This window comes from Psychroflexus gondwanensis ACAM 44 (assembly GCF_000355905.1).
Taxonomy (GTDB): Bacteria; Bacteroidota; Bacteroidia; order Flavobacteriales; family Flavobacteriaceae; genus Psychroflexus; species Psychroflexus gondwanensis.
Genome location: NZ_APLF01000002.1, coordinates 1 through 183,053 on the forward strand (window position 1 = coordinate 1; position 183,053 = coordinate 183,053).

154 protein-coding genes, 1 other RNA gene, 4 pseudogenes and 1 riboswitch are annotated in these 183,053 nt (G+C 35.6%); of the genes and pseudogenes, 85 read left to right on the forward strand and 74 right to left on the reverse strand.

Going from position 1 to position 183,053, the window contains the following annotated elements:
- Nucleotides 1–25: 25 nt before the first annotated feature.
- The 5 genes from PGOND44_RS01365 to PGOND44_RS01385 all read right to left on the reverse strand — a co-directional run bounded on the left by PGOND44_RS01365 (nt 26) and on the right by PGOND44_RS01385 (nt 4,268).
- Nucleotides 26–1,489 carry an aminoacyl-histidine dipeptidase gene (locus PGOND44_RS01365; RefSeq protein ID WP_003435283.1) on the reverse strand — a complete coding sequence of 488 codons (1,464 nt, stop codon included), beginning with the start codon at nt 1,487–1,489 and terminating at the stop codon, nt 26–28.
- Nucleotides 1,490–2,043: 554 nt separating this feature from the next.
- A complete protein-coding gene (locus PGOND44_RS01370; RefSeq protein WP_003435285.1) occupies nt 2,044–2,523 on the reverse strand; it encodes a DoxX family protein in 480 nt (159 codons plus the stop codon).
- A 269-nt stretch (nt 2,524–2,792) separates the two neighbouring features.
- Nucleotides 2,793–3,737, reverse strand: a complete 945-nt coding sequence (locus tag PGOND44_RS01375; RefSeq protein ID WP_003435287.1) for a HipA domain-containing protein — start codon at nt 3,735–3,737, stop codon at nt 2,793–2,795.
- Complete coding sequence (locus tag PGOND44_RS01380; protein WP_003435289.1) at nt 3,727–4,062, reverse strand: HipA N-terminal domain-containing protein; 336 nt, start codon at nt 4,060–4,062, stop codon at nt 3,727–3,729. Before PGOND44_RS01380 ends, PGOND44_RS01375 begins: the two co-directional genes overlap by 11 nt.
- On the reverse strand, nt 4,059–4,268 hold the full coding sequence (locus PGOND44_RS01385; protein ID WP_003435291.1) for a type II toxin-antitoxin system Y4mF family antitoxin: 210 nt from the start codon (nt 4,266–4,268) through the stop codon (nt 4,059–4,061). Before PGOND44_RS01385 ends, PGOND44_RS01380 begins: the two co-directional genes overlap by 4 nt.
- Nucleotides 4,269–4,776: 508 nt before the next feature.
- On the opposite strand from PGOND44_RS01385, the pseudogene PGOND44_RS15790 reads away from it, so the two are divergent.
- Nucleotides 4,777–5,019 (forward strand): annotated as a pseudogene (locus PGOND44_RS15790) (IS110 family transposase); the annotation flags it as partial.
- A 36-nt stretch (nt 5,020–5,055) separates the two neighbouring features.
- Here PGOND44_RS15790 and PGOND44_RS01390 read toward each other — a convergent pair.
- The 4 genes from PGOND44_RS01390 to PGOND44_RS01405 all read right to left on the reverse strand — a co-directional run bounded on the left by PGOND44_RS01390 (nt 5,056) and on the right by PGOND44_RS01405 (nt 8,041).
- A complete protein-coding gene (locus PGOND44_RS01390; protein ID WP_040555663.1) occupies nt 5,056–6,045 on the reverse strand; it encodes a type II toxin-antitoxin system HipA family toxin in 990 nt (329 codons plus the stop codon).
- A 2-nt stretch (nt 6,046–6,047) separates the two neighbouring features.
- A complete protein-coding gene (locus tag PGOND44_RS01395; protein WP_003435297.1) occupies nt 6,048–6,371 on the reverse strand; it encodes a HipA N-terminal domain-containing protein in 324 nt (107 codons plus the stop codon).
- Entirely contained in the window at nt 6,371–6,628 is a 258-nt protein-coding gene (locus tag PGOND44_RS01400; RefSeq protein ID WP_155943780.1) for a helix-turn-helix domain-containing protein, read from the reverse strand. The genes PGOND44_RS01395 and PGOND44_RS01400 overlap by 1 nt, the downstream gene beginning before the upstream one ends.
- A 660-nt stretch (nt 6,629–7,288) precedes the next feature.
- Nucleotides 7,289–8,041, reverse strand: a complete 753-nt coding sequence (locus PGOND44_RS01405; protein ID WP_003435303.1) for an SDR family NAD(P)-dependent oxidoreductase — start codon at nt 8,039–8,041, stop codon at nt 7,289–7,291.
- A 63-nt stretch (nt 8,042–8,104) separates the two neighbouring features.
- Between PGOND44_RS01405 and PGOND44_RS01410 the strand changes: the two genes are divergently transcribed.
- From PGOND44_RS01410 to PGOND44_RS01420, 3 genes are all read left to right on the forward strand, one after another.
- A complete protein-coding gene (locus tag PGOND44_RS01410; protein ID WP_236611954.1) occupies nt 8,105–9,091 on the forward strand; it encodes a calcium/sodium antiporter in 987 nt (328 codons plus the stop codon).
- A gap of 270 nt (nt 9,092–9,361) precedes the next feature.
- The gene (locus PGOND44_RS01415; RefSeq protein WP_003435309.1) at nt 9,362–10,468 is read left to right on the forward strand and encodes a DUF2891 domain-containing protein; all 1,107 of its coding nucleotides are present in this window, start codon (nt 9,362–9,364) and stop codon (nt 10,466–10,468) included.
- Nucleotides 10,465–11,688, forward strand: coding sequence for an Nramp family divalent metal transporter (locus PGOND44_RS01420; protein WP_003435312.1), 1,224 nt, complete (start codon nt 10,465–10,467; stop codon nt 11,686–11,688). The genes PGOND44_RS01415 and PGOND44_RS01420 overlap by 4 nt, the downstream gene beginning before the upstream one ends.
- Before the next feature lie 67 nt (nt 11,689–11,755).
- Here the strand turns inward: PGOND44_RS01420 and PGOND44_RS01425 are convergent, their stop codons facing one another.
- Complete coding sequence (locus PGOND44_RS01425) at nt 11,756–12,322, reverse strand: type 2 periplasmic-binding domain-containing protein (RefSeq protein ID WP_003435315.1); 567 nt, start codon at nt 12,320–12,322, stop codon at nt 11,756–11,758.
- Between the two features lie 550 nt (nt 12,323–12,872).
- Here PGOND44_RS01425 and ggt point away from each other — a divergent pair.
- Nucleotides 12,873–14,609: a gamma-glutamyltransferase gene (gene ggt, locus PGOND44_RS01430; RefSeq protein ID WP_003435317.1), complete on the forward strand. Its 1,737-nt coding sequence runs from the start codon at nt 12,873–12,875 to the stop codon at nt 14,607–14,609.
- Nucleotides 14,610–14,732: 123 nt separating this feature from the next.
- On the opposite strand, the gene PGOND44_RS01435 is transcribed toward ggt, so the two are convergent.
- Complete coding sequence (locus tag PGOND44_RS01435) at nt 14,733–15,494, reverse strand: hypothetical protein (protein WP_003435319.1); 762 nt, start codon at nt 15,492–15,494, stop codon at nt 14,733–14,735.
- 831 nt (nt 15,495–16,325) lie between these two features.
- Between PGOND44_RS01435 and PGOND44_RS01440 the strand changes: the two genes are divergently transcribed.
- Nucleotides 16,326–16,997 (forward strand): hypothetical protein, encoded by a 672-nt coding sequence (locus PGOND44_RS01440; RefSeq protein WP_003435321.1) that lies wholly within the window; start codon nt 16,326–16,328, stop codon nt 16,995–16,997.
- An 81-nt stretch (nt 16,998–17,078) separates the two neighbouring features.
- Here the strand turns inward: PGOND44_RS01440 and PGOND44_RS01445 are convergent, their stop codons facing one another.
- From PGOND44_RS01445 to PGOND44_RS01455, 3 genes are all read right to left on the reverse strand, one after another.
- Nucleotides 17,079–17,693, reverse strand: a complete 615-nt coding sequence (locus PGOND44_RS01445) for an outer membrane beta-barrel protein (protein WP_040555664.1) — start codon at nt 17,691–17,693, stop codon at nt 17,079–17,081.
- Nucleotides 17,694–17,799: 106 nt separating this feature from the next.
- Complete coding sequence (locus tag PGOND44_RS01450) at nt 17,800–18,279, reverse strand: hypothetical protein (protein WP_040555666.1); 480 nt, start codon at nt 18,277–18,279, stop codon at nt 17,800–17,802.
- An 80-nt stretch (nt 18,280–18,359) separates the two neighbouring features.
- Nucleotides 18,360–18,668 (reverse strand): winged helix-turn-helix transcriptional regulator, encoded by a 309-nt coding sequence (locus PGOND44_RS01455; protein ID WP_003435323.1) that lies wholly within the window; start codon nt 18,666–18,668, stop codon nt 18,360–18,362.
- Nucleotides 18,669–18,790: 122 nt separating this feature from the next.
- On the opposite strand from PGOND44_RS01455, the gene PGOND44_RS01460 reads away from it, so the two are divergent.
- From PGOND44_RS01460 to PGOND44_RS01480, 5 genes are all read left to right on the forward strand, one after another.
- Nucleotides 18,791–19,303 carry a VOC family protein gene (locus tag PGOND44_RS01460; protein WP_003435341.1) on the forward strand — a complete coding sequence of 171 codons (513 nt, stop codon included), beginning with the start codon at nt 18,791–18,793 and terminating at the stop codon, nt 19,301–19,303.
- Nucleotides 19,304–19,492: 189 nt separating this feature from the next.
- Nucleotides 19,493–19,873, forward strand: a complete 381-nt coding sequence (locus tag PGOND44_RS01465) for a hypothetical protein (RefSeq protein WP_040555668.1) — start codon at nt 19,493–19,495, stop codon at nt 19,871–19,873.
- Between the two features lie 115 nt (nt 19,874–19,988).
- Entirely contained in the window at nt 19,989–20,348 is a 360-nt protein-coding gene (locus PGOND44_RS01470; protein WP_262500704.1) for a DoxX family protein, read from the forward strand.
- The gene (locus PGOND44_RS01475) at nt 20,345–20,767 is read left to right on the forward strand and encodes a DsrE family protein (protein ID WP_003435344.1); all 423 of its coding nucleotides are present in this window, start codon (nt 20,345–20,347) and stop codon (nt 20,765–20,767) included. Before PGOND44_RS01470 ends, PGOND44_RS01475 begins: the two co-directional genes overlap by 4 nt.
- Before the next feature lie 10 nt (nt 20,768–20,777).
- Nucleotides 20,778–21,794 (forward strand): TQO small subunit DoxD, encoded by a 1,017-nt coding sequence (locus PGOND44_RS01480; protein WP_003435345.1) that lies wholly within the window; start codon nt 20,778–20,780, stop codon nt 21,792–21,794.
- Nucleotides 21,795–21,899: 105 nt separating this feature from the next.
- Here the strand turns inward: PGOND44_RS01480 and PGOND44_RS01485 are convergent, their stop codons facing one another.
- A complete protein-coding gene (locus PGOND44_RS01485; RefSeq protein ID WP_040555670.1) occupies nt 21,900–22,454 on the reverse strand; it encodes a hypothetical protein in 555 nt (184 codons plus the stop codon).
- 1,163 nt (nt 22,455–23,617) lie between these two features.
- On the opposite strand from PGOND44_RS01485, the gene PGOND44_RS01490 reads away from it, so the two are divergent.
- From PGOND44_RS01490 to PGOND44_RS01500, 3 genes and pseudogenes are all read left to right on the forward strand, one after another.
- Nucleotides 23,618–24,052 carry a TraB/GumN family protein gene (locus PGOND44_RS01490; RefSeq protein ID WP_003435352.1) on the forward strand — a complete coding sequence of 145 codons (435 nt, stop codon included), beginning with the start codon at nt 23,618–23,620 and terminating at the stop codon, nt 24,050–24,052.
- An 889-nt stretch (nt 24,053–24,941) separates the two neighbouring features.
- Nucleotides 24,942–27,041, forward strand: a complete 2,100-nt coding sequence (locus tag PGOND44_RS01495) for an amino acid carrier protein (protein WP_003435354.1) — start codon at nt 24,942–24,944, stop codon at nt 27,039–27,041.
- Between the two features lie 127 nt (nt 27,042–27,168).
- Nucleotides 27,169–27,324 (forward strand): annotated as a pseudogene (locus tag PGOND44_RS01500) (IS4 family transposase); the annotation flags it as partial.
- A gap of 390 nt (nt 27,325–27,714) precedes the next feature.
- On the opposite strand, the gene ssrA reads toward PGOND44_RS01500, so the two are convergent.
- Nucleotides 27,715–28,116, reverse strand: a transfer-messenger RNA (tmRNA) gene (gene ssrA, locus PGOND44_RS15150).
- A 274-nt stretch (nt 28,117–28,390) separates the two neighbouring features.
- On the opposite strand from ssrA, the gene PGOND44_RS01505 reads away from it, so the two are divergent.
- The gene (locus tag PGOND44_RS01505; protein WP_003435356.1) at nt 28,391–29,596 is read left to right on the forward strand and encodes an NAD(P)-dependent oxidoreductase; all 1,206 of its coding nucleotides are present in this window, start codon (nt 28,391–28,393) and stop codon (nt 29,594–29,596) included.
- 163 nt (nt 29,597–29,759) lie between these two features.
- Here the strand turns inward: PGOND44_RS01505 and PGOND44_RS01510 are convergent, their stop codons facing one another.
- The 4 genes from PGOND44_RS01510 to gcvT all read right to left on the reverse strand — a co-directional run bounded on the left by PGOND44_RS01510 (nt 29,760) and on the right by gcvT (nt 32,790).
- A complete protein-coding gene (locus tag PGOND44_RS01510) occupies nt 29,760–30,383 on the reverse strand; it encodes an NAD(P)H-dependent oxidoreductase (RefSeq protein ID WP_003435358.1) in 624 nt (207 codons plus the stop codon).
- 91 nt (nt 30,384–30,474) lie between these two features.
- The gene (locus PGOND44_RS01515) at nt 30,475–30,762 is read right to left on the reverse strand and encodes a 4a-hydroxytetrahydrobiopterin dehydratase (protein WP_003435360.1); all 288 of its coding nucleotides are present in this window, start codon (nt 30,760–30,762) and stop codon (nt 30,475–30,477) included.
- Between the two features lie 47 nt (nt 30,763–30,809).
- Nucleotides 30,810–31,664 carry a sugar nucleotide-binding protein gene (locus PGOND44_RS01520; protein WP_003435361.1) on the reverse strand — a complete coding sequence of 285 codons (855 nt, stop codon included), beginning with the start codon at nt 31,662–31,664 and terminating at the stop codon, nt 30,810–30,812.
- A 43-nt stretch (nt 31,665–31,707) separates the two neighbouring features.
- Nucleotides 31,708–32,790 carry a glycine cleavage system aminomethyltransferase GcvT gene (gcvT, locus tag PGOND44_RS01525; protein ID WP_003435363.1) on the reverse strand — a complete coding sequence of 361 codons (1,083 nt, stop codon included), beginning with the start codon at nt 32,788–32,790 and terminating at the stop codon, nt 31,708–31,710.
- Between the two features lie 177 nt (nt 32,791–32,967).
- Here gcvT and PGOND44_RS01530 point away from each other — a divergent pair, with 177 nt between their 5' ends.
- Nucleotides 32,968–33,615: a response regulator gene (locus PGOND44_RS01530; protein ID WP_003435365.1), complete on the forward strand. Its 648-nt coding sequence runs from the start codon at nt 32,968–32,970 to the stop codon at nt 33,613–33,615.
- On the opposite strand, the gene PGOND44_RS01535 is transcribed toward PGOND44_RS01530, so the two are convergent.
- Both PGOND44_RS01535 and PGOND44_RS01540 read right to left on the reverse strand, forming a co-directional pair.
- Nucleotides 33,612–34,307 (reverse strand): hypothetical protein, encoded by a 696-nt coding sequence (locus PGOND44_RS01535; protein WP_003435367.1) that lies wholly within the window; start codon nt 34,305–34,307, stop codon nt 33,612–33,614. The two genes, PGOND44_RS01530 and PGOND44_RS01535, sit on opposite strands and share 4 nt — an antisense overlap.
- A 2-nt stretch (nt 34,308–34,309) precedes the next feature.
- Nucleotides 34,310–35,725, reverse strand: coding sequence for a S41 family peptidase (locus PGOND44_RS01540; RefSeq protein ID WP_003435369.1), 1,416 nt, complete (start codon nt 35,723–35,725; stop codon nt 34,310–34,312).
- 97 nt (nt 35,726–35,822) lie between these two features.
- Between PGOND44_RS01540 and PGOND44_RS01545 the strand changes: the two genes are divergently transcribed.
- The 5 genes from PGOND44_RS01545 to PGOND44_RS01565 all read left to right on the forward strand — a co-directional run bounded on the left by PGOND44_RS01545 (nt 35,823) and on the right by PGOND44_RS01565 (nt 38,275).
- Nucleotides 35,823–36,332 (forward strand): RNA polymerase sigma factor, encoded by a 510-nt coding sequence (locus PGOND44_RS01545; protein ID WP_003435371.1) that lies wholly within the window; start codon nt 35,823–35,825, stop codon nt 36,330–36,332.
- Nucleotides 36,319–36,753: a hypothetical protein gene (locus PGOND44_RS01550; protein WP_003435373.1), complete on the forward strand. Its 435-nt coding sequence runs from the start codon at nt 36,319–36,321 to the stop codon at nt 36,751–36,753. Before PGOND44_RS01545 ends, PGOND44_RS01550 begins: the two co-directional genes overlap by 14 nt.
- A gap of 4 nt (nt 36,754–36,757) precedes the next feature.
- Entirely contained in the window at nt 36,758–37,291 is a 534-nt protein-coding gene (locus PGOND44_RS01555; protein WP_003435375.1) for a DUF4252 domain-containing protein, read from the forward strand.
- A 1-nt stretch (nt 37,292) separates the two neighbouring features.
- A complete protein-coding gene (locus PGOND44_RS01560; protein WP_003435377.1) occupies nt 37,293–37,826 on the forward strand; it encodes a DUF4252 domain-containing protein in 534 nt (177 codons plus the stop codon).
- Nucleotides 37,827–37,906: 80 nt separating this feature from the next.
- Nucleotides 37,907–38,275, forward strand: a complete 369-nt coding sequence (locus PGOND44_RS01565; protein WP_003435396.1) for a DoxX family protein — start codon at nt 37,907–37,909, stop codon at nt 38,273–38,275.
- Here PGOND44_RS01565 and PGOND44_RS01570 read toward each other — a convergent pair.
- Entirely contained in the window at nt 38,272–38,973 is a 702-nt protein-coding gene (locus PGOND44_RS01570) for a hypothetical protein (RefSeq protein WP_003435398.1), read from the reverse strand. The two genes, PGOND44_RS01565 and PGOND44_RS01570, sit on opposite strands and share 4 nt — an antisense overlap.
- On the reverse strand, nt 38,970–39,566 hold the full coding sequence (locus PGOND44_RS01575; protein ID WP_003435400.1) for an acyl carrier protein phosphodiesterase: 597 nt from the start codon (nt 39,564–39,566) through the stop codon (nt 38,970–38,972). Before PGOND44_RS01575 ends, PGOND44_RS01570 begins: the two co-directional genes overlap by 4 nt.
- 102 nt (nt 39,567–39,668) lie before the next feature.
- On the opposite strand from PGOND44_RS01575, the gene glmM reads away from it, so the two are divergent.
- Nucleotides 39,669–41,054 carry a phosphoglucosamine mutase gene (gene glmM / locus PGOND44_RS01580; protein WP_003435401.1) on the forward strand — a complete coding sequence of 462 codons (1,386 nt, stop codon included), beginning with the start codon at nt 39,669–39,671 and terminating at the stop codon, nt 41,052–41,054.
- Nucleotides 41,055–41,061: 7 nt separating this feature from the next.
- Here the strand turns inward: glmM and PGOND44_RS01585 are convergent, their stop codons facing one another.
- Complete coding sequence (locus PGOND44_RS01585) at nt 41,062–41,943, reverse strand: lysophospholipid acyltransferase family protein (protein ID WP_003435403.1); 882 nt, start codon at nt 41,941–41,943, stop codon at nt 41,062–41,064.
- A gap of 53 nt (nt 41,944–41,996) precedes the next feature.
- Between PGOND44_RS01585 and PGOND44_RS01590 the strand changes: the two genes are divergently transcribed.
- From PGOND44_RS01590 to yaaA, 4 genes are all read left to right on the forward strand, one after another.
- A complete protein-coding gene (locus PGOND44_RS01590; RefSeq protein WP_003435405.1) occupies nt 41,997–42,644 on the forward strand; it encodes a rhomboid family intramembrane serine protease in 648 nt (215 codons plus the stop codon).
- A 70-nt stretch (nt 42,645–42,714) separates the two neighbouring features.
- Nucleotides 42,715–43,272, forward strand: coding sequence for a PASTA domain-containing protein (locus PGOND44_RS01595; RefSeq protein ID WP_003435406.1), 558 nt, complete (start codon nt 42,715–42,717; stop codon nt 43,270–43,272).
- 32 nt (nt 43,273–43,304) lie between these two features.
- Nucleotides 43,305–44,342: an RluA family pseudouridine synthase gene (locus tag PGOND44_RS01600; RefSeq protein WP_003435408.1), complete on the forward strand. Its 1,038-nt coding sequence runs from the start codon at nt 43,305–43,307 to the stop codon at nt 44,340–44,342.
- Between the two features lie 86 nt (nt 44,343–44,428).
- Nucleotides 44,429–45,190, forward strand: coding sequence for a peroxide stress protein YaaA (gene yaaA, locus PGOND44_RS01605; RefSeq protein WP_003435409.1), 762 nt, complete (start codon nt 44,429–44,431; stop codon nt 45,188–45,190).
- Between the two features lie 245 nt (nt 45,191–45,435).
- On the opposite strand, the gene PGOND44_RS01610 is transcribed toward yaaA, so the two are convergent.
- Both PGOND44_RS01610 and PGOND44_RS01615 read right to left on the reverse strand, forming a co-directional pair.
- Nucleotides 45,436–45,795, reverse strand: coding sequence for a DUF779 domain-containing protein (locus PGOND44_RS01610; protein ID WP_003435413.1), 360 nt, complete (start codon nt 45,793–45,795; stop codon nt 45,436–45,438).
- A 122-nt stretch (nt 45,796–45,917) separates the two neighbouring features.
- Nucleotides 45,918–47,417: an aldehyde dehydrogenase family protein gene (locus PGOND44_RS01615; RefSeq protein WP_003435417.1), complete on the reverse strand. Its 1,500-nt coding sequence runs from the start codon at nt 47,415–47,417 to the stop codon at nt 45,918–45,920.
- Nucleotides 47,418–47,866: 449 nt separating this feature from the next.
- Between PGOND44_RS01615 and PGOND44_RS01620 the strand changes: the two genes are divergently transcribed.
- Nucleotides 47,867–49,279: an MBL fold metallo-hydrolase gene (locus PGOND44_RS01620; RefSeq protein ID WP_003435419.1), complete on the forward strand. Its 1,413-nt coding sequence runs from the start codon at nt 47,867–47,869 to the stop codon at nt 49,277–49,279.
- 46 nt (nt 49,280–49,325) lie between these two features.
- Here PGOND44_RS01620 and PGOND44_RS01625 read toward each other — a convergent pair whose 3' ends face one another.
- Nucleotides 49,326–50,015: a phosphoadenylyl-sulfate reductase gene (locus tag PGOND44_RS01625; RefSeq protein WP_003435428.1), complete on the reverse strand. Its 690-nt coding sequence runs from the start codon at nt 50,013–50,015 to the stop codon at nt 49,326–49,328.
- 137 nt (nt 50,016–50,152) lie between these two features.
- Between PGOND44_RS01625 and ytxJ the strand changes: the two genes are divergently transcribed.
- Nucleotides 50,153–50,560, forward strand: coding sequence for a bacillithiol system redox-active protein YtxJ (ytxJ, locus tag PGOND44_RS01630; protein WP_003435431.1), 408 nt, complete (start codon nt 50,153–50,155; stop codon nt 50,558–50,560).
- Between the two features lie 11 nt (nt 50,561–50,571).
- On the opposite strand, the gene PGOND44_RS01635 is transcribed toward ytxJ, so the two are convergent.
- A complete protein-coding gene (locus tag PGOND44_RS01635; protein WP_003435433.1) occupies nt 50,572–53,631 on the reverse strand; it encodes a T9SS type A sorting domain-containing protein in 3,060 nt (1,019 codons plus the stop codon).
- Nucleotides 53,632–54,513: 882 nt separating this feature from the next.
- On the reverse strand, nt 54,514–55,245 hold the full coding sequence (locus PGOND44_RS01640) for a bacteriorhodopsin-like (protein ID WP_003435435.1): 732 nt from the start codon (nt 55,243–55,245) through the stop codon (nt 54,514–54,516).
- 144 nt (nt 55,246–55,389) lie between these two features.
- Here PGOND44_RS01640 and PGOND44_RS01645 point away from each other — a divergent pair, with 144 nt between their 5' ends.
- A complete protein-coding gene (locus tag PGOND44_RS01645; protein ID WP_003435438.1) occupies nt 55,390–56,238 on the forward strand; it encodes a Brp/Blh family beta-carotene 15,15'-dioxygenase in 849 nt (282 codons plus the stop codon).
- On the opposite strand, the gene PGOND44_RS01650 is transcribed toward PGOND44_RS01645, so the two are convergent.
- From PGOND44_RS01650 to PGOND44_RS01660, 3 genes are read right to left on the reverse strand one after another with little or no spacing between them, the layout of a single operon-like run.
- On the reverse strand, nt 56,235–57,044 hold the full coding sequence (locus PGOND44_RS01650) for an ABC transporter ATP-binding protein (RefSeq protein ID WP_003435441.1): 810 nt from the start codon (nt 57,042–57,044) through the stop codon (nt 56,235–56,237). The genes PGOND44_RS01645 and PGOND44_RS01650 overlap by 4 nt on opposite strands.
- A gap of 1 nt (nt 57,045) precedes the next feature.
- Nucleotides 57,046–58,068, reverse strand: coding sequence for an iron ABC transporter permease (locus PGOND44_RS01655; protein ID WP_003435442.1), 1,023 nt, complete (start codon nt 58,066–58,068; stop codon nt 57,046–57,048).
- Nucleotides 58,061–59,194, reverse strand: coding sequence for an ABC transporter substrate-binding protein (locus PGOND44_RS01660; RefSeq protein ID WP_003435447.1), 1,134 nt, complete (start codon nt 59,192–59,194; stop codon nt 58,061–58,063). Before PGOND44_RS01660 ends, PGOND44_RS01655 begins: the two co-directional genes overlap by 8 nt.
- 110 nt (nt 59,195–59,304) lie before the next feature.
- A riboswitch (cobalamin riboswitch) is annotated at nt 59,305–59,517 on the forward strand.
- 34 nt (nt 59,518–59,551) lie between these two features.
- Between PGOND44_RS01660 and PGOND44_RS01665 the strand changes: the two genes are divergently transcribed.
- The 5 genes from PGOND44_RS01665 to PGOND44_RS01685 all read left to right on the forward strand — a co-directional run bounded on the left by PGOND44_RS01665 (nt 59,552) and on the right by PGOND44_RS01685 (nt 66,246).
- Nucleotides 59,552–61,387, forward strand: coding sequence for a TonB-dependent receptor (locus PGOND44_RS01665; RefSeq protein WP_003435448.1), 1,836 nt, complete (start codon nt 59,552–59,554; stop codon nt 61,385–61,387).
- Between the two features lie 10 nt (nt 61,388–61,397).
- Nucleotides 61,398–62,438 (forward strand): YncE family protein, encoded by a 1,041-nt coding sequence (locus tag PGOND44_RS01670; protein WP_003435451.1) that lies wholly within the window; start codon nt 61,398–61,400, stop codon nt 62,436–62,438.
- Nucleotides 62,439–62,565: 127 nt separating this feature from the next.
- On the forward strand, nt 62,566–63,855 hold the full coding sequence (locus tag PGOND44_RS01675) for an O-antigen translocase (protein ID WP_003435453.1): 1,290 nt from the start codon (nt 62,566–62,568) through the stop codon (nt 63,853–63,855).
- Entirely contained in the window at nt 63,852–64,667 is an 816-nt protein-coding gene (locus tag PGOND44_RS01680; RefSeq protein WP_003435456.1) for a glycosyltransferase family A protein, read from the forward strand. The genes PGOND44_RS01675 and PGOND44_RS01680 overlap by 4 nt, the downstream gene beginning before the upstream one ends.
- Nucleotides 64,657–66,246 carry a sulfatase-like hydrolase/transferase gene (locus PGOND44_RS01685; protein ID WP_003435459.1) on the forward strand — a complete coding sequence of 530 codons (1,590 nt, stop codon included), beginning with the start codon at nt 64,657–64,659 and terminating at the stop codon, nt 66,244–66,246. The genes PGOND44_RS01680 and PGOND44_RS01685 overlap by 11 nt, the downstream gene beginning before the upstream one ends.
- A 6-nt stretch (nt 66,247–66,252) precedes the next feature.
- On the opposite strand, the gene PGOND44_RS01690 is transcribed toward PGOND44_RS01685, so the two are convergent.
- From PGOND44_RS01690 to PGOND44_RS01705, 4 genes are read right to left on the reverse strand one after another with little or no spacing between them, the layout of a single operon-like run.
- On the reverse strand, nt 66,253–67,188 hold the full coding sequence (locus tag PGOND44_RS01690; protein WP_003435462.1) for a glycosyltransferase family 2 protein: 936 nt from the start codon (nt 67,186–67,188) through the stop codon (nt 66,253–66,255).
- A complete protein-coding gene (locus tag PGOND44_RS01695; RefSeq protein WP_003435465.1) occupies nt 67,185–68,075 on the reverse strand; it encodes a glycosyltransferase family 2 protein in 891 nt (296 codons plus the stop codon). The genes PGOND44_RS01690 and PGOND44_RS01695 overlap by 4 nt, the downstream gene beginning before the upstream one ends.
- 1 nt (nt 68,076) lies before the next feature.
- The gene (locus tag PGOND44_RS01700) at nt 68,077–70,215 is read right to left on the reverse strand and encodes a M3 family metallopeptidase (RefSeq protein ID WP_003435469.1); all 2,139 of its coding nucleotides are present in this window, start codon (nt 70,213–70,215) and stop codon (nt 68,077–68,079) included.
- 12 nt (nt 70,216–70,227) lie between these two features.
- Entirely contained in the window at nt 70,228–70,920 is a 693-nt protein-coding gene (locus PGOND44_RS01705) for a cell division ATP-binding protein FtsE (protein ID WP_003435471.1), read from the reverse strand.
- A 152-nt stretch (nt 70,921–71,072) separates the two neighbouring features.
- Here PGOND44_RS01705 and PGOND44_RS01710 point away from each other — a divergent pair, with 152 nt between their 5' ends.
- Nucleotides 71,073–74,084: a tetratricopeptide repeat protein gene (locus PGOND44_RS01710; protein WP_003435473.1), complete on the forward strand. Its 3,012-nt coding sequence runs from the start codon at nt 71,073–71,075 to the stop codon at nt 74,082–74,084.
- 75 nt (nt 74,085–74,159) lie between these two features.
- Here the strand turns inward: PGOND44_RS01710 and PGOND44_RS01715 are convergent, their stop codons facing one another.
- From PGOND44_RS01715 to tamL, 9 genes are all read right to left on the reverse strand, one after another.
- Nucleotides 74,160–75,023, reverse strand: a complete 864-nt coding sequence (locus PGOND44_RS01715) for a sigma-70 family RNA polymerase sigma factor (protein ID WP_003435475.1) — start codon at nt 75,021–75,023, stop codon at nt 74,160–74,162.
- Between the two features lie 166 nt (nt 75,024–75,189).
- A complete protein-coding gene (locus PGOND44_RS01720; protein WP_003435480.1) occupies nt 75,190–76,389 on the reverse strand; it encodes a glutamate-5-semialdehyde dehydrogenase in 1,200 nt (399 codons plus the stop codon).
- Nucleotides 76,390–76,405: 16 nt separating this feature from the next.
- Nucleotides 76,406–77,176 carry a glutamate 5-kinase gene (gene proB, locus PGOND44_RS01725; protein ID WP_040555680.1) on the reverse strand — a complete coding sequence of 257 codons (771 nt, stop codon included), beginning with the start codon at nt 77,174–77,176 and terminating at the stop codon, nt 76,406–76,408.
- A 16-nt stretch (nt 77,177–77,192) separates the two neighbouring features.
- A complete protein-coding gene (proC, locus tag PGOND44_RS01730; protein WP_003435485.1) occupies nt 77,193–77,996 on the reverse strand; it encodes a pyrroline-5-carboxylate reductase in 804 nt (267 codons plus the stop codon).
- Between the two features lie 251 nt (nt 77,997–78,247).
- A complete protein-coding gene (locus tag PGOND44_RS01735) occupies nt 78,248–80,407 on the reverse strand; it encodes a polyribonucleotide nucleotidyltransferase (protein WP_003435487.1) in 2,160 nt (719 codons plus the stop codon).
- Between the two features lie 138 nt (nt 80,408–80,545).
- Entirely contained in the window at nt 80,546–80,815 is a 270-nt protein-coding gene (rpsO, locus tag PGOND44_RS01740) for a 30S ribosomal protein S15 (protein WP_003435516.1), read from the reverse strand.
- A gap of 100 nt (nt 80,816–80,915) precedes the next feature.
- The gene (gene accD, locus PGOND44_RS01745) at nt 80,916–81,776 is read right to left on the reverse strand and encodes an acetyl-CoA carboxylase, carboxyltransferase subunit beta (protein WP_003435520.1); all 861 of its coding nucleotides are present in this window, start codon (nt 81,774–81,776) and stop codon (nt 80,916–80,918) included.
- A 19-nt stretch (nt 81,777–81,795) separates the two neighbouring features.
- Nucleotides 81,796–82,863, reverse strand: a complete 1,068-nt coding sequence (fbaA, locus tag PGOND44_RS01750) for a class II fructose-bisphosphate aldolase (protein WP_003435523.1) — start codon at nt 82,861–82,863, stop codon at nt 81,796–81,798.
- 48 nt (nt 82,864–82,911) lie between these two features.
- Entirely contained in the window at nt 82,912–85,467 is a 2,556-nt protein-coding gene (tamL, locus tag PGOND44_RS01755) for a translocation and assembly module lipoprotein TamL (RefSeq protein WP_003435526.1), read from the reverse strand.
- A 105-nt stretch (nt 85,468–85,572) separates the two neighbouring features.
- On the opposite strand from tamL, the gene PGOND44_RS01760 reads away from it, so the two are divergent.
- Nucleotides 85,573–86,226 carry an RNA methyltransferase gene (locus PGOND44_RS01760; RefSeq protein ID WP_003435529.1) on the forward strand — a complete coding sequence of 218 codons (654 nt, stop codon included), beginning with the start codon at nt 85,573–85,575 and terminating at the stop codon, nt 86,224–86,226.
- 1 nt (nt 86,227) lies between these two features.
- Here the strand turns inward: PGOND44_RS01760 and porT are convergent, their stop codons facing one another.
- Nucleotides 86,228–86,920: a type IX secretion/gliding motility protein PorT/SprT gene (gene porT, locus PGOND44_RS01765; RefSeq protein WP_003435531.1), complete on the reverse strand. Its 693-nt coding sequence runs from the start codon at nt 86,918–86,920 to the stop codon at nt 86,228–86,230.
- 2 nt (nt 86,921–86,922) lie between these two features.
- The gene (ubiE, locus tag PGOND44_RS01770; RefSeq protein WP_003435533.1) at nt 86,923–87,654 is read right to left on the reverse strand and encodes a bifunctional demethylmenaquinone methyltransferase/2-methoxy-6-polyprenyl-1,4-benzoquinol methylase UbiE; all 732 of its coding nucleotides are present in this window, start codon (nt 87,652–87,654) and stop codon (nt 86,923–86,925) included.
- Between the two features lie 101 nt (nt 87,655–87,755).
- Here ubiE and trkA point away from each other — a divergent pair.
- Together trkA and PGOND44_RS01780 are read left to right on the forward strand one after the other, a co-directional pair.
- Nucleotides 87,756–89,123 (forward strand): annotated as a pseudogene (trkA, locus tag PGOND44_RS01775) (Trk system potassium transporter TrkA); the annotation flags it as partial.
- A 37-nt stretch (nt 89,124–89,160) separates the two neighbouring features.
- Nucleotides 89,161–90,621, forward strand: coding sequence for a TrkH family potassium uptake protein (locus tag PGOND44_RS01780; RefSeq protein WP_003435537.1), 1,461 nt, complete (start codon nt 89,161–89,163; stop codon nt 90,619–90,621).
- A 57-nt stretch (nt 90,622–90,678) separates the two neighbouring features.
- Here the strand turns inward: PGOND44_RS01780 and PGOND44_RS01785 are convergent, their stop codons facing one another.
- On the reverse strand, nt 90,679–92,139 hold the full coding sequence (locus PGOND44_RS01785; RefSeq protein ID WP_003435539.1) for a hypothetical protein: 1,461 nt from the start codon (nt 92,137–92,139) through the stop codon (nt 90,679–90,681).
- Between the two features lie 93 nt (nt 92,140–92,232).
- On the opposite strand from PGOND44_RS01785, the gene PGOND44_RS01790 reads away from it, so the two are divergent.
- From PGOND44_RS01790 to argH, 21 genes are all read left to right on the forward strand, one after another.
- Entirely contained in the window at nt 92,233–93,009 is a 777-nt protein-coding gene (locus PGOND44_RS01790) for an MBL fold metallo-hydrolase (RefSeq protein WP_081606503.1), read from the forward strand.
- Nucleotides 93,009–93,158: a hypothetical protein gene (locus PGOND44_RS15500; protein ID WP_155943781.1), complete on the forward strand. Its 150-nt coding sequence runs from the start codon at nt 93,009–93,011 to the stop codon at nt 93,156–93,158. Before PGOND44_RS01790 ends, PGOND44_RS15500 begins: the two co-directional genes overlap by 1 nt.
- Nucleotides 93,159–93,221: 63 nt before the next feature.
- On the forward strand, nt 93,222–94,334 hold the full coding sequence (locus tag PGOND44_RS01795) for a PQQ-dependent sugar dehydrogenase (protein WP_003435541.1): 1,113 nt from the start codon (nt 93,222–93,224) through the stop codon (nt 94,332–94,334).
- A 2-nt stretch (nt 94,335–94,336) separates the two neighbouring features.
- Complete coding sequence (locus PGOND44_RS01800) at nt 94,337–94,786, forward strand: c-type cytochrome (RefSeq protein ID WP_003435542.1); 450 nt, start codon at nt 94,337–94,339, stop codon at nt 94,784–94,786.
- Between the two features lie 662 nt (nt 94,787–95,448).
- On the forward strand, nt 95,449–97,896 hold the full coding sequence (thrA, locus tag PGOND44_RS01805; RefSeq protein ID WP_003435543.1) for a bifunctional aspartate kinase/homoserine dehydrogenase I: 2,448 nt from the start codon (nt 95,449–95,451) through the stop codon (nt 97,894–97,896).
- A gap of 53 nt (nt 97,897–97,949) precedes the next feature.
- Complete coding sequence (locus PGOND44_RS01810; protein WP_003435545.1) at nt 97,950–98,879, forward strand: homoserine kinase; 930 nt, start codon at nt 97,950–97,952, stop codon at nt 98,877–98,879.
- A gap of 23 nt (nt 98,880–98,902) precedes the next feature.
- Nucleotides 98,903–100,195: a threonine synthase gene (gene thrC, locus PGOND44_RS01815; protein WP_003435546.1), complete on the forward strand. Its 1,293-nt coding sequence runs from the start codon at nt 98,903–98,905 to the stop codon at nt 100,193–100,195.
- Nucleotides 100,196–100,632: 437 nt separating this feature from the next.
- Complete coding sequence (ilvD, locus tag PGOND44_RS01820; protein WP_003435547.1) at nt 100,633–102,309, forward strand: dihydroxy-acid dehydratase; 1,677 nt, start codon at nt 100,633–100,635, stop codon at nt 102,307–102,309.
- 33 nt (nt 102,310–102,342) lie between these two features.
- Complete coding sequence (gene ilvB / locus PGOND44_RS01825; RefSeq protein ID WP_003435548.1) at nt 102,343–104,076, forward strand: biosynthetic-type acetolactate synthase large subunit; 1,734 nt, start codon at nt 102,343–102,345, stop codon at nt 104,074–104,076.
- Between the two features lies 1 nt (nt 104,077).
- Complete coding sequence (gene ilvN, locus PGOND44_RS01830) at nt 104,078–104,599, forward strand: acetolactate synthase small subunit (RefSeq protein WP_003435549.1); 522 nt, start codon at nt 104,078–104,080, stop codon at nt 104,597–104,599.
- 17 nt (nt 104,600–104,616) lie between these two features.
- Complete coding sequence (gene ilvC / locus PGOND44_RS01835; protein WP_003435550.1) at nt 104,617–106,113, forward strand: ketol-acid reductoisomerase; 1,497 nt, start codon at nt 104,617–104,619, stop codon at nt 106,111–106,113.
- Between the two features lies 1 nt (nt 106,114).
- Nucleotides 106,115–107,380 (forward strand): threonine ammonia-lyase, encoded by a 1,266-nt coding sequence (gene ilvA / locus PGOND44_RS01840; RefSeq protein ID WP_003435551.1) that lies wholly within the window; start codon nt 106,115–106,117, stop codon nt 107,378–107,380.
- A gap of 368 nt (nt 107,381–107,748) precedes the next feature.
- Complete coding sequence (locus PGOND44_RS01845) at nt 107,749–108,372, forward strand: GNAT family N-acetyltransferase (protein ID WP_003435552.1); 624 nt, start codon at nt 107,749–107,751, stop codon at nt 108,370–108,372.
- Entirely contained in the window at nt 108,369–109,553 is a 1,185-nt protein-coding gene (gene argG / locus PGOND44_RS01850) for an argininosuccinate synthase (RefSeq protein WP_003435553.1), read from the forward strand. The genes PGOND44_RS01845 and argG overlap by 4 nt, the downstream gene beginning before the upstream one ends.
- Nucleotides 109,550–110,527, forward strand: a complete 978-nt coding sequence (argC, locus tag PGOND44_RS01855; protein ID WP_003435554.1) for an N-acetyl-gamma-glutamyl-phosphate reductase — start codon at nt 109,550–109,552, stop codon at nt 110,525–110,527. The genes argG and argC overlap by 4 nt, the downstream gene beginning before the upstream one ends.
- A gap of 63 nt (nt 110,528–110,590) precedes the next feature.
- The gene (gene proC, locus PGOND44_RS01860; RefSeq protein ID WP_003435555.1) at nt 110,591–111,391 is read left to right on the forward strand and encodes a pyrroline-5-carboxylate reductase; all 801 of its coding nucleotides are present in this window, start codon (nt 110,591–110,593) and stop codon (nt 111,389–111,391) included.
- Nucleotides 111,388–112,512, forward strand: coding sequence for an aspartate aminotransferase family protein (locus tag PGOND44_RS01865; RefSeq protein WP_003435560.1), 1,125 nt, complete (start codon nt 111,388–111,390; stop codon nt 112,510–112,512). The genes proC (PGOND44_RS01860) and PGOND44_RS01865 overlap by 4 nt, the downstream gene beginning before the upstream one ends.
- Before the next feature lies 1 nt (nt 112,513).
- Nucleotides 112,514–113,455 (forward strand): N-acetylornithine carbamoyltransferase, encoded by a 942-nt coding sequence (locus PGOND44_RS01870; RefSeq protein WP_003435563.1) that lies wholly within the window; start codon nt 112,514–112,516, stop codon nt 113,453–113,455.
- A 25-nt stretch (nt 113,456–113,480) separates the two neighbouring features.
- On the forward strand, nt 113,481–114,263 hold the full coding sequence (gene argB, locus PGOND44_RS01875) for an acetylglutamate kinase (protein ID WP_003435565.1): 783 nt from the start codon (nt 113,481–113,483) through the stop codon (nt 114,261–114,263).
- On the forward strand, nt 114,260–115,321 hold the full coding sequence (locus PGOND44_RS01880) for a M20 family metallo-hydrolase (protein WP_003435569.1): 1,062 nt from the start codon (nt 114,260–114,262) through the stop codon (nt 115,319–115,321). The genes argB and PGOND44_RS01880 overlap by 4 nt, the downstream gene beginning before the upstream one ends.
- Nucleotides 115,322–115,352: 31 nt before the next feature.
- Complete coding sequence (gene argH / locus PGOND44_RS01885; RefSeq protein WP_003435571.1) at nt 115,353–116,627, forward strand: argininosuccinate lyase; 1,275 nt, start codon at nt 115,353–115,355, stop codon at nt 116,625–116,627.
- Nucleotides 116,628–116,689: 62 nt separating this feature from the next.
- Here the strand turns inward: argH and leuB are convergent, their stop codons facing one another.
- From leuB to PGOND44_RS01905, 4 genes are all read right to left on the reverse strand, one after another.
- The gene (leuB, locus tag PGOND44_RS01890) at nt 116,690–117,799 is read right to left on the reverse strand and encodes a 3-isopropylmalate dehydrogenase (protein WP_003435573.1); all 1,110 of its coding nucleotides are present in this window, start codon (nt 117,797–117,799) and stop codon (nt 116,690–116,692) included.
- 128 nt (nt 117,800–117,927) lie between these two features.
- A complete protein-coding gene (gene leuD, locus PGOND44_RS01895) occupies nt 117,928–118,533 on the reverse strand; it encodes a 3-isopropylmalate dehydratase small subunit (protein WP_003435575.1) in 606 nt (201 codons plus the stop codon).
- A 1-nt stretch (nt 118,534) separates the two neighbouring features.
- Nucleotides 118,535–119,917: a 3-isopropylmalate dehydratase large subunit gene (leuC, locus tag PGOND44_RS01900; protein ID WP_003435576.1), complete on the reverse strand. Its 1,383-nt coding sequence runs from the start codon at nt 119,915–119,917 to the stop codon at nt 118,535–118,537.
- A gap of 10 nt (nt 119,918–119,927) precedes the next feature.
- Nucleotides 119,928–121,103 carry a 2-isopropylmalate synthase gene (locus PGOND44_RS01905; protein WP_003435579.1) on the reverse strand — a complete coding sequence of 392 codons (1,176 nt, stop codon included), beginning with the start codon at nt 121,101–121,103 and terminating at the stop codon, nt 119,928–119,930.
- Between the two features lie 145 nt (nt 121,104–121,248).
- On the opposite strand from PGOND44_RS01905, the gene PGOND44_RS01910 reads away from it, so the two are divergent.
- Nucleotides 121,249–122,799: a hypothetical protein gene (locus tag PGOND44_RS01910; RefSeq protein WP_003435580.1), complete on the forward strand. Its 1,551-nt coding sequence runs from the start codon at nt 121,249–121,251 to the stop codon at nt 122,797–122,799.
- A 16-nt stretch (nt 122,800–122,815) separates the two neighbouring features.
- On the opposite strand, the gene PGOND44_RS01915 is transcribed toward PGOND44_RS01910, so the two are convergent.
- Nucleotides 122,816–123,262, reverse strand: coding sequence for an Lrp/AsnC family transcriptional regulator (locus PGOND44_RS01915; protein ID WP_003435584.1), 447 nt, complete (start codon nt 123,260–123,262; stop codon nt 122,816–122,818).
- A 119-nt stretch (nt 123,263–123,381) separates the two neighbouring features.
- Here PGOND44_RS01915 and PGOND44_RS01920 point away from each other — a divergent pair, with 119 nt between their 5' ends.
- A complete protein-coding gene (locus tag PGOND44_RS01920) occupies nt 123,382–124,956 on the forward strand; it encodes an asparagine synthase-related protein (RefSeq protein WP_003435585.1) in 1,575 nt (524 codons plus the stop codon).
- A 53-nt stretch (nt 124,957–125,009) separates the two neighbouring features.
- Here PGOND44_RS01920 and PGOND44_RS01925 read toward each other — a convergent pair whose 3' ends face one another.
- From PGOND44_RS01925 to PGOND44_RS01935, 3 genes are all read right to left on the reverse strand, one after another.
- A complete protein-coding gene (locus PGOND44_RS01925) occupies nt 125,010–126,602 on the reverse strand; it encodes an NAD(P)/FAD-dependent oxidoreductase (RefSeq protein WP_003435586.1) in 1,593 nt (530 codons plus the stop codon).
- Nucleotides 126,603–126,723: 121 nt separating this feature from the next.
- Nucleotides 126,724–127,407 (reverse strand): type 1 glutamine amidotransferase domain-containing protein, encoded by a 684-nt coding sequence (locus PGOND44_RS01930; protein WP_003435587.1) that lies wholly within the window; start codon nt 127,405–127,407, stop codon nt 126,724–126,726.
- 126 nt (nt 127,408–127,533) lie between these two features.
- Nucleotides 127,534–128,106 (reverse strand): Crp/Fnr family transcriptional regulator, encoded by a 573-nt coding sequence (locus PGOND44_RS01935; RefSeq protein ID WP_003435588.1) that lies wholly within the window; start codon nt 128,104–128,106, stop codon nt 127,534–127,536.
- A gap of 136 nt (nt 128,107–128,242) precedes the next feature.
- Between PGOND44_RS01935 and PGOND44_RS01940 the strand changes: the two genes are divergently transcribed.
- The gene (locus PGOND44_RS01940) at nt 128,243–128,704 is read left to right on the forward strand and encodes a YehS family protein (RefSeq protein WP_003435589.1); all 462 of its coding nucleotides are present in this window, start codon (nt 128,243–128,245) and stop codon (nt 128,702–128,704) included.
- Between the two features lie 9 nt (nt 128,705–128,713).
- On the opposite strand, the gene PGOND44_RS01945 is transcribed toward PGOND44_RS01940, so the two are convergent.
- The 5 genes from PGOND44_RS01945 to PGOND44_RS01965 form a co-directional block, all read right to left on the reverse strand.
- Nucleotides 128,714–129,250, reverse strand: coding sequence for a DinB family protein (locus PGOND44_RS01945; RefSeq protein ID WP_003435591.1), 537 nt, complete (start codon nt 129,248–129,250; stop codon nt 128,714–128,716).
- The gene (locus PGOND44_RS01950; protein ID WP_003435594.1) at nt 129,243–129,470 is read right to left on the reverse strand and encodes a VF530 family protein; all 228 of its coding nucleotides are present in this window, start codon (nt 129,468–129,470) and stop codon (nt 129,243–129,245) included. Before PGOND44_RS01950 ends, PGOND44_RS01945 begins: the two co-directional genes overlap by 8 nt.
- Before the next feature lie 18 nt (nt 129,471–129,488).
- Nucleotides 129,489–130,760: a DEAD/DEAH box helicase gene (locus PGOND44_RS01955; RefSeq protein WP_003435596.1), complete on the reverse strand. Its 1,272-nt coding sequence runs from the start codon at nt 130,758–130,760 to the stop codon at nt 129,489–129,491.
- 244 nt (nt 130,761–131,004) lie between these two features.
- Nucleotides 131,005–131,892, reverse strand: a complete 888-nt coding sequence (locus tag PGOND44_RS01960) for a phospholipase A (protein WP_003435598.1) — start codon at nt 131,890–131,892, stop codon at nt 131,005–131,007.
- A 108-nt stretch (nt 131,893–132,000) separates the two neighbouring features.
- On the reverse strand, nt 132,001–132,873 hold the full coding sequence (locus PGOND44_RS01965; RefSeq protein ID WP_003435601.1) for a PPK2 family polyphosphate kinase: 873 nt from the start codon (nt 132,871–132,873) through the stop codon (nt 132,001–132,003).
- A gap of 278 nt (nt 132,874–133,151) precedes the next feature.
- On the opposite strand from PGOND44_RS01965, the gene PGOND44_RS01970 reads away from it, so the two are divergent.
- The 3 genes from PGOND44_RS01970 to PGOND44_RS01980 are packed head-to-tail and all read left to right on the forward strand — an operon-like array spanning nt 133,152 to nt 135,303.
- Nucleotides 133,152–133,751: a hypothetical protein gene (locus PGOND44_RS01970; RefSeq protein ID WP_003435604.1), complete on the forward strand. Its 600-nt coding sequence runs from the start codon at nt 133,152–133,154 to the stop codon at nt 133,749–133,751.
- On the forward strand, nt 133,748–134,455 hold the full coding sequence (locus tag PGOND44_RS01975) for a DUF3307 domain-containing protein (RefSeq protein ID WP_003435608.1): 708 nt from the start codon (nt 133,748–133,750) through the stop codon (nt 134,453–134,455). Before PGOND44_RS01970 ends, PGOND44_RS01975 begins: the two co-directional genes overlap by 4 nt.
- A 56-nt stretch (nt 134,456–134,511) precedes the next feature.
- The gene (locus PGOND44_RS01980; RefSeq protein ID WP_003435610.1) at nt 134,512–135,303 is read left to right on the forward strand and encodes a dienelactone hydrolase family protein; all 792 of its coding nucleotides are present in this window, start codon (nt 134,512–134,514) and stop codon (nt 135,301–135,303) included.
- A 273-nt stretch (nt 135,304–135,576) separates the two neighbouring features.
- Here PGOND44_RS01980 and PGOND44_RS01985 read toward each other — a convergent pair whose 3' ends face one another.
- Together PGOND44_RS01985 and PGOND44_RS01990 are read right to left on the reverse strand one after the other, a co-directional pair.
- Complete coding sequence (locus PGOND44_RS01985) at nt 135,577–137,733, reverse strand: T9SS type A sorting domain-containing protein (RefSeq protein WP_003435612.1); 2,157 nt, start codon at nt 137,731–137,733, stop codon at nt 135,577–135,579.
- Nucleotides 137,734–137,797: 64 nt separating this feature from the next.
- On the reverse strand, nt 137,798–138,307 hold the full coding sequence (locus PGOND44_RS01990) for an NADPH-dependent FMN reductase (RefSeq protein WP_003435614.1): 510 nt from the start codon (nt 138,305–138,307) through the stop codon (nt 137,798–137,800).
- A gap of 128 nt (nt 138,308–138,435) precedes the next feature.
- Between PGOND44_RS01990 and PGOND44_RS01995 the strand changes: the two genes are divergently transcribed.
- Entirely contained in the window at nt 138,436–138,864 is a 429-nt protein-coding gene (locus PGOND44_RS01995) for a hypothetical protein (RefSeq protein WP_003435616.1), read from the forward strand.
- A gap of 182 nt (nt 138,865–139,046) precedes the next feature.
- Here PGOND44_RS01995 and PGOND44_RS02000 read toward each other — a convergent pair whose 3' ends face one another.
- Entirely contained in the window at nt 139,047–140,429 is a 1,383-nt protein-coding gene (locus PGOND44_RS02000) for an NAD-dependent succinate-semialdehyde dehydrogenase (RefSeq protein WP_003435618.1), read from the reverse strand.
- Nucleotides 140,430–140,980: 551 nt separating this feature from the next.
- Nucleotides 140,981–142,603 (reverse strand): family 16 glycosylhydrolase, encoded by a 1,623-nt coding sequence (locus PGOND44_RS02005; protein ID WP_003435620.1) that lies wholly within the window; start codon nt 142,601–142,603, stop codon nt 140,981–140,983.
- A gap of 143 nt (nt 142,604–142,746) precedes the next feature.
- On the opposite strand from PGOND44_RS02005, the gene PGOND44_RS02010 reads away from it, so the two are divergent.
- The 3 genes from PGOND44_RS02010 to PGOND44_RS02020 all read left to right on the forward strand — a co-directional run bounded on the left by PGOND44_RS02010 (nt 142,747) and on the right by PGOND44_RS02020 (nt 149,852).
- Nucleotides 142,747–145,170, forward strand: coding sequence for a S9 family peptidase (locus PGOND44_RS02010; RefSeq protein WP_040555677.1), 2,424 nt, complete (start codon nt 142,747–142,749; stop codon nt 145,168–145,170).
- A gap of 801 nt (nt 145,171–145,971) precedes the next feature.
- The gene (locus PGOND44_RS02015; protein ID WP_003435623.1) at nt 145,972–147,702 is read left to right on the forward strand and encodes a T9SS type A sorting domain-containing protein; all 1,731 of its coding nucleotides are present in this window, start codon (nt 145,972–145,974) and stop codon (nt 147,700–147,702) included.
- A 317-nt stretch (nt 147,703–148,019) separates the two neighbouring features.
- Nucleotides 148,020–149,852 carry a CocE/NonD family hydrolase gene (locus PGOND44_RS02020; RefSeq protein WP_003435625.1) on the forward strand — a complete coding sequence of 611 codons (1,833 nt, stop codon included), beginning with the start codon at nt 148,020–148,022 and terminating at the stop codon, nt 149,850–149,852.
- Between the two features lie 77 nt (nt 149,853–149,929).
- Here PGOND44_RS02020 and PGOND44_RS02025 read toward each other — a convergent pair whose 3' ends face one another.
- The 4 genes from PGOND44_RS02025 to PGOND44_RS02040 are packed head-to-tail and all read right to left on the reverse strand — an operon-like array spanning nt 149,930 to nt 158,476.
- Nucleotides 149,930–152,722: an alpha-amylase family glycosyl hydrolase gene (locus tag PGOND44_RS02025; RefSeq protein ID WP_003435633.1), complete on the reverse strand. Its 2,793-nt coding sequence runs from the start codon at nt 152,720–152,722 to the stop codon at nt 149,930–149,932.
- Between the two features lie 58 nt (nt 152,723–152,780).
- Nucleotides 152,781–153,938, reverse strand: coding sequence for a SusF/SusE family outer membrane protein (locus PGOND44_RS02030; protein ID WP_003435636.1), 1,158 nt, complete (start codon nt 153,936–153,938; stop codon nt 152,781–152,783).
- A gap of 18 nt (nt 153,939–153,956) precedes the next feature.
- Nucleotides 153,957–155,552 (reverse strand): RagB/SusD family nutrient uptake outer membrane protein, encoded by a 1,596-nt coding sequence (locus tag PGOND44_RS02035; RefSeq protein ID WP_003435640.1) that lies wholly within the window; start codon nt 155,550–155,552, stop codon nt 153,957–153,959.
- A gap of 11 nt (nt 155,553–155,563) precedes the next feature.
- Nucleotides 155,564–158,476: a SusC/RagA family TonB-linked outer membrane protein gene (locus PGOND44_RS02040; protein ID WP_003435642.1), complete on the reverse strand. Its 2,913-nt coding sequence runs from the start codon at nt 158,474–158,476 to the stop codon at nt 155,564–155,566.
- 194 nt (nt 158,477–158,670) lie between these two features.
- Here PGOND44_RS02040 and PGOND44_RS02045 point away from each other — a divergent pair, with 194 nt between their 5' ends.
- The 12 genes from PGOND44_RS02045 to PGOND44_RS02100 all read left to right on the forward strand — a co-directional run bounded on the left by PGOND44_RS02045 (nt 158,671) and on the right by PGOND44_RS02100 (nt 176,230).
- Nucleotides 158,671–159,729 carry a LacI family DNA-binding transcriptional regulator gene (locus PGOND44_RS02045; protein ID WP_003435645.1) on the forward strand — a complete coding sequence of 353 codons (1,059 nt, stop codon included), beginning with the start codon at nt 158,671–158,673 and terminating at the stop codon, nt 159,727–159,729.
- A 94-nt stretch (nt 159,730–159,823) separates the two neighbouring features.
- The gene (locus PGOND44_RS02050; RefSeq protein WP_003435647.1) at nt 159,824–161,347 is read left to right on the forward strand and encodes an MFS transporter; all 1,524 of its coding nucleotides are present in this window, start codon (nt 159,824–159,826) and stop codon (nt 161,345–161,347) included.
- On the forward strand, nt 161,340–161,999 hold the full coding sequence (pgmB, locus tag PGOND44_RS02055; protein WP_003435650.1) for a beta-phosphoglucomutase: 660 nt from the start codon (nt 161,340–161,342) through the stop codon (nt 161,997–161,999). The genes PGOND44_RS02050 and pgmB overlap by 8 nt, the downstream gene beginning before the upstream one ends.
- Before the next feature lie 20 nt (nt 162,000–162,019).
- A complete protein-coding gene (locus tag PGOND44_RS02060; RefSeq protein ID WP_003435652.1) occupies nt 162,020–164,305 on the forward strand; it encodes a glycoside hydrolase family 65 protein in 2,286 nt (761 codons plus the stop codon).
- Nucleotides 164,306–164,323: 18 nt separating this feature from the next.
- Nucleotides 164,324–166,432, forward strand: coding sequence for a glycoside hydrolase family 97 protein (locus PGOND44_RS02065; RefSeq protein WP_003435655.1), 2,109 nt, complete (start codon nt 164,324–164,326; stop codon nt 166,430–166,432).
- Nucleotides 166,433–166,441: 9 nt separating this feature from the next.
- On the forward strand, nt 166,442–168,337 hold the full coding sequence (locus PGOND44_RS02070) for a glycoside hydrolase family 13 protein (RefSeq protein WP_003435658.1): 1,896 nt from the start codon (nt 166,442–166,444) through the stop codon (nt 168,335–168,337).
- Between the two features lie 79 nt (nt 168,338–168,416).
- Complete coding sequence (locus PGOND44_RS02075) at nt 168,417–169,853, forward strand: alpha-amylase family glycosyl hydrolase (protein ID WP_003435665.1); 1,437 nt, start codon at nt 168,417–168,419, stop codon at nt 169,851–169,853.
- A 105-nt stretch (nt 169,854–169,958) separates the two neighbouring features.
- Nucleotides 169,959–170,945 (forward strand): 6-phosphofructokinase, encoded by a 987-nt coding sequence (gene pfkA / locus PGOND44_RS02080; RefSeq protein ID WP_003435667.1) that lies wholly within the window; start codon nt 169,959–169,961, stop codon nt 170,943–170,945.
- Between the two features lie 27 nt (nt 170,946–170,972).
- A complete protein-coding gene (gene gap / locus PGOND44_RS02085; protein ID WP_003435670.1) occupies nt 170,973–171,968 on the forward strand; it encodes a type I glyceraldehyde-3-phosphate dehydrogenase in 996 nt (331 codons plus the stop codon).
- A gap of 63 nt (nt 171,969–172,031) precedes the next feature.
- Nucleotides 172,032–172,892, forward strand: coding sequence for a BadF/BadG/BcrA/BcrD ATPase family protein (locus PGOND44_RS02090; RefSeq protein WP_003435672.1), 861 nt, complete (start codon nt 172,032–172,034; stop codon nt 172,890–172,892).
- Entirely contained in the window at nt 172,893–174,527 is a 1,635-nt protein-coding gene (pgi, locus tag PGOND44_RS02095; RefSeq protein ID WP_003435675.1) for a glucose-6-phosphate isomerase, read from the forward strand.
- Nucleotides 174,528–174,691: 164 nt separating this feature from the next.
- Entirely contained in the window at nt 174,692–176,230 is a 1,539-nt protein-coding gene (locus tag PGOND44_RS02100) for a YifB family Mg chelatase-like AAA ATPase (protein WP_003435677.1), read from the forward strand.
- A gap of 99 nt (nt 176,231–176,329) precedes the next feature.
- On the opposite strand, the gene PGOND44_RS15505 is transcribed toward PGOND44_RS02100, so the two are convergent.
- Nucleotides 176,330–176,494: a hypothetical protein gene (locus tag PGOND44_RS15505; RefSeq protein ID WP_155943782.1), complete on the reverse strand. Its 165-nt coding sequence runs from the start codon at nt 176,492–176,494 to the stop codon at nt 176,330–176,332.
- A 970-nt stretch (nt 176,495–177,464) separates the two neighbouring features.
- On the opposite strand from PGOND44_RS15505, the gene PGOND44_RS02105 reads away from it, so the two are divergent.
- Nucleotides 177,465–177,968, forward strand: coding sequence for an antitoxin Xre/MbcA/ParS toxin-binding domain-containing protein (locus PGOND44_RS02105; protein WP_003435679.1), 504 nt, complete (start codon nt 177,465–177,467; stop codon nt 177,966–177,968).
- A complete protein-coding gene (locus PGOND44_RS02110) occupies nt 177,968–178,438 on the forward strand; it encodes an RES family NAD+ phosphorylase (RefSeq protein ID WP_003435683.1) in 471 nt (156 codons plus the stop codon). Before PGOND44_RS02105 ends, PGOND44_RS02110 begins: the two co-directional genes overlap by 1 nt.
- A 76-nt stretch (nt 178,439–178,514) precedes the next feature.
- Here the strand turns inward: PGOND44_RS02110 and PGOND44_RS02115 are convergent, their stop codons facing one another.
- Nucleotides 178,515–178,763: a hypothetical protein gene (locus PGOND44_RS02115; RefSeq protein WP_040555678.1), complete on the reverse strand. Its 249-nt coding sequence runs from the start codon at nt 178,761–178,763 to the stop codon at nt 178,515–178,517.
- 346 nt (nt 178,764–179,109) lie between these two features.
- Nucleotides 179,110–179,736 (reverse strand): hypothetical protein, encoded by a 627-nt coding sequence (locus tag PGOND44_RS02120; protein WP_003435685.1) that lies wholly within the window; start codon nt 179,734–179,736, stop codon nt 179,110–179,112.
- Nucleotides 179,737–180,061: 325 nt separating this feature from the next.
- On the opposite strand from PGOND44_RS02120, the gene PGOND44_RS02125 reads away from it, so the two are divergent.
- Both PGOND44_RS02125 and PGOND44_RS02130 read left to right on the forward strand, forming a co-directional pair.
- On the forward strand, nt 180,062–180,838 hold the full coding sequence (locus PGOND44_RS02125; protein ID WP_003435687.1) for a tyrosine-type recombinase/integrase: 777 nt from the start codon (nt 180,062–180,064) through the stop codon (nt 180,836–180,838).
- Nucleotides 180,838–182,034 (forward strand): annotated as a pseudogene (locus PGOND44_RS02130) (IS91 family transposase). The gene PGOND44_RS02125 and the pseudogene PGOND44_RS02130 overlap by 1 nt, the downstream one beginning before the upstream one ends.
- 297 nt (nt 182,035–182,331) lie before the next feature.
- Here PGOND44_RS02130 and PGOND44_RS02135 read toward each other — a convergent pair.
- A partial coding sequence (locus tag PGOND44_RS02135; protein WP_236611955.1) for a hypothetical protein occupies nt 182,332–183,053 on the reverse strand: 722 nt, incomplete at its 5' end.

Consider the following 183,053-nt stretch of genomic DNA (forward strand, 5'->3'; position numbering starts at 1 on the left):
ATACTAGAAAGTTATGTCATTATAATTAATCTTTTTTCGGAATTTGTTTTAAAACTTCTTGAGTCAGTTTCCAAAATTTCTGAGTGCTGGAAATGCTTGCGCGTTCGTCTGGAGAATGGGCGCCACGAATGGTTGGGCCAAAGGAAATCATATCCATCTTAGGATAGTGGCTTCCCAAAATCCCGCATTCCAAACCAGCGTGACAAGCCGCTACATTTGCTTTTTCATGGTTTAAGTCTTGGTAAATGCGATCAACAATTTTGAGGATGCCCGAGTCGGGATTGGGCGTCCAGCCTGGATAATCACCGGAAAGTTCGACCTGAAATCCTGCAAGGTCAAAGGCAGAAGATAGTGAATTAACTAAGTCGTCTTTGGAAGAATCGACAGAAGAGCGCGTTAAGCACAAGATTTCTATCTTTCCATCGGCAACAGAAATTCTAGCGATATTGTTGGAGGTTTCTACCAGACCCTTGATGTCTGGACTCATTCTATACACTCCATTATGGGCTGCATAGATTGATTTTAGAAAAGCATCTTGCACATCGCTACTCATAATCTTTTTAGGCAGTTCAGTTTCCTCTAAGTGAAACGCCATCTGAGGCTCTAGGCTTTTATATTCTTCTTGTATCGTTTTAAATAAACTCTCCAAGGTGTCTTCGAATTCTTTTTTATGTCTCTTATTTACGATGAGTGTCGAATGACTCTCCCTAGGAATGGCATTACGAAGACCACCGCCTTCTATACTTGCCACACGAGAGCTAACAGTAATGTAGGCCGTATAAAGAATACGATTCATCAGGACATTAGCGTTAGCAAGTCCTTTGATGATATCCATACCCGAATGCCCACCTTGCAGCCCGTTAATGGTGATAGAGTAAGCGATAGCGTCTTCTGGGATAGATTCTTCGATATAAAATCGCGTGGCAGTAAGGTCTACGCCTCCAGCACATCCAATCCCGATTTCATCATCTTCTTCGGTGTCTAGATTGAGCAGAATGTCACCTTTAAGAATAGAATCATCAAGTTCTTTAGCGCCAGTCATGCCAGTTTCTTCATCTATAGTAAATAATGCTTCTAGCGCAGGATGTGGAAGATCTTGACTTTCCAAAATCGCCATGATAGTTGCTACTCCTAGGCCGTTATCGGCACCTAGAGTGGTTCCATCAGCTTTTACCCAATCACCATCTACATGCATACGGATACCTTCGGTAGAAAAATCGAAGTCAGTTGCATTATTTTTTTGATGTACCATATCCAAATGCGACTGCAAAACTGTCGTTTTACGATCTTCCATTCCTTTGGTCGCTGGTTTATTGATGATCACATTACCAATCTTGTCGGTTTGGGTATCGAGTCCGAGTTGTTTACCAAAATCGAGTATAAATTGAACCACTTGCTCTTCTTTATTAGAGGCTCTAGGAACCGCATTAAGTGCTGAAAAATGTTTCCAAATGGCTTTGGGCTCTAAGTCTTTTATAGATGTACTCATACTTGAATTTTAATTTGTGGCAAAGTTAAGGCCCTTGGTTCAATACGGATGGTAAGGAAGTGATAAATTTGCATCAAGGATTTAGACCTTTACAAGTATAATTTCATAAGAATACTCGACTTATCTGCTTAAATCTAGCTTGTTTTACTCTTTTTGCTTGTTTTCTGTAATAATTTTAAGTCTACACTTTCTTTCAAATCTCGGCTTGCTGTAGCCATTGAGATATCTTTAAAAACAATACTATGCTCTTTTTTTGTGAACGTTTTTTATTTAAGCTTATAAAATGCTCAAGCCTATCTTTAGAAGTAAAGGGTTTTGATTTTTCGTCCACCAATAGATTTATAGAAAGATCAATTACGCGAAGCATGTAGTCAATAAACGGAGCAGAATTTCCTGGTTAATCATTTTTGGGTAGCTCAGAATACTATTCTTTTTGGTTTTTACTAATAAGGGTTTCGAAAGGTGAATATTCAAAAACAGGATATTTCTCCATTAAAACCCTTTTGTCTCAACGTTGGTTGCGGATTAATTAAGCCTTAACTGTTAGTTGTATTTTATCTTCTGCTTTTTTGTCTATTAATCTCACCACCAAGAACCAAGGCTGCTGAAATAATTAGCAAATTTTTAATGATGTATTGCCCTTCCAAGGTAGGAAGCAAAATATTGTTTGATTGAAAAGTTACTACAGGAAGAAAAACTAAAGGCATAAAGGTTCCTACCATCTGGGTTAGTAAAAGTATAATTGCCAATCTTGTTGTTTTTTTAAAGAGAAAGCAAATCCCAATAACCACTTCCCACCAGCCAATAATTATTAACCAAATTTCTGGGGAGCCGAATGGAAGCCATACTACAGTTGCCTTTAACAAATCCTCTGCTGGTGAAAGATGCAATGGTTTTAAAATTCCAAACCAAATAAATATGATACCAAATGATAGGCGAATTGCAATGCTGCTTGAGCTTTTCATGATCTTTATAGCTCCTTCATCTAACTTATCAATGACTTCTCCGCTAAATTTTTTAATAATTTCTTTCATGATTAATTTAGAATTTTGAGTTCAGGAGTTTTTGTTTTAAGCTAACGTCTAGTATATGAAATTTGACATGCAAATAGACGCTAACTTTTTGGATAATAAACGAGCCGTCCCGGAGCTTCGGGATTAATTTTTTATTTTTTAACTTTTTATTTTTAAAAGTTAAATTAAAAAACTTTCTAGTAATAAGAAATAAGTGCGGACCTTTTAATTTAGTAGTTTTTAACTATGTTTTATATCACGGTACTTTGTTGTATACCGTTGCTATTTTATTAATCTATTCCAATTTGTGTGTATCTATTATCAATCAACTCTTTGTAAGAGGTTTTTATTTCAGTAGAAAGGAATGATTTGTCTATCCACCCTTTCGCTTTAGGTTTGTTATTTACAATTCGTTTAAACACCCTTTGGATTTGTTTATCAGTTAGGCCTAATCCTCTACCGAACTGATTAAAATGTTCATATTTTAACTTCTTTTTCTTGCCAGCTAATGTGAGTGCAAGTTCTTCATCATCATCAGGATTTATAATAGAGACATTTAATAGATCATATGCTGGAGATAATACCCAACCTGAAGGACTTTCAATCATTGAAAAGTTTTTCAGGTGCATGTCATTATTTCCGGTAAGAAAGGAAAATAAAGCTAATTCGAAATAAAAGATTTTATCGAGTAATGTGTTATTGGAATAGCTATCAAGAGCCTTTCCAACTTTTTCCATGGAACTTTTGTACTTATCAAATGCCTCGGTGATCTGAAACATATCGATCATATGGATCTTTTCTCCTGTTTTCGTCCGGTCAATTCGCTTTGTTATATAAGAGAGTTCTCCGGAAGCTAATCGGATTAATGAAGATGGCACTACTCGAATTCCGAAAGTTTCAGCAATTCGCATTGTCAAATGTTCGTTTTCGGGCATTTCGGTAAAGCGATCAGTTGGTGGCTTAAAAATATACTGTCCACCTAAGGCATCAACAACAGTAAGGCGTGAATCCGACTTTTCTTTAGTTCCTTTTATAAGCGACATTGATAATTTTGCCTGAACACCTGGTACCGCTACGCTACGCTCTACCACATTTTTAGCTAGCTTATCCATTTGATCCAGTGAATATTCTATTTCAGGAGGTGTTGGGGTTTCAAAGAACTCTAAAGAACATTTCTTATGAAAATCAATATCGCCCTCTACAGATTCGTAACAATATAGACATCTATTTTCCATCAAGTTCCGGTATTGGTTCAACACTTACAGCACCTATGCAATTCTGACAACATGCTAGCAGTAATCCCATTCGATCATTTTTATTGATCTTCCAGTTTTTGGAAGCGATATCTAATAACCATCCTTCAGGGATCAGACCTTCAAAAAACGGAAAGAGTCGTTTGTCGGTGTACGGAATATTGGCTACAGGCATGGTGAATGTGATAAAATCATTGTGATGATCTTTTACATAGTGTTGATCATACCGAAAAACATATTCACCTTCATTTGTCTCCGTAATGGTTCCTGCCAAATTATCTTTATAATATACTTTCCCACTTCTCATTTACTCATATTTTTACTTTCCGTAGGAGCTAATTCATGTCCAAACATTCTGAGAACTAGATTCACTTTATCTAGGTTCATGTTCGTTTTACCTTGTTCGATTTTACGCACCACAGTTAGAGCGACGCCTGCACGTTCAGCAAATTCTTCCTGGGTTAGATTAACTTTCTTTCTTCGTTCTTTAACAAACTCTGATAATTTCTTCATTATATGTTATTAGATATAATATCACTCAAATATACTAAATTATATGCAATAAAATATAAATATGATCTAAATCTATTAATCATATGTATTAACATATACTTTGTTAAATTAGAAAGAATTTGTTCGAATCATTGAAAGTAATACCACGTTGATGAGTATGGGCCTTTGCATGTCTCACTCATGAACCATTAAAAGTACAAAAAACTTCGCTGGAAAATTCCCAAGAATTTTCCAGATTAGTACAGACCCAGAAATTAATTATATACGGCTTAGGTTTGATTTCTAATAAAATACTTAATTTTAGATATAAACTAGAAAGAACAAATGAGAGAATTAAGATTACAATATCCGGTGAAGTTTCAAACTTCGACAATCCCGAAGCCTTGAGAATAATCCTCTCTCTCTCTTCTACAATGATATTTCACTGCCCATATCTATAGGGGCTATGAGACTTTCAGACCTTGATTTTAAGCATGTGCTGAGCTTGTCATAGTATTGTTGTGATACCAGTAGATTGTCCTTTCAAAAATGTCGTAATTTATTATTTATGTGCAGTTTTAATGCTTGTTTTAACTGTCTGTGGTTAGGACAAGGCTTGCAGGGATCTTTATGAAAGAATAGTAGCCAAAGGAAAGAGTAAAAACTAGCATTAATTGTGGTTTGTAATAAGCTGTTGAAACAAGCCTTTGCAATCGCTAAATCAAGTTTGATCTCCGACGCCACCTATCGAAGTGCTTTTGTGAGAAATTAATGAGTTTTTACTTGTTTTTTACCACAGTACTTTGTTTTATGCCTTGTTTTTAAGCCTTTTCAATCTTGTTTGATATGCTTGTGTATAGTTTCGCATTGTTTTTTCATTTAGGAATGATGCGTTAATCAGATTTTCTACTTCTTCTGATTTTGAAAGTAGATTATTAAAAATATTATCTTTTTGCCTCTTATTAATTCCGGCTTTATCAGCCATTAAATTTAGTTGAATCCATACATTTCCTTCTGCTATGTTTTTTGGTGCTAGCCCCTCAACTAATGCAAAATCTGAATCTTTTATATGTAAACCCGTATTAAGTAAATCGTAGGCAGGACTCAATCGATAATCTCCTAAAGGTGTTTCTAATAGAGAGAAATTTTTAAAATGAGCATCACCATTTGAAAACAAATAATTAAAGACAATTAATGCAAACAATTTAGGAGCCTCTAGCTTGTAAGCAGGTAAATAGTCTTTCATCAATTGGAATATTTCTAAATAGTTACCTGAATATTTATAATTCTCTCCATGCGTTTGAGGAGTACGACCTGCTAACGAAGCAAAGTCTTCTTTAGCTAATTTGGAGCCATCGTCTTTAACATCAAATCTTTTTGTTATATATGCAGGTTTACCATTTTTAAAAAAAATCAATGCGTTTTCAGCAGTTTCAATCTTGAAGACTTGTCTCGCTATCTGCATTGTAAGATGCTCATTAGCTGGCATCTGATTAAGATTTTTACCAACATTTGGAATAGGTTTAAGAATATATCCACCTCGTTCACCTTCTTCAATAAGCCGAAGTTTATTTTTTTCAAGTAATACTGAAAACTTTTCCTGTACACCTGATATTGAGATTCGTTTTCTATTTTCAATAAAAAGATCTTCAGTTGTTCCATTACTTGCAGGTGACTCATAGGGAAGAATATGATTTACTTTACGACCATCAAACATTCTTCTTAAACATGTTCTACTATATGTTTTATAACCCTTAGTTAAAGTTCCAGGACAATATTCTATAATTCGTAAACTCATACTTAATTTATTTTCTTTACTGTAACTGCACCAATCGTATCATAACGAGCTGTAATAAGGAGTAAACTAAAATAATCGTTATTGTCAATTCGCATATGCTTGCAAACAACTTGTTTATTGGTTCCTTCGGGAAGCATGTTGTAGAAAAAGGGAAATAAATAATCCGATTCATACTTAGTGTTACTTTTTGGTAATGTCAAACTTATTGGAGGTTTGCTAGTGTCTGCCATCCATATATCGTCATATTCATATACAAAATGACCACTATCCAGTTGAGTTAATAAGCCAGCTTTTTCGCCTTTAAAGTGTATTTCAGCTTGTCTCATTATTTAATTTTTTGAAGATTCTTAACTTGAAGAATCACTTCCATACCTAATACATCTGCAATTTTAGTCAATGTTTCTAAAGTAGGATTTGCTTGTCCTCTTTCAATTTTATAAAGAGTGTTAACACTTATATCAGCAAGTTCAGCGACTTGTGGCTGAGTAACTCGAAGTGTTTTTCTTCGCTCTTTTATACTTTTCCCCACCATTTTTATTATTCTATAATGTGATTTTAATGTAAATATATTGAAAATAAACATATAATACGTCTAAAATCATATTTCAGTGTGATATATAGGAGTGTTTTGCTTAAGAAGATTGAAATACTGCTAAATATCACATTACAATGTGATATTTAGCAGTATTTAATTTTAATATAATATTTAGAGCATGACACACAAAATGGGGATAACACAGCAAGTTGTGTTATCCCCATTTTGTTAACATTATAAACTTAGTGATTTTTTTCTTTGTTATAAAGCCAAATCAAATTTGATCCTATCCGAATCAAGTTTTGTTTGATTCTGATAATAGTTGTAAATTAATTCTTCCCCATACTGTTTGAATTTATCTAATCTTTTGTTCTTCTCAATAGCATGTGATTCAATTTTATTGACCTTGATTTTTTGATTAGTTTTATTCCAGTTTCTTCTGAAATTGAAGTGATGAGTTTTAAAATTAAGACTGTTATTTGGTAAAGTGGATTCATTGGGTAGTATTAAACACAGGTTATTTTCCCTATGCTTAAATCAAAATAAAGCATTACTGAATACTTTCAAGCCGTTGAGTAAGTTATAGTTGAATTTGCCTTTTAAAGTTAACTACCTCTTTAGATCCCAACATAAGGCCAACGCTAAGTTAGAAGCTAGTGATATCGTAGAACTTTGAAGCTGACTTGTCCCAAAATCAAAAGAAAATGTTTAGCTTTTTTTTATCATTGTGCTACTAGCCTGTGCGGTTGGCATCACCACCAAATCGGCGATGTTGACGTGATAAGGACGAGTTACCGTAAAGCAAATGATATCTGCAATATCCTCGGGTTGCAAGGCTTTAAAACGCTTGTAAACTTGGTCGGCACGCTCATCGTCTCCTTTGAATCTGACTTTGCTAAACTCGGTTTCTACCAAGCCTGGATTGATGGCACCTACTCGAATACCATGTTCGCACAAGTCCATACGCATCCCTTGGTTGATGGCGTCCACTGCATGTTTGCTTGCGCAATACACATTGCCTTTGGGATAAACTTCCTTGCCTGCGGTTGAGCCAATATTGATGATGTGGCCATTTTTGTTCTTGATCATAGTTTGGATGATAGGCTGAGACACATAAAGTAGCCCTTTGACGTTGATATCTATCATGGCATCCCAGTCTGCAGTATCTCCATCTTGGATAAAGTCTAAACCGTGGGCATTACCTGCATTATTGATAAGGATGCTGATATCTTGAAAGTCTTGAGGTAAGCTTTCTATTGCTTGTTGAACGGCAGGCTTATCTCTGACATCAAAAGAAAGGGTAGTCACTTCGGTATGAGCAGATAATTCTTCTTGTAGGGCTTTGAGGCGATCTTGGCGTCTGCCGCAAAGAATGAGTTTGAATTTTTCTTTAGAAAATCTGTGGGCAGTGGCTAGGCCAATGCCGCTTGTGGCTCCTGTGATAAAAGCTATAGGTGTCATATATTTTTTGGGTTAAAGATAGGAATTCTTTGTAAAGATTTTGGGTGAAACTCGAACAACAGAATGGAATTGCTTTTACATTTGTTATATAAATGGATCTGTATGATTGTGGCTTCACTTTGGATTATTCTGGGCTTTGCCCTCCTCATTTTTGGGGCAGATGCTTTGGTGAAAGGGGCTTCGGCTTTAGCTAAACGCCTTAAAATGTCCGATCTGGCTATTGGTTTGACCATTGTGGCATTTGGGACATCGGCCCCTGAGTTGGTGGTGAGTTCGGCGGCTTCTTTGAATCAACAATCCGACTTGATTTTGGGCAATGTGATAGGCAGTAACAACTTCAACTTGTTTATTATCCTGGGTTTGGTAGCCCTGCTTAAGCCTATTACCGTTCAAAAAGGAATGGTCTGGATCGAGATCCCTATTTCTCTAGGGGTAGTTGCTATTCTTTTTGTTCTCTCCAATGCACTATTGGGAGCAGAGGTAGCCTCGGTCTCCAGACTAGATGCTATCCTGCTGTTGGTCTTATTTGCTGGCTTTATGTTTTATATTTATAAAGGCTTGGCAAAAGAGTCTTCTGAAGATATTCCACCTGAAAAGATCTACTCCACTACCAAAATGATAAGCTTTATTATACTCGGCCTCGGCGGTTTGGTTTTGGGCGGACATTTGGTGGTCACTAGCGCTACCGACATAGCAATGAGTTTTGGAGTGAGTGATAAAGTAATAGGGCTCACTATTGTGGCTGCGGGGACTTCTTTGCCAGAGCTTGTCACTTCAGTTGTTGCAGCCCTTAAAAACAATGCCGATATCGCCATTGGCAATGTCGTAGGTTCTAATATTTTTAATGTTCTTCTTATAGTTCCTATTAGCGCTTTGATTCATCCTATAGCCTATAATTCCTCCTTTAACTTAGATCTATTTGTGTTGCTTGGCGGTAGCCTTTTCTTGTTTATAGCGATGTTTACGGGAAAAGCTAAACGTCTAGATAGGTGGGAAGCTTTGGTGCTTATTATTAGTTTTGTAGGGTATACTCTGTATATGCTTTTTTGATAAGACGCTTTCTACCAATTTAGCATTTAAATGTCTTATAAAATCAGTTTCTTTTTCACTTATTAATTTTCATAAAATAGAACCCTAACTAGTGCTATGCTTATATTTTTTTCCTCAACTAAGTAAAAAAACCTGTGCTGAGCTACGTCATAGTATAATTCAAATTTTTAATTAAAAATTTAAAAACTAAATTGGTATTACTTAAACCCTTGACTTTTTCTAGGAAAGGTATTCTACTTCAATTTATTATCTTGGCCATAAAAACAACCTATGAAGTTTATTTGGATATCTATTCTTTCTATAACCTTTTGGAGTTGCCAAGACTCACCAAAACAAGAGGGTGGAAGCAAATCTCCTTTTGAGAATAAAGATTTTATTGAATTTAGCATCACCGAGGCCGAAAAGTTAGTGGAACTCCCTTTGGAATGCATCACTCAAGAGTTTCCAAATAAGTTAAGCCAAGTTTTGGGTTCTGAAGATGATTTAGCAAGGCCTAAAGAATTACGCCCTGCTTTTTATGGCTGTTTCGATTGGCATTCTGCGGTGCATAGTCAGTGGTCGCTAGTGAAATTGCTAAAACAGTTCCCCGAACTTAAGCAAGGAGACTCCATCCGGTCTGCCCTTTCTGAACGCCTCACTAAGGAAAACATAGAAAAAGAGATAGAATTCTTTGAAACTGAACACAATCAAAATTTTGAAAGAACCTACGGTTGGGCGTGGTTGTTTACCCTTGCTAAGGAACTGAAGACCTGGGAAGATCCTCAAGCTAAGGTCTGGTTAAACACTATAATGCCATTGGTAGAGGTATTGGAAACTAAAATGATTGACTTTTTGCCTAAGCTTGTTTATCCAATACGAGTAGGGGAGCACCCCAATACTGCTTTTGCCTTGTCCCTCAGTTTAGATTATGCAGAGGCTTTTGAAAAGGCTGAGCTTAAAGCCCTTATCATAAAGCGTTCTAAAGATTTTTACCTAAAGGATAGAGGCTGTCCCTTAACTTGGGAACCTAGTGGCTATGATTTTCTATCGCCTTGTCTTGAGGAAGTTTCTCTCATGAGCAAGATTCTGCCAGAACAGGAATTTGAGTCTTGGGCCAGAGCTTTTATGCCAAGTCTGTTTTCAAAATACTTTAGTCTTAAGGTCGCTGAGGTGAGCGATAGGAGTGATGGTAAGTTGGTGCATCTGGAGGGTTTAAACTTTAGTCGGGCTTGGAATTTATATGAATTGGCCAATCGGTATGAAGCTTTGTATCATCTTAAAACTACGGGGGATAAGCATTTTGTAAAGGCCTATCCTCATCTTTTTGGAGATACTTACGAGGGGTCACATTGGTTAGGGACTTTTGCTTTATATGCCCTAGACAAACGCCCAGAATGATTAAAAGTCTGTCAAAATACTTTGGTCCTGGAACTTTTGTGGCCGCTGCCTTTATAGGTCCTGGAACCATCACCATCTGTTCCATTGCAGGGGTGACGTTTGGGATGGATTTGATTTGGGCACTAGCATTGTCTATACTTGCCACGATCGTTTTACAAAATATGTCAGCTCGGGTAGGATTGGTAACTCAAAAAGATCTGGGAACCGCTATGCGACATGTGGTAAAGCATCCTTTACTAAAAGGAATTCTAATGCTTTTGGTGGTTCTTGCTATTGTTTTTGGAAATGCCGCTTATGAAGCTGGAAACATAAGTGGAGCTGTGATGGGCTTCTCCGTCATCTATGCAGACACCCAAATCCATTTCGGTAATTTTCAAGTGGATTATTTGCCAGTTGTCATAGGAATCATTTGCTTTTTTATTCTGAATTTGAATTCTTATAAAAAAATTGAAAGCGTATTAATAGTATTGGTCGTGTTGATGAGTCTATCTTTTTTGGCAACTGCAGTCATAACCCAACCAGATTATAAAGCTTTACTAAAAGGATTTGTTTTATTTAAAATGCCTTCAGAATCTTTAACCACTCTTTTGGCGATAGTGGGAACCACCATTGTTCCGTATAATTTGTTTTTACACTCGTCTATTGTTCAGGAAAAATGGAAGGGTCTAAAAGGATTAAAGTCAGCCCGATGGGATTCTGCTATAGCAATAGGTTTAGGAGGTTTAGTTTCCATAGCGGTGGTAGTTGCCGCTTCCAGGTTACCTAAGCAGGAGTTGCTTTCTATTTTGGATATGGCAGAAACACTCGAGCCCTTGTATGGGGTTTATGCTAAGTATCTATTGGGTTTCGGTATGTTTGCGGCAGGGATCACTTCAACATTAACGGCCGCTTTGGCGGCAGCCTATGTTTTAAGAGGATGTTTGGGTTGGAATGTGAGTACCTCCCATCCTAAATTTAAATGGACTTGGAGAGGTATTCTTTTTCTAGGCGTTTTCTTTTCGTCTTTGGGGATCAATCCAATTCAACTCATCCAAATAGCCCAAGTGAGTAATGCGATTTTACTGCCTTTTATCGCTGTTTTGCTTTTGGTTATAGTCTCCAACCAAAAGTTGATGGGAGAACATAAAAACACTTGGATTCAAAACTTAATAGGCATTTTGATTATCTTGTTTTGCTTGTTTTTGAGCTTAAAGAGTTTTTTTATGATGTTTAACGGGTAAAGGGTTTTATAAACTTTTGATTTTATCAGTAGCAAAGTTTTTATCTAAAGTAATTTAGACATCCCCATTATAGACTTAATGATTTTAAATCTGGCTTCAAATCTGCAAACTGATCGGGAATTAATTGGTTATTCAGGGATATTATTTTTCTGTGGTTTAAATTCAAATTCTCAATTAATAACATGTAATAAGAATCAAAAATACCATTTAAGACCCCGTTGTTTTCTATATTTTCTAAACCTTTCTCAATACGCACTGCTAATTGGGGTTTTTTGGGATTGACATAAAACACCAAAGGGAATGGATAAAAAAACATTAAGCTATTTTCTATGCTTAAGTCAGCGTGTTGAGAAGCTCTGTTTTTAAAAATGCTTTCCACTTCATTTGCACCAAAGGTCGTATAGTCAAATTCTCCGGATACTAGCCTATTAAAAACATCATCAAAACTCCCTTTTTCAATTACTTTAAATTCGTTAGTTCTAAAAATATCGGCATCACTCCATGTTTCTGGAATACCTAGTGTTAGTTGTTTTATGTCTTTTGAATTGGCCTCCTTAAACTTAAAGGTATCCTTGTCTTTAATTATAAGAATGCGATATCCTAATAAATTTCTAGCAAGGGGTTTAGAAATCATAAGGATATCTTCAGGCTTAAACTTCTGGTTACCGGCAATAGTGACTAGCAGATCATGATTTTTTTCGCTAAAAGCAAGCGATTCCTCTTTTCCGGGATAGTCAGCTCGACTTTCTGAAATCTCCCAAGGCCCAAATTCTAAAGTTGTAGCCTCAAGTAAAGCTTCTAGAACTTCCCTTTCATAATCTTGTCTAATCTCTGACCGGTTGCCATTCCAGAAATCAACAGTTAAGATATCTAATTTAGAGTGAGTGCGTTTTATCAGAACTAGAGAGTTTTAGAATGAATTGTTAGGGGAATAAGCATCGTGGAATACGTGTAAGAAAGATTGATTTTAGCGTGTTTTAATTTCTTACAAAGTAAGCCTAATGTTTTACCATAAAAAAGTAACGTCATCTTTTAAACTAAACTTTTCATTCAATTTCTTTCATTTTTATTCCAACGATAATTCAACATCAAAATGGAAAAAACGTATCAGCTTTACAATTTATAAATTGACAATTTGATTTAGGTTAAAAATTTATTCCTTTATATTTAAAAAAACTAATCTCATGAATCTATATCTCAAACCCCTAAGTTTCCTAACAACTCTACTGATCTTAATAACTTACCATACTTATGGCCAAGGCGATAGGGAAGCTGACGGGCTTAATTTTGCGTCAAGATCTGAAGTTATAGGACAATATGGGATGGTAGCGACAAGTCATCCATTAGCCACTCAAATTGGATTGGATATTTTAAAGCAAGGTGGCAACGCCATAGATGCGGCGATAGCTGCAAATGCAGCTACAGGCCTTATGGAACCAACAGGGAATGGCATTGGAGGTGATTTATTTGCCATTGTCTGGCATGAGAAAACTCAAAAGCTCTATGCTATAAACGCCAGTGGGCGTTCACCTTTAGGCTTGTCTTATGATGACCTACTAAAAGAATTAGATGAAATCGACGAGGAAAGTATTCCTCCTTATCATTTACTTTCTGTCTCCGTGCCAGGCGCCGTAGATGGCTGGTTTGAGTTGCATAAAAAATTCGGCTCTCTATCGATGGAAGAAATTCTTAAATCTCCAATTCACTATGCTGAAAATGGATTTCCTGTAACAGAAGCTATTTCTGCTGGATGGAGGCGTAGTGTTCCCTTTTTAAAAACTCAGCCAGGAGCTTTTGAAAGCACATTCACTATTGACGGTCGTGGCCCTCATAAAGGTGAAATCTTTAAGAATCCCGATCTTGGAAACACGCTAAGAGTGTTGGCGAAAAAGGGTAGAGATGCTTTTTATAAAGGCGAGATCACTAAAAAGATAGATAAATGGATGGTAAAAAATAAGGGTTATCTACGCTATACAGATTTTGAAAAGCACCGTTCTGAATGGGTGGAACCCGTTACGACTAACTATAGAGGCTATGACGTTTATCAAGTTGGGGGGAACGTCCAGGGAACAGCCGTTTTACAAATGCTGAATATTTTGGAAGGCTACGATTTGAAGTCTATGGGGTATGGTACACTAGAAACCTTACATGCTTTTATAGAAACCAAAAAGCTAGTTTACGAAGACAGAGCCAAGCATTACTCAGATCCTGATTTTCAAGAGGTGCCTTATGATGTTTTGCTCTCAAAAGAATATGCTGCTAAACGCGGAAAGCTGATTGGTGAAACTGCGATGAAAGACGTTAGCACTGGTGTTGAGGTTATTGAAAATGGAGACACTGTGTATTTGACCACCGCTGATAGTGAAGGCAATATGGTGTCTTTGATACAAAGTAATTTCAGAGGGATGGGAACTGGTTTTGTAGTACCTGGACTTGGATTTAGCTTTCAAAATCGAGGTGAATTGTTTTCTACCGACTCCAAGCACCCTAATGTATATGCCCCAGGAAAGCGCCCTTTTCACACGATTATACCAGGGTTTGTGATGAAAGACGGCAAGCCATTTTTTAGCTTTGGAAACATGGGAGGGGCTTATCAACCCATAGGACATGTGAGTATTTTAACCAATATCATCGATTTTGGAATGAATGTACAAGAGGCTGGTGACGCTGCACGATGGGATCATTCAGGATCATCGGAACCTACAGGGAAACTCACGGACAAATTGAGTACCACTGGTCAAGTGAACTTAGAGTCTGGAATTCCTTACGAAGTTGTGCGCCAACTTAGAGGAAAGGGACACAAAGTCGAAGTGGGGAATAGCTTTTTTGGGAGGTATCAAGGTATTATGCGCGATTATGAAAACGGAGTGTATTTAGGTGCTTCAGAATCTAGAGTGGATGGTCAAGCAGCTGGTTACTAGACTTATGGTCTCTAGTTTAATCTTGCTACGATTTGTATACTATTGCAGGACAGAAGAAAGCGAAATCAAAAAATAGGTCCTTTTCCTTGTGGATTCATTGCAAAAGTTGGCTTTAAGCTCATTCTATTTAACGATGACTGAAGTCTGATCAAGCCCAGTGTTGCCGGTTTTGGGATCATAGGCATAGATACTGATGTGATAAACCCCTTTTTCTAAGGTCGTAGTTGCGGTAAAAGTGCTCTGTTTATCTGCAAATTTAAGCTCAACTTCTGTTCTGTTTCCGGTATCCCTCTGGATCAATGCTTTTACCTCGTAGTCATTGGCATCCCAGATTCCGTCTGGGGAAGTGGGGCAGCCGCACATCATGACCACATTAGCTTTAAGCCTTAGCTCACTGCCGGCGGAAATGCTTTCATGCGTCTGCGGACTCAGAATATCGACCACAAAACCTGGAATATCAAGAATAAGACCTTCGCCTTCTATATTCTTACCCGGAATAAGCCATAGTTGAGTAGAGCTGAGCACTGCGGCCTGTTTTTTTAGCACTGGCGCATACGCTTCAACGGTTACAAAAACGGGTTCTTTTAGGTCTAAATCCGCAGTAAAGCCGGCTGTTTTATCATTTGTGATTGGCTCACCACGTTTATGCGGGGTTTTCATGATTTTTTCGGTATTGCCTGTGCTTCCGGATGTGATTCCTTCGGCCAAAATTTCTCCGGTACTGGCGTTCTTTATGATAATTTGCGCACCGCCTATAGAAGTGCCTATAAATTTGGCATCTTTCGCTTTAGCGCGAACGGTTACCGAAGTATTCTGAGCAGAAACGGAAGAAAATGACATAAAAACGGTAATTATCAAGCTAAAAATGTAGACCTTTTTGATCATTGTTTTTTTTTATAATTTATTGAAAAAAAGGAGATAGAGCATGGTGCAATTCCTTAAACATTCGTTAAACCATGATCGTTATTTATTATTCCTGTGCCATCATAAGCTTCTAACGAGAAACAGCCATCGTGGCCAGTAGGAAGCATTCTAGAAATAAGCATAATCAATTAATGCCGAAGGAAAACGGAGGTCCTTCCATCTGAAAATCCAGACACTTATATATGTTACTAAATTTCTCATTCTCAGCATCGCGCTGTCAAACATGACATTTAGAATTATTAATTTCAGAAATCGCCCATTGATGTCCATTATTGCCTAAAATGAACCGTTTTTAGTTTCATTTAAGCAGTTTGATGAACCAATGATAAATGTTGCGATAAGAATAAACTTGTAAATGGTATAAATATTTAGGTCAATAATCAACAAAAGAAAATTAAAGTCGATTTATTTCAAACTTGATAAAGAGGAAGAGTGGGGTCTTTCTGCTAGGAGTTCGTGGGAAATTTTAGAGATAACACGCAATGAAAGATGTTAGTACTGGTGTTGAGGTCGTTGAAAATGGAGACACCGTGTACTTGACCACTGCTTATAGTGAAGGCAATTTAAGTTTACGTTATAGATAATAGTCCCTTCCTAATATTTTTAAGTCTTAAAGTTTGGTGCTGGGTTTTGATAGATTTTAATAAAGGGGTCTGAGGTCGATGTAACATGTTTTTCTTTCTACTTGAAGGGAAAAAGATCTACTCATTATAAAATGGAAGTCATATTTATAACTTTTTCGTAGATTAGTAAAACTCTAGATAAGTATTATAAATTTTAAAAGCATAGCCTTTGAATTGTAGTAAGAACCGTAAACTTATTTTAAACCTAAATTCTTATGGATGGGTTTTATGTCTGTTCCTAGTATTTACTAACTTTTCCAATGCTCAAAGTACCAAAGGGTTTGAGGCGAAGCAGTGGTATGTGGAATCTCAAATTGGGCTCTCTTATCTGTGGAGTGATTTGGCGATAGTAGACAATTCTTTAAGTTTAGAACAGGAGCCTACTTTCGAAAATGCTATAAAACTTCAAATGCTATTCAATATCAACTATAGTTTAGCAAGGAATTTTTTTGTGGGTTTCAATGTAGGTGTTGGATATTTAGACTATGAAATAAAGGAAAGCAATCAACAGGTTAATTTTAGTAATTATCAGTTTGGAACCTATTTTCGGTACTATCTTGAAATCACTCCTATGATATCTGTTTTTACTCAAGTCGGGGCAAATCAAAACTTCTTAGAATCCAACCGCTTTGAGTCAAACTCTTATATAAATGCTTATAACGACATCGGACTTACTTTAAAATTGGTCGAAAATTGGTGGTTATCCTTCACCTTTAGAGATTTGGTTTATTTTTATTCTAGTGACCCTAATTTTGAAGATAGAAGTGATTTTGGGTTTAGTAATCCGCTTCGAAACTTTGCCAAATTTCCAGTGTTTGGTGTTCAGTACCAATTAGATTAAATTTTATGGCTCTTCGGGTTTAATCGTAAATAATCATCTTTATATATGTGACTTTTCCTGATATTTTAAAAGAAAATACATCTATAAAAAACGATATCCCAGCACAAATGAAGTTGAAGAATAATTTGAGGTTCTTATAGAATATTCACCCAAAAGATCACGACTCGATTGATAACGAATTTCAAAACTATAGCGGTCTTTGACTCTTAAGCCAAGTCCCAAAAAAGAATTGAATTCAGATCCTATATCTAGTCTAGGTCCTGTGGTTCCCACAATTTCTGAGTCAATAGCAATTGCATAGGTAAATCCTGCGTTGAAAAAAACTTGTAAATCTGAACTAAAAAACAGGTAGTACCTCACTCCAAGTGGAATTTCAATAGCGGTGTAATCGACTTCTCTATAGCTATCGGTTAGGAAGGTTTCTTTGTCTTTCCTAGAGGAATAGTTATAATAGGTAGGCTCTAAAGTTAGAGACCATTTTTGATTGTTGAAAGGTAAAACAAGCTCTGCTTCAAGTCCTATCCTGAAACTAAATTCTGAATCAAATGAGGTATCTTGTGAGCTGATTTCCCCGGCTGTGGATAGAGATGCTATTTGAATTCCTGGACGAATAGACAGGAAAAAACTCTGTTCAGACTTCGCTCGCTCGTAGGTTATATAGGAAGCGGCCTTACAAGAATTGTATATCTTAAACAATTCTGTGATTTCTTTTTCTTTATACTCCAGATTTTTCAGCTTGGATTCTGAAACTTCTTCACACTTTAAGGCGTTTAATAGCTGCTGGCGAAAATTATTATTTTCTCTAACTTTTTTGGAATTTGTTTAAGTATTTCTTATAGATCAATTGCTGAATAGGACCTTGATCCATCTTGTAAAAGTATTTGATATAACTTCCCTCAGAGTAGTTATAAAGCGAAGCATCTTCACTCGCTAAGAGTGTTTTTAAGAAAAGGCGTTGGTTAACAAAATTGGGTGTTCTCGTATTATCGAGTTCTGTAAGCTTATCATCTGATGTGTCTATATCCACGTTAACAGAAACGTATCTTGAGGAGTCTAGAATTTCAAAGAGAAGGATGTCTTTGGCCAAAAGAGTTCTCTCAGCTCCATTTTTAGACGCCTTAAAATTAATTTGATCTGGGTTACCTCTCCAGTCATAGTCTTTAATCAAACCTTGAATGGTGTCTTGATTGGTTGTGATATAATAGCCAGGTTTAAATGTGGTTTGCGTATAGGACTTTAGACCACATAAAAATACTAGAAATGTAATGAGAACGTATTTCATCAAAATAAGTTTAGTTTAAAAAAGTAATGTGTCACATCTGGTATGAAAATGAATTATTGAAGATACTCTTTTTTTAAGGTCTATAACATAAATCGTTCTTTTCCCCAAGTGTCTAGGCTTTTTAAAATAGAGTCTAGTGATTGTCCTTCTGGAGTTAGAGTATAGTCGACTCTTGGGGGGACTTCTGGATAGACTGTTCTGTGGATAAGCCCATCTTTTTCTAATTCGCGAACCGTTTGGGTAAACATCTTATTGGAGATTTCAGGAATTTTTTTCTGTAGGATACCAGATCGAAGCGGTCCGTCTAAAAGGTGAAATAATACTAGCGGTTTCCACTTTGTACCGATGATCTGCATTGTGAGGTGTAAAGGACAAAAAATTTTAGACATTCTTAGATTTTAACGTATTGATTATCAACAATTAACTCGTTTAGTACCCTATATAACATTTAGGTAACATATTGTTTAAGAGGTGAATATATCCTTAATTTGCACTTTAAAAAAGAAAAAGCATGAAAACAAAAGAAAATTATCCAAAGTCCTTTTCCCATATAGGTCTTACTGTTCCCAATATCCAAGAGGCTGTAAAGTTTTACTCAGATGTTATGGGATGGTATACTATTATGAAGCCCTCTTTGGTCAAAAAAGAAAGTGATACAGCTATAGGTATGATGTGTATTGATGTGTTTGGTGAAGAATGGGATACCTTCGAAATTGCACATATGTCCACCTCCGATGGGACTGGCATTGAGTTGTTTTGCTTTCCTCACGGAGATAAAGCCGCTCCTGAATTTAAGCCTTTCAACACTGGCCTTTTTCATTTTTGCATACAAGATCCAAATATTGAAGATCTCATTGATAGCATAGTAGCCCATGGTGGAAAACAGCGTATGCCAATAAGAGAATATTACCCAAAGGATAAACCCTTTAAAATGTGCTATGTCGAAGATCCGTTTGGGATCGTCTTTGAAATTTACACCCATAGTTATGAATTGACCTATTCCTCTGGAGCTTATTCAGAATAAGTAAACCTGAAATTATTGCAATTTAATGGATAGTGAACCTTACTTAGAGAATAGATTCAAACCACTTGTTTTGTGTCCCTATTTTAAGAACTGGGATTATACAAGACTTTCTTATCCATTTTAAAACTCTTAGCTTTTATTAGGAAACCGATAAGAATTCATTCTATAATTATTTTATAAGTTTGCAGCTTGAAAGAACTTCAAAATATAAAACCCTCGAGATCTCTATTCCCAATAATTGGGTTAGCGTTCTTGTTGTTGCTTTCTCCTTGCAAGGTTAGAAACTTTATTCAAGCAGAGCTTGGCGTTCCTCAAACTGAAGTCGCCAACCGAAGTCAAACCTCACTAAGCAGCTCAAATTGCAGCATCTCTGAGGTCGTTACAACTCCCATCTCCAAAATAGACTCTTCGACTCAGGAGGCTCCTGTATTCGCCGCGAAACACTTCGATTTAGATATTCATCGCATTGCGGTATCCAAAGCGGCTGGACATTTTCATAAAGAAAGAAACCTCTCGGTTTCTTCAATTCCCCTTTATATTTTATACAAAAACTTTAAGGCGTTTCTATAAATAGCTTCAGTTATTAGTTAATGTTATCAGTTTTTAAGAACTGATATTGTATTAATGAATAGAAACTTAAAATGACATTTCAAAAAAAAACCTTGAAGTTAGCTACAAATCTGTAGTGATACTTCGCATCATGCTCAGTCTAATTTTTATAGTAGCGAGCGCAAGCCATTTTTTTAATATCGAAAAAACCGTAAGCAGAATAGAAAATGCAAATATGGGTTTTATTGGAAATAGTTTGGGATCCCCCGAAACAGCTGTAATTCTATCAGGAATTGTAATGTTCGTCGCAGGGGTTTCACTTCTTATTGGCTTTAAAACTCGAATTGCTGCTCTGGTATTACTTGCGGTATTAATTCCAATTACTTTGACCATTCAAGTTGGTCAAATGGCAACTTTGGGTCCGCTTTTTAAGAATATAGCCCTACTTGGCGGACTTCTTTTTTTTAGTATTAATTCAAAAATTCAAAAACAATGAAAAATTCAATTATAGTGACCACGACCTTGTTCCTTTTATTATTTGGAACAATCCAATTACAAGCTCAAGATTTCAATCCAAAAAAGAATAATTATGTAGTGCTTTCTAAAAACATTCAACAGCTTCAACCGGTTATACTCACTGCTAAAGGATTAGCAATGGAAGACGGGAAAAAATACGGCGATTTTTATATGATTATTTGTGGTAAAACCGTAGATGATATTCCAAACAACACTGATTTTATTCAACTTCTGAAAAAAGCCAAAGCACAAAACCTAAAGGTTTTTGTTTGTGGTATTTCTCTAAATAAATTCAACATAAGTCCAGACCAAATGCCAGACAATCTGGAAATCACTAAAAATGGTATTCTGTATGGATTTCAGCTTACCAAAAAGGGATTTATTACGCTAACTATTTAATGATCAAGAAATGAAAAATATCAGTATAAAGAACGATGCAGGCCTTTTAGCGCTTGCACTAAGATTAGTAGTGGGTTGGACTTACTTTTCAGCCTTATGGAGGAGAACCGCCTTAGCCAATAAACTCGACCCCGAACTTCCTGGATATATTGGCGAAAAGTTCAATCACTTTTTACCCAATGCCCTCGGCATTAAACCTATTATTCAATATTTAGTAGAAAACCCAGATATACTTTGGATAAACATGGTGATTTTTACCATAGTGGAAGGTATTGTGGGTTTATTAATCATGTTTGGGTTTTTTACTCGACTTATGAGTATAGGGGTCTTTGGCTTGGCTATGGGTATTCTTCTTGGCTCAGGTTGGATAGGAACTACCTGTCTGGATGAATGGCAAATAGGGGTATTGGGAATTGCCACGGGCTTTGTTTTATTCCTAACCGGAAGTGGTAAATATTCCTTGGATCATTACCTGATGAAAAAGGATATTGCTTTCACCAAAACCAAATGGTTTGCGTGGATAGGTTCAGGGGTATTGCCTATTAAAGAAAGTATATTTCCAAAAGTAGTGCTTGTCGGCTCTTTATTAATTTTTGGAATGACCTTAATGACCAATCAAGTATTTCATGGTGGATTATGGGGAACGCTACATAATAAATCTGTAAAACCAAAACTTGAAATAACAGAGGCTAACATTAGCAACAGTACGCTTTCGTTCGATGTCTTTAGAGTTGAAGGTGTAGATGTGTATGGCTCTTGGGTTATCCGTATCGAGTTATTTGATGAAGACAACAACAAGGTTCTTGATTATTCTCAGGAAGACTTGGCGTCTCTAAAGGAAGCTAGTATTGCAAACTATTATGTTGCTGAGATAAAACCAGGCAAACACAGTTTAATTGTGCCCTTGGGCGCAAAAGCAAAAATGAATTTAAAGCATAACAGCTTAGCCGATTTGCCTTCGGGAATTTACACTGTAAAAATGACAGACATTAGCGGAGCTTTTTGGGAACATGAGGTTAAAAATTAAGCTTCTCCCCAACTGAATAGAATTGATAAAAAGCGGCTTTAGTAGTGATCTAAAGCCGCTTTTTTATGCTTAATACTAAGTATAGGCCAGGTTATATATCTATTTTTATGGTATGACATAGTATACGATATCGGAAATTTTGTTGTTGCTATCCAAGCTTATAGAAATTGGACTGCAATATCCATCTTCTCTTATGATAGACACAAATTTATGCTTGTTTTTCCCTGTATCTATAACATATTCTATTGAATTTAGTTTTGAAATTGGATCGCCTATTTTAAGGTAAACCCCATTAATGTTTATATCGTTAGTTTCTAAACGTCCAATTTCAAACTTCTGATTATTGGAATCGTCTGAAAATGCTATCATAAGTCCTGAATTGTAATTAAAGACTCTCTGTGGTTCACCAATTTCAAAGCCATAAATTTCAATAGTCACTGCATTTGGTTTTTTGGCTTTATTATCTTTCCAGAGCGAAGCTTTGTTTAGAACCAAATCGTTCAAAATCTTAATATCTGCATTAGATTCTTTTATATCTTTAAAGTAAGTATCTCCGAACTTTATTTGATCGTATTCATCGTTATTCAAAACTGTATACCCTGACTGAGAATAGCCGATAATACAGCTTAATAGTAAAAAAATAACAAACATTTTTTTCATGATATTCAATTCAAATTAATAGGTTGATAATTCTAGATCTGACTTCAAACTTAACGATAATTACAAAACTCAATAATTCTAAACTATTGATTTTGAGTTTAAAATAAGTTTTAAAACAACAAAACCCCAATATACACTTGGTATATGATGGTTTATAGAGGAGTCGGTGACAACGATTATATTTTTAACTTTCTAGTGTCAGTAGGGTTTTCAAAAGACACTGTTTTTAGGGGTCTTCTAAGCCTTTTTGTATGAAAACTTAACATTAACTACAATATATGTCATATTACGATGCACTCTAAATGATTTGGTCAAAGAATAGAAAACACAAGCAATTCACAGTTTATTAAAGCATATTTTTAATGTTAAAACTTTTAAGACGATAAAAAATCCCTTTGATTAGAGTTTTTAAAATATAGATAACACAACTTATTGTGTTATCTATAAGGTTGGCAAGAATATCTATGAAAATGAGAACTATAATTTTAATTTTTTTAATAAGTCTTACTAAACTTTCATTTGCTCAAATTGAGAGTAATACTTACCAATTGAATACATTAGAAAACCTATTGACAGATGACGTGAAGAAAATTATTTCATATAACATTGAGAATAAAAGTGTTGTATTTTTTAGGAGAATCAGCACATCATATGGGTTCTGATTTTTTAGCTAAAACTGAGTTTGTAAAATATCTGGTTAATGAAAAAGGCTACAAAGATATCGTTTTTGAAAGCGATTTTTTTGGATTGTACTTGACCATAAAAAATATAACATTTTTCCTCATTGGACACGATCTGAACAATGTCAAGATTTATTCAGATTTTTAGAGGTACATGATGTTACACTATGGGGACTCGATAATTATACAAATTCATATTATACCTACCATAATTTTGCACAAAAGCTAAATGATTATTTAAAGGGAAAGAATATTAATGTAGATGATAGATTCATTAAATTAACCGATAAATCAATTAAAACGGCTGGTGATGAATTAAATAAAGATGAAGTCAAATTTCTGTTAGGTACCATTGATGTTTTATTATCAAATGAAAAAATTGACCCACTTTGGCACTAATTTTTAGAAAGCTTTCAAAGTGCGGTAGAAATTTATACTATTCATAGCATTAGAAAAGAAGGTATTCCGATAAGAGATAAACAAATGGCTAAAAATCTTGATTTTCTTGTAAAGAAATTTCCTGAAAAGAAATTTTTAGTCTGGGTAGCGAATGCGCATATGTCAAAAGTTGAAAGTGAATTTATGGAAGGACAGACAATGGGATATGATTTTGTAAAATTAAATCCTGATATTTCTTATCATCTTGCCTTTACCTATATTCACATGCCGTGGATTAAAAAGAGAAAAATAGAGAAAGCTCAAATGAATAAATATAACCTGCTCCATTATTTACCAGATACAACAGGAAATTATTTTATTGATTCCAAAGCATTAATAAAGGCATATCCAAAATTTTCAAATAAAGATTATGAAAGCTTTTTCGGATTAAATAGTAATGAAGCAAATTGGTTTGAACAATTTGATGCTTTGATCTTTATTGGAAAAGGTATAAGATCAAATTTAATTGAGTACGAGTAAGGGATACTCTTGCCAACATCAGTTAAGCTCAATCAGGTGGTCCCTGGTTCGAGTCAAAGTGGGACCAAATGCATAATCCGTAAAACACAACATATAAGCGTTTTATGGATTTTTTATTATGGCTTGTGCCGACGATTGTACCGCACTAAATTTCGTTTCTATTGATTATGACTAATTGTTGCTAATCTACAAAGGAAAAATTCTAGCTTTTTTAGATCTATAAACTATGCCTGAAGGATATTATTTTTGCATTGACCGATTCTGATGTGGAATTAATGTCCCTGCTTATAAAATATTTTAGGATTGATCTATAACGGAGTGATATTAGTGACGATGGTATTGGGCGCTCTAAAATCACTATTTTCCAAATCTTTGTAACAATGTGCCAGTTTTTTATAGTTAACGGCATAGAAGTACCCAATAGTATGGCAATCGAGAGTCGTAGTTCCTACTAAACTAGTTTAACAAAGAAGCGAGCTCGGTGGTCATTCAGGTTCCCTTTGCTGCTAAATTCCGATCTCTTTGGATAACTTTTTTAGTTATTTTGTCTATCCAACTAAACCATTTTACGCGAAGATATATTTTGTATCCGTGTAGTGGAAGCTTGAAAAGTGACTTCTTTGGTAAAACTTTTAGTTATTTATACTCGCAAGGTTTCTTCTTTTGGCTTGATATTCCGTTCTTCTAAATAAAAATAAAGAACCGTTTCACTTTATTTCTTATTTTTACTAAATCAAAATGATCCAGTAAAAATTGTTTCAACAAAAGCATTATTAAATCTAGATCTTACTCAATTTCAAAATAAATATCTTGATTTTCTTGGGATGACTTCTGCTTATTGCTTATATTGTAATTGTCCATATATAATTCGCGAATACATAAATATGAGATGATAAAATCTAGACTTTTTCTCCTTTTGACTCTGATGCTTATTACTTTTGCTACTTCTATAGCTCAGGTTGAATCTGCCGGTGAAATGAAAGTTCAATTGGAACTACTCAATCCTTCCTCCGAAATTAATAATGGAGTGGCAAAGGTAGTAGTTGAGGGTGGCCAGGCTCCCTATCAATATAAATGGAGTAATGTAAACACGCCTTTAATTGCGGCAGAATCGGTTGGTTTGATTGAGGGGATGGAACATTCCGTACTTGTAAGCGATGCCAGCGGAAATAAGGTTTCGAAGACATTTACCATTCCTACAAAATCGATAACCGAAATTTTCAACAGCAAAGTACAGCCGGCGGTGGATGTGCTGGGAGCCGTTCTATTTTGGGATGCTTTTGCTACCCTTGGAATATATGATCCTGTAGTTTACAGTTCTTATAAAAATATACCCCTTCCGCGAATCGAAGTATCTGCCGATGAGGAATACCTCGTAAAAAAATGGTTGGCTCCAGAGGGAAGCCAGGTCAAAAAAGGTAACGAGATTGCAGTGCTGGAAGGCAATAATAATACAGAATATTCTGTTTATGCTCCGGCCGAAGGAACTTTAGAACACGATACCAAAGAAGGATCTTCGATTTCCAGATTGCCCGAAACAGGTTCTTTTAATGCTCCGCTCCTTGGGGTAATCCAATTTCAAGATCCCCAACCTCTTTTACATCCCAACGGAGATATAAAAACCAACAACCTTCCTTTCATTGTTATCTGGCTTATTTTGGGAAGTATTTTCTTTACCATACGTTTAAAGTTCGTAAACATTCGAGGGTTTCGGCATTCTTTAGATTTGGCAAGGGGAAAGTATGACGATCCCGATGCTCCCGGCACGATAACGCATTTTCAAGCTATGGCCACCGCGGTATCGGCCACAGTGGGCCTGGGAAATATTGCAGGGGTAGCGGTGGCGATTTCCCTTGGAGGTGCGGGTGCAACTTTCTGGATGTTTCTCGCAGGTTTTTTCGGCATGTCTTTAAAGTTTGCAGAATGTACTTTGGGGGTGAAATATCGCTTTATTGATGACGACGGTCGCATATTTGGAGGACCTATGAATTATTTGCGCTATGGTCTGGAAAAGCGAAACCTTGTGAATTTGGGGAAATTCCTGGCAATACTCTTTTCGGTTCTTGGAGTAGGAGCTTCATTTGGCGGTGGTAATATGTTGCAGTCAAATCAGGCTTTTAAAATAGTATCAGAGCAAATTCCCTTTTTTCAAGGTCAGGGATTCTGGTTCGGAATTGGTTTCGCCATTTTGGTAGGCGTAGTGATTATTGGTGGCATTAAAAGTATCGCCCAAGTGACTGCGAAAGTAGTTCCAGGTATGGCCATTTTATACGTGTTGGGTTGTTTAGTAGTGATAGGTTATCATTTCGAATATATTGGAGGTGCTTTTTTAGCCATTTACGATGGTGCTTTTTCTGCAGAAGCTTTGAAAGGTGGATTTATTGGCGTTTTGATCATAGGCTTGCAACGCGCCGCTTTTTCTAGTGAAGCAGGAGTAGGATCGGCCGCAATTGCTCACAGTGCCGCCAAAACCAATCACCCTATAGCCGATGGCTTCACTTCTTTGGTTGAACCTTTTATCGATACGATGCTGGTTTGTACCATGACTGCCCTGGTTTTGATTTTTACTGGAAAGCATGAAACCAGTAGCGGACTGGGTGGCGTAGAACTTACCGCTGATGCCTTTGGAAGTGTAGTTTCCTGGTTTCCTTCAGTTTTGGCGGTCGCGGTATTTTTATTTGCTTTTTCTACTACCGTTTCCTGGTCATATTACGGAATGCGCTCTTGGACCTTTCTCTTTGGAAGAAGTAAAAAAGTGGAACTGACCTTTAAAATAATGTATTTAGGTTTTGTAGTATTAGGTGCTTCGGTAAGTTTAGGAGCTGTTTTAAGCTTCGCCGATATGATGATTCTAGCCATGTCCTTTCCCAATATCATAGGATTGTATATTATGGCTCCTGAAATCAACGCCGACATGAAAATTTACTGGCAGAAATTAAAAGATGGAAAATTGCATATCAATTCAAAATTCGTCAAAGCTGAAGATTAATTTATTATAAAATACTCAAGTTTCACACCCACTGTTTACAGGCTTTGGGCGATAATAAATAGCATGAAAACCAAGGTAAACCCCCGGTTTTCATGCTATTTAGGTTACCGCACATAAAGTACAAAACTTGCTACAACACGAAGAGATTGCAAAAACTCGAGAATTAAAAGAAAAGTTTAATAAGGTTTGGGTGAGTTCAGAATATTTACAATCACATCTGAATATTTTAGGTTTTGATAAAATAAAAAGCCGGTTCAGTTGGTGCAAGCAGGCAGGTTCTAGCAAATCAAAAAATCAACTGGAGAGCTTTTTGGGAACATGAGGTTAAAAATTAAGCTTCTCCCAAACTAAATAGAATTGATAAAAAGCGGCTTTAGTAGTGATATAAAGCCGCTTTTTTATGCTGGATGTTAACTAAAGACAGGGCTTTAAAATCCATACTTTATTCAGAACATTTTTTATAATAATTATCACTCTAAAAAAACCAAAATGTAGAGTATTTAATTGACGATATTCTGAATTAATGGGTTGATAATTCTAGATCTGACCTTAAACTTGACGATACTCACAAAACTCAATAATTCTAAACTATTTAGTTTTGAGTTTATTTATTGTTTTAAAAAAAGTTTTAAAACAATAAAACCCTCATATACACTAGGTATATGAGGGTTTATAGTGGAGTCGGGGAGACTCGAACTCCCGTCCAAACAAGCAATTCAATAGTCTTCTACACGCTTAGTTTTCTCTTGGATTTTCGAGACAAGACTGGCTGAAAACCACCTACCTTGTCCTTATCCTCAATTGAGTTTCACCAAAACATCAAGACCCTGTTTTAGCTATATTTACTTTACCGGTGCCTCTGGTGCAAACGCCGCAAATCAAGGCTTTTGCGAGACATCTTAGCCCGTTACCTTGTAACGGTTAAGCATATCCTACTGTGATTCGGATTATGCAGCCAAGGCGTAGTTATCTTCGCCGTTTAAAAAAGTGTGAAACATGAGATTTACGAGCTGTATCCCAGCGCTCGGCGTGCTTACCATCCAATTGGCCTTGCTGTCAAAACCAAATCGACCCCATACTTACAAAGTCAGTAATTGAAGTTAAGCTTTCTACCACTTTATCTGTCAATGATCTTAAATTGGGCGTTTCCCTTTGGTCGACTCTCGTCTTCCAAAGCGCCGGGCTATCCGCTATATCCTCATTCCGATAAATATCGGGAATGAGGGATGCCGCTTCTATCCCTTACGCGGGTCACTTCAATATTAAAAGGAAGTTACCTTTCCAACTAGAACTGCAAAAGTAGATATAAATACTATCTTTGAAGCAAAAATCATCTTAAAATAAAGCCTATGAAATTTGGACTTATCAAAGAACGCAAAACGCCACCAGATCGTCGCGTGGTTTTCTCTCCTGAAAAAGCTAGAACAGTCCAAATTCAATATCCCCACCTGGAATTTGCGGTAGAGTCTTCCGATATTCGCATTTTTCCAGATACTGCCTATGAGCAGCAAGGTCTGGAAGTCACCGACGACTTGTCCAGTTGCGATGTGCTCTTGGGAGTTAAGGAAGTTCCTATGGAGGCTTTGATTCCTAAGGCATCCTATTTTTTCTTTTCCCACACCATCAAAAAACAACCCTATAACCGAGATTTACTCAAGGCTGTTTTAGAGAAGAATATAGAGCTCTACGATCATGAAGTGATTACCAATCCCAGAGGAGGTCGGCTTATCGGTTTTGGTCGCTATGCCGGTTTGGTAGGAGCCTATAATGGTTTTCGAGCTTTAGGCTTACGCGATGGTCTTTTCAATTTGCCTAAAGTAGAAGGTCTTTCAGACTTAAAGGCTCTTCAGCAAGAGTTGGATACTATTCAAATTCCCAACCTAAAGATATGTTTGTCTGGTTTAGGGAAAGTCGCCAAAGGCGCCAAAGAAATTTTAGACCATCTACAGATCAAAAAAGTAGGAGTAGAGGAGTACCTCAATGCTTCTTTCGATGAGCCGGTCTACACAATTATCAATGTGATGGATTATAACCAGCGCAAAGATGGTAAACTTGGAAAGACTTCAGAATTCTTTTTGGATCCTACACCTTATGAGTCCACGTTTATGCGTTTTGCAAAAGTAACCGATTACTTTATTGCTGGGCACTTTTACGGCGACCATGCTCCATATTTAATAACCCGAGAAAACGCCAAGCATCCTGATTTTAAGATCAACCTTATTGCAGATATTAGTTGTGATATCGATGGACCAGTGGCGTCCACTGTAAGACCTTCAACAATTGAAGATCCGTTTTATGGTTATGATCCACAAACCGAGTCGGAAGTGGCCTTCGATGCCGAAGGTGCAATTACGGTAATGGCGGTCGATAACCTACCCTGTGAGCTTCCTAAAGACGCTAGCGAAGGCTTTGGCGATATGTTTGCAAAGCACGTGATTCCTGCGTTTTTCAATGGAGACCTTGAGGGTATTTTGGAACGGGCTAGAATGACTAAAGATGGACAGCTTACGCCTCGCTATAGCTATTTACAGGATTTCGTAGATGGAAAAGAATAATTTAAAATCGAATGATTTTTTAGGACTTATATTTGGTTTCAATTTCAACCCGAATCGACAATAAATCCAAAAAATATCGATTAAATTAATTCTTAGCCCTAATCAAAAAAAAGACTTTTCAGGGATCTGAAAAGTCTTTTAAAGTATTATAAATAGTTGAGAGTTAGTACTCAATAATTGTTTCTGTTTGAGGACGTCTCACTTTTTGAAAACCAGCAAATTTGTCATCTTCCGCTCTATAACCCACGGGTAAAACCAAAGCTGAGGAAATACCTTTTTCATTGAGGTTTAAAATCCTATCGTAAGCCGCGCTATCAAAACCTTCCATTGGACATGCATCAATCTTTTCTGCTGCACAAATAGTCAATAAATTACCCAAAGCTAAATACGCCTGATTGATCGCCCATTTTTTGATATCCTGATCAGACTTTTTACCAAAGTCCTTAATCAAAAATTCTCGAAAAGGTCTGATGGTCTCATCTTTTGCATTTCGGATTTCCTTCTGCAGTTCAAAATTATGATTGATAAATGGTTCATCAACACTATTTTCGGTGCATATCACCAAGACGTGAGAGGCAGATTTTACCTGAATTTGATTATAACTATGCTCGAAAAGTTTATCCTTAAACTCTTGTTCTTTAATCACCAACAATCTTAAAGGTTGCAAACCGTAAGAAGTAGGGGTTAAGTTGAATGCTTTTTTAAGCATTTCCACTTTAGAGGGATCTATGCGTTTGGAGTCATCAAACTTTTTGGTTGCATATCTCCATTCTAGGGCATCAATCATTGCTGTCATATTTTAATTCGGTCAAAGGTAAAACTTAACTTAGTAAAGTGTTTAAGTTTTAATACAATTAACTCAACTTTTGTTAAATATTCTAGTTTTCAGAAACGATAGATTCTATAGTTTTTGCCATTTTAAAATCTTTTTCAGTAACGCCACCTGCATCGTGAGTCGATAAACTGATTTCTAAGGTGTTGTACACATTAAACCAGTTGGGATGGTGTTGCTGAGCTTCAGCTTCAAAAGCAATTCTCGTCATGGCAGAAAATGCGTCTTTAAAATCATTGAATTCTAGTGTAGTATGAATAGCGTCTTCGTTATAAGACCAGCCCTCTAATGATTCTAAATGGCTTTCAATTTCTTTTGTGGATAATGGTGTCATAATATTCTTTTTTTAGTGAGTCCATAAAATACAAAAATAAACTGATTTTATGACTGAAGTTTTGTTGAATTTTTAACGACCTCTTCAATGGTAATTTGCAGGTTTTTTGGTAAGATATGAGTTTTAGGAATAATGGCGATATACCGGTCTTCATTGGAGTTGTATACATTTTTGAAAATTGGGTTTTCCAAACCAAAGCCTTTTAAAATATCATGTACTAGTTCTTTATGATGGATGAGGTCTTGACTGCCAAGATGGTAGACTCCTTCAAGATCGCGATTGATGAGGTAATGGATTTGTTGAGAAAACTTATCGTGAGTGGTAGCATTCATTACCACATTTGGAAAGACTTCAATAGGTTCTTTTAAGTCATATAGCAGCTTTAATTCTTTCACCCTTGGGGAATTATGACCGTATATCATCGGTAATCTTACAATATTGTAAAGGTGATTAGGAATTCTGAGTAAGGCATTTTCAATCTTTATTTTAAATCTGCCGTAAACACTTTCAGATAGAGTTTTGTCGTACTCATAGGAGGGGTAGTTGCTGAACACATCAAAAACGTTGGCAGACGACAAAAAAATCAATTTCTTCTGAAACTTGATTAAATAGGTAATCATCTCAAAATGGGCGTGAGTTTGGGCTGCAAAGTCACCTCGAATACAAGAAATGATAAGATCTGGAGCCAGTTCTTCTAACAGAAGGCTAATGGATTCCGTTTCAACATCCCATTGGAACATGCGTTTGTTTTTTTCTAAGTCAGTATGATCTCTTGCGAAAGTGCCATAGACATCATAATAAGGGGACAACTCCTTGAAGAGGGCATTGCCTAGAAAACCACTAGCACCGAGAATTAGTATTTTTTTGGTGTGTTTGATATACTTAAAAACTTGATATGCCATTTCCGAAATTTAGAAATGGCTTAAGATTATATAAAATTTAGGCTTAAGCCTTGTAAAATGGAGGCTTTACAATAGTCGCTTTTATTGTTTTCTTTCTGATTTGAATATAGATAGATGTTCCAAATTTAGAGTGTTTTGTTTTAACATAACCCATACCGATAGCTTTTTTAAGACTTGGGGACATTGTACCCGAGGTCACATGTCCTATGTCATGGCCTTCTTCGTCTACGATAGCGTAACCATGTCTGGGTATACCTTTATCCTCTAGTTCAAAAGCAACAAGCTTTCTAGAAGGACCATTTTCTTTTTCCGCTTTCAGCGCTTCAGCGTTAATAAAGTCTTTAGTGAATTTAGTAATCCAACCTAACTTAGCTTCAATTGGAGAGGTTGTTTCATCGATGTCGTTACCATATAAACACATGCCCATCTCTAAACGCAAGGTATCTCGAGCAGCTAGTCCAATAGGCTTGATTCCGAAGTCTTTTCCAGCCTCTAATACAGCTGTCCAAATCAATTCAGCATCTTTATTTTTAAAATAAATTTCGAATCCTCCGCTGCCTGTATATCCCGTGGCCGAAATGATCACATCTTGAGCTCCCCCAAACTCGCCTACAGCAAAATGATAAAATTTGATTGCAGATAGATCAAGGGGTGAAATACTTTGCATGGCTTCCAAAGCTTTTGGGCCTTGTATGGCTAACAACGAATACTCATCGGATAGATTGGTAGCAATCGCATCAAATGTGTTGTGTTGGTTCACCCACTTCCAATCTTTCTCTATGTTGGAAGCATTCACTACCATCATAAATTTTTCGTCGTGAAACTTATAGATGATGAGATCGTCTACAATTCCTCCTGTTTGGTTGGGCATACAGGTGTATTGTGCTTGACCGTCGATAAGTGTGGAAGCATCATTACTGGTTATTTTTTGAATAAGCTGTAAAGCCTCTTTTCCTTCAATAAAAAATTCACCCATGTGGGAGACATCAAAAACACCTAGATGTTGCCTTACGGTCTCATGTTCTTCGTTCACTCCAGTATAAGATACAGGCATATCATAGCCTGCAAAAGGGACTATTTTAGCTCCAAGTTGTTTATGAATTTCGGTAAGTGCAGTTGATTTCATATCGCTTCTTTTAGAAGTTGCAAATTTAAAATTTAAATCAAGATTGAGCTCAGCAAATCCCTCATTTCATTAAATAAAACAAAGGTTTTACTTTTTTAGCATCTATGTGCGAATAAAGTTGTAGTTTTAAATCTACTTTTATATCTTAGTATAAAATTTTTATCCAACCAAACTAATTTGAAAAAAATTACTAAAATCATTCTGGCAGACGATCATGATGTAGTTAAGCATGGAGTAGAGGCTCTTTTGCGCCAAACAATCTCTGGTCCAGACATTATTAAAGTATCTTCTATCAATGAGTTGAGGAATCAAATGCTGTGTCAAAAAGACATTCACCTTATCATTTTGGACATTAAAATGCCAGGTGGGAATACTGTGGAAATCGTAAAAGACATAAAAGCTAATTACCCACAAACCAAAATTCTGATGTATTCCGCTCACGAGGAGCCCCAATATGCCGTCAATTTTATTAGAAATGGAGCAGATGGATACTTAGGAAAATCACAACCCCTTCAAAAAATAGCCTTAGCTATTAAAGTTTTAGAAAACGACAAACGGTTTGTAGATGAAAATATTGAAGATGAGGTATTTAATAATAATGGAGCAAATGATCTATCCTTGTCTAATATTTTGTCACATCGAGAATTTCAGATATTAGCTCTTTTGTCAGAAGGCAAGACGAATATTAATATTTCAGATGAGCTTAATCTTCAGAAATCAACGGTGAGTACTTATAAGAAACGCATCATGCAAAAGCTAAATATCAATAATAATATTGGGCTAGTGGATGCGTATAGAACAGACTATAACACCTCCGTCAATTAAGACATTGCCCTAGATAAAACTACTTCCACAGAAATCTGTTTTAAAGTATTGGTATAGGAAGTTTCTGCTTGTAGCACTTCCAATACCGAGTTGATAAAAGGTTGCTGTTTTAAGTCATTCATTATGATGTCAATCTTTGAGTCATCTATGGGCTGACTTAGATCTCCACTTAAAGTGATTTTCAAATCTTTTCTACACGGGATCACTTCAATTGAATTTAATTGGAATTCAATCTTCCTTAATTCATTAATCAATGAAAATAAAAGATACTGATAAAGCTCGGGAAAATTCACAGCTTTAGCAGTTAGTTTTCCTTTTAAGTTTATAGATTTTTCGTCCAACTTCAGCAAGTCTAGGCTTGAAGATAAGAGTTCTCTTAGACTTGTTTTCGTTAACTCAGTTAGATGTAGTGTAGACTTTCCCTCCGTGACGAGTTGGTTGGCTTCCTCGCTAAGTTTGATAGTAGAGGAAGAAATAACACGGCCCGTTTCTATTAAGTCTTCTTGACTATTACTCCCGATTTGAGATTGAAGAATTTCCGAAGAAAATTTTAAATAACCAAGAGGAGAGGCTAAGTCGTGAGATACTTTGGATACTAATGACTTATATTCTGCTTTTGAACTTAAGTACAAGAGTATAATCTCAACTTGTCGTTGTAAATTTTTAAATATCAGCTGGTTTTCCTCGTCCAAGATTATTTCTTTTTATAGTCTATATACATTCTTTGGAAGCTGGGAGAACTCATGTTGTCTTCGCCTAAAAGCTCAATAGAGTGTATTGATTTCACTCCATCTGGCGTGCGAGCAAACCCAGGGATAATTTCCTGAAGAGCTCTATTGAGTAGAGTTTCATTGGGATCCCCTAGTATACCGAGGTTTGGAAAACTTTCTCCTAACTCAATATCTGGCTCTAAACCATCGAAAAAGTCTGTAAACCCATCCTTATTGGCAGTCTTTAAAATTAGCGGCTGAATGGCGTAGGTATGTTCTAAACTTACGTTGTTTCTGGTATAATCTTCAGAATCATATAGCGTGGCGGAGCCTTCAAACTTACCTTCGGTTGTGGTGCCAATTTGGACCACATCGATGTAAGGGTTTAGCGCATTGATGACTAGTTCACTAGCAGAGGCTGAAGAGCCTGTGGTTAAGACAAAAACGCGAGATAAGTTTAAGCTGTTAATGGCTTCACCAGTATTGATTTGGTTATCAAAAATGAGGTTTTCGGGTTCAAAATTGGTATTGAAAAGCTGTTGAGCGAAAACCTGGTCGTTGAATTGTCCTGTAATCATACTCGATAAGTCTTTGGCCGTTTCGATACTCCCACCAGAATTATATCTTAAATCCAAAACTAGGTCGCTAATACCTTCAGTAGCAAAATTTGCAAATACAGCATTGAGCTCCGTATTAAATGGGGTTCTAAAGTTATTATACATCAAATAACCTACTTTAACGCCATCAAGATCTAAAACACGATGATCATGGATAGGGTTTTCTGTCAATTGAACTTTGTTTAAAGCAACTTCTTGGTCAAGTTGGACAAGACCTCCATTTTGAAATTCTGCCAACCCAATGGAATAACTCGCAGGATTGAGGAGCCGATTAAAATCTGTATCTGGTGAAAAGACTGTTCCGTCTATACGGTTAAAGATCATACCTCTTTCCAAACCAGCAGAGTCCGCAGGGGAACCTGGAATAACATATCTCACGTAGCCAAAAACCGTATTGGTTCCAATAAATCTAACCAAACCAAATGCCATTCCGTTATCAAGTGAAATTCCATCTAAACTTTGTTCGAGTGCAACAAAATCGGATACTAGAAAACTAAATCGATCCTGGTCTGCCAATAGAGAATTGAAAAATTCTGCAGGGAATTCTACACTCCCCAAAAAGTCTCTATACTCTGGAGTGCTTTCAAATCTATCGTCTGCCAAATCTGGAGAATCGCTTTTGTATACATAAAAGATATTCATCGCCTTCCAGATATAATCTTTAATATTTTCTTGATTTGCAAGCTCGTTGATGTTGGTAATGTTATCATCCCGGTCGTCTTGGCAAGAATTAAGGAATAAGAGAGATAGGCTTATAAACGCAAAAAGTTTCAATACTTTCATTTATCAAATTTTAGATAAAAATAAACAAATTTGCGAAAGTTCTTTATGAATGTAACAAAACATATCTTACGTCGTCTTCTTTAAAAACAGACTCTACATGACTTCTGAAGATTATAACAAACATATACTGCCCGTAAGAGATAAAATCTTTAGGTTTTCACTGCGTTTGTTGTCTTCTGAAGCTGCAGCTAAAGATGCAACTCAAGATGTTCTTATGAAATTATGGAATAGGAGAGCGAAGTTATCGGCGGTAACCAATGTAGAAGCTTATGCAATGACGATGACCAAAAACTTATGTTATGATGTTTTAAAATCCAAACACCACAAAACGCTGGAGTTGGTTCATAATTCTTATTCTGAAACCAACTCAGGTCTTGGATCTCAAATTGAAGCTAGAGACGAAGTCGACTTGGTCAAAAAGTTTATTGATGCTTTGCCAGAGCAGCAAAGAGCTATCATACAGTTAAGAGACGTCGAGCAATTTTCGAATAAAGAAATTGAAGACATTATGGGAATGAATTCCACATCTGTGAGAGTCGCCTTATCGAGAGCTAGAAAAAAGATTATGAACGAATTGAAAAAAACCTCCGCCTATGGACTTCAGTAAAGCATATATAACCAAGTTGTTGGATCTTTTCGACGATGGAGAAACAACCTTAGAACAAGAACGCGACTTAAAGTCTTACTTTGCTAGCGAGTCTTACGATAAAGACTTCGAGCCTTACGCTGTTTTATTCAGCTATTTTGAAACTGAATCGAAAACCACTTCGCAAGTAGAAGTAGATCTCCAATCTTCTAAGCCCAATAAGTTCTTATGGCTCAACGTGGCGGCGAGTATAGTTGTTATTCTCGGTGCAGTATGGCTTTTTACATATTATGAAAAGCAACAGGATATACAGGCAGCCAGAATAGCTTTCGAAAAAACACAAAATGCACTTAACTTTCTGTCCTATAATATGAATGAAGGTTTGGAAAAATTGGAATATATTGAAGTATTCAACACTCAAAAAAACAAAATAATAAAATAAAGCTATGAAACGAATTAAAATTTTAGGTCTAATAATGACCATTGCTTTTTTAAGCACCAAATCTTTTGCACAAGATTTTTCTAAATACGATAATATAAGAGAGATCACCTCTATTGTCGTTAACAAAAGCATGTTTAAATTAATGAGTAAACTCGATCTCGGCAGTGATGACGAAGATGTGAAGGCCTACTTGGAGCTAGTAGAAAATCTAGATGACATAAAGGTGTATACCACCGAAAGTCTTGACTATGGAAAACAGCTTCAGGCTGATTTTAACATCTTAAAATCTAAGAATAATTTAGAGGAATTGATGCGAATCAAAGATGATGGTAAAAATGTAAACTTTTACATTAAACCCGGTAAAACAGATGACTATGTGAGTCAACTCTTGATGTTTATCAATTCTTCAGAAGCTTCAGATACGCAATCGGTTTTGATGGTCATCAACGGGAATATTGACTTGAAAAACATTTCAAAGTTAACCAGTCAAATGAATATCCCTGGAGCAAAATCTTTAGAAAATTTAAAAGAACAATAAGATGAAATCATTTATAATAGGGGTAGTGGCTTTAAGTGCTTTATGGGCTTGTAATTCCAACCCAAGTCTCCAAAAGTACTTAGTAGAAAAAGAAAGTAATCCTGAATTTATTTCTGCAAGTTTATCCATGGATCTTCTTATTCAAAACCTAGACAGTTTAAGTCCAGAGGAAAAGAAGAGTGTTAAGAAGATAGAAAAAATAAATGTTCTTGCTCTTTTAAAAGATAAAGGAGAATCTGCATTAGAAGCCGAAAGGACCGCATTGCGCTCTATCCTAAAGCAACCAGAATATAAGTCTCTTATTAATTTTAACGGGGCAGACCGAGAGGCTAAATTTCTGTATTCTGGTAATGAAGAGGATATTCAAGAAATTGTCTTTTTTGGATATGATTTAAAAATGGGGATGCTGCTGCTGAGAATGAGAGGGAGTAATATTGAACCCAATGATATTTTTAAAATAACCCAAATGGGAGACCAGCTTAACCTAGGAGCAATTTCTGGTTTTGAGGGTCTTATGGAAGATTCAATGCAATAAGCTTAAAGGGCCATTAAAATTATGTTATAGGCTCTTGTTTTTTAATTTTATTTAAGATATTTATGAAAAATTAATCATTTATGGATATTCTTATTATAATTTTAAAAGTCATTATTGCTGCCGGTATTTTAAACGTCTGGTTATTAAGGTTTAACCTTAAAACTGAATGGAGAGGGAATGGAGCTGGTAATATGAATGAAGAATTCAGTAATTATGGCTTACCGAGTTGGATGGTTCCTGTAATTGGTTTTCTTAAAATAGGTTTTGCTGGACTTTTGATAATAAGCATTTTTAAAACGGATGCCAATCTTGGTTTTATTGGAGCTGTAGGTATGGGGGTTTTAATGATAGGTGCTATTGGTATGCACATCAAAATTAAAGATTCTCCTAGGCGTTCACTACCTGCTTTTTTAATGCTTGTAATGTCCGCTATTATTGCTTTCTTTTAGTTTGAAGTTTCAAGGTTTGTGATGGAAATCGGTAAACCAAAAATTGATTTTTCCGTAGATAAAATCATATCAGACTGGGTTTTTACCCAGTCTTTCCATTTGGCGGTAACTCCACCTATTGGAATTATAGAAACCCACATTTTGAAAGCTTTGGGTCTGTAATTTTCATCGACAATCCAAAGATAGGAATCTCCGGGTGTAGTCCCCCCAGAGGTATAGGTTATCAATAAGGCTTCTTTTCCTTCCGTATTCACAACACGTCTTTCTACTTCATCATCCATCAGTTTATAAGGGGCAATTAGCCAAAAGGAATCATTATTAAAATTCTTAATGGCCCTCTGGATGTGTTGTTGACGTATCTTGTCGTCCATAACTTTAGGAGATATAATTTGACTAGAGTCGTAATCTTTTAAATTTAACCTCACCACCTCGTCACCAGATTTTACCAGCACATAATTTTCATCTTTGTGCCATTCATAAGAATGCATTCCCGCAAACGTCCAGCTAATCACCTTGGTGTTTTTATAAGCGTCGTAGTTAAGTTCTTTTAAAATCTCTTTGGCTAATTCATCTGCCTTTGCACCTTCTTTGCCCTCTGGCAAGTCTTCAGAAATTATCACTCCAATTGTCGTTAGTAATACAAGGACACAGAGGATGATAATTCCAAGAACCTTAAGTGTTTTCCAAATCCATTTCATAAATTCTGATTGATGCTTTTAATTTTTTCTTTACAAAACGCTCTTATGTCTTCAAAAAACGATTCAAACTCATCTTCAAATTCTTTTTGATGATCTATATAAATATCTACTCCCTTTTGGAGAGAAGTCTCATGCTTGGTCTTGTTGTTCATTTGTTTTAAAATTTCGCGTAAAGCCTCAATGCTAGCATAACTCACTAGCCAGTTATGTTCTATCATGTAAGGAACTGCTCTGGATATTTTCTTGGGTAAGATATCCATATTTGTGTCTAGAAGCAGATAAAAATCCTCTGCAAACAGGTTTAAATCCACTTCAGAATAGGTGTTCCAATGCTTAGCCAATATATGATCGTAAATCATATCGATAACTACGCCGTTGTAATGTCCCACAGCATCAAAAAAGCGATGGGCTCCTTTTGAGACCAAAGGGTGATGATCGGTAAAATCGTCTATAGCTCTATGGAGTATAATCCCTTTTTGGATGTCTTTTGGAAATTCTTTATAAGACTTTCCTTTAATTTCATCGGCGATAAAATTTCCTAGTTTTAGAAATTCATCATTTCCAGAAAGGTAGATATGAGCTAAATAATTCATTGCCCTAAAGTATATTTTCTTATCACTTTTAGCAAATTATTACGGAGTTAAATCTATGGACTCGTATATTTACACTTAAAAACTTTTCAAATCCAAACAAATATGACACTAATCAAATCTATTTCAGGTATTCGCGGGACCATCGGCGGTAAAGTGGGGGAGAATTTAACCCCCTTAGACATTGTTAAATTTTCTGCAGCTTATGGAAAATGGATCAAAACACAACGAAGAAAAGATAATTACAAAGTTGTTGTTGGTCGGGATGCCAGGATTTCTGGAAAAATGGTTCAATCGCTAGTGATGCAAACCTTATCTGGAATGGGTATTCATGTGGTGGATTTAGAACTGTCTACGACACCTACTGTTGCAGTTGCTGTAACTATGGAACATGCCGATGGTGGTATTATTCTTACCGCGAGCCATAATCCTAAACAATGGAATGCCTTAAAGCTTCTCAATAAGGACGGGGAGTTCCTAAATGCAGTAGAGGGAGAACAGATTTTGAAATTTGTAAAAGAGGAAGATTTTGATTTTGCAGAGGTTGACGATTTAGGAAAAATATCATTTCATAATGCTTATATCGATTTACATATTGAAGAGGTGCTAAATCTCAACTTGGTAGAGGTCGATCGGATTAAGGATTCCAAATTTAAAGTGGTAGTCGACGCCGTAAATTCATCGGGAGGTATTTCAATACCCCCTCTTTTGGAAATGCTAGGGGTAGAGGTCGTGAAATTATATTGTGAGCCCACGGGGGAGTTTCCTCATAATCCAGAGCCCTTGGCTAAAAACCTTCAGGACCTATCCAAATTGGTGAAAGAAGAACATGCAGATTTGGGTATCGCAGTAGATCCCGATGTGGATAGACTGGCCTTGGTCGATGAAAAAGGGGAGATGTTTGGAGAGGAATATACCTTGGTGAGTGTAGCTGACTATGTTTTAAGTCGAAAAAAAGGAGCGACGGTGAGCAATTTATCTTCCTCAAGGGCCTTGAGAGATGTCACAGAAAAGCATGGTTGTGAATATTTTGCAAGTGCTGTAGGTGAAGTCAATGTAGTCGCTAAAATGAAAGAAGTGAATGCGGTGATTGGTGGAGAGGGAAATGGAGGAGTGATCTATCCAGAGTTTCACTATGGGAGAGATAGCTTGGTAGGGGTTGCTTTATTTTTAAGCTTATTGGCTGAGCGAGAAATAAAAGTATCTGAGCTCAGGCAGACCTATACGTCTTATTTTATGGCTAAAGAAAAAATAGAACTTACACCAGACTTGGATGTCGATAAGTTGTTGGAGGCTATCGCTAAAACCTATCAAAATGAAGATATAACGACCATTGATGGTGTAAAAATTGACTTTAAAGAGAACTGGGTTCATTTAAGAAAGTCCAATACAGAACCTATCATCAGAATTTATACGGAAGCAAAAAGTCAGAATGAAGCTGATAATTTAGCTCAGCGTTTTATTTCTGAACTTAGAGAGCTTAGCAGCTAAATTAAATCTATTCGCTGGAAATTCGACTGTGTTTCCAGCGCTTATGAGTCCAAAGATAATATTCTGGGGCTTCCCGTATCTGGCTTTCGACCAATTTTAAAAACTGATCTGTAATGTCAAAATCAGCAAAGCCTTTGGGTTCTTTGGCAATTGTTTTAAACTTGGCTTCATAGTGTCCGCGTTTAACTTTAGTGACACTACAAAAAACAACACTGGAGTCCAGTTTTTTAGCTATCATTTCTGCACCGGTATGGACAGGAACTTCTATGCCCATGAATTTTTGCCAGTGAAAAGCTTTATCAACTTTAGGCGATTGATCTGAGATAAAACCACTAATGGATGTTTCGTTTTTGACTTTTGCCTTTAGTAAAGTTGGAATAATTTCTTTTGTTGTAATAAGTTCAGTATTATATTTAGCCCGAATTTTTTTAATCAGTTGATCGAAATATTTATTTCTTAATCTTTTATAAACAGCGTAACCCCTAGATTTTACGTGTCTTTGCATAATAAAAATCCATTCCCAATTACCATAATGAGCCATCATTATAACAACGCTTTTCCCTTCGTCCTCAATTTTTTGAATTTCGTCAATATTAATAAGTGTATAGCGTTTTTTGATGTCTTCTTCAGAAATGGTTAAGGATTTGATAGATTCAAAAATCAAATCGCAAAAATGTTTATAGAATTCTTTAGCAATTTTTGCTTTCTCTTGCTTCGATTTTTCAGGAAAGGCTAAATTCAAGTTTTCAAGAACAACTGTTTTACGGTATCTGAAAATTCTAAAAATCAATATAAAAAAGACATCGGAAAGGAAGTATAAGACCTTAAATGGCAAAATTGAAATCAACCAAATAAAGGGATAAACTAAATAAAAAACCAGTGCATGCATCACTCAAAATTTCGCCAAAGATAGGTATATTTGGCGTTTACTGATTTAAAATTATGGGTGGAATCGATTTAGTTATTATAGCCGTTATTGCAGCGAACGTTTTGATGTCTTTTAAAGGATTTAATGATTTTCAATTCTTCAACAAGTACAAATTTGAGGTGTCTTCTATCAAGGCAGGCGATAAAATAAGGATTTTGAGCTCTGGATTTCTTCATGTGGATACGACTCATCTTTTTGTAAATATGTTGACCCTCTATTTTTTTGCTTCTAGTGTTACAAGTTTTTTAGGGACAACGGGGTTCTTGTTGGTCTACTTCGGAAGCTTGATTATAGGGAATTTATTGTCTTTTTATTTTCACAAAGATGAATATGCTTATACGGCAGTAGGAGCCAGTGGTGCTGTAGTTGGTGTTCTTTACGCTGCCATTTTGCTCCAGCCCGATATGATGTTAGGTTTGTTTTTTATTATTCCTATGCCAGCGTATGTATTTGGAATAGGTTATTTATTTTATTCCATTTGGGCGATGAAAGCAAGAAGAGATAATGTTGGCCACGATGCTCACTTTGGAGGAGCTATGGGAGGGTATTTTATCACTCTATTGCTATCGCCTTGGGTGCTAAAAGAACACTTGCTAATGGTCATTCTACTAGCAGTTCCTATTTTAGTTTTGTTTGTTTTACAAAAGATGGGAAAACTATAATTTTGAGAATATACGCTTAGTTCATTTCATTCTATAATTCGCTTATCTATATTTGTATTTAATCTCACTTATGAAACTTTTTAAATTTATATTCAGTAAGACTTTTTTGCTTCAATTGATTCTAGCACTGGTTGTTTTAGTCGCTTTGGTATTTGGGGCTTTAAAGTACCTTGATGTAACTACCAATCACAACGATACGATTGAGGTTCCTGACCTTTCAAAGTTTCAATTGGATATCGTAGATAAGAAACTTGAAGAAATGAATCTGAGAAGAGAAATATTAGACTCAGCTAGTTTTAATTCAAAATACCCACCATTTTCAGTCTTGGATCAAGTTCCAAAACCAGGAAAACGCGTAAAAGCAAATCGAAAAATATACCTTACGCTTAATCCTTCGGGATATATTGACGTTGAAATTCCTCAGAATTTAATTCGAAAAACAAGGCGACAGGTAGAGCCTACATTAATAGCTTTAGGCTTTGAAATTGGAGACATTATAATGAGACCCGATATTGCTAAGGGAGCCATATTAGAATTAAGGCATAAAGGAGAGACCATCGAAGCTGGGGATTTTCTGCAAAAGACCAGTACCATAGACCTAGTGGTTGGAGATGGTAGTTTAAGATAAAATAATCAATAAGAGTTTACAAGACAATTAGTATGCAAACACAGGAGGACTTAGACGCAAACGACGACCTTTATGAACACCATAGCTTTAAAGCGAACAAAGGTCAGGAGCCACTTCGTGTGGATAAATATTTAATGAATTTTATTGAAAATGCAACGCGTAATAAGGTGCAACAGGCCGCTAAGGACGGTAATATTTATGTAAATGGGATTCCTGTAAAACAAAATTATAAAGTTAAAGCAGGAGACGAAGTTAAAGTTCTTTTAGCTTATCCTCCGTATGAGAATTTACTCACTCCAGAAGATATTCCTTTGGATATTGTTTATGAAGATGATGTTTTACTTGTCGTGAACAAGGCTGCTGGTATGGTTGTTCACCCAGGTCATGGGAATTATTCAGGGACTTTAATTAATGCTCTTGTTTATCATTTTGATAATTTACCCAATAATAGTAGTGATCGTCCGGGACTCGTCCATCGCATCGATAAGGATACCAGTGGACTTCTTGTGGTAGCTAAGACCGAAGCCGCTATGGCTTACCTTTCTAACCAGTTTTTTCATAAGACTAGTAAAAGGGAATATGTGGCCATAGTCTGGGGAAATCTCGATGAAGAGGAAGGAACCATAGAAGGGAATATAGGACGTAATCCAAAAAATAGACTTCAGAATATAGTTTATCTTGGAGAGGATGCAGATCAAGGTAAGCCTGCGGTAACTCACTATAAAGTGATTGAACGCTTAGGCTATGTCACTCTTATTTCCTGTCAATTAGAAACAGGTCGAACCCACCAGATCCGAGTGCATTTGAAACACATTGGGCATACCTTATTTAATGACGAGCGCTATGGTGGTGATAAGATTCTGAAGGGGACCACGTTTACCAAATACAAACAGTTTGTTGATAATTGTTTTAAAGTTCTCCCAAGGCAAGCTTTACATGCTAAAACATTGGCTTTTGAACATCCGACGACTAAGGAATGGATGGAATTTAATTCAGAAATTCCCGAAGACATGACCCAATGTATCGAGCGTTGGAAAAATTATGCTAAAAACAGCAAAGAAAATATTTAGTATCAACTTCCTTGATAGCTGTATTTTTAATAATTAGTTAACTAGATCCTTAATTTGTTCGATTTCGATTATTTTTAAAATAAAAAATGAAACTCATAGTCTCTCCAGCCAAATCGTTAAATGAAAATGATAAGCTCCCAACCAATAGACATACAACACCAATTTTCGAAGACCTAGCTGCTCAAATCAATCGCAAGCTATCTAGAATGACCAAAGATGAAATAGGTGAATTGATGAGTATAAGTGATAAACTCGCCGATCTTAACTATGGGCGATACCAAGACTTTAAAGAGTCTCATACCCTACAAAATTCTAGACCAGCTATCTATATGTTTGATGGTGATGTCTATAGCGGTATAAATGCTTATACAATTCCCGAAGATAAGATAGATACTTTACAAAAATCTCTTCGTATTTTATCTGGAATGTATGGAATTTTAAGACCTTTAGATCTCATGCAGCCCTATAGATTGGAAATGGGCACTAAGTTGTCTATTGAACAAGACAAAGATTTGTACGCTGTGTGGAAAGAAAAAGTCACAAAGCAGCTCAATTCCGAAATAGCAGAAGGGGAGTTGCTTGTGAATTTAGCAAGTCAAGAATATTTTAAAGCCGTAGATACCAAGACACTTAAGGCGAAATTAATTTCTCCTGTTTTTAAAGATTTTAAAAATGGGAAATTGAAAATAATCAGCTTTTACGCTAAGAAAGCTAGAGGCTCTATGGTGAGGTATATTTTGGATAAGGATGTGGAAACCTTAGAAGGAATTAAAGGGTTTAATTACGATAACTATCATTTCTCTGAAGAATACACTGAAAAAGAGGACGAGCCAGTATTTATAAGGTAATTGCTTTAATTCAATACGATCATAGCATTAACATCAATAAAAACTTTTACCAAAATCGTTTATTTTCCGGTCTGTAAAATCGATTTGAATAATAATGATGCTAGTGGTTCTATTTGTTGGATCCTAACTTGGATGAACAACTAGGTATAATAGTTAGTTTTTTTTATTTATCTCAACTAAGCTTTTATTTAACCCTGATATACTTTAAAAGATGAAATGACTAAAAGAATTAAAAAAGACTAGGGTCACTTATTGAAATGATGCTCTTCTTCTTTAGTCAATAATCTAGATTTAACAACAAATCTATAACCTTCGGGTATTTCTAGCGAAAAGCTAGATCCTCGACCCTTTGTTATATCAATGGTAAGGTGAGTATGTTTCCAATATTCAAATTGAGCTTCGTTCATGTAAAATTTAACTCCTCCAATTTCGCCCATAAAAATATCAGATTCGTCTAAATAAAAGTCTTCTTTGGGTAAAAGCATTGGTGATGAGCCGTCACAACAGCCACCACTAAGATGGAAAATAACATTCCCGTGCTTTAATTTCAACTCTTCTAACGCTTTTTCGGCATTTTCAGTTATATCAACTCTAGTATACACCATAATATTTTTATTCTAATAAGATTAAAAACATACATCTCAACTTTTTAATTTTCCACAATTAAAATCAGAATGAATTAAAAAGTCAAGGCGTATGTTGTAGATGATTTTAAATTGACTGAGATCTAAAAGAATCCAAGTTTATTTTTATCATAAGAAATAAGCATGTTTTTGGCTTGGCGATAGTGGTTGAGCATCATCAAGTGGTTTTCTCTACCAAATCCAGATTTTTTATAACCTCCAAATGGTGCATGAGCTGGGTAATCGTGGTAGCAGTTGACCCAAACTCTACCTGCTTTTATAGCTCTTGGAATTTGATATAGTTGATGTGCATCTCGTGTCCATACTCCTGCACCTAACCCGTAAAGTGTATCGTTGGCAATTTCCAAAGCTTCAGCTTCATCTTTAAATTTACAGACTGCGAGTACTGGACCAAAAATTTCTTCTTGGAACACTCTCATTTTGTTATGACCTTCCAAGATAGTTGGCTGAATATAAAAACCATCAGCATATTCTCCACTAGCTTTGAAGGCTTCTCCACCGCAAAGCACTTTGGCACCTTCTTTTTTACCAATATCTAGATAAGATAAAATCTTTTCATATTGATCGTTGGAAGCTTGTGCACCTACTTGGGTATTCATGTTGAATGGATCTCCCTGTATAATTGCTTTTGTGCGCTCTACAACACGCTCCACAAACTTATCATAGATGTCTTCTTGAACTAAAAGTCGCGATGGACACGTACAAACTTCACCTTGGTTAAACGCAAAAAGAACAGCTCCTTCGATGCATTTATCCAAAAACTCATCATCATGATCCATTACAGAATTAAAAAATACGTTAGGAGATTTTCCACCCAATTCCATAGTCACTGGGTTGAGGTTTTTGGAGGCATATTGCATAATTAATTGACCAGTAGTGGTTTCACCGGTGAATGCGACCTTATTTACTTTTGAACTTGAAGCCAATGGTTTGCCTGCTTCAGGACCAAAACCATGAATGACATTTAAAACACCAGGCGGTAATAAATGACCAATTTTCTCCATAAGGAAAGTTGCTGAACTTGGTGTTTGTTCTGCTGGTTTTAAAACTACACAATTTCCTGATGCTAGTGCAGGGGCAACTTTCCAAGCGAGCATAAGCATGGGGAAGTTCCAAGGTATAATTTGCGCAACTACACCTAAAGGCTCTTTTATAATCAATGAAAGTGTATTTTCATTGAGTTCTGTAGCACTTCCTTCTTCCGCTCTTATAACAGAGGCAAAGTATCTAAAATGATCTACAGCTAAGGGAATATCTGCATTTATGGTTTCTCTTATGGCTTTACCATTATCGTAAGTATCTATGGCTGCAAATTCGTTTAAATTTTCCTCTATAACGTCCGCAATTTTTTGAAGAATAGATGCTCTATGAGCTGCAGATGTATTTCCCCAAGCCACTTTTGCGGCATTGGCTGCATCTACTGCTTTTTCTACATCCTCTTTCTGAGATCGTGGATATTTTGCAATCAATTGATTGTTGGTAGGTGACGTGTTTTCAAAATATTGACCTCCAATAGGATCTACAAACTCTCCATTGATATAGTTGCCATACTTCTCTTTGAATTTTGGTTTTGTGTGATTCATAATATTATGGGTTTAAAAATTAGAATATTATAAAATTAACCATAATTTTATTTAAAATAGAATAATACTATCTTTAAATATCATTATTTTATTTATTTAAAAATGTGCTTAGATTCAGCTTTACACAATTATATAAATTATAGAACGGTTTAAAATTTAGTAGAAAAACGAACAATTTAATCTGCTGAATTTTCCGAAATGAATATTTTTGAAACGCATAAAAAAGCAAATCAGGTTTATCTAGAGTTTAATAGTTCTAGTTATTTTTTACCCAATTCAAAAAACAGGAAGGTATGACGCCTAGTCAATTTAGGAAATCATTTATAGATCTGATTCGCAGAAACTGATATATATCATATTTCACTCATTTCCAGTCTATTTGTAACTTTTGTTTCATTCAATTTTTCAGATAACTTTTAATTTAGCTGTATAATTTTAAAACTATAACTATGAAAGTTGAACAAATTTATACAGGATGTATAGCCCATGCGGCTTATTATGTAGAAAGTAATGGGGAAGCAGCGATCTTTGATCCGTTGAGAGAGGTCCAGCCCTATATCGACAAGGCCAACGAAGATGATGCTAAGATAAAATATGTTTTTGAAACGCATTTTCACGCTGATTTTGTGAGCGGTCATTTAGATTTGGCTAAAAAAACAGGAGCCGATATTATTTTTGGCCCTACTGCTCAACCTAATTTTGAAGCAGTTATTGCTGAGGATAATCAAGAATTTAAAGTTGGAGAGTACACGATTAAGGCAATTCATACTCCAGGTCATACAATGGAGTCGACTACTTATTTACTCATAGATGAAACTAGAAAAAGTCATGGTATTATTACTGGAGATACATTATTTATTGGCGACGTAGGTCGTCCAGACTTAGCTCAGCATGTTGTGGCAGATCTTACTGAAAAAAAACTGGCGGCTCATCTTTTCGATTCTCTTCGAAATAAAATTATGCCATTGTCCGATGATTTAATAGTGTATCCTAATCATGGCGCAGGAAGCGCATGTGGCAAAATGATGAGTCAAGAAACGACAGACACCCTAGGCCATCAAAAAGAGACCAATTACGCACTAAGAGCAGATATGACTAAAGAGGAATTCATAAAAGAATTACTCGAAGGATTAACTCCACCTCCTGGGTATTTCCCCAAAAATGTGCTGATGAATATTCAAGGCTACGAAAGTATTGATGATATCATAGATCGGGGAGAGAAACCTTTAGGTCCAAATGCTTTTGAAACTGTCGCCAACGAAACTATGGCTTTAATACTAGACACGAGAGAGGCTAAAGATTTCCACAAGGCTTTTATTCCTAACAGTATAAATATTGGTTTAGATAATAATTTTGCACAATGGGTCGGAGAGTTGATTCCAGATATAAAACAGCAGATTTTATTAGTTACCGATCCAGGAAATGAGGAAGAAAGCATCATAAGACTTGCACGCGTGGGTTATGATCACTCCATCGGTTATCTAAAAGGTGGTATAACATCTTGGGTTGATTTCGGTAAAGAAGTTGACCATATCAATAGACTTACAGTTTCTGAACTGAAGAAAAAAATGGCTGATCATGTTAAAGTATTTGATGTTAGAAAGTCGAGTGAATACCAATCTCAACACCTGGTAGGTGCGGAGAACTCACCTTTAAACCTTATAAATAAGCATTTATCTGAATTTCCTAAAGGAGAATTTATAGTGCATTGTGAAGGAGGCTATCGGAGTATGATAGCAGCATCTATTCTTAAGCAGAGAGGTTTCGACAATGTTGTGGATGTTGAGGGTGGCTTTGAGGAAATCCTTGAAGAAAATGAAATACCAACAACCAACTATGTTTGTCCTACGACTTTATTATAAAACTCAAATTTCATTATAAAGAAAAAAGCTCCATTAGGAGCTTTTTTTATAGGTGTAACCCACATTCTGTTTTGGGATTATTGTTCCAGCGGCCACTTCTGTCCTCTCCAGGAACAGTACAGTGTCGACAACCAATAGAATTATATCCTTTACTCACTAAAGGATGAAAGGGTAAATCATGTGCTTTTATAAAATCGTCTCTTTGTTCCTTGCTTACATCTACAAGAGGATAAAATTTGAGGATGTCACCTCTTTGTTCAAAAATATCTAGTGTGTTTCTATGATCACTTTGCCATTCCATCAATCCTGATACCCAAACAGTGTATTTATTTTTAATGACCTCGAGAGGTTTTACCTTATTAATAGAGCAGCAGAAATCTGGATTTTTGGACCAAGTCATGTCTTTGGTCGTAAATTCATGTTCATGAGCTAAGGCTCTAACGGATTTTACATTGAGGTTGTAAGTTTCCGAAAGTTGTTTTTTGTAGCTTAAGGTCTCATCAAAATGATAACCTGTATCAATGAAGTAAATGATCTGATTTGTATTTACTTCAGAAAATAATTTAAGCAAGAACGCTGAAGTTGCTGCAAACGAGCTTGTTAGCATTATCTCTGCTTCATCAAAATCTTCATACAAAGCTTTGATACGATCTATTAAACTTAAAGGTTTATATTTTTTATTGAGTTTCTGTATTTCTAATTCAGAAATGGTTCTCTTCTCCGCAATTTCACTCATTCTATCTCTAGATATTTTAACTTTGCGAATATAAGTAACTGTTTACTTTTTGTCATAAATTTGACGTGTTAACTTCAAGAGATTGGGGTTTACTCGTCATAAACTAAATAACTGTCAATTTTATAAATATATATTCAATGGGTTTTTTTGATAAACTGTTTAATACGAAGTCAACACAACAAGAAGAGACAACTTCAAAATCTAATTTTACCTGGCGTCAACTTGAAGATATCTCTCAGCTCGATGCGGTAGAAGAACTTTCCGAAGAAAAGCTAGTTGTGATTTTTAAGCATTCAGTGTCCTGTGGAATCAGCAATATGGTTTGGCATCAGTTTCAAAATAATATTGATTTTACCAACGAGCATATTGAAATGTTATATCTCGATCTACTAGCAAATAGAGACATTTCCAACGAGATTACTCGTCGTTTTCGAGTTTTGCATCAATCTCCTCAAATTTTAGTGATCCAAAACAAGGAAGTGATTCATCATGCCTCGCATTCTGCCATACGACTATCAAACATCAAAGAGTTATTACCTTCTTAGTTTGAGCTTTTCTACTCTACAATTAATTTGTGGGTAGTAGTCTGAGCTCTGTAGGTTAACTTTACTAGGTATATTCCAGAGTTAAGACTACTTGTATTCAGTTTTAGTTCTCCAGAAGACACGCGGTCTTTTGAGATTTCTATATTTTGTCCTACCATATTGAAAACTGAAACCGTTAATTCGTTGTCGAAGTCTGGATTATGCTTAAGATAAGTATATCCAGTATTTGAGGGGTTTGGATAAAGTTGAAAACGAGTTGCCATCTCATTTTGTGATGTGCCTAGGGTAACTCGCTCAAATCGAATTTCAAATCGATTGGAATTTACAGATTCAGCAATAGTTTTATCAACTTCGAAAGTCATTTTATTTTCACCAGAATTAAGAGGATATTCCTCATCGGTATAAGTGTCTTTAAAATAGACATCAAACTCGTCTACGTCGGTCATCGTAATAAACATGGAATACTCGGTAGCCGTATAATTTCCGATCCAAAAGTTAAGTTTCTCATCAGCAGTTGGATATTTTCTTTTTTCAATAGCTAAGTAATTTGAGTCATTTTCTAAAATACTAAAAGACTCTTCAGTATTCCATACTTTGGTAGCATCAAATTGATTGACATCGTTAGAGTAATTATCATTGAATTTAAGGCGAACACCATCTACAACTTTATTATCATCTTTTCTGATTAGTGTTAAATCAATCTTGCCAAGGGTTTCTGGGGTACTAAAAGCTTCATTATTGAAGGTGTTGTCAGTTTTATATTCTTCTTTAAATACCAAGCTAGGTTGATTTTGATCATTTGCAGTTTCAGCTGTTTCTATAAAAACGGCTTGGTTAGGTTGAATATACTTAAAAGACCCTGCAATAGCTGTGTTCAATTCTTGTCTAGAAGGAATATATTCTACTGGATCTGAGTCTAGATCAACTGTAACATAACCACCGCTAGTTTGTAAAGCAGGTGACCAGGCGTAATAAAAATTCTTTTTGAGATGAGATGAACTTTCTTGAAGTAGTCGTTTCATATCAACTTGCGCTTGGTAAGGATTACCTATAAGTGAAAATCCCTGCGGATTTGGATGTAATTCTGATGATAAATCGATATCACCAAAGACCAATTCTCCAGTACTTCGCAAGGTTGTGGAACCCGTATAAGCAGAATTATTTGAGTAGATATTTGTACTTCGGTCCCCTCTCAATAACAAGCTATATGAATTTCCAGCTTCTAATTTATTTTGATCGGTATTTGAAAAACTAGCCCAATTATTGGATGTGATATCCCAAGTGAATAGAGACGGATTACCAGATAGAGAGGCATCAAAACCTTTTGCTCCTTGTTTGCTTCCTGTGATATGAGTTCCGTAACCAGGGTGAGGGTTCTTGTTGGAGTTAAAGTTGTTTACTGTGTTATGAACCCCTTCTTGCCAGTCGTCAAGAATGGTTCCTACGGAATTTAAAGAAGAGCTTAAATATCTAAAAGCTCTATTAGACTTACTCATATATTTTTCGGTCCTCATCCCACCAATGATCTGACTTCCATTTTGAACTTCAGCTAAAATAGCAGTATTTAAAGAATCAGATTTGAAGGTGATTAAGTTATCTTCAGGATTAGCATGATTATAATTAGTAATCAAGTTTCCGCTTTTTAATTCTATTTTTTTGAAGATATCGATGGAGCCTCTTGCAAGAGACACATCATCTTTAGTATTGTCTATGATGAGACTTCCAATGTTTGCTTTTGAAGCTAAGCTTATAGTTTGAAGCGCATCTCCTTTGAAAGAAAAGTTTCCATATATTGAGTTTAAATCTCCTTTAGAAAATAGGTTGCCTTTGATTTCAATTTCAGCTAAATTGGTAAGAACGGCTCCCTCTTTAATGATAACATTGAATAAACTAACATTTTTATTGAAAATAGGATTGAAATTGGTCTTTGGAATTAGAACACTTTTGTTTTTTATTTTACCCGACCAGTTGTCTTTGTCTTCTACATCGGAGGATTTTGATCCTAACCAAACCACAATTTCTCCATTAGTATTACATTTTTCTGAAGTAACATTACCTTGAAGTATCCAATTGGAAGGTAGTTTATTCAAGTCTTTTACAGATATTGTACTTGCTGAATTTGCACTGATTTTACCACCCCATCCTTTCGCATTTTTTATCTCTAGAGTATTACAGTTGAGCTCAGTATATAGTTCACCTCTTAAAGTAAGCTCATCAAACTTAGCACTTCCTAAGAAATGAATTGATGCCCTTTCATTAACAATAGTTTTATTCCCGAACTCTAAACCAGCACTAGCTTCTAGATGTCCTTCCCATAAGTTGACATCACCATCAATTTCAAGAAAACCATTGGCTTCCGTATTGGCTTGAGGACTGTTACTAATGTAACCTTCTTCAAATTTTAATTCACCTGACAGTGTAGAGAATCCATTATTGATTAACTTTTTTTTGAATTCAGACTTTCCAGATAATGTTAATCGACCATTATTATCGATATCACCTTCGAATTTAGATTCACCCTGTGATTCAAAAACCATGCTTGTTCCTAAACTGGTATTTTCCTTTTGCTTCAGCTTAAAGGCGGAAGAGTTATCATTGAAAAGACTTCCAGAACTGAAGTCACTATAACCTTCAATACTTAGTTCAGCGCCATTTAAATTATTCAAAGAACCTCCTTCAAAACCAAACTTAGATTCCATTTTACCATAGTTGACGACTTCTGAGTTTTCATCTAATTTCAAAGATTGGTCGTATTCAAATTCACCATAATTGTAGATAGTTTTAGAGCCTTCAAAATTTAAGCCTTTGGATTTAAATTTTACTTCTTCGCCTACACATAGTGTTACATTATCTCCAAGCTTGGCCCAATCTATTTTATAGTCAAATTTACCTATAAAGCAAATGGTTTTATTTCTAGTAAGATCGTACGAATTGCCATCTCCTGGTAATTCATCAGTCTTACTGGTAATTTCTATATCACAATTGCAATCAGAATCTATGTTTTGAGAATAGGAGTCTATTGAAAATAGGATAGTACCTAAATTTATAATTGCAAATAACAAGATTTTCATGTCTGTAATTTTTTGCAAAACTAAATCAGACAATAGAATATGAATAAATAAACATAGCTATATATTAATATATATTGCTATTTTAAAGTTAATGTTTTTTTAATTATACCGTTGTGATGGCTTTGTTTGTAGGCCTTGTACTACTATTTCGTTTTCGTAGCAAGATGATTTTGAATTGATTTGATTGATAAGTTTCACGATATTTTAAAAAAGGCAATATTGATTAACAATAAGGAAGTGGCATTACTTTGTAAATTTGAATAGATAAACATTATGAATAGAATTCGGAGCTTATTATTGAAATTTATAGAGAAATATACTTTACACATCTTGGATAGTTAAAATTATACAATGACCCATAAAACTTTTCTAAACACTATCAGCGACAACAATTTTGATGAACTCAAACAGATTATTGATTCATTACTAGAATAGATTAACTATAAAGATAAATGATGCTTTATTCCTTTATGGTTTATTTCATTTTTTGGAGAGATAAAAACGATGGAGAGCTGTTTACTTAAGATCAGAATATAGATGCTTTAGATGTTACAGGTCACTCAGCTTTAATAGGAGTGATTTGAAAAGGTAATAGGGAGTTGGCAGCGTTGCTTAGGGTATAATGTTGTCCTAATGAATGCGAATGCAGCAAAAATAATAATTTATGAGATAAGTTTTATACCTCCTGAGCTAGTGGCTATTTTAATCAAGTATGCTGTCGACCTACCTAAAAACATAAAGAAGGTTTCACGACAAAAAACCATGTTCGATAGTTTGAATTTGAACGTTTACTGTAATTGCTGCAGCAACTGTTTATCTTGATATAGGGTATAAAAAAAGCCGAATCTTTCGATTCGGCTCAATAAATTTTAGGCGTGAATGTTATTGTGAAGATTTAGTTGCTAAAGCAAAAATCACTAATCCAAATCCAATTTTATTCACAGCATCACCGATGTTGTAAACAACATCCATAAATGAAGCATCTACACCAAAGTCAAATCCAAATAATCCACCTGGAGTTCCTAAGATGTAACCTAAAGGATAGATAGCCCATCCTACAAGTACGAACCAACATAAAATGTTGTGAGCTTTTAAAACTTCTCCACCAGCACTTACTGCTAGTTTCTTAGCTTCACCAAACCATACAATGTAGACAATGAAAAAGTAAGCTATACCTGAAGCTAGACCCCACTGCCAAGAGTAATCTGGTTGAACAGCTTCACCAAAGTAACCTGTTACTAACATCACTACTGACCAGAAAATCAATTTCCACATCAGGCTAGCTTTTGCACCAGCTACTCTTAAAATAAGGAAGAATTCAACACACATAAGTGGTACTGTTAAAACCCAGTCTACATATCTAAAGAATGTAGGTGATTCTCCAAAAGCATCCCAATAATCTCTCATGTAGAAATAGTGGACTGCTGCAATAAAAGTAATCAAACCTGATACTAATACAGATGTTCTCCACTTTTTATCAAATTGACTTAATGATAAAAAGAAAAAGGCAGATGCAGCCAACATGGCCATACTACCTACAAAAAAAGTGAAACCAACGTAGTCGTCATTAGCGAGCTTTGAAACGTCGGCCATAAAGTACATAAATGTTCTCATAGCGTTATAAAATTTAAGTTTGTTTAATCAAATGTAGTAATAAATTAAACACGAAATTTTAGTTTTAAGAAAATTTTTGAATTAATTTTGCGTAATATGAATGTATATAGGAGGAGTTTTTATAATTACATAATACTTTTTAGTTTGCTTGCCATATTGGGTTCAGAAGTTCTTTCATCAGAAATTCAGTATGTTATAGCTCTTTTAGGTATTTTTAGTTTAGGTATTTTACACGGGTCTAACGACTTATTTGTAATTGAAAATTTAAACTCGAATTCTCAAAAACCAAATTTTTATAAGTCTTTATTTACTTACTTGGGAGTTGTTCTGTCTTTTGTAGCTGTGTTTTATTTTATCCCCATTTTTGCTCTGGCTGCATTTGTCATTATAAGTTCTTATCATTTTGGAGAACAGCACTTTCACCATAAGCTGCAAAACACTCAATCTTTGTGGTCGTCCTTATTTTTTCTGTTTTATGGACTCTTCGTTTTGTTTTTGTTGTTAAGCTTAAATTCAAACGAAGTTATCCTTATTGTCGAAGATATGACTGGCCTTCTTATTGCCAATCAATTTTTAATAATCGTTCTTTTTACTTCAGCACTAGGAAGTATAGGTTTGTTTGTCTTCCTATCCAAAACGAATCCAAAGCTTAAGGCCTCACTTTTTCCTAATGTGATATACCTTATTTTATTTACGGCTTTATTTGCTGTTAGTAATGTAGTCTGGGGTTTTGCCACTTATTTTGTGCTTTGGCATAGTTTACCCTCTTTGAAGGATCAAGTTAATTCCTTATACGGAACCTTTAATTTTAAAAACTTTTTAAGTTATTTTAAAAAAGCATTCCCGTATTGGTTGGCCTCAATTATAGGGATGCTCGTTGTCGTATGGCTGTTTAAGGATTCTAAAAACTTTTTATCCCTTCTCTTTGCCTTTATAGCTGCTATTACTTTTCCACATGTATTCATTATGAGAAAACTATTCGATAAAAATTAATCTGTATTGATTTTCATTCGAAAGCTTTGACTTACTTCATCAAAAACAATTAAATCTTTTGGAAATAAAGAATTGAATGTCCCTTTTTGAATTAATTCTGAAGGAGTCCCATAAGTAACTTTCCCTTGATCGATAAGAATAATCTTATCACAAAGCTGCAACGCCAAATTGATTTCGTGAGAAGCAAAAAGAATGCTTTTCTGAGACCGTTTCACTATAGACTTCAAAAGTTGCAACACATAGGCTTTATGATACATGTCTAGATGAGTAGTGGGTTCATCCATCAAAATTAAAGGGGTGTTTTGAGCTAAAGCTCTGGCAATTAAAACTTTTTGAAACTGTCCGTCACTTAGAGCATCGCAGGTTTTGTGTTGTTTCTGAAGTAACCCAACTTGTTCTATGGCTTCATTTACAAGACTTAAATCTTTTTGACTTAAGTGTCCCAGCCAGTTGGTATACGGATGTCTTCCTAAAGCTACTAATTCAAACACAGAAAGTTGTTTGGAAACAGTTTCATTGGTTAATACCAAGCTTTGTTTTGAAGCTAAATCTTTGTTTTGTAAACTAGAAATAGAGGTATTATTGATTAAAATATCACCAGCAAGTGCAGGGATTATACCAGATAAGGTTTTTAATAATGTGGATTTTCCGGAACCATTAATTCCTATGACAGCAACCAGTTCACTCGGCTGAATGTTAAAATCTATTTGACTTGCGATTTCAATAGTTTCCCTCTTTTCTTTATAGCCTATGCTCAAAGAATTTGCTGTAAGTATCGAGGGAGTAGAATTAACTTCAGAAGACATTTTAAAATTTTAGTTTACGCTTTCTAACCAAAAGCCAGATAACAACTGGCGCACCAAATATAGAGGTTACAGCATTAATAGGTAATGTGCTATCACTACCGGGTAATTGGGCTATAATATCGCAAAGAATCATTAAAAAAGCACCACCAAAGATGATATTGGGAAGTAAAATTTTATGATCATTGGTATTGACGATTTGTCTTACTAAATGCGGAACTGCTAAGCCCACAAAAGCAATTGGACCTGCAAAAGCGGTAGCGCTTCCTGCAAAAATGGAAGTGGATAAAATAATTAGGATTCGATTTCTATTTAATTTCACACCCATGCTTTTGGCATAATTTTCTCCTAAAAGTAAAGCGTTCAAGTTTTTAAGACAAATAAGCGCAAGTACAAGTCCAATGCACCAGCAAAGACTTAATATGCCAACCTCTCCCCAAGCTAAATTTCCTAGACTACCAAAAGACCAAAAAATATATAATTGAAGTTCTTCTGCATTGCTAAAATAGGCGAGAACGCTAACCACAGCAGAAGTTAGACTTGCTACCATCAAACCAATAATAAGAAGTGTCATGGTGTCTTTTACTTTCTGAGCCGTCGCTAGCACCGCAAGCATTACCAGAACACTACCTAAACTAGCGGCGATGATAATGGACCATTTTGAAAACATAAACTCTCCAAAAATGCCAGAAAACAGTCCTGCACCCATCAACAGAATAGCAACCCCCAAACTTGCACCACTGCTTAAGCCTAAGACATAAGGACCCGCTAAAGGATTTCTAAATAAGGTTTGCATCAGCAACCCACTTATAGCCAGACCAGAGCCAATGAGCAAAGCTGTAAGCGTTTTAGGTAATCTATAGTTGACGATGATATATTCCCAGGTTGAATTTTCGGTAGAAATACCAAGTAAAATCTTCAGGACTTCGTCTATAGGAATAGAGACAGAGCCCAAAGAGAGACTCAATCCAATTCCAATGAGGAGTAAAACCACGAGACCTAGACTATTTACTATATTTTTATTCAAAGGCTAGGGGCTTAAAAAAGGTGAACGCTTCATTTGTGAGTAAATCGGGGTGGAATATTTTCACTAGATCTTTCAAAATTAAATCCGGCCGGTTTGGACCTAATTCATAAAAAAGAACTCCCCCAGTTTCCCCTGTAGTTCTGGCCATTGTGAAAATATTCTTTTGTTGAAAGGCATCAAATTCTTGATAATGCGTATTGCTTTCCCTCAATTGTTCGTAAGAGATATATTGTCCTGGAGATATCCAAAATTCAGCTTGTTTAGCATCCTGCAAAACTGTTTCAAAAGCAAAAGCAGCACTGCCCTTTCCTTTAGTGTGATTATAAATATAATCTGCGTGGGCATCTTCAAAAAATTGAGCCTGCCAGCTAGTTCCATAGGGAAGGTACCAACGGTCTTGATGCATAGCTCCTGCTATAACACTTGGTTTTTTACTGGAGGTCTTGGCTAGGTCTTTTAGAGACTGATAGGATTGCTCAACGTCTTCAAAAGCTTTTATGGATTGGTCTAACTCTCCAAGAAAAATACCAAAAAATTTGACCCATTCCGCTTTACCTAGGGCGCTTTTTTCAAGCCAATCTCCATTATAGACAATAGGTATTCCAGATTCTTGTAATTTGTTTAAAGCTTTATTTTGTCCTTCTAGTGCAAAGCTAAAAATGACATCGGGATCTAGTTCTAAAACAATTTCAGTATTTATGGCTTCATTTTTACCCAGTTCTTTGATCTTTCCTTCAGCTATATATTCTCTAGCAGCTTCAGAAGAAATATAATCGAGATTGGGGAAACCAACGAGTTTTTTTAATTTATTCAGTGCGATTAATGAGGGGATGTGGGTAGTTGAGGTTGTGACTAGCTTCTCGATAGGTAAATCGATCATCGCATCGTAGACCAACGAGTTAGGTAATTTAATCTCTTTATTTTTCAAAATATAGACCAACTCTTTTTCAGCTTCTTGCCAAGGAGAATGGACGATGACTTTAGTAAAGTCTTCGTAACGATGTATCGAAAATCCTTCAGCATAAGTGATCTCAACTTCAGTAAAGTCTAGATCTTCTTCTTTTTTTGTGTTATTGACACACGAAAGCAAACCGATAAGAACTAATGCCCAGAGAATTTTTTTCATCACTACAAATTTTGACAAAAGTATGATTAATTATTTCAAATTTTAAACTCCTCAAATCAAGCTTATTAAAATTAAATTCAGAAAAAGCTATCATTCTTTAAGAAATGTTTAATTTTGCAATGCATTTTGGTTCTCAAAGGTGTATTTCAACTTTTGAAGATTAAAAGGGAATTTCGTTAAAATCGGAAGCTGTTCCCGCAACTGTGCGCTTAGTACGCTTTGTGCGTATGCTTTACTTCAAAACTTCGTAACCACTGTCTGTTAAGATGGGAAGGTTAAGTAAAGACGCAAGCCAGGAGACCTGCCTCAATGTATAATTTAAAAACGAAGACTTTCGGGATAAAAGTCGAGTGGTGTATGAAGCATTATATTTACTTATGCCTTTTGGTGTGTCTTTGGACATCCCCAACTGTTGCTCAATTGGACTCTATCCAAAAATTGGAAGAGGTGATCGTTGTGGATCGACAAATCAGTCGTTTTTCCACAGGGCAGCGTGTTCATAAAATTTCCAGCTCGACTCTTCAAAATACACCTGGTTTACTTACCGATGTTTTAGGACAAGAAACTACTATATTTTTTAAACAAAATGGTTATGGTATGGTGTCGTCCCCAAGTTTTAGAGGAACGACTGCACAACAGACCGCTGTGGTTTGGAATGGGTTTAATATCAATTCGCAGTTCAATGGTCAAACCGATTTCAACACTTTATTGGTAGACGGTTTCGATGAATTATCTGTAAGGCCAGGCGGAGGGAGTGTCATCTATGGAACAGGCGCCATTGGAGGCAGTATTCATCTCAACAATCAGTTGAAATTTGACGGTGAAACTTCAGCACTATTAAGTGCTAGAGTGGGGAGTTTTTCAACTTTTCAAAATTTATTAAAAGCTTCTACATCCACAGATCGTTGGAGCTTATCTCTAGCTTTATCGAGGTTTTCTTCTGAAAATGATTACGATTGGCCTTCTACTAATCGGAAAAATATAAATGGAGATTTCGAACATTATAATGCCAATTTGAGCCTTTCCACAAAACTTGGTGATGGACATAGGCTAACCTATCATGGAATGTATTTTAATGGGGATAGAAATTTCTCCTTGTTGTTTCCATCAGATTCGCGATCAAATTATCTCAATGAAGACCAACGGCATATGTTGGAATGGGAGAAAGAATTTTCAAACGTAACCTCTGTATTGAAGATGGCCTATTTTGGAGAAGATTTTCAATATACAGCCAATACAAATAATCCAAATCCTACTGGTGCTGGAGCTCAAACTGCTATAGCTAGATATAGTTTGTTTTATACTTATAATGACTTCGATTTTAATGTCTTGAGTGAATATAATTATAGCACAGCAGATGGTGATAACGTCCAGGCCGATAGCCGAACTATTGCAAGTTTTGCTTTGCTCGCAAAACACCAATGGAAAAAACTGACTTCTGAAGTGAGTTTTAGACAGGAATATTCTAATGTTTATGATAGTCCATTTCTATTTAGTACAGGTTTTAATTATGTGTTTTCAAACTATGTAGAGGCTAAAGCTAAGGTGTCCAAAAACTTTAGAATCCCCACGTTCAATGATTTATACTGGGAGGGAAGTGGCCAAGCCGATTTGCAACCTGAAACTTCTAATCAGTTGGAAAGCTCTTTGATTTTTTCTAATGCTAAAAAAAATCATAGGTTTTCATTGACAGGATACTATAACGATATCAATAACTTAATCCGGTGGATACCCAATGTAAATAATATCTGGGAGCCAGAAAACGTAGATGAAGTAGAAACCTATGGCCTTGAAGCACAACTAGAGTCAACATTTGAATTTGGAGAACATTTATTCCAGTTGAACTCTCTATATGGGTATACTATTTCTGAAAACAAACAAACAGGATTTCAACTTACTTATGTTCCAAAACATAAGTTGACAAATGGGTTTACATACACTTGGAATCGATTTTCAGTGGAATTACAAAATCAATACATCGGAGAAGTCTTTACAAGATCTAACAATAGCGAAGGTGATATTCTTGAAGATTACTTGCTTTGGAACTCAGGGCTATCTTATAAATTCCCTAAGATTCAGAATCTTAAGTTATCCTTTCAAGTCAGGAATATAACCGACGCTGCTTACCAAACTGTAGAAAATAGACCCATGCCGGGGAGGCATTTTTTTATTCAAACTTTAATTAACTTTTAAACTCAAATCAATGAACACTTATTTTAAATTTTTAGTAATCGCAATTTCAGTTTTCGCTATTATCTCTTGTAGTAGCGATGATGATAACCCACAGCCAGTTATTCCCGATGGAGACTATTTTAACGGGGTTTTAATTCTTAATGAAGGAGGAAGTGCTGGAGGTTCAGTCTCTTTTTTGGGTGCTGATCAACAAGAGGTTGTGAATGATATTTTCGCGGAGGCCAACGATGGACAAGGACCAGGCCTTTTTCTTCAATCCATTTTTTTCGACGACGAAAAGGCCTATATCATATCTAATGGGTCTGATTTAATCTCAGTTGTTAATAGATATACTTTTGAACTGCTAGGAACAGTAGATTCTGGCTTAAGCGTCCCCAGGTATGGAACGGTTCTAAATGGAAAAGCCTATGTAACTAACCTTGTAGAATTTAGTACAGATCAAGACGATTATGTAGCCGTTATCGATCTTGAAACTTTGGAAATTGAAGAGACTGTTATCGTTGGTGGTTCAGCAGAATATATAGTAAGTATTTTTGGAGATATTTATATTCAAAATGCTTCTTTTGGCAATGGTAATACCATTTCAAAATTGAATCCAATATCCAATACGATTACCGAAACTCTTCAAGTAGGAGATGGGCTTAATTCAATACAAGTTTATAACCAAAAGCTTTATGCTCTAGATTCTGAAGGAGTAAAGCGAATTGACCTAGGAACTTTTACTGTAGAAACTGAAATAAATAAGCCTGAAGCTTTAACTTCTGTAAGTAATCTGAGAATTGAAAATGATCAATTTTATTACACTTCAGGTACAGCTGCTTTTACCACGTCAATTTCATCATCAGAATTATCTTCTGAAGCTATTTTCGATTATGGGAGTGACTCTGCTTTTGGGTCCTTTTACGGTTTTGAAGTGAACGAAGGCCAGATTTACGTTGGGGATGCAGCAGATTTTGCTTCAAATGGATCTGTATTCATCTATTCTTTGGAAGGACAATTAGTAAAAGAGTTTAATGTTGGTCTTGCACCCAACAGCTTTTACTTCCAATAATTAAATCTTTAACTACTTTTCAAAAGCTTCTGTTTCGACAGAAGCTTTTGTTGTTTATAAGTGAATCGAAATGATATTCAAAGTTTTTAAAAATTGTACTTTCGGTTTATGAATATGAACAATCTAAGTGCTTAAACGTTTAAAATCTGTAATTCAACAATCTACTCTATTGAAAGTGAGTTCTTTCAATGGACTATCCGTTGTTATTAAAATGATTACAGGGCTTGGCGTTTCAAAGCTAACAGCTATCTATCTTGGTCCACAAGGCATTGCGATATTAGGAAACTTGAGAAATGTTTTAGAAATTTTTCATAAGTTTTCAAGTGGAGGATTAGCCAATGCAGTCGTCAAATACTCCGCAGAACATAAATCTGATCCCAAAGCATTCTCCTCCTTTTTATCCACCTTGATCTGGTCTGGATTGGTAATGTGTTTTCTTACCATAGCTGTGATTCTTGTTTTCTCAGAATTTATCAACACGCTAATCTTTGGTTCTAGAAATTTCGTGTCGGTTATTCGTTTGTTGGCCTTTGTCTTACCTCTTCACGTCATTAATCTGTATTTGATTTCTATTTTGCAAGGCTTCAATGAGTTTAGTAAAGTCATTAAAATTAATATCGCCTCTCATTTTTTGAATATCATAGCTTTTGCACTGCTGGTGTATTGGTTTAATCTTGAAGGTGCTTTATTGACTATTGTGATTGTTCCTTCGGCGATGTTGATTTTTACCTTGTACTATGTTCAATCTTGGTTTGGGGCAATTACCTCGTTTCAATGGAGCAGATTTTCAACACCGGTACTCAAAAATTTAGGTCAATATGCATTTATGACCTTAATTTCTAGCTTGAGTTTTCCTTTGGTTTTTCTAGGGATTCGAAACTTACTTATCGATACACTTGGAGAAAGCAATGCTGGGTTTTGGGAATCTACAGTAAGAATATCCAGTTATTACCTTTTGTTTATTTTGTCTTTATTGAATTTATTTATTTTACCTAAAATGGCTGAAGCTCAGAAACCATCAGAATTTAGATCTATTGTTTTCAATTTCTATAAACAGATTCTACCCTTTTTTGTAGTAGGATTAATCTTGGTGTATATCCTAAGAGATTGGATAGTGACACTGGTTTTTTCAAAAGATTTTTTACCAGCGGCCGACTTATTTTTTTGGCAAATGCTAGGCGATTTCTTTAGAGTATTAGCAATGGTGATGGTCTATCAATTTCATGCTAAGAAAATGCTTTGGCATTATATTATCACAGATTTATTTTTAGCTTTAAGTTTATTTTTAAGTGCCATATATCTGGTTCCGAAAATTGGTCTAGAAGGTGTTGTTTTGGGACATGCATTAACCTATATCCTTTACTTTTTCATTATCTTATTTATTTTTAGGAAGAGTTTAATTTTTTATAAACGATGATTGTAAAACCTACTTTGGAAATAATGATATCTACCATGAATAGGAGTGATCTTTCTTTTCTGGAAGCTATGTTTCCTGACATGGATCTGAGTTCATATTCCATTTTAATTATTAATCAGACTAAATTAAACCAAGATTTAGTGTCTACTACTGAAGGCATACGAGTGATTAATTCAAGAGAATTTGGATTGAGTAAAAGCAGGAATCTGGCGATTGAAAATGCTATCGGCGACATATTGGTAGTAGCAGATGATGACATAGAGTATTTACCAGACTTTGATAAAACGATTTTGCGAGCCTATAAAACATATAATCAAGCAAGTTTAATTTCATTTCAATTTGTGGATGAAAACGATCAACTTCAAAAAAAATACCCTAAAACTGAAGGGTATACTACATCTACGAAACGACCATTATCTTCAGTGGAAATCACATTTAGAAGAAAAGATGTTAAAGAAAAAGGAATAAGAATGAACGAAAATTTTGGACTTGGGACTACATTCCCTTCTGCTGAGGAACAAATTTTTAAACAGTCTATGTTGAGTGAAGGTTTAAAGGTGGCTTTTATTGCTCAAACCATTGTTAGACATTTTGGAAAAACTTCTGGGTTCAATCAATCAGCATCAGGATTTATAAGAGCAATTACAGCTCAGAAATTTTTAGTTTATAAAAACTGGACATATCTCTGGTTAATAAAATACGTTTTCTTTTTATACAGGCATAAGTATATTTCTTTTTTTGAGCAACCTAGAGCATTTAAAATTGGGTTTAAAGCTATAAATGATATCAAATCTATAGAGCATGAAAGTTAATTATAGATCACTTTTTTTGTGGACTCTACCGATGGCAGTAGCTTTTGGATTTGAATATTTCTTTGCTGCTTTTAGAAACTATAACATTCAAAACTTTATTGAAAATATAGTTTTTCTAGTATGCATTTTAATTTTTATAAGTTTTTTCAAAGCCACGAGATTTGAAGTTGCTGTTTCAAAATTGAGTTATTTTATATTTATTTTTTGTCTAACTATTGAAACTGCTTTTTTTTATCTCTTTAGCACTTTTTTTTCATCATCATCTATTTTTATTGTTTTAGAAACTAACCCTGCTGAAGCTTTTGAATTTTTAGATCTTTACGTGGATTATACGCTTATCATGTTTATGGGTGTAGAGCTACTATTTTTGTTGATATTTCTCTTAAAACCTTATCAAAGATTATTCACAATATCTTTTAAAATTAAATCTATTTATAAAATTATCAGTCTTATTATATTGATTTTAGGATTGAAACTTTCCGTTTTAATAATTGCAAATTTTCCTTTTCAGGTTTTAAAAGGAACAATAAGCTATATGTATGAAGTGCAAAAGTTTTCTGATCTCAATCTTGATAAACCCTTTGGGTCCTTAAAGGAAGTTGATTTTAAGGGAGATACAACTCCTCATACATTTGTGCTCATAATAGGTGAATCTACAGCTCGCAAACAAATGGGGATTTACGATTTTGAAAGTCAAACTACGCCTCGTTTGACAAAGCGTAAGGAAGAGCTGCTAATTTATAGGGACGTTATCAGTTCTCAAGCGCACACTATACCGTCTCTTCAAGAGGCTTTGATCTTCAAAGACGAAGAAACTCAAACAGAATCTACAATAGTTCAGTTGATGAATCAAGCTGGTTTTAAAACTTTTTGGTTGTCCAATCAAATGCCAATAGGAATCTACGAAACCTTGCTTACAAAGCTGTCTAAAGCTTCAGATAAATACGTTTATACCAACACCACTAGATGGAGTTTTGTCACTCCATTTGATGAGGTTTTACTACCGCATTTAGATGAAGCCTTAAAAGATCCAGCAACTCATAAATTTATAGTCATCCATTTACTAGCAACCCACTCCAATTATGGATTAAGATATCCAAAGGAATTTGATGTTTTTAAGACTGAGCCTTCAACAGCATTCCCCTCAGAAGAAAGCTTTAAAGTAATAAACGAGTATCATAATTCTATTTTTTACGTAGATTTTATACTAGACCAAATCATTGAAAAAACAAAATCAAAAGACGAAAAAAGTTATGTGCTTTATTTTTCAGATCACGGAGAAGAAGTCTATGTTGATAAAAATTTTAAAGGACATAACGATTCCGATATCCCTACTAAATCTATGTATGAGATACCCTTTTTTGCATGGACTTCAGAAGAATTCGATTCTTCTTATACTTTTGATTTTGATCCTGAAAGACCTTATGTCTTAGATGATTTAATGCACTCCTTAAGTGATTTTTCTCAAATCAATTTTTTAAAATTTGACTCATCAAAAAGTATTTTCTCTAAGGACTTTCAACCTAAGCCCAGAATTATCGGTAACAAGATCGATTATGATGAATATTTTAAAGAATGATTTTTATTATTTATAAGGACTTTTATAGAGATTGTATTGTGTCAACTTAGATTGTAAATACTTTAAACCTCTCAAAACATTTGCAGGGGTTTTAAGGAGTAATTTTTGTTTGGAATTTAGATGATGAATATCCAATCTGCCCACAAGCTCTTTAAAAAGCACATTATCCTGAGCCATTTTAGCCTGTATAGCAAGCGAAAATCGATTGATATCCATGTAGTGGTGAAGTGGGGGATTTTTCTTTTCTTCAGATCTGTGGTTATCGATATAGTTTAATTTTTCTCTCAATCCTGTCTCATCAGAAAGATTATTTTCTGTTTTCCTATGATAGCGCATAGTCACTTTGGGATTAAAAGCTATTGTAGCTGCCAAACCAAATTTTACCATTAAGTCAATATCTTGTCCAGATTTTATATTAGTATCAAATTCACCCACCTTTTTAAATATTGAAGATGTAAAACTAAGCGCAGATGTCCATGCGATGGGATCTATTAAACTCCCTTTAAAATAATCTTCAATGTATTGAGCTTTTAGAGGATATTCAATAGAGAAGGTAGGGTGTTTAACATAATCCTTCTCAAGCAATATTTCATAATTGTTGCAAACCACATCAGCTTTTGGAAATTGTTCAATGGTGTTTTGCAATTCCTCTAAATGATTTGGGTACCAATAATCATCTGCATCGATTAAGGCAATCCACTCGTGTTTAGCCAAAGAAATAGCTTTGTTTCTAGCCGCTGAAGCTCCTTTATTTTCTTGATGCACCAGACGTATGCGTGAGTCTTGAAATCTTTCAACTACAGTTTCGCTACCATCGGTGCTTCCATCGTTTACAAGGATAACTTCAAACTCTTTATGAGTCTGTTTCAAAACGCTTTCTAGGCAGTTTTGAATGTAGTTGGCCTTGTTATATAAGGGAATAACGACTGAAAACTGTATCATTGTTTTTGATATGATTTTGAAAAATGGTAAAGTTTATAGAGTTTAAAATAAATTAAACTCGGCTGATTTGATACTAAATTAGACTTAAGTGCTCTTTCAATAACGTTCAGAAATTTATAAATAACAACATTAAGTCTGTATCTTTTAAGTTTAAAATATAATGTTGAAAGGCTAGTGGCTTCTTGGCTTAAAGTTCCTTTTTGAATTAAACCGACTAAATTGTCTAAGGCCGTTTCTGTTTTTTGAAGGAACACCATAGAGGTTTCAAGACCTTTATGGATGACTGGATTATCAATTTGCAGTACATCAATTTCGTGTTCTTTCAAAAACTCAGAGAAAACCAAATCTTCATACCCATAAGTATTTAATTCAGTATTAAAAATGGGCTGTTCAAATTCAGATTTTTTGATGAGAAGGTTAGAGACTAAGATATTGTAAGGGTATCGAGATTGTCTTAAGTTAGCTGGCTTTGCTTCTTCTTTGTGACCATAAACCCACCTCAAGAGTTCAGAAGCCTCTGGAGGATTTTTTTCGTATGCAAGTCCTCCATAGGCAACAAAGCAGTTAGTGTTCAAGGCTTCTAAGTATAGCTTGATAAAATTAGTTTTTAATGGAACTACATCCGCATCCATAAGTAATACTATATCATATTTAGATTTACTTATCAATTTATTCAAATTGTTGGAACGCCCTAGATTTTTACTGTTTTTCCAATAGTTTACCATCGGCAATCGGCTAAGCTTTTGGTGGTCTAAATTTTTACCATTGGGATCATCATCAGAAATAAGAATTTCAAATTCAATATCCAAAAATTGACATTCTGCATGTAAAACTGACACAATATCAATCAATGGATTATCAAAAGACCTGATAAGTATAGAAAGCATTTTATTCTTTTGGAACTGGGAAACCTCTGTCTCGCATCAAGGCGTCAATTTCTGCATCTCTACCTCTAAATTGTCGATAAGCTTCGGCTGGATCTATAGCATTTCGTGGTGCAAAAAGAAAGTCCACTAAGTTTTGTGACAGCGTTTCATCATAAAAACCACCTTCAGCTTCAGCAAAAGCTTCTGCAGCATCGGAGGTAAGTACATCTGCCCATAGATATCCATAATAACCTGTAGCATAGCCTTCGCCAGAAAACACGTGGCCAAATTGTGGTGAGCGATGACGCATCACAAGCTCATCTGGCATGTTCAATTGGTCTAAGGTTTCCTTTTCAAAGGTTTTTGGATTTATAGTTTCAGGATCTGTTGTATGATATTTCATATCCATGATGGCTGATGCTAAAAACTCAGTAGTTGCAAAACCTTGGTTGAATTTAGAAGCATTTTTAATCTTGGCTACAAGTTCTGCTGGCATAGGCTCGCCAGTTTTATAATGTTTTAAGAAGTTATTGATAACTTCATCGGTATAAATCCAACGTTCCAAAAGTTGGGATTGAAATTCTGTATAATCTCTTACACCACCATTTAATGTTGGGTATTTTACATCTGCACTCAAAAAGTGTAAAGCATGTCCAAATTCATGGAAAAAAGTTTCTGCATCATCCCAAGACACTAGAATAGGCTCACCTTCTGCTGCTTGCACAAAGTTGGAGTTATTGGAAGCTAAAACATTGGTCTCTCCATCAAAATTTGTATAAGATCTATAGGTGGTAGCCCAAGCCCCAGATCGCTTACCTTTTCGAGCATAAGGATCTAGGTAGAAAACACCAACATGCTCTCCGTTAGATTTTTGGGTAACTTCATAAACCTTAACATCCTCATGAAATACGGGAACGCTACCGTCTGTAATTTCGGAAAATTCAAAATCAAAGAGTCTTCCAGCTACATAAAAAATAGCATCTGTTAGATTTTCTAAGACCAAATATTCCTTTACCTCCTCCGAGTCCAAATCATATTTTTCTTGCCTTACTTTTTCAGCATAATATCTGTAATCCCAAGCTTCAATTTCAAAATCTGCTCCTTCTTGCTTGGCAATCTTTTGCATATCTTCTACTTCTTCTTCAACTCTAGCGATGGCCGATGGCCAAACCGCCATTAATAAATTCATAGCATTTTCTGGATTTTTCGCCATCCTGTCTTGAAGTCTCCACTCAGCAAAGTTGTCGTACCCCAATAATTCGACTCGTTCATCTCTCAATTTCAGAATTTCTTTAATGAGAGCATTGTTATCGTATTCATCATTATTATCTCCTCTAGAATAATAGTTTTCCCATACTTGTTTTCTTAGTTCTCTTTCATCTGAATAAGTGAGAAAAGGATCTATAGAGGACCTAGAGTTCACAATGGCATATTGATCTGGTTTTCCTTGTTCTTCAGCTGTTTTTTTAGCAGATTTAATAAAAGACTCGGATAAGCCATTTAGTTGTTCTTCACTAAGAAAGGTGACATAGTTCTCTTCATCATGAAGTATGTTGTTTGAAAAATCAGTATAAAGCTTGGATAACTCTTTATTGATCTCAGCATAACGTGTTTTGCCTTCTTCATTCAAATTGGCCCCATTCATTTCAAAAGACTTATACATTAAATCTACAACTCGTTGTGCTTGGGGCTCTAAAGGATTTTTTTGACTAGACTCATAAACCGACTTAATTCTATTGAAAAGGTTTTCATTTTGACGAATTTTGGATTGGTAATCCGATAATTTTGGAGATAATTTTTGTTGTATGTCCCTAAATTCTTCAGAAGATAAATTACTACTCCAGATGCCGTAATAGGTATAGACTCTATCTACAGTTTTACCTGTACGTTCCATAGCTTCAATTGTATTTTCAAACGTAGCTGGCTCCTTAGCATTAGCGATTTTATCAATTTCTTTAAGGTGCTTCTCTATAGCTACATCCATTGCCGGCTCAAGATCTTTTAGGTCCATAGCATCAAAATTCGGTACGCCTTCATACGGACCCTCCCATTTCTTTAGTAAAGTATTATCTGCCATCATATTGTCTTTTGATTTATCTTCTGTGTTGCAAGCAAAACATGTAATAAGTAAGGCGATTGCAGTGAGTTTAACAGGTTTCATAGTGTAATATATTTAATGCTGTTGTTGTTTCTTTTGAACAACCTCAAATAGACGTTGTCCATCACATTTTAAGGTTTTTGAAGGGTATTTTAGTAACAATGCATAATCGTGAGTAGCCATCAAAATCGTGTTGCCATTCTTATTTATGTCTTGTAAGACTTCCATGACTTCTACAGAGGTTTGTGGGTCTAAGTTTCCAGTAGGCTCATCTGCTAAGATAAGTTCAGGATCATTGAGTAGAGCTCTAGCAATAGCTACACGCTGCTGTTCACCCCCAGAAAGTTGGTAAGGAAATTTGAAGCTTTTGGTTTTCATTCCTACTTTATCCAAAACGTCCTCAATTTTCTGATTCATTTTAGTCTTGTCTTTCCAGCCAGTTGCTTTTAAGACGAAAATTAAATTCTCCTTGACATTTCTGTCATTTAATAGTTTAAAGTCTTGAAAGACCACTCCTAGCTTTCTTCTTAGATATGGGATTTCCTTTTCTTTCAAGCTTTGTAAATCGATATCGACGATTTGTCCAGATCCACTTTTTAAAGGTAAATCTCCGTAAAGCGTCTTCATAAAGCTACTTTTACCAGTTCCTGTTTTACCTATAAGATAAACGAATTCTCCTTTTTTTATCTCTATGTTAACATCCGAAAGTATGAGGGTTTCTCGTTGAAATATACTGGCATTATTGAGTTCTAGAATGGTTTCTGACATTGGCGTTTTGAGAAAAAATTATTGAGGCTAAAGATATGATTAATTTGTGAAGCGTGAAAAATCTATTGTTTTTTGCTTATAATTAAAATGAGCCAGCAACGTTATATGACTATATAATTTTATCTTTGACTGTTACCAAAATCAAGCCCCTTATGTCTAAGTTTTTAACCCTTTGTTTTCTTTTCTTGACCTTTTTAATTCAGGCTCAACAATCTCAATATTCTGAGGATGCCCTTGGAAAGTATCAAGACGCCCTTCATTTATATGATCAAAATCAATTTGCTGCTGCGGCAAAGGCCTTCAAGCAAATCGATACGTCCTTGGACAGTGATCAGCTAAAGTCTAATATTGACTTTTATCTAGCGAATTGTGCCATTAAACTAAGCGAACCAAATGCAGATGAGCAGATGGAAGACTTTATAAAGGCAAACCCTACAAGTCTAAAAACCAACAAGGCTTATCTGGAAGTGGGGAATTATTATTTCCAAGAGAGAGATTTTTTAAAAGCCAATAAATGGTTTAGCCAAGTGAATACACGTTCTTTATCGAGAGATGAACTTAAGACTTATGAGTTCAATTATGGGTATACAAGCTTCAAAAGCAAGAACTATGACCAAGCAGAGCAACTCTTTAATAGAGTTAGAAATGATAAAAAATACGGAGCTCAGGCCAAATACTACATTGGTTTTATAGCTTATGAAGAAAACGAATACGAGTCCGCTTCAGAATTATTTGATGAGGCTAGGAGTGAAGGCGTTCAAGGAAATAACATTTCTTATTTCCAAAGTGATATGAATTTTAAACTTGGTAATTTTCAAAAGGCGATTGATTTAGGCATGGAAAAGTTACCAAAATCCAATACTCGCGAACGCTCTCAACTCAATAAAATCATAGGTGAAAGTTATTTCAATTTAAAGGACTATGCTAGTGCTATTCAATACCTAAAAGACTATAAAGGGAATAGAGGTAAGTGGAATAACACAGATTATTATCAACTTGGTTATGCTTACTATCAAACGGGACAGTATGAATTGGCTATCGACGAATTCTCTAAAATCCTAGATGGTCAAGATTTTGTGGCCCAAAATGCATATTACCATCTGGCTAAGGCTTATCTAAAAACCGATAAGAAAATTCAAGCGCTCAATGCTTTCAAAAATGTGACAGAAATGGACTTTGATGAAAAGCTAAAAGAAGATGCTTATTTGAATTACGCAAAGCTTAGCTATGAAATTGGAAATACGTACCAATCTGTTCCTGAAGTTCTGCAGGCTTTTATTGAAAACTATCCAACGTCTCAAGAGTCTGATTTGGTAGGGGACTTGTTGATTGATTCTTATTTAACATCAAAAAATTACGAAAAAGCGATTTCGATGCTAGAGGGAAGTCGGGACTATAAAAATAAATTGGCTTTCCAAAAAGTAACCTATTATTATGGAATTGAATTGTTTAGAGATAACCAACTTAAATCAGCCAAAGACTATTTCAATAGATCTTTATCTGAACGCTTAGACCCAGAGTTTACAGCAAAAGCTACGTATTGGAAGGCCGAAGTGGATTATGCATTGGGAAACTATGATAAGGCTTTGATAGGCTATAAAGAGTTTAAAGGGATGCCAATGGCAAAGCAATTGGCGGAGTTTTACTCTATAGACTACAATATCGCATACGCTTACTTTAAAACAAAAAACTATAGATCGTCTATTTCTTTCTTTGAAAGCTTTATTGCTATTGAAAGGCCGTCACAAAGCCTTCATGATGCCTATGTGAGACTCGGAGACGCTCAATTTGCTCTTGGTCAATATTGGCCTGCAATGGAGGCTTACAATAGTGCTATTGCAGTGGGGAATTACAAAAGTGATTATGCCTTCTTTCAAAAGGCTTATAGCTATGGATTTGTGGATAGAAATGCACAAAAAATTGAAAACCTAAATCTATTTGTCCAAAACTATCCGAAATCTATTTATAAGGATGATGCTCTATTTGAGCTTGGTAATACCTACGTGGCAGAAAATGATGACCAAGCAGCAATTACAACTTATCAAAATATTTTAACCAATTATAAACAAAGTATATATTACCCTAAAGCCTTGTCTAAACTAGCATTGATCTATTTCAACAAAGGAGAAAATCAGGAGGCTTTGGTGAGGTTAAAACAGTTGGTCAAGGAATATCCGAACTCTCAGGAGGCTCTTCAGGCTGTTCAAACGGCTAGGTTAATTTATATAGATCTTGGTCAAACAGACCAGTATGCTACTTGGGTAAGAGGTTTAGATTTTGTTGAAGTTGCCGATTCTGATATTGAAGAAGCTACTTACGAAGCTGCAGAAAATAAATTTTTGGATAATGAAACTGATAAAGCAATAGAAGGATTTAAAAAATACTTAGAAGAATTTCCTAACGGAAAAAACAGTCTGAAGTCCAATTTCTATCTCGCTCAGTTGTTGTTTAATAGTGATCAGCGTCAAGCATCTATTCCTTACTACGAAGCAGTTATCAATAGCCGATCTAGTGAGTTTACAGAAGAATCTTTGAGGCGATTAGCTCAAATCTATTTATCCGAAAAGAGCTATGATAAAGCGATTACCAGTCTGAACAGGTTAGAGACAGAAGCCAATTTTTCTCAAAATGTATTGTTTGCTCAGTCCAATCTAATGAAAGCCTATTATGAAATTGAGAATTTTGATAAAACTGTTATTTATGCTGAATTAATTTTATCTAAAGACAATATAGAAGAAGAAGTCCTTAGTGATGCAAAAATATTTATTGCCAGAGCTTCTTTGGAAGTTGGTGACGAGAAAAGAGCGGAAACTGCTTATAGAGAAGTATCAGAAACGGCCACAGGAAAACTAAAAGCCGAGGCTTTATATTACGATGCTTACTTTAAGACCAAGTCTCAAAATTATGAAGCTTCTACTATCGTTATTCAGGATCTTACGAAAAACTATTCTAGATATAGAGAATTTGGTGTAAAAGGACTTTTATTGATGGCCAAAAATTTCAATGCTTTAGGGGATGATTATCAGGCCACTTATATTCTGGAAAATATCATTAAAAACTTTCAATCATACCCTGAAATTATTTCTGAAGCTGAAGAATTACTAGAACAAATTAAGAGCAGAGCTGCAGAAACCAATTCCTCTATTGAAGTCGATAAAAATTAATTGGTTTTTTCAGATATCAGTATAAAAAAAGGCCCTCAATTAGAGGGCCTTTTTTGTAAGATTCTAAAACTAAACCTATCCTAGGTAAGTTTTGAGTATAGTGCTTCTAGAGGTGTGTTTTAAGCGTCTAACCCCTTTTTCCTTAATCTGTCTTACTCTTTCTCTAGTAAGTCCAAAAGTCTCTCCAATTTCTTCTAAAGTCATAGGTTGTTGATTGCCTAATCCAAAGTAAAGACGGATAACATCAGCCTCACGTGTGGTTAAGGTTTCTAGAGCTCTCTCTATTTCAGTTTGAAGCGATTCGTGTAGTAAATCGTTTTCCGGATTTGGAGATTCTCCAAATTTTAAAACATCATAAAGATTGGAGTCTTCACCTTCAATCAACGGAGCATCCATTGATAAGTGACGCCCAGAATTTTTTAAAGACTCCTTAACGTCATTGATTGTCATTTCTAATTCTTTTGCAATTTCATCTGGACTTGGTGGTCTTTGATGGCGTTGTTCTAGAATAGCAAAGGTTTTATTGATTTTATTAATAGAACCAATTTTATTCAAAGGCAGTCTCACTACACGGGATTGTTCAGCTAAAGCTGAAAGGATGGATTGTCTAATCCACCACACCGCATAGGAAATGAATTTGAAACCCCTTGTTTCATCAAAACGCTTTGCAGCTTTAATCAGCCCTAAATTTCCTTCATTAATAAGATCGGGTAGGGTAAGACCTTGATTTTGGTACTGCTTTGATACAGATACTACAAATCTTAAATTGGCCTTGGTCAATTTCTCTAAAGCTAAATCATCTCCAGCTTTAATTCTTTGTGCAAGTTCAACTTCTTCCTCTGCAGTAATCAAGTCTACTTTTCCAATTTCTTGGAGATACTTGTCTAGGGATGCAGTTTCTCTGTTGGTAACCTGTTTGGTAATTTTAAGTTGTCTCATTTAGATATGTCCTCGATTATCGTTAATCTACATATTATTTTACGAGCTAAAACGAAAAAATGTTACACCAAGACATGAAATTATTTTTAAAACTGACGTCATCTTTCACAAAAAAGCCTGCTTTAGATTGAAAAGCAGGCTGTTAAGGCATCTTGAATTTTAATATTTATTCTCGGATTTGTCCGTTACCCCAAATATAATATTTGTTGGTCACCAGTTGTTTTAGTCCTAATGGACCTCTGTGATGGAGTTTATCAGTCGAAATAGCAAGTTCTGCTCCTACACCCATTTGTCCTCCATCTGTAAAACGAGAAGACGCATTTTGGTACACTGCGGCACTATCAATTTGTTGCATGAAGTCGAGAGCTTTATCACCATCTTTAGTCATAATGATGGAAGAATGTCCACCTGAGTATGCATTTATTTTCTCAACAGCTTCATCAAAAGATTCTACGGAAGATAAAACTATTTTTAGAGCTAAAAATTCCTCTGTCCAGGTATCTTTTGTTGGTAGTGTAGGTTTATCTAAAACATCTTCTACTTTACCATCAACAAGGATATCTACGTTGTAATCATTTTCTAGAGTCTCTGCTAAGTCTTTAACTTTAGCATCGAAATCTGGAAGATGAGAGTCAATTAATACCTTGTCAAGAGCATTACATCCTGAGATTTTATCTGTTTTTGCATTGATGATAACTTTCTTAGTCATTTCCCAATCTGCATCTGGAGATACGTATAAGAAATTATTCCCTCTACCACTAACGAGGACAGCTCCTTTAGCTGTTCTCTTCACAAAATCTATCAACTTATCTCCACCTCTAGGAACTACTAAATCCATTTTTTCTGGTGGGTTGCTTAAGAATTCTCTTGTTTCTTCACGGTTGAGGTGAAGTAGAGAAATCCAATCTTTAGACAGTCCATTTTCTTCTAAAGCTTCATGCCAGCATTTTTCTAAAATGATATTACTATGATTTGCTTCTTTTCCACCTTTCAAGAATATTTTATTATTCGCTTTAAAGGCTAAAACTGCTGCTTCAATAGTTACATCTGGCCTAGATTCATAAATGATCATAATAGTCCCAAAGGGGTCGGTTTTGTTGACGATTTTTAAACCATTATCTAAAGTTCTTTCAGAAATAGTTTTTCCAACAGGATCATCTTGTTCCTTAACTTCCCTAATAGCTTGAATCATACCGTCAACTTTACTTTGATTCACAATCAATCTATCGTAAAGGGCTTGGTCATCTCTATTGAAAGATTCTAAGTCTTTTTGATTTTCTTCAATAATCTCGTTTCTTCTTTTATCGATAATAGTCATCATCGATTGAAGAACGTCGTTTTTAACTTTTGTATCTAATAACTTCATAAATTAGTTTTTAAGATTAAACAGTGAATTTCGTACCAACTTCTTTACCTTCTAAAATGTCTATGATGATATTTTCCTCCTTCCCGTTGGCTATGAAAGTAGGAATATTCTTACTAGCGGTCATCTTAGCTATATTTAGCTTGGATTCCATTCCGCCTCGGCCTTCGCCTTCGCCTTTTTCATTTTCTTGAACATACTTTTCAACATTATCGTGGACTCTCACATGTCTTAATAATTTAGAATCCTCATGATCTGGATGCCCTGTATAAAGGCCCTCGATATCTGTAAGCATAATTAACATGTCTGCCTTAACCAATTCTGAAACCAAACTGGCCAACTCATCATTGTCTGAAAACATCGACATAGAAAGGGATGTCGCATCATCTTCATTGGCAATTGGAATGATACCTTCTTTTAAAAGGCCTTCGTAACAATTGATCATATTTTCTCGATATTTCCCGGGGGCGAAATCTCTTTTAGTGGCTAATACTTGCCCACAACGCATCCCGAAATCATGGAACATCGTGTAATAATGTCTCATCATTCTAGGTTGCCCTACAGAAGAATACACTTGACGCCTAATAGACTTATCGGTTGAAGAACATGAGCCTAAGACTTCTTTTCCTGCTATGGCAGATCCAGAAGATACAAGAATTGTAATGATATCGCGCTCATATAAATAAGCAATTTGTCTCACCAAGTTTTTTAGAATTGGACCTACAATTCTATTACTTCTGTTGGTCATGACATTGGTCCCAACTTTTACAACTATACGTTTTGAATGCATATTTTTAAGGTTTAAATTACTCATCCCCAAGTTCTACTGCTCTGTTAAAGGCTGCATAGGCTGCATCCTGAATAAGCTGTTTTACATTATTATCGTCCATAGAGTCTAGTGCTGCTCTGGTTGTACCCCCTTTAGAAGCAACGCGATCCATCCACTTTTCTGGAGATAAATCAGATTCATTAAATAAATGAACTGCACCTTCAAAGGTATTGCTCACCAAGATTTTAGAATCGTGATCTGAAAATCCCATTTTCTTAGCGGCATCCAACATTGAGGCCATAAAGTAAAATATATAGGCCGGTCCACTACCAGAAATACCAGTGGATTTATTGATGAAATCTTCATCTTTTACACGAATTGATTGACCCGTGGTATCCAGTAGGTTTCTAATCATAAGTAGCTCTACTCTAGAGACTTCCTTAGATTCAGTATAAGAAGTCACCCCTTTACCAACCTTTGCAGGTAAGTTGGGCATAGTCCTTACTACTTTTTTAACATTGAGTCCATTTTGAATGTTTTCAATGGTAACGCCAGCCATTAAGGATACAATGATTTGTTGATCATTGAGCATTGTTCTCATTCTTTCAAACAATTCCTCACTGTGGTAGGGCTTAACTGCTAGAAAGACGACGTCTGCGTCGGGTAAACAATCTTCTAGATTATCGAAAGTGTCATAGTAAGACACCTCGCTAAGTTTGTTCAATAAGTCCCTTGAGACGTCATGAATCATCAGATTTTTTCTATTTAATAAAGGGGATTTTGCCATTCCTTCAGAGTAAGTTAATCCCATGTTACCCGCTCCAATTACTAATACTTTCATTTTATTTTTTTAATGATTAATAAAAATGATTTACTCGTAAAGTGCAATGATCATGCACATTTACTAAAATACCTATTTTATTATTTTATTTTGAATTATTAAACATGTTTTATGAAAAAAAGCTATTTTTCATCAATATACTGAACAAAACAACTTAATAAGTTCTGAAAATATGTCAGTGATGCTATGTTGTCAGTAAACAAAAAAAACGGTTTAGAGTAATCTAAACCGTTTTTTGAAATTTATTTTAATTATTCAGATTTATTTGAGTCTTCCTCATTTTTCTGAGGTCTTTCAGGCTTTTCTAAAAGTGCCTTTCTAGAAACCTTAGGTTTCTTAGTTCTAGGATCTACACCAAAGTATTTCACATCTAAAACGTCACCTAGTTTCATAATATCTGCAACATTTTCTGTGCGCTCCCAAGCTAATTCTGAAATGTGTAACAAAACTTCATTTCCAGGGGCATCATTATACTCTACAACTGCCCCAAAGTCTAAAACTTTAACAACAGTGACTTCATAAACACTCCCTTTCTCTGGTTTGAAAGTTACAGAATCGATTTTAGCTAAGACTTTGTCTATACCTTCTTGTTTTGTACCAAGAATTTCAACAATTCCCTCTTCAGTAATAGGATCTTCATTTATAACTATTTCTGTTCCTGTTGATTTTTGTAATTCTTGAATAACTTTACCTCCAGGTCCAATTAATGCACCAATAAATTCATTTGGAATTCGTCTAGTAATAATTTTTGGAGCATGAGCTTTTACATTCTCATTTGGTTCTGAAATAGTATCAGTTAATTTCTCAAGAATATGTAATCTACCTGCTCTTGCTTGTTGTAACGCTTTTACCAAAATTTCGTAAGGCAATCCTTTTACTTTAATATCCATCTGGCAAGCAGTGATGCCGTCTGCAGTCCCTGTCACTTTAAAATCCATATCACCCAAGTGATCTTCGTCTCCTAAAATGTCAGAAAGAACAGCATGGCGATCTCCATCAGAAATTAATCCCATGGCTATTCCAGAAACTGGTTTTTTCATTTTTATTCCTGCATCCATCATGGCCATAGTTCCCGCACAAACGGTTGCCATAGAAGAGGATCCATTAGATTCTAAAACTTCAGATACAATTCTTACTGTGTAAGGATTATTTTCAGGAATCATTCCTTTTAGGGCTCTTTGAGCAAGATTTCCATGACCTATTTCTCGTCTAGAAGTCCCACGTATTGGGTAAGCTTCACCGGTACAAAAAGGAGGGAAGTTATAATGTAAATAGAACGCCTCTTCACCTTGGTGAGTTGGCATATCTATTGTGCTGGCTTCTCTAGAAGTCCCAAGAGTTACTGTAGCTAAAGCTTGAGTTTCTCCACGAGTAAATATAGCAGAACCATGAACGGAAGGTAAATAGTCAACTTCACACCAGATAGGTCTAATTTCGTCTGTTTTTCTTCCATCTAGACGTAAGCCCTCAGCTAGAGTAAGTTCTCTTACTGCTGCTTTTTCAGTTTTACTATAGTATTTCTTAATCAGCTTTTCGTTTTCTTCTAATTCCTGTTCAGAAAACAAAGCCATAGCTTCATCTTTTACCGCAGAAAAAGCTTCTCCACGATCTTTTTTGCTGTGACCACCTTTAGCAATTTCATATATTTTATTGTAGGCTAAATCATGAATTTTCTTTTCAAAATCTTCATTATCTTCAGTTACAGCATATTCTCTAACGGGTTTTTTACCAAAAGCTTCTGCTAGGCGCAATTGCGCTTCCACTTGTTTTTTGATATGCTCGTGAGCGAACTGAATGGCTTCTGCCATTTCTTCTTCAGAAATCTCTTTCATTTCGCCTTCTACCATCATCACAGAATCCATAGAGGCACCAATAATCATATCGATATCCGATTCTTTTAGCTGGCTTCGGCTTGGATTAATAACGAATTCTCCATTTATTCTTGCAACTCTAGCTTCAGAAATAGCTGTTTCAAAAGGAATATCTGAAAGTTGTATGGCTGCAGAAGCTGCAAGGCCTGCTAAAGCGTCTGGCATTACATCTTCATCATGAGACATAAGCTGAATCATAACTTGTGTTTCAGTTCTGTAATCTGAAGGGAAAAGTGGACGTAAAACTCTATCTACAATTCTCATTGTTAATACTTCACCATCACTTGGTCTTGCTTCTCTTTTGAAGAAACCTCCAGGATAACGACCTGCTGCTGCAAATTTTTCTCTGTAGTCTACAGTTAATGGAAAGAAATCCATTTTACTTTCTTTGTAAGACGACACTACTGTACAAAGTAACATAGTGTCACCCATTTGTACGACTACAGAACCGTGTGCTTGTTTTGCTAATTTACCAGTCTCAAGTTTGATTTCTCTACCATCGCCGAGATCGATAATTTCACTAAATGTTTTTGGAATCATAAACTAATGATTTTAAAGGTTATACATTTTCTTAAAAATAGTTGTTGTGTTGTTGTTTAGAAGAATCGTATAAACCAATGGAAGTCGTTCTAAAGAACGCTTTTAAACTAAAAAAGGGGCAATGTTGCCCCTTTAAATTTATTTTCTTAATCCTAAATCTTTTACAATAGCTCTATATCTCAGGATATCTTTCTTCATCAGATAATCCAATAGGTTTCTTCTTTTACCTACAAGCTTTACTAGAGAACGTTCAGAATTATAGTCTTTTCTGTTTGTTTTGAGGTGTTGAGAGATGTATTCAATTCTCCTGGTCATCAATGCGATTTGACCTTCGGCAGAACCAGAATCTTTCTCGTCTTTACCGTGTTTAGCAAATAATTTGCCTTTTTCTTCTAATGTTAAGTACATGCCAATATTGTTTCAATAATTTTTATGCTAGAATAGGTTTTCTATTCAATTGTGCAAAAGTATGCTTTTAAATTGAAATTGAATATTAAATTTATAAAAATTAAGCTCTTACGGGTTGATTCAAGATCAGATCCAAGTATAAGTTAATTTTATTTTTCAATTCTTTTCTGTGTGAAATGAAATCTAAAAACCCATGTTCTTTTAAAAATTCTGAAGATTGAAAACCTTTTGGCAGGTCTTTACCCGTAGTATCTTTTACAACTCTAGGTCCTGCAAAACCTATTAAGGCCCCCGGTTCTGATATATTAATGTCTCCTAGCATAGCAAAAGAAGCTGTGGTTCCGCCTGTAGTAGGATCTGTGCAAAGAGATATATACGGTAATTTTGCGTTAGCAAGTTGTGTCAGCTTTATAGATGTTTTGGCCAACTGCATTAAGGATAAGGCCGCTTCCATCATTCTTGCTCCTCCAGATTTTGAGATGATAATCAAGGGACACTTATGAGCAATAGCATGATCTACAGCTCTAGCGATTTTCTCACCAACTACGGAACCCATAGAGCCACCGATAAACTTAAAATCCATTGCTGCAATGACGACCTCTTTCCCTTTAGATTTCCCAATACCTGTTCTAATGGCATCATTCAATTGGGTTTTATCTTGAACTTCTTTGAGTCTGTCTTTATATTTTTTGGTATCCTCAAACTTTAAGGGATCTTTCGACTTGAGTTTTTCATCTAGTTCTTCAAATTTTCCATTATCGAACAAAATGTCAAAATATTCAGCAGAACCAATTCTAACGTGATAACCATCTTCTGGACTCACATAAAAGTTTTTTGCTAGTTGTTCTGCATCGATAATTTTACCTGTAGGAGATTTATACCAAAGACCTTTGGGAACATCTTTCTTGTCTTCGGTAGCGGTTTGTATTCCTTTTTTCTTTCTTTTAAACCAAGCTGCCATATCTTTTTTTATATAACTGTTATAACGTGTTGACGTTGTTTAAATCCTCGAAAGCTTTCTTTAATCTGGCTATAAATGTGTTCTCACCTTCTCTAAGCCACTTTCTTGGATCGTAATATTTTTTGTTTGGAACATCGCCTCCTTCAGGATTTCCGATTTGAGTAGAAACATAGTCAGCATTATCTCTCATGTAATCTCTTATGCCTTCTGCAAACGCGTATTGAAGATCTGTATCTATGTTCATTTTGATGACCCCGTATCCAATGGCCTCCTTTATCTCTTCTACTGTAGAACCGCTTCCTCCATGGAAGACGAAATCGATATGATTTTCTTCGACATTGTATTTTTTAGAAACGTATTCTTGAGAATTTTTAAGAATCTTTGGGGTTAATTTGACATTACCTGGCTTATAGACACCATGTACATTTCCGAAAGCTGCAGCGATTGTAAATTGATCGGATACTTTACTTAACTCTTCGTAAGCATACGCCACTTCTTCAGGCTGGGTGTAAAGCTTAGAAGAATCTATATCTGTATTGTCTACGCCATCTTCTTCACCACCTGTTACTCCAAGTTCGATCTCTAAAGTCATTCCCATTTTTTTCATTCTCTCTAAGTATGTCTTACAGATCTCTATGTTCTCTTCTAGAGGCTCTTCGGACAGGTCAATCATATGAGAACTATAAAGTGGTTTACCGTGAACTTTAAAAAACTTTTCACCTTCATCCAACAAACCGTCGATCCATGGCAACAATTTTTTAGCACAGTGGTCTGTATGTAAGATGACGGTTGCGCCATAAGCTTCTGCTAAGTCATGCACATGTTTTGCGCCAGTAGCAGCTCCTTTGATGGCTGCAAGTTCGTTGTCATTGCTCAAACCTTTGCCAGCGTTAAACTGTGCCCCTCCATTTGAAAATTGAAGAATAACTGGCGAGTTTAGTTTTGCAGCAGTTTCCAAAACTGCATTAATTGTATTGGATCCTACAACATTTACTGCGGGTAAGGCATAGTTGTTTTCTTTTGCGTGTTGGAAAATCTCTTGAACTTCTTTTCCAGTGGCAACGCCTGGTTTTATGTTTTGACTCATAGTCTATGTTTTAAAAGTTAAAGCGTAAAATTAAGAAATAATAATCTTCTAGAATGGATAATTGATCCCAAAGTTAAAAATCACGTTGCTAAAATTATAATCTTTAAACCATTTAGACCCTTCACTACCAGGATTATAGGTTTTAAAACCAAGATCCATCCGGATCACGAAAAAATCAATATCATATCTTAATCCAAAACCAGAAGCGATGGACAACTCACTAAGATCTTTCAACCCATCAAACCTTGCTGCTGGATCTTCTACATTATCTAATACATTCCAAATATTACCTGCATCTATAAACAAAGCACTGTTTAGTGAGCCAAAAAGATTAAACCTATATTCTGCATTAAAGGATAATTTAAAATTAGCCTCATTAAAATCATTCACAGCATTGGTGCTTCCTGGTCCAAGATCGTAAGGTCTCCATCCTCTGTTGTCATTGGGGCCACCTCCAAAAAAACTTCTAGGAAAAGGAATAGAGTTTGCGTTTCCAAAAGGAATGGCAATACCTCCATAAGCTCTTGTTGCAATAACGCGTTGGTTGCCCAAATCCCAATGCTTTATGTAGTTAAGCTCAGTTTTGACATACTGAGAAAATTGAACGCCAAATAATCGGTAATTTCCAGCCTCAGTTTGTTCTAAACCTAAGGGATTGGCTAAAGCAGACAAGAGGCTCCCAGCCCATTCTACCTTACCTCTAAATTGTGAAAAGTTTTCATCATAAATGTTCTGTCTTGAACTGTAGTCGTACACAAAATTGGAAGCGATAATAAGGTTATTTTCTGTAAGTCGTTCTTTTCTCTCTATCAATGAATTCGCTATTTGTTGCTCTTCTGCATTTAGGCTGGTTGTTCCGTTATTAATAGAATTGATAAAGCCTTCAGCACCCTGAGGAATAATCAGGTTAAAATCGCCCTCATTATTTCCAACAAGAAATTCTGGATTCACCTGCTCAATATTGTTTATTGCTATTTCATTTAACTCTGTATAGGAATTTCTGAAGACGTTGAAAAAGTTATCAACATTTAAATTATTAACAAATTGAATATTCATTAAATCGAATTGATAAGACCTTCTGTCTTTAGGTTTCCAGCGATAGCCAAAAGTGGCATTCAGATTTCTTCGATCTAAACCGATGTTTTCTTGCGTGCTAAACCCAACACTTGCCGACGTAAATGGAGACATCCTGTTGTTGATGATGCTTTGAGTCGAGAAAGGGAAGATAATTCTAGGAAAATTCAGCCTTAAATCTGCTCCATACTCTAGAATGTCCAGAAATTGATCCTCAGAATTTGCTAAGTCTCGGGACGCCCCAAAATTTCCTCTTCCCGAAAGCTCTAAAGTTTCTGCGCCCCTAAAAATATTTCTTGATAAAATGGAGGTGTTAAAACCAACACCAAATTCTTGAATATTACTTTGGCTTACGTCCACACTAAAATTGGTTGAAAACCTATCCTTTGGAGTTAAAAGAATATTGGCTATTAGATCTGTGCCGGTAGAATCTCTTGGGTCCTCTTGGTAAAGTATGTTTGGGTATTTGAAAATTCGAGTTTCAGAAATTCTATTGTTTGTTCTTGTTCTGTCAACATCTCTATAAACACTATCTTTTTTTATAAAAATGAAGTCAGACAAGACTAGAGGCTTGAGCTTTAGGTTCCCGAAACTGAAAATATTTAAACCTTTTAATTGCAATGAATCTTCTATCTTTTTGGATGTTCCGTCATAATCTGAAAAGACGTTGACTTCACTAATCTTATGTACCTTAAAAGGAATGGATGCAACGGTATCTCTCACGTCAATACTGCGATTGGATATGTTTAATTCGAGATTTATCTTTTTGTTATTATTAATAGTATCGGCATAGTAGCTAATAAACTCCTTCTCAAAATGATATAGTCCATGATTTCTGAAATAGGTATTGATTCGATCTCTGTCGATATTAAACTGATTGGTGTTATAAGGTTGTCCTACTTTAACTTTCGAGTTTTTTTTGATAATTTGATATAAAGAGTCTGCTGCAGGAGATGCAATGTTTTCCGAAATCGAGTCGATAAGGTATAAGTTGCCAGGATCCACGGTGTAATCGATTTCAACGGTTTGTTGAATAGAGTCTGTCTTAATCGAATATTCTGCCTTTGCATTAAACCAACCGTTGTTCCAATACCAAGATTGTAATTTTTTAAGTGAGTTTTCAGTTTTAGTCTTATCGAAAAGAGTAGGGGCTTCTCCTGTTTTTTTAATAGAATTATTGATATTGATCCAATATTTTTTCAATTGAATTACTTGGCGTTTTGATAAAAATGAAACTAACCTATCCGATCTTTTGTCTTTCTTATTTACCCAATTTATAAATCGCTTCTCTGGATTGCGTTGACCTAAATTATAAATATGAAGTTTAAGAGGAAAGCCTAGAAGTTTGGTATTGACTTGTTGAGATAATTGATTGTAAAGCTCTCTTTTTATGACTGTGGAATCTTTGCTGTAGATAGATTGCTGTGTGATTAAAAACTCATCACTCTTAAGCTTTCTAGTTACATCACAAGAAAAAAATAGGACCACTATTAAAAGAATTAATGGTAGTTTTGCGAGTCTGTAGTTCAAGTGTTTCTTGTTTTCAAAAATGTAATTCTAAATGCTTAGTAAAAATCAAATTAAACTCATAAAAAGTTTAAATAAAAAAAACACCGAGTAGAAAACGGTCTTTTTGTGGCTGAAGGTGTAAAAGTAATCAAAGAATTTCTAAAAAGTCCCTTCAGACTTAATGCATTATATTCAATAGCCGATATTTTTCATATTGAAGAAGGTGAAAGTCATATCATTTCAGAAAAAGACCTACAGCGAATTTCAAATCTTAAAACAGCTCAAACTGCATTGGCTGTTTTTGAGATGCCTAAATCCTCTGTTCCCGATGAAAAAGTAGAGCTGAGTCTTGCCTTAGATAGCATTAGGGATCCTGGAAATTTGGGAACTATAATTAGAATGTGCGATTGGTTTGGAGTAGAGCAGTTGCTTTGCTCTTTGGATACCGTAGATTGCTTTAACCCTAAAGTAGTTCAAGCCACTATGGGGTCTTTAACAAGGGTTAATGTGGTTTATACAGACTTAAAGTCTTATTTATCCAGCACTTCAAGTTTTAAATACGGAGCCTTTATGGATGGTGAAAATATTCACGAAGCTTCATTAAAAACTAAAAACGCGATTATAGTTTTAGGAAATGAAGCTAACGGGATTAGTTCAGAAATTAAGTCAGAACTGGATGCTAAGATCTCCATTCCTAGTTATGGTGTCGTAAAAGGTGCAGAAAGTCTTAATGTAGCTATGGCGGGAGCCATTTTGCTTAGTGAATTCAAACGTCGATAAGTTATTGAAACGTAAAGTTGATAAAAATCCCTCTGGTTTTTAAAGATTCAATATTAGCTGTCCAAGGACTATTTATATCTTCGTCTCTAACTAGCTCATCGCCCATTCCGAAAACACCTCTAATGGAGGGGGTGAATTTGAAATAGTCAAAATAAAAATCTATTCCAAAACCTACTTCATAATAATAATTTTGAGTTTTTAGACGAAATTGACCAGCAGAATTATCCTGTGGATTGTCTTCATTACTGGATAAATTATGAGATATCGAAGCCCCTCCAATAACAAAAGGTTTAAAGTTATTGATACGCTTTGCCGAAAATTTCAAAAGTAAAGGGATGTGAATGTAAGAAGATTGTACCTCCCTAAAGCTATCACCTTGGTTTACGAAATCGGGAAAATTCAAATTTCTATTGGCAAATACAACACCTGGTTCTAGTCTTAAATCTAGGTAGTCATTAATCCTTAAGTTTCCAATTAACCCCACACTAAAACTAGGACTTTTTTCAACTGCGATATCTTCTCCTTGATCTTTATATTTAATTTGGAAATCGTACATATTAAATCCAAGGAAATAGCCCCAAGACCATCTTTCTTTATCAATATTCTCCTTATTAAGAATTTTTTCTTCACCGAAAAGTTGAGCATTTGCAAAGTTAAATCCCAATAAAAATACCAGTAGAAAAATAAGCCTCATAATCACTTTTTTGTTGCAGAATAAATCGTAGAAACACCAAATGTTTGTGGAAGGTTTTCTACCTCTGTAAACCCAGTTTTCCTTAAAATATTGTTGAACTTTTCTCCATAAGGAAAAACAGAGGCGCTTTCACTTAAATATTGATAAGCACTTTTGTCTTTAGAAAAAAGTTTTCCAATGATAGGCAGTATGTAATTAGAGTAGACTCGATATCCTTGTTTAAAAGGAAATTTGGTGGGAATTGAGGTTTCTAGGACGACAAAGATGCCTCCAGGCGAAAGTACCCGATAAATTTCTGATAAGCCTTTTTCTAAATTTTCAAAATTACGAACACCAAATGCAACTGTAATAGCGTCGAAAGTGTGATCTGGATAGGGTAAATTTTCCGAATCTGCTTGAACCATTTCAATGCGTTTGTTCAACTCTTTTTTCTGAATTTTATCTTTCCCAACTTGAAGCATACCAGCAGAAATATCCAATCCAATAATTTTTTCAGCATCAGAATCTGCCATGGCAATAGCTAAATCTCCAGTACCAGTGGCGACATCCAAGATGTATTTAGGATTGGTTTTTTTTACCATCTCTATGACCTTTCTTCTCCACTTGAGGTCTATACCGAAAGAGATGACACGGTTTAAACTGTCGTAATTTCCTGAAATATTATCAAACATCTGTTCGACTTGTTTTTTCTTTTCTACCTCAGAATCTTTGTAGGGCTTTACGTCCTTACTCATGGCTTATAATTTTTGGCGAAGATACAATCTTCTAAAGAATACCTTTGTCCAATATATAAGCTGTTAATAGTACTTTTTTAAAATTTTACCTTAATTTTGTACTTATGAAAATAATTATTGCTGGTGCTGGAGAAGTTGGTTTTCATCTTGCCAAACTTTTCTCGTACGAATCCCACGCTATTACTCTTTTAGATATTGATGAAGATAGATTAGAGTATGCCAATAAACATTTAGATATTAAAACCCTTATTGGTGATGCGACTCTTCCAAGTTCATTAAAAGAAGCAGATGTTGTTCATTCAGATATGGTCATTGCTGTCACCTCCAACCAGTCTATAAATATTTCGGTTTGTGTTTTTGCTAAACAGATGGGAGCTGGAAGAACTGTCGCTAGAGTTTCTAACCAAGAACTATTGGACTTTCATCAATTGGAAAGTGATAAAGTTATAGACATGAAGGCTTTAGGGATTGATGAAATGATTTCCCCTGAAGCCCTTGCAGCAAAAGAAGTGGAAATGCTCCTAAATCAATCTGCTTTTACAGATACTTTCAAATTTGATGATGGTGCCCTTACTATGATGGGGCTTACTTTGAGGTCTAAGGCACCATTTATAGGGAATACGGTAGAAGAGGCAGCTGATATTTTCCCAGGTTTACACTTTGTGCCCATAGCCCTACAACGTTATGGGACTCAGCTCACCATTATACCTCGGGGAGATACTATTTTTAAAAGAGGGGATAGGGTTTATTTTATTACAGATTCTGAAGGAGTTGAAGAATTATACAAACTTACTGGAGCAGAAAAGCGATCTATAAAAAAAGTGATGATTTTGGGCGGTAGTAATATCGGTAGAACACTCGCCAAAAAACTTTGCAAAAAGAACTTTTCAGTTAAAATGATTGAGAAAGATCATAAGAAAGCGACTCACCTTGCTAATATTTTACCAGATGCATTGGTAATTAATGCCGATGGTAGAAATGTTGAAATCTTAAAAGAGGAAAACATCAGTAAAATGGATGCTTTCATTGCTGTGACTGAGGATTCCGAAACAAACATTATCACTTGCTTGGTAGCCAACTCTAAAGGCGTAAGAAAAACCATAGCGCTTGTTGAAAATATGGATTATTTCCAATTGAGCCATTCAATAGGGATTCACTCCTTAGTTAACAAAAAACTATTGGCCGCCAATAGTATATTTAGATATTTGCGAAAAGGAGATGTTATTGCTATGACAAAACTCAACAATATGAATGCTGAATTACTTGAGTTTGTTGTAAAAGCAAATTCAAAAGTGACTAACAGTAAAATCGTTGATATCGACTTCCCTCGAACAGCTGTCGTTGGTGGAGTGATAAGAGACGGCAAAGGAATAATTGCTCTTGGAGATTTTAAAATTAGAGAAGGAGATAGGATCGTTGTGTGTACACTTCCTAAGTCCATAAAAAGTGTAGAGAATTTATTTTGTTAATGTGTCGAATTTGAATCTTAAAATAGTTGCTCACATCATGGGCGTGCTCCTTGTTTTCAACGGGGGCTTTATGCTTATACCTGCTATTTATAGCTGGTTTTCTCAGGAGTCTGCAGCCTTTTCTATAGCGGTCTCAGCTATTATTTCAATATTTATTGGCCTATTGGCGATGTTTTTTACTAAAAATCACGAGAAAGATATCTCCCAAAGAGAGGGGTATTTAATTGTGAGTTTGGGTTGGCTTTTTATGGTGTTAAGTGGAATGCTGCCTTATGCTTTGTCTGGAGAAATACAAGGGATTGAAAATATCTTTTTTGAAACGATGTCGGGGTATACGACTACAGGAGCTTCGATTGTAAACGATATTGAGGCATTGCCAGAAGGTATTTTACTTTGGAGAAGCCTTACGCATTGGATTGGGGGTATGGGTATTATCGTTCTTGCTGTAGCCATATTACCTTTGTTTGGAATAGGAGGGATGCAATTGTTTTCTGCAGAATCTCCAGGCCCTAGTGCTGACAAAGTCAAACCTAAAATAGCAGATACAGCTAAACGTTTATGGCTTATTTATTTTGGATATACCCTCTCAGAAACAATTCTGCTAAAAGTTGCCGGTATGACATGGTTCGATGCTTCCAATCATGCCCTAAGTACTCTTTCTACAGGAGGATTTTCAACAAAAAACGCTAGTCTAGCCTATTGGAACGATAATCCATCTATACAATACATTGTTATATTTTTTATGTTTTTGGCAGGGACCAATTTTGTGGTAAGCTATTATGCGTTTAAAGGCAAAATATCTAATGTTCTTCATAATGAAGAGTTCAAATGGTATTTGTTATTTATTATAGGGGCTACTGCAATTACTTCACTATCGATCTATTATTTCTCAGATCCAAGTATTGCGAGTATAGAATACCCGATGGTATTTGGAGAAATTGAAAGTGCTCTACGTCATGGCCTATTTCAGGTACTCGCTATAATAACAACAACAGGATTTGTCTCGGCAGATTACACCTTATGGACACCTTTACTCACGGTTTTATTCTTTGGTTTGTTTTTTCTCGGAGGGTCTGCAGGGTCAACTTCAGGTGGTATAAAGGTGATAAGACACCTCATTATGATCAAAAATGGATTTCAAGAATTTAGAAGGATGCTTCACCCTAACGCTATTCTTCCTGTAAGGTATAAAGGTTCCTCTGTAGATCAAAAAATCGTTTATAATATTTTGGGATTCTTTATTTTATATTCTCTTTCTTTCATCATAGGTGCTGCAGTTTTTGCAGGAACTGGACTAGATTTTGAAACTGCTTTAGGAGCTTCTGCATCCTCTTTAGGAAACGTTGGGCCAGCCTTTGGAGAACTTAGTCCAGTAGATAATTACGCTTCCCTTTCTGTATTTGGTAAATATTGGAGCTCCTTTTTGATGTTAATTGGAAGATTAGAATTATTTACAGTTTTGATATTGTTCACCCCATACTTTTGGAAAAACACTTAAGAAAAAAGCTGCTTAGGTTTCCCTAAGCAGCTTGTAATATAGAATTCAAAAAAGATTTTAAAAGCCTACTTTTTCAGAAGTCTTCTTATATTCTCTTTGAAATAGCTGTTGTTCTTCGATCATTTTAGCGGTTTTTTCAGGTAAAGCTTCCTGCCAACCATTTTCACCGTTTGAGATTTTCTGGAGAATATCCCTAGAAAATATACTTAAAATATCCTTGTCATAATTTTCAATATCAACAACTCTTCCGTTATGCTTAAAGAATTTATATAGCTCTTTCATACGAGGATGAACTTTTAAGTTGTCACTATTAGTCACTTTTTCTGTATTTGGATCTTTATAAGGATATAAATAAACCCTCAAATCTTTAAAAAATAACTTGCCAAAAGCTTCAAGGATTCCTCCGCTTAAGTGCCTGTAATACTTTTCATCAAAAACATCGATAAGGTTATTTACACCCATAGCAAGCCCCATTCTTTCTTTGGTATAGTTAGAAAAGTATTCTACAAGTTTATAATACTCTTGAAAGTTTGAAATCATAACTGTATGGCCTAGTGAGCAAAGGAGTTTCGCTCTATCCATAAAGTCCTCTTCGTTTATCTCTCCTTCAGATCTCAAGTTGGATAAGGTAATTTCAAATACGGCTTGGATATTTTCTTTTTTAACTTTCTTTTCCTTTTCAAACAGTTCCAGAGCGGTATCATAAATATCCATATTCACTTTAGTTACAGGCCTAAAGCTGCCTCTTAGGGCTAAGATATTTTTTTTATATAATGCTTTAGCGGGTAATATATTATTACCATCTGGCGCAAACATAACCGCTTCTGTCATACCATTTTTTACCAATTGTAAACTCATTAACCTATTATCCACTTCTTTGAAAACAGGTCCTGAAAAATTTATAGTATCAATTTCTATCTGATCTTTATGTAAGTGGTCATAAAGTTCATTAAGGATTTGTTTGGGATTATTATGGGCATAGTAAGCTGCATATATGAGATTCGTTCCTAAAGTTCCCAGTGTGTTTTGCTGTAATCTAGCGTCGTTTTCTTTAAAACGAATGTGCAAGGCTATTTTGTTATATTCAGATTTAGGCTTCAATTGGTATTTAATTCCAACCCACCCATGGCCTTTATAGCGCTTTGCAAAATCTATTGTAGCAACTGTATTCGCGTAGGTGAAAAATAATTTATTAGGGTGTTTACTTCTGTGAATTCGTTCTTCAATCAGATTAGTCTCATGATCTAGCATCTTTTGAAGTCTGCTTTCTGTCACGTAGCGTCTATCTACTTCAATACCATAGATAGCATCGCTAAAATCCTTATCGTAGGCGCTCATGGTCTTTGCTATGGTTCCTGACGAGCCTCCAGCACGAAAAAAATTCCTTACGGTTTCTTGGCCAGCACCAATTTCAGCAAAAGTTCCGTAAATATTTTCGTTGAGATTTATTCTTAATGATTTGTCTTTGATGGAAAGTGCACTTTCAAAGTCTTTGTCACCCATTATTGTAATAGACATAAGCTGAAGTTTTATGAAGTCTTAAACAGTTTTTAAACTCAGAACAAAAGTAGGTAATACTCTTATCTTAAGAAAAAAAAACTATAGTTTTGTATGAAAAATAACGTTTTGAAGGTAACATTTTTAGGGACGGGAACTTCTCAGGGAGTTCCTATAATAGGTAGTGATCATCCAGTGTGTTTAAGTAAAAACCCAAAAGACAAGCGCTTAAGGGTTTCAGTGCTTCTAGAATGGGAAGATTTTTCTTATGTAATAGATTGTGGGCCAGACTTTAGGCAACAAATGCTGGTCAATAATGTGCAAAAAATAGACGGTATTTTATTTACTCACGAACATAACGACCACGTTATAGGTCTTGATGACATAAGACCCTTTTATTTTAGGCAAGGAAATATTTCAATTTATTCTCATAAAAGAGTTCTAGAGAGTTTAAAACAAAGGTTTCAATATGTATTCGAAACCGAAAACAAATACCCAGGTGCACCAACTTTAGACACCACGATTATTGATGATTTGCCCTTTTTAATAGGGAATAAAGAAGTTATTCCTATGAATGTTTACCACCCAGAACTTCAAGTCTATGGGTTTAGAGTTGGTGATTTCGCTTATGTGACAGACGCCAAGATCATTCCAGATATAGAATTAGAAAAACTTAAAGGTGTAAAAACTTTAGTGTTGAATGCTTTAAGAAAAGAGGAACACAGATCCCACTTAAATTTGAATCAAGCTTTGGATGTGGTTGATTATTTGAAACCTGAAAGAGCTTACTTCACCCATATAAGTCACCACATGGGATTTCATGATGATGTTCAAAATGAATTACCAGAAGGTGTTTTTCTGGCATACGATAACTTAAAAATTGAAGTATAATGGCTAAAAATATCTACTTATATCTTTTTGTGCTATCCGCACTCATTGCGGTTTTTTTATATATAAATAGCAAACGGATAATTGATGATCAAGAAAAAACGATCAATGAGCTTCAAACAAAAATTGAAAACCTAGAAGCAAAACAATAAATTTTTCCTAATTAAGTGTGAAATAGAGATCTATTTTCGAAATTCGATTTAAAATTTTAAATGATGAATATAAAGGCATTGACTCTTGGATTGTTGAGTATTAGCTTTATGGCTTGCGCTCAGAACGATAATACGATTGATACTTTGGAAGAAGACTACTCTCACGAAGTTATTATTGACAATATTGAAATACCATGGGGACTAGATTTTTTTGAAGATGGAAGCTTTTTAGCAACTTCAAAAGAGGGTCAAATTTATTATCACAAAAACGGAACAACCACTAAAGTTGCCGATGTGCCAAATGTATATAACAGAGGGCAAGGTGGATTAATGGACGTGAAAATCCACCCAGATTATCCACAAAAGCCTTGGATATATTTTACACATGCATCTACCCAAGGTGATGAAGATGGAGGCCATACAGCACTTGTAAAAGCTGACTTTATTGATGGAAAGCTCTCTAATATGGAGACCCTTTATAAAGCATCACCAAACACAACAAAAGGCCAGCATTTTGGTAGCAGATTGGAGTTTGATAAGGATGGATACTTATACATGTCTATTGGAGAAAGAGGAGAGAGAGAAGTAAATCCTCAAGACATCAGCAGAGATGCAGGTAAAATCTATAGATTTAACGATGATGGTTCTGTTCCTGAGGATAATCCCTTTTATACCGACGGAAATGCCAAAAAAGCTATTTACTCTTATGGTCACAGAAACCCTCAGGGTATGGAAATACATCCAGAGTCTGGTGAAATATGGGTTCATGAACACGGACCAAGAGGTGGAGATGAGATCAATATCATCAAAAAAGGAGCGAATTATGGTTGGCCTGTGATCAGTTATGGAATCAATTATAACGGGACCGAGTTTACAGACCAAACTTCGCAACCAGGTATGGAACAGCCATTTTATTATTGGGTTCCTTCCATTGCTCCTAGTGGAATGACCTTTGTCACTTCAGATAAATATCCAGAATTGAAAGGTAATATCCTAGCCGGCTCACTCAAGTTTCAATACTTAGAACATTTAGTTATCAATGAGAATGGGGTTCAGAAAAGAGAAAAACTTTTAAATAAAGTTGGTCGAGTGAGAAGTGTAAAACAAGGCACAGATGGTTTTATTTATGTCGGTATAGAAGGAGTTGGTGTCGTTAAAATGCTTCCTAAATCTTAAGTATGAAATATCTGTTTGTACTATTCTTTATCGCCTATAATTCATATAACACTGGACTTGAATTTGAATCTGAAAATTCTTCTGGCTATTTCCCTATTACTCAGGAAAAAGATCTAAAACAAAGCATCAAAGATGGTCAAGGGGTGTATTCAGGCTTTTGCATGCGTTGCCACTTATCTGAAGGAGAGGGCGTTGAAGGGATATATCCACCTTTAGCAAATTCAAATTGGTTAGCAGAAAAAAGAATGGAAAGCATTAAGTCCGTCAAATACGGACTTAATGGTGAAATAGAAGTTAATGGAAAGACGTACAATAACAATATGACCTCCATGGGGCTTACCGATAGAGAAGTTGCCGATGTTATGAATTATATAATGAACAGCTTTGGTAATGAAGACAGAGATCTTTCTCAAGTCACTTTGAAAGAAGTTTCAAAGCTTAGTAAAGATTAGTTTACTCCTTATTAACTTTCTTAACTTTAACTGAAAAGTTTAAGTTTAAATTTTTATTTTGTAGATCAAGAATTTTAAGAATATACTCTACGAATCTTAAAAGAGGCTTACTACAGAATAATTGGTGATAAATGTAGGTTTAGAGTGCTCCTAACACATTATTTTCTTTATATCTCAAATTTTATAAACTCCTCTTTTGTCATTATTAGAGGAGTTTTTTTATTTTGATAAAAATATCGCTTTCAGATTCTATTAAAACAAATCTATTTTTATACCAATTTAAACGTATAATGTCGCAAAAATCGTTTTACCGATACGAATTCGGCACAGGCTTTTTTCGTTTGTTTTTATCAAAAATAATTACCGTAACAGAGGTTATGCTAATTATTTTTCAACTTCAATCAATCAAAAAACTTGTGCTGAGCTATGTCGTAGTATAATCCAGTTTATTTATACGATACAATAAATTTAATCTGGTATTACAGATTTATTAATTAAAACGAGTTCCTTTAATTTATTTTTAGCTAAACGGTGTTTTTGTTTAGAATCATTTAAATTCAACGAAAAGAGCTATAGAATCTTTTACTTCAAAATAAATTAACCGTCATTTGTAAATGGTTTTAACTAAAAATTTGTAGCTCAATAACGAAAAAATGTCGGTCATGGATGTATTAAAATTTGGAGGGTCATCAGTATGTAACTCAGAAAACATAACTAAGGTTATGGATATTCTAGAAAGTTATTCAAAAAAAGGAAAAGTGATCTGTGTGGTTTCTGCTATAGGCGGTATCACAGATAAACTGCTTAATTCTGGTTTATTGGCTTTAAATAAAAATGAAGACTATATTACTGAATTTGAAGCTATAAAAAATATCCATTTTAAAATTCTTTCAGAATTAATTCCATCTGGTAATGAAATAGCTCAAGATTATTTATCAAGTGAATTAAATTACTTGAAAAATCTTTTGGATGGGATTTTTCTGATCAATGAATTAACGCCTAAAACGTCTGATAAGCTGGTGAGTTTCGGAGAATTAATGTCTTCATTTATTATTACAGAAGCCATTAAGGCAAGAGGTATTGACGCTGTAAGAAAAAACAGTCAGGAACTTATTGTGACCAATTCTATGTTTACAAAAGCAGATGTTAATTACTTAGTAACCAACAAAAACATTCAAGACTATTTTCAAGAAAGTCATAGGCTAACAATTCTTCCAGGGTTTGTTTCAAAATCTAATATTGGAGAAATAACGACTCTTGGTCGGGGAGGATCAGATTTTACAGCCTCCATTATTGCTGCGGCTCTTAGAGTAAAACAATTAGAAATCTGGACAGATGTTAGCGGGATGTATACAGCTAATCCTAAGCTTGTGAAACAAGCTTCTCCTATAGAAGTCTTGTCTTATCAGGAAGCCATGGAGTTATCTCATTTTGGGGCTAAGGTTTTGTTCCCACCTACAATACAACCAGCTTTGAACTCAGAAATACCAATTTTAATTAAAAATACGTTGAAGCCCAACGATAAAGGGACTTTAATTAAAACTCAAGGCAACTTAGGTCCTAGATCTAATGTAGTGAGTGGAATAACAAGCGTAGATAATATTGCTTTGCTTACGCTCCAAGGTAATGGAATGATTGGCATTCCAGGCTTTTCTAAACGTTTGTTTGAAGTTCTAGCTCTTGAAAAAATTAATATTATATTTATTACTCAGGCTTCCTCCGAGCATTCTATTTGTTTCGGAATTTCAGAATATGATACAGAGCTTGCAGCCACAGCTGTAAATGAGGAATTTGAATATGAAATTTCAAAACGAAAAATTAAACCTGTAACTGTCGAAAAAGACTTGTCAATTGTCGCTGTGGTTGGGGATAATATGAAAAACCATCAAGGGATAAGCGGAAAAATGTTTAGTGCTTTAGGAAAGAACAATATTAATGTTAGAGCAATAGCTCAAGGAGCTTCTGAAAAAAATATATCTGCAGTAATCTTTAAAAAAGACGTCAAGAAGGCTTTGAATTCTCTTCATGAAACTTTTTTTGAAGTTAAAACCAAACAGCTTAATGTCTTTATTACTGGTGTAGGAAATGTTGGAGAGCGATTGTTGTCTCAGATTCATCAACAACGCAAATTCTTAAAAAAAGAATTACATATTAATTTAAGAGTTATAGGAATTTCGAATTCTAAAAAAATGGTTTTTGATGACGATGGCATTCCACTAGAAAACTGGAAAGAATTGCTTTCGTCTGGCGAACCATCATCTCTTCATAGTTTTTTAAAGAAAACTACTTTATTGAATAAACGAAACAGTATTTTTATAGATATTACAGCAAGTGAACCTGTTTCCAACATGTATGCAGAGTATTTAAAACGAAGTATTTCTGTAGTTGCTTGTAATAAAATTGCTTGCTCTAGTGATTACAAAAACTATCAAAACCTTAAATATCTATCTAAAAAATATAATGCTTCATTTCTGTTTGAAACCAATGTTGGAGCAGGTTTACCTATAATTGATACGCTAAACAATTTAGTGGCTTCTGGAGATAAAATAACATCTATAGAAGCTGTTTTATCTGGAAGTTTAAACTTCGTTTTTAACAACTTCAACAGTTCAACAAAATTTCATGACGTCGTGAAGCAAGCTCAGGCCGAAGGCTTTACAGAACCAGATCCTAGAATAGATTTAAGTGGTGTAGATGTCGCTAGAAAGATACTTATCCTGGCAAGGGAAAGTGGCTATGAAATGAATCTAGACGATATTGCTAACGAATCTTTCTTGACTCAAGCCAATCTAAAAAGCGACAGTGTGGATGATTTTTATAATACACTTATCGAAGATGAAAAGCATTTTCAAGACCTATTCGATTCTGCTCAAGCGAATGACTCCCAATTGAAATATGTTGCACAATTTAACCAAGGAAAAGCTTATGTATCTTTAAAAGAGATTCCTCAAGGTCATCCTTTTTACAACTTAGAAGGGAAAGATAACATTGTTATGTTTTATTCTCAGCGATATCCAGAACAGCCTATCCTTGTAAAAGGAGCTGGTGCTGGAGCAGAGGTTACAGCGTCTGGACTCTTTGCAGATATCATAAGAGTAAGCAATAGATAAATTGAATTAAAGAAGAGTAAATTTTTTTGATAACCTAATAAAATAGAGTGGTTTTGAATAAAGAAATACGCATATTTTCTCCAGGTACAGTCTCTAATGTATCCTGTGGGTTCGATGTTTTGGGGTTCTGCTTAGATACTGTTGGTGACGATATGGTCGTGAGAATATCTTCAGAAAAAGGGATCCGAATAACAAAGATTGAAGGTTTTGATTTGCCTTTTGAAACACATAAAAATGTAGCTGGAGTCTCTGCACAAGCTCTTATCGATGATTTAAAACCAGACTGTGGTTTTGAAATTGAAATCTATAAATTCATAAAACCAGGTAGCGGAATAGGGAGTAGTGCTGCAAGTGCTGCAGGTAGCGTATTTGCTATTAACGAACTCATGGGAAGACCTTACACCAAAACAGAATTGACTCGTTTTGCAATGAAAGGTGAAGCCTTAGCAAGTCAAAGTGAACATGCTGATAATCTAGCCCCAGCCATTTTTGGCGGCTTTACATTGGTAAAAAGTCTTTGTCCTTTAGAGATTTTAGAGCTTCCAATCCCAGATGAGCTTTATGCTACAATTATACATCCTCAAATTGAAATTAAAACTGCTGAAGCCAGAGCTATTTTACCAAAATCTGTTCCATTGCAAGATGCTATTGCACAGTGGTCAAACTTAGGGAGTTTGGTCCATGCTTTACATAATGGAGATTATGAACTTTTGCAGCGTTCTCTTCATGATACCATTGGAGAGCCTTACCGCAGTAAACTTATTCCTCATTTTGAAGATATAAAATTAGCCACCTTAGCTTCAGGAGCTCTTGGAATTGGTATTTCTGGTTCTGGACCTTCAATTTTTGCTTTATCCAAAGGGGAAAAAACAGCAAAAGCAGTGGAACATGCTATGCGCAAAGTATATACCAAAACTAGTTTTCAATTCGAAACTTACGTTTCCAAAATCAACTCAAAAGGCATTAAGATCATAGAGGCATAAGTTTTTATAAAAAATATACTAGAATGAATTTTTATTCACTTAACCAACAAGCACCAGAAGTAAGTTTTAAAGAAGCAGTCATCAAAGGACTAGCTTCAGATAAAGGCTTATATTTTCCAACCTCAATAAAACCCTTGCCAGATTCATTTTTCAAATCCATAGGTGATTTATCTTATGAAGAGATTGCTTTTGAAGCTATTCAGCAATTCGTTGCACCAGAAATTTCAAATGATGAATTAAAACGAATTATTTCTGAAACTCTTTGTTTCGATTTCCCCGTAGTTACTTTAAATAAAAATATATCTTCTCTAGAGTTATTTCATGGTCCAACCATGGCTTTTAAAGATGTTGGCGCAAGGTTTATGTCCAGATGTCTTCGGCTTTTTCATTCTGAACAAAAAAATGATATAACGGTTTTGGTGGCTACCTCTGGTGATACTGGAGGAGCAGTTGCTAATGGTTTTATTGGAGTCGAAGGGGTTAAGGTCGTCATACTTTACCCAAAGGGTAAAGTGAGTAAAGTACAAGAAAAACAACTCACTACTTTGGGACAAAATATTACAGCACTGGAAGTCGATGGTTTTTTTGATGATTGTCAGGATATGGTAAAGAAAGCATTTTTAGATCATCAAATCACAGATCACATTCAACTCACTTCGGCTAATTCCATCAACGTGGCGCGTTGGTTGCCTCAGATGTTCTACTTTTTCTTTGCTTACAAACAGCTTTATAAAAATCATAAAAAAATTGTCTTTTCTGTACCTAGCGGTAATTTTGGAAATATTTGTGCTGGATTTATGGCGCAAAAATTAGGCTTGCCTATTCATCATTTTATTGCTGCCAACAACAGTAATCAAGTTGTTACAAACTACTTAGAAACCGAAAATTACCAGCCAAAACCTACAGTACCAACCATTAGTAATGCTATGGATGTTGGTAATCCTAGTAATTTTATTAGAATTCAGGAACTATTCAAAAACGAGTTTAGCAATCTCAAGGCCCACTTGTCTTCGAGTAGCTTTTCAGATGGCTCTACTATAGAAGGGATCAAAGAGCTTTATAAAGAGTATAACTATATAGCAGATCCACATGGAGCTATTGGTTTTTTAGCTGCAAAAGAGTATCAACAAAAACATCCTGATACCCACTGTGTGTTTTTAGAGACCGCTCATCCTAGCAAATTTTTGGAGACTGTAGAAAAAGCTATTCAAACGAAAGTAGAGTTACCACAACAAATAAAAGCTGTGATTGACAAAGAGAAAAAGTCCATCCAAATCTCTACTTACGATGAACTCAAATCGATTTTACTCAACTAAAGGAGTTGAGTTTTTTGCAGATTATATTTTCTTCTGAATTTACCCCTGATACGATTAATGATGCACTACTTATGTTAATCATTTAGTTCACATTTTCCAATAACTCGGCTAGTCGATAGCACTGAAGTTTGAGAGAATACAAATAACATAGTGTCTATTTATGAACAGCATTTAATGCCTGTAGAAGGAGTTTTCTACCCCGCTTCAAAAGCTATGAAATCACTTCAAAATCATATTCAGGGATAAATGATCTGGTTGTGTTCAAAAGAAATTTAAAAATATAAAGAGTTGAGTATTCCAATATGAATTAATTAAATGTCTGTATGTTAATGTTTTATGTTTGTTTCTTGGTGATTGAATTTAACAAACACTTTCATTTTAAAAGAGTCATCATCTCTTAAAAATTTAAATTCGATTTTTAAAATGAAACAGGCACAATGGAACTAAATAAATATAGCAAAACTGTTACTCAAGATCCTACTCAACCAGCTGCTCAAGCTATGCTGCATGCTATAGGTTTAACCAAAGAAGATTTTTTTAAGCCTATCATAGGTATTGCTAGTACTGGATACGAAGGGAATCCTTGTAATATGCATCTAAATGATCTCGCTAAACTTGCTAAACAGGGGACAGCAAATGAAGACATTATAGGTTTAATATTTAATACCATAGGGGTGAGTGATGGAATTTCTATGGGCACACCAGGAATGCGCTACTCTCTACCTTCCAGGGATATCATCGCAGACTCTATGGAAACTGTTGTTCAAGCTATGAGTTATGATGGTTTAATTACTGTCGTAGGCTGCGATAAAAACATGCCCGGTGCCTTAATAGCTATGATTCGACTCAATAGACCTTGTATTATGATCTATGGAGGTACCATCGATTCTGGTTGTCATAATGGAAAAAAATTGGACGTGGTTTCCGCTTTTGAAGCCTGGGGAAGTAAAGTGGCTGGAACCATGCCAGAAGAGGAATACCAAAGCATTATAGAAAAAGCTTGTCCTGGTGCTGGTGCTTGTGGAGGGATGTACACCGCTAATACGATGGCCTCTTCTATAGAAGCTTTAGGAATGACTTTACCTTTTAATTCTTCGAATCCAGCACTAAGTCCAGAAAAAAAACAAGAGTCTATTAAAGCAGGTGAAGCTATGAGAGTTTTATTGGAAAAAGACATCAAACCTTCAGATATAATTACAAGAAAATCTTTAGAAAACGCTATACGGTTAATTACAATTTTGGGAGGATCTACAAATGCTGTTTTACATTTTCTAGCTATTGCTAGAGCCGCCGAAATTGATTTCACTTTAAGTGACTTTCAAGCTATTAGTGATAATACTCCTTTTTTAGCAGACATAAAACCTAGTGGTAAGTACCTCATGGAAGATTTACACGAGGTAGGTGGAATTCCAGCAGTTTTAAAATATTTACTTAAAAAAGGACTTCTTCATGGGGATTGCTTAACCGTCACAGGAAAAACTTTGGCAGAAAATTTACTAGATGAAGAGGATCTTACAGCAGGTCAGCAGGTCATAAAATCAATAGAAAGCCCCATTAAGATTTCAGGACATCTAAGAATGCTCTTCGGGAATTTAGCTGAAGATGGCAGCGTTGCTAAAATCACAGGGAAAGAAGGTTTAAAATTTCGAGGTAAGGCAAAAGTTTTTGAAGGTGAATACAAGGCTAATGATGGAATTAGAGATGGAAAAGTTCAAAAAGGAGATGTAGTGGTTATTCGTTATGAAGGCCCTAAGGGAGGTCCAGGCATGCCAGAAATGTTGAAACCTACTGCTGCAATAATGGGAGCAGGCCTAGGCAAAGATGTCGCTTTGATTACCGATGGAAGATTCTCTGGAGGAACTCATGGTTTCGTAGTTGGGCATATCACTCCAGAAGCTCAAGAAGGCGGTACAATTGCCCTTGTTGAAGAAGGGGATTATATCACTATTGATGCCGAAACAAACAGTATCAATTTAGAGGTATCTGATGAGGAACTCACTAAAAGGAAAAAAAATTGGAAGGCACCAGATTTAAAATTCAAACGAGGTGTTCTTTATAAATATGCAAGAATGGTCAATTCTGCATCAAAAGGTTGCGTGACAGACGAATTTTAAGAATAGTAAAAGAAGAAGAAAAAATCGGCAAGGATGGAAGAAAGCTATACCGTTGAAAAAAACGAAAAAGTAATCACTAAAGAAAGGATTTCTGGTAGTGAGGCATTGATGAAATGTTTGATGGCAGAAGGAGTTGATACGTTATATGGTTATCCTGGCGGTGCTATAATGCCTGTTTATGATCAACTTTACAAATATCAAGATCGAATTCACCATGTCATGGCTCGCCACGAACAAGGAGCGACTCATGCTGCTCAAGGCTATTCCAGAATTTCTGGTAAAGTAGGAGTAGTCATAGCAACATCAGGCCCAGGAGCGACAAATTTGGTAACTGGTATTGCAGATGCTCAAATAGATTCTACTCCTTTGGTTTGCATTACGGGTCAAGTGTCTTCTCACTTATTAGGAAGTGATGCTTTTCAAGAAACAGATATTATAGGGATTTCTACACCTGTTACCAAATGGAATCACCAAATCACAAAAGCTGAGGATATCCCTAAAGTTCTTGCTAAAGCTTTTTTCATTGCTAAAAGCGGAAGACCAGGTCCTGTTTTAATCGATATCACTAAAGATGCTCAGTTTGAAGAGTTTGATTTTTCTTATCAAAAATGTATAGGTATACGAAGTTATAAGCCTGTTCCTGTTGTGAATAAAAAACAAATTGAAGTAGCGGCAGCACTAATAAATTCTGCAAAGCAGCCGCTTATTGTCTGGGGTCAAGGGGTTATTTTGAGTAAAGCTGAAGACATTTTTAAAGCCATAGTTGAAAAATCAGGTATTCCAGCAGCTTGGACTATCCTAGGAGCTTCCGCCTTGCCTACTTCTCATCCCTTGAATGTTGGTATGGTTGGAATGCATGGTAATTATGCTCCCAATATGCTCACAAACGAATGTGATGTTCTTATTGCTATTGGCATGAGATTCGATGATAGAGTCACTGGAAATTTGGATTCTTATGCCAAACAAGCCAAAGTCATTCATTTTGAAATTGATCCTGCTGAAATCGATAAAAACGTTACTGTAGATATTGCAATTCTTGGCGATGCTAAGGATAGTTTGACTCAGTTGTTACCTTATTTGGAAGATAAAACCTATCCCGATTGGCATCAGAAATTCAAAGATTTATATGCTATTGAATATGATAAAGTTATCAAGAATGATCTTCATCCTACAAAAGAAGGTCTTACTATGGGTGAAGTTATTAATCAGATCAATCTCGAGACAAAAGGTAATGCTGCTATTGTAAGTGATGTAGGGCAACATCAAATGATTGCTTGCCGATATACAAACTTTAATATTACAAAAAGTAATATTACTTCCGGGGGATTAGGAACTATGGGTTTTGCTCTTCCAGCTGCCATTGGAGCTAAAATGGCTGCACCAGAGCGCGATGTCATTGCAATTATTGGTGATGGAGGTTATCAAATGACTATTCAAGAATTAGGAACTGTGTTTCAACAGAGAATACCCCTAAAAATAGTGGTCTTGAACAATGAGTTTTTGGGTATGGTAAGGCAATGGCAACAGTTGTTTTTTGACAAACGATATGCCTCTACAGAAATGACAAATCCAGACTTCGTAGCTATTGCTAAAGGGTATTATATAGATGCTCAAAAAGTGACAAAGCGGTCAGAATTAAAATTGGCTGTTCAAGAAATGATGGCAAGTGATGGTCCTTACTTCTTGGAAGTTTGTGTTGAAAAAGAAGGTAATGTATTTCCAATGATACCCTCAGGAGCGAGTGTTTCAGAAATAAGATTAGAATAATATGTGCGAAAATAAAATTTATACCGTTTCGATTTACTCCGAAAATAACATCGGATTGCTAAATAGAATATCCGCTATTTTTCAACGAAGACACATCAATATTGAAAGTATTAATACGTCGTCTTCTGAAATTGAAGATATTGCAAAATGGACTATTGTTGTAGAATTGTCCGAAGATCGAATGAAGAAGATCATTGGACAAATAGAAAAACAAGTAGAAGTGATTAAGGCTTACTATCATAAAGAAGATGAGATCATTTACCAAGAATCGTGTTTGTTCAAAATAAAATCAGAATTGCTTTTTGAAGAACGACAAATTCAAAACATCATCAAAGACAGCAATGCTAGTATAGTCCACGTAAACCGAGAGTTTTTTGTTTTAGAAAAATCGGGGAGAACAGAGGATATCGAATTATTTCATAGAGAATTAAAAGCCTTTGGAATCATGCAATTTACTCGATCTGGACGCATAGCGGTAACCAAAGATGAAATGGAAATAAGTAAAATGCTTAGAGCATTCTAAAATTAAAACATAGTAAAATGGCAAATTATTTTAACACACTTACCTTAAGACAACAACTCAAACAGTTGGGTAAATGCAGGTTTATGGAATCTTCTGAGTTTGAAGGTGGAGTAAAAGTCCTAAAAGGTAAGAAAATTGTTATCGTTGGTTGTGGAGCTCAAGGCTTAAATCAAGGTCTTAACATGAGGGATTCTGGTCTTGATATTTCTTATGCTTTAAGACAAGCGGCTATTGATGAGGAGAGAGATTCTTTCAAAAATGCGAAGTCTAACGATTTTAAGGTGGGAACTTATCAAGAATTGATCCCTGATGCAGATTTGATTTTGAATTTAACTCCAGATAAACAACATACCCATGTGATTAAAAGTATTATGTCTCTGATGAAGAAAGGGTCAACTTTAAGTTATTCTCATGGGTTTAATATTGTGGAAGAAGGAATGGACATAAGAAAGGACATCACAGTGATCATGGTCGCTCCAAAATGTCCTGGAACAGAAGTTAGAGAAGAGTACAAAAGAGGTTTTGGAGTTCCCACTCTCATAGCAGTTCATCCTGAAAACGATCCTGGGCAGAAAGGTTGGGAACAAGCAAAAGCCTATGCAGTAGCCACTGGCGGACATAGAGCTGGTGTTCTAGAATCTTCATTTATTGCTGAGGTGAAAAGTGATTTGATGGGAGAACAAACCATTCTTTGTGGAGTGTTACAAACTGGTGCTATTTTATCTTTCGACAAAATGATAGATGAAGGCATAGACCCAAGCTATGCAGTAAAATTAATTCAATACGGATGGGAAACCATTACCGAAGCTCTTAAGCATGGGGGGGTAACCAATATGATGGATCGTCTTTCTAACTCGTCCAAGATAAAAGCTTTTGAACTTTCCGAAGAATTGAAAACTATTCTAAGACCTTTATTTGAAAAACACATGGACGATATCATTTCTGGTCATTTTTCCAAAACTATGATGGAAGATTGGGCTAATGATGATGCTAATCTCTTAAAATGGAGAGCTGAAACAGGTGAAACTGCTTTCGAAAAAACAAAATTAACCGATGAACATATTAGTGAACAAGAGTATTTTGATAACGCTGTCCTTCTCGTTGCCTTCGCTAAATCTGGAATTGAATTAGCTTTTGAAACCATGGTAAGTGCTGGGATAATTGAAGATTCTGCCTATTACGAATCTTTACATGAGTTACCTTTAATAGCCAATACTATTGCAAGAAAAAAATTATTTGAAATGAATAGAGTTATCTCTGATACAGCAGAATATGGCTGTTATTTATTTAATCATGCCAGCAAACCCCTATTAGCCGATTTTATGGAGTCTGTAGATACTTCAGTTATTGGGCAGCCTTATCCTAATGCAGTCGAACTCGATAACATTAAATTAATAGAGGTAAATGCTGAGATAAGAAATCACCCTATCGAAAAGGTAGGTAAACGATTGAGAACAGCCATGATAGCCATGAAAGCACTCAAAACAGAACCTAAAGAAAAAGTGACTTTATAAAATGGAAGTAGAAACCACTTATTTTCCAAAACTTGAGGATGTGATAAAAGCATCCGAAAATCTTAAAGGGGTTGCCGTTGTTACTCCTCTAAGCCATAATTTGAGGTACTCAAAACAATACAATTCCAATGTTTTTTTCAAAAGAGAGGATTTACAACAAGTTCGTTCCTATAAAATAAGAGGAGCTTACAATAAAATGTCTTCACTTTCAGAAGATGAAATAAAAAACGGGATTGTTTGCGCTAGTGCTGGAAATCATGCCCAAGGTGTTGCCATCTCTTGTAAAGTCTTAAAGATTAAAGGAACAATTTTTATGCCTTGCCCAACACCTAATCAAAAAGTAGATCAGGTGGAAATGTTTGGGGAAGAATTTATAAATATCGTTCTAGTTGGAGATAGTTTTGATGATGCTTATCATGCAGCCATGACACAACGCGACAGATTAAACCAGACCTTCATACATCCGTTTAACGATCCAAAAGTCATTGAGGGACAAGCGACGGTTGGTCTTGAAATTATAAACCAATCTGAAGAAAAAACAATAGATTATGTGTTTCTTCCCGTTGGAGGCGGTGGATTAGCTTCAGGGCTTTCCTCTGTTTTTAAACATTTATCTCCATCTACCAAAATAATTGGGGTAGAGCCTAAAGGTGCTCCCTCCATGTCAAATTCTATAAAGAATGATAAAAATATTGAACTGAATACGATAGAAAGCTTTGTAGACGGAGCGGCTGTAAAACGTGTAGGTGATTTGACCTTTTCTATTGCCAAGCAAAACTTGCACGATATGATAACTGTAGATGAAGGTCATATTTGCCAGACTATATTAGATTTATATAATAAAGAAGCGATTGTAGCCGAACCTGCAGCAGCTCTTAGCATTGCAGCTTTAGAGCATTATGCAGAAGAAATTCAAGGTAAAAATGTAGTCTGTATTATAAGTGGGAGTAACAACGATATTACGCGAACTGCTGAAATAAAAGAACGAGCTATGCTGTATGCTCAGTTAAAACACTATTTTATTGTCAAATTCCCTCAGAGGGCTGGAGCTTTGCGCCAGTTTGTTGCTGAAATTTTAGGGCCTGATGACGATATTACTTACTTTCAATATACTAAAAAAACCAATAGAGAAAATGGTGCCGCAGTAGTAGGGTTAGAACTGAAATCGAAAGAAGACTTAGAACCGTTGGTAAAGCGTATGAAAGACAAAAAGTTTTATGGAGATTACTTAAACAATAAACCAGATTTGTTTCAATTTTTAGTTTAACGCTAATAATTGGAATAAATATTTGATCTTTAATTGGTTATATGAATAATAATTTTATATTTGAAGTATGAAATTACCCAAAAATAAAATTTTACCACACAATCTAATAATAGAAATTCTCCGCCGTAGCTAGTTTTTATCTCTCCAAAGCTATAATTTCTTTTATTATAATTTTATTTTATCATTATGTCTATTCACATCACATATAAAAATTCACTAATTAGTTTTAAGACTGCTATTCCTACGATTAGTTCTTTTAATCTATTTCGTCGCCCCTAGGGGCTATTCTATTCTACAGAACTTAGATGTGTTCGGTTCTACTTTTCAAACTCTAATTTTTTTTCTTAATTTTTAAAACATCAATCACAATGAGAATTCTTATTGCTGATAAGTCGCATAGTATTTATGCTGAAATTATTTGCCAAGCTATAGCTAAAGCTGCACAAATTAGGGGTACTGGTATCGCTAAGCGAGAGCCTGAATACATTAACGCCAAAATGAAAAAGGGTGATGCTGTTATCGCTTTAGACGGAGATCAGTTTGCAGGCTTCTGTTACATTGAATCTTGGAGCCATGGTAAATTTGTAGCCAATTCAGGCTTAATTGTAGATCCCGATTATCGAAATATTGGCTTGGCAAAACAGATTAAGCAGAAAATTTTTGATCAATCCAGAATTAAATTCCCAGACGCTAAAATATTTAGCATTACCACGGGATTAGCTGTTTTGAAAATGAATAGCGATTTGGGTTACAAACCTATGACCTTTTCTGAATTAACAGATGATCAGTCTTTTTGGAACGGTTGTCAAACCTGTAAAAATTACGATATACTTCAACGAACAAATCAGAAAATGTGCTTGTGCACAGGAATGCTTTTTGACCCTAAAGCCAAACAAGAACCTAAAACAAAAAAATACCCATTTGATAAAAAAATATGGAAGCGAATAAAAGAATTGAAACAGTCCGTTTTTCTAAAAAAAGATAAAAAATGAAAAAATTAGTTATAGCCTACAGTGGCGGTTTAGATACTTCATACTGTGCAGTAAGCCTATCAAAAGCAGGATACGAAGTACATGCCGTAAGTGTAAATACAGGAGGATTTACTTCAGATGAAATTAAAAAAATCAAAGCTAAAGCCCTTAAAATGGGTGTAGCTACCTATCAAAATATCGATGCTATTCAATCCTATTATCAAAAGGTGATTAAATATCTTATTTATGGTAATGTTCTAAAAAACAATACTTATCCATTGTCTGTAAGTGCTGAACGTATTATTCAAGCTATTGAAATTGTTCAATACGCTAAAAGCATCAATGCCCAATATATAGCTCACGGCAGTACAGGTGCTGGTAATGACCAAGTGCGTTTTGATATGATCTTTCAAATTTTAGCACCTGAAATAGAAATTATAACACCAATAAGAGATGGAAAATTAACCAGACAAGAAGAAATAGATTATTTGAAGTCCAATGGTATTGAGATGCCATGGGATAAAGCAAAATATTCTATCAATCAAGGACTGTGGGGCACAAGTGTTGGTGGCAAGGAGACTTTGACCTCTCAAAATCCATTACCAGAATCAGCATATCCTTCACAACTTAAAAAAGAAGTAGGTGAAAAAGTTACCTTAAGCTTTGAAAAAGGTGAATTTGTAGCTTTAAACAGCACTAAAAATTCACCAGAGAAAAATATCGAGTTATTAAACAAACTAGCCTCGGCTTATGCGATTGGTAGAGATATTCATGTAGGGGATACCATTGTTGGCATTAAAGGGAGGGTTGGCTTTGAAGCCGCTGCAGCTCTAATTATTATCAAAGCCCATCATTTACTGGAAAAACATACACTCACCAAATGGCAACTTCAGCATAAAGAATACTTATCTAGTTTCTATGGGATGCATTTACATGAAGGTCTGTATTTAGATCCGGTGATGAGAGATACGGAGGCCTTTTTAGAAAGCAGTCAAGCCAAAGTTTCTGGAAATGTGGTTGTGAGTTTAAAGCCTTATCATTTTATGTTGGATGGTATAGATTCTAAGCATGATTTAATGAATGCCAAATTCGGGAGTTATGGAGAAGAGAACACAGGATGGACAGCAGCAGAAGCCAAAGGATTCATAAAAATATTTGGTAATCAGAATAAAATCTATCAACAGGTAAATTCAGAATCATGATACAGGTAGGTATAATAGGCGGTGCAGGATACACGGCGGGAGAATTGATAAGACTACTACTCAATCATCCTGAAACTCACATTAATTTTATTTACAGCACTTCCAATGCTGGTCATAAAATTAGTAAAATCCATCAGGATTTAATTGGGTCAACAGACTTGATGTTTTCAAGCAAAATAAATCCAGAGATTGATGTTTTGTTTTTATGTCTAGGTCATGGTAATTCTAAAGCATTTTTAGAAAAAAACAGCTTTTCTGAGACCACAAAAATTATTGATTTAAGCACTGATTTTAGATTAGAAGCAGATTCTAATTTAAATGGAAAAGCCTTTGTTTATGGTTTGCCAGAATTACAAAAAGAAGCTATTAAAAAAGCGAATTATATTGCAAATCCAGGTTGTTTTGCAACAGCAATTCAATTGGCATTATTACCACTAGCCAAATCCAATGGGATAAAAGATGATCTACATATTAACGCAGTGACAGGAGCTACTGGGGCAGGAACCTCTTTATCAGCAACAACACATTTTGCTTGGAGAGACAACAATTTTTCGCATTACAAAGCATTCACACATCAACATTTAGCGGAGATTAACCAAACTGTAAATCAATTACAGTCTAATTTTAATTCAGAAATTAATTTTATGCCGAATCGCGGGAATCATTCAAGAGGTATTTTCTCTACACTTTACACAAAGTTTGAAGGGAGTATAGAAGAAGCAAAAAAAATGTATTCAGATTTTTATAAGAATGCAGCATTTACTTTTGTTTCCGACGATCCTATTCATTTAAAGCAAGTGGTAAACACCAATAAATGTATTCTTCATTTACATAAACACAACGACAAACTATTAGTTACAAGTATTATTGATAATCTTTTAAAAGGGGCTTCAGGGCAAGCAGTTCAAAATATGAATTTGATTTTTGGTTTTAATGAAAAAGAAGGCTTACAGTTGAAAGCAAATTATTTTTAACAAGTTCACCAAAAACCTGTTAGTTCTAAAAACCTGTCAGGTGTTAATAAAAAACACAACAACATGAAAATCGCAATCATAGGAACAGGAAATTTAGGGAAGTCCATCGCAAAAGGACTCCTTACAAATAATGCGATGACATCTTTATATTTAACCAAAAGAGATTTGAATGATATTCAAGAATTTGATGGCTATAAAAACGTAACGTTAACTACAGAAAACCTTGAAGCTGTAAAACAATCCGATATTTTAATCTTTGCAGTTCAGCCAACACATTTTGAACAAATCCTAATAGATATAAAGCCTTATCTAACAGAAAATCACATCTTAATATCAACAATAACTGGATTTTTAATTCCAAAGATTGAAGGTTTAGTTGGTAACGACCAGTTCATTATTCGAGCTATGCCAAACACAGCAATTGCTGTTGGAAAATCTATGACCTGTTTATGTAGTAATGAAAAAGGCGCTAAACGCATAAAAGTTGCCGAAGCTATTTTTAATAGATTAGGACATACTTTGGCTATTCCAGAATCTCAAATGCAAGCAGCAACTGTAATTTGTGCAAGTGGAATTGCCTTTTGGATGAGACTCATTCGCGCCTCAACTCAAGCCGCAATTCAACTAGGTTTTGATGCTAAAGAGGCCCAGGAACTGGCTATGTATACCAGTGAAGGTGCTGCCAATTTATTGATTACAAATGGTCTACATCCAGAAGAAGAAATTGACCGTGTGACTACGCCTAAAGGGTGTACCATTGAAGGCTTAAATGAAATGGAGCATAAAGGATTGAGCTCATCTCTAATACAAGGTATGGTCGCTTCATTTAATAAGATTAACAACATTAAAAAAGAACAGATATGAGTATATTTAAAGTATATCCATTATTTGACGTTACACCTGTTAGTGCAAAAGATGTTTACGTTTACGATGATAAAGGCATTGAATATTTAGACCTTTATGGTGGACATGCAGTAATTTCTATTGGGCATTCCCACCCAACATATGTAGCTGCAATCACAGAACAAATTCAAACTCTCGGATTCTATAGTAATGCTATTCAGAATCCGTTACAAGCTAAATTGGCTAATAAACTCGAAGCACTTTCTGCTTGTAAAGGCTACCACTTATTTATGTGTAGTTCTGGAGCAGAGGCTAATGAAAATGCTCTAAAATTAGCGTCGTTTCATAATCAAAAGCACAGAATTTTAGCCTTTAAAAATTCCTTTCACGGTCGTACTTCGGCAGCGGTGGCAGCCACAGATAATACAAAGATTGTAGCGCCTTTAAATGCTCAACAAGGTGTTGATTTTGTAGAGTTGGGTGACTTAAATGCAGTTGAAGATATTCTAAAACAAAACGAAACTTGTGCAGTCATTGTTGAATGCATTCAAGGTGTTGGTGGTTTAGACCAAAGTACAACTGAGTTTTGTCAAGGTTTAGAAAAACTTTGTAAACAATACAATACAGTATTAATTGCTGATGAAGTACAGTCTGGTTTTGGTAGAACTGGTGATTTTTTCGCTTTTGAAAAGCATAATTTTAAACCGGATATTATTTCAATAGCGAAAGGCATGGGCAACGGCTTCCCAGTTGGTGGTATTTTAATCCACCCAAGTATCCAAGCATCTTACGGACTGTTAGGCACTACTTTTGGAGGAAACCATTTAGCTTGTGCAGCTACGCTTTCTGTCCTAGACGTCTTAGAGAATGAAAACTTGATGCAAAATGCCAAAGAAATGTCTAATTATTTTGTTGGTAAAGCTGAAAAAATCCCAAAATTAAAAGCTGTTAAAGGACGTGGATTGATGCTAGGTTTGGAGTTCGATTTTCCCGTTGCTATGTTAAGGAAAAATCTTCTTTATCATCAACACATATTTACAGGAAGTTCTAAAAATCCTAATCTCATTAGAATTCTCCCACCTTTGACTATTCAAAAAAAACATATAGACTTCTTATTTGAAGCCCTAAAACTAGAATTGTAAAATGAAAAAATATACCACTATATCAGATATTTCAAATCTTAGTGAGACTATTATGCAAGCCATATCGCTGAAAAACAATCCTTTTCTTTATTCGGAATTAGGCAAGCATAAAACCTTAGTCATGTTATTTTTTAATGCCAGCTTACGTACCCGATTAAGCACAGAAAAAGCTGCTAGAAACTTGGGTATGGAAGTGATGATTTTAAATGTAAACGATGCATGGCAGTTAGAATTTGAAGATGGTACTGTTATGAACACCAATACTTCTGAACATATTAAAGAGGCGGCTCAAGTTATTTCGCAATATGCAGATGTGATTGCAGTTCGGGCATTTCCAACTCTAAAAGACAAGAAAAAGGACGAGTCTGAATATGTGTTGAATAGCTTTGTAAAATATGCATCGGTTCCAGTTATTAATATGGAAAGTGCAATGTCACATCCTTTACAAGCATTGGCAGATGCGATAACAATTTCAGAATTAAGCACAAAACGAAAGCCTAAAGTGGTATTGTCTTGGGCACCACATCCAAAAGCTTTGCCTCAAGCTGTACCCAATTCATTTGTTGAAATGATGCAGCTTTTGGAGGTTGATTTTTGTATCACGCATCCTAAAGACTATGAGTTAAACCCTGAAATTACTAAACACTCACAGATTAATTACAATCAAGAAGAAGCCTTGAAAGATGCTGATTTTGTTTATGTAAAAAATTGGAGTAGTTATAAGGAATATGGTCAGATTTTATCTCAAGATAACAACTGGAGAATGACCAAAGCTAAACTAGGCAATGCGAAATTTATGCATTGCTTACCTGTAAGGCGGAATGTGGTTGTTGAAGATGCTGTTTTAGATAGTGACAAGTCCATAGTGATGCAACAAGCTAATAACAGAACTTACGCTGCACAGGTGGTTTTGATGCAACTCGTAGAAGATTTAAATAAATAAAACCCTTCCCTCTGGGAAGATTAGTATGGGAATGAAAACACTTAAAGTCATTAAAATCGGCGGGAATATCATAGATGATAATGAAGCTTTGTTAGGCTTTCTAAAAGACTTTTCAAACCTTAAAGGCCCTAAACTTTTGGTCCATGGTGGTGGAAAATTGGCGACAGATTTGGCTCAAAAAATGGGTGTAGAAGTTAAAATGATTGATGGCAGACGTATAACCGATGTCCACACTCTAGATATAATTGTTATGATGTATGCTGGTAAAATCAATAAAAACATAGTTGTAAATCTTCAGGCTAACCAATGCAACGCTATCGGGTTTTCGGGTGCAGATGGAAATAGCATCATTTCTACAAAAAGACCTACTACTCCTGTTGATTTTGGATTTGCAGGCGATGTGACTCAAGTCAATACAGAAGTTCTGGAATTATTGATTAACCAAAATATAACGCCAGTATTTTGTGCCATTACACATGATAAAAATGGACAACTTTTAAACACCAATGCCGATACCATTGCTTCAGAATTAGCTATCGCTTTGGCTAAGACCTACCAAACAGAATTATATTACTGTTTTGGAAAAAGTGGAGTTTTAAGGGATATAAACGATGAATTTTCAGTTATAGAATCCATAACTCCAGATAATGTGCAAGAGTTAATTCAAAATAAAATAATTTCCGATGGTATGCTTCCTAAAATTAAGAATAGCATAAATGCCATTAATCATAGAGTCAATAAAGTCTGCATTGGCAAATCTGAAATGATTTTTAACCCATTTACATATTTTACAAGCATAACAAAATGATAGATAAACTAACAACTAAAGCCATCAACTTATTGAAACAACTCGTAGAAACGCCATCTTTTTCTTTTGAAGAGGAACATACAGCGCAACTTATAGAGCATTGGTTTCAACATCAGAGCATTCCTTTTAACCGTCAAAAAAATAATATTTGGTCAACCAATGAATATTTTGATGAAAGTAAACCCACGATTTTACTCAACTCCCATCACGATACTGTGCAACCTAATAGTGGTTACACCAAGGATCCATTTGAGGCTGTGGTTGAAGGCGGAAAGCTATATGGATTGGGAAGTAATGATGCTGGGGGATGTCTGGTCTCTTTATTAGCCACTTTCGCCTATTTTTATGCAAAGAAAGACTTGAAGTACAACTTAGTCATCGTAGCCTCTGCTGAAGAGGAAAACAGTGGCGATAATGGTTTGAATAGTATGTTGACCATTATTCCCAAAATAGAGGTGGCTATTGTTGGTGAACCCACCTTAATGCAGCTTGCTGTTGCCGAAAAAGGCTTGGTTGTTTTTGATGCTAAAATAAAAGGTACACCTAGTCATGCTGCTCATCCTAATACCGACAATGCTATTTATAACTGCATACCCGTTTTACAATGGTTTCAAGATTATAAATTTGAACGAACATCGTCTGTTTTAGGTGATGTAAAAATGACCGTAACACAAATAAAGGCAGGTAAACAACACAACGCAATACCAGGGGAGGTGGAGTTGGTCGTCGACGTGAGAGTGAACGAATGCTATACCAACGAGGAAATTGTACAAACTCTTCAAGAAAATGCACCTTGCTCAAGTATTATACCTCGAAGTACTCGATTAAACTCTTCTTCTATTCCTCTCGAACACGAATTGGTGAAAGCGGGTACAGAATTGGGAAGGACAACCTATGGCTCACCAACGCTCTCAGACCAAGCGATATTAACTTGCCCTTCGTTAAAATTAGGTCCAGGCGACAGTACGCGATCGCATACTGCAGATGAATTTATTTATGTAAATGAAATTGAAGATGGGATTAAAACCTACATTAGTTTATTAAAAAAAGTACTATAAAACTGAAATTGGAACTAGTAAAACTACACTTATGAAACTTTGGGACAAAGGTATTTCAATCGACAAAAAAATAGAACAATTTACTGTTGGTAACGACCGTGAAATCGATTTACATATTGCTAAATACGATGTTCAAGCATCTCTAGCACATGCTAAAATGTTAAGGCACATCGGTATTTTAACTGGTGACGAATTAATTCTATTAGAACAAGGTTTAAAAGGTTTAGCACAACAAATTGAAAAAGGTACTTTTACAATTGAACCTCAGTTTGAAGACGTTCATTCTAAAATTGAATTTGAGTTGACCACTAGTTTAGGTGAAGTCGGTAAAAAAATTCACACGGCACGTTCTAGAAACGATCAAGTTTTGGTCGCTTTACAGTTGTTTTATAAAGATCATTTAAAGGAAATTAAAACGAAAACGAAAACTTTTTTCGACACGCTTCTATCGCTTGCAGACTCTCATAAAAACTCTTTGCTTCCTGGTTACACCCATTTACAAGTGGCTATGCCTTCCTCTTTTGGTTTGTGGTTTTCAGCCTATGCTGAACAGTTAATAGACGATGTCTTTTTATTGGATGCTGCCTTAAAAACGGTAGACCAGAACCCTTTGGGTTCCGCTGCTGGATATGGAAGTTCATTCCCCATAAATAGGGAGTTTACAACCAAAGAACTAGGCTTTTCGACATTAAAATACAATGTGGTAGCTGCTCAAATGAGTCGTGGTAAAAGCGAACGAACTTTAGCATTAGCTCTGGGAAGTTTATGCAATACTATGTCGCGTTTTGCTATGGATATCTGTTTGTATAACAGTCAGAATTTTGGATTTATTGGATTTCCAGACCAGTTGACTACAGGGAGTAGTATTATGCCACATAAAAAAAACCCTGATGTTTTTGAGCTTATAAGAGGGAAATGCAACAAAATTCAAGCTTTACATACCGAGATGGTTTTAATTACCAATAATTTGCCAAGCGGTTATCATAGAGACTTCCAACTACTAAAAGAAAACAGCATTGCAGCAGTTGAAGATGTAAAAGACATACTTGACATTTTTAATTATACTATTCAAAAAGTGATTGTAAAAGACATTGATTTAACGGATGAAAAATACCAGCATTTATCTACTGTAGATAGCATAAATAATCTGGTAATTGAAGGAATGTCATTTAGAGAAGCTTATCAAACTATAGGGAAGCAAGTTGAAGAAGGGACCTATACTTCGGATTCTGCTAAAAGCCACACTCACGAAGGCAGTATAGGAAATCTCTGTTTAGAAGAAATAAAAGCTAAATTTCCAAACTAAAACACAGCATTTCTAAAGAAATGCTGTGTTTTGGAAGTTGTTAATAAAAGAAATTGTAAAGCCTAAATTATGGTTGACTGTCCAATATGAATATTTATAAAATTATGGTTGGAGTCAGTTGGGTTACTGATGAAATCAGCTATAAAGTCACCGACTTTTGAAGTCGAGATTTCCTCATGTTTTATACCTAAATCTGGGGTAGTGATGCCCAATTTCAGTGATTTTTCTACGGCATAATTAATTATTTCAGCCTCATCAAATAGTCCAAAATGTTCTAAAAGCATAGCTGCAGATAAAATAGCTGCGATAGGATTGGCAATGCCTTTTCTAGTAGCCTCAGGGTAGGAGCCATGAATAGGCTCAAATAAAGCGTACTTATCTCCAATAGAAGCTGAGGGTATTAAACCTATAGAGCCACCGATAACACTTGCTTCATCACTTATAATATCGCCAAACATATTCTCTGTCAAAATCACGTCGAATTGTTTAGGGTTCAATATCATTTGCATCGCAGCATTATCTACATACAAATACTCCAGTTTAACCTCAGGATAAGCTTTGGAAAGTTCTGTAACGGTTCGTCTCCAAAGGCGAGAAGTTTCTAGGACATTAGCTTTATCAATTAAGGTGACCTTTTGGCGTCTAGTTTTAGCTGCTTTAAAAGCTAAATGAGCTAAGCGTTCAATTTCTTTTTTGGAATATTCACACAAATCAGAGGCATAATTACCATCCTGACTTACCTCTTTTTTTCCAAAATAAATTCCACCCGTTAATTCTCGATAAATACTGATATCAACATCTTTTATTAGATGTGCTTTAAGGGGGGACTTATCCAATAATGAGTCAAAAGCTTTTACAGGTCTTATGTTTGCAAATAGACCTAATTCTTTTCTCATTTTAAGTAAACCTTGTTCTGGACGTATTTCAGCATCATCGTATTTTGGATCACCAATCGCTCCAAACAATATAGCATCGCTAGTTTTACAAAGCTCTAAGGTCTCTTGTGGGAAGGGATCTCCATATTCATCAATCGCAGCACCCCCAACCTTGGCATAGTTAAACGAAAACTTGTGGTCAAATTCCAAAGCAATTGCATCCAATGCTTTAATAGCTTGATCGCTTACTTCCGGTCCAATTCCATCTCCGGCTAAAACAGCTATATTCAATTTCATCTTTAATATTTTTTATAATTATTATTATTTTTTTGCGTTTATTATTATTTGTTAATACGAGCATAAAGTCGCGCTTTCAAAACTTGGTTTTTTCTTTAATTAAAAGAAACAAAACTCACACAAACCCATCAATCATAAACGTTAAGTAACTTTCTTTGATTCTCAAAGTGTTCTATTTTATCTTTTTTACTCAATAAAAAGTCAATGTCATCATACCCATTGATCATGCAAGTTTTTTTATAAGTGTCAATTTTAAAACTTTCCTTAAGCTTTGAATTTTCTATAGAAATACTTTGACTTTCAAGATCTACACTTACTCGCGTTTCAGGCTTTTCAGAAATCAATTTCATGATATCCTTAAGGAAATCGGGACTTACCTGAATGGGTAACAAACCATTATTGAGGGCATTTCCTTTAAAAATATCCGCAAAAAAACTAGAAACGATCCCTTTAAAACCATAATCTGAAAGTGCCCATGCAGCATGTTCTCGACTGGATCCACAGCCAAAATTATCGCCAGCTATTAAAACACGACCAGAGTAGCGTTTGTCGTTTAAAACAAAATCAGATCGTTCTGATCCATTTTTATCGTATTTCCAATCTCTAAAAAAGTTTTCTCCAAAACCTTCTCGACTTGTAGTTTTTAAAAAACGCGCTGGGATGATTTGATCTGTATCGACATTTTCAATATCCAGTGGAATAGCTCTTGAGTTTAGTGTTGTAAACTTTTCCATTTTAGTTCAGTTGTTTAGTAATATCTACAATTCTACCTTCAATAGCTGCAGCAGCTGCAACCAAAGGGCTTGCTAAAATAGTCCTAGAGCCTTGACCTTGTCTTCCCTCAAAATTCCTATTTGAGGTAGATACACAATATTCACCTTCGGGAATTTTATCATCATTCATAGCCAAACAAGCACTGCAGCCAGGTTGTCGTAATTCAAATCCTGCCTTTTGGAATATATCTTTTAAGCCTTCTTTTTCAATCTGGTTTTCTACCTGTTTGCTGCCTGGAACAAGCCAAGCGGTCACGTTTTTAGCCTTTTGCTTTCCTTTTACATAATGGGCAACAACTCTAAAGTCCTCAATTCTAGAATTTGTACAGCTCCCTATAAATACATAATTGATAGGTTTGCCTGCCATGTCTTCACCCTTTTGAAAATTCATATATTTCAAAGATTTTTCAAAAGAAGCATCTTTTTTGTTAGGAATTTTCTGCCCTACTTTAATGCTCATTCCAGGGTTTGTACCAAAGGTGATCATCGGGTCAATATCTTCAGCTTCAAAAACGAATTCTTTATCAAAAATGGCATCCTTATCAGTTGGTAAAGTCTTCCAATAATGAAGTGAAGACTTCCATTTCTCAGCTTTAGGGGCAAACTTTTTACCTTTTACATAATCAAAAGTAGTTTGGTCAGGAGCAATCATTCCGCCTCTAGCACCCATTTCAATGCTCATATTACAAACGGTCATTCGACCTTCCATGGACATGTTTTCAAATACCTCTCCTGCGTATTCACAGAAATACCCAGTTCCAACATTGGTTCCTAGCTTAGAGATGATGTATAGAATCACATCCTTGGGGAGGACCCCATTTTTCAAAGTTCCATTTACTTTTATTCTCATGCTTTTTGGCTTGGTCAGTAACAAACACTGACTTGCAAATACTTGAGTCACTTGGCTTGTTCCAATCCCAAATGCAATGCTACCAAAGGCCCCATGTGTAGACGTGTGTGAATCACCACAAACTATAGTCATGCCAGGTTGGGTAATCCCCAATTCTGGAGCTATAACATGGACTATACCATTGTATTTATGTCCAAGTTCGTATAGCTTTATGTTGTTCTTTTTACAATTTTCGGATAATTGAGCAAGTTGTTTTCTTGACAATTCGTCCTTCACTGGTAAATGTTGATCCACAGTTGGGGTATTATGGTCTGCTGTGGCAACAATTTCTTTAGGTCTGAAAACTGGAATATTTCTTCTCTCTAGTTCTTGAAAAGCTTGTGGACTGGTGACCTCATGGATTAAATGCTTATCGATATATAAAATCTGGGGACCATCTTCGATTGTATCTACAACATGTGCATCCCAGACCTTTTCAAATAATGTTTTACTCATAGTTTTATCTTTAAGCCGACATAATATCTCTGTAAACTTTGCTTGTTTCTATAATTTGGTGAATGTCCTCATCATTAACTTCTTTACGCTGATCTGCAAAATTTAAGAAGTTAGCGTAGACTTCATCCAGTTGTAGTTTAGTTAAATCATAGCCTACGTTTTTAGCTTTATAGGCTAGAGCAGCCCTACCGCTTCTAGCAGTAAGAATAATAGCAGATTCTGTAACACCTACATCGGCAGGGTCTATTATTTCATAAGTATCTCTTCTTTTGATAACCCCATCTTGGTGAATTCCAGAACTATGTGCAAAGGCATTGGCTCCCACTATTGCTTTATTAGGTTGTGGGTAAATACCCATGTGCTTAGAAATTAACTGACTTAATTTAAAAAGATGTTTGGTATTGATATTAGTGTCAAAATTTAAGTAAGGATGTTGTTTCAAAATCATTACGATTTCTTCCAAAGCTGTATTTCCAGCACGTTCTCCTATGCCATTAATGGTGCATTCTACTTGTCTTGCGCCATTTTTGATGGCTTCTATAGAATTGGCAGTAGCAAGCCCTAAGTCATTGTGACAATGACAAGAAATAATGGCTTTATCAATATTCTTTACATTCTCTTTAAGGTACTTGATTTTTGCACCATATTCGCTAGGTAAACAATACCCTGTAGTATCAGGTATGTTTAATACAGTAGCTCCTGCTTTTATAGCAACTTCACATACTTTAGCTAGGTAGTCGTTGTCGGTACGACCCGCATCTTCAGCATAAAATTCAACATCTTCGACAAAAGTTTTAGCATAACTTACGGCATCGTAAGCTCGTTGTATGATTTCTTCTCTGTTGGATTTAAATTTATATTTTATGTGAGAGTCTGAAGTCCCTATACCTGTATGGATTCTTGGTCTTTTAGCATAGGCAATAGATTCTGCAGCAACCTTAATATCGTTTTCAACCGCTCGACTTAAGCTACATACTCTAGCATTTTTAACGAGTTTAGAAATAGCAACAATAGAGTTGAAGTCACCAGGACTCGATACGGCAAATCCTGCTTCAATAACATCTACGCCTAACTCATCAAGCTCTTTGGCAATAATGAGCTTTTGCTCGGTATTAAGCTTACATCCAGGAACTTGCTCTCCATCTCTTAATGAAGTATCGAAAATTTCAACTTTATCATGTGACATATCAAAATTATTTATATGTTTCTATTTCAAAACTATATGTTATTACCGTTGAAAAATAACCGGTAATTGGTATTTTTACGATGTTCAACTCCTGTTATTTTAAGTAAGACACTGATAATTAGTATTGTATATAAAAATTTCATTGATGATTAAAGATCAAAAAGACAACCTATTTTTATTGATAAAGTCTTTAACCAAATCTGAAAAGCGCCAGTTTAAGCTTTATGTAGGTCGATTGGAAGATAATGAGGATTCAAAATTTTTGAATTTATTCAACTTTTTGGAAAAGGCTTCTAAGTACAAGGAAAAGGATATTTTGACGACGGGCTTTGTAAAAAAACAACAATTAGCCAATGTAAAAGCACATTTATATAAGCAGATTTTAATTAGCCTTAAGCTTAATCCTTTTCATCAGAATGTACGTTCACAAATAAGAGAACAAACAGAATTTGCTACTATTCTTTACCATAAGGGTTTGTATAAGCAAAGTCTAAAAATCTTAGGTAAAGCTAAAGAAATAGCGGTAAGCCATGAAGAAAAGAATTTAGTGTTTGAGATTGTTGAGTTAGAAAAACTTATAGAGTCTCAGTATATCACCAGAAGTATTGAAAGTAGAGCAGATGATTTGATTGAGCAGTCCAGCAGATTTAGCCATCTCAACTTGATTGCGAGTAGTTTATCTAATTTGTCACTTAAACTTTATAGTATTATTTTAAAGTCAGGCTATGTAAAAAGTGACAAAGAGAAAGTTGAAGTTCTTCACTACTTTAATTCTAATTTACCAAAATTTGATATAAAGGATTTAGGATTTAGAGAAAAACTATGGCTTTATAATTCTTACTTATGGTTGAGTTTTTTAATCCAAGATTTCATAGCCTGTTATAAATATTCCAAAAAATGGGTAGAATTATTTCAAGATTATACTAAAATGATTTCCCTCAACCCTGTTTGGTTTTTAAAAGGAAATCAATACCTGTTGGAATCTTTATTTTATATACAAGATCACAAAAGGTTTGAAATTGTGTTGGAAAACATGGAAATGAATATTTCAAAAAAATCATTTCCAAAAGATGATAATATTGAGGGGCTAGTCTTTTTATATCTAAATACCGATAGATTAAACCTTTGTTTTATAAAAGGTTTATTTGAAGAGGGGCTTAGCTTAGTGACTAATATCCTAAAGGGTATAAAGTATTTTCAAAACAGAATTGATGAACACCACATTATGGTTTTCTATTACAAAATAGCCAGCCTTCATTTTTGTGTAGGAAACAATAAAGAGTGTATACATTATTTGGATAAAATTATTTCCAACAAATCTTTAATCATGAGAGAAGATTTGATGTGTTTCTCAAGAATATTAAATCTCTTCGCACATTATGACGCCGGTATGGATTACCACTTGGAGTCACATTTGAGAAGTACTTATAAGTTTCTTATCAAAATGAACGAGTTGAATGATGTGCAAAAGGAAATTATCAGTTTTATGAAAGCCTTACCAGATATTTTTCCTCACGACCTCAAATCAGCTTTTAGAGAAGTTTTAGAAAAACTCAAGAAATACGAAGATGACCCTTATGAGCGTAGAGCATTTTTATATCTAGATATTATATCTTGGTTGGAAAGTAAAATTACAAACGTATCTGTAGATCAAATCATAAGGAATAAGTTTTTAGAAAAAAAATCAATGCATTAACTCGGTATCATTAACTCTAAAATTCTATTTCTCTAGTAAAGGTCTGCTCCAAACAAATAAAGGTTTCAGTTCTAGCGACACCATCTATTGTTTGAATCTTGTTGCTTAAAACTTCGGTGAGGTGCTTATTGTCTCTACATATTACTTTGACTAATAGCGAAAAGTTCCCCGTTGTATAATTGCATTCTACTACTTCATCAATTTCATACAAGGCTTGACTTACTTTCCTGTAAATATTGGCTTTATTGAAGTAAATACCGATAAAACTTTGAGTTTGATAGCCCAATAAATAAGTATCTATAACACTCTTCGAACCAGTAATAATCTTTTGTTCCTCCAGTTTTTTCACCCGAAGATGGACTGCTGTAGCACTCATGTTGCATTCGTTTCCAATTAGCTTAAGAGAGGCCTTAGCGTCCTTACTTAATATATTTAAGATTTTCCTATCAGTTACATCTATCATCTTTATATTTTTTAGTAATAAGCTAAATTAAAACTTATTTTTAATAATTATAGCTTTTATATTGTTTTATATTAAGTATTATCTCTTATTTGCTTTATATTAATTAAATAAAATCTGTTATGTGTGGAATATTTGTAGCCATCGAAAGTGCAAAATCTAGTCAATTTTTAGTGGATGAGTTCATGAAAATCAAACATCGTGGACCAGACTCCTCAGACTTTAAAACTATTAAAAAAAACACCTATTTTGGTTTTCACCGTTTAGCCATAAATGGCTTAACACCAATGGGAAACCAACCGATGTATAAAAATGGAGTTTGGCTAGTGGCCAACGCAGAAATATTTAATTATTTAGAATTAGCAGATAAATATGATATTAAGTTAGAGACAGGATCGGATTGTGAAATTCTTATTGATTTATATCAATTAATAGGTGAAGAAAAAATGCTTCTAGAAATAGATGGGGAGTTTGCTTTTGTTCTTTACGACGAATCCAAGGATTTGTATATTGCTGCAAGAGATCATTTAGGCGTGAGAGGCATGTATATGGGGTATCACGATTCTGAAATATATTTTTCGTCAGAAAGCAAAGCTATTAGCTTTTCAAAAGAACTAAACCAATTTCCTCCAGGTCATTATTGGAATTCCTATACGGATAAAGTGATACCTTACTTTTTTCATGATTATGACACTACAGATCTCACTGAGGAGGAGTACTGTAAAAAAATCAATGAATTATTAACTCAATCTGTTGAAAAACGGATGATGAGTGAAAGACCTTTAGGCTGCTTATTAAGCGGAGGTTTGGACAGTAGCCTTGTTGCAGGAATACTGGCAAGAAAATTAAAAGAAAAAGGGAAACAATTGGAAACGTTTTCTATTGGTTTAGAAGGAAGTCCAGATATTGTTGCTGCCAAAAAAGTTGCAGATCATATAGGAAGTAAACACCATAGCATCGTTTGTACAGAACAAGATTTCTTAGACGAACTAGAACATACCGTTTATATGTTAGGAAGTTATGATGTCACTACTATACGCGCTTCGGTAGGTCACCAACTCGTCGCCAAATACGTAAGAGACCACTCCGATGTGAAAGTTTTATTCTCTGGAGAAACTGCAGATGAATTTGGATCTTATCTGTATTTTCAAAATGCACCAGACTCAGAGAGTTTCCAACAAGAATCTATTAGATTGCTCAAGGATATTCAGTTTTTTGATATGAAGAGAGCGGATAGGTCAATTTCAAACGCAGGACTAGAAGCAAGAGTTCCCTTTGCAGACAAAGCTTTTGTGAAATTCTTCATGTCTATTCCTCCTGAAAGCAGAATGTTTTCTGACCAAAAAATTGAAAAGTACCTGATTAGAAAAGCTTTTGAAAAGGAAAACTTAATTCCAGAGGAAGTACTATGGCGTCGTAAAAACGGGTTTTCAGATAGCGTGAGTAGTAAGCAAAAATCTTGGAGTGCTATTATTCAAGAGCACGTCAATACTTTAGTTTCTGACGAAGAATTTCAAACTGAAAAGTTTAAATATTCTCCTGAACCCGCAACAAAAGAAGCGTATTACTATCTCAAAACGTTTGAATATTATTATAAATCACACTTTCAACTAACTCCATATCAGTGGTTGCCTAAATGGTGTGGGGATGTTAAAGATCCTTCAGCTAGGGTTTTAGAGATATATCAAGCTGATTAATTTATTTTTAGTTTTAGTTTGTTACTGCCTATTTACTTCAAATAGGCAGTTTTTTATTTAGAAATTTGAGGAGAATCTACCAATACTTTTGCTATGGCAATGGCACAACGCTCGCCATCCAATGCAGCTGAAACAATTCCCCCAGCGTATCCTGCTCCTTCGCCACAAGGGTAAAAGCCTTTTAAGTCAGGATGTTCTAAAGTATCGTTATCTCTCGGAATTCTTACAGGAGAAGACGTTCTAGACTCTGGAGCTAAAATAACAGCATCAGGATGGTCAAAGCCTTTCATTTTTTGAGAAAACTTTATAAAACCTTGTCGAAGTCTTTTTGTTATGGTTTCAGGAAAAATAGCATCCATTTCTACTGAAGTTGTTCCAGGTTGATAAGAATTTTTGGGGATGGAGTCAGATTTTCTCTTTTTTATAAAATCCTGAAGTCGTTGTGCTGGAACATTTTGAGATTCACCAGCTAATGTCCAGCATTTTTTCTCAATATCTTCTTGAAATTTCAAACCTTTTAATGGTCCATATTTTTGATAATCTTCCAATTGCTCGTTATCAACAGTTACTACAATCCCGGAATTGGCATAAGGATTATTTCTCTTGGAGGGTGACCACCCATTGGTGACTACTTCTCCCGGGGAAGTAGCACACGGGGCGATTATGCCTCCAGGACACATACAAAAGGAATACACTCCTTTATCATCTACTTGCTCGACTAAACTATAAGCTGAAGGTGGTAGATAATCGCCTCGTTCTGGTGTTTTATATTGAATTTGATCTATCAAGGATTGGGGATGCTCTACACGAACTCCCATAGCAAAGGTTTTGAATTCTATCTTTATGTTTCGGTTATGAAGTAGATAAAATATATCCCTTGCGGAATGTCCAGTGGCTAGAATACAAGCCTCTGCATAGATATTTTGGTTTTGGTTAACTTCCACGCCTACAAGTCGATTTTTATCTATGATAAAGTCAGTCAGTTTAGTGTTAAAATGTATTTCTCCACCAAAATTCAAAATCGTTTCTCGCATCTTCGTGATAATATCAGGTAGTTTATTAGTACCGATATGAGGATGTGCATCCACGAGGATATCTTCACTTGCACCATGATCAACAAAAATTTCCAGCACTTCTTTAATGGCTTTTTTATGACCAGAACGGGTGTATAGCTTACCGTCTGAATAGGTGCCAGCACCCCCTTCTCCAAAACAGTAATTGGATTCTGGATTTACCAAATGCTCTTTGTTGATTTTTGCTAAATCTCGGCGCCTGGCTCTTACCTCTTTTCCGCGTTCTAAGACAATAGGTTTTAGACCTTCTTCAAGAAGCTTTAAAGCTGCAAAAAGTCCTGCGGGCCCACTTCCCACTACAATGACTCTAGAATTCTGTTCGTTGGTGTGTTGATACTTTTTTTCTGGTAGCGATGGCCAATTCACCTGTTCACCTTTTACATAATACGCAATGCGTAACTGAAACTTAATTTGCCTCGCTCTAGCATCAATCGAACGTTTAAGAATCTTAAAATCTAAAAGGTCGCTGAATGGAATATCGAGATGCTGAGTAATAGCTTTTCTTAAGCCTTCAGTATCATGAGCAACTTCTGGATCAACTCTTATATCGAAATGATGCGGTAGGGAGAACATAATCAAAATTATGATGCAAAGGTAACCAAAACCTAATTGGAATATATGGGAAAATGAGTATTACCCATTAAAAAAGCCTCCCGGAAAGGAGGCTTAAATTGACTATACTCAAAGCATGAAATTATGCATTAAGTTGTTTTTCTAAAAGTTCAGCTACTTTTTCTGATGAAGCAGGATTTTGACCAGTAATCAAGTTTCCGTCTTCTACAGCATAAGGATGCCAGTCTTCAATTTTAGTGTATACACCTCCATTTTCGATTAGCATATCTTCTGATAGGAATGGAACAACACTCGATAATTGTACAGCGTCCTCTTCTTGATTGGTAAAACCTGTTACTTTTTTATCTTTCACTAGTGGATGCCCATCTGTGCCTTTTATATTTTTTAATATTGCAGGGGAATGACAAACAAATGCTAGTGGCTTTTTATTAGCGTTGAAAGATTCAATCAATTCTTTTGATTTTTTATTCTCCACTAAATCCCAAAGTACACCATGACCACCAGGATAAAAAATAGCATCATAATCAGATTCTTTAATTTCTGATAATTGGTAAGTATTGGAAAGTAAGGTTTGAGCTTCTTTATCTAAATTGAAACGCTCTGTTGCTTTTGTAGCAGCATCTTCAGTTTCAGAATTAGGGTCTATTGGAGGTTGTCCACCTTTTGGTGAAGCTAAAGTAAGGTCGAAACCTGCATCTTTTAGCTTATAATAAGGGGCTGCGAATTCTTCTATCCAAAATCCAGTTTTGTTTCCCGTATCTCCTAATTTATCGTTGCTTGTTATAACAAAAAGTATTTTTTTCATGATATTTTATTTTACACGAATATACGGACTCAAGGCTCCTTAAAAATTGATGTAGATCAATTCATTGCGTTAATGTATGTTAATCCGCCTATATTAAAGTGCTAGGTATGAATTCAATACCATAAATTAGTAAAGTCCTTTTCGTATTCTACTTAAACTTTCGGGTGTAATGCCGAGGTAGTTGGCAATATGATAATTGGCGACTCTGCCTTGAAGATTTGGATATTGCTCACAAAATTCTAAATACTGCGTTTTGCTATCTTTTTGAAGTGTAGAAAGAATTCGGTTTCTTAGGGCTACAAAGGCTTTAGTGATTTTAAGTCTGAAAAAACGCTCGAATTTCGGGATTCTAAAGTACAAATCCTCTAAAACCGATTTGTCAAGACTTAAAACTTCGCTGTCCTCAATACATTCCACATACAATTGAGCTGGATGGGCATTAAAAAATGCCTCAAAATCACTGATCCACCAATCTTCTATTGCAAATTGCAGAATATGCTTTTGTCCAGCTTTATCCAGATAATAGGCTTTTAAGCAACCTTTGAGCACATAATATTCCTTGGTAACTTTTTGGCCAGGCTGTATAAGTAGGCTTTTTTTTAAAAAAGTATGATGCTCCAATATGCTGAGGAACTCCTGTTCTTCATCAGGTGTGAGCTCAATATCCTTGGATAAGTGTTTAAGTAGTTGTATGTACATGAAAAAAATAACTCTGCAAGTTTACATATATTTCAGAAAAATATGGATATCTTCTTATAGGCTTCTTTATTTTTGACCACTATTATATAACAAATGCAAGAGAAGGAGACTTCTAGGCTTATTTAAATGATGAATTATGACCACTAATGATATTTTGCGACGACTCCGCTATACATTCGATTATTCCGATTCCAAAATGATGTCTCTTTTTGCCATGGGGAGCAAGGAAGTTACTAGGGCAGAAGTGAGCGATTGGTTGAAAGATGAGGAAGATGAGGCTTACGTGGAAATGGAAGATAAGATGCTTGCCATCTTCTTAAATGGACTTATTATTGATAATCGTGGAAAAAAAGAGGGTCCTCAACCAGAACCAGAGACTTTTTTGAATAATAATGATGTCCTTAAAAAATTAAAAATAGCCTTTCAACTAAAGTCAGACGATGTTATTGAGCTTTATCAATTAGCAGGAAAAAAAGTGAGTAAGCACGAGTTAAGTGCTTTTTTAAGGAGACCTACTCAACCTCAATACAAAGAACTTATGGACCAATACTTAAGAAATTTTCTCTACGGACTTCAATTAAAGCATAGAAAAGCTTAATTATAAGAACTACAGGAGAGCAGATTTCTCCTCATTATCTTCAGTTTGAAGTACACTTACAGTGAACAGAAGCTGTCCAATATGACGTTGACTATGTTCAGCAGCATGAAATAAAACACCAATAAGGGTAGAGGGTAATTCTTGTCTGCCAACACTTCGCTTACTGGTTAAATCGGTATTGTGAAGCTTTTTAAAATAGTCTATTGCCTCTTCCACCTTTGCATCAAAATTACGACATAAGGTATGTGTTGTGATTTTAGCATTAGGGACACCTTCATTTTTTAATTCCTTAAGTTGAACTTCAGATAAATTTTTTTCTTGAGCGTAGGATAACATTCTGTCTAAAACTCCAGCGATATGCTGTAAGTGAAATCCAACACTTGCTCGACTGTGAGGCATTTTCCAAAGTAAGGTTTCATCGAATGATTTAGTATATTTGTATACTTCTAGTTTGGACTGTAACAAGGCATGAGCAGCAGGCTGTAATAAATCGGGAATACCTTCAATAGAGCCCCTAAGCCAATATTCTGGTGGAGCTTTACCCATTAATTTCTTTTTGAAACTTCAGATATAGCTGCTCTACTTTAGTTCTTGCCCAAGGGGTTTTACGAAGAAACTTCAGGCTAGATTTTACAGAAGGGTTTTCTTTAAAACAGCGAATATTGATGTGTTCTCCAAGGTATTTCCAGCCATAAAATGCTTCCAAATCGGTTAAGATTTGCTCTAAAGTAATGCCGTGTAAAGGGTTATTCTTTTGAGCGCTCATATTTCCCTTTTATAAAGTTTACCGCTTTGGCTTGTTCGAGTTTTGTCTAGAGCTTCCAGATCTCTCTCTTTGAGGTCTATTAGATTGTCCAGAACGAGAATTGGATTGCGGTTTTCTTCCTCGCTGTTGAGGATTAAAAGGTTTTGTGGAAGCGTTAGGGTCTGGCTCAAAACCTTCAAGAATATCCATGGGGATTTTATCACCAATTAGCTTTTCAATATCTTTTAAAAATACAGTTTCGTCTGCACTTACTAGAGAAACGGCAAGTCCACTAGCACCAGCTCTTCCTGTTCTCCCAATTCTATGCACGTAATCTTCAGATACATTTGGTAATTCAAAATTGACGACATAGGGTAATAAAGGAATATCCAGTCCACGAGAAGCGATGTCTGTGGCTACTAATACTTTTACGCTACCACTTTTAAAACCCGCTAGGGCTTTAGTTCTAGCGCCTTGACTTTTATTACCATGAATAGCTGCAGCTCCAATTTTAGCCGCTTCCAATTTTTTAGCTAATTTGTTAGCGCCGTGTTTAGTTCTTGAAAACACAAGAACTTGCTCCCAATTCCCTTCAGAAATTAGTTTTATTAACAGGTCTGTTTTCTTTTCTTTAGCAACGCGATAGACTTGCTGCTCAATAGCTTCCACAGTTGTATTTTCTGGAGTGGACTCCACCGATACGGGATTTTTCAAAAACTCATTCGCTAGAGATCTTATTTCTCTAGAAAATGTCGCAGAGAACAATAGAGTTTGTCTTTGCTTTGGGATAAGTCCCATAATTTTTTTGATATCTCTCAAAAAGCCCATATCTAGCATACGGTCTGCCTCATCCAAAACTAGGATTTCAACCTTAGCTAGAGATAATAAACCCTGGTTGTTCAAATCTATAAGTCGACCAGGCGTTGCAACTAAAACATCTACTCCATTTCTAAGAGTAGAGACTTGAGATTTTTGATTGACACCACCGAAAATAACGGTAGATCTTAAATCAACAAATTTGCCGTAGTCTTTTACGCTTTGATGAACTTGGGCTGCCAACTCTCGGGTCGGAGTTAAAATTAATGAACGAACAGGTCTATTTCTTAAAGGTGGTGTTTGAGATAACAATTGGAGAAGAGGTAAAGTAAAACCTGCGGTTTTACCTGTCCCTGTTTGGGCAGACGCCAAAACATCTTTCCCTTCTAATACTGCAGGGATCGATTTTTCTTGAATAGGTGTTGGGGTATCGTAGCCTTGTGCGCTTACAGCTTTCACAAGGGCTTCGGAGAGTCCTAATGACTTAAATGACATAGAGTGTTTTTTTGAAATGACAATCTATAGTATCAGAGGTCATTTCTATAATTAATTGCAAAGGTACGTTTTAATCCTGCGCAAAAGAATTATTCATGAGATCTGCTTTGTTTTTAGAAAAGCAAAGCATAAAATAAGAGTGATTTTAACCTAGCTTACGAATATATTTGAGCCCTTTTTTTCCCCTGAACCTAACCTTAAAATATTCACAGCCGGGTTTAATAAAAAAATGAGTCACCCGTTTTTACCAGTCTATAAAGGAAACCCCAAGACCAATGGTTGTTTGTTTGTGATTATAATCGATCAAGGTTTCTCCATAGCCTGTAAATACTTGTAAGTGAAGTCTAAGATTAGATTTTACTGAATACAAATAGTTGAACTCCAAACTCCCTCGGTTTTCATCAAAATCCATTGCATTTTTCCCTATAAGTGATAAGCTATGCTTATTTATATTATAGATAAAAGTGGCTTCCAGACGACCTATATAATTTTCTATTGAAGGGTTGTCGTCCCTGTCTGAACTTTCTATTCTTATCCAGGGTCTTAGGTACATTTGAAAGTTATCTCTTTCGAAAGCTGCATGGAAGATGAATCTATTCCAGCTTCTAGATCTTGGTAAATCTCTACCATTGGATTGATGATTTAAGGCAAAACCAGCCATTTTCAAATCCAGCCCAAGTAGATTGATGTTGAGTGGGAAGTTGACGATGAGTTCAGGCTCATAATTTAATTCTCTAAAAGGTCTTGAGATAGGGTCGTTGTAAACTTGCCAATTTGCTAGCTGAGTGTAACCCAACCATAAATCACCATGACCAAATAAGAAGGATTGGATGAGCTTAGTTTTTAAACTCAATTGAAATTTGGCTTCTACCTGATTATAGTTTTGAGGCTCTTCAAAGCTATTATCTGGGTTTTCACTTTGTGGAAGTTGATTTGGGTTGTTGGACCATCGTGTAGGTAAAACATACAAAGGATTGTAATACGTTAGCTTAAAGGTTCCATTTTTATGTTCATCGTCCAATTCCCAGCGTTCTGATAAGCTTTTTGTGATTACCTTATCCTCTCCAAACAAGGATTGAGAATAGCTAATTTTAAATACAAGAATAAACAATATGAGAATTTGAGTTTTCATAAAGACTAAGATCTGCTACAAATATAAGGTACAACGCATCAACTTAAAACTGACCTTGTACATTTAGTTTTAAATGCGTTTATCCAGTATCATACACTTTTAGAGGTATTACTCTTTTAATATTTTTTTGTATTCATCTAGCTTCATTTCCAGATGAGGAGGCAAGCTTGGATTTTGGATATCCTTGTAAGTCGACATTTTTTCTTTTAAAATCTTAGCAACTAATAGCCGGGCTTGATCTTTATGATCTGAAGGGATGACATACCATGGAGCATTTTTTGTGGAAGTTTCATTAATAGCTTTCTCATAATTTTGAATATACTCCTCCCATAATTTGCGCTCTTCCATATCTTCAGGGGCGAATTTCCAGTTTTTGTTTGGCTTATTTAATCTCCTCAAGAGTCTACGTTTTTGTTCCTCTTTAGAAATGTGCAAGTAAAATTTGAAGATGATACACCCATTACTGCTGATGGTATTTTCAAAATTTTTAATTTGATGAATTCTTTTTGTCCAAAATTCTTCAGTGATATCTTCAACAGAATTGATGTGTGGAATGTTTTCGCGGAGAATAATTTCTGGATGAACCCTTGCGATAATAATATTTTCGTAATGTGAACGGTTGAAGACGGCATACTTTCCACGATCAGGTAAAGCTTTATAATGTCTCCAAAGGAAATCATGCTTAAGCTCCAATTTTGTAGGTTTTTTGAAACTATGAGCAATAACCCCTCTAATGTTGAAGTCTTTAAACACCTCACGAATTAAGCTATCTTTGCCTGAAGTATCCATCCCTTGTATACAAACAAGCACAGAATATTTTCCATAAGCGTAAAGTATATTCTGCAAATCACCCAATTCTCTCCTTACTTTTTTTAACTCTTTTTCCATTTTTTTATCACTTTTTTCTAGAATTAATGAAGTGGGGATTTTTTTTAAATTTATTTTGGAAGTGACTTGAAATTCGTTCGCTTTTTTGGTCATTAGGTCGTGTTTTAAAATGTGATTAAATATAGAATTTCTATTTGTAAAACAGAAGTAGATAAGTCTATTGGCTTATTTTCGATATTAAATCAATGCTTTATCCTTCGTCTAATTGACTAAGCTACAACTTAAACTTTGGATTTAATTTTGGAATAGAATCTCATTAAATACGTTGTATGTATCGAATAATAGATAATTCGATACATACAACGAATAACCAATAATCCGATGTATATATCGAATATTTTAGTATTTTTATACTATTCAAAATAGATTTTATGATTGCTGTAATCACTGGAGATATTATTAATTCTAGAGAAGGTAAAGCTTCAGATTGGCTTGAGTCTTTAAAGAATGCCTTGAATAGGTATGGAAATTCTTCTGAAGACTGGGAAGTTTATAGAGGAGATAGCTTTCAATTAAAGACCAACACAGAGTCTAGTTTAGAAGCATGTTTATATATAAAAGCCTGTATTAAGCAATTTAATGCTCTAGATGTAAGAATGGCTATAGGCATAGGAAATTCAAAAGGACCTATTGGTAAAATAACAGAGGAGCAAGGTGAAGCATTCTACAGGTCGGGGGAGTGTTTTGAAAATTTAAAATCGGATCATTTAGCTGTAAACACTGGGGATGAACAGCAAGATAAAATTTTGAATTTGATGCTGGATTTGGGTTTGCTTACCTTCAATGCTTGGTCAAGTGTGGATGCAGTGACTCTTAAAGTTATCTTGGAACATCCAGAGTATACTCAAAAGCAAATTGCAAAACTGCTCAAAAAGTCGCCAAGTACAATAAGTTTTACGCTTCAGAAGGCTGGATATAAGGAGATTCAAAGTTTATTGAAGTATTACAACTCAATTATGATGAGACAATGATAACGACTTTACTTCAATTCTTATTAGCACATTTTTTGGGAGATTTTGTCTTGCAAACTACCAAGTGGGTAAAAGATAAAGAAGAAAAAGGATTGAAGTCTATCTACTTATGGATGCATATAGGTATTCATTTCCTTTTGATGTTTGTCTTCACGGCCTTCAAGGTCAAATTAATTCCGGTCATAGTAGCTATTGGATTAAGTCATTTAATCATAGATGTCATTAAAATTAAACTAAAGCATCGAGTACCGGCTTCCTATCTTTTTTTTGGAGATCAATTGCTGCATCTTCTTATCCTTGTAGGGGCATTAGGGCTTTATTTTGACATCAATTGGATTCGCTTTTTAAATCCTTCAGAGCATTGGATTATATGGATTTTAGCTTTTATAATGCTTACTTCCGTATCAGCTGTCATTTTGAAAGTAGCTTTATCCAAATGGGATCTTATGACCTTTGAAGGTGAAGCCTTGGAGAAGGCAGGCTTATATATAGGGATCTTAGAGCGTTTGTTTATTTTTGGATTTGTAGTTATGGGGTATTGGGCTGGTATAGGGTTTTTGATTGCAGCTAAATCTATATTTCGCTTTAGCGATCTATCTAGATCTAAGGACAGAAAGTTAACAGAATATGTGCTTATTGGGACCTTGCTGAGTTATGGACTCGCTATTATGATTGCTTTAGGAGCCTTATGGGCGCTTCGGTAGTATGGATCTAAATTTGTTGACTATTTTAACTTAAAAATTGAACTTAAATCATAGAAATGATGGTTTCAAAAATTTTGACAATTGGCTTGCTGTTTATTAGCCTTACAATATCAGCGCAATCAGATCTAGAAGTCTTAGAAAAGTCACCTAGACATCACGAATGGGTAGAATTGGAGAATGATGGGCGCACCTTATACAACTTTGTCGTTTATCCAGAAGTATCCCAAAAAGCAAAGGTAATCCTAGTCATTCATGAAAATAGAGGGTTAAACGACTGGGCAAGACGTTTTGCAGATGAGATGGCTGCCGAGGGATTTATCTCTGTAGCACCAGATTTGTTATCCAACACTTCAGAAAATATGTCCAAAACCAGCGATTTTGAAAATTCTGATGCTGCTCGTACTGCCTTATATGAATTGGACCCGAAACAGGTGACTTCAGATTTGGATGCTGCCTTCGACTATGCTAAATCTATCCCAGCAGGAAATGGAGAAGTTTCTGTTGTTGGGTTTTGTTGGGGTGGTTCACAAAGTTTTAGGTATGCTACTCACAATCCAGATTTAGAAGAGGCCATTGTCTTTTACGGTACTGCTCCAAAAGATAAAGCAGACCTAGCTAAAATTCAAGTTCCTGTGTACGCATTTTATGGAGGTAACGATGCTAGAGTAAATGTAACAATACCACAAACAGAAGAAGGTATGAATCAACTTGGGAACTTTTATGATTATGAAATTTATCTGGGTGGCGGGCATGGTTTTATGAGAAGTGGTGCTCAACCAGACGCCTCTTTGGAAAATAGCCAGGCTAGAGAAATGGCTTGGTCGCGCTTACTTGAGATTTTAAATTAATTTTTTTGCAATAATTGAGCTTTATAAATTTGATTAATTTTCTTCTTTTGAAACCTACAACCTAGCCTTAGGAATATTTGGAAGAAAATGTCCTTTTAATTATTCTATACACCTTGAGACCATAGTTAGTGTAAAATACAGCTAAATGAAATTAGCATAAATAAAATCCCCGTATTATTTATAAGCTTAAAGGCAGCTTATAAATAATACGGGGATCATACTTTTAATTATTAAAGACAATACGTTTTGAATTTCTAAAAAACGAATTTCAAGTTATCTTTTGAGGATTCTTTTTATATAAGAAGCGTCTTTGTTGATTAACTTAAGAAAGTAGAGGCCTGTATTCAACTGATTTAAGTTGAGATCATTTTCGGTTTGAGACTTTAGGTTCTTCTTATAAACTTGCTTACCATTTATATCATAGATTAATACTTTATCGAAATCTACTTTAGAAGTGATGAATAATTTATCATTGAAAGGGTTTGGATATATAGAGATATCGTCTTCAGAGAATTCTAGTGTTGATAGAGTTTCACAAGAAACTAAAATCTCCCAGCCAGAATTATTAGCATTTGCAAAGTTGGATGTAAAACTTACTGTAATAGCACCAGTGTTATTGGAAGCTTCAAAATAAGTTGTCGTTAAATTATTTCCAGTAAGATTCTCACCATCCAAAAATATAGGAGAGTTGATAGATTCTCCATCGTAAATCGTCATAAAATCAGCTCCATCTTCAAGATCAAAATCATTTATAGTAAAACTAATCTTATTCGCTGAATCTTCAGGATAGAATGTTTTTAGGAAATTCTGATTGCTTGGATAATTACCATTTAAACCACCTGTATCTGTAAATATTCTACCAGAACACCAATCATCGTCAGTTAGATAATTTGATTGAAATGATCCTCCCACATTACCGTTGGAGCAATTATTACCCACTTGAATTACATAATAAGTGTTGGGCTTTACATCATCGTCAAATAGGATTGAATTGCTATTAATAGTATTGAAAGAACCAGGTGTTGTGTTTTGTTCGTAAATTCTATAAATCCAAGAGTTAGAGATAACATCATCGATATTTACGATAAAAGAGTTTTCATTGGATTGGTTTACAGTCACTCCAGCAATGGTTCTCGTGCATGAATCAATGCAGTCAGTGCCAAGACATGATTTTGTGTCGATATTATTGTTCATATAAGCTTCAACCTGTGGATGAAATCCCAAGGCAAGGTTCATACCAGTGGCATCAAGATGGCAATAGCTCATTATAGTACCACCTTCTGATGGTATATCGGCATCATCGCAGCCTTCTGAATACCCATTATTTGGACCACAGGAATCAATAGCTGTATTGTCCCCATTCCAAAAACACGCATGAGTATGAGGTGATCCAAGAGAATGTCCCATCTCGTGCGATACAACATTTACTGTCCATGAATAAGTAGGTAACTCTTGATAATTTAAAGAGAGACCTGAAAAGACATAGTTAAAATTCTGACACAAACTATTTATATAAGCTACACCACCAGTTACTGGCAAATCTAAGAGGTGAGCTAGATCACCATTAAATGCAATCCTGTTCTGTCTGAAATAAGTCAATTTATCTAAATTGTCACCTGTATAGGGATCTTCAACTTGCCAAATTAAGGCTTCACTTAATGCAGTTGGAATATTGGAATCACTATACAAAGTTGCAACAATGTTATGCACCGATGTTAACCAGTTTAAAGTTGAACTAGTAGATGAAGAATTATTAACATAAATATCATTCGTCAGTTCATAAAATACTCTAACGCAATTTGCTGAGGCAGAAGTGCTATTTGAAAAATCTGTCTGAGGGACTAAATCTCCAAATTGTTCAATCTCATCTACTTGACAAGTAAAATCTTGGCTTACAGTCATTTTCGCATCGTTGTATATGACATATTGATTTTTATTACGAAGCTGCGCTACAATTCTATTACCATTAGATGGGCTTGAAATTATTCCATTCAAAGTTTCATCGAAAAAACTAAAAACAGCTAAAGATTTAAAGTCATTATTAACTATTCCACGGTAATATAATCCTGGTTTATATTTTAAAACCTTGTCGTCTTGGTTACGAACTTTAAAGTCATCTGTTAAAACTTGGTGTCTTTGCATTTTAACCGACAGGGTATCATCTTCATGGTAAACATAAAAATGAATAAATTCTGGTGTTTCTTTTTGAATAGTTGAAAGAGCAGATTTACTCACAGAAATAGACTGGATGTCTGGGGCAATCTCCCTAAGTGAAGAATTTATCTTTTGAGTAGAATGCTCAAAAACGCTGTACTCTTTGAAGGTTTCATTTTTATTACTTGCATTTTTCATGGCTTCTTCAATGGATAAGAAGTCCTGAGAGAAAGTATTAGCACATATTAAAAGAGCGATTAAATAAATTATTTTCATAGAATGAGTTGGTTATTGATAGATTAAATTTTCATTTATATAACTGCCAATTTAAAATAATATTTTAAAATAACTCTAGAGCAGCTCCAATGATGTCACGGATGTCTTCGGGAAGTATAATTTGCTCGTGCTCAATATCCACATCGGTTTTATAAAGCGGGAGTTGAGAAACGACTTTAGCATCCATTGTTTGTAACGACATCAGTAAAGAGGACATCGCAAATTCACCTCTAGGAGCTATAGGTGTGAAGGTAATGGGCAAGATTCTTTTATGAGCAAATTCGCCAGAGGCGGTACACCATTCTATCATATTTTTTAAGACAGCTGGGATATTATGGGTGTATTCTGGTGTGCAAATAATGATAGCATCAGCGTCGAGTACTTGGTTTTTAAATATTTGAATATGTTGTGGGACTCCATTTTTAAGTCTATCTGGGGTAAACAATTCAAAGTTTGGTAAGAGATCATAAACGCTCATAGCATGCTCACCTTCAGCGTAACTTTGTATAGCTTTAAGAAGGTAGTAATTACTACTATACCGACTAGCCGAGCCTGAAATACCAAGTATTTTCATAGGTATTAAGTTAATTCAGGGGAAAGATAAGGCGAGTTGTCCCTAAATTCAAAAGAAAATAGCCGCAACATTTATAAAATTTGCTGGAGTTTGAAATGTCCTATATTTATAAAAAAAACCTATCAATTATGTTTAAATTCATTTTAGTTATCTTTTCTTCGGTAACGTCCTTTGCAACTTTGGCTCAAAATCCTGAAGAGGTTGTGAATGCTTTCTTTGAAGCTTTAAATTCTAAAGACCATGAGGCTCTGGAGATTTTGACGGTTCATGACATGAAGATTCATAGTTTAAAACTGGGAGATTCGGTTACAATTTCTTCTCAAACTGCAAAGGAATTTATAGAGGGGATTAAGTCTATGCCTGAGGAGGTTACAATTTTTGAAAAAATTATAGATTCTGACTCCATAATTTCAGAACATTTGGCACAATTCACTCTGCCGTATGAATTTTACGTTAATGGAAAATTATCTCATAGAGGAACTAATGTCATGACTTTATTGAAAACTAAATCTGGCTGGAAAGTGAGTTATGTTGCCGATACTCGCGAGAGTTTTTAATTTATTCCTTAATACTTTTATGTCTCCCTGTGATTTGTACTTTATTCTCTAAAAACCATAAGCTCTAGAAACTCAATTTGAAGTTGTCAGTAAAGACACGATTTATATTTTATTGAAGGTAGTTCAATAAAAAAGGAGCAACGCTAGTTGCTCCTTTTTTATTTTCTAAGAATTCGGATTGATTATGCAAACAATACTGATTTAACATTTACAAATTCTTTGAGTCCAAAGCCACCGTGTTCTCTTCCATAACCTGAATCTTTAACACCTCCAAATGGCATATTAGGTTTTGCCATTCCAAAGGAATTGATAAATATCATCCCCGTATCAAAATGTTTTTGAGCCAATTCTTTAGCCTTATCTTCATCTTTGGAAAAAATTCCCCCTCCAAGACCATATCTACTATCATTAGCAATTCTCATTGCATCATCGGTATCTTTTGCTTTTATGAGAGAAGCTACAGGTCCAAACAGCTCGTCATCATATGCTGGTTGTCCGGGTTTTATGTTGTCTAGAACAGTGGCGGGATAATAGTATCCCTCGCCTTCTGGCATTTTACCTCCACATAATATTTTCGCTCCTTTTTCAACACTTTTTTTGACCTGCTCATGTAATTCGTCTCTAAGATCTTTTCGGGCCATAGGTCCAAGATCACTGTCTTCTAGAGTAGGGTCTCCATGTTTGATGTTCTTCATCTGCTGTACAAAAGCATCTTTAAATTTATCATATACCGCCTCAACAACTATAAATCTTTTAGCGGCAATACAGGTTTGTCCATTATTAAAAAGTCTTCCGATAACGCAGGTTTTAACTGCTAGATCAATATCAGCATCTTCTAGTACGACATAAGCATCGTTACTACCAAGTTCCAATACAGTCTTTTTTAAAGCTTTAGCAGATTTTTCTCCAATGATTCTTCCAGCTCCCGGACTTCCAGTTAGAGTAACTCCGCGTACATGATCATTTTCTATTACCGCATCACTTTGATCGTGAGAGATCAATAATACTTTAAATAAATTTTCAGGTAATCCTGCTTCTAAATATATCTTTTCCAATAGCAACGCACTTCCAGTAACGTTTTCAGCATGTTTTAATAGGACTCCGTTACCTGCCATAAGATTAGCAATAGAATATCTCACTACCTGGTAAGCAGGGAAATTCCATGGCTGTATTCCGTAAATTACTCCAAGTGGAGAATAAGTAATAAATCCTTTGCCGCCTTCTGGTAATATTCTTTCCTCGTCTTTAAGAGCCTCTGGACCAGTTTCAGCAGTATAGTCGCATATTGCTGAACAAAGATCAACTTCTGGTTTGGCTTCTTTTTCTAATTTCCCCATCTCCTGAGTCATAAGTTTGGCGAGCTCGTCCTTATGTTCAGCTAATTTTTTACCTATATTTTTAATGATTATTGCTCGATCTACCGTAGGCATCAATTTCCAGTCTAAAAAAGCTTTATGACAAGCGTCTACAGCCTTATTCATCTCACTATCAGACATTGTATCATAGTGTTTGATATTTTTACCCGTTGCAGGGTTTATCGTTTTAAGCTTAAAATCCTTCGACATAGTATTATATTTAATTAATAATTTATTAATTCTATAAAAATAGTTTATATCTATAAGCTTTATCGTAATAGGACGTTAAATCCTCGGTCATCATAGCCTATAAACAATTAAAGTTTTAGTAAAATAGCTTACGAAGTCATTATATTTCAAATGAACTATAAATGAGTTCATCACATCGGCATGATATCTACCTGATAATCTTACCGATTTTTACTACTAAATAGAAATCGAAAGGCAGAAAGCAAACTGATGTCTATTTTGAAATTTCAAATTAATTTGATTGGCATTACTACCAGTGAATAAAGAAGAGTCAAAATTTTAAATTGAAAGCATGTTCTAATCCAAGAGAATAGAAACCATAGTATAGGAATTTATAGTCTACGAAAATTTATAGATTCTGACTCCACAATTTCAGAACTGCTGACTTATTCTAACTAAGATTCATTCTCTAATGTAGAATTTTACATAAAAAATTATAATGTTATGACCTTTCAAAAAACCAAATCTGGTCTGCAAATTAAATAGTCAATCATTTTCATAAGATTTCTAACTTATTCTTTAATAATTTTATAAGTCTCTGTTGTTCGTTGTCCTCTTCTTTGTAATAAATATACCCCAGACGTCCAATTTGAGGTGTCAATACTTGTGCTTTGAGAGTTGAGGACAAAATTATTAATAAGTTGACCTAGAAGATTATATATAAAAACTTCTTGTCCGAGAGCCTCCTTTGGAGAAAGGATAGTGGTTTGATTTTGAGCAGGGTTTGGATAAATGTTTAGTTTCAACTCAGAGTTCACTTCACTAATTCCTAAGCTACTTTCTTGGTATATCCTAACGTAATCTATTTCCATGGTACTTTGTGTAAAGTTAGGATCTATAATGGATTGTATTGCAGTGTTTAATAAGATGTATTGGTCTTGGTAGAAAGGCCAAGTCTCATCGTTTTGCACGTCTGGCTGATATGTATAATGCACATTTCCATCTACACTAAACACCATGCGGTCTGGATACCAGTCTAGAACGTAATTATGAAAAGCTGTTGAAGCCGTTGGAATAACTTGCCCTCCAACATTAGAGGTGTTTCCAAAGCTAGAAGGGGTGTGTAATGCACTTGAGATATAATTCTGGTTATCGCCCCAATGCTCCATAATATCTATTTCCCCACAGGCTGGCCATGGGGTAGTTCCAAAGCCTTGGTTATCCCAATATCCACCAGTTTCCTGTATATTTTGACCGAGCAGCCAGATAGCAGGCCAAGTACCAACACCTGTAGGTAATTTCGCTCTCACTTCAACCCGTCCGTAGGTAAAAGCAAATTTGGAGTTGAGTCGGGCAGAAGTGTATTCCTTAGTCACTCCCTGGTCTGTAAAGGTTTCGTTTTTAGCAACCAAGTTCAAGTTGCCATCTTCAACAAACGTATTCTCAATTCTATCTGTATAGTGTTGTATTTCTCCATTGAACCAAGAGTCACCAAAAGGTAATTCAGTTTGATGGAACCATTTATTTGTATTTATGGCACCGTCTGTATCAAACTCATCAGACCATACTAATTCATCGTAGACAGGATCATTTGGATTTCCGGGTTCATCTTGACTATCTGCGCCTTCAAAATAGAAATCATCTATATAGGCAGTTATTTCGTTGGTATTGTTTTCGCCATTAAGTTGAAGCACCACTCGATTGAAATCGGTCCTGGTTAATGGTTCTGGAGAATCAGGGTTCAAATTGATATATTCATCTTGAAAAAAACTAAAACTTACAGTTTGCCATTGATCCAATTCTATTGTTTTTATAATTTCACTTTGGGTGGACCATGGAGCAGACTGATTTCTATTTTGAAGTTTCAAAGAAATTTGATTGGTTTGATTTCCTGTTAGAGATGGGGAGTGAACATAAATCTTCAAGCTAAAGGTTGAATTTTGATCTAAGAGAATAGCAGAAGAACTATCAAACCCAATATTGGCAAATTCTCCACCTGCATCTTGATATCTCAATACTGTAGAAGAAAGATTTGATGAATCTGTAAATGGATTACCGAAGTTTATATCCATAGAAGCATTATCTGCATACCATGTCGATATGGTCGAATTCCCTTCAAAATCATCTTCCAAAATCTGAGAAACTCCAGTAAAATTTATAAATAATAGTAAGGAGGAAAATAAAACTTTAAGCATGAATTTTTTTTCACAATATATTCATTTACATAACCTTACTAAAACAAGGAGTGTTAAATGTTAATACTCTTGAAGTAACAAAAGAAATATTTGACAATTAGTTCTAGTTTGTATAAATTTAGAGTCAACTATTATCACATGCTATGAAAAATAAATTATTACTACTGTGTGCCCTTTTGCCTTTAATAGGCTTTGGTCAATTGGATTTAAACTACCAGCAGCCCCACAAAAACATCCTTGAACTTGCAGATGCACCTATGCCACCCTCTATGAGCATAAATCCCAATGGGAGCAAGGCTTTACTTATTTATAGGAATCAATACCAAACTATTGAAGATCTAGCCGAAGATGAGCTAAGACTGGCTGGATTAAGAATAAATCCTAAAACAAATATCTCAAGTCGTACCCGTTTTTATGTGGATTTGAAATTATTTGATCCTAGTAAGAAAAAAGAATTTGAGATACAAAATTTACCTGCCAATCCTAAGATTTCAAATATCAATTGGTCACCAAACTACAATTATATAGCATTCACAAATACTCTATCTACAGGGAACGAATTATGGGTCATCGATTATAAAAATAAATCTGCTAGTCGGTTGACAGCTGCTGTGGTTAATGGAAATTTGGGGACTACATTGGCATGGTTGTCAGACGAATCTGGTATTTTGGTTAAGACGTTACCAGAAAAGCGACAAAATCTGATTGATGCAGATAATAAAATCCTAACGGGACCCACGGTTTCTGTAAATGAAGCAGGTGTTGAGGCTCAAAACAGAACTTATCAGGATCTTTTAAAGAACAAGGTTGATGAATTTAATTTTGAAGTTTTGGCGACTTCAGAAATTCATAAAGTAGATTTAGAAGGTAACCAAAGTCTTTGGAAACCAGCGGCGATGTATGGAAGTATGTCTATTTCTCCAGATGGTAACTATGTGATGGTTTCAGAAATTAAAAAGCCATTTTCTTATATAGTAACTTACGGTAGATTTCCAACTTCACACACAATTTATAATGCAGACGGTGACTTAGCTCACGTTATTGCAGATATCCCCCTCATGGAAGAAATGCCCAAAGGATTTATGTCTACCAGAACAGGTCCTAGGAATATGTCTTGGAGAGATGACCAACCAGCAACCCTAGTTTGGGTAGAAGCTCTAGACGATGGAGATGCCGATAAGGAAGTAGAGTTTAGAGATGAAGTTTATCAATTAAAAGCACCTTTTAATGCTAAAAAAGAGGATTTAGCCAAAACTAAATTGCGTTTTTCAGGAATAACGTGGGGAGATAAAACCACTGCTGTCTTAAGTGAATACTGGTGGAATACGAGAACTGTGAGAACTAGTATTTTTAATCCCTCCAATTCAGAAGCGGAGGCTGTACTTTTTAACGAAAGAAATTATCAAAATACCTACGATGATCCAGGGAGTTTTGTAACCACAAAAAATAAATTGAATCAATCTGTCTTACAGATTTTGAATGGAAAACTAACGCTTACTGGAGAAGGGTATTCAGAAGAAGGAAAATTTCCTTTTGTAGATGAATATGATTTGAAATCTAAAACCAGTAAACGCCTTTTTCAAGTTAAAGAGTCCGACTATTTAGAGTCTTTCGTGAATATGATTGATGTTAAAAAAGGCTTGATTCTGACTAGATTAGAAAGTAGTAATGAATTCCCAAATTACTACTTTAGAAATTATAAAACCGGAAGTTTAGAGCAAATTTCAAATTTCGAAAATCCATTTAAGGCCATACAAAATGTAGATAAAGAAGTTATTACTTACAAGCGTGATGATGGTCTTGAGCTTTCTGCTACCTTGTATCTTCCAGTAGGCTATGTTAAAGAGAAGAAAGAAAAAATGCCAATGTTGATGTGGGCTTATCCACGGGAGTATAAGGATAAAAATAGTGCTTCTCAAGTGACCTCTAGTAGCAAAGAATTTACCTATCCATACTACGGCTCACCAATTTACTGGGTCAACAGAGGTTATGTAGTCTTGGACGATGCGGCTTTTCCTATTATTGGAGAAGGGGAGGAGCAACCTAACGACAGCTTCAAAACTCAATTGGTCGCCAACGCCAAAGCAGCTATCGACGCTGTGGATGAGCTAGGCTATATCGACAGAAATAAAGTAGCTGTTGGAGGACATAGTTATGGGGCGTTTATGACAGCCAATTTATTGTCACATTCAGATCTTTTTGCTGCAGGTATCGCTCGGAGTGGAGCTTATAACCGAACGTTAACGCCCTTTGGTTTCCAGTCCGAAGAACGTAATTACTGGGAATCACCAGAGGTTTATAATACCATGTCTCCTTTTATGAATGCGCACAAGATGAAAACACCCTTATTGCTTATTCATGGACAAGCCGATAATAATTCAGGAACCTATCCTATGCAAAGTGAGCGCTATTTCAACGCCTTAAAAGGGCTTGGGGCTCCCGCAAGATTGGTTATGTTACCAAAAGAAAGTCACGGTTATGCTGCGAAAGAAAGTATCATGCATATGTTATGGGAGCAAGATCAATGGCTAGAGAAATACGTCAAAAACAGAGAGATGGAGGAATAAAATTTCTTCTGAATTTGTTTATAGAAAAGACTAGAAGTTATCTTCTAGTCTTTTTATTTCAGGTTAATTTCAAGCCTACAGAACGACAGTAGCGAAATGTCATTCCGACAGAGAAGTTGTTTTGCTTCGACGAGGAATCTCTTCATTCCGTGCAAGGCGGTAGCCGCGATGCGGAATCTTTATAGGTGATGTTCTGAATGTTGAAAAGATCTATCTCAACCTGGCTTCGATACACCCCGCTACAAAAAAGCGGGTCACTCAGCCACCAATTCACCAATGTCATTCCAACAGAGAAGTTTTTTTACTTCGACGAGGAATCTCTTTTTATTTCAACACGTAATTTTTATGTTTTCCATAGGGAGAGATTCTTCAGTCGCTGAAAATGCTCCTTCAGAATGACACTTGCGAAATGTCATCCCAACAGAGAAGTTTTTTACTTCGACGAGGAATCTGTTTGTTTTTTAAAAACCTTTAATACTTTAGTTCTACTTTGCCAAAATCTTAATTTTTCACGCCGACTTCAGTTAGACCTTATAATTCAAGATGGATGTTGAGGTGAACTTTTTCACTAAAGCTTGATATCGTATAAGTTTAAGCTAACGCAACCAAAATCCAGCTTGAGGAAATAAAAGCTCTTAGTAATATTTTGGAGTAATTATTTTCTTATGAATTTAAACTTAAGCTGTAATTTAAGTCCAATATTGAATACTTTTTTAACATATAATTTGATAAATTAATCTTTAGTTAACAAATTGATGGTTATTTTAGAGCAAATTACTTATCATTCCAAATCAAAAGCACATGAAAATTAAAAAATTACTAACTGTATTTATTTTATTATTAGGGGTGACCTCCCTTTTTTCACAAAATAGAATGGGGAAAAAAGCTATGTTAAATGAAGATGGGACTATTTCAGTTTCAGAAATTGAAATTCCTCAAAGCAGGGTATCTACTATAGATCTAGAACTCCTTTTCACTTTTGGAAGGCCTGCGAGTCCAATAGTAAAAAATTCTAGAGGTGTGACTTTAGCAGATTTAAATGGTGATGGAACAGAGGAGGTTATATATGGTATTAATACAACACTATTTGCAATAAGCGGTGACGGATCTATACTATTTGAAAAAGAAGTAGAGGGCCTTATTTTACTTCCGCCTTCAATTGCAGATTTAGATGGAGATGGTTCTCCAGAAATCATAGTCAATACAGGTTATCCAACCACTGTTGGAAGGGTGTATGTAACTGATAATAATGGAGATGATTTGCCTGGCTGGCCTATTACTTTTAATGATAAGTGGATGATTAATGCTCCTGCCATTGCAGATCTAGATGGTGATGGAACTTTAGATATTATTACAGGCGAACGCTTTGGGAGCTCACAAGGTTTTGTACATGCTTTAAATATAGATGGTTCAGAAATTAACGAAAATTGGCCTGTTGAAGTTCCTGCAACTCCTGCATTTACTCCTTCCATTGGTGATATAGATAATGATGGCAGTAATGATGTTGTGATTGCTGCATCTTCAGCTGGAATGTATGCTTTCAACAGTCAAGGAGTTATTTTAGATGGGTTTCCTTTAGTGGACGCTGCTGTTCGATACAGTTATCAATCTCCTATGTTAGTTGATCTAGATGGCGATGAGACTTTAGAGATTGTTGGTGCTAACCATGGAGATAGCCCAGGCTTTTATGTGTTAAATCACGATGCAACTTATTTTCCAGGTTGGCCAATTGCTACCAATGGGTGGACCTATTCTACCCCTACTGTTGTAGACCTTGATGGCGATGAAACTTATGAGATTTTTATGGCAGATAGAAATACGAGTAATGATGAAACAGACTTACCTACTATCTATGGTTTAACTCCAAGCGGTGGTAATCTTTCTAATTTTCCTATTGAAAAATATGGAGGTAATGAAGGGGTGCTGACCATAGGAGATGTAAACGATGATGGAGTTTGGGATATTATTTTTTCGAGTACAATGACTGATGCTGAGGGATTTGGATATATACATGCTTATTCAACAGATGGAAGTGGAGAAATAGAAGGTTTTCCATTGCGTCCTGAAGGATTTACTTTCTTGAATGGAGCTGTCCTAGGTGATATTGATAATGATGGAATGATGGATCTTACAGCAAACTCAAATACACTAACATTTGGCGGTGGTGTAGACATGTCTTATGTAAATACGTACAACTTAAACATTCCTTTTGATAAAAGTAAAATATTAAGCAATGGTTACAAAGGAAGTAATACTCGTGATGGACTTATTAATGAAGAAGTTTTAAGTGTAAATGAATTCTTTGGAAATGAAAAATTAAATATTTTCCCAAATCCTGCAAGAACACATTTTAAAGTAAGACTAGATACCAATGATGAGCTGCAGAACTTAAGTCTATATAACAACTTAGGGCAATTGGTTTTATCCACCACAGAATCCTTTGTAGACACCACAACATTATCTAGTGGTTTATACGTCGTAAAAGTGATAACTAATGAAGGGAAAAGAACATCTAAGGTAGTTATAGAATAAGAAAATCAGAAGTTCATAAAAAAGGCCTAGTAAAACTTACAGGCCTTTTTTATGAACATGACTTTAAAAAGTTATTTATCAAGTAACAGAAGGTTTAGCAGAATTTTTCACGCCGACTTCAGTTAGACCTTATAATTCAAGATGGAGGTTGAGGTGAACTTTCTCGCTGAAGCTGGATATCGTATAAGTTAAAGCTAACGCAACCAAAATCCCGCCTGCGGAAATAAAAGCTCTTAATAGTACTTTGTAGCAATTACTTTCTTGTGAATTTAAACTTAAGCTGTATTTTTAAGTCCTAGAATTAAATTAAAAACTATATGAAACATTTAAAGTTTGGTTTCATCTTATTCTTGCTGTGCACTGTATCTAGTGTGATGGCTCAATATGATGTCAAAGCCAATTACGACAAGCAAGAAGTAGAAATCAAAATGCGCGATGGTGTAAAACTGCATACCACTATTTACACGCCTAAGGACACCTCAAAATCTTATCCGATCTTGATGCAACGGACGCCTTATAGCTCTAGACCTTATGGCGAAGACCAGTATAGACGACAAATAGGGCCTAACAAATTTCTTATGGAAGAGGGAAATATTATCGTCTACCAAGATGTGCGTGGTCGCTGGATGAGTGAAGGCAAGTATGATAATATGCGCGGCTTTATCCCAAAGAAAAAACGCAAAGAAACAGATGAGGCTTCAGATACGTATGACACGATCGACTGGCTTGTGAAGAATGTTGACAACACTAATGGAAATGTAGGGACTTGGGGGATTTCTTACCCTGGGCACTATGCAGCCATGTCGTTACTCTCCGATCATCCTGCCTTAAAAGCAGCTTCGCCACAAGCGCCGATTGGCGATTTTTACTTTGACGACTTTCATCACAATGGTGCTTATTTATTGAGCTATTGGGTTGCTACGGCCGTGTTTGGCTATGATAAAGAAGGACCCACTACAGAATCTTGGTACTCCATTCCAGACATTGGTACTCAGGACGCGTATCAATTCTTTTTGGATATTGGTCCATTGTCTAACCTCGATAAGTATTACGGAGAAGACAATGTGTTTTGGCAACAGCTAAAAGATCACCCAGACTATGATGAGTTTTGGCAAGAACGTGGACTTGTGCAGCATATGAGGGATGTAAAACCTGCTGTCTTGACGGTTGGTGGTCTGTTTGATGCAGAAGACCTTTATGGTCCGTTTGAAATCTATAAAAGCTTAGAAGAAAATAGCGATAATTTTAATGCTGTTGTTTTTGGACCCTGGAGTCATGGCGATTGGGCTAGACTCAAGCAGAGACAAGCGGTTGGCAATATGTATTTTGGAGATGATTTGTCTGAAAACTTTCAGGTTAATTATGAAACCCAATTCTTTAATCATTTTCTAAAAGATGAAGGGGAGTTTGATGTTGCGGAAGCTACTATGTATGATACTGGAGCGATGCAATGGGATGAATACGAGATGTGGCCTCCAGAAAACGTAACGGCTACAGACTTTTACTTGGGTGACAATCAAAACTTAAGTATGGAAGCCAATCCAGATTTTGAAAATAAATTTGTGAGTGATATCACTAAGCCCGTCCCTTTTACTGAAGACATTAAGGTCACTTTTACACCAAGAAAGTTTATGACAGACGACCAACGTTTTGCTGCTCGTCGTCCAGATGTGATGGTTTATGAAACTAAAGTGTTGGAAGAAGACCTGAAACTTTCTGGTGAAATTTTAGCAGCTCTTGAGGTTGCTACTACGGGAACAGCTTCAGACTGGATTGTGAAAATCATCGATGTGTATCCTGCCGATGCAGAAGATTCTGAAGAAATGCAAGACCACTTGAAGATGAGCAATTACCATATGATGGTAAGAAGTGAAGTCTTTAGAGGTCGTTATAGAGAAAGCTTTTCGGAGCCTAAGCCTTTTGTACCTAATCAAAAAACAAGTGTAGATTTCCAGTTACAAGATGTTAATCACACGTTTAAGAAAGGGCACAAATTGCAAATACAAGTGCAGAGCACGATGTTTCCTTATATCGATAGAAATCCACAGAAGTATGTAGACAATATCTTTGAAGCTACAGAGGACGATTTTGAAACGCATACCCATACTATTTATGGAGATTCAAAAATTGTTCTTCCTGTAGTGAAGTAATATAGAAATAGCCTACTACAAAAAAGACCTCGAGTGAACACTCGAGGTCTTTTTGGCTATAACTAAAACAAATAAAATTAGTTGATCATCAATTTTTTGGTCTCAAAGTTTTGTTGATTTCTATAGGTTATAAAATATAACCCTGGACTTAGATTTTCAACTCCAAATCTATGATTAGCATTGAAGCTACCCTTATAGTCTTTGATTAGCCTTCCATTCATATCATAAACCTGAACAGCATCAACTTCATTTGAAATTGAAAAGTAATTGGCTGTTGGATTTGGATAGACCGTATAATTTAGGGCAGAAACCTCATTTGTACTTAAAGAGGGCTGGTTATTGAAATAGACCTTAAACTCTCCAGGAGCCAAAGTGACGTTCATAGACATATCGCTGACTTCTAAGCTAGTTTCAGTGACCACATCATACCAGGTTCCAGCTTCTTGGAAAAAGGGTTGAGTAGTAAGTGAAGTCACTCCAAAGTTTCCAACAATGATCACGTACTTAGGTTCGCTACCAGTGGCGTTATCATCGACTAAGTATATTTTCTTTTCAAAATCGTCAGCGACTTCCAAAGTAAAATTATCAGTTTTGAAAATGGGTTCATTTCGTTTTAAAGCGATTAGTTTCGACCAAACGTCATACACGTCTGTTCTGTTTGAATTGTTGAGGTAATCCCAACGTATTGGCTTAGGCCCAGTTCTACAATCATTATTTATAGTTCCGTCTTCACAATAATTGATACTAAATTCATAGCCCAATTCTCCAAATTGCCAGATCATTTTGGGCCCTGGAATGGTAAAATAAAAGGCCCCTGCAAGTTCTAGTCTATCCAAAGCTGTATTGAGTTCTGTGATATCATAAGCACCATTACTATTTCCAAATTCTAGGTTTTTATACATCAATCTTTCCTCATCATGACTTTCCATATAACTCACGTTGGATGGAGTAGACCAGCCTCTATTTTGATAGGAAACATTGCTGAAATTTGAATCGTCATAGCCCATCGTGGCTTGATTGTAATTGAAATTACTGTTTCCCCAAACCATCATACCAGGTTCGCTAGCATTGCCTGTGGCTCTGTGGTTAATCAAAATAGTTTCTTCAGAATTGGGAGCGAAATGCTCTAAAATCACGTAAGCGTCTTCATCATAACTTCTAATGTCGTCGTACATTCTATTTAGAAGATTAATTCTAGATTGATCGAAGCCACCACCATCGCCAACAGTGTTGGTAAAGCCTTTGGTAAAGTCGAATCTGTAACCATCAATTTTGTACTCTTCTAACCAAAATCTATTGATTTGATCCATATAGTTTTGAGTAGCTAGTGATTCGTGATTGATATCATTAAAAAACTGAAACGCCGTATTAGGGTCATTTTCATTAAAAATAGGATTCTCTGAAGTTGCTTGGCCATTGTAGCACCCACCACAATCGTTGTACATTCTATAATAAGGATGTTGACCGGTCCCATGATTGAAAACGACATCTAATAAAACAGCAATCCCTCTTTGATGACAAGCGTCTACAAAAGCTTTAAAATCATCTGGTGAACCGTAATATTTATCTAAAGCCATGTGTAAAGCTATGTTGTATCCCCAACTGAGATTACCGTCAAATTCATTCACAGGCATAAGTTCTATGGCATTGATGCCTAAGTCTTCCAAATAATCCAATCTATTGATGACCGATTGGAAGGTATGGTCTTCATCAAAATCTCTGATAAGCATTTCGTAAATAACCAAATCCTCTTGAGCTGGTCGAGTAAAATTCTCTATTTGCCAATCGTAATCTGGTTGATTCAATTTTACCCAGCTTACCAATTCTGAAGTAGCTCCTTGTGGATAACTTGGAATATTTGCAAAAGTTGCATTGTCTATAAACTGGTCGTTGAAGGGGTCTAAAACAACTTTGGAATAAGGATCTGCTACAACCAACTCTGCTTCTATGCTGTATTGAAATAAGAAATCGTCATTGGGAGCGCTGAAGTTATTCAAGGTAATCCAATGTTGATTGGTATCATTATCAAAATTTAATAAGTAGGTATTATCAATAGTCCAGTTGTTGGAGTTGAAGTTACCAATAAGGTGAACAAATTCCTTTTCGGGAGCAAACAAGACTAAAGTGATTTCATTGGGATTACTACTGTCATAATTAATACCGTTTTGAGCACCTGCGGGAACAGGAGCAATAGTCACATTTGGAGTTAACACAGCATTAAAACTGAATTCAAATACCTCACCAGAATTAGGCTCTGTGGCTGTTAATACAAAATTAGAATCTTCGTTTACTGTCAAATTATTAGTATACGAAGTGATTCCGTCTTGAGTATCAATAACACTTCCGTTTGAAGTCAATACAAAATTAGCATCGAGACTCGCTGAGGCTTCTATATTCAAAACATCTCCAGAATCGAGTAGAGTAGTGGTCTCTGTTGGACTGTTTAAGGTAACTTGAAAACTTCCAACAGGAATTAAGTTATCTTGAGTCTTTTTATCTCCAGTCCCATCTTTAGCTTTCACCAACATGCCTAACTGACCAATATCGGTAGCGTTGTAAAAGGTAGTTGGTGTGAAGGTGATGGAATAAGTTCCATCTCCATTATCTGTCATTTTTTGAGTTTCATTGGAATTCTCCCAAGTGCCATTGGTGGGAGAGTTGTTACCAAAATCGCCATTGGTATCGATATACCAAGCCCAAAAGTAAACCTCTGTAACGGACCATATTGAGGGATCTACATTGGAGACCGTAATCGTAATCTCTTCATCCTGATCGAAGGTAGGAGGAGAGACGCTAAAGACCCCATTTTGTTGTTGAGCAAATCCTAAGATAGAGCATAGTAAGACTGCAATAAGTAATAATTGTTTCATAGTATGTGGGTATAAAAAAGGCTATCCTTTTGAGATAGCCTTTAGATTAATAGTTGAATTATTGTAGCGAAATTAGCATATAATTTCCTGTAAGGTCATTGAACCAAACTTCGTAAGTTCCAGCGCTAGAAGGAATATTTGGACCTCCTAAAGAACCAAATCCAGAAAATTCTGTATTGCTTCCCCAGTTAGCAACGTCCCAATCATCTTCAGCTCTAAATTTCACTTCTCCATCAAAAAGTTCAATTTCAGAGATGTACCAAATGTGTGGGTCGAAAGTAGATTGAGTCATATCGATGTCTTGACTCCAACCCTCATCGCTTCCAGTTGTTCCAAATCCAATAATTCCAATACTTGCATAAGTCTCAAAACTTGATTCATCAAAAGCAACCAAAGAAGAGGTTTTATTTTCTGTATCCACATCTATTGTATAGTATCCATCTCCAGCAGTAATTTGGAAAGGTCCTGGATCTCCACCAAGATCTTCACTAGTTTCAAACGAACCATCTTGAAGACCCCACTGTGGTTGCCAAGCCCCTCTGTTTTCAATTAACTTAAATTCATTAGTATCTCCACCCAAAAATTTACCTGTATAGGTAAAGACATTTTCATTTTCTGGATCTCTTACTAATGGAAAATTATTGTTGTCGTTATTCCAATCTGCGGCAGTCGCATTACCTACTAAATATAGATTAGGAAATACGGGAAGTGGTTCTGGTCCACCTGAAGCAATTAAAGTCACTGTAAGTGTGGTTACTTCTGAAAGAGTTTCAGGAGAGTTTTCAGCATTTTCAGAACCAATTAAAGCTCTAACCCGAAAGTATAAATCGCCAGTATCTGGGTTTTCTGTCGCTTCATCATTGTCTAAACCAGCGGCTTCTGCAAGGCTTAACAACTGTGCTACTGTAATAGAAGCTTGGAGATTTGACGTTTCGGCTAAAAGTTCAGGAGCCGTAAATTCAAAATCAGAAGAACCTTCCAGTTGATAAGTTATTGGGGTAGGAATTCCAAAATCTGGGGATTCCCAAGTAAAGCGTTCTGCATTATTTTGAGCGGTTTGTTCACTCAATAAATATTCTCCCAAAAAGTCGTTGGTAAATGATATTTGGTCTGGAGGTGTCTGAGCAGTGAACTGTATTTCATCATCTTCACTACAAGCATTAAACGCTACTACTGCGAAAAACACCATTATTAATTTTAAAATGTTCTTGTTCATAATTTTTAGTATTTAATATTAATAACCTGGATTTTGTGTTAAATTTTGATTGGTCGCTAAACTAGCTGAAGGAATAGGATATATCGCTCTAAAACTATCGATTGAAGTTCCTGTTGAAGGACCACCTTTAAACGCCCAAATATACTGATTTCCAGTGTATAAGCCGAATCGGATAAGATCTTGTCTCCTATGGCTTTCCCAGTACAATTCTCTAGCACGCTCATCGATAAGAAAATTGAGATCGAGTTGAGCAGAAACAATATTTGCTGAAGTGTCTCCAAAGGCTCTTTCTCTTAGTAAGTTCACATAATTAAGAGCTGTATTTAGATCTCCGCCACCACCTCTTAGATGTGCTTCTGCATACATGAGATACGCATCTGCTAGTCTAAACATAGGAAAATCTGCATCAGTAAAGGTTCTATCAGAACCAAAACCACCTGTAGAAGTTCTATTGGAATATTTAGTAGTGATATAACCTGTATTAGGGTCTGTGACGACAAGAGAAATAGGTCTGTCTTCAGTGATAATTAAATTTCTGGCATCATTTTCAAAAAGTGGATTTAAAGTAAATTTCTCAGAAAATTGTGGTCTGAGTCTAAATAAGCCTCCAAATCCACCTGGATTCACGCCCAAGCTTTCTCCATTTTGTTCTTGAGCTCCCACCTGACCTTGGATTATGATGGTTGTTCCTCCAAAATTTTGAGTAGTTTGTCCATCATTGGCGATAGGAAAGATAATTTCATTTTGAGCACCATTGCTGTTGTTATCTGCTAAAAAGTTGAATTGATAATCATTTACCAATTGATAACCAGAATTGATGACAGCTTCAGATCTTGATAAAGCCTCCGCATATCTAGGAGTTCCTGTATACACTTCAGCATTCAAGTAGATTTTAGCCAAAATCATATGAGCAACTCCTTGATCAATCCGTCCGTATTCTCCAGAGTTTCCAGCAGGAAGATCTTCTAAAGAGTTTAGCAATAAACCTTCTATTAAATCAAATAGCTCTGGTCTGCTCAACTCCTCTCCTTGAGTAAAACCAACTTCTGTAGTTTCATCATAGAACGGTGCTTTTCCAAACATATCCATAAGGTGATAATAAGATAAAGCTTTCAATACTTTAGCTTCAGCCCTATAGGTTTGTATATCTCCAAGAGAACCAATTCCTCTAGATTGTAACAACTCATCTGTAGATTGTCTTAAGAATTCATTAGAGAGTGATACAGAAAACATAGCTCTAGAATAGACACCTCTTAATAAGACGTTTTCTGGAGAAGCAGAATTTCGCTGCACTCCTCTAATTCCTGGATCATTTTCAAAAGTGAAAATAGTTTCATCTGTAGAAAGATTTTGCAGATTAAATAAACCCCTCATATATTGTCCAGTACCAGCATCCAATCCTCCTATGTTACTTCCTCCTGGACCAGTTAGGGAAGACAAAGAAAGGTTGGCATATACTCCAGCAAGGGCTTGTTTGTAAGCTTCTGCGGAAGTGAATATTTGGTCTGCTAAGGTGATGTTGGGATCTCTAATCTCCACATCCAAATCAGATTCACAAGACGAGAACATAAATGCTCCAAATAGTGTGAGTAGTATATAGTGTTTAATTTTCATAATTGAATTATTTAAAAATTATAATTAACGCCAAGTAAGTAAGTTCTTCCTCTTGGATAGATCGTGTTATCGATACCACTGATGTTTAATTCAGGATCTACTCCAGAATAATCGGTGATCACAAAGGCATTTTGTAAGCCCATCCAGAATCTTAAGCTCGTCGATTCCCTATTAAAACCTCTGAGTGTATACCCTAAAGTAACGTTATCCATTCTTAAGAAAGACGCGTCTTCTACAAAGAAATCTGATAAGATAACATCTGGGGTTCTTGCAAATCCCGTTTCTAAAACCTGTACAGGTAAGTTATTAGGAGATACTAAGTTAAGATTACCCAATTGAGCTCTTGAAGAATTCACATTGTTGTAAATATCATTTCCAAAGCTAGCTCTTAGGTTAAAATTGAAATCGAAGTTTTTGTACGTGAAGTTGGATTGGAAACCCATCAATACATCTGCTTGTCCATTTCCAGACACATAGCGATCTCTGTCATCAATTGTACCGTCTCCATTTAAATCTGCATAGGCTCCTTCAATGGGTTGCCCAGCTTGATCATATAATTGAGCATAGGTGAAAAAAGAATTTGGCCATGCTCCTTCTCTTTGAACTTGTATGGTATTTCCAGTACCTCCAGCGATTCCACCTACAAAAATGTCTTGTCCAAAAGCAAGGTTGGTAATTTCTCTATCGATAGCGGTAAAGTTGTAGTTCACATTCCAGTTTATGTCATCTTGACGGATCACATTATAATCGAGATTTACTTCAATACCTTTTGAAACAAATTCACCGATATTTTGGAAACCTTGGTTGGAGAAGTTTGCACCGTCTGGCACAGGAACATCCGACAAGAGATCATCTGCAGTTCTTTCAAAAACATCTACAGAACCAGACAGTCTATTGTTAAATAATTCAAAGTCTACCCCTAAGTTGATTTCGGTTAAGATTTCCCATTTTATATCTGGATTGGTATATAGTGGTTGAAAGGGTACAATTGGATTTCCAAAATTATACTGTTGGTTAGACAAACCTGTTTGGTAGCGTCTCAAGTAATCGGAAGTTGAAGGAACGTCTTGTTGACCTAATTGCCCCCAACCAGCTCTTACCTTTAGACTGTTAATCAAGTTGCTATCTTCCAAGAAATCCTCTTCAGTTAATACCCAAGCACCAGAGACTGAAGGGAAATATTCAAATCTATTCTCTGGAGAGAATTTTGAAACCCCATCTCGTCTAATAGACGCATTCACAAAATATTTATCCTGAAAGCTAAAGTTTGCTCTACCAAAATAACCAATTAGAACAACGTCATCTGCAACTGTGGTTCTGGGTTCTTGTGCGTTTGGGTCTAAAATTTCGTTGGTAGTAAAACGTTCAGATTCAAATTTTTGATAAGAATAACCTGCCGTTAATTTTAAACCGAAATCGTTAAAGTCATTTTCATAAATAAAGTAAGAATCGGCAGATGTATTAGTTCTAGTTTGTTCATAGCGAGATTCGTTGCCGATAAACTCTCCTTGTTCTGCATTCACTCCTAAAGCACTTGTTCTAGGTCTGGTTAAGGAGCCGCCACTATCTGTCCTATCATAACCAAGGTTGGTAACAAGTCTTAATTCTGGTAAAAAGTGAAACTTGTAGTCTAGATTTAAATTACCAAATAGTCGGTCGGCATTACTTACATTTCTAGTTTGAAGTAATTGTGAGACTGGATTTCTTGGGACATTAGAGGCTGCGGAGCCATCATTGTCTAAAAACTCAAAGAAACCACCATAAGGAGACCCTGGTGATCTTACCGGTTGAGTAGGATCAAAAGAGATAGCGTTGCCTTCAACTCCATCTGCAAATCTATTGTCTTCATTGCTATAGTTGGCATTTAAGCCTACTTTAAGATGGTCGTCAAAAAGTCTTGGATTTAAAGATAAAGATGCTGTGGTTCTATCAAACTTAGAGGTTTGTCTTAAACCTTCTTGGTCTGAACGATTTAAGGATAACCTAGAAGGAATTTTCCCGAACAAGGCACCACGAACACTTAAGTTTATATCAGAAGATTTTGCGTCTCTGTATATTTCATCCTGCCAATTGGTATTAGCACTGCCCAATTCTCCAAGTCGACTCGGAAAATTCTCAGCTACTAAATTTCGAAATTGACCTGCACTTAACACATCTACAGTATTATCTATAGTGGTGATGTTTTGCTGAACATCTAGAGAAACACTGAGTTCCCCCCTTCCTTTTTTGGTGTTGATGATAATGACACCATTGGATGCTCGGATACCATAAATAGCCGCCGCAGAAGCATCTTTTAATACAGAAAAAGATTCGATATCATTTGGATTAATGGTAGAAAGGATAGACCGTGTTCCATCTGCAACAGAATTATCTAAAGGCAAGCCATCCAAAACGATTAAAGGAGAATTATTAGCATTGAAAGAAGACCCTCCACGGATTCTAATTTCAGATCCAGATCCTGGACCACCCCCTTTAGTGACAGACAAACCAGGGACTCTACCCTGTATAAGACTTTCTGAAGTGACAATATTTCCTTTGTTGAAATCTTTTTCTGTAACAGAAACCACAGAACCTGAGATAGATTTCACCGTTTGATTTCCGTAGCCCACTACTACAACCTCGCTAAGAGCTTCGGCATCTGCAACCATAGATATATCTATGGAAGTGTTATTTCCATTAAAGACAATATCTTGAGTTCTATAACCTATATAGCTAAAGGATAGGGTTTCACCGTTTTCTAAAACGATTGAGTAATTTCCGTCAAAATCGGTCGTTGTTCCCTTATTAGTATTTTTAACAGCGATATTTACTCCAGGTATTGGCATACCCGAATTATCGACAACGGTTCCACTTACTGTGGATTGTGCAAAAATACTGATAGGCAATAGCATTAGCAACAGACCTAAAAGTTTAATTGTTCGCATAGAGTATTGTTTTGTGTTATTAATGAGTTATATTTTTACTTCCGATGTTAAAGCTATATAAACTATTTTCAATAACCTTAACAACCTTACAGCTACAACGTTTTCGTGTTGATAACTTTTTATTTTTAGCAAAATTTGTGGCTATTTTTGATAGATTTTCTTATTTTGAGACCAAATTAATGTAAGATCGTGAAATGAAGCAAAAACCAACACTCAAAGTCATCGCTAAAGAACTAGATGTTTCAGTATCCACAGTGTCTAAAGCCCTGAGAGACAGTAAAGAAATTGGGGAGGAGACCAAAAGGAAAGTAAAGGCTTTTGCTAAGCTTTATAATTATAGACCCAATAATATTGCCTTAAGTCTCAAAAATAAAAAAACCAAAACACTGGGAGTTATCATTCCTGAAATTGTTCATCACTTTTTTACCACGGTAATTTCTGGTATAGAACATTATGCTAATGATAAGGGATACAACGTTATTGTTGGTTTGTCCAATGAATCTTTTAAGAAAGAAGTGATTAACCTAGAGATGTTAGCCAACGGGAGTATAGATGGCTTTATTATTTCTGTAGCCAAAGAAACTCTTTCATTTAAAGATTTTCACCATTTATCAGAAACTATAGACCAGGGTATTCCTATCGTCATGTTCGATCGTGTTATTGATGATATTGAATGTGATAAAGTTATTGTAGATGATGTCAAAACCTCGGCGAAAGCAGTTCAAAAACTAATTGATGGAGGATGTAAGAACATAGGAATTATAAGTACAAAAGACTATGTGAGTGTTGGTAGACTGAGAACTGAAGGCTATAAAAATGCACTAAATGCAAATCATATTGAAATTCAAAAAAGCCGAATATTAAAAATTGACGATAAGTTCAATTCAGATGATAATATTGAATTTTTGGAGGAACAAATCTATACTTATTTTGAAGAAAATGAAGTCGATGGACTTTTTGCGGTCAATGAGCTTTATGCGATTACAGCAATGAAGGTTGCAAGGCAAAAAGGTTTGACTATTCCTGATGATTTACAAGTCATTGGTTTTACAGATGGAGTACTGTCTAAGCATGCATTTCCTCCTCTAACCACTATAAGCCAGCACGGCTTCGAAATGGGAGAGGAGTCTGCGAAATTACTCATCGATAGACTAGAAAATCCCAATGAAGACGAAGAGCCCTTTAAGACCATCGTTGTTAAAACGGATATCATCGATAGGGAAACTACAAAATTGCATAACCCAAAAAAATAAATATATTTGCAGTTCAACAAAGCTATATTTTTACTTCCATAAGATGAGCTTTGTTAAATTATAAGGCTTATCGTTTTAACTTAAATTAGACGATATGCAAAAGCGAAAGCTTAGTTTTTGGGAAATCTGGAACATGAGTTTCGGTTTCTTAGGAATTCAATTTGGATTCGCCCTTCAAAACGCCAATACTTCTCGTATTTTTGAAACTCTAGGTGCCGACGTAGAGGATATTCCTATTTTATGGATTGCTGCTCCAGTCACTGGCTTGGTTGTACAACCTATTGTAGGTTATCTCAGCGATAAGACCTGGACCAGATTGGGTCGTCGTAAGCCATATTTTCTAGTTGGGGCAATTTTAGCCTCCATCGCTTTATTTTTAATGCCAAATTCTCCAGAATTATGGATAGCTGCAGGAATGTTGTGGATCATGGATGCGTCCATCAATATCTCCATGGAACCCTTCCGAGCTTTTGTAGGTGATAATTTACCAGAAGAACAGCGCACATTGGGCTTCGCCATGCAAAGTTTCTTTATTGGAATAGGAGCCGTTGTAGGTTCTGCCTTACCTTATGTCTTAACCAATTGGATGGGAATCGATAATACAGCACCAGCTGGTGAGATTCCAGATTCTGTAAAATGGTCCTTTTATGTAGGAGGTGTGGTCTTTTTTCTCGCTGTCCTTTGGACGGTTTTATTTTCAAAAGAATATTCTCCAGAAGAGATGGAAGCCTTTGAAAAAGAAAGTGCTGCTATCACGATAGAACCCAAAACTGAACAAGAAATTCGTAAGAATATAACAACCCAGCAGAAATCTGGTTCGATCATGATTTTGGTGGGTGCGATTGTTTCGTATTTGATTTATGCCAATGCACTTACCAAAGAACTTTACATCTTATTTATTGGACTTATCATTGTTGGAGTTTTATTTCTCATTGTTTCAGAATTAAGAAAAAAAAGCGTGAGAAATGGCTTTACGATCATCGTTTCAGACTTGTTAAACATGCCTAAAACGATGAAACAGCTGGCCTGGGTTCAATTCTTTTCGTGGTTTGCCTTATTCTCCATGTGGATCTATACCACTCAAGCCGTCACGGGTCATGTGTTTGATACACGAGACACCACTTCAAAACTTTACAATGATGCCGCCGACTGGGTTACAGTAATGTTCACTGTATACAACGGTGTTGCAGCTCTTGTGGCTTTTGCTTTACCAGTTCTTGCGAAGAAAACGAGTAATAAATTCACCCATATGTTGGCTCTTATTTTGGGAGGTTTAGGTTTAATCTCTATTTATTTTATGACGACTAAAACTGGACTTATTATAAGTATGGTAGGAGTAGGAATAGCATGGGCCTCTATACTTTCCATACCTTACGCCATGCTCTCCGGCTCTTTACCGTCTTCCAAAATGGGCTATTATATGGGAGTCTTCAATTTTTTTATTGTGATTCCACAAATAGTAGCTTCTACGATTTTAGGCTTTATCGTCTCCAACCTGTTTGACAATCAACCTGTTTATGCCCTAATTATAGGAGGGATCGCTATGATCGCAGCAGGATTATTCACCCTAAAAGTAACTACAAATTCAAGAATAGACATAAATCAAAACAATGACTAAAGCATTTATATTCGATCTCGATGGGGTCATCGTAGACACTGCAAAATTCCATTATTTAGCATGGAAAAATTTAGCGGACTCTCTAGATATTCCTTTTTCTGAAGAAAAGAATGAACAGTTAAAGGGAGTTTCCAGAGTGAAATCCCTTGAGAAAATTTTAGAATGGGGTCACAAAATTCTTCCTGAAGCTGAATTTGAAGCTCTCATGTCCAAAAAAAATGAAGAGTACTTGTCATATGTCAATCAAATGACCAAAAAGGATATACTTCCTGGAGTTATGGAAACTCTAGACTACCTTAGGTCCAATGGTTACGCCATTGCTTTAGGATCTGCTAGTAAAAACGCTAGGCTCATCCTATCTAAAGTTGGCCTCGAGGCTTATTTTGAAGAGATTATTGACGGAAACGAAGTCACTAAAGCTAAACCCAATCCTGAAGTTTTTTTAAAAGGAATCGATGCCCTTGGAGGTACTCCAGAATATGCCATTGTCTTTGAAGATTCTTTAGCTGGAATTGAAGCTGCAAACATAGCGCGTATGACTAGTGTAGGTATAGGAGATAAATCTGTTTTAAAAGAGGCAGATTTCAACTTTCAAAACTTCACTGAAATCGACAAATCTGTAATTGAGACGTTGATTAAATTCAAGAAATAAATTATTAAACGACTAAAGTTATGAATCAAGATTATATCACACCAGACCCATGGTCGATTATAGAAGACGGTTTTGAAATTGATCGCGTTCAATCTTCAGAGAGCTTATTTAGTGTAGGAAATGGCTCGATGGGACAACGTGCCAATTTTGAAGAAACTTATACAGGGCCAAGCTTCCAAGGAAGCTATATTGGAGGCGTTTATTATCCAGATAAAACTAGAGTTGGCTGGTGGAAAAACGGATATCCAGAGTACTTCTCTAAAGTGCTCAATGCACCAAACTGGATAGGAATTAATGTGATGGTCGACGATGAAATCCTTGATTTGTTTAGCTGTAAAAAGATAAATAAATTTAGTCGCGAACTCAATATGAAAGATGGCTGGTTAGGCAGAAGTTTTGAAGCAACTCTACAAAACGGAGTTATTTTAAAAGTAGATGTTAAGCGTTTTTTGAGTTTGGAGCATGAAGAATTAGGCGTCATAAAATATGATGTTACTCCTTTAAATACAGATGCAAAAATCACTTATCAACCCTATTTAGATTCAGGGATTACAAACCAAGATACCAATTGGGATGATCAGTTTTGGCAAACCACTGATAAAGAAGTGGACCAAAACCAGGGATTTATCAGATCTCATACGCTTAAAACCTTTTATGAGGTTTGTTCTTTTATGGAATCTAAGATATTTCTGAATAACAAAGAACTAAACACTCAAGGGGAATCTCTTCAAAAGGAGATGGAGGTTTCCATTTCATTTTCAGAACATGTGGCCAAGGGGAGCACATTGAGCGTTCATAAATTTGCAGGCTACACCACTTCTTTAAATCACGATAAAACAGAACTTATTTCTGCAGCAAAATCCATCCTGAAAATAGCTATTGATAAGGGTTTTGATGCCTTGCTTCAATCTCAAAAAGAAGCTTGGGATAAAATTTGGCAAATGAGTGATATTACAATTGAGGGGGATGTAAAAGCTCAGCAGGGAATTCGATTCAATATTTTTCAACTTAACCAAACCTATACAGGGACAGATCATAGATTGAATATTGGTCCAAAAGGATTTACTGGAGAAAAATACGGTGGAAGTACCTATTGGGATACAGAAGCCTATTGTCTTCCATTCTACATGGCTACCAAAGACCAACATGTCGCCAGAAACTTATTGAAATACAGATATAACCACTTAGGTAAAGCCATCGAAAATGCAGAAAAACTCGGTTTTTCAAACGGTGCTGCTTTATATCCTATGGTCACTATGAATGGAGAGGAGTCTCATAACGAATGGGAAATTACCTTCGAAGAAATACATCGAAATGGTGCTATTGCTTATGCGATTTTTAATTACCACCGCTTTACAGGAGATTATTCCTATATCCCAGAGATGGGTCTTGAAGTTTTAATAGCCATTGCCAGATTTTGGCATCAGCGGTCTACGTTTTCTACACCTAAAGATAAGTATGTTATTTTGGGGGTTACAGGGCCCAATGAATATGAAAACAATGTCAATAACAACTGGTATACCAACTATATGGCGAAATGGTCTATTGAGTATGCAATTGAGAATCTTAGAAAGGTCGAAAAGGAATTCAAAGACGATTACGGAAGAATTATTCAGAAAACGGCACTAACAACTACTGAAGTTGATGACATGCTTAAAGTAGCAGAAAACATGTATTTCCCCTATTCAGAAGAACATGGTGTTTATTTACAGCAGGACGGATTCTTAGACAAGGAGATGGTGAAAGTTGATGATTTGGATAAGAACCTACGGCCCATCAATCAAAATTGGTCCTGGGATAGAATTTTGCGTTCACCCTACATCAAACAAGCAGATACGCTGCAAGGCTTTTACTTTTTTGAACATCATTTCAAGACAGAAGACCTCGAAAAGCATTTTGATTTTTATGAGCCATTTACAGTTCATGAATCTTCGCTTTCTCCTTGTGTTCATAGTATTCAAGCTGCACTCTTAGGAAGAATGGAACAAGCTTATTCGTTTTATCTAAGAACATCGCGTTTGGATCTAGATGATTATAACAAAGAGGTAAAAGAAGGATGTCATATCACTAGTATGGCAGGCACATGGATGAGTATTGTAGAGGGTTTTGGCGGCATGCGTGTCAAAAATGATCAGCTTCACTTTTCTCCAAAAATTCCAAAAGAATGGAGGTCGTATTCTTTCAAAGTCAATTTTAGAAATCACATTCTGAAAGTCAATGTGAGTCATGACGGTACACATTTCACTTTAGATAAAGGGGAAGCTCTAGCTGTAGACCTAGACGGAAAAACAATCGAAGTAGCTTAACTCAAAAAACAAATGATTATGAAAAGTACAATTGCTTTAATCGCGGTGTTGTTAGTATCAATGTCCTCTACGGGACAAGAACTCAATTCGCCAAACTCAGACTTGACAATGAGTTTTGAGCTTTTAACTGATGGAACACCTACCTATACGTTGCACTATAAAAAAAAGGAAGTTATTGCAAAAAGCAAATTAGGCCTGGAGTTAGTCAATGAAGAGATGTCTTTGAGGAACGGTTTTAAAGTTTCTAAAGTTGAGACTAATTCATTTGATGAGACTTGGACACCTGTTTGGGGAGAGCAAGCCAAAATCAGAACTCATTATAATGAGTTGGCCATCACTTTGGAACAAGCAGAAAAAGATCGACATATCATTATTCGTTTTCGGTTATTTGATGAAGGTTTAGGCTTGAGGTATGAATTTCCTCAACAAGATAACCTGGTGTATTTTGTGATTAAAGAAGAACATACCGAATTTGCCATGACTGGAGATCATACGGCGTTTTGGATTCCTGGGGATTACGATTCTCAAGAATACGATTACACCACCTCTAAACTTTCAGAAATTAGCAGCAGGTTTGATGACGCACTTACGGGAAATGCTTCACAAGAGCAGTTTGCTAAAACAGGAGTACAAACGTCGTTAATGATAAAAACCAAAGACGGTCTTTATCTCAATTTACACGAAGCAGCCCTTAAAGAGTATTCCCTCATGAACCTTAATTTGGATGAATCTTCAATGATATTTAAATCTTGGTTAACTCCAGATGCCATAGGAAATAAAGGCTACATGCAAGCTCCAGCTGTTTCTCCGTGGAGAACTATAATAGTGAGTGATGATGCAACAGATATTTTAGCGTCCAATATGACTTTGAATCTAAATGAACCTAACCAGCTGGAAGATACCTCTTGGATAAAACCAGTGAAGTATATGGGCGTTTGGTGGGAAATGATCACAGGAAAAAGCAGTTGGAATTATACGGACGATCTACCATCTATAAAACTAGGAGAAACGGATTATTCTAAAACTAAGCCTAACGGAAAGCATGCTGCTAATACCGAGAACGTAAAAAGATATATCGATTTTGCTTCAAAGCACGGTTTTGATGCATTGCTTGTGGAGGGCTGGAATGAAGGTTGGGAAGATTGGTTTGGAAAGTCTAAAGACTATGTATTCGATTTTGTAACGCCATATCCAGATTTTGACGTCGAAGAGATTCAAAAGTATGCCGCTTCCAAAAATATTGAAATGATGATGCATCATGAAACTTCTGGAGCTATACGCAATTACGAGCGTCATATCGATACAGCTTATCAATTCATGAATAGATATAACTATACTTCTGTAAAGAGTGGTTACGTTGGGGATATTATTCCAAGAGGCGAACATCACTATGGGCAATGGGCTATTAATCACTTTTTATATGCCGTGAAAAAGGCCGCAGATTATAAAATCATGGTAAATGCTCATGAAGCCGTAAGGCCTACAGGGCTGAGCAGAACTTATCCTAATTTAATTGGAAACGAATCTGCAAGAGGGACTGAATTTCAAGCCTTCGGAGGCTCAAAACCCAATCATGTTACAATTTTACCTTTCACTAGATTAATTGGAGGTCCTATGGATTATACCCCAGGAATTTTCGAAATGGACATCAGCAAGTTAAACCCTGATAATAATTCACACGTCAATGCGACTATTGCCAACCAATTGGCTTTATATGTTACAATGTATAGTCCATTGCAAATGGCTGCGGATTTACCAGAAAACTACAATCGTTTTTTGGATGCTTTTCAGTTCATAAAGGACGTTGCTTTAGACTGGGATGAAAGTCATTATCTGGAAGCAGAACCAGGCGAATATGTCACTGTGGCCAGAAAGGCAAAAGGTGAAAACAATTGGTTTGTTGGAAATGTGAATGGAATTACTCCTAGGTCAACTGTATTGAAGTTGGATTTCCTAGAGAAAGGGAAAACTTATGAAGCTACCATTTATGCCGACGCTAAAGATGCTCATTATAAAACAAACCCGCAGGCCTATACAATTTCTAAAAAGAAAGTGACTTATAAATCTACTTTGAAGGTGAATTCTGCACCTGGCGGTGGTTTTGCGATTAGTATAATGGAACAATAAATTTTAGATATGAAACATAGGAGTTTTTTAAAACTATCAGTATTTACTTTGGGATGTTTTTTTCTTCTGAATTTGTTTTCAGTGGAACTCAATGCACAAGATTTAAAAATTGAACCCCCTAATTGGTGGGTTGGCATGCAAACAAATGATTTGCAACTTTTGGTTCATGCAGAGGATATCTCAAGTTATCAGCCTGAGTTGAATTACGCCGGAATTGAATTGGTAAAAGTTCATAAAGCAGATAGCCCAAATTACTTATTTTTAGATGTAACTATTTCAGAAGAAGCAAAGGCGGGAGCATTCACTATCAACTTCAATAGAAAAGGGAAAAAGAACTTGAAGTTCATTTACGAGTTAAAGCAAAGAGAAAAATCAGCAGAAGAGTATGTAGGTTTTAACCATACAGATGCAGTGTATTTGATCACTCCAGATCGATTTGCTAATGGTGATCCAAGTAATGATGTTGTAAAAGGGCTTAAAGAAGCCAAAATGAATCGCGATAATGACTATGCAAGACATGGTGGAGATATACAAGGAATTATAGATCATCTGGATTATATTTCGGAAATGGGATTTACCAGTATATGGTCTAGCCCAGTGTTAACCAACGATATGAACTCCTCTTCCTATCATGGTTATGCGATTACCGATTTTTATGAAGTAGATCCCCGATTTGGAACTTTGGATTTATATAAAGAGTTATCTCAAAAAGCCTCTGAACAAGGAGTTGGTCTTATCATGGATATGATTGCCAACCACTGTGGAAGTGAACATTGGTGGATGAAAGATTTACCCTTCAAGGATTGGCTCAACTATCAGGAACTTTATGAATCTGGTCAAAACATACCAAACTCCAATCATCGGAGATCCACCAATCAAGATCCATATGCTTCAGAATTGGATTCTAAAATTATGCACGAAGGTTGGTTTGTACCAACTATGCCCGATTTGAATCAGCGGAATCCATTTTTAGCATCCTACATCATTCAAAACAGTATTTGGTGGGTTGAAACTTTAGGTTTACATGGGATTCGCCAAGACACCTATCCGTATCCAAATAAAGCCTTTATGTCCAATTGGGCAGGAGCTATTATGGAAGAGTATCCCAATTTCAATATAGTTGGAGAGGAATGGACGACAGACCAATTACTCGTAGGATATTGGCAGGATGGAGCAAAAAATAAAGACGGTTACAAATCCAACTTAAGATCTACAATGGATTTTCCTATGCAGATGAAAATCGTGCAGGCCTTAAATGATGATAGCAAGGGTTGGGGGAGTGGTTTGATGAAAATCTATGAAGGTTTAGCCAACGATTTTTACTATGCAGAGCCTAAGGATATTATGATTTTCGCCGATAACCATGATATGGACAGAATTTTTACTCAGTTACAAGAAGACATTGATAAAACCAAAATGGCATTGGGACTTATGTTGACTTTACCTAGAACACCTCAAATCTATTATGGCACTGAAATTTTAATGGAGAATTCAGAAAACCCTGGTGATCATGGGTTAATACGAACTGATTTTCCTGGCGGCTGGGCCGGAGATGAAGTGAATGCATTTACGGGTCAAAACCTTAGTAGTGAAAAAGCAAACTTTCAATTGTTTTTAAAAAACGTATTGAATTTCAGAAAAACGTCAGAGGCTATTTTGGAGGGGGAAATGGTTCATTTTGCACCTTCCAATGGCATTTATCCATTATTCAGAATTCATGAAAATGAAGTGGTGGCCGTATTTCTAAATACCAATGAGAGTAAAACTACTATAGACTTAAATGTATTTGAGGAGTTAGATCTTCAGGATACTTTATTTCAAGATATTTTGGGTGAAACTGATTTTACCTGGAAAAAAGAACTTCAATTGACACCTGGGCTTTCTGTTTTTAGTGCAAAGCTCTAAGCAAGCTTTATTAAATTCAGAATAAAAGAAAAATACTTTTGCATCACTAAATAAAATTATAAACCTAAAACTCGATAAAATGAAAATAATCCAATACGCAAGTCTAGTGCTATTATCAATATTAGTGCTAGCTTCTTGTCAGCAAAAAAAAGAAAAGAAAGAGGTAGAGTCTAAGGCTTTAGAGCCAATTTCTAATGAAATTCTAGAATCCGCTGTGATTTATGAAGCTAATATTCGTCAATATTCACCCGAAGGAACCTTTGAAGCTTTTACAAAAGATATTCCCCAGCTTAAAGAATTGGGCGTAAAGGTGATTTGGCTAATGCCTATTTATCCTATCTCTATGAAAAATAGGAAAGCTACTGCAGATTTATCGATTGAAGATATTGAGGATCCTAAAGAAAAGGAAAAGTACCTGGGTAGCTATTATGCTATTTCAGATTATACCGCTGTCAACCCTGAGTTTGGGACCTCAGAGGATTTTGATAAGTTGGTAGACACTGCTCATGAAAACGGTATGTACGTTATCCTAGATTGGGTGGCGAACCACACTGGTTGGGACCATGAATGGATAGAAAAACACCCAGACTATTATCATAAAGATAAAGAGGGTAATGTCACCGATCCCATTAACCCAGATACAGGTGAATCTTGGGGATGGACAGATGTAGCTCATCTGAATTATGAAAGCGATTCGCTTTGGACAGCGATGAAGGATGAAATGCTATACTGGGTAAAAGAAAAAAATATAGATGGTTTTCGATGTGATGTAGCGGGTAATGTCACTACAGATTTTTGGAATTATGTCGTTCCAGAATTAAAGAAAGAAAAGCCAGTATTTATGTTAGCTGAAAGTGAAGATAAAGATTTGTTCTACGAAGCCTTTGATATGGGTTATAATTGGGAAGGTCACCATATTATAAATGAAATCGCTCAAGGTAAAATGTCGGTGAAGAATTGGGATGATTACATGGCCAAAATTGATACGACTTATCAAAATGATGATTATTTGATGAATTTTATAACAAACCATGACGAGAATTCTTGGAATGGCACCGTTGAGGAACGATTGGGAGAAGCTTCAGAAACCATGTTAGCGTTCACCTATGCCTTGCCGGGTATGCCCTTAATATACAGCGGACAGGAATATGGTATGAATCACAGATTAAAGTTTTTTGAAAAAGACACTATTCCCAAAACTAAAGGAGAAACCTGGAAAACCTTAGAAAAGCTAGGAGCCTTAAAAAACAATCGAAAAGCTATGCATGGAGCTAAGAATGCCGCTTCTTACAAACGACTATCGACTTCAAACGATGAACATATTCTAGCCTTCCAAAGAGAGAAGGATGAGGATACGTTACTATTTATAGCTAACTTTTCGAACAAGAAGCAAGAATTTAAGCTTTCAGTTTCTGGAAATTTTGTAAATTATGAGTCCTCAAATAATTTGAACTTAAACCCTGATGAAATTCACAATTTTGAAGCTTGGGAATATAAAATTTTATTATCTAAGTAAAAATTGACTATATTATATAAAATTTTAATAATGTTTACCATTCGAAATCGTTTTAGTCGATAACTAAATTAGTGAGAATCTTATATTTAAAATATATTTGAAAAAATGAGTAAAAAATTAACTAAAATAGCTGTTTTAACATCCGGTGGTGATTCTCCTGGGATGAACGCAGCCATAAGAGCAGTTGTAAGAAACGCTGCTTATTCAGGTCTCAAATGTGATGGTGTTTATAGAGGTTACCAAGGCTTAATTGAAAACGAGTTTATCGAATTAGGTCCAAGGGATGTCAAAAACACCATTAATAGAGGTGGTACTTTTCTCAAGTCCGCTCGTTCCAAAGGGTTTATGACCAAAGAAGGTCGGCAAAAAGCCTACGATAACTTAATGGCTAGAGATGTAGATGCTCTTGTGGTTATAGGGGGTGATGGAACCTTTAAGGGGGCTTCTATTTTTAGTAAAGAATTCGATATCCCTATTATTGGTATACCTGGAACCATAGATAACGACATCAATGGAACCGATTATACTATAGGGTATGATACCGCCCTAAATACAGTGGTGGAAGCCATAGATAAAATTCGAGATACAGCAAGTTCTCACGATCGCTTATTTTTGGTAGAAGTTATGGGGAGAGATGCTGGAGATATCGCCTTAAATAGTGGGATAGGTGCTGGCGCAGAAGAAATACTAATTCCTGAAGAAGACATGGGCATAGAGCGTTTGTTGGAATCTCTTGATAAAAGCCGTAAAGCAGGTAAAACGTCTAGCATTGTAGTCGTCTCTGAAGGAGACCAAATTGGTAAAAATATTGCTGAGGTGGCAGATTCTATCCAAACCAGGCTTCCGGATTACGAAGTAAAAGTAACTGTGCTTGGTCATATCCAACGTGGAGGTTCTCCAAGTTGTTTCGATAGAGTTCTAGCTAGCCGATTAGGCGTAGGAGCTGTAGATGCACTACTGGAAGGATACTCCAATATTATGGTAGGCATAGAACACAAAAAGATAGTGTATGTTCCTTTTGAAACCGCTATTAACATTAAAAAAGAATTAGATAAAGATTTAATAAGAGTTTCAGATATTGTATCCTCTTAATATAATAAACCTTAAAATTCAATAATTATGACAAAAATAGGTATTAACGGTTTCGGCCGTATTGGTAGAATTGCTTTTCGTATAGCAATGGATAATAAAGATGTAGAAATTGTAGGAATAAACGATTTACTTGATGTCGATCATTTAGCTTATATGCTCAAATACGATTCAGTTCACGGAAGATTCAACAAATCTGTTGAGGTTAAAGATGGTCATTTAGTTGTAGATGGTAAAACAGTCAGAATTACGTCTGAAAAAGATCCAAAGCAATTGAAATGGGATGCTGTTGGTGCAGAAGTTATAATGGAGTGTACAGGAATTTTTAATAATAAAGCTTCAGCTGCTGCTCACATTGAAGCAGGTGCTAAGAAGGTAGTGATTTCAGCTCCTACTAAAGATACTCCTATGTTTGTAATGGGGGTGAATCATAAAGATGCAAAAGCTGAAGATACGGTTGTGTCTAACGCTTCTTGTACAACGAATTGCTTAGCTCCTTTGGCGAAAGTAATCAATGACAATTTCGGAATTGTAGAAGGCTTAATGACAACAGTTCACGCAGCAACTTCAACACAGTTTACAGTAGATTCTCCATCTGCCAAAAATTACCGTGTTGGTAGAAGTGCTATGAATAACATTATTCCAACGAGTACTGGTGCAGCAGTAGCAGTGACTAAGGTTATACCTGCATTAAAAGGTAAACTTACAGGAATGGCTTTTAGAGTTCCAACAGCAGATGTTTCTGTAGTAGATTTAACGGTTAGAACAGAAAAATCGGTCTCTTATGAAGAGGTGAAAGCTGCAATGAAAAAGGCTTCTGAAGGAGATTTGAAAGGAATTTTAACTTATACAGAAGACGAAGTTGTATCTCAAGATTTCGTATCTCATTCGGGTATCTGCAACTTCGATGCGAATGCGGGTATTGCTCTTAATGATAATTTCTTTAAGCTTATTGCTTGGTACGATAATGAATGGGGATTCTCAGCAAAAATGATTGATTTAGCAGTTCATATCGCTAAAGTTTAATTTATAATTAATCTCTAAAAGCTTGAATAGATTACTGTTCAAGCTTTTTTAATATATAAGACTATGATACTTATTGCTGATGGTGGATCTACAAAGTGTGATTGGATTTTATTAGATGATGAAGGAGAAGTTGTAACCAAAACTAGAACTAAAGGATTAAATCCTGCTGTTTTTAAACCCGAAATTTTAAAGTCTCGCTTACAAGAAAATGATGAGCTAAAGCGAATTATTCCTAAAGTAAGTAGAGTTGATTTTTATGGAGCAGGTTGTGGAACTCCTACACCTACAAAAAATTTAAAAAAGATTTTAGAAGATTATTTCAATGTTGCTGAGGTGAATGTCGATGAAGACATGGTTGCTGCTGCATTAGCAGCTACTACAGAGCCTGGTATCGTCTGTATTTTAGGAACTGGATCCAATTCTTGTTTTTTTGATGGTAAGAAGGTTCACATGGAAGTGGAATCACTTGGCTACGTCTTGATGGACGAGGCCAGCGGCAATTATTTTGGTAAACGTTTAATACGCGATTACTATTATAAGACGATGGGAGAAGATATGAGTCAAGAGTTTGCCAAACGCTATGATCTCTCAGCGGATACTATAAAACGAAATGTTTACAAAGAGGAAAACCCTAATACGTATTTAGCGTCTTTTGCTGAATTTATTTTTACAGCACAAGAACGGAACGGCTATTTTTATAAGTTGATTTACGAAGGGATGGAAAAATTTATTGAGCGCAGAGTGATGTGTTTTAAACAAGCTCAAAATGTCCCTATCCATTTTATAGGCTCGATCGCTTTCTTTTCTGAGGATATTATTCGCGATGTTGCTAAACGGTATCATTTAAACATAGGAAACGTCATCAGAAGACCTATCGAAGGTCTTATCTCTCATTATAAAAAAAATGTTTTAAAAGTTAAATAAATGCCACTACATACTAAGTCTCCTTTAGATTCAAAACACTGGAAAGCTTTAGAGACTCTTTCTAAAAAAGATTATGATTTGAAGTCACTATTTTCTTCAAACTCTCATAGATTCAAAGATTTATCGATTCATTCTGATGATTTTTTAGTTGATTATTCCAAAAACCTAATTGATATAGAGGTTCTAGATCACTTATTAAACTTAGCAAAAGAGGCTGGTTTGGATGAGGCTATCAACAGTTATTTTGAAGGAGACCTCATTAATCAAACCGAAGGCAGAGCGGTATTACATACTGCTTTAAGAGCCTCTAAAAATAACTCGGCTCAGGTTGATGGTAAAGATGTTTTTGGAGATGTACAAGAGGTATTGTCTAAAATTAAAGAATTTGCAGATCAGGTAAATTCAGGTGAACGCGTATCTTTTAGTGGAGATAGGTTTACAGATGTTGTCAATATTGGTATCGGTGGTTCAGACTTAGGTCCACAGATGATTGTAGATGCTTTAGCCTACTATCAAAAGGATATAAAACCCCACTTTATTTCCAATGTGGATGGAGATCACGTGATGGAAACCTTAAAAGTTCTAAATCCTAAAACAACACTTTTTCTTATTGTTTCAAAATCCTTTACAACACAAGAAACTCTTACGAATGCTAATACTGTAAGAGACTGGTTTTTGAAGTCAGCCTCCCAAGAAGATGTTAAGCATAATTTTGTAGCAGTGTCTACCAATATAAAAGCAGTTGAAAACTTTGGAATAGATAAAGACAATATATTCCCGATGTACGATTGGGTTGGAGGAAGGTTTTCTCTGTGGAGTGCTGCGGGTCTATCGATAGCAGTTAGTCTTGGTTCAAAACATTTTCAAGAGCTTTTGGAGGGTGCTGAAGAGATGGATCTACATTTCAAGACCACAGATTTCAAGACTAATATTCCAGTTATACTTGCTTTACTGGGTATCTGGTACAATAACTTTTTGAAAGCTGAAAGTGAAGCTGTCATTCCGTACACCCAATACTTACAAAAACTAGCTCCGTATCTGCAACAAGCTTCTATGGAAAGTAATGGTAAAAGCGTGGATAGAACTGGACAGAAAACGACTTATCAAACGGGTACACTTGTTTGGGGTGAACCGGGAACAAATTCTCAACACGCGTTTTTTCAGTTAATTCATCAAGGAACCAAGTTGATTCCATCAGACTTTATTGGATATAAAATTCCATTACATGGGAACAAAGAGCATCATGATATTTTGATGGCCAATTATTTTGCCCAAACAGAAGCATTGATGATTGGAAAATCTAAAGAAGAAGTAACCAAAGAGCTTCAAGACCAAGGTATGAAGGAAAATGATATTCAAAAGCTACTCCCTTTTAAGGTTTTTGAAGGCAATAAACCTACGACTTCAATTCTAATGGATAAGTTAACTCCAAAGTCACTAGGTAAACTGGTAGCGATGTATGAGCATAAAATTTTTGTTCAAGGTGTTGTCTGGAATATATTCAGCTACGACCAGTGGGGAGTGGAACTAGGAAAACAATTAGCCAAAAATACCTTGAAAGACATCCAGTCTTCGACTATAGAAGGCTCCCATGATGCTTCTACTAATGCCTTATTAAAGCACTTTAAGGCTTAGGTTGTACTTTATAGTTTTAACTAGATCCGAAATGCTTTCATTTCGGGTTTTTTTATTTAAGATAATTTGGAAATCTTTATTTAAACATTTAAAAACCACAGCAAAAAGATGATATGTTTTTAAAAAAGCATATTTTTAGTTAACTAACTCTTAATCTATGTATTATGCTGGTCAAAGTCTTTGGAAGTTCGGTTTTTGGAGTAGATGCTGAAATAATTACCGTTGAGATTAATATGGAAAAGGGGATAGGCTATCATCTCGTTGGCCTTCCGGACAACGCCATACGTGAAAGTAGTTTTAGAATCCAGGCGGCTCTCAAAAATACAGGCTTTAAGTTTCCTGGGAAGAAAATCATTGTTAATATGGCGCCAGCAGACATGCGAAAAGAAGGGTCTGCTTATGATCTAACTTTGGCTTTAGGAATTCTTTCTGCTTCCAATCAAATTAAATCTGAGGAGATTGGCAATTATATTATTATGGGAGAATTGTCTCTAGATGGGAGTTTACAGCCCATTAGAGGAGCTTTGCCTATTGCTATAAAAGCAAAACAAGAAGGCTTTAAGGGTTTTATTCTACCAAAACAGAATGCCAAAGAAGCTGCCATTGTAGATGATCTGAAGGTATATGGCGTCGAAAGCATAAGTGAAGTCATTAATTTCTTTGACAAAGACGAAGCCTTAGAGCCAACAAAAATAAATACCAGAGAAATCTTTTATAATAACCTAGCTCATCCAGAATATGATTTTGCAGATGTTAAGGGGCAAGAATCCATAAAGCGGTGTATGGAAATTGCGGCAGCTGGAGGGCACAATATTATTATGGTAGGCCCGCCAGGATCTGGTAAAACCATGCTGGCAAAACGCTTACCTAGCATTCTTCCACCAATGAGTTTACAAGAAGCTCTTGAAACAACCAAAATACATTCAGTGGTAGGTCGTGTAAAAGAAAATGTAGGCCTTATGGCAGAACGGCCTTTTAGAAGTCCACACCATACGATATCCGACGTAGCTTTAGTTGGTGGAGGAGCTTACCCTCAACCTGGTGAAATTTCTTTAGCACATAATGGCATTTTATTTTTGGATGAGCTTCCTGAGTTCAAAAGAACAGTTTTGGAAGTGATGCGGCAACCTCTAGAAGATCGCGAAGTCACCATTTCTAGAGCAAAATTCACTGTCACCTATCCCTCTAGTTTTATGCTTGTCGCGAGTATGAATCCTAGTCCAAGCGGTTATTTCAACGATCCAGATGCTCCGGTGACTTCTTCGCCAGCAGAAATGCAACGCTATCTCGGGAAAATTAGCGGTCCACTTTTAGACAGAATCGATATTCATATAGAAGTGACTCCGGTGCCTTTTGATAAGCTTAGCGATGAACGCAGAGGGGAAAGCAGCGTTGATATTCGTGATCGAGTGACAAAAGCCAGAGAGTTTCAAACGGAACGTTTTAAGGATTTTGAATTGGTGCATTATAATGCTCAAATGAATGTGAAACACATTAAAACCTTTTGTAAACTTGAAGAGTCTTCTAAAGCACTTTTAAAAGCGGCGATGGAAAAACTTAACCTTTCTGCTCGGGCTTACGACAGGATTTTGAAGGTAGCGAGAACCATAGCCGATCTAGAAGGCTCAACGGATGTCACAGGAACACATATTTCTGAGGCGATACAGTATAGGAGCTTAGATCGTGACGGGTGGTTGGGCTAAACTCTCGCTGCAATACGAATTTCGATATTTTTGTTATGTGATGTTGTAAATAGATTTTATTAATTGCTCAAAACTTTCAATTTACCACCAAAACCTGCATTAAGTATAGGTTTTTTTAGCACCTTTTTTACAATTTGTCAAGTCAGATAAGTCAGTTCCGAAAATAATTTGCTCAGGAGTTTTATTAGTATTATCCAAAATGACTGTTCCAAACAATTCAATATCCTCTGCTATTTGGTCATTTCTCACTAAATCTTGGGTCATTGATTCGTTTTTCGTGAAGAAAAATTTCAGTCATTGTATTTAATAAAACAAACGAATACAATTATCTTCTGTCCCAAACTGTTCATCATTTAGTAGATGAGAAGCAACATGTCTATTAAAGTTCGCCCATCAATTCTCGTTTGGAGTTAGTTTGTAAAAATGTTCATCCATTATTTTATTTCAAGCTTAAACGTAGATAATATGAAAAAGAATATTATGTGGGCAAGGTTGTCGTTGAGCAGCCCTTTTAAAGAATTTTCTAACGTCTTCAAATTCTGGTATTGTATCTGGATAAGTATACCCCATCCATCGGATTATTATGCCCTCTATAATTGGCAAAAGGGTTAAATAGCAACTAATAAAGTTCGTTCGATAGTAAGACAAAATAGCAGCATCAACCAATTTTTAAAAAAATTTCTAGTGTTCAAATTATTCTAGATGTCCTTTCTTTTGAAGTGCTCTTAGTCTTGGATGAAGAGTCACTTTCCCTATAATCTTAATTATTTCGGGCTCTGATGCTGGTAAATTATCAGATAAATCCTTTAAAGTATGGAATTCTCCATTGGTTAAAAAACGGTTCTAAAAGAGAATTAGCAGAGTAATGCCCAAACTGAAGGGAAAAGGGTAATATCAAGTGAAACTTGCATAAAAAGAAACAAACGAACCCAAAAAACAGTTGCTTCAAGTGACCATCAAAGAAAAACAGTGGCTAATTTGATGTAAAACCGACCTTATCCTTTTTTAAGGTCTATGCCTAATCGTCGATTTCCCCTTTACTAGCAATCCTGGATCAGTCAACAAATCATATAGTGGACTCCGCTAAGCCAGTTGAAGTGTTGGCCTATCGGCACTCCATTTGCTTAGTTATTGGCAGTAATTATATTTTATTCAATATTTTTTTATTCCAATTAAATTCGAAACAATAAATATTATTGTATATTTACAATGATATAAATGTAAAAATACAATCATGAATGTAAAGGTAAAATCAGAAGATTCAAATAAAAAGAAAGGTGTAGTAAAAGCTAAAGTTGCTAGAAAAGAAAGGAATCCAATTAATCCTACTAAATTCTCACCCTCTTGGGTTGCTGAGCATTCTAAAGATGCTCCAGGATTTAAAATGGAATTAATAGGTCGTATCAGAGAAGGTGTTAAAAAGACAGATTGGAAGCAGTTAATACATTACATAGATTCTACAGAAAAAGAGTTTGAACATATACTTCCAGCATCTATTAGTAGTATGCAAAAGAAAACTGTTTATGGAAAGGAAACTTCAGAACGAATTTACGAGTTGGCGAGATTATTCGGATTAGGTTATGAAGTCTTTGATTCTAAAGAAGACTTTAAGAAATGGTTAATGACTCCATCAAGGACTCTTGGTAATAAAATTCCATTTGAACTACTTGATAGTAGTTTTGGTTTTGAAATAGTTGAAAGCGAAATTACCAGAATTCAGTATAACGTGTATAGCTAATGATTGTATATAGAGTAGCTAATGTTAAATATAAAGATTTAACACTATCGGGAATAGGGGCTGAAAAGGTTGGTGGTAGATGGAACGAAGTTGGAACACGAGCTGTTTATTGTTCAGAAAATATTTCATTAGCATTGTTAGAGTATTATGTTCACTCTGAAAACATTGCATATTTGCCTAAAGAAATATTAATTGCGAAAATTCAATTTCCAGATGATTTCGTAGTAAAGGAATTAAAAGAGCTTCCAGAAAGATGGAATCAGCACCCATATTCTTCTAAAACAACAGAGATTTTTACAGATTTAGCAAAAGATCGAAATGTTTTTGCATTACGTGTACCATCTACTATTATTGGATTAGAATCAAATATTATCTTAAATCCTTTGTATATAGAATTCGGGAAAGTAGAAATTATTGAGTTCATTAAATTACCTATTGATGAAAGACTTAAAAAGGATAAACGAGAATAAATTAATTAAATGCTATTATTCAGGATGGGTCATAGTTCTGAGTAACGTTTTGTTCACGCCTTGTTTTTACTGGTATTTAGGCAGGCTTAATGTCACTCATTCTTGCATCTAAATTAGCAATTTGTTTTTGAAGTTCTATGACCTTTCTATTCCTTTTTTGGTCAAGATATTCATAAACAGTAGGAGGATTGTAGTGTTGATTTTTGTAGAGCATATTCCAAAGTATGGTAGCTAATTTTCTTGCAGTAGCAGAAACAGCGACAGTCGTGGTCCACCAAAGGATTACAAACAAATTATAAAGGATAAAATACTGGAATACAAACATTAAAAAAAACGGTTCTAAAAAGAGCCTTGACTTACTAATGCCCAAACTGAAGGAAACTGATAAAAAACAGCAGATTCTCACACAAAAAAAGAGTGATTTCCCTAAAAAGCACCTTAATTTAGATAAGCAACTGAATAAAAAGAGATGCAAAGCACTCTAAAAACAACCTTCTCCTCTTGTAAGGTTCTTGCCTACTCATCGAATTCCCCCTTACCAGCAATCCCGGATCAGTCAACAAATCATATAGCGGACTCCACTGAGCCTGTCGAAGTGTTGGCCTATCGGCACGCCATATGCTTAGTTATTGTACAACGTTTTATCCAGCGTAACTTTTATTTTTTGAAATTCATTCTAATTCTCTATTCATTTGGGCTTTTTTGAGTAACTCAAACTTGTCATCATAAAAATTTTCGAAATCATATTTAATATTATTTCTGTTATCAGTTAATATTTTAAAAGCAAGACCTTTCATAGTTTCGTCTCTATAATTTAATGGAAAACGTTTGTTAAGTCCTATTTTCTTGACTATTTGATTTAATCCTATTATACTAAATATGATTAGTAGTAATGGAATTGTAAAAGTTCCAGGATGCATAATAGCAAATGCGAATAAATCACGTGTATTAATCATAAAATCAACTAAGAGAAAGAGCATAATAAAAAACATCACAAAAAAAATTAATGACTTAATTTTATTACCTGTTAAATCTGCAATAATTAATTTTGATGATTCTTGAAATCTTTTCCATTTTTTGTGCCGACCTCTCTTTGGAAAGTAGTGGTCAATTTTTTTATCCAATATTAATTTATAATCAAAAAAAATTTCTAAATCATCTATTAACGAAAGATAGGCGAAGTCGTTTCTTAGTATAACATCTTCTTTGACTAATTTAAAAAAAGCCGATTTAGATACGTCATTACTAAGATTATGCTTTTTTAAAAAACTGTCAAATGAATTCGGAAAATCTCTCACGTAAATATATTAATTTGGATAAATGATTTTTTTCGATTTCAAAATGTTGTACAACGGTTTAGCTATGAGCAGTAGCGACCCAAAGGGCGCTATTGCTTATAGGTTTTGTTGAACTAATCCTCGTACCTCGGAAGCTTTTTAGTTAGTTATAAAAATACATTAACTTACTTAGTTCACAAAAACTATAAGAAGATGTATTTAAAAAAAAGTCAAAACGATTTTAGAAACGGCCTTAGACCAAGTTCCCGACTTTAAAGAACTTGCCCTTACTTTAGAAAAAAGCTTTGCCATCAATGGTAAAGCAAAAAGCACCTTAAACAATTACTTGCGCTGCCTTGCTCACTTGGCTATTTACTATAAATCCAGCCCAGTCCACCTTAGTGAAGAAGAGATCAACGACTACTTATTCCACTGCCAGAACCTACACAACACGCCTTCCGAAAGCTTTTTTAAACACACCGTCTATGGTCTTCGATCTGCTTACAAGGTGATGGGAATGGATAAAAAGCGCATCCAGCTTCCACAAATAAAAAGGCAGAATGATCTTCCCATTGTGCTCAACAAAAAGGAAATTCGCGAGTTATTAAAAGCTCCTAAATACCTAAAACATCAATTGATGTTAGCTATGCTTTACGGCTGCGGATTGCGCAGTTATGAGCTTTGTAATTTGTTGCAGGCTGATATTGACTTCGAGCGTAAAACGGTATTTGTAAAAAAACAGAAAGGAAAAATAGACCGCTACGTTCCTTTGAGTGCTCATTTAATTAGAGGCTTACAAAAATATTTTAAAACAGAAAATCCTGTAAAACATGTTTTTAATAGTCAGAAGACCACAGATGGTCTGCCAGGACCGCTCACCACAAGAGCTCTCCAATGGGTTATTAAAGAATGTCGTCCTAAGGTAAACACACAAAAGAAGTTTACCGCCCACACACTTAGACATTCCTACGCCACCCATTTACTAGAAGATGGGCTTAATATTATGTGTTTAAAAGAGCTTTTAGGGCACGCTCATATAGAAACCACCATTGTGTATTTGCAAGTGTCCAATTCTGGAAGTTCAGTGAAATTCAGTCCCCTGGATACCTTGTTTGCAAGCTAATGCAACCCAAACATAGAGTAGCAGATGTATTGAATCTAGAGGTAGATCATCTACAAGAAATAGCCCATACCAGTTGGAATCAGCGCGCTTTGCATGCGATAAGAAAATGCCGCACTAAAGCTCTTGGTGGACATTTAGATTGGTGTATGAATTGCAAGAAACTCCATTTGCAATTCAATTCCTGTCGCAATAGGCATTGTCCTACTTGCCAAGGACATAAGCAGCATCAATGGGTTGCTGCAAGAACGCAAGAACTCCTTCCTGTGCCTTATTTTCATGTTGTTTTTACACTCCCAGACCATCTCAATTCTGTGGCAATACCTTATCCCAAAGTGCTATATAAAATCTTATTTGATAGCGCCTGGGAAACCCTCTCTGCCTTTGGACACAATCCCAAACATCTAGGTGCAAAACTGGGGATGATTGCCGTGCTACACACTTGGGGTCAGAATTTGCAATTACACCCGCATTTGCACTGTATTGTTCCAGGGGGAGGTGTTTGTGAGGCAGGATTCTGGAAAAAAGGAACAGCAAAAGATGATTTTCTATTTTCAGTAGAGGCGATGAGTGATAAATTTAGAGGTCGTTTTGTGTCCAAATTACGAAAGGCACTTCCCCAATTACCACAATCTTTATATGATAAGTTGTTTAAAAAAGAGTGGGTGGTGTATGCCAAAACTCCTTTTGGAAAACCAGAACATGTGATTGAATATTTAGGTAGGTACATTCACCCCGTTACAAATTATCACCTGAAGGCAATTTAAATTTGTAACGGGGCAAATAAAATAGCGATAAGTAATCACCGTATTTTGTCGATTGATAAAGAAAAAAGGAGGATTACATTTAGTTTAAAAGACTATAGAAAAGGTGGGCAAAAAACCACACTAACACTCTCCACTAGGGAGTTTATACGGCGTTTTCAGCTCCATATTCTTCCCAAAGGCTTTACTCGAATAAGGCATTATGGGTTTTTGAGCAGCAGTTGGAAAAAAGAGAAGTTACCGTTATTACAATTGCAATTAAGAGATAAAAACTTGGCTCACATAATAACCTTTGCCGTTCAAGAGAAGTCTCTCCATCGCTGTTGTCCGAGTTGTAAAAAAGAGACATTGATCACACTTTTTACCTTTGATAGTCGTGGTCCTCCAAAGGATTACAAACAAATTATAAAGGATAAACTGGAATACAAACATTAAAAAAAACGGTTCTAAAAAGAGCCTTGACTTACTAATGCCCAAACTAAAGGAAACTGATAAAAAATAGCAGATTCTCACACAAAAAAAGAGTGATTTCCCTAAAAAGTACCTTAATTTAGATAACCAACTGAATAAAAAGGGATGCAAAGCACTCTAAAAACAACCTTATCCTCTTGTAAGGTTCTTGCCTACTCATCGAATTCCCCCTTACCAGCAATCCCGGATCAGTCAACAAATCATATAGCTTTGGCCTATCGGCACGCCATATGCTTAGTTATTGGCCACCGTTTTTTCCGTTCAGCTTACCCAACTTCCGAGGCTTTCTTTTTCAATCCATTTTCCGTTGACAAGTTCGTAAATTCTTTCTTCTCCGCCACCACATAATCCTCCGCAAACTGTTCCGATTTGCACATATGCTAAATCAAATGTTTCATTAAATATCGGTTTGCTTATCGAGCAAAATCCATTTTCGCAATTCGTATCAAGCCAATCCCAAAATCGAAATCCACCATTTTCCGATTTTTGTTCAAATTCCTCAAACTGTTTTTGGGTTAAAATATTCTTGTTAGGAACTAAATCCGCTGTAATTTTAAATTTTTTGTATAGTCTTGATTGAGTCTTTAAATGAACAGTATCTGTTATATTTAAATTATCCTTTACATAGTCATTAAAATTCGAAACCATTGGATGCGAAACTGCTCTTGGTTTTTCTGTTATGCAACTCGACATTAAATATCCGTTGCTTTCTTCTTTTAAAATCTGTGTTATTAATTCAGTCGTTTTTTGAGCGTCCAATTCCTCCAACTTTTTCAAGTCAAATTTATTGTCCGTTTTGCAACTGAAATTCAGAATCAGAATTATGAATGATATGTAGAATGTTGTTTTTTTCAAATGGTGGCTAACGTTTGGTGTATGAGCAGTGGCGTGGTTTGGCACGGACAATTGCAAACAGGTACTTGCCAGAGGAAAATCCGCAGGATTTTCCAAGTAAGCGAGGACAAGCCATTGCTTATACACAT

Coding starts and splice junctions, on each gene's coding strand:
- PGOND44_RS01790 (WP_081606503.1), top strand. CDS start 92,233: ATGAAAAATAACGTTTTGAAGGTAACATTTTTAGGGACGGGAACTTCT.
- PGOND44_RS01970 (WP_003435604.1), top strand. CDS start 133,152: ATGATTGCTGTAATCACTGGAGATATTATTAATTCTAGAGAAGGTAAA.
- pgmB (WP_003435650.1), top strand. CDS start 161,340: ATGACTAAAGCATTTATATTCGATCTCGATGGGGTCATCGTAGACACT.
- PGOND44_RS01950 (WP_003435594.1), bottom strand. CDS start 129,470: ATGAGCGCTCAAAAGAATAACCCTTTACACGGCATTACTTTAGAGCAA.
- PGOND44_RS01670 (WP_003435451.1), top strand. CDS start 61,398: ATGAACACTTATTTTAAATTTTTAGTAATCGCAATTTCAGTTTTCGCT.
- PGOND44_RS01505 (WP_003435356.1), top strand. CDS start 28,391: ATGAAATTTGGACTTATCAAAGAACGCAAAACGCCACCAGATCGTCGC.
- ilvC (WP_003435550.1), top strand. CDS start 104,617: ATGGCAAATTATTTTAACACACTTACCTTAAGACAACAACTCAAACAG.
- ilvN (WP_003435549.1), top strand. CDS start 104,078: ATGTGCGAAAATAAAATTTATACCGTTTCGATTTACTCCGAAAATAAC.
- argC (WP_003435554.1), top strand. CDS start 109,550: ATGATACAGGTAGGTATAATAGGCGGTGCAGGATACACGGCGGGAGAA.
- PGOND44_RS01960 (WP_003435598.1), bottom strand. CDS start 131,892: ATGAAAACTCAAATTCTCATATTGTTTATTCTTGTATTTAAAATTAGC.
- ytxJ (WP_003435431.1), top strand. CDS start 50,153: ATGGGTTTTTTTGATAAACTGTTTAATACGAAGTCAACACAACAAGAA.
- PGOND44_RS02005 (WP_003435620.1), bottom strand. CDS start 142,603: ATGCTTAAAGTTTTATTTTCCTCCTTACTATTATTTATAAATTTTACT.
- PGOND44_RS01595 (WP_003435406.1), top strand. CDS start 42,715: ATGAAACTTTTTAAATTTATATTCAGTAAGACTTTTTTGCTTCAATTG.
- PGOND44_RS01955 (WP_003435596.1), bottom strand. CDS start 130,760: ATGTCATTTAAGTCATTAGGACTCTCCGAAGCCCTTGTGAAAGCTGTA.
- PGOND44_RS01410 (WP_236611954.1), top strand. CDS start 8,105: ATGGAATTGCTTTTACATTTGTTATATAAATGGATCTGTATGATTGTG.
- PGOND44_RS02030 (WP_003435636.1), bottom strand. CDS start 153,938: ATGAACAAGAACATTTTAAAATTAATAATGGTGTTTTTCGCAGTAGTA.
- PGOND44_RS01935 (WP_003435588.1), bottom strand. CDS start 128,106: ATGTACATACAACTACTTAAACACTTATCCAAGGATATTGAGCTCACA.
- PGOND44_RS02100 (WP_003435677.1), top strand. CDS start 174,692: ATGCTGGTCAAAGTCTTTGGAAGTTCGGTTTTTGGAGTAGATGCTGAA.
- PGOND44_RS01690 (WP_003435462.1), bottom strand. CDS start 67,188: ATGATACAGTTTTCAGTCGTTATTCCCTTATATAACAAGGCCAACTAC.
- PGOND44_RS01390 (WP_040555663.1), bottom strand. CDS start 6,045: ATGAGTTTACGAATTATAGAATATTGTCCTGGAACTTTAACTAAGGGT.
- accD (WP_003435520.1), bottom strand. CDS start 81,776: ATGGCAGCTTGGTTTAAAAGAAAGAAAAAAGGAATACAAACCGCTACC.
- leuB (WP_003435573.1), bottom strand. CDS start 117,799: ATGAAATTGAATATAGCTGTTTTAGCCGGAGATGGAATTGGACCGGAA.
- porT (WP_003435531.1), bottom strand. CDS start 86,920: ATGAGGCTTATTTTTCTACTGGTATTTTTATTGGGATTTAACTTTGCA.
- PGOND44_RS02050 (WP_003435647.1), top strand. CDS start 159,824: ATGCAAAAGCGAAAGCTTAGTTTTTGGGAAATCTGGAACATGAGTTTC.
- PGOND44_RS01665 (WP_003435448.1), top strand. CDS start 59,552: ATGAAGCATTATATTTACTTATGCCTTTTGGTGTGTCTTTGGACATCC.
- ilvD (WP_003435547.1), top strand. CDS start 100,633: ATGGAACTAAATAAATATAGCAAAACTGTTACTCAAGATCCTACTCAA.
- PGOND44_RS01845 (WP_003435552.1), top strand. CDS start 107,749: ATGAGAATTCTTATTGCTGATAAGTCGCATAGTATTTATGCTGAAATT.
- PGOND44_RS02040 (WP_003435642.1), bottom strand. CDS start 158,476: ATGCGAACAATTAAACTTTTAGGTCTGTTGCTAATGCTATTGCCTATC.
- PGOND44_RS15505 (WP_155943782.1), bottom strand. CDS start 176,494: ATGACCCAAGATTTAGTGAGAAATGACCAAATAGCAGAGGATATTGAA.
- PGOND44_RS15500 (WP_155943781.1), top strand. CDS start 93,009: ATGGCTAAAAATATCTACTTATATCTTTTTGTGCTATCCGCACTCATT.
- PGOND44_RS01550 (WP_003435373.1), top strand. CDS start 36,319: ATGGACTTCAGTAAAGCATATATAACCAAGTTGTTGGATCTTTTCGAC.
- PGOND44_RS01930 (WP_003435587.1), bottom strand. CDS start 127,407: ATGAAAAAAATACTTTTTGTTATAACAAGCAACGATAAATTAGGAGAT.
- PGOND44_RS01615 (WP_003435417.1), bottom strand. CDS start 47,417: ATGAATCACACAAAACCAAAATTCAAAGAGAAGTATGGCAACTATATC.
- PGOND44_RS01735 (WP_003435487.1), bottom strand. CDS start 80,407: ATGATTCCAAAAACATTTAGTGAAATTATCGATCTCGGCGATGGTAGA.
- PGOND44_RS01545 (WP_003435371.1), top strand. CDS start 35,823: ATGACTTCTGAAGATTATAACAAACATATACTGCCCGTAAGAGATAAA.
- PGOND44_RS01400 (WP_155943780.1), bottom strand. CDS start 6,628: ATGTTTATTTTCAATATATTTACATTAAAATCACATTATAGAATAATA.
- proB (WP_040555680.1), bottom strand. CDS start 77,176: ATGCATTCAAAACGTATAGTTGTAAAAGTTGGGACCAATGTCATGACC.
- PGOND44_RS01990 (WP_003435614.1), bottom strand. CDS start 138,307: ATGAAAATACTTGGTATTTCAGGCTCGGCTAGTCGGTATAGTAGTAAT.
- leuD (WP_003435575.1), bottom strand. CDS start 118,533: ATGGAAAAGTTTACAACACTAAACTCAAGAGCTATTCCACTGGATATT.
- pgi (WP_003435675.1), top strand. CDS start 172,893: ATGCCACTACATACTAAGTCTCCTTTAGATTCAAAACACTGGAAAGCT.
- fbaA (WP_003435523.1), bottom strand. CDS start 82,863: ATGAGTCAAAACATAAAACCAGGCGTTGCCACTGGAAAAGAAGTTCAA.
- PGOND44_RS01520 (WP_003435361.1), bottom strand. CDS start 31,664: ATGGCATATCAAGTTTTTAAGTATATCAAACACACCAAAAAAATACTA.
- PGOND44_RS02000 (WP_003435618.1), bottom strand. CDS start 140,429: ATGTCGAAGGATTTTAAGCTTAAAACGATAAACCCTGCAACGGGTAAA.
- PGOND44_RS01705 (WP_003435471.1), bottom strand. CDS start 70,920: ATGTCAGAAACCATTCTAGAACTCAATAATGCCAGTATATTTCAACGA.
- PGOND44_RS02020 (WP_003435625.1), top strand. CDS start 148,020: ATGAAACATTTAAAGTTTGGTTTCATCTTATTCTTGCTGTGCACTGTA.
- PGOND44_RS01660 (WP_003435447.1), bottom strand. CDS start 59,194: ATGAAAAAAATTCTCTGGGCATTAGTTCTTATCGGTTTGCTTTCGTGT.
- PGOND44_RS01415 (WP_003435309.1), top strand. CDS start 9,362: ATGAAGTTTATTTGGATATCTATTCTTTCTATAACCTTTTGGAGTTGC.
- glmM (WP_003435401.1), top strand. CDS start 39,669: ATGACACTAATCAAATCTATTTCAGGTATTCGCGGGACCATCGGCGGT.
- PGOND44_RS01985 (WP_003435612.1), bottom strand. CDS start 137,733: ATGAAAATAATTTATTTAATCGCTCTTTTAATATGTGCTAATACTTTC.
- PGOND44_RS01905 (WP_003435579.1), bottom strand. CDS start 121,103: ATGTCACATGATAAAGTTGAAATTTTCGATACTTCATTAAGAGATGGA.
- PGOND44_RS01785 (WP_003435539.1), bottom strand. CDS start 92,139: ATGTCTATTACAATAATGGGTGACAAAGACTTTGAAAGTGCACTTTCC.
- PGOND44_RS01625 (WP_003435428.1), bottom strand. CDS start 50,015: ATGAGTGAAATTGCGGAGAAGAGAACCATTTCTGAATTAGAAATACAG.
- PGOND44_RS01915 (WP_003435584.1), bottom strand. CDS start 123,262: ATGATAGATGTAACTGATAGGAAAATCTTAAATATATTAAGTAAGGAC.
- proC (WP_003435555.1), top strand. CDS start 110,591: ATGAAAATCGCAATCATAGGAACAGGAAATTTAGGGAAGTCCATCGCA.
- leuC (WP_003435576.1), bottom strand. CDS start 119,917: ATGAGTAAAACATTATTTGAAAAGGTCTGGGATGCACATGTTGTAGAT.
- PGOND44_RS01910 (WP_003435580.1), top strand. CDS start 121,249: ATGATTAAAGATCAAAAAGACAACCTATTTTTATTGATAAAGTCTTTA.
- PGOND44_RS02060 (WP_003435652.1), top strand. CDS start 162,020: ATGAATCAAGATTATATCACACCAGACCCATGGTCGATTATAGAAGAC.
- PGOND44_RS01450 (WP_040555666.1), bottom strand. CDS start 18,279: ATGAAATACGTTCTCATTACATTTCTAGTATTTTTATGTGGTCTAAAG.
- PGOND44_RS01800 (WP_003435542.1), top strand. CDS start 94,337: ATGAAATATCTGTTTGTACTATTCTTTATCGCCTATAATTCATATAAC.
- PGOND44_RS01575 (WP_003435400.1), bottom strand. CDS start 39,566: ATGAATTATTTAGCTCATATCTACCTTTCTGGAAATGATGAATTTCTA.
- PGOND44_RS01540 (WP_003435369.1), bottom strand. CDS start 35,725: ATGAAAGTATTGAAACTTTTTGCGTTTATAAGCCTATCTCTCTTATTC.
- PGOND44_RS01710 (WP_003435473.1), top strand. CDS start 71,073: ATGTCTAAGTTTTTAACCCTTTGTTTTCTTTTCTTGACCTTTTTAATT.
- PGOND44_RS02065 (WP_003435655.1), top strand. CDS start 164,324: ATGAAAAGTACAATTGCTTTAATCGCGGTGTTGTTAGTATCAATGTCC.
- PGOND44_RS01385 (WP_003435291.1), bottom strand. CDS start 4,268: ATGAAGAAATTATCAGAGTTTGTTAAAGAACGAAGAAAGAAAGTTAAT.
- PGOND44_RS01380 (WP_003435289.1), bottom strand. CDS start 4,062: ATGAGAAGTGGGAAAGTATATTATAAAGATAATTTGGCAGGAACCATT.
- PGOND44_RS01585 (WP_003435403.1), bottom strand. CDS start 41,943: ATGCATGCACTGGTTTTTTATTTAGTTTATCCCTTTATTTGGTTGATT.
- PGOND44_RS01495 (WP_003435354.1), top strand. CDS start 24,942: ATGATAAAATCTAGACTTTTTCTCCTTTTGACTCTGATGCTTATTACT.
- PGOND44_RS01455 (WP_003435323.1), bottom strand. CDS start 18,668: ATGTCTAAAATTTTTTGTCCTTTACACCTCACAATGCAGATCATCGGT.
- PGOND44_RS01975 (WP_003435608.1), top strand. CDS start 133,748: ATGATAACGACTTTACTTCAATTCTTATTAGCACATTTTTTGGGAGAT.
- PGOND44_RS02010 (WP_040555677.1), top strand. CDS start 142,747: ATGAAAAATAAATTATTACTACTGTGTGCCCTTTTGCCTTTAATAGGC.
- PGOND44_RS01370 (WP_003435285.1), bottom strand. CDS start 2,523: ATGAAAGAAATTATTAAAAAATTTAGCGGAGAAGTCATTGATAAGTTA.
- thrC (WP_003435546.1), top strand. CDS start 98,903: ATGAATTTTTATTCACTTAACCAACAAGCACCAGAAGTAAGTTTTAAA.
- PGOND44_RS01695 (WP_003435465.1), bottom strand. CDS start 68,075: ATGCTTTCTATACTTATCAGGTCTTTTGATAATCCATTGATTGATATT.
- PGOND44_RS01460 (WP_003435341.1), top strand. CDS start 18,791: ATGAAAACAAAAGAAAATTATCCAAAGTCCTTTTCCCATATAGGTCTT.
- PGOND44_RS02025 (WP_003435633.1), bottom strand. CDS start 152,722: ATGAAACAATTATTACTTATTGCAGTCTTACTATGCTCTATCTTAGGA.
- PGOND44_RS01555 (WP_003435375.1), top strand. CDS start 36,758: ATGAAACGAATTAAAATTTTAGGTCTAATAATGACCATTGCTTTTTTA.
- PGOND44_RS01570 (WP_003435398.1), bottom strand. CDS start 38,973: ATGAAATGGATTTGGAAAACACTTAAGGTTCTTGGAATTATCATCCTC.
- PGOND44_RS02090 (WP_003435672.1), top strand. CDS start 172,032: ATGATACTTATTGCTGATGGTGGATCTACAAAGTGTGATTGGATTTTA.
- PGOND44_RS01685 (WP_003435459.1), top strand. CDS start 64,657: ATGAAAGTTAATTATAGATCACTTTTTTTGTGGACTCTACCGATGGCA.
- PGOND44_RS02045 (WP_003435645.1), top strand. CDS start 158,671: ATGAAGCAAAAACCAACACTCAAAGTCATCGCTAAAGAACTAGATGTT.
- ilvB (WP_003435548.1), top strand. CDS start 102,343: ATGGAAGAAAGCTATACCGTTGAAAAAAACGAAAAAGTAATCACTAAA.
- thrA (WP_003435543.1), top strand. CDS start 95,449: ATGGATGTATTAAAATTTGGAGGGTCATCAGTATGTAACTCAGAAAAC.
- PGOND44_RS01565 (WP_003435396.1), top strand. CDS start 37,907: ATGGATATTCTTATTATAATTTTAAAAGTCATTATTGCTGCCGGTATT.
- PGOND44_RS01515 (WP_003435360.1), bottom strand. CDS start 30,762: ATGACACCATTATCCACAAAAGAAATTGAAAGCCATTTAGAATCATTA.
- PGOND44_RS02075 (WP_003435665.1), top strand. CDS start 168,417: ATGAAAATAATCCAATACGCAAGTCTAGTGCTATTATCAATATTAGTG.
- PGOND44_RS01925 (WP_003435586.1), bottom strand. CDS start 126,602: ATGTTCTCCCTACCGCATCATTTCGATATAAGAGTTGATCCAGAAGTT.
- PGOND44_RS01795 (WP_003435541.1), top strand. CDS start 93,222: ATGAATATAAAGGCATTGACTCTTGGATTGTTGAGTATTAGCTTTATG.
- PGOND44_RS02015 (WP_003435623.1), top strand. CDS start 145,972: ATGAAAATTAAAAAATTACTAACTGTATTTATTTTATTATTAGGGGTG.
- PGOND44_RS01425 (WP_003435315.1), bottom strand. CDS start 12,322: ATGATTTCTAAACCCCTTGCTAGAAATTTATTAGGATATCGCATTCTT.
- PGOND44_RS01680 (WP_003435456.1), top strand. CDS start 63,852: ATGATTGTAAAACCTACTTTGGAAATAATGATATCTACCATGAATAGG.
- PGOND44_RS01780 (WP_003435537.1), top strand. CDS start 89,161: ATGGGCGTGCTCCTTGTTTTCAACGGGGGCTTTATGCTTATACCTGCT.
- PGOND44_RS01870 (WP_003435563.1), top strand. CDS start 112,514: ATGAAAAAATATACCACTATATCAGATATTTCAAATCTTAGTGAGACT.
- PGOND44_RS01490 (WP_003435352.1), top strand. CDS start 23,618: ATGGCTAAAAATCTTGATTTTCTTGTAAAGAAATTTCCTGAAAAGAAA.
- PGOND44_RS01965 (WP_003435601.1), bottom strand. CDS start 132,873: ATGACCAAAAAAGCGAACGAATTTCAAGTCACTTCCAAAATAAATTTA.
- gcvT (WP_003435363.1), bottom strand. CDS start 32,790: ATGAAATCAACTGCACTTACCGAAATTCATAAACAACTTGGAGCTAAA.
- ggt (WP_003435317.1), top strand. CDS start 12,873: ATGAATCTATATCTCAAACCCCTAAGTTTCCTAACAACTCTACTGATC.
- PGOND44_RS01940 (WP_003435589.1), top strand. CDS start 128,243: ATGACCACTAATGATATTTTGCGACGACTCCGCTATACATTCGATTAT.
- PGOND44_RS02115 (WP_040555678.1), bottom strand. CDS start 178,763: ATGTTTGTATTCCAGTATTTTATCCTTTATAATTTGTTTGTAATCCTT.
- PGOND44_RS01640 (WP_003435435.1), bottom strand. CDS start 55,245: ATGAGAACATTTATGTACTTTATGGCCGACGTTTCAAAGCTCGCTAAT.
- PGOND44_RS01510 (WP_003435358.1), bottom strand. CDS start 30,383: ATGATTGATGCCCTAGAATGGAGATATGCAACCAAAAAGTTTGATGAC.
- PGOND44_RS01945 (WP_003435591.1), bottom strand. CDS start 129,250: ATGGGTAAAGCTCCACCAGAATATTGGCTTAGGGGCTCTATTGAAGGT.
- PGOND44_RS01700 (WP_003435469.1), bottom strand. CDS start 70,215: ATGAAACCTGTTAAACTCACTGCAATCGCCTTACTTATTACATGTTTT.
- PGOND44_RS01420 (WP_003435312.1), top strand. CDS start 10,465: ATGATTAAAAGTCTGTCAAAATACTTTGGTCCTGGAACTTTTGTGGCC.
- argG (WP_003435553.1), top strand. CDS start 108,369: ATGAAAAAATTAGTTATAGCCTACAGTGGCGGTTTAGATACTTCATAC.
- argH (WP_003435571.1), top strand. CDS start 115,353: ATGAAACTTTGGGACAAAGGTATTTCAATCGACAAAAAAATAGAACAA.
- PGOND44_RS01600 (WP_003435408.1), top strand. CDS start 43,305: ATGCAAACACAGGAGGACTTAGACGCAAACGACGACCTTTATGAACAC.
- PGOND44_RS01480 (WP_003435345.1), top strand. CDS start 20,778: ATGAAAAATATCAGTATAAAGAACGATGCAGGCCTTTTAGCGCTTGCA.
- PGOND44_RS02035 (WP_003435640.1), bottom strand. CDS start 155,552: ATGAAAATTAAACACTATATACTACTCACACTATTTGGAGCATTTATG.
- PGOND44_RS01995 (WP_003435616.1), top strand. CDS start 138,436: ATGTTTAAATTCATTTTAGTTATCTTTTCTTCGGTAACGTCCTTTGCA.
- PGOND44_RS02110 (WP_003435683.1), top strand. CDS start 177,968: ATGATTGTATATAGAGTAGCTAATGTTAAATATAAAGATTTAACACTA.
- gap (WP_003435670.1), top strand. CDS start 170,973: ATGACAAAAATAGGTATTAACGGTTTCGGCCGTATTGGTAGAATTGCT.
- PGOND44_RS01485 (WP_040555670.1), bottom strand. CDS start 22,454: ATGAAAAAAATGTTTGTTATTTTTTTACTATTAAGCTGTATTATCGGC.
- proC (WP_003435485.1), bottom strand. CDS start 77,996: ATGAAAGTATTAGTAATTGGAGCGGGTAACATGGGATTAACTTACTCT.
- PGOND44_RS01475 (WP_003435344.1), top strand. CDS start 20,345: ATGAAAAATTCAATTATAGTGACCACGACCTTGTTCCTTTTATTATTT.
- PGOND44_RS01435 (WP_003435319.1), bottom strand. CDS start 15,494: ATGATCAAAAAGGTCTACATTTTTAGCTTGATAATTACCGTTTTTATG.
- PGOND44_RS01610 (WP_003435413.1), bottom strand. CDS start 45,795: ATGGTGTATACTAGAGTTGATATAACTGAAAATGCCGAAAAAGCGTTA.
- PGOND44_RS01715 (WP_003435475.1), bottom strand. CDS start 75,023: ATGAGACAACTTAAAATTACCAAACAGGTTACCAACAGAGAAACTGCA.
- ilvA (WP_003435551.1), top strand. CDS start 106,115: ATGGAAGTAGAAACCACTTATTTTCCAAAACTTGAGGATGTGATAAAA.
- pfkA (WP_003435667.1), top strand. CDS start 169,959: ATGAGTAAAAAATTAACTAAAATAGCTGTTTTAACATCCGGTGGTGAT.
- PGOND44_RS01650 (WP_003435441.1), bottom strand. CDS start 57,044: ATGTCTTCTGAAGTTAATTCTACTCCCTCGATACTTACAGCAAATTCT.
- PGOND44_RS01560 (WP_003435377.1), top strand. CDS start 37,293: ATGAAATCATTTATAATAGGGGTAGTGGCTTTAAGTGCTTTATGGGCT.
- PGOND44_RS01635 (WP_003435433.1), bottom strand. CDS start 53,631: ATGAAAATCTTGTTATTTGCAATTATAAATTTAGGTACTATCCTATTT.
- PGOND44_RS01980 (WP_003435610.1), top strand. CDS start 134,512: ATGATGGTTTCAAAAATTTTGACAATTGGCTTGCTGTTTATTAGCCTT.
- PGOND44_RS01920 (WP_003435585.1), top strand. CDS start 123,382: ATGTGTGGAATATTTGTAGCCATCGAAAGTGCAAAATCTAGTCAATTT.
- yaaA (WP_003435409.1), top strand. CDS start 44,429: ATGAAACTCATAGTCTCTCCAGCCAAATCGTTAAATGAAAATGATAAG.
- PGOND44_RS01620 (WP_003435419.1), top strand. CDS start 47,867: ATGAAAGTTGAACAAATTTATACAGGATGTATAGCCCATGCGGCTTAT.
- ubiE (WP_003435533.1), bottom strand. CDS start 87,654: ATGAGTAAGGACGTAAAGCCCTACAAAGATTCTGAGGTAGAAAAGAAA.
- rpsO (WP_003435516.1), bottom strand. CDS start 80,815: ATGTACTTAACATTAGAAGAAAAAGGCAAATTATTTGCTAAACACGGT.
- PGOND44_RS01375 (WP_003435287.1), bottom strand. CDS start 3,737: ATGGAAAATAGATGTCTATATTGTTACGAATCTGTAGAGGGCGATATT.
- PGOND44_RS01590 (WP_003435405.1), top strand. CDS start 41,997: ATGGGTGGAATCGATTTAGTTATTATAGCCGTTATTGCAGCGAACGTT.
- PGOND44_RS01395 (WP_003435297.1), bottom strand. CDS start 6,371: ATGAGACAAGCTGAAATACACTTTAAAGGCGAAAAAGCTGGCTTATTA.
- PGOND44_RS02105 (WP_003435679.1), top strand. CDS start 177,465: ATGAATGTAAAGGTAAAATCAGAAGATTCAAATAAAAAGAAAGGTGTA.
- PGOND44_RS01405 (WP_003435303.1), bottom strand. CDS start 8,041: ATGACACCTATAGCTTTTATCACAGGAGCCACAAGCGGCATTGGCCTA.
- PGOND44_RS01865 (WP_003435560.1), top strand. CDS start 111,388: ATGAGTATATTTAAAGTATATCCATTATTTGACGTTACACCTGTTAGT.
- PGOND44_RS02070 (WP_003435658.1), top strand. CDS start 166,442: ATGAAACATAGGAGTTTTTTAAAACTATCAGTATTTACTTTGGGATGT.
- argB (WP_003435565.1), top strand. CDS start 113,481: ATGGGAATGAAAACACTTAAAGTCATTAAAATCGGCGGGAATATCATA.
- PGOND44_RS01365 (WP_003435283.1), bottom strand. CDS start 1,489: ATGAGTACATCTATAAAAGACTTAGAGCCCAAAGCCATTTGGAAACAT.
- PGOND44_RS01880 (WP_003435569.1), top strand. CDS start 114,260: ATGATAGATAAACTAACAACTAAAGCCATCAACTTATTGAAACAACTC.
- PGOND44_RS01720 (WP_003435480.1), bottom strand. CDS start 76,389: ATGAAGTTATTAGATACAAAAGTTAAAAACGACGTTCTTCAATCGATG.